The 230,686-nt window shown below is 58.2% G+C and carries 198 protein-coding genes, 3 tRNA genes, 11 pseudogenes and 2 riboswitches; of the genes and pseudogenes, 113 read left to right on the forward strand and 99 right to left on the reverse strand.

Features of this window, described 5'->3' with window-relative positions; translation table 11 throughout:
* Positions 1-48: 48 nt before the first annotated feature.
* Complete coding sequence (locus C8273_RS00255; RefSeq protein WP_106625898.1) at positions 49-1,278, reverse strand: IS110 family RNA-guided transposase; 1,230 nt, start codon at positions 1,276-1,278, stop codon at positions 49-51.
* A gap of 443 nt (positions 1,279-1,721) precedes the next feature.
* Here C8273_RS00255 and C8273_RS00260 point away from each other — a divergent pair, with 443 nt between their 5' ends.
* The 5 genes and pseudogenes from C8273_RS00260 to C8273_RS00280 all read left to right on the forward strand — a co-directional run bounded on the left by C8273_RS00260 (position 1,722) and on the right by C8273_RS00280 (position 7,364).
* Positions 1,722-2,642, forward strand: a complete 921-nt coding sequence (locus C8273_RS00260) for a DUF4368 domain-containing protein (RefSeq protein ID WP_267895792.1) — start codon at positions 1,722-1,724, stop codon at positions 2,640-2,642.
* A gap of 301 nt (positions 2,643-2,943) precedes the next feature.
* Positions 2,944-4,203, forward strand: coding sequence for an SLC13 family permease (locus C8273_RS00265; RefSeq protein ID WP_106625899.1), 1,260 nt, complete (start codon positions 2,944-2,946; stop codon positions 4,201-4,203).
* A gap of 15 nt (positions 4,204-4,218) precedes the next feature.
* Positions 4,219-4,369: pseudogene (locus C8273_RS12780) on the forward strand (secretion protein HlyD).
* A gap of 207 nt (positions 4,370-4,576) precedes the next feature.
* Positions 4,577-5,899 (forward strand): serine hydroxymethyltransferase, encoded by a 1,323-nt coding sequence (locus C8273_RS00275; RefSeq protein WP_106625900.1) that lies wholly within the window; start codon positions 4,577-4,579, stop codon positions 5,897-5,899.
* A gap of 229 nt (positions 5,900-6,128) precedes the next feature.
* Complete coding sequence (locus C8273_RS00280; RefSeq protein ID WP_106625901.1) at positions 6,129-7,364, forward strand: PLP-dependent aminotransferase family protein; 1,236 nt, start codon at positions 6,129-6,131, stop codon at positions 7,362-7,364.
* An 81-nt stretch (positions 7,365-7,445) separates the two neighbouring features.
* Here C8273_RS00280 and C8273_RS00285 read toward each other — a convergent pair whose 3' ends face one another.
* Positions 7,446-8,396 carry a hypothetical protein gene (locus tag C8273_RS00285; protein WP_234343744.1) on the reverse strand — a complete coding sequence of 317 codons (951 nt, stop codon included), beginning with the start codon at positions 8,394-8,396 and terminating at the stop codon, positions 7,446-7,448.
* A gap of 81 nt (positions 8,397-8,477) precedes the next feature.
* A pseudogene (locus C8273_RS12785) lies at positions 8,478-8,628 on the reverse strand (secretion protein HlyD).
* A gap of 132 nt (positions 8,629-8,760) precedes the next feature.
* On the opposite strand from C8273_RS12785, the gene C8273_RS00295 reads away from it, so the two are divergent.
* Both C8273_RS00295 and C8273_RS00300 read left to right on the forward strand, forming a co-directional pair.
* Positions 8,761-9,123 carry a single-stranded DNA-binding protein gene (locus C8273_RS00295; protein ID WP_234343746.1) on the forward strand — a complete coding sequence of 121 codons (363 nt, stop codon included), beginning with the start codon at positions 8,761-8,763 and terminating at the stop codon, positions 9,121-9,123.
* Positions 9,124-9,155: 32 nt separating this feature from the next.
* Entirely contained in the window at positions 9,156-9,851 is a 696-nt protein-coding gene (locus tag C8273_RS00300; protein WP_106625902.1) for a formate dehydrogenase, read from the forward strand.
* 731 nt (positions 9,852-10,582) lie between these two features.
* On the opposite strand, the gene C8273_RS00305 is transcribed toward C8273_RS00300, so the two are convergent.
* The 8 genes from C8273_RS00305 to C8273_RS00340 all read right to left on the reverse strand — a co-directional run bounded on the left by C8273_RS00305 (position 10,583) and on the right by C8273_RS00340 (position 17,211).
* Positions 10,583-10,813 (reverse strand): type II toxin-antitoxin system MqsA family antitoxin, encoded by a 231-nt coding sequence (locus C8273_RS00305; RefSeq protein ID WP_106625903.1) that lies wholly within the window; start codon positions 10,811-10,813, stop codon positions 10,583-10,585.
* Positions 10,794-11,126, reverse strand: coding sequence for a DUF4258 domain-containing protein (locus tag C8273_RS00310; protein WP_106625904.1), 333 nt, complete (start codon positions 11,124-11,126; stop codon positions 10,794-10,796). Before C8273_RS00310 ends, C8273_RS00305 begins: the two co-directional genes overlap by 20 nt.
* Complete coding sequence (locus tag C8273_RS00315) at positions 11,126-12,040, reverse strand: Ppx/GppA phosphatase family protein (RefSeq protein WP_106625905.1); 915 nt, start codon at positions 12,038-12,040, stop codon at positions 11,126-11,128. Before C8273_RS00315 ends, C8273_RS00310 begins: the two co-directional genes overlap by 1 nt.
* 4 nt (positions 12,041-12,044) lie before the next feature.
* Positions 12,045-13,046, reverse strand: coding sequence for a pyridoxal-phosphate dependent enzyme (locus tag C8273_RS00320; RefSeq protein WP_106625906.1), 1,002 nt, complete (start codon positions 13,044-13,046; stop codon positions 12,045-12,047).
* Between the two features lie 146 nt (positions 13,047-13,192).
* Positions 13,193-15,067 carry a phosphoethanolamine transferase gene (locus tag C8273_RS00325; protein WP_106625907.1) on the reverse strand — a complete coding sequence of 625 codons (1,875 nt, stop codon included), beginning with the start codon at positions 15,065-15,067 and terminating at the stop codon, positions 13,193-13,195.
* A 12-nt stretch (positions 15,068-15,079) separates the two neighbouring features.
* Positions 15,080-15,781, reverse strand: a complete 702-nt coding sequence (locus C8273_RS00330; protein ID WP_106625908.1) for a 3D domain-containing protein — start codon at positions 15,779-15,781, stop codon at positions 15,080-15,082.
* Positions 15,782-15,888: 107 nt separating this feature from the next.
* Positions 15,889-16,719: a menaquinone biosynthesis protein gene (locus C8273_RS00335; protein ID WP_106625909.1), complete on the reverse strand. Its 831-nt coding sequence runs from the start codon at positions 16,717-16,719 to the stop codon at positions 15,889-15,891.
* Between the two features lie 291 nt (positions 16,720-17,010).
* Entirely contained in the window at positions 17,011-17,211 is a 201-nt protein-coding gene (locus C8273_RS00340) for a hypothetical protein (RefSeq protein ID WP_106625910.1), read from the reverse strand.
* Positions 17,212-17,564: 353 nt separating this feature from the next.
* Between C8273_RS00340 and C8273_RS00345 the strand changes: the two genes are divergently transcribed.
* The 10 genes from C8273_RS00345 (at position 17,565) to C8273_RS00395 (ending at position 26,811) form a co-directional block, all read left to right on the forward strand.
* Positions 17,565-18,737 carry a phosphoribosylaminoimidazolecarboxamide formyltransferase gene (locus tag C8273_RS00345; protein ID WP_106625911.1) on the forward strand — a complete coding sequence of 391 codons (1,173 nt, stop codon included), beginning with the start codon at positions 17,565-17,567 and terminating at the stop codon, positions 18,735-18,737.
* Between the two features lie 221 nt (positions 18,738-18,958).
* Positions 18,959-21,037, forward strand: a complete 2,079-nt coding sequence (locus C8273_RS00350; protein ID WP_106625912.1) for a TonB-dependent copper receptor — start codon at positions 18,959-18,961, stop codon at positions 21,035-21,037.
* Between the two features lie 338 nt (positions 21,038-21,375).
* Complete coding sequence (locus C8273_RS00360) at positions 21,376-21,807, forward strand: LktC family protein (protein WP_106625913.1); 432 nt, start codon at positions 21,376-21,378, stop codon at positions 21,805-21,807.
* A 164-nt stretch (positions 21,808-21,971) separates the two neighbouring features.
* The gene (locus tag C8273_RS00365) at positions 21,972-22,751 is read left to right on the forward strand and encodes a protein-ADP-ribose hydrolase (RefSeq protein WP_106625914.1); all 780 of its coding nucleotides are present in this window, start codon (positions 21,972-21,974) and stop codon (positions 22,749-22,751) included.
* Positions 22,748-23,635, forward strand: coding sequence for an SIR2 family NAD-dependent protein deacylase (locus C8273_RS00370; protein WP_106625915.1), 888 nt, complete (start codon positions 22,748-22,750; stop codon positions 23,633-23,635). The genes C8273_RS00365 and C8273_RS00370 overlap by 4 nt, the downstream gene beginning before the upstream one ends.
* Before the next feature lie 591 nt (positions 23,636-24,226).
* Entirely contained in the window at positions 24,227-24,688 is a 462-nt protein-coding gene (locus C8273_RS00380) for a YhcH/YjgK/YiaL family protein (protein WP_106625917.1), read from the forward strand.
* 194 nt (positions 24,689-24,882) lie between these two features.
* Positions 24,883-25,059 carry a hypothetical protein gene (locus C8273_RS12690; protein ID WP_037359795.1) on the forward strand — a complete coding sequence of 59 codons (177 nt, stop codon included), beginning with the start codon at positions 24,883-24,885 and terminating at the stop codon, positions 25,057-25,059.
* Positions 25,056-25,679, forward strand: coding sequence for an N-acetylmuramoyl-L-alanine amidase (locus C8273_RS00385; RefSeq protein WP_106625918.1), 624 nt, complete (start codon positions 25,056-25,058; stop codon positions 25,677-25,679). Before C8273_RS12690 ends, C8273_RS00385 begins: the two co-directional genes overlap by 4 nt.
* A 181-nt stretch (positions 25,680-25,860) precedes the next feature.
* Positions 25,861-25,937 (forward strand) — tRNA-Arg (locus tag C8273_RS00390).
* A 64-nt stretch (positions 25,938-26,001) separates the two neighbouring features.
* Entirely contained in the window at positions 26,002-26,811 is an 810-nt protein-coding gene (locus tag C8273_RS00395) for an RsiV family protein (RefSeq protein WP_106625919.1), read from the forward strand.
* Here the strand turns inward: C8273_RS00395 and C8273_RS13395 are convergent.
* Positions 26,724-26,924, reverse strand: coding sequence for a hypothetical protein (locus tag C8273_RS13395; RefSeq protein ID WP_325050981.1), 201 nt, complete (start codon positions 26,922-26,924; stop codon positions 26,724-26,726). The two genes, C8273_RS00395 and C8273_RS13395, sit on opposite strands and share 88 nt — an antisense overlap.
* 159 nt (positions 26,925-27,083) lie before the next feature.
* On the opposite strand from C8273_RS13395, the pseudogene C8273_RS00405 reads away from it, so the two are divergent.
* Positions 27,084-27,230, forward strand: a pseudogene (locus tag C8273_RS00405) (YifB family Mg chelatase-like AAA ATPase); the annotation flags it as partial.
* Positions 27,231-27,283: 53 nt separating this feature from the next.
* Positions 27,284-28,672 carry a DUF389 domain-containing protein gene (locus tag C8273_RS00410; RefSeq protein WP_106625921.1) on the forward strand — a complete coding sequence of 463 codons (1,389 nt, stop codon included), beginning with the start codon at positions 27,284-27,286 and terminating at the stop codon, positions 28,670-28,672.
* 208 nt (positions 28,673-28,880) lie between these two features.
* Here C8273_RS00410 and C8273_RS00415 read toward each other — a convergent pair whose 3' ends face one another.
* From C8273_RS00415 to C8273_RS13455, 3 genes and pseudogenes are all read right to left on the reverse strand, one after another.
* Positions 28,881-29,327 carry an alpha-amylase family glycosyl hydrolase gene (locus C8273_RS00415; protein ID WP_159060720.1) on the reverse strand — a complete coding sequence of 149 codons (447 nt, stop codon included), beginning with the start codon at positions 29,325-29,327 and terminating at the stop codon, positions 28,881-28,883.
* The gene (locus C8273_RS13450; protein WP_106626802.1) at positions 29,299-29,490 is read right to left on the reverse strand and encodes an alpha-amylase family glycosyl hydrolase; all 192 of its coding nucleotides are present in this window, start codon (positions 29,488-29,490) and stop codon (positions 29,299-29,301) included. The genes C8273_RS00415 and C8273_RS13450 overlap by 29 nt, the downstream gene beginning before the upstream one ends.
* Before the next feature lie 49 nt (positions 29,491-29,539).
* Positions 29,540-29,908 (reverse strand): annotated as a pseudogene (locus C8273_RS13455) (PTS glucose transporter subunit IIA); the annotation flags it as partial.
* A 199-nt stretch (positions 29,909-30,107) separates the two neighbouring features.
* Between C8273_RS13455 and C8273_RS00430 the strand changes: the two are divergent.
* Positions 30,108-30,602: a UTRA domain-containing protein gene (locus tag C8273_RS00430; RefSeq protein WP_234343750.1), complete on the forward strand. Its 495-nt coding sequence runs from the start codon at positions 30,108-30,110 to the stop codon at positions 30,600-30,602.
* 33 nt (positions 30,603-30,635) lie between these two features.
* Here the strand turns inward: C8273_RS00430 and C8273_RS00435 are convergent, their stop codons facing one another.
* Positions 30,636-31,997: an alanine/glycine:cation symporter family protein gene (locus C8273_RS00435; protein WP_106625923.1), complete on the reverse strand. Its 1,362-nt coding sequence runs from the start codon at positions 31,995-31,997 to the stop codon at positions 30,636-30,638.
* A gap of 163 nt (positions 31,998-32,160) precedes the next feature.
* Here C8273_RS00435 and amrA point away from each other — a divergent pair, with 163 nt between their 5' ends.
* From amrA to C8273_RS13460, 4 genes are all read left to right on the forward strand, one after another.
* Positions 32,161-33,543 carry an AmmeMemoRadiSam system protein A gene (amrA, locus tag C8273_RS00440; RefSeq protein WP_106625924.1) on the forward strand — a complete coding sequence of 461 codons (1,383 nt, stop codon included), beginning with the start codon at positions 32,161-32,163 and terminating at the stop codon, positions 33,541-33,543.
* 4 nt (positions 33,544-33,547) lie between these two features.
* Positions 33,548-34,423 (forward strand): AmmeMemoRadiSam system radical SAM enzyme, encoded by an 876-nt coding sequence (gene amrS, locus C8273_RS00445; RefSeq protein WP_234343752.1) that lies wholly within the window; start codon positions 33,548-33,550, stop codon positions 34,421-34,423.
* Between the two features lie 46 nt (positions 34,424-34,469).
* The gene (locus C8273_RS00450; RefSeq protein ID WP_106625926.1) at positions 34,470-35,972 is read left to right on the forward strand and encodes a WG repeat-containing protein; all 1,503 of its coding nucleotides are present in this window, start codon (positions 34,470-34,472) and stop codon (positions 35,970-35,972) included.
* 2,718 nt (positions 35,973-38,690) lie between these two features.
* Positions 38,691-39,590, forward strand: a complete 900-nt coding sequence (locus tag C8273_RS13460) for an autotransporter outer membrane beta-barrel domain-containing protein (protein ID WP_106625927.1) — start codon at positions 38,691-38,693, stop codon at positions 39,588-39,590.
* A 64-nt stretch (positions 39,591-39,654) separates the two neighbouring features.
* Here C8273_RS13460 and C8273_RS00475 read toward each other — a convergent pair whose 3' ends face one another.
* Positions 39,655-40,062, reverse strand: coding sequence for a hypothetical protein (locus C8273_RS00475; RefSeq protein ID WP_106625928.1), 408 nt, complete (start codon positions 40,060-40,062; stop codon positions 39,655-39,657).
* Positions 40,063-40,155: 93 nt separating this feature from the next.
* Between C8273_RS00475 and C8273_RS12805 the strand changes: the two are divergent.
* Positions 40,156-40,306, forward strand: a pseudogene (locus tag C8273_RS12805) (secretion protein HlyD).
* A 58-nt stretch (positions 40,307-40,364) separates the two neighbouring features.
* Positions 40,365-41,396: a threonine aldolase family protein gene (locus C8273_RS00485; RefSeq protein WP_106625929.1), complete on the forward strand. Its 1,032-nt coding sequence runs from the start codon at positions 40,365-40,367 to the stop codon at positions 41,394-41,396.
* A gap of 266 nt (positions 41,397-41,662) precedes the next feature.
* Here the strand turns inward: C8273_RS00485 and C8273_RS00490 are convergent, their stop codons facing one another.
* Positions 41,663-43,636: a methyl-accepting chemotaxis protein gene (locus tag C8273_RS00490; protein WP_106625930.1), complete on the reverse strand. Its 1,974-nt coding sequence runs from the start codon at positions 43,634-43,636 to the stop codon at positions 41,663-41,665.
* Positions 43,637-43,812: 176 nt separating this feature from the next.
* Here C8273_RS00490 and C8273_RS12810 point away from each other — a divergent pair.
* Positions 43,813-43,923, forward strand: a pseudogene (locus C8273_RS12810) (secretion protein HlyD); the annotation flags it as partial.
* 73 nt (positions 43,924-43,996) lie between these two features.
* Here the strand turns inward: C8273_RS12810 and C8273_RS00500 are convergent.
* Positions 43,997-45,973 (reverse strand): methyl-accepting chemotaxis protein, encoded by a 1,977-nt coding sequence (locus C8273_RS00500; protein ID WP_106625931.1) that lies wholly within the window; start codon positions 45,971-45,973, stop codon positions 43,997-43,999.
* A 484-nt stretch (positions 45,974-46,457) separates the two neighbouring features.
* Here C8273_RS00500 and C8273_RS00505 point away from each other — a divergent pair, with 484 nt between their 5' ends.
* Both C8273_RS00505 and panF read left to right on the forward strand, forming a co-directional pair.
* Entirely contained in the window at positions 46,458-46,718 is a 261-nt protein-coding gene (locus tag C8273_RS00505; RefSeq protein WP_106625932.1) for a DUF997 family protein, read from the forward strand.
* On the forward strand, positions 46,715-48,163 hold the full coding sequence (panF, locus tag C8273_RS00510) for a sodium/pantothenate symporter (protein ID WP_106625933.1): 1,449 nt from the start codon (positions 46,715-46,717) through the stop codon (positions 48,161-48,163). The genes C8273_RS00505 and panF overlap by 4 nt, the downstream gene beginning before the upstream one ends.
* A 327-nt stretch (positions 48,164-48,490) precedes the next feature.
* Here panF and C8273_RS00515 read toward each other — a convergent pair whose 3' ends face one another.
* The 4 genes from C8273_RS00515 to C8273_RS00530 form a co-directional block, all read right to left on the reverse strand.
* Positions 48,491-49,792, reverse strand: a complete 1,302-nt coding sequence (locus tag C8273_RS00515) for a glutathionylspermidine synthase family protein (protein ID WP_106625934.1) — start codon at positions 49,790-49,792, stop codon at positions 48,491-48,493.
* A gap of 1 nt (position 49,793) precedes the next feature.
* Positions 49,794-50,357, reverse strand: coding sequence for a hypothetical protein (locus tag C8273_RS00520; RefSeq protein WP_106625935.1), 564 nt, complete (start codon positions 50,355-50,357; stop codon positions 49,794-49,796).
* Positions 50,358-50,470: 113 nt separating this feature from the next.
* A complete protein-coding gene (locus C8273_RS00525; RefSeq protein ID WP_106625936.1) occupies positions 50,471-50,902 on the reverse strand; it encodes a DUF350 domain-containing protein in 432 nt (143 codons plus the stop codon).
* 76 nt (positions 50,903-50,978) lie between these two features.
* Entirely contained in the window at positions 50,979-51,953 is a 975-nt protein-coding gene (locus tag C8273_RS00530; protein ID WP_106625937.1) for a DUF4178 domain-containing protein, read from the reverse strand.
* Positions 51,954-52,008: 55 nt separating this feature from the next.
* Between C8273_RS00530 and C8273_RS13400 the strand changes: the two are divergent.
* Positions 52,009-52,141: pseudogene (locus C8273_RS13400) on the forward strand (secretion protein HlyD).
* An 82-nt stretch (positions 52,142-52,223) separates the two neighbouring features.
* Here the strand turns inward: C8273_RS13400 and C8273_RS00535 are convergent.
* The 8 genes from C8273_RS00535 to C8273_RS00575 form a co-directional block, all read right to left on the reverse strand.
* Entirely contained in the window at positions 52,224-53,081 is an 858-nt protein-coding gene (locus C8273_RS00535; protein WP_106625938.1) for an Rpn family recombination-promoting nuclease/putative transposase, read from the reverse strand.
* A 98-nt stretch (positions 53,082-53,179) separates the two neighbouring features.
* Positions 53,180-53,491 carry an AzlD domain-containing protein gene (locus C8273_RS00540; RefSeq protein ID WP_106625939.1) on the reverse strand — a complete coding sequence of 104 codons (312 nt, stop codon included), beginning with the start codon at positions 53,489-53,491 and terminating at the stop codon, positions 53,180-53,182.
* A complete protein-coding gene (locus C8273_RS00545) occupies positions 53,484-54,224 on the reverse strand; it encodes an AzlC family ABC transporter permease (protein ID WP_106625940.1) in 741 nt (246 codons plus the stop codon). Before C8273_RS00545 ends, C8273_RS00540 begins: the two co-directional genes overlap by 8 nt.
* Before the next feature lie 175 nt (positions 54,225-54,399).
* Positions 54,400-55,356: a hypothetical protein gene (locus C8273_RS00550; protein ID WP_106625941.1), complete on the reverse strand. Its 957-nt coding sequence runs from the start codon at positions 55,354-55,356 to the stop codon at positions 54,400-54,402.
* 53 nt (positions 55,357-55,409) lie between these two features.
* Complete coding sequence (locus C8273_RS00555; protein WP_106625942.1) at positions 55,410-55,916, reverse strand: hypothetical protein; 507 nt, start codon at positions 55,914-55,916, stop codon at positions 55,410-55,412.
* A gap of 58 nt (positions 55,917-55,974) precedes the next feature.
* A complete protein-coding gene (locus C8273_RS00560) occupies positions 55,975-57,213 on the reverse strand; it encodes a hypothetical protein (protein ID WP_106625943.1) in 1,239 nt (412 codons plus the stop codon).
* 20 nt (positions 57,214-57,233) lie between these two features.
* Entirely contained in the window at positions 57,234-57,764 is a 531-nt protein-coding gene (locus C8273_RS00565) for a hypothetical protein (protein WP_106625944.1), read from the reverse strand.
* Positions 57,765-58,076: 312 nt separating this feature from the next.
* On the reverse strand, positions 58,077-60,716 hold the full coding sequence (locus C8273_RS00575) for a heavy metal translocating P-type ATPase (RefSeq protein WP_106626803.1): 2,640 nt from the start codon (positions 60,714-60,716) through the stop codon (positions 58,077-58,079).
* A gap of 314 nt (positions 60,717-61,030) precedes the next feature.
* On the opposite strand from C8273_RS00575, the gene C8273_RS00580 reads away from it, so the two are divergent.
* Positions 61,031-61,465, forward strand: coding sequence for a flavodoxin (locus C8273_RS00580; RefSeq protein ID WP_006305203.1), 435 nt, complete (start codon positions 61,031-61,033; stop codon positions 61,463-61,465).
* A 73-nt stretch (positions 61,466-61,538) separates the two neighbouring features.
* Here the strand turns inward: C8273_RS00580 and C8273_RS00585 are convergent, their stop codons facing one another.
* Positions 61,539-61,814 (reverse strand): GNAT family N-acetyltransferase, encoded by a 276-nt coding sequence (locus C8273_RS00585; protein WP_106625945.1) that lies wholly within the window; start codon positions 61,812-61,814, stop codon positions 61,539-61,541.
* Between the two features lie 154 nt (positions 61,815-61,968).
* Here C8273_RS00585 and C8273_RS12815 point away from each other — a divergent pair.
* Positions 61,969-62,115 (forward strand): annotated as a pseudogene (locus C8273_RS12815) (ABC transporter substrate-binding protein); the annotation flags it as partial.
* Positions 62,116-62,292: 177 nt separating this feature from the next.
* Here C8273_RS12815 and C8273_RS00605 read toward each other — a convergent pair.
* The gene (locus C8273_RS00605; RefSeq protein WP_106625947.1) at positions 62,293-62,547 is read right to left on the reverse strand and encodes a type II toxin-antitoxin system Phd/YefM family antitoxin; all 255 of its coding nucleotides are present in this window, start codon (positions 62,545-62,547) and stop codon (positions 62,293-62,295) included.
* Between the two features lie 474 nt (positions 62,548-63,021).
* Between C8273_RS00605 and dpaL the strand changes: the two genes are divergently transcribed.
* Entirely contained in the window at positions 63,022-64,221 is a 1,200-nt protein-coding gene (dpaL, locus tag C8273_RS00610) for a diaminopropionate ammonia-lyase (protein ID WP_106625948.1), read from the forward strand.
* Between the two features lie 103 nt (positions 64,222-64,324).
* Here the strand turns inward: dpaL and C8273_RS00615 are convergent, their stop codons facing one another.
* The 11 genes from C8273_RS00615 to C8273_RS00675 form a co-directional block, all read right to left on the reverse strand.
* Positions 64,325-64,693 (reverse strand): TIGR02328 family protein, encoded by a 369-nt coding sequence (locus tag C8273_RS00615; protein ID WP_106625949.1) that lies wholly within the window; start codon positions 64,691-64,693, stop codon positions 64,325-64,327.
* A gap of 492 nt (positions 64,694-65,185) precedes the next feature.
* Complete coding sequence (locus tag C8273_RS00625) at positions 65,186-68,206, reverse strand: type I restriction endonuclease subunit R (RefSeq protein ID WP_106625950.1); 3,021 nt, start codon at positions 68,204-68,206, stop codon at positions 65,186-65,188.
* A 73-nt stretch (positions 68,207-68,279) separates the two neighbouring features.
* Positions 68,280-68,549, reverse strand: coding sequence for an AbrB/MazE/SpoVT family DNA-binding domain-containing protein (locus C8273_RS00630; RefSeq protein ID WP_021771954.1), 270 nt, complete (start codon positions 68,547-68,549; stop codon positions 68,280-68,282).
* A gap of 28 nt (positions 68,550-68,577) precedes the next feature.
* On the reverse strand, positions 68,578-69,810 hold the full coding sequence (locus C8273_RS00635) for a restriction endonuclease subunit S (RefSeq protein WP_159060721.1): 1,233 nt from the start codon (positions 69,808-69,810) through the stop codon (positions 68,578-68,580).
* A complete protein-coding gene (locus C8273_RS00640; protein ID WP_106625952.1) occupies positions 69,800-70,105 on the reverse strand; it encodes a nucleotidyltransferase family protein in 306 nt (101 codons plus the stop codon). Before C8273_RS00640 ends, C8273_RS00635 begins: the two co-directional genes overlap by 11 nt.
* A gap of 1 nt (position 70,106) precedes the next feature.
* Positions 70,107-72,116 carry a type I restriction-modification system subunit M gene (locus C8273_RS00645; RefSeq protein WP_106625953.1) on the reverse strand — a complete coding sequence of 670 codons (2,010 nt, stop codon included), beginning with the start codon at positions 72,114-72,116 and terminating at the stop codon, positions 70,107-70,109.
* A 221-nt stretch (positions 72,117-72,337) separates the two neighbouring features.
* The gene (locus C8273_RS00650; protein WP_106625954.1) at positions 72,338-73,240 is read right to left on the reverse strand and encodes an LPP20 family lipoprotein; all 903 of its coding nucleotides are present in this window, start codon (positions 73,238-73,240) and stop codon (positions 72,338-72,340) included.
* Positions 73,241-73,295: 55 nt separating this feature from the next.
* Positions 73,296-73,964, reverse strand: coding sequence for a CsgG/HfaB family protein (locus C8273_RS00655; protein WP_106625955.1), 669 nt, complete (start codon positions 73,962-73,964; stop codon positions 73,296-73,298).
* Positions 73,965-74,503: 539 nt separating this feature from the next.
* Complete coding sequence (locus tag C8273_RS00665; protein WP_106625957.1) at positions 74,504-75,634, reverse strand: hypothetical protein; 1,131 nt, start codon at positions 75,632-75,634, stop codon at positions 74,504-74,506.
* A 158-nt stretch (positions 75,635-75,792) separates the two neighbouring features.
* Positions 75,793-76,713, reverse strand: coding sequence for a DUF3829 domain-containing protein (locus C8273_RS00670; protein ID WP_106625958.1), 921 nt, complete (start codon positions 76,711-76,713; stop codon positions 75,793-75,795).
* 175 nt (positions 76,714-76,888) lie between these two features.
* Positions 76,889-77,890, reverse strand: coding sequence for a hypothetical protein (locus tag C8273_RS00675; protein WP_106625959.1), 1,002 nt, complete (start codon positions 77,888-77,890; stop codon positions 76,889-76,891).
* Between the two features lie 154 nt (positions 77,891-78,044).
* Between C8273_RS00675 and C8273_RS00680 the strand changes: the two genes are divergently transcribed.
* On the forward strand, positions 78,045-78,569 hold the full coding sequence (locus C8273_RS00680; RefSeq protein WP_106625960.1) for a hypothetical protein: 525 nt from the start codon (positions 78,045-78,047) through the stop codon (positions 78,567-78,569).
* A 122-nt stretch (positions 78,570-78,691) separates the two neighbouring features.
* Positions 78,692-78,767, forward strand: a tRNA-Thr gene (locus tag C8273_RS00685).
* A gap of 120 nt (positions 78,768-78,887) precedes the next feature.
* Here the strand turns inward: C8273_RS00685 and C8273_RS00690 are convergent.
* Positions 78,888-79,649, reverse strand: a complete 762-nt coding sequence (locus C8273_RS00690; protein ID WP_106625961.1) for a hypothetical protein — start codon at positions 79,647-79,649, stop codon at positions 78,888-78,890.
* Positions 79,650-84,198: 4,549 nt separating this feature from the next.
* Here C8273_RS00690 and C8273_RS00700 point away from each other — a divergent pair.
* Positions 84,199-85,083, forward strand: coding sequence for a DMT family transporter (locus tag C8273_RS00700; RefSeq protein ID WP_106625963.1), 885 nt, complete (start codon positions 84,199-84,201; stop codon positions 85,081-85,083).
* 331 nt (positions 85,084-85,414) lie between these two features.
* On the opposite strand, the gene C8273_RS00710 is transcribed toward C8273_RS00700, so the two are convergent.
* The 5 genes from C8273_RS00710 to C8273_RS00730 form a co-directional block, all read right to left on the reverse strand.
* Positions 85,415-86,146: an NAD-dependent protein deacylase gene (locus tag C8273_RS00710; RefSeq protein ID WP_106625964.1), complete on the reverse strand. Its 732-nt coding sequence runs from the start codon at positions 86,144-86,146 to the stop codon at positions 85,415-85,417.
* A 372-nt stretch (positions 86,147-86,518) separates the two neighbouring features.
* Complete coding sequence (locus C8273_RS00715) at positions 86,519-88,435, reverse strand: TonB-dependent receptor plug domain-containing protein (RefSeq protein WP_106625965.1); 1,917 nt, start codon at positions 88,433-88,435, stop codon at positions 86,519-86,521.
* Entirely contained in the window at positions 88,432-89,481 is a 1,050-nt protein-coding gene (locus tag C8273_RS00720; protein WP_106625966.1) for an ABC transporter substrate-binding protein, read from the reverse strand. The genes C8273_RS00715 and C8273_RS00720 overlap by 4 nt, the downstream gene beginning before the upstream one ends.
* Complete coding sequence (locus C8273_RS00725) at positions 89,478-90,251, reverse strand: ABC transporter ATP-binding protein (RefSeq protein WP_106625967.1); 774 nt, start codon at positions 90,249-90,251, stop codon at positions 89,478-89,480. The genes C8273_RS00720 and C8273_RS00725 overlap by 4 nt, the downstream gene beginning before the upstream one ends.
* Positions 90,248-91,264 carry a FecCD family ABC transporter permease gene (locus C8273_RS00730; protein ID WP_199820958.1) on the reverse strand — a complete coding sequence of 339 codons (1,017 nt, stop codon included), beginning with the start codon at positions 91,262-91,264 and terminating at the stop codon, positions 90,248-90,250. Before C8273_RS00730 ends, C8273_RS00725 begins: the two co-directional genes overlap by 4 nt.
* Positions 91,265-91,867: 603 nt before the next feature.
* On the opposite strand from C8273_RS00730, the gene C8273_RS00735 reads away from it, so the two are divergent.
* Together C8273_RS00735 and C8273_RS00740 are read left to right on the forward strand one after the other, a co-directional pair.
* A complete protein-coding gene (locus C8273_RS00735) occupies positions 91,868-93,295 on the forward strand; it encodes an aldehyde dehydrogenase family protein (protein WP_106625968.1) in 1,428 nt (475 codons plus the stop codon).
* Positions 93,296-93,329: 34 nt separating this feature from the next.
* Positions 93,330-97,886 (forward strand): AAA domain-containing protein, encoded by a 4,557-nt coding sequence (locus C8273_RS00740; protein WP_159060723.1) that lies wholly within the window; start codon positions 93,330-93,332, stop codon positions 97,884-97,886.
* Positions 97,887-97,972: 86 nt separating this feature from the next.
* Here the strand turns inward: C8273_RS00740 and C8273_RS00745 are convergent, their stop codons facing one another.
* Positions 97,973-98,209, reverse strand: a complete 237-nt coding sequence (locus C8273_RS00745; RefSeq protein WP_106625970.1) for a DUF1653 domain-containing protein — start codon at positions 98,207-98,209, stop codon at positions 97,973-97,975.
* Between the two features lie 194 nt (positions 98,210-98,403).
* Here C8273_RS00745 and C8273_RS00750 point away from each other — a divergent pair, with 194 nt between their 5' ends.
* Together C8273_RS00750 and C8273_RS00755 are read left to right on the forward strand one after the other, a co-directional pair.
* The gene (locus C8273_RS00750; RefSeq protein ID WP_106625971.1) at positions 98,404-99,258 is read left to right on the forward strand and encodes an aldo/keto reductase; all 855 of its coding nucleotides are present in this window, start codon (positions 98,404-98,406) and stop codon (positions 99,256-99,258) included.
* A 237-nt stretch (positions 99,259-99,495) separates the two neighbouring features.
* Positions 99,496-100,458, forward strand: a complete 963-nt coding sequence (locus C8273_RS00755) for a D-2-hydroxyacid dehydrogenase (protein WP_106625972.1) — start codon at positions 99,496-99,498, stop codon at positions 100,456-100,458.
* Positions 100,459-100,629: 171 nt separating this feature from the next.
* On the opposite strand, the gene treC is transcribed toward C8273_RS00755, so the two are convergent.
* Positions 100,630-102,264 (reverse strand): alpha,alpha-phosphotrehalase, encoded by a 1,635-nt coding sequence (gene treC / locus C8273_RS00765; RefSeq protein ID WP_106625973.1) that lies wholly within the window; start codon positions 102,262-102,264, stop codon positions 100,630-100,632.
* 171 nt (positions 102,265-102,435) lie between these two features.
* On the opposite strand from treC, the gene C8273_RS00770 reads away from it, so the two are divergent.
* The 6 genes from C8273_RS00770 to C8273_RS00800 all read left to right on the forward strand — a co-directional run bounded on the left by C8273_RS00770 (position 102,436) and on the right by C8273_RS00800 (position 108,188).
* Complete coding sequence (locus tag C8273_RS00770) at positions 102,436-103,668, forward strand: glycerate kinase type-2 family protein (protein ID WP_199820960.1); 1,233 nt, start codon at positions 102,436-102,438, stop codon at positions 103,666-103,668.
* Positions 103,669-103,727: 59 nt separating this feature from the next.
* Positions 103,728-103,991 carry a type II toxin-antitoxin system RelB/DinJ family antitoxin gene (locus tag C8273_RS00775; RefSeq protein ID WP_106625975.1) on the forward strand — a complete coding sequence of 88 codons (264 nt, stop codon included), beginning with the start codon at positions 103,728-103,730 and terminating at the stop codon, positions 103,989-103,991.
* A gap of 1 nt (position 103,992) precedes the next feature.
* The gene (locus tag C8273_RS00780) at positions 103,993-104,271 is read left to right on the forward strand and encodes a type II toxin-antitoxin system YafQ family toxin (RefSeq protein WP_106625976.1); all 279 of its coding nucleotides are present in this window, start codon (positions 103,993-103,995) and stop codon (positions 104,269-104,271) included.
* Positions 104,272-104,294: 23 nt separating this feature from the next.
* On the forward strand, positions 104,295-104,810 hold the full coding sequence (locus C8273_RS00785; protein ID WP_106625977.1) for a cysteine hydrolase family protein: 516 nt from the start codon (positions 104,295-104,297) through the stop codon (positions 104,808-104,810).
* A 95-nt stretch (positions 104,811-104,905) separates the two neighbouring features.
* Complete coding sequence (locus C8273_RS00790) at positions 104,906-106,822, forward strand: DUF2075 domain-containing protein (protein WP_234343755.1); 1,917 nt, start codon at positions 104,906-104,908, stop codon at positions 106,820-106,822.
* A gap of 451 nt (positions 106,823-107,273) precedes the next feature.
* On the forward strand, positions 107,274-108,188 hold the full coding sequence (locus tag C8273_RS00800) for a 5'-nucleotidase, lipoprotein e(P4) family (protein WP_106625978.1): 915 nt from the start codon (positions 107,274-107,276) through the stop codon (positions 108,186-108,188).
* A gap of 146 nt (positions 108,189-108,334) precedes the next feature.
* Here the strand turns inward: C8273_RS00800 and C8273_RS00805 are convergent, their stop codons facing one another.
* On the reverse strand, positions 108,335-108,598 hold the full coding sequence (locus tag C8273_RS00805) for a type II toxin-antitoxin system YafQ family toxin (RefSeq protein ID WP_106626806.1): 264 nt from the start codon (positions 108,596-108,598) through the stop codon (positions 108,335-108,337).
* Between C8273_RS00805 and C8273_RS13405 the strand changes: the two are divergent.
* Positions 108,585-108,735, forward strand: a pseudogene (locus tag C8273_RS13405) (secretion protein HlyD). The gene C8273_RS00805 and the pseudogene C8273_RS13405 overlap by 14 nt on opposite strands.
* Before the next feature lie 31 nt (positions 108,736-108,766).
* Here the strand turns inward: C8273_RS13405 and C8273_RS00810 are convergent.
* Complete coding sequence (locus tag C8273_RS00810; RefSeq protein WP_106625979.1) at positions 108,767-109,060, reverse strand: type II toxin-antitoxin system RelB/DinJ family antitoxin; 294 nt, start codon at positions 109,058-109,060, stop codon at positions 108,767-108,769.
* Positions 109,061-109,277: 217 nt separating this feature from the next.
* Between C8273_RS00810 and C8273_RS00815 the strand changes: the two genes are divergently transcribed.
* The 7 genes from C8273_RS00815 (at position 109,278) to C8273_RS00855 (ending at position 121,284) form a co-directional block, all read left to right on the forward strand.
* Positions 109,278-112,511 carry a helicase-related protein gene (locus tag C8273_RS00815; RefSeq protein WP_234343756.1) on the forward strand — a complete coding sequence of 1,078 codons (3,234 nt, stop codon included), beginning with the start codon at positions 109,278-109,280 and terminating at the stop codon, positions 112,509-112,511.
* A 15-nt stretch (positions 112,512-112,526) separates the two neighbouring features.
* A complete protein-coding gene (locus C8273_RS00820; RefSeq protein ID WP_106625981.1) occupies positions 112,527-113,174 on the forward strand; it encodes a DUF4391 domain-containing protein in 648 nt (215 codons plus the stop codon).
* A gap of 540 nt (positions 113,175-113,714) precedes the next feature.
* On the forward strand, positions 113,715-114,551 hold the full coding sequence (locus C8273_RS00830) for a hypothetical protein (protein ID WP_106625983.1): 837 nt from the start codon (positions 113,715-113,717) through the stop codon (positions 114,549-114,551).
* Positions 114,552-114,560: 9 nt separating this feature from the next.
* Entirely contained in the window at positions 114,561-116,507 is a 1,947-nt protein-coding gene (locus C8273_RS00835; RefSeq protein WP_199820962.1) for a site-specific DNA-methyltransferase, read from the forward strand.
* Between the two features lie 294 nt (positions 116,508-116,801).
* Positions 116,802-119,918, forward strand: coding sequence for a type III restriction-modification system endonuclease (locus tag C8273_RS00845; protein WP_106625984.1), 3,117 nt, complete (start codon positions 116,802-116,804; stop codon positions 119,916-119,918).
* 97 nt (positions 119,919-120,015) lie between these two features.
* Positions 120,016-120,426, forward strand: a complete 411-nt coding sequence (locus C8273_RS00850; RefSeq protein ID WP_106625985.1) for a hypothetical protein — start codon at positions 120,016-120,018, stop codon at positions 120,424-120,426.
* Between the two features lie 66 nt (positions 120,427-120,492).
* A complete protein-coding gene (locus tag C8273_RS00855; RefSeq protein WP_234343758.1) occupies positions 120,493-121,284 on the forward strand; it encodes an outer membrane protein assembly factor BamE in 792 nt (263 codons plus the stop codon).
* A 415-nt stretch (positions 121,285-121,699) separates the two neighbouring features.
* On the opposite strand, the gene C8273_RS00870 is transcribed toward C8273_RS00855, so the two are convergent.
* The 6 genes from C8273_RS00870 to C8273_RS00895 form a co-directional block, all read right to left on the reverse strand.
* Positions 121,700-122,857 carry an MFS transporter gene (locus tag C8273_RS00870; protein WP_106625987.1) on the reverse strand — a complete coding sequence of 386 codons (1,158 nt, stop codon included), beginning with the start codon at positions 122,855-122,857 and terminating at the stop codon, positions 121,700-121,702.
* A 102-nt stretch (positions 122,858-122,959) separates the two neighbouring features.
* Positions 122,960-123,583 (reverse strand): TNT domain-containing protein, encoded by a 624-nt coding sequence (locus C8273_RS00875; RefSeq protein ID WP_106625988.1) that lies wholly within the window; start codon positions 123,581-123,583, stop codon positions 122,960-122,962.
* A gap of 352 nt (positions 123,584-123,935) precedes the next feature.
* Positions 123,936-124,763, reverse strand: coding sequence for a hypothetical protein (locus tag C8273_RS00880; protein ID WP_106625989.1), 828 nt, complete (start codon positions 124,761-124,763; stop codon positions 123,936-123,938).
* Between the two features lie 114 nt (positions 124,764-124,877).
* A tRNA-Gly gene (locus C8273_RS00885) sits at positions 124,878-124,951 on the reverse strand.
* A 70-nt stretch (positions 124,952-125,021) separates the two neighbouring features.
* Entirely contained in the window at positions 125,022-126,905 is a 1,884-nt protein-coding gene (mnmG, locus tag C8273_RS00890) for a tRNA uridine-5-carboxymethylaminomethyl(34) synthesis enzyme MnmG (RefSeq protein ID WP_106625990.1), read from the reverse strand.
* Positions 126,902-127,417 carry a deoxycytidylate deaminase gene (locus C8273_RS00895; RefSeq protein ID WP_106625991.1) on the reverse strand — a complete coding sequence of 172 codons (516 nt, stop codon included), beginning with the start codon at positions 127,415-127,417 and terminating at the stop codon, positions 126,902-126,904. Before C8273_RS00895 ends, mnmG begins: the two co-directional genes overlap by 4 nt.
* Before the next feature lie 578 nt (positions 127,418-127,995).
* Positions 127,996-128,188, forward strand: a riboswitch (cobalamin riboswitch).
* 163 nt (positions 128,189-128,351) lie between these two features.
* On the opposite strand from C8273_RS00895, the gene C8273_RS00900 reads away from it, so the two are divergent.
* From C8273_RS00900 to C8273_RS00915, 4 genes are all read left to right on the forward strand, one after another.
* Entirely contained in the window at positions 128,352-130,808 is a 2,457-nt protein-coding gene (locus C8273_RS00900) for a TonB-dependent receptor (protein WP_106625992.1), read from the forward strand.
* 71 nt (positions 130,809-130,879) lie between these two features.
* Positions 130,880-131,896, forward strand: a complete 1,017-nt coding sequence (locus C8273_RS00905; RefSeq protein WP_106625993.1) for an ABC transporter substrate-binding protein — start codon at positions 130,880-130,882, stop codon at positions 131,894-131,896.
* 3 nt (positions 131,897-131,899) lie between these two features.
* The gene (locus tag C8273_RS00910; protein WP_106625994.1) at positions 131,900-132,955 is read left to right on the forward strand and encodes a FecCD family ABC transporter permease; all 1,056 of its coding nucleotides are present in this window, start codon (positions 131,900-131,902) and stop codon (positions 132,953-132,955) included.
* 1 nt (position 132,956) lies between these two features.
* A complete protein-coding gene (locus C8273_RS00915) occupies positions 132,957-133,730 on the forward strand; it encodes an ABC transporter ATP-binding protein (protein WP_106625995.1) in 774 nt (257 codons plus the stop codon).
* A gap of 60 nt (positions 133,731-133,790) precedes the next feature.
* On the opposite strand, the gene C8273_RS00920 is transcribed toward C8273_RS00915, so the two are convergent.
* Positions 133,791-134,468, reverse strand: a complete 678-nt coding sequence (locus tag C8273_RS00920; RefSeq protein WP_106625996.1) for an MgtC/SapB family protein — start codon at positions 134,466-134,468, stop codon at positions 133,791-133,793.
* Positions 134,469-134,833: 365 nt separating this feature from the next.
* Positions 134,834-135,313: a CYTH domain-containing protein gene (locus C8273_RS00925; RefSeq protein WP_106625997.1), complete on the reverse strand. Its 480-nt coding sequence runs from the start codon at positions 135,311-135,313 to the stop codon at positions 134,834-134,836.
* A 413-nt stretch (positions 135,314-135,726) separates the two neighbouring features.
* On the opposite strand from C8273_RS00925, the gene C8273_RS00930 reads away from it, so the two are divergent.
* Together C8273_RS00930 and C8273_RS00935 are read left to right on the forward strand one after the other, a co-directional pair.
* On the forward strand, positions 135,727-137,067 hold the full coding sequence (locus C8273_RS00930) for an LCP family protein (RefSeq protein ID WP_106625998.1): 1,341 nt from the start codon (positions 135,727-135,729) through the stop codon (positions 137,065-137,067).
* A 100-nt stretch (positions 137,068-137,167) separates the two neighbouring features.
* Complete coding sequence (locus C8273_RS00935) at positions 137,168-138,412, forward strand: NAD(P)-dependent malic enzyme (protein ID WP_106625999.1); 1,245 nt, start codon at positions 137,168-137,170, stop codon at positions 138,410-138,412.
* A 66-nt stretch (positions 138,413-138,478) separates the two neighbouring features.
* Here the strand turns inward: C8273_RS00935 and C8273_RS00940 are convergent, their stop codons facing one another.
* Both C8273_RS00940 and C8273_RS00945 read right to left on the reverse strand, forming a co-directional pair.
* A complete protein-coding gene (locus C8273_RS00940; RefSeq protein WP_234343760.1) occupies positions 138,479-139,300 on the reverse strand; it encodes a hypothetical protein in 822 nt (273 codons plus the stop codon).
* Positions 139,297-141,015 carry an O-linked N-acetylglucosamine transferase, SPINDLY family protein gene (locus C8273_RS00945; RefSeq protein ID WP_106626001.1) on the reverse strand — a complete coding sequence of 573 codons (1,719 nt, stop codon included), beginning with the start codon at positions 141,013-141,015 and terminating at the stop codon, positions 139,297-139,299. The genes C8273_RS00940 and C8273_RS00945 overlap by 4 nt, the downstream gene beginning before the upstream one ends.
* Before the next feature lie 375 nt (positions 141,016-141,390).
* Here C8273_RS00945 and gyrA point away from each other — a divergent pair, with 375 nt between their 5' ends.
* The 6 genes and pseudogenes from gyrA to C8273_RS12850 all read left to right on the forward strand — a co-directional run.
* Positions 141,391-143,838, forward strand: a complete 2,448-nt coding sequence (gene gyrA / locus C8273_RS00950) for a DNA gyrase subunit A (protein WP_106626002.1) — start codon at positions 141,391-141,393, stop codon at positions 143,836-143,838.
* A 14-nt stretch (positions 143,839-143,852) separates the two neighbouring features.
* Positions 143,853-144,887 carry a CatB-related O-acetyltransferase gene (locus C8273_RS00955; RefSeq protein WP_234343764.1) on the forward strand — a complete coding sequence of 345 codons (1,035 nt, stop codon included), beginning with the start codon at positions 143,853-143,855 and terminating at the stop codon, positions 144,885-144,887.
* 61 nt (positions 144,888-144,948) lie between these two features.
* Positions 144,949-145,149, forward strand: coding sequence for a hypothetical protein (locus tag C8273_RS00960; protein WP_106626003.1), 201 nt, complete (start codon positions 144,949-144,951; stop codon positions 145,147-145,149).
* A gap of 151 nt (positions 145,150-145,300) precedes the next feature.
* Positions 145,301-145,453: a DUF6883 domain-containing protein gene (locus tag C8273_RS13465; RefSeq protein ID WP_407695399.1), complete on the forward strand. Its 153-nt coding sequence runs from the start codon at positions 145,301-145,303 to the stop codon at positions 145,451-145,453.
* A gap of 4 nt (positions 145,454-145,457) precedes the next feature.
* Positions 145,458-145,637 (forward strand): hypothetical protein, encoded by a 180-nt coding sequence (locus tag C8273_RS00970; protein ID WP_106626004.1) that lies wholly within the window; start codon positions 145,458-145,460, stop codon positions 145,635-145,637.
* A gap of 65 nt (positions 145,638-145,702) precedes the next feature.
* Positions 145,703-145,825: pseudogene (locus C8273_RS12850) on the forward strand (secretion protein HlyD); the annotation flags it as partial.
* 147 nt (positions 145,826-145,972) lie between these two features.
* Here the strand turns inward: C8273_RS12850 and dsdA are convergent.
* The 7 genes from dsdA to C8273_RS12855 form a co-directional block, all read right to left on the reverse strand.
* Positions 145,973-147,301 carry a D-serine ammonia-lyase gene (dsdA, locus tag C8273_RS00980; protein ID WP_106626005.1) on the reverse strand — a complete coding sequence of 443 codons (1,329 nt, stop codon included), beginning with the start codon at positions 147,299-147,301 and terminating at the stop codon, positions 145,973-145,975.
* 15 nt (positions 147,302-147,316) lie between these two features.
* Complete coding sequence (locus tag C8273_RS00985; RefSeq protein WP_106626006.1) at positions 147,317-147,811, reverse strand: hypothetical protein; 495 nt, start codon at positions 147,809-147,811, stop codon at positions 147,317-147,319.
* Between the two features lie 116 nt (positions 147,812-147,927).
* The gene (locus C8273_RS00990) at positions 147,928-149,502 is read right to left on the reverse strand and encodes an AAA family ATPase (RefSeq protein ID WP_106626007.1); all 1,575 of its coding nucleotides are present in this window, start codon (positions 149,500-149,502) and stop codon (positions 147,928-147,930) included.
* A complete protein-coding gene (locus tag C8273_RS00995; RefSeq protein ID WP_106626008.1) occupies positions 149,499-149,963 on the reverse strand; it encodes a hypothetical protein in 465 nt (154 codons plus the stop codon). Before C8273_RS00995 ends, C8273_RS00990 begins: the two co-directional genes overlap by 4 nt.
* Entirely contained in the window at positions 149,960-150,196 is a 237-nt protein-coding gene (locus C8273_RS01000) for a hypothetical protein (protein ID WP_106626009.1), read from the reverse strand. Before C8273_RS01000 ends, C8273_RS00995 begins: the two co-directional genes overlap by 4 nt.
* Before the next feature lie 4 nt (positions 150,197-150,200).
* On the reverse strand, positions 150,201-151,922 hold the full coding sequence (locus C8273_RS01005; protein WP_106626010.1) for a hypothetical protein: 1,722 nt from the start codon (positions 151,920-151,922) through the stop codon (positions 150,201-150,203).
* Positions 151,923-152,056: 134 nt separating this feature from the next.
* On the reverse strand, positions 152,057-152,182 hold the full coding sequence (locus C8273_RS12855; RefSeq protein WP_234343874.1) for a secretion protein HlyD: 126 nt from the start codon (positions 152,180-152,182) through the stop codon (positions 152,057-152,059).
* Positions 152,183-152,281: 99 nt separating this feature from the next.
* Here C8273_RS12855 and mnmE point away from each other — a divergent pair, with 99 nt between their 5' ends.
* Positions 152,282-153,661, forward strand: a complete 1,380-nt coding sequence (gene mnmE / locus C8273_RS01015; RefSeq protein ID WP_106626811.1) for a tRNA uridine-5-carboxymethylaminomethyl(34) synthesis GTPase MnmE — start codon at positions 152,282-152,284, stop codon at positions 153,659-153,661.
* 65 nt (positions 153,662-153,726) lie between these two features.
* On the opposite strand, the gene C8273_RS01020 is transcribed toward mnmE, so the two are convergent.
* The 4 genes from C8273_RS01020 to C8273_RS01035 all read right to left on the reverse strand — a co-directional run bounded on the left by C8273_RS01020 (position 153,727) and on the right by C8273_RS01035 (position 155,781).
* Complete coding sequence (locus C8273_RS01020) at positions 153,727-154,173, reverse strand: metal-dependent hydrolase (RefSeq protein ID WP_106626011.1); 447 nt, start codon at positions 154,171-154,173, stop codon at positions 153,727-153,729.
* A complete protein-coding gene (locus C8273_RS13350; RefSeq protein WP_267895784.1) occupies positions 154,170-154,304 on the reverse strand; it encodes a hypothetical protein in 135 nt (44 codons plus the stop codon). The genes C8273_RS01020 and C8273_RS13350 overlap by 4 nt, the downstream gene beginning before the upstream one ends.
* A gap of 11 nt (positions 154,305-154,315) precedes the next feature.
* Complete coding sequence (locus C8273_RS01025) at positions 154,316-154,771, reverse strand: Rrf2 family transcriptional regulator (protein WP_199820963.1); 456 nt, start codon at positions 154,769-154,771, stop codon at positions 154,316-154,318.
* Between the two features lie 488 nt (positions 154,772-155,259).
* Entirely contained in the window at positions 155,260-155,781 is a 522-nt protein-coding gene (locus C8273_RS01035) for a hypothetical protein (protein ID WP_106626012.1), read from the reverse strand.
* Positions 155,782-155,986: 205 nt separating this feature from the next.
* Here C8273_RS01035 and C8273_RS01040 point away from each other — a divergent pair, with 205 nt between their 5' ends.
* From C8273_RS01040 to C8273_RS01085, 10 genes are all read left to right on the forward strand, one after another.
* Complete coding sequence (locus C8273_RS01040; protein ID WP_106626013.1) at positions 155,987-156,202, forward strand: DUF1659 domain-containing protein; 216 nt, start codon at positions 155,987-155,989, stop codon at positions 156,200-156,202.
* A 37-nt stretch (positions 156,203-156,239) separates the two neighbouring features.
* Positions 156,240-156,458, forward strand: coding sequence for a DUF2922 domain-containing protein (locus C8273_RS01045; RefSeq protein WP_106626014.1), 219 nt, complete (start codon positions 156,240-156,242; stop codon positions 156,456-156,458).
* Between the two features lie 109 nt (positions 156,459-156,567).
* Positions 156,568-156,717, forward strand: a complete 150-nt coding sequence (locus C8273_RS12865) for a secretion protein HlyD (RefSeq protein ID WP_106626015.1) — start codon at positions 156,568-156,570, stop codon at positions 156,715-156,717.
* Positions 156,718-156,763: 46 nt separating this feature from the next.
* A complete protein-coding gene (gene rsmG, locus C8273_RS01055; protein ID WP_106626016.1) occupies positions 156,764-157,483 on the forward strand; it encodes a 16S rRNA (guanine(527)-N(7))-methyltransferase RsmG in 720 nt (239 codons plus the stop codon).
* A 138-nt stretch (positions 157,484-157,621) separates the two neighbouring features.
* Entirely contained in the window at positions 157,622-158,689 is a 1,068-nt protein-coding gene (locus tag C8273_RS01060) for a hypothetical protein (RefSeq protein WP_199820965.1), read from the forward strand.
* A gap of 83 nt (positions 158,690-158,772) precedes the next feature.
* Positions 158,773-160,878 carry a putative bifunctional diguanylate cyclase/phosphodiesterase gene (locus tag C8273_RS01065; RefSeq protein WP_234343876.1) on the forward strand — a complete coding sequence of 702 codons (2,106 nt, stop codon included), beginning with the start codon at positions 158,773-158,775 and terminating at the stop codon, positions 160,876-160,878.
* Between the two features lie 220 nt (positions 160,879-161,098).
* Complete coding sequence (locus C8273_RS01070; RefSeq protein ID WP_106626017.1) at positions 161,099-161,767, forward strand: sigma-70 family RNA polymerase sigma factor; 669 nt, start codon at positions 161,099-161,101, stop codon at positions 161,765-161,767.
* Positions 161,768-161,792: 25 nt separating this feature from the next.
* On the forward strand, positions 161,793-162,017 hold the full coding sequence (locus C8273_RS01075) for a type II toxin-antitoxin system RelB/DinJ family antitoxin (RefSeq protein WP_199820967.1): 225 nt from the start codon (positions 161,793-161,795) through the stop codon (positions 162,015-162,017).
* Between the two features lie 1,970 nt (positions 162,018-163,987).
* The gene (locus C8273_RS01080; protein WP_106626019.1) at positions 163,988-164,758 is read left to right on the forward strand and encodes a class I SAM-dependent methyltransferase; all 771 of its coding nucleotides are present in this window, start codon (positions 163,988-163,990) and stop codon (positions 164,756-164,758) included.
* Positions 164,759-165,063: 305 nt separating this feature from the next.
* Positions 165,064-167,310 (forward strand): TonB-dependent receptor domain-containing protein, encoded by a 2,247-nt coding sequence (locus C8273_RS01085; protein WP_234343767.1) that lies wholly within the window; start codon positions 165,064-165,066, stop codon positions 167,308-167,310.
* A 132-nt stretch (positions 167,311-167,442) separates the two neighbouring features.
* Here the strand turns inward: C8273_RS01085 and C8273_RS01090 are convergent, their stop codons facing one another.
* On the reverse strand, positions 167,443-168,195 hold the full coding sequence (locus C8273_RS01090) for a phosphatase (RefSeq protein WP_106626020.1): 753 nt from the start codon (positions 168,193-168,195) through the stop codon (positions 167,443-167,445).
* A 12-nt stretch (positions 168,196-168,207) separates the two neighbouring features.
* Entirely contained in the window at positions 168,208-169,392 is a 1,185-nt protein-coding gene (locus C8273_RS01095) for an iron-containing alcohol dehydrogenase (protein WP_106626021.1), read from the reverse strand.
* A gap of 215 nt (positions 169,393-169,607) precedes the next feature.
* Here C8273_RS01095 and C8273_RS01100 point away from each other — a divergent pair, with 215 nt between their 5' ends.
* Positions 169,608-171,155 carry an SLC13 family permease gene (locus C8273_RS01100; protein ID WP_106626022.1) on the forward strand — a complete coding sequence of 516 codons (1,548 nt, stop codon included), beginning with the start codon at positions 169,608-169,610 and terminating at the stop codon, positions 171,153-171,155.
* A 767-nt stretch (positions 171,156-171,922) separates the two neighbouring features.
* On the opposite strand, the gene C8273_RS01105 is transcribed toward C8273_RS01100, so the two are convergent.
* The 9 genes from C8273_RS01105 to dnaA all read right to left on the reverse strand — a co-directional run bounded on the left by C8273_RS01105 (position 171,923) and on the right by dnaA (position 180,625).
* A complete protein-coding gene (locus C8273_RS01105; RefSeq protein WP_199820969.1) occupies positions 171,923-172,615 on the reverse strand; it encodes a DUF6882 domain-containing protein in 693 nt (230 codons plus the stop codon).
* 54 nt (positions 172,616-172,669) lie between these two features.
* A complete protein-coding gene (gyrB, locus tag C8273_RS01110; protein WP_106626023.1) occupies positions 172,670-174,724 on the reverse strand; it encodes a DNA topoisomerase (ATP-hydrolyzing) subunit B in 2,055 nt (684 codons plus the stop codon).
* 19 nt (positions 174,725-174,743) lie between these two features.
* Positions 174,744-175,136 carry a HepT-like ribonuclease domain-containing protein gene (locus C8273_RS01115; RefSeq protein WP_106626024.1) on the reverse strand — a complete coding sequence of 131 codons (393 nt, stop codon included), beginning with the start codon at positions 175,134-175,136 and terminating at the stop codon, positions 174,744-174,746.
* Positions 175,081-175,422 carry a nucleotidyltransferase family protein gene (locus tag C8273_RS01120; RefSeq protein ID WP_106626025.1) on the reverse strand — a complete coding sequence of 114 codons (342 nt, stop codon included), beginning with the start codon at positions 175,420-175,422 and terminating at the stop codon, positions 175,081-175,083. Before C8273_RS01120 ends, C8273_RS01115 begins: the two co-directional genes overlap by 56 nt.
* A 45-nt stretch (positions 175,423-175,467) precedes the next feature.
* Positions 175,468-176,382, reverse strand: a complete 915-nt coding sequence (locus C8273_RS01125; RefSeq protein WP_106626026.1) for a DUF721 domain-containing protein — start codon at positions 176,380-176,382, stop codon at positions 175,468-175,470.
* A 14-nt stretch (positions 176,383-176,396) separates the two neighbouring features.
* The gene (gene recF, locus C8273_RS01130; protein WP_106626027.1) at positions 176,397-177,521 is read right to left on the reverse strand and encodes a DNA replication/repair protein RecF; all 1,125 of its coding nucleotides are present in this window, start codon (positions 177,519-177,521) and stop codon (positions 176,397-176,399) included.
* A 2-nt stretch (positions 177,522-177,523) separates the two neighbouring features.
* Positions 177,524-177,739, reverse strand: coding sequence for an RNA-binding S4 domain-containing protein (locus tag C8273_RS01135; protein WP_106626028.1), 216 nt, complete (start codon positions 177,737-177,739; stop codon positions 177,524-177,526).
* Positions 177,736-178,878 (reverse strand): DNA polymerase III subunit beta, encoded by a 1,143-nt coding sequence (gene dnaN / locus C8273_RS01140; protein WP_106626029.1) that lies wholly within the window; start codon positions 178,876-178,878, stop codon positions 177,736-177,738. The genes C8273_RS01135 and dnaN overlap by 4 nt, the downstream gene beginning before the upstream one ends.
* A gap of 307 nt (positions 178,879-179,185) precedes the next feature.
* A complete protein-coding gene (gene dnaA / locus C8273_RS01145) occupies positions 179,186-180,625 on the reverse strand; it encodes a chromosomal replication initiator protein DnaA (protein WP_106626030.1) in 1,440 nt (479 codons plus the stop codon).
* 325 nt (positions 180,626-180,950) lie between these two features.
* Here dnaA and rpmH point away from each other — a divergent pair, with 325 nt between their 5' ends.
* The 5 genes from rpmH to jag all read left to right on the forward strand — a co-directional run bounded on the left by rpmH (position 180,951) and on the right by jag (position 183,568).
* A complete protein-coding gene (gene rpmH / locus C8273_RS01150; protein WP_006305399.1) occupies positions 180,951-181,085 on the forward strand; it encodes a 50S ribosomal protein L34 in 135 nt (44 codons plus the stop codon).
* Positions 181,086-181,136: 51 nt separating this feature from the next.
* The gene (gene rnpA, locus C8273_RS01155; protein WP_106626031.1) at positions 181,137-181,526 is read left to right on the forward strand and encodes a ribonuclease P protein component; all 390 of its coding nucleotides are present in this window, start codon (positions 181,137-181,139) and stop codon (positions 181,524-181,526) included.
* Positions 181,526-181,735: a membrane protein insertion efficiency factor YidD gene (gene yidD / locus C8273_RS01160; protein WP_106626032.1), complete on the forward strand. Its 210-nt coding sequence runs from the start codon at positions 181,526-181,528 to the stop codon at positions 181,733-181,735. The genes rnpA and yidD overlap by 1 nt, the downstream gene beginning before the upstream one ends.
* A gap of 98 nt (positions 181,736-181,833) precedes the next feature.
* Complete coding sequence (locus C8273_RS01165; RefSeq protein WP_106626033.1) at positions 181,834-182,508, forward strand: YidC/Oxa1 family membrane protein insertase; 675 nt, start codon at positions 181,834-181,836, stop codon at positions 182,506-182,508.
* A gap of 1 nt (position 182,509) precedes the next feature.
* On the forward strand, positions 182,510-183,568 hold the full coding sequence (gene jag / locus C8273_RS01170; RefSeq protein ID WP_106626034.1) for an RNA-binding cell elongation regulator Jag/EloR: 1,059 nt from the start codon (positions 182,510-182,512) through the stop codon (positions 183,566-183,568).
* Between the two features lie 70 nt (positions 183,569-183,638).
* Here jag and C8273_RS01175 read toward each other — a convergent pair whose 3' ends face one another.
* The 11 genes from C8273_RS01175 to C8273_RS01230 all read right to left on the reverse strand — a co-directional run bounded on the left by C8273_RS01175 (position 183,639) and on the right by C8273_RS01230 (position 194,575).
* Positions 183,639-183,920, reverse strand: coding sequence for a zinc ribbon domain-containing protein (locus tag C8273_RS01175; protein WP_106626035.1), 282 nt, complete (start codon positions 183,918-183,920; stop codon positions 183,639-183,641).
* A gap of 52 nt (positions 183,921-183,972) precedes the next feature.
* A complete protein-coding gene (locus C8273_RS01180) occupies positions 183,973-185,070 on the reverse strand; it encodes a DUF805 domain-containing protein (protein WP_106626036.1) in 1,098 nt (365 codons plus the stop codon).
* A gap of 12 nt (positions 185,071-185,082) precedes the next feature.
* Complete coding sequence (locus C8273_RS01185; RefSeq protein ID WP_106626037.1) at positions 185,083-185,595, reverse strand: DUF805 domain-containing protein; 513 nt, start codon at positions 185,593-185,595, stop codon at positions 185,083-185,085.
* Between the two features lie 168 nt (positions 185,596-185,763).
* A complete protein-coding gene (locus C8273_RS01190; RefSeq protein WP_106626038.1) occupies positions 185,764-187,488 on the reverse strand; it encodes a GGDEF domain-containing protein in 1,725 nt (574 codons plus the stop codon).
* A gap of 241 nt (positions 187,489-187,729) precedes the next feature.
* The gene (locus C8273_RS01195; RefSeq protein ID WP_106626039.1) at positions 187,730-189,457 is read right to left on the reverse strand and encodes a GGDEF domain-containing protein; all 1,728 of its coding nucleotides are present in this window, start codon (positions 189,455-189,457) and stop codon (positions 187,730-187,732) included.
* A gap of 324 nt (positions 189,458-189,781) precedes the next feature.
* Complete coding sequence (locus C8273_RS01200; protein WP_106626040.1) at positions 189,782-191,290, reverse strand: phosphohexomutase domain-containing protein; 1,509 nt, start codon at positions 191,288-191,290, stop codon at positions 189,782-189,784.
* 353 nt (positions 191,291-191,643) lie between these two features.
* Complete coding sequence (locus C8273_RS01205) at positions 191,644-192,315, reverse strand: D-sedoheptulose-7-phosphate isomerase (RefSeq protein WP_106626041.1); 672 nt, start codon at positions 192,313-192,315, stop codon at positions 191,644-191,646.
* A gap of 401 nt (positions 192,316-192,716) precedes the next feature.
* Positions 192,717-192,830: a secretion protein HlyD gene (locus C8273_RS12870; RefSeq protein WP_106626817.1), complete on the reverse strand. Its 114-nt coding sequence runs from the start codon at positions 192,828-192,830 to the stop codon at positions 192,717-192,719.
* A gap of 71 nt (positions 192,831-192,901) precedes the next feature.
* A complete protein-coding gene (locus C8273_RS01215) occupies positions 192,902-193,603 on the reverse strand; it encodes a hypothetical protein (protein ID WP_106626042.1) in 702 nt (233 codons plus the stop codon).
* Positions 193,604-194,051: 448 nt separating this feature from the next.
* On the reverse strand, positions 194,052-194,327 hold the full coding sequence (locus C8273_RS01225) for a hypothetical protein (RefSeq protein ID WP_040571326.1): 276 nt from the start codon (positions 194,325-194,327) through the stop codon (positions 194,052-194,054).
* A gap of 32 nt (positions 194,328-194,359) precedes the next feature.
* Positions 194,360-194,575, reverse strand: coding sequence for a V-type ATP synthase subunit D (locus C8273_RS01230; protein WP_106626044.1), 216 nt, complete (start codon positions 194,573-194,575; stop codon positions 194,360-194,362).
* 96 nt (positions 194,576-194,671) lie between these two features.
* Between C8273_RS01230 and C8273_RS01235 the strand changes: the two genes are divergently transcribed.
* The 25 genes from C8273_RS01235 (at position 194,672) to hypE (ending at position 221,617) form a co-directional block, all read left to right on the forward strand.
* Complete coding sequence (locus C8273_RS01235; RefSeq protein ID WP_106626045.1) at positions 194,672-196,471, forward strand: MutS-related protein; 1,800 nt, start codon at positions 194,672-194,674, stop codon at positions 196,469-196,471.
* Positions 196,472-196,873: 402 nt separating this feature from the next.
* On the forward strand, positions 196,874-197,830 hold the full coding sequence (locus tag C8273_RS01240) for a YybS family protein (protein WP_159060724.1): 957 nt from the start codon (positions 196,874-196,876) through the stop codon (positions 197,828-197,830).
* 45 nt (positions 197,831-197,875) lie between these two features.
* Positions 197,876-199,882: a DHH family phosphoesterase gene (locus tag C8273_RS01245; protein WP_106626047.1), complete on the forward strand. Its 2,007-nt coding sequence runs from the start codon at positions 197,876-197,878 to the stop codon at positions 199,880-199,882.
* Positions 199,860-200,303: a 50S ribosomal protein L9 gene (rplI, locus tag C8273_RS01250; protein ID WP_106626048.1), complete on the forward strand. Its 444-nt coding sequence runs from the start codon at positions 199,860-199,862 to the stop codon at positions 200,301-200,303. Before C8273_RS01245 ends, rplI begins: the two co-directional genes overlap by 23 nt.
* Before the next feature lie 265 nt (positions 200,304-200,568).
* Positions 200,569-202,695, forward strand: coding sequence for a S16 family serine protease (locus C8273_RS01255; RefSeq protein ID WP_106626049.1), 2,127 nt, complete (start codon positions 200,569-200,571; stop codon positions 202,693-202,695).
* Entirely contained in the window at positions 202,661-203,983 is a 1,323-nt protein-coding gene (gene dnaB / locus C8273_RS01260) for a replicative DNA helicase (RefSeq protein ID WP_106626050.1), read from the forward strand. Before C8273_RS01255 ends, dnaB begins: the two co-directional genes overlap by 35 nt.
* 164 nt (positions 203,984-204,147) lie before the next feature.
* Positions 204,148-205,110, forward strand: a complete 963-nt coding sequence (pfkA, locus tag C8273_RS01265) for a 6-phosphofructokinase (RefSeq protein ID WP_106626051.1) — start codon at positions 204,148-204,150, stop codon at positions 205,108-205,110.
* 87 nt (positions 205,111-205,197) lie between these two features.
* Complete coding sequence (locus C8273_RS01270) at positions 205,198-205,962, forward strand: ParA family protein (protein WP_106626052.1); 765 nt, start codon at positions 205,198-205,200, stop codon at positions 205,960-205,962.
* Positions 205,949-206,962, forward strand: coding sequence for a ParB/RepB/Spo0J family partition protein (locus C8273_RS01275; protein WP_106626053.1), 1,014 nt, complete (start codon positions 205,949-205,951; stop codon positions 206,960-206,962). The genes C8273_RS01270 and C8273_RS01275 overlap by 14 nt, the downstream gene beginning before the upstream one ends.
* Positions 206,963-206,998: 36 nt before the next feature.
* Positions 206,999-207,520, forward strand: a complete 522-nt coding sequence (locus C8273_RS01280) for a DUF4446 family protein (protein WP_106626054.1) — start codon at positions 206,999-207,001, stop codon at positions 207,518-207,520.
* 15 nt (positions 207,521-207,535) lie between these two features.
* Positions 207,536-207,685, forward strand: coding sequence for a secretion protein HlyD (locus C8273_RS12875; RefSeq protein WP_234343769.1), 150 nt, complete (start codon positions 207,536-207,538; stop codon positions 207,683-207,685).
* Positions 207,686-208,130: 445 nt separating this feature from the next.
* The gene (locus tag C8273_RS01290) at positions 208,131-209,039 is read left to right on the forward strand and encodes a M23 family metallopeptidase (protein WP_106626055.1); all 909 of its coding nucleotides are present in this window, start codon (positions 208,131-208,133) and stop codon (positions 209,037-209,039) included.
* Between the two features lie 12 nt (positions 209,040-209,051).
* Positions 209,052-209,825 (forward strand): hypothetical protein, encoded by a 774-nt coding sequence (locus C8273_RS01295; RefSeq protein ID WP_106626056.1) that lies wholly within the window; start codon positions 209,052-209,054, stop codon positions 209,823-209,825.
* 74 nt (positions 209,826-209,899) lie between these two features.
* Positions 209,900-210,049, forward strand: a complete 150-nt coding sequence (locus C8273_RS12880; RefSeq protein ID WP_234343772.1) for a secretion protein HlyD — start codon at positions 209,900-209,902, stop codon at positions 210,047-210,049.
* Positions 210,050-210,066: 17 nt separating this feature from the next.
* Positions 210,067-210,217: riboswitch (molybdenum cofactor riboswitch) on the forward strand.
* A 278-nt stretch (positions 210,218-210,495) separates the two neighbouring features.
* A complete protein-coding gene (locus tag C8273_RS01305) occupies positions 210,496-211,584 on the forward strand; it encodes a hydrogenase small subunit (RefSeq protein ID WP_106626057.1) in 1,089 nt (362 codons plus the stop codon).
* Entirely contained in the window at positions 211,581-213,494 is a 1,914-nt protein-coding gene (locus C8273_RS01310; RefSeq protein WP_106626058.1) for a nickel-dependent hydrogenase large subunit, read from the forward strand. The genes C8273_RS01305 and C8273_RS01310 overlap by 4 nt, the downstream gene beginning before the upstream one ends.
* Positions 213,495-213,506: 12 nt before the next feature.
* Positions 213,507-214,190 carry a Ni/Fe-hydrogenase, b-type cytochrome subunit gene (cybH, locus tag C8273_RS01315; RefSeq protein WP_106626059.1) on the forward strand — a complete coding sequence of 228 codons (684 nt, stop codon included), beginning with the start codon at positions 213,507-213,509 and terminating at the stop codon, positions 214,188-214,190.
* Between the two features lie 261 nt (positions 214,191-214,451).
* Positions 214,452-214,694: a heavy-metal-associated domain-containing protein gene (locus C8273_RS01320; protein ID WP_106626060.1), complete on the forward strand. Its 243-nt coding sequence runs from the start codon at positions 214,452-214,454 to the stop codon at positions 214,692-214,694.
* A gap of 1 nt (position 214,695) precedes the next feature.
* Positions 214,696-215,034 carry a hydrogenase maturation nickel metallochaperone HypA/HybF gene (locus C8273_RS01325; protein ID WP_106626061.1) on the forward strand — a complete coding sequence of 113 codons (339 nt, stop codon included), beginning with the start codon at positions 214,696-214,698 and terminating at the stop codon, positions 215,032-215,034.
* 3 nt (positions 215,035-215,037) lie between these two features.
* Positions 215,038-215,700, forward strand: coding sequence for a hydrogenase nickel incorporation protein HypB (gene hypB, locus C8273_RS01330; protein ID WP_106626062.1), 663 nt, complete (start codon positions 215,038-215,040; stop codon positions 215,698-215,700).
* Positions 215,701-215,716: 16 nt separating this feature from the next.
* Positions 215,717-216,250, forward strand: a complete 534-nt coding sequence (locus C8273_RS01335) for a HyaD/HybD family hydrogenase maturation endopeptidase (RefSeq protein WP_106626063.1) — start codon at positions 215,717-215,719, stop codon at positions 216,248-216,250.
* Positions 216,247-218,577: a carbamoyltransferase HypF gene (gene hypF / locus C8273_RS01340; protein WP_106626064.1), complete on the forward strand. Its 2,331-nt coding sequence runs from the start codon at positions 216,247-216,249 to the stop codon at positions 218,575-218,577. Before C8273_RS01335 ends, hypF begins: the two co-directional genes overlap by 4 nt.
* A 703-nt stretch (positions 218,578-219,280) precedes the next feature.
* Positions 219,281-219,520 (forward strand): HypC/HybG/HupF family hydrogenase formation chaperone, encoded by a 240-nt coding sequence (locus C8273_RS01345; protein ID WP_106626065.1) that lies wholly within the window; start codon positions 219,281-219,283, stop codon positions 219,518-219,520.
* Complete coding sequence (gene hypD, locus C8273_RS01350) at positions 219,517-220,620, forward strand: hydrogenase formation protein HypD (RefSeq protein ID WP_106626066.1); 1,104 nt, start codon at positions 219,517-219,519, stop codon at positions 220,618-220,620. Before C8273_RS01345 ends, hypD begins: the two co-directional genes overlap by 4 nt.
* Entirely contained in the window at positions 220,610-221,617 is a 1,008-nt protein-coding gene (gene hypE / locus C8273_RS01355; RefSeq protein ID WP_106626067.1) for a hydrogenase expression/formation protein HypE, read from the forward strand. The genes hypD and hypE overlap by 11 nt, the downstream gene beginning before the upstream one ends.
* 441 nt (positions 221,618-222,058) lie before the next feature.
* On the opposite strand, the gene C8273_RS12700 is transcribed toward hypE, so the two are convergent.
* Positions 222,059-222,223, reverse strand: a complete 165-nt coding sequence (locus C8273_RS12700; protein ID WP_199820974.1) for a hypothetical protein — start codon at positions 222,221-222,223, stop codon at positions 222,059-222,061.
* Between the two features lie 231 nt (positions 222,224-222,454).
* Here C8273_RS12700 and C8273_RS01370 point away from each other — a divergent pair, with 231 nt between their 5' ends.
* The 3 genes from C8273_RS01370 to prfB all read left to right on the forward strand — a co-directional run bounded on the left by C8273_RS01370 (position 222,455) and on the right by prfB (position 227,520).
* Positions 222,455-223,354, forward strand: a complete 900-nt coding sequence (locus C8273_RS01370) for a LysR family transcriptional regulator (RefSeq protein WP_106626068.1) — start codon at positions 222,455-222,457, stop codon at positions 223,352-223,354.
* 168 nt (positions 223,355-223,522) lie between these two features.
* Entirely contained in the window at positions 223,523-226,168 is a 2,646-nt protein-coding gene (gene secA / locus C8273_RS01375) for a preprotein translocase subunit SecA (protein WP_106626069.1), read from the forward strand.
* A gap of 245 nt (positions 226,169-226,413) precedes the next feature.
* Positions 226,414-227,520 carry a peptide chain release factor 2 gene (gene prfB, locus C8273_RS01380; protein ID WP_106626070.1) on the forward strand — a complete coding sequence of 369 codons (1,107 nt, stop codon included), beginning with the start codon at positions 226,414-226,416 and terminating at the stop codon, positions 227,518-227,520.
* On the opposite strand, the pseudogene C8273_RS13470 reads toward prfB, so the two are convergent.
* Positions 227,517-227,624, reverse strand: a pseudogene (locus C8273_RS13470) (secretion protein HlyD); the annotation flags it as partial. The gene prfB and the pseudogene C8273_RS13470 overlap by 4 nt on opposite strands.
* 74 nt (positions 227,625-227,698) lie before the next feature.
* On the opposite strand from C8273_RS13470, the gene C8273_RS01390 reads away from it, so the two are divergent.
* Positions 227,699-228,373 carry a hypothetical protein gene (locus C8273_RS01390; protein WP_106626071.1) on the forward strand — a complete coding sequence of 225 codons (675 nt, stop codon included), beginning with the start codon at positions 227,699-227,701 and terminating at the stop codon, positions 228,371-228,373.
* A 10-nt stretch (positions 228,374-228,383) separates the two neighbouring features.
* Positions 228,384-230,435 (forward strand): DUF5693 family protein, encoded by a 2,052-nt coding sequence (locus tag C8273_RS01395; RefSeq protein WP_106626072.1) that lies wholly within the window; start codon positions 228,384-228,386, stop codon positions 230,433-230,435.
* Positions 230,436-230,686 lie beyond the last annotated feature (251 nt).

Here is a 230,686-nt window from a genome sequence, read left to right on the forward strand (position 1 = left end):
GAATAAAAAAGCGCAAAAGTCCCCCATAGCTATCTTGAATGAAAAAAATTATGCAATAGCAACATCCTCTGCGGCATGAGGAAGCCAACCAAGTTTTGTTAATTGTTTGAGATGGTGAGTAATCTTCTTATCGCGGTTGAACTGCGTGTAAAAATCTTCTCCTAGATCAATAAAGGTCTTGCCACTCTTTAGAATATGATAAATCGCAATGAGCATACTATGTGCAACAGCGACTGTAGCTCTGTTGGCACCTCTGCGTACAACCAACCGTTGGTATTGTGCACGAAAATAAGACTTGCAGCGTGATGCTGCCTTAGCACACTGCACGAGCGTCGTTCGAAGTGTTTGGTTTCCCTTTACAACACGGCACCTTCGCCTTTTTTGGGCGCTTTCGTTATTTCCGGGGGCAAGCCCCGCCCAACTAGAGAAATGCTTGTCTGTGGCAAAACGACTCATATCAAGGCCCGTCTCAATGATGATTGTCTCTGCACTACGCTTACCAATGCCCGGTAGTTCGTCTAATTTTTCTATGGCTTCTTGATACGGTTGCAGATAACGGCTTAACATGTCATCCATTTCGCCAATCCGCTGACTCATATCATCGATATGATCCACAACTCTTCGAATGAGCTCCTTTTGCAACGGTGTGAGGAATCCGTTCATGGCTTTTAGGATCGCATCCACTTTCCTGACAAGTTTACCGTGAATCATCCCCTCAACACATTCTCGAGTCAATGGTTCATCGCTTTCAAGCATGGATTGGAGTAATTTACGAGCGCTACGTCCATTGATATTGGAGACGACATTGGACAACTTTACGTTACCCCCCTCGAGCATTTTCTGCAATCGGTTGAGTTCACGTGCTCGTTCCCGTACAAGACTGATACGGTATCTAGAGAGTTCTCTGAGCTCACGTTGCTCACGATTCGGGATATAGCTCGCCTTGATTAGTCCATGCCTGAGTAGATCAGCGATCCATTCAGCATCGCCAATGTCGGTTTTTCGTCCTGGCACATTTTTGATGTCACGAGCGTTCGCAACGATAGCGTCGAGCCCAGATAGTTCAAAAATGTTGTAAAGCGGCTTCCAATAGGAACCGGTACTTTCCATAGCGATGATCTGACATTTGCGCTGCTGCAGCCACTTGGTTAGTTCACGAATCTCGTCATTGTTGCTGTCGAAGGTCCTGATTTCCTGTTTATTGCCGCATTTCAAGCAGCAAACCAGAACCCTCTTGTGTACATCAATCCCACAACAACGTTCGTACAATACTTCCATGATTGACACCTCCATGCTAGATTTGTACGACGTGGCCTCTCTATAACAACTCATTTTGTTATACGTCCTTTCGAGCGGCTGCTCTGGACAAAGTGTGGTACAAATAAGAGGCCAGACCAGTTTGTATCACGGGCTCTAGGCTCAAAAAAGAACCGGTCTTATACCGTCTATTCAATTATAGCATACGGATTGCCGCTATGAATCTAAACTTTTCATTTATGATGGTGCCCTTAGGCATGTAAGTTTGTATNAGACCAGTTTGTATCACGGGCTCTAGGCTCAAAAAAGAACCGGTCTTATACCGTCTATTCAATTATAGCATACGGATTGCCGCTATGAATCTAAACTTTTCATTTATGATGGTGCCCTTAGGCATGTAAGTTTGTATTGCAATTTGTGAAATTTGTGTCTGCGGATCAGCTGGCTGTGATTATCCACTATTTATCAGTGATTCCTTAAGACGCCCGGATTATTTGGGGCATACGGTCAATTTCAAGACGTACAAAAAATCCTATCGCACAAGAGGCGTATATCTGAACGATCCTTCGGAGTGGGTGATTTTTGAAAATACGCAGGAGCCGATTATCGACCAAGAGACCTTCGACATTGTGCAGCGCATTCGTGAGGGACGGCGGAAAAAGACATTTCTCGGTATTCCCGATATGCTTTCGGGGATTCTCTATTGTGCGGACTGCAAGGAAAAGATGGGAGCGGTTCGGCAGGGCAATCGTCGAAGGGAACTCGACCATTATGTGTGCGACAATTATCGCAGGAAAAAAGCGCAAAAACTCTGCGACGGCAGAAGTCACACGATCCGCATCAATAAAATCGAGGGGATTCTCCTTCATGCCATTCGGCGCGTTACAGACTTTGCCCGTGCGCATGAGGACGAGTTCATCACCTTGATTGTCAAGAAATCAAGAAAAGCGGCGGACAAGGCTCTGCGTGATGCCAAAAGGGAAATGGAACAGGCAGGCAAGCGTATGCGGAAACTGGATCTGCTGATTCAGCGGCTTTACGAGGACAATGTGGACGGAAAGGTTTCCGATGAGCGTTTCACCAAACTGACCGCCACTTATGAGAATGAGCAGAGCGTCTTGACTGTGCGGATGAAGGATTTGCAAGCTGTGGTCGCGAAGGAATCGGAAACCGCAGCCAATGTGAACGGCTTCCTTTCCGTCGTCAGGAAGTATACGGACATTCCGGAGCTTACCTCAGAAATCGTCCGCGAGTTCATCGAGAAGGTGTACATCTTCCATCCGGAAGTGGCGGACGGCAAACGCACACAGAAAATCGTCATCGTGTGGAACTGCATCGGAGAGTTCAACGCTCGGACTTTGGATGCGGAAAACGAACAGGCATAGCCGGTTTTACGGACTGGCTGTGCCATATTTTTTGCGAAAGCGGTATCCATAAGGGAAGTCATCTAATGAATATTACACTGCGTCCATTCGATAATAAATTGAGCAATATGTAAAACGGATGGAGAATAACCTGCGCTTATGGTTTTAATGCTCAAGTTTCATAGGTCTTTCGGGGAAGTTTTAGCAGGAATCCTGGAGAAGAGCGAGAATTTAAAATTTATCAAAAGAAAGCTTCCGAGATGGGAGCTAGGGAATCGCGGAAGCACTTCCCTAAAAGAACTGATGAATAGGAGATGTATTCATGGATGCAGCAATGCTGACACTTGGAGTTCTCGCCGTAGCGGCGTTCCTCTTCGCTACCGAGATCATTCCGCTCGCCGTTACGGCAATGGGCGCGGCAATCGCGCTCGGACTTCTCGGGGTGCTCACGCCCGCGCAGGTATTTTCAGGACTGTCCAACTCGACTGTTGTTCTCTTTGCCGGTATGTTCATCATCGGTGCGGCGATGTTCCAGACGGGACTCGCACAAAAAATCGGCATCGCCGTCGTCAAAAAATCGGGCAATGACGAACGTGCATTGATGGCGGCACTGATGCTCATAACGATCGTTCTTTCGTCCGTGTCCTCGAACACGGCGACGGTCGCGTGCCTCATGCCCGTGGTCATCCAGATCTGCGCCGCCGCGCGTTTGCCGGTCTCGCCGCAGCTGATGGCACTCGCGGTCGCGGCGAATGTCGGCGGCACGATCACGATGATCGGTACTCCGCCGAACATCCTCATGAGCGCGACGCTCGGCGCAAGCGGTCTCACGCCGTTCGGCTTCTTTGAGTTCGCGTGGATCGGCATCCCGCTCTCCATCGTCGGCATGATCTACATGCTCACGATCGGACGCAAGCTCTGCCCGCGCCGCCTCGTGGACAGCGTTGCCGTTGCGGGCGAGGAGGAGGAGGCAAAGGATCCGCGCAAGATGATGATCTGCGCTGCGATCCTCATCGGCGTTGTCGCTGCAATGGTGCTCGAAAAGCAGATCAATGTCCCGATGCAGACCTCCGCCATCATCGGCGGTCTCCTCTGCGTCCTGACAGGCTGCCTCACGGAGAAGCAGGCGTATCAGGGCGTCGACTGGACGACCATCTTCCTCTTTGCCGGGATGCTCCCGCTCGCGAGCGCCATGGATCACAGCGGCGCGGGCAAGCTCATCGCGGACTTTGTCGTCGGACTCATCGGGGATAATCCGGCACCGATGGTCATTGTGGCAGCCATGTTCGTCCTCTCCTGCGGACTGACGCAGTTCATGTCGAACACGGCGGCAGCCGCGCTTCTCGCGCCGATTGCGATCTCCATCGCCCAGACCATCGGCGTATCGCCCTACCCCGTTGTCATGGCAATCGGCATCGCAGCTTCCTGCGCATTCACGACCCCCGTTGCGACACCGCCGAACACCCTTGTCCTCGGCCCCGGTCAGTTCCGCTTCATGGACTATGTCAAGGTCGGCGTACCGCTCGTCTTGATCTCACTGATCGTCTGCCTTGTCGTTATCCCGCTGGTATGGCCGTTCTAAGGAATCGCTGATAAAATGAAGTCCGTCAGATTGGCGTAGATTTTTTCGTCCGAACAAGGAGACAAACCGGACACATAGCAGGGGCTATGTGGAGGATTTGTCGACACAGTGCGGGCAAAAAAGATGCGCTAAGATGGCGCGGCTGAATTTATCAGTGCTTCCCTAAGGGATTTTCTCCTGCATTTTCCCCGCACAACAGATAAACGGCGTCAGATGGGCGTTTTGCCCCTCACAGCATATACGACCGTGAAATGCGAACTGAAAAGCATGATGGTTTACTACGGACAGGCATACCCCGCAGGTATGTCTGTCGTTTCATGAAAAGGACGGGCAAGCCGCCCTTTTGCCTACATCTTATGAGGGGAGCACTACCATGAAAAAAGAAGATCTGCTCAATCATCTGAAAGCCTTTGATCCTGAGGTCTACACCTTCCTGCAGGATGAGATTCACCGCCAGCGCTACGCACTCTCACTCATACCGACGGAAAGCGCCATATCTCCGCTCGCCGCCTTCCTTGAGGGCAGTCCCCTCGCAAACAGCGGCGTGGAGGCCTGCACGGCGCAGCACGGGCGGTTCATCGAGGAACTCGTACGCACGCGTGCACAGGAACTCTTCGGCAGTGAACACGCCGTCGTGCGGCTTGGGAACATCGCCGCAGCCTCCCGCGTGGCGCTGCTCGGGCTCCTGCAGCGCGGGGACACCGTCCTCTCGTTCAACCTGCGCAAACAGGAGCACTGTGCGGGGCTGGATTTCCGCTTTGAGAACTACGGCATCGATCCCAGCCTCCAAAAGGTGGACTGGGATGAGGTCGCACAGATCGCGGAGCGCGTAAAGCCGCGCCTCATCATCTTCTCTCCCGTCAGCTATCCGTGCATCCCGAACTATGAGCGTCTCGCCGCGATTGCGCGCGCCGCAGGAGCCTATCTCTGGGTGGACATCGGACAGTGCGTCGGACTCGTGGCGGCGGGACTCGTTCCCTCGCCCGTCGCGCTTGCCGATGTGGTGAGTTTCCCGACGAACGACTCTCTTCGCGGCCCAGACGGTGCGATCCTCCTCTGCAAAAAGGAAATCGCGCCGCAGCTGGATGCCGCCGTTGCGAACACGGGGCACACAGCCCTGCATACGAGCCGCCTTGCCGCGCTCGCCTTTGCCCTGCACGCCGCTGCACAGCCAAAGTTCCGCGCATACGGGGAGCAGGTGCTCGCAAACAGCCGAGCGCTCGCTGCGTCGCTTGCAAAAAGGGGCGTAACGCTGCTCTGCGGCGGTACCGAGACACACCTCGTGCTGGCAGCGCCCGCACCGGGCGTCGATCTCACGGATGTCGTACACACGCTCGCACGGATCGGACTCTACGTGAAGCCGGATCGGATTCCGACCATGCGTGCGGAGTTCATGCTCTCTGTGCTGCGGCTTTCGACACTGAACCCGACGACGCGCGGACTCACAGAGGGGGACATGGAGATCATCGCCGAGACCCTCGCGCATGTACTCTCCGGTGCCGTCAGCGAAAAGCAGCAAGAAGCGCTGCGCATGAACATCGGCAAGCTCATCATGGACAAGCCGCTCTTCTCCGACAAATGGATGAACCTCGATGCGATGGCACACGCCGCCGCACCCGCATCGGGCGATGGAATCGCCGTCCATGAGCACGCGGCAAGCGAGCGTCGGAGCATCCTCAAGAATCTGTTCCAATAAACCTGCTGCGGCTCCCCTGACACCGTGGGGTATTGATCCGCGCTTTCAACGCCTCCTACTGCTCCCGTATGTGTGCCTCCAGTCCATGCGGGAGTTTTTATTGCCATAAAAATATTCAGAAACGTCAACAAACAGGATGAACTATCTGCGCCGTTGTGCTATACTAAGGAAGTACTGAGTAATCCGTGATTCCAGAGATCTACATTTTATATAAAGAGGAGAATTATCCATGAAACGTGAAGAAGTCGTCAGCCACCTCAAGGCATTTGACCCCGAGATCTACACGCTGCTCGAAGAGGAGCGCGAACGCCAACGCTACAACCTCTCCCTCATGCCGAATATGAACACCATGTCACCGTTCGCCAAGTATCTTGAGGGCAGCATCCTCACGAACAGCTTCTTCGATCGGAATGACGAGACCTCGAGCGGCGGTCTTCATCTCGACGGCATCGTTCGCCAGCGCGCGATGGATCTCTTTCACAGCGACCACGCCATTGTCCGCCTCGGCAACATCGTCGCCGCCTCGCGCGTCGTCTTTCAGGCGCTCCTCGACCCGGGGGACACGGTACTCTCCTTCAACCTGCGGAAAAAGGATCACGTTGCGGGACTCTCGTACGACTTCGAGAACTACGGCATCGAGCCGGGCACGCAGGAGATCGACTGGGGGGCAGTGCGGGCACAGGCGGAGCGCGTAAAGCCGCGCCTCATCATCTTCTCGCCCGTCAGCTATCCGCGGACAATCGACTACCAGATCCTTTACGAGATTGCGCAGACCGTCGACGCCTACTTCTGGGTCGATATCAGCCAGAGCGTCGGACTCGTCGCCGCAAAGCTCGTCCCCTCACCTGTGCCGCTCGCCGACATCGTCACCTTCTCCACGCGCGACTCCCTCCGCGGCCCCGACGGTGCCATCGTCCTCACGAAGCGCGAGCTTGCCGCGCGCATGGATGCCGCCGTCATCAACACGGGGCATGAGGCGCTGCACATGAACCACCTCGCTGCACTCGGCGTCGTCCTGCGCGAGGCGGGCAGCGACCGCTACCGCAGCTACGCCGCACAGGTCGTCAAGAATGCACAGGTGCTCGCACGAACCCTCGCCGACCACGGTGCCTCCGTCCTCTGCGGCGGCACGGACACCCACCTCGCACTCGTCTCTGCCGCTGCGGGTATCGACATCAAGGCGGCGGTCAAGGCAATCGGGCAAATGGGCATCCGCGTCAAACTGGACACCGTCCCTACGATGAACTCGGGTCTCTTCCTCCACGCGCTGCGCCTGTCGACCTCGAACCCGACCACGCGCGGTATGCGCGAGGAGGACATCGCCTATATCGGCTCGCTGCTTGCAAAGCCGCTCACCACCATCCTCTCCCCCGAGGAGATCGAAAAGACCCGTCAGGAGATCGTCGCCCTCATCAAAGACGCGCCTCTCTTTGATGATGAGTGGATGGGCGAGGCCGAAAACTGAGTGCTTATGACGATACAACTGCATAGATTTGCATAGACAAGCGCCCCCCGAATCGTCCGGAGGGGCGCTCTTCGTATGTGCTTATACCTTTTTTCCGAGAATCTCCTGCATCTCCTCAAGCGACTTCATCTGATCGGCATAGAGTGCGTAGCCCATCATGGAGGCTGTGGCGAATTTGATGGGATAGGGATAATTTTTCGCAGCGTCGGCAATCTCCCCAACAATCGTTGCAAGCTTCGTTTTGTCGGGATCGTGATTGGCAATCAAGAAAATAAGCTCAATATCCTTCCGAGTAATCTTGATCCGTGCCCGTTCCTTTCCCGGAATCAGACCGAGCTCACATTTCTGATTGAACACCTTCGAACAATCTGCACAAAATACATCCAGCTCCCCATTTTGGACAAGCGCATGAAAGTGCTTCAGATGCGTCATTAGACCGCTTTGTCCATCAAGGGCTCCATCCCCGTATTTCATTTCAATGACCGCCAACGTTGGTGCAGTTGGTTTCTGACGCTCACTCGATGTCGACAGCCACTTCACTCCGATCATGTCAAAGCGTGCGGATGTTTTCTTCTCCATCTCCGTTTCATGATAGACGTATTCTATATCGGCAATGTAATAATCCGAGGCGTGTGAGATATCTCTGTGACGATTGTTCTCGCGCACAACAAGCTGCTGAAACTCGTGCTCATAGTTCCGGTTCCCAGGCTTCGCCAAGTGAAAATCCATCGCCTCCTTGTAATATGGAATATCCGCAGCCGCCGCTAAGATCGAAGGACGGCAGTCCAGTTTCCTGCCGTCCAGCGTCTCGTATGCCGCAAGATAGTTTGCATGAATCTGCAGGGTATAGCTCGTCCCACTCTGGCAAATCTCGAAAAGACTGCCGCCGCGATAGTAGATGTTCGCCGCACTCTCTCCGCGGAACTCCAGATCGAGTGTATCATCCTTGCACACGCGTTCAAGCAGATCGTGAAGCACACCGCCCTCTTGAAAATCCCGAAACATCTTGTCGCCCAATGCTCTTTTTTCCATGAAGCTGCCACCTTTCAAAACTTGTTGAAAGCCATCTCTTATAAGTGTATAATAACGAAACTGTATCCTTCTTGCAAGCACTTAAGGAAGCACTGATAAATTCAGCCACGCCATCTTGACGCATCTTTTTTGCCCGCACTGTGTCGACAAATCCTCCACATAGCCCCTGCTATGCGTCCGGTTTGTCTCCTTGTTCGGACAAAAAAATCTACGCCAATCTGACGGACTTCATTTTATCAGCGATTCCTTAAAAATATTCTTCTTTTTCTACTTGACATTGTTAATAAGTAAATGTATAATCCGAATATGTTCACAGACAACTGCATACATCATCGAAGCAACGGACTATTTTAGGAGAAGTAGCATGAAGAATACACAGCCCATGAAAAACATCCAAGTCCTCTTGAGCGAGGATGAGTACGCCGCCATCGCCGCAGCGGCAAAGGAGGCAGAACAGCCCATCCCCGTCTACGTCCGCAGCCGCCTTCTCGGCGATACGAACGAGCTCTCCACCGCATACGCCGAGACCCTGCGCCGTGTCGAAGCGCTCGCTCCCGGGACATCGTTTGATCTCAAGACGCTCTTTGGCACAGACTGGACGATGAGCCGCGGTACGAAGCTGACCCTCGGAAAGACCTTCTACGAAATGGTAAAGGATGGAGTCGTCAAAATCGCGCGCGCAGAGCAGAAAAACACCTCGAACATCATGCAGTACACGCGTATCTGACCGCATCGAAAAACATAGACAGTGGAGGAACCATGAATCTCAAAGAAGCATTTCAGATGCAGAAGGGGCTCAGCCGCCTGATGGAGGAGGCTGCAGCCTATCTGGAGAATACCGACAACATCATGACGGTGACGGAGAAGCACCTGCGGAGCAAGGTCGTTCCCGAACAGGCAGACGAGGCGTGTGACTGCAGCGCAAAGTCGTGCATGGCGTACAATCCCATGACGGTGCTGCGCGCATGGCACGCGCTCATGGAGGAAAAGGAGCGCCTCGGACGCGCCATCACGGCGGCAAAGGCGGGGCTGGCGCTGAACTTCGACACCGCCGCCGAGGAGAACAAGGCGCGCCGCCGCTTCCTGCAGACGCTTGCACACATGGCGGAGCAGCGCTCCACGAGCAAGAGAAAACGCGGTGGGGGCAAGGGCTACGTCTTCAACAAGGAGGGCAACCAGACACCGTATTGCTACGACATTGAGATCGTACGAACCATCGACTATGATCGCACGGCTGTCCGCCGCATGCAGGAAGCCCTCGCCAAAAAGGCAGCGGACACCTCCCATGCAATCGACGATGCACTCGTGCGCACCGAGGTCGACTTCGCGCTGCAGCTCCCAATCTCGGAGAGCACGCTGAACGACGACCACGCAGGCCGCCATCTCGTCGAGACCATCTTCGGCAATCAGGGAAGTGCACTCGCGGAGATCATCGAGGCGCTGGAGGGGAAGTAGGAAGACTTTTTTGAACGCACGTCAGATTGGTGCAGACTTTTCGTCCCATCAACGAAATCAGCCGGAAGCACAGTAAGAACGGATTGATGCAGAGCGGACGGAAAAGATGCACCAGGAGGACGGCTGCTCCGGCAGGGGCAGGGATCGCTCCCGGTTCAGGTGCAGATGAACTAAGAGGCTGCACATCCCCTCTGTGTGTACGCACACAGAACCCAAAACCTTGGTATGAACTCCCTATGAGCGGAGATGCAAATATCACCCCCGCGCCGCCGTCCGGCATCTGCGGACAGTGCCGGTCTTTGCGGAAGCACCGCAGCGCGGAACAAAAACGCGGGGCAGGCGGGAGAGACCGCCTACGCGCTTCACCGCGCACACCGCAAACACAAAAACACAGAACGGCGCACCCCGCGCGCAGGGGACAGACGCAGACAGCGCCGCACATCCCCTGCGCAACGGACATCGCCGCGCCAATTCCCCGTCCGCACGCAAACACATTCATTCCGAAACACGCTTTCGCCGTTAAGATTCACAGCCCCTACGGGGAGCTGCGCAGGAAGCACTGAGCCTCAGGGCTTCCACAAATAGGGAGAAGTCCCTGCCTCTGCCGGAGCAGCCGAAACCAAAAGCACCCGCCCGTGAAGGTTCACAGCCTCACGGACGGGTGCTTTTGTGCGTCAGACATACAGAAAAAGACGCGCTAAGATAGCGCGACTGAATGTATCAGTGCTTCCCTAAGCAGCATCCCGATAGTCCATAATAAAGATCTTGCTTGCGATCTTCTCAATGCGCTCCAAGATCTCGTCAATTTTCTCCATAACAGAAGCAGAATACAGAGTTTCACCGCATTGAGAGCAGACATGGCAGGGCACATTCTCAATGATGACGTAGCAATGTGCAAGCGCGGCAAAGTATGTGCCCGTGCCCTCTTTCATCGTCCCGTCCTTACAAATCAGACAGTTCATCGTTCTGCCCCCTTCTCGTTTTGAAATCCTCACTCCACTTATCCACATCAGGAACGTAGGCGGTTATAATACGGCTCGATGTTCCCTCGTCACTCATAACGACATGAATACGTCGTCCATCCAAACTTTGCCCCAAGATCAGACAACTCGGATACGGGAAATCATTCGGATATTGCTCGATGATTTCGCCCGTATGTACCGCATTCCGCACATCCCTTGCCCGAATACCGCGCTGCCGAAACCGCTCCGCCGCGTGCGCCGTAATGAACACATCGTCCTTCTCATAGTAGGTTTTCAGACGTTCTATCGTCATCACTTCTGCTCCACCCCGATAATCTCCTTCCATATATATCCCTCTCTCACGCCCGAGTCGCTGTAGAGAATATCCTCGGCAGCGAAGGTGTCGGCGAGGGTATGGGCGATGATCATGCCGGGGATGATGGTGTGGAGGCGGTCGGGGGCGGAGCGCAGGAGAATGGCGGTATTCGTCTCGCTGAGCGGCTGACCGCTGCCGAACAGTTCAATCATCACGGGAAGGTGTGCAGCCTGCAGGAGGCGCGGCGTTTCCTCTGGGAAAAGGAGGCGGTGCATGCGGCTCGCGCTGCTGAGAACGCCGCCCATGCCGACAATATGCCGCGTGCGCAGCGTACGCACGGCGGGTGCATCATCGAGAATCCCCTCCACCGCGCTGCGGATCGCCGCGCACTCCGCCGCCGTCGGGAGCAGTCCCGCCACATGCGCCTTGGCGCTCGCGAGCGAGCCGAGGGGCAGACTCCACCGCCCCGTCATTGTATGATCTTGGTATGAAATGATCTCCGTACTGCCGCCGCCGATGTCGAGCATCACACCGTCTGCGTGTGCAATGCTCGTGGTCGCGCCGATGAAGTCGTACGCTGCCTCCTCCTCACCGCTGATGATGCGAACCGCGACGCCCGTGCGCCGCATGATTTCATCCGTGACAGCATGACCGTTTGCAGCACTGCGCAGTGCTGCCGTCGCAAAGGAATGGACGTGCGCAATCCCAAAGGTATCAATAAAGTCCATAAACCCGCGCAGGATCTTAACGGTCTTTTCGATCCCCTCGCGCACGAGCCGTCCATCTTCCAAATAGCCCGCGAGGCCGACCGTATGCTTGCGCTTGAGGAGCAGCTCGAACGTCTTGCCCTCAATCTGATAGACTGCCATGCGGATGGTGTTGGATCCGATGTCGATGATCGCGTGCAGCATAATGCTACCGCTTCAGCCCGCTGCCGGGCACGGGGATGACGACGCGGTAGTTGTCGGGCATGCCGTCCGCGAAGAAGGAACGTGCCCCCGCCAGAGCCGCCGCAGCCGTGAGCTCGGCGTAGATGCCGCGTCGATTGAGCATCTTTGCCGCCTTTAGGATCTCGCTGTCCTCGACGGCGACGGCATCGCCTCCGCTGTTGCGCAGCGCCTTGACAATCCCCTCCAAACGCGCCGGCGCACCCACGCGGATCGTCTCGGCGATTGTGCTCTTGCGCGGTGTCTCGGGCAGGTTGTGGAACGCCTCCACGACGGGTGCACATTTCGTACTCTGCACACCGACGAAGTGCGGCAGACGACCGATCTCGGCAAATCCCAGATAGAGTCCGAGGAGGAGCGAGCCGTTGCCGATGGGGACGAAGATATAGTCCGGCACCGCGTCGCCCAGCTGGTGATAGATCTCCTGCGCCATGCTCTTGATCCCATCGGCGAAGAGCGGGTTGTAGACATGGGAGGCATAGTAGTCGCTGCCGAGTTCTGCTTGAAGCGTACTGCCCGCGTTCATGCGCCCGTTCGGCACACGCACGACATCTGCGCCGTACGCCGCGATCTGCTTGGTGCGCTCGGCAGAAATATCATCCGGCACATAGACCCGGCACGCCATGCCCGCCGCTGCAGCGTATGCCGCAACCGCAGCGCCCGCGTTGCCCGAGGAGTCAATCGCTACGCGGTCGATGTCGATGTGTGCGAGTTCGCCGATGAGGCGTTTCGCCCCTCGATCCTTGAAGGATCCCGTCGGCTGGCGATCCTCCATCTTGAAAAAGAAGCGGGCACCGTCGATGACGAGCGGCAGAAGTGGTGTCTCCGTCTCGCCGAGCGTCACCGCCTCGTGACGATCCGCCGCATCCATCGCCGTCTGATACAGGCGAAAAAGCCCGCCGCACTCACACACGTATGCGTGTGTTGCGACGGGGTATTCCTTTTTACAGCGCTCACAGTAGAAGTGCATGACAGATCCTCCTCTTGAACGTATGAGATTGCAACGGTATGATGTAACGATGCCTCCCCCATCGCAATGGGGGAGGGAAGGGGCGCCTTGATCGGTGTGTAGAAAACATCTCTATGGTTCAAAATTCACATATAATACAGGCACCCCTATCGGCTCACTTCGCTCGCCGTTCCCTCCGCCCCAGCGGGCGAAGCGCCCGCATTTTCATCCGTATGATCCTCCGTCAGCGCGTGGTTGCCAAACATCGTCGTCAGCGTCTCGCGCGTAAAGCCGTAGGCGGGACTCGAAAAATCCTGCCGTGGATCATAGCGGTTGTTCGGCGCTCCGAGCAGTCCGCAGACCGTATCGTACATCATATCGTTCGTAAAATATGCCTCGCGCCGCCCGGCAAGGGTCGCCGCACGATTCGGCAGCGCCGCGCGGTACTCCGGTGAGAGATAGATAAAGAACGGGATGCGTACCATATCGAAGCTGAACACATCGGGGTTATGCGAGATCTTGAGATTTTCCCCGTGGTCGGAGAAATAGACCATCGCGCGGAGGTTCAGGTTTTTCTCCGCGTATGCAAAAATCTCCGACAGAATGTGATCCGTATAGAGAATGCTGTTCGCATAGGACGGCGCACTTGTCATCGCGGATTCGCCGTTCTCGGCGGCGAACTTCGCCCATTCGTCGGGGTAGCGGTTATTGTAGTAAATATGGCTGCCCATCAGATGCAGCACAATGAAGTTATTCACATTCGGATCAATACGCGTCAGATACGGGAGCAGACTCTCATCAAACTTCGTCGTAAAGGTGTAGGAGTCGTCCGTCCACTCCGCCTCATCCGCCGTCTTTGCGACCATCGTGATCGCGCTGTCGAACTGACCGTACCGTCCCTGATTGCTGAACCAGTACGTATGGTAGCCGATCTTCTTCGCAACATCGAGAATGGACGCCGACTCGAAGAACTCCTTGTCATTGTACTGACTCTTCTCTGTCAGTGCACGCTCCAGCACTGGTACGGTCTGCGTCCAGCAGGAATAGGTGTGCGGATAGACGTAGAAGCCCTCGCGCTCCGCTGCCATGTGCTCCATCCACGGAGTATTCTCATACGGGAAGCTCGGCGTATAGTAGTGCATATAGTTCCGCGAAGCGGACTCGCCGATAACGAAGATCACCGTCCCCGGGGCGCGTGCCGCAAGGGTATTCTCGGCATCAATGATGAGCGACGCATATCTCTCGTCCTGATTTAGACCGTACGACTGCGTTTCCTCAACGTACGTTGTCACATCTTTGTAAAGTCCTGCGATGGAGCACTCCGGGATCAGCACAATATGCACCCCTGCCGCGACAAGCATGACCGCGACCAGCGATCCCATGCGCGACCCCTCTGCACTCGGATAGATGCGCTGTGCAAATATGAGATAGCTGCGGTACGAAAGATAGATAAGCAGCAGAAGAAGAAGAGTTACCCCGATCGCCGGCAGCACGCCCACCGTCGACTCGATATAGTCCCCCGCCTCGTGCCAGTTCGTGAGATACAGCGCCATGAGCGAGGCGGGACTGAGCGCATGCCAGACCGTCATATAGTAGGCGATCTGCGTGAGTGGAACGAGTGCCATGAGAAAGCCGAGCACCGCGAGCAGCGCCGCTGTCAGTCGTTTGCGTCCGAGGTGAAAGAGAACGCCGCCGAGCGCGGCGAGCACGAGCATATTTGCCGTTCCGATGAGGAAGTCAAAGAAGATGAGCGAACGATACCAGTCCCGCCCATACGTCCATGCGTAGAGCAGCGGGAAGGTCAGGCACCAGAGCAGCCCCGGCACCATCGCCCCGATCATCCCGCGCGAGAATAGGGGTACGCCCGTCCCATACTGCATGAGCATGAGAACCCCGAGGACAGGAAGGAGCGCGGGAAGAAAATACTCCGCGCCCATATCCTGCCCCATATTGATATAGCACGCGACAAGCGTCAGAAAGTACGCCCCTGCCGCCGCCGCATAGCGGATCCACTCATTCGTCCGCTCCGTTGATACCTTCATAATAACGCCATACTACTCCATAATAAAGATTTCGAGTTCCTGCCGACCGAACATCAGCGCCTCTGCGTGTGTGTCAAAGGCAATGTCGATGCGATTGCCGCTAATTGCATGGCCAATGTCCTCCGCTACGGCCTCTCCGTAGCCGGGGATAAAAACTCGTGTACCGAGCGGGATCACCGACGGATCCACGGCAATCACACCGTGACGTACGAGTGTCCCCGTTGCCGTGCGGTTGCCATTGCCGGGATCAAATGCGCTGTATGCCGTCGCTGCCACGTAGAGGGCGCGCCCATGCCCACGGCTCACCTGTGGTGCACGCTCCTCGTGAATCCCGAGTGCCACAGGATCGTATGGAACACCGCCCGAAAGAACGAGATAGGTCGCCTCGCCGCAGATCCCATCGACCGTGAGTCCATGCGCCTCCTGACAGCGCATGATCGCCGCACGTGTCAATGGACCTGCGACACCGTCCGCAGCGCCGTCCAGATAGCCGCCCTCGATCAGCAACTCCTGCACATGTGCTACCGCAGCACCGCGCATCCCCTCCTTCACAAGAATGTGCGCCGCTGCAGCGGGCGCAGGAATCGCAAGCGGAGCGGCTACCGCGAGCATTGTACCGACAGAGAGTGCGCCGCGCAAGCGATGCAGTTCCCTGTGCCGCTTTGCCCTCCGCATAAAATTTCGTGCTGCCCAAAGGAGTTTCCGTATCTGCATGCAATCGCGCTCCCTTCATTTTCCCTGTCCTTGCCGCGCTCCACGCACGGCAAAGGAAAGCACCATTTCTTTCTATGGGAATATTTTACTATAAACTGATATGCACGTCAAACACAAGCAAGCTCGATTTGAGGTGCCAGTGGGATCAGCCCGTCCTCTGCCGCATACTGGTAGAAGAGTCGAAGCCCCGCAAGTGTCTCCGCATCCAGCTGCCAGACGACCGCGCGGCCGAGATACTCCGTCAGCTGCGCACGCGTAAAGCGCCCGTCCGAGAGCACCGCGCCGATCGCCGCCTCCTTCACCGTGTCCCAGTGGCGGAACGCCGCTGCGATCCGTCCATGCACCATGCGGAGTTCCTCCGGATGCGCCGCCGCGAATGACCGCGCTGCCGCCCAGACACCAAACACCATGCGCGCCCCCGTCAGCTGCTTCCACTCCCGTGCGAGATCGTAGATGTGGATCCCCTCGGGCGGGTGATGGTAGAGTTCGAGTGCGTCATCTCCGATGAACATGGATGCCGCTGCCCCCTCCGGCACGGGATCATCCGGCGTGAGTGCGCGTATTTCATAGGCGGGCGCAGCATCGTACGCGCGGTGCAGGATGATCTTCAGCAGCGCGTGGGAGGACGCCGACTTGTCCGAGAGCAGGACGCGCTGCGTGCCGATCTCCTCCGCCGGTACGCGGCTCACAAGAAGGACGCTGCGCACATCCCCGTCCGAGGCGATGCACACATCCGGCAGGAGGACAAGATCGTCCGCATGCCGTGCATAGGTGATCGATGAGACCCCTGACACATCCAGATGCTTCGCCTCAAGCCGCCCGTTGAGCTGCGCGGGCGTCGCACGCAGGATATCCAGCCCCTCCGCCGCCCCGTGCGCGAGCGCATACGTCAGCGGCAGCACATTCAAAAACGCAATATGACCCAAACGGGGTACCATGCACATCCCCCTCTCTTTCTTTTCCCATTATAATCTTTTTTCGCGGAAAAATACAGTATTTTCGCAATCACCTAGGGGGACACGCATAAAAAAGACAGCTGAGGCGCTGTCTTGTGTGGGATCATAACGATGGCGCTATCGACTCGGTAGGTGGTCAATCTGAGCCTTAGAACGGCAGTGATTGGCCATGAACGAAACAAACGTGGCGCGGCTGAATTTATCAGTAAAGCAAATAGATTGCGCGCTGGCAGAATGAACTAAACAGATCCGCCATCAGACGCCTCTGAGACATCATGGAAGATAGCGGATGCGCTTTTGCTGTGGTGCAGACGGAGCGGGACAGTCCTTTCGATGCACGAAAAGATAGATCGTTTCAAGCCCCGTTGTAATCGCATCCAAAACAACGCTGACGCCATTCATCAGCAGCAGAAAGAATATGCTCCCCATGGTCACGACGACGAGAGCGATCACAGAGAATGTCAACAGATCCATACGAACACCCCCAACGCACCAAGCCGAAGCGGCTCGTGAGATCATTCTGTTTCCGTTGTCCACGCGCCGCCAATATGCGCAGATTCTTTTATGCCATATTATTTAGGAAGCACTGATACAATGAAGTTCCTCAAGATGGCGCGGCTGAATTTATCAGCGATTCCTTAACGCTCCTCTTGAGATAGAGTATACCCTACATTGCAACACAGCGCAAGAAGGAGGCTTTCATCATGATCAAACAGAAGATACGCCGTCCTTTTTTATGCGGTCAGACGCACATCGGTTGAAAATCTCCCCGTGCGCCGTTATAATGGAAACAAAGCAATACCTGCGAGAGAAAAGGAGCGCTCATGATGAACGAAATCGCACTGAAATACGGCTGCAACCCGAATCAGACACCCGCGCGCGTCTTTGCAGAGGGCGGTCTGCCCTTCACCGTCCTCAACGGCCGCCCCGGTTATATCAACCTGCTTGATGCGCTGAACAGCTGGCAGCTCGTCCGCGAACTGCGCGCGATGTCGGGACTGCCCGCCGCCGCCTCGTTCAAGCACGTCAGTCCCGCCGGCGCAGCGCTCGGACTGCCGCTCTCGAATACGCTCGCCCGCGCGGCCCAAGCCGAGGGGCGCGATCTCTCGCCCGTCGCGTGTGCATACGTGCGTGCACGCGGCGCCGACCGCATGAGCTCCTACGGCGACTTTGCCGCCATTTCCGATGTATGCGACGAGAGTCTCGCAGAGTTCCTGCGCGGCGAGGTGTCCGACGGCATCATCGCACCGGGGTATACGGAGAAGGCGCTCGAGATCCTAAAGAGCAAGCGCAAGGGCAGCTACCTCATCCTCCAGATGGACGAGAGCTACGCGCCGCCCGCGCTCGAGCGCAAGGACGTGTACGGTATCACCTTCGAGCAGCAGCGCAACGACGTGCAGATCACGGAGGAGTGCCTGACCGACCGCCCGACGGCGAACAAGGACATCCCCGATGCCGCGCGCCGTGACCTCCTGCTCGCACTCATCACGCTGAAATACACGCAGTCCAACTCCGTCTGCTACGCCGTCGACGGACAGGCGATCGGCGTCGGCGCGGGGCAGCAGTCACGCGTCCACTGCACGCGTCTGGCGGGAAATAAGGCGGATATATGGCAGCTGCGCCAAAGCCCGCAGGTGCTCGCGCTCCCGTTCAAGGACGATATCCGCCGCCCCGACCGCGACAATGCCATCGACGTATATACAGCGGGCGACGAGGACGACTACGCGCTGCTCACGAGCGACTGGCAGCGCCTCTTTACAGAGAAGCCCGCTCCCTTCACACGCGCAGAGAAACGCGCCTACCTCAAAACGATCACGGGCGTCGCCCTCGGCTCGGACGCCTTCTTCCCGTTCGGCGACAACGTCGAGCGCGCCCACCAGAGCGGCGTTTCCTACATCGCACAGAGCGGCGGCTCGATCCGCGACGACAACGTCATCGAGACGTGTGACAAGTACGGCATCGCGATGGCGATGACCCACATCCGCCTCTTTCACCACTGAGCACAACACCCCTAAAACAATACGTATCCAACGCCCCATGAGCACTTCATGGGGCGTCTTTGCGTCGTAAACACAGACTTTTCCGCATTTCTCCACATCCCATTATCATATAGTGTTCTCCAATTCACATTTTCTATTTGTATTCTCTATCAGAATTGTGTTATCATTCCGTTATACTTTTGATAAACGTTCTCATTTCATTTCCATAGGAGGTATACGGAATGACCCGATTCACCCGCCGCCTTGCTCTGCTCGGCATGGCATGCGGCACGGCATGTTTTGGTGCGCATGCGTATGCGGCACAGACCATGCCGACGAATATACACGACGCGACGCCCTCTGCCCCCGCAGGAGAGGAGATGTACGAGTTCACCCTCGACGAGGTCATCGTCACCGGCTACCGTACAGCGACGCCGCTCACCCTCTCCACCGACCCGCAGCATCCGCGCCAGCCCATCCCCGCCGCCGACGGTGCGGGCTATCTCAAGACGATCCCCGGCATCTCCGTCGTCCGCAAGGGCGGTACCGGCGGCGACCCGATGATGCGCGGCATGGGCGGTTCGCGCATGGTGATGGATATGAACGGCGGCATGATGTCCGGCGGCTGCCCGAACCGCATGGATCCCACGGCTACCTACGCGTTTCCCGAGACGTTCAGCCGCATCATCGTGAACAAGGGGCCGCAGAGCGTCCGCTACGGCGCAAGCATCGCAGGCAGCGTCATCTTCGAGCGCGAGACGGAGCGTTTTGAGCGCCCCGGCGTGCGCGGCAGCGTCTCCGTTCTCGGTGCATCAAACCACCGCTTCGATGAGCTGACCGATGTTGCGGCAGGCGGTGCGGAGGGCTATGCACGCATCATCCAGACGCGCAATTATGCGCGTGACTATGCAGACGGGGACGGACGCCGCATCCACTCCGGCTACGGCCGCCACAGCCTCACGGGGATCGTCGGTCTCACCCCCGACCCGGACACCCTCTTCGAGGTCTCCTACGACCGCAGCCGCGGCTGGGCGAAGTACGCGCACGGCATGATGGACGGCAGCCAGTTCGACCGCGACAGCTATGCGGTGAAGTTCGAGCGGGCGCATCTCTCGCCCGTTGTGGAGAAACTCACACTGAATTTCAACCACGATACCATCGATCACATCATGGACAACTACACATTCCGTCCGGGTGGCATGATGGGCACGGATGTGAAGCGCGTACAGTACGGCGTCCGCGCCGTCACCGACCTGCGCTTCTCACCGCAGACGAGTGCTGCCGTCGGCCTCGACCTGCGCCGCGACGCACACTACTTCGCCGAGGCGCACAGACGGCTGAAGGGTTCGCCGAACAACGACATGGACATCAACAGTTTCGGCATCTTCCTCGAGTACAGCCGCGACCTTGCCGCACGCAGCCGCCTGCACACGGGACTGCGTTACGACCGAACGGAGACAGACTACCACAACGCCCGCTTCCGCAACCCCATGGGGATGCTCACGCGCAACCTCGTTCCCGGCAGCGCGAGCGATCACGCCGTCAGCGGCTTCGTCCGCTGGGAAAATACGGCAAAGAAGCAGCCGCTCACGTTCTACGTCGGCGTAGGACACGCGGAGCGCCCCGCCGACTACTGGGAGGCGTACCACACATGGGCGGCGCACAGCAACCGCGTGAATCATCAAACTTCCTCTCCCTCTGTGACACGCCCCGCCAAGGAGAAGAATACCCAGCTCGACCTCGGCTGGGTTTATACGGGCGACAAGACGAACGCAAACCTCTCCCTCTACTACGCGCACGTCGATGACTTCATCCTGAGAAAACCCGTCGGCGGATACGGCAACGTCGATGCACGCCTCTACGGGTTCGAGGCTGAGATCACGCGTACCGTCTCGCCGCTGTGGACGTTCGGCGCATCCCTCGCCTACACGCGCGGCGACGACCGCACGAACAATGCGGCACTCCCGCAGATCGCTCCGCTGGAGGCGAATCTCACGGCGAAGTATACGCACAAAAAGACGGAGGCAAATGCCGTCTGGCGGCTCGTCAGCAAGCAGAACCGCTATCATAGGGGCTACGGCAGCGTCACGGGCACGGACTACGGTCCGACGGGCGGCTTTGGCATCCTCTCCCTCAGCCTCGCCTACCGTCCCGACGAGAACCTGACATTCTCCCTCGGCGTGGACAACCTCCTCAACAAGACCTACGCCGAGTTCGTCAACTACAGTGAGGCGGCGATCCCCGCACTCGGCATCTCTGCCGGCGGGCACATCACGGAGCCGGGGCGCACCATCTGGCTGAAGGGCAGCTGCAAGTTCTAAGGAATCGCTGATAAAATGAAGTCCGTCAGATTGACGTAGATTTTTTCGTCCGAACAAGGAGGCAAACCGGACGCATAGCAGGGCTATGTGGAGGATTTGCCGACACAGTGCGGGCAAAAAAGATGCGTCAAGATGGCGTGGCTGAATTTATCAGTGCTTCCCTAACAATCCATGCCCGAAAGAGGCTCTTACAGCGGATGTCAAACATGACAGCAGTGGCTGCTGCACGAAGTTTTTCGGCTCCGTGCAGCAGCCCCTCTCTTTTTTCTTCCCCTTTTCGCTCATCTATGTTATAATAAAACAATATGAACGTATGCAGTGCGGGGAGGTGATTGGTCGTGATCGAAGCGGCCAAGACATTCGAGGAGTATATCAAAAAGGAAAACATCACGGGCTTTCAGATTCGTGAGGCGGGTGATGAGCGCAATACCGTGATCTTTGAGAGTGAGATCGAGGTGGAGGAACGGCGTCTGCCCATCGTCGTCATCATCGACTCTACGGCATACGCCACCATCCGCATCCGCCTCGCGCAGAACGCCGTCGACGATACGAACGCGATGCTCCTCACAGGCTGGCTCATGCGTCAGAATCAGGACAGCCGCCTCGTGAAGTTCTACCTCACCTCCGACACCGCCATCCTCGCCGATGTCGTTGTCCCGCACAACCCCGAGGCGTTTGACCCCGAGGTCATGGTCAGCGTCCTGCGCGTCTTCATCCGCGACATCACGAAGCTCATGCCAGACCTCTCCATGCTCCTGCCGGAGGAGTGAGACACGTTTCCGCATCGTATGATCCCCCAAACGCGATGAATCGTTTGGGGGTATTTTTGTGAAAAAATTTATTGTGCCTATTGATATTATGTTTTTACTGTGTTATACTTTGATTGTAATTTTTACTATTACAAATAGAACCACTCAAAAAGGGCTGTGCGTCCATGCTTACTATTATTCAAAAACTGAATGTCATGCTCCTCTCCGAGATGCCGGAGTACCGCGCCCAGGCTGCGGAGGTCGCGGAGGAGCAGAAAGCACAGCGCGGTCTGCTCCGTGCGCTGATGAATGTGCGGCCGCCGCACCCGCTGTCGGCGGCGTTTCTGGATCTGCAGGATGAACTGCTCGCCGCAGAGTGCGAGGAGCGCGGCGTGGTCGATGTGGCGGCGCTTCCCACCGTTCCCTCCGACGCACGCATCGCTCTCTGGCAGGGGGACATTACGCGCCTGTGTGCCGATGCGATTGTCAATGCGGCGAACGCTGCGCTGCTCGGCTGTTTCATCCCCTGCCACCGCTGCATCGATAACGCGATTCACAGCGCGGCGGGACTTCAGCTGCGTGCAGAATGCGCAGAAATCATGGCGCGGCAGGGACATCCCGAGGAGACGGGCGGCGCGCAGATGACACGCGGCTACAATCTCCCCGCACGTCACGTTCTCCACACGGTCGGGCCGATCGTGAGCGGTGCGCTGACGGATGAGCACAGGGCGCTGCTCGCCTCCTGCTATCGCTCCTGTCTCGCACTTGCCGCGGCGCACGGGCTGACCTCCGTGGCATTCTGCTGTATCTCGACAGGCGAGTTCCGCTTTCCGAACGCGGCGGCGGCAGAGATCGCCGTGCGTGAGGTGCGCACCTTCCTCAGCAGCCCCTCCTCCATCGAGCGCGTCGTATTCAACGTGTTCAAGGACGAGGATCGCATCATCTACGAAAGGCTTCTGCAATGAAAGAAATCACGGCACTCAAAAACGCCCTCGCATCCGCCGACTGCATTCTGATCGGTGCGGGCGCGGGGCTTTCGGCAGCGGCAGGCTATGCGTATGCGGGGGCGCGCTTTCGGAAATACTTTTCGGATTTTCACGAGTGCTTCGGGATCGAGGACATCTACAGCGGGGGCTTCTATCCGTTCCCGTCGCGGGAAATCTTCTGGGCGTGGTGGAGCCGGAGCATCTATATCAATCGCTACGCGCCTCTGCCGGGGGATGTGCATGCAAATCTCCTGCGGCTGGTCACGGGGCGTGATTATTTCGTCCTGACAACGAACGTGGATCACGCCTTTCAGCGCGTAGGCTTTGACAAAACGCGTCTCTTCTATACACAGGGAGATTACGGGCTTTTCCAGAGCAGCCGTCCCGCCGGCACATCGGCGGGAAAGACATACGAAAATGAAGAAAGCATACGCGCCATGCTCACGGCACAGGGCTTCACATTTGCCTCGGATGGGACACTTCTCCTGCCTGTGGACGGCGCACCTACGATGGCGATTCCGACAGAACTCATCCCGTACTGCCCCGATGACGGTGCGGAGATGGCGACAAATCTGCGTGCGGATGCGTCCTTCGTGGAGGATGCGGGCTGGCACGCTGCCGCAGAGCGCTATGCGGACTATCTCGCGCGGACGGATGGGCGGCGAACGCTCCTCCTCGAACTCGGCGTCGGGATGAATACGCCCGGCATCATCAAGTATCCGTTCTGGCGCATGACGGCAGAGCGCGCGGATGTGACACTCGTCTCCATCAATCGGGGAATGGCGTATGTGCCGTCTGAGATTGCCGATCGCAGCATTGTGATCGACGGAGATATTGCAGAGGTACTGCGGGAAATTGCATAACAAAAGATCTATTGTACGGCGTTGCCTCGTACAATAGATCTTTTGTTGTTGTGCTACGTATGTTCTTGTGTTATACTCAATCTAAGGAATCACTGATAAAATGAAGTCCGTCAGATTGGCGCAGATTTTTTCGTCCGAATTAGGAGGCAAACCGGACGCAGAGTGGTGCTCTGTGGAGGATTTGCCGACGAAGTGCGGGCAAAAAAGATGCGTTAAGATGGCGGTGCTGAATTTATCAGTGCTTCCCTAAGCACTGCCGAAAGGGCGGTCGAATCTTGCCCCCTAGAGAGGGGGAGGTTGGTATGGAGACCTACGAATTTCTCACGTTTCTCGTAGTGTTCACCGTGCTGATTATATCTATAAAACGATAAAAGAGAAGACCCCGCCTTGCGCTCCAAACCTTGGCGGGGAAATCTCGCACACATAGGGGGCGACCGCTAGGCAGTGCCCTTTTCTAGACTTATTCTATCACAGGAACAATAAAACGTCAACGCCTGATTCGCCTCTGCACTAATTCATAGTAATATCAAAAATTATATTATAAATTCCAATAAATAGTAACAAATAATATAGAAATAGAGGAGGTATTTCATGATTTACGGCAGCATATATGACAAGCGCACCTATGCGTTCCTCCCGTCGCGCCTGAAAGAGGCGCTTGCCTTTGCGCGCTCGCATGACTTTGCGGTGCTTCCCACGGGAACAAAGAAGATTGCAGGCGACGATATCTACGTCAACATCGCGCGCTATACAACGGGCGCGGCTGCGGAGAAGATCTGGGAGGCGCACCGCACCTACATCGACATCCACGTCCTCGCCGAGGGCACGGAGCGCATTGACGTGAACCTGATCGAGCGAATGCAGATGGGAGATTACGAGAAGGAGCGGGACTTTACCCCCGCAGAGGGCGACGCCGCATCCTCGACCATCATGCGCCCCGGCGACTTCCTCGTATGCTTTCCCACGGACGTGCACCGCTCCGGTGTGATGGTGGATGCGCCCGCACCACTGATCAAAGGGATTTTCAAAATAAAGGAATCGCTGATAAAATAGACCCTCAGATTGGTGCAGATTCCCGTCCTGTCTGAAAGCGCGGACGCGCAGACAGGGCGGGCGAGATGCGCCGAGAGGTGCAGGCTGTGACCCGTAATTCCCCAAATGTGAAGCAGGACAGACTCTCCTTTTCTCCGATGACGGCAGATATTTCGATAAAAGAATTTGTTGTCTTACGAGGAAAGGAGATTTTTATGCGAAACTATCTGCCGCGCGTGGACTGGATGGTCGGGACGGGACTCGTCGTCGTCGCGATCCTCTCCGTCTTCTACGGGAGCGCGGAACTGACGAGCAACATCGCCTCAGGACTCATTGGCTTCCTCGGGCGCACGGTCATGATGCGTGACCCGTCGAAGGAGGGGATGCGATGAGCGCCGTCCTCCCCGCCGCAGCGATGCGGCGCATCACCTGCGCAGATCTGCGGCATCTGGCGGCGGCGTACCGTCCCGCACTCCATCACGCAGCCGCACGCTGCGCACGCGAGGTGAAGCTCTACCTCCACTGGACGGCAGGACACTACGGACAGTTCTTCGCCGACTACCACGTCCAGATCGACGCAAACGGCGGCATCTACGTCATCGGGGATGGCGCGCTCGACGATGTGCTTGCCGCGACCTATCTGCGCAACAGCAGGAGCATCAGCGCTGCCATCCTCGGCTGTGTCGGGGCGACGACCGAACAGCTCGGATCCGAGCCGCCGACCGCTGCGCAGATCGAATCGCTCGCGATGGCGACCGCCGCCCTCGCCGATGGGCTTTGGCTCAGCATCGATGCGGAGCACATTCTCACGCACGGTGAGGCAGCCGATAACGCGGACGGCGTGTACGCGCATCCTCCCTACGGACCGCGTACGACCTGCGAGCGCTGGGATCTTGAGTACCTCGGCACGCGCGAGAGTCCGATTTTTAACCCATGGGCGGAGGACGGATCGCGCGGCGGCGACATCCTCAGAGGGAAGGCGCAGTACTATCGGGAACAGGGCGGGTTCTAAGGGAAGCACTGAATTTATCTGTGCTTCTAAAAAAGACCGGCATTTGTCGGTCTTTTTTCATGCGATATCATTCTTCTGTCAAAAATCGGCGAATCAACAGCCTTCGTTCGACAGGCTCTTTTGTGAATCCCCCCGCTGCACCCTTGCATATCCTGCATAAATTTGATAGAATCGAAGCAACGCGGTTGTAGCTCAGATGGATAGAGCATCTGCCTCCTAAGCAGAGGGTCGCGCGTTCGACTCGCGCCAATCGCACCATCTTGAATCTGCAGACTTCTCACACTGAGAAGTCTTTTCTCATTTTATAAAGGAGCAATGACGTATGAAACAGTATTTATGCACAGCGCTTGCTGCAGCGCTTCTCATCGCCGGCGTTCCGACGGCACAGGCTGCGGCGATCGAGGATGAGATCACGGCGGCAGAGGCAATCGCCATGGATGAGGGCTATGTGGAGAGCGCGGTACCGCAGCTCTTCCCGTGGCTGAAGGTCGAGGATCATCGTCGCGCGATGCGCGAGGGAAAACGTGTCCTCGCATGGGGAACCTGTCCCGAGATCAGCGTTGAGGGCGACGACTATCCTGTCCTAAAGCGTGCCCTCCGTCTCTGGAGTCTCGAACAGCAGCGGTCATTGGAGCAGAGTGTCGATCAGATGGGGACATTCGCACGGGACTTCAAACCTGCTGCCGCCTACTATGACTATACGGTGGTGGAGCGCTGGGGACGCATCGATGATCGGGTCGTCAGCTTCGCCCTGCGCAATGTAAACTACAGCGGCGGTGCACACCCGCAGCACTGGATCGTAACGAAGAATCTGAATGTGCAGACGGGCGAAGAGATCTCCATCGACGAGATCGTGAACGGGCGGGAGATCCTCCTGAACGCACTTGCGGATGCCTTCCGCAAGCAGTATCCAAATCGGGAGAACGATCTCTTCGAACAGGATGTTGACAAGGCACTGGATGACTATCATATCGACGCGAACTGGCAGGAGTATATCAACTGGATGCTGGATGCGCGGGGCGACCTCGTTGTGTTCTACAATCCTTATGAGCTTGGGTCGTACGCTGCCGGCACCTTTGAACTAAAGGTGCCTCGGGATATGTACCCCGAGGTCTTTCGCGCGGATTGGTGATCCCCCATTTTTTGCCTGCACTGTGCCCTAGAATCCTCCACATAGCCCTTGCTATGCATCCGGTTTGTCTCCTTGACAGGACAAAAAATCTGGATCAATCTGACGAACTTCATTTTATCAGCGATTCCTTAAAAAACAAAAGAAAAAGCTCATCAGAGATTCCATTCGCCTATCTAGCGTCTGGAATCTCTTTTTTTGCAAAGAATCATTAGCCATCTTCTCCTATCCTGTGTTATAATTCTCTTATATTTGAAACGTGGGAGGGAAGGCCGTTGTTTGCAAAGACCTATGGTGCGACGACTCTCGGGATAGATGGACGGATTATCGACGCGGAAGTGGATGTATCGCCCGGGCTGCCGGGGGTTGAACTGGTTGGGCTTCCCGATACATCAGTGAAGGAATTAACGATGTTTGTAAGAGCGTGGGATTATTTCTATAAATAACGAACATCCTAATATAGAGACCGGAGGAGATGATTTGTTTGATTTGGGATAAGCTAAAAGATTTTTTTGATCTGCATGGTGACATTGCGTCAATACAGGAGATTACAGAGCGGATCAATGCCGGCGTGCGATTTCGGGGGACGAATCTCAGTGTCCTGATGCTGGCGATCTTTATCGCCTCCATTGGGCTCAATATGAACAGCACGGCGGTCATCATCGGTGCGATGCTGATCTCTCCGCTGATGGGGTCGATCCTTGGAATTGGCTATGGGCTTGCCCGTTATGACAGCACATACAGTCGTTCCAGTGCAGGAAGTCTGCTCGCCCAAGTGATCATTTCGGTTGCCACATCGACGCTTTATTTTTTCCTCACACCGATCGATGGCCCTTCGTCGGAACTGCTTGCACGAACATCGCCGACCATCTGGGACGTTTTGATTGCTGTCTTTGGCGGCTTGGCAGGAATCATCGGCGTAACACGCAAAGAGGGCGGGAATGTCATCCCTGGTGTTGCGATTGCAACAGCTCTGATGCCTCCTCTCTGCACTGCAGGATATGGCATTGCTACGGGCGTTATGGCGTACACCGTGGGTGCACTCTACCTGTTCTTTATCAACAGCTTCTTTATCTGTCTGACGGCGTTCATCGTCCTGAAAATCATTGACATTCCCTCCAAGATAGAGCGCAACTCCGTGGAATTTTCAAGACAGAAACGCTACCTGATGGCCTTTGCAGTGCTTATCACGTTGCCCAGCTGTTTCTTTGCGTATCAAAGCGTGCAGAAAAATCTGGAGAACGAGCAGGCGAAGATTTATATCGAGGAGAATTTCAAAGCACCACCTCGTCTGGCAATCTCCTATACTTTGGATAACGAGAAGAAAATGCTGACAGTGTTTACGATTGCCGGAATATCGGAGGATGATTTGACGGCATTGACGGAGAAGCTGCATGAAAAGAAATACCTCAGGCCGTTCCAGTTGGAGGTCTTTTCTGCCGAAACGGCGGAAGAGCGGGAAAAGATGGAGGCGATGATCGATCAGAGACTCAGCGAGGTCGAAAAAAGTGCCATTCCCTCTATGCAGGAGCAGCAGACTGTGACCGCACTCAAGTCTGCCCGCGAGGAAAGCGAGAAGCAGGGAGCTTACATATTGGACTGGAATCGAGAGGCGCGTATTGTATTTCCGCAAATCTCCCGCATCGCTGTCGGGAGTGTACGCGTACCCGCCGGGACTGGGGATAAATCGGCTGCTCTGAGTGAAACGCAAATTGCGTTCATATATCTGCAATCGGATATGGACGAAGCGTCGCGTGCTCGCTTGACCGAATGGATTTCGGACAAAGCAAAGAACCGTGTAGAGGTGCACTTCCTTCCTGAAGTCCCGGCAACAAATGAAAACAAAGGAGGAACTGTATCTTAGGACGGAGTCCACATATCGTGAAAAAACATGAAACTACATAATCATTCAGATTGTGTCATTCTGTGCGTCTTTCATTGAGAATCTTCATAGAGAAGGAGTGTATTTTTTTCCAGATAAGCTCCCAAGTTTATAACACACAACGAGAGATTCCACTCGTCACACTTGATGCTTGGAATCTCTTTGCTATGCCGAAATATTGGAGCGGGATTCACGCCTTGCGATACAAGGCCAAAACTTCATACGGTCTGAGGCACTCCTCCATGCCGGAGTAGTTGCCGAGGAGTTTTTGCGCATCTGCAAAGTCCTGCAGGGAAGCGTGGCGCAGGCGAACGGACGTGGGGCGGAAATTGCAGAACACCGTCAGCTGCTCCCCTTGCCATGTGCGCTCATAGGCGATCACGTCGGGATTGTCCTCCTCGATCAATCGAATATCCCCCTCCGCAAGGATGGGCATTTCATGGCGCAATTTGATCAGGAGCTTATAAAACGCCAGAATGGAGTTTTCGTCCTTTTGCGCCGCTTCCACATTGATCGCGGGATAGTTTTTCGCCAGAGGAATCCAGGGATTTTTCGTGGAAAAGCCTGCGTATTGCCGGGCAGACCACTGCATCGGAGTGCGTCCATTGTCACGGGAGCGGGCGGCCAGAATCTTCAAGGCATCCGCCTCCGCTGTGCCCTGCTCCAGAAGGGTGCGATACGGCCACGCCCCGCTCCTTCCAAAACCGCACCACATTGGCGAGTTCTTCCCGCACGTTTGGATTCGTCCAATCCAAATCCGGCTGACTTACATCGTGCAAATGCAGATACCATGCCCACATGGAGCAGAATCTCCACGCCGTTCGAGAGCGTCATGCCCACCGCATGGCGGGAATCCTCCATCAGCATCGTAATTTTGCCGGAGACCGGGGCGCAGAGCGTTTCGCTGATGGGGCGGACCGCCAGTCCCTCGCCGACAATGCCTTCTGAGAAAACGCCGTCGCCCACTTCTTTGAGAGAAATTACCTCCCCGTCCAGGAATGCCGTGAAGTCATGCTCGCTTTCCATTGCGCTTCCTGTCACATTCTCCTCTGCAGCGACGGTCTCTGCTGCTTCGGGCTGTGCCTGCTTGTCGATGCCCTTCTTTTTGCCCACAATAACCGTCAGGACAAAGGGCACTGCAATGGCGACCATCATAGCCATTGCAAACGTGGGCATGGTCTGGGGCTGCATGGAGAGAATGCCGGGGATGCCGCCCATCTTTCGCACCACCGACCAGCAGATGCCGACGGGTATGCCCACATGGAATACCGCCTCGCCGATGAGCCAGAGAAAATGATCCACGCCCGCCCAGAATTGGCTCAGCTCCACCAAGGTCTTGGTTCCGTTCTCGAACAGGTAAAGCTGATCGATGCAGTTGCGGAAACCTAGGATAAGTCCCCCGGTGATGATCGCGGGAATGAGCGGTGCGAAAATCTCTGCGGCGATGGCCGCTGCCCGCAATCACTTTCAGGCGGTTACCCGCGTCATTCATTTCGCCGAGGGCGTTGTGGATGAAAAAACTTCACAAAAAACAGGGCTTCCCTTGGGCAGCGACATCTATGATGTGCGCCGCATCCGCTATCTGGATGGAAAAGCCCTGATTCTGGATATCAATCTGTTTTTGCGTGAGGCAGTGCCCGATCTCACCCCGGAAATTGCTTCCCGTTCCATCTATGACTACATAGAAAACGATCTGGGCATGGTCATCGTTACCAGCCGCCGCCGCATGACGGTGGAGTATGCTGCCGATTTGGATATGCACTGGCTGGAAATGGGGGACTACAACTGTCTGGCCGTGGTCAGTGGGAGAACGTACAATGCCGAGGGCATACAGTTCGAGTATACGCAGTCCCGCCATCACCCGGAGTATTTCTGCTTTGAGGACACGGCGATCCGGAGAAGATCACGGTAGGTGACAGCTGCCCCGCAGCACTCCTTTGCGCCGCTACTTCGTCAGCCGACTGCCGCGCTGCAGTTTGTCGAGGTAGCGGCGCGTTTCATGTACGACAATGCCCGACAGTGCGATGAGGGCGATGAGGTTCGGGATCGCCATGAGTCCGTTGACGATGTCGGCGAGCACCCAGATCGCCTCAAGCTTCAGGAATGCACCACACGCGATGAGCGCGATGAAGACGATGCGGTACGGCAGGATGGCACGCACGCCTGCGAGGTAGAGCACGGCACGCTCGCCGTAGTAGTTCCAGCCGAGGATGGTGGTGAACGCGAAGAGTGCGAGGGAGATGGTGAGCAGTGCGCCGCCGATGCTGCCGTAGAGGCTCGTAAATGCCGCGCCCGTCATCGCCGCGCCCGCCGCATCGCCGTGCCATGCGCCCGTGAGGACGAGGACGAGTCCCGTCATGGAGCAGATGATGATGGTGTCGATGAATGTCCCCGTCATGGAGATGAGCCCCTGCTCGGCGGGTTCCTTCGTCTTTGCCGCCGCCGCCGCGATCGGGGCGGAGCCGAGTCCGGATTCGTTCGAGAAGACGCCGCGTGCGATGCCGTTCTGCATCGCCATCATGACGGTCGAGCCGGCAAATCCGCCCGCTGCCGCCGTACCCGTGAAGGCACTGTCGAGGATGAGCGCGATTGCCGCAGGGATCTCACCGAGGTGCATGAGGATGATCCCCGCGCAGATGACGATGTAAAGCACCGCCATAAATGGGATGATGCGCGCAGAGACCTCGGCGATGCTGCGGAGACCGCCGATCGTGATCGCCGCGATGAGCACCGTGAGCGCGATGTCGGTCACAACGCGCGAGATGCCGAAGGAGATCTCCACCGAGTCGACAATGGCGTTGACCTGCGGAAAGGTGCCGATGCCGAAGAACGCGACCAGCACGGTCGCCACCGCGAAGAAGCCCGCGAGCGGACGGTACTTCTCTCCCATGCCGTTGCGGATGTAGTACATGGGACCGCCCGCGATCTCGCCGCGCTCGTCCGTCGTGCGGTACTTCACGGCGAGCAGCCCCTCGGCGTATTTCGTCGCCATGCCGAAGAACGCCGCCATCCACATCCAGAAGATCGCACCGGGGCCGCCGACCTTGACCGCCGTCGCAACACCAACGATGTTGCCCGTGCCGATGGTCGCGGCGAGCGCAACGCAGAGCGCCTTAAAGCTTGAGATGTCGCCCGCGCCCCGGTTCTTTGCCCGCAGGATCAGCGAGAGTGCGCGCGGCAGCTGCACGACCTGAAGGAGTGAGAGGCGGATCGTCAGCAGGATGCCCGTCCCGACGAGCAGGGTGATGAGCGGAACGCCCCAGAGAAATGAGTCGATGGCGTTCAGCATAGGAAGAAATGATTCCATGTCCATACCTCCAAAGATGAAAATATGAGCTATTTTACCATGATAAAGGGCTAAATGTCCATGTATACATGATCGTATCTTATCAACGTTTTTTTCATCGTTGCAGGACTTTCGGACTAGACGGCGAATCAGAACAGGAGAGAGCTCGGGAGGAGGAGTTACCATGTCCATCATTGCCGCCTATGTTCTGCCCCATCCGCCGTTGCTCCTGCCGGAGATCGGCAAGGGCGAGGAAAAGAAAATCCAGCTGACGAGCAACGCGTACGAACGCGCGATCAAGGAGGCCGCCGATTTTCAACCCGATACCGTGATAATCGCCAGCCCCCATACGGTCATGTACGCCGACTACTTTCACATTGCACCGGACGAGGAGGCATCGGGTAGCTTTGCACAGTTCGGCGCGCCCGAAGTCGCGGTGACGGCGCAGTATGATACGGTGCTCGCCAAGGAGATCGCGGCAGAGGCGGCGGCAGAGGGGATCGAGGCAGGTCCTGTCGGCGGACGGAACGCCGCGCTCGACCACGCCGTCATGATCCCGCTGTACTTCCTGTACACCCATACGCGGGATTTCCGCGTCGTACGGCTCGGCATCTCGGGGCTGTCACCGCTGGTGCACTACAAGTTCGGCAGATGTATCGCACGCGCCGCACAGACGCTCGGACGGCGCGCCGTCTTCATCGCGAGCGGCGACCTCTCGCACAAGCTCACGCCCGAGGGACCGTACGGCTTTGCACCCGAGGGGCCGCGCTTCGACAAGGCGTGCATGAAGTACCTTGAGGAGGGCGACTTCCTAAAGCTCCTGCGCATGGATGCAGACGTTTACAAGGCGGCGGCGGAGTGCGGGCTGCGCACGTTCTGGATCATGGCAGGTGCGCTCGACGGGCAGGCGCTCAAGATCAAGAAGCTCTCCTATCAGGGGCCGCTCGGCGTCGGCTACGGTGTTGTATCCCTCAGGGTAACGCGCGAGGATCCGCGGCGCAGCTTCGCCGAGCGCTATGAGCTGCTTGAGCGGCGGGCACAGGAGGAGCGGCGTGCCGCCGAGGACGACTATGTGCGGCTGGCACGCCGCGCCATTGAGACGATTGTCGCGACGGGCAAGCCCGCAGAACGCCCTGCAGGGCTGCCGCCCGAGATGGGCGCACGTGCAGGTGTCTTCGTCTCGCTCAAAAAGGACGGGGAGCTGCGCGGCTGCATCGGCACGTTCGAGCCCACGACGAAGAACATCGCGGAGGAGATTTTGCAAAATGCCGTCTCTGCGGCGCTGCGCGACCCGCGCTTTCCGCCCGTCACGGAGAAGGAACTGGACGCGCTCGTCTACTCCGTCGATGTGCTGACGGAGCCGGAACTCGTCGCAGGGGCGAATGATCTCGACGTAAAAAAGTACGGCGTGATCGTCGAGTACCGTGCGCGCAAGGGACTGCTGCTCCCCGATCTCGCGGGCGTCGACACGGTGGAGGATCAGCTGCGCATCGCACGCAAAAAGGGCGGCATTCCCGAGGACGCCCCCATCCGCATCTGGCGCTTCACGGTCGAGCGGCACACCTAGGACGATGGAGACGATGGACAGCACAGGCGGCGCACATCCGGCTGCGGACGGGCGCCTCACCTGCACCCTCTGCCCCCATGCCTGCCGCCTGCGCACGGGCGAGACGGGCTTCTGCCGCGTGCGCTGGAACGATGGAGGTATCATCCGCGCGAAGAACTACGGGCGGCTCACTGCCCTCGCGCTCGATCCGATTGAGAAGAAGCCGCTCTATCATTTTTATCCCGGCAGCTGCATCCTCTCCGTCGGCAGCTTCGGCTGCAACCTCGCCTGTCCCTTCTGCCAGAACGCCGACATCGCCATGGCAAATGACCAGATCGAGACGGAGTATGTCGCGCCCGCACGGCTCGCCGCACTCGCAGAGGAGCTGCGCCGTCAGCCGCGCGGCAATCTCGGCGTTGCCTTTACGTACAACGAGCCGCTCATCGGCATCGAGTACATCATGGACACGGCTCCCCTCCTGCACGCGGCGGGGCTTGCCGTCGTCCTCGTGACGAATGGCATGATCTCTGCGGAGCCGCTCATGCGCCTCCTGCCGCACGTCGATGCCATGAACATCGACCTCAAGGGCTGGCGGGCGGACTTCTATCGGTGGCTCGGCGGCGATCTTGAGACGGTAAAGACGACCATCACACGCGCGGCGGAATCCGGCGTCCACGTCGAAGTGACGACACTCATCATCCCCGATCACAACGATGCGGCGGAGGACATGGACGCCGAGGCGCGCTGGCTCGCCTCTCTCTCCCCCGCGATTCCTCTTCACATCAGCCGCTATTTCCCGCGCCACCGTCTGAGCACACCGCCGACGCCCATCACGGACATTGACCGCCTCACAGAGATCGCACGGCGGCATCTGCGCCACGTCCACCGCGGAAACTGCTGAGAGCGCCACGGAAAGCACGGGTCAACCAATCAAAGGAGATGATCGAATGGCAACACGGAAAGTACTGTCCGCCCTGATCACAGCCATAACGGCGGCGGGGATTCTGTGCACGATGCCCGCCGGACAGGCGGCGGAGCAGGTGCGCCCTGCGGCGGAGCCACGGGTCAGCCGCTCCGATCCGCCCGCGCAGACAGCGGCTGCGCCCGCGTTCGCCATGGTTTGCACAGGAGGGAAGTGGGGCGCCGTCAACGCCGATGGCGCCCTCATCATTCCAACGGCATACGACGAGATCACCCCATACGCAGAGGGCTATTTATCCGTCCGACAGGGGCGCAAGTGGGGCATCATCCGAAGCGACGGCACTCTCATCGTGCCCGTTTCGTATCGAAAGATCGAGCCCATGGCAGAAAACACGATTGTCGTACAGGACGCGAAGGACAACTACGGCGCGTATGACGGCGCCGGCAACCTCCTGCTCCCGGTCGTGCACCGCAGCGTCAGCCCATTCTATGACGGCATCTCCTGCGTGGAGCAGAAAAACAAGAAGCACGTCTTCTACCGCCGCAACGGCAGCCTCCTCACAAACGATAGATACGAGGAGGCACAGCCCTTCTCCGAGGGGCTTGCCGCCGTCACAAAGAAAAAGAAGCACTCCGGTTTCATCGACACAGGCGGTGCAGAAGCAATACCTTGTACCTACGAGAGTGTGCAGAGTTTTCAGGAGGGGCTTGCCGCCGTCATGGTGAAGGGAAAGTGGGGCTTTATCGATCGGAGCGGTGCATTTGTCATCAAGCCTCAGTTTCGCAGCACGGCAATTCACGGCTTCAGCGATGGTCTGGCGATGGTGAAGGAGAAAAAGGGCTGGAGCATCATTGACCGAAGCGGGAAAAAACTGTTCAAAACGCGCTATGAGGAGGTCGGTCCGTTCGAGGACGGCCTTGCCGAGGTGTATCGAGAGACCCGCACCGCGAATATCGGCGGCTTTCTCCTCAAGGGGCTTGTCATTGTCAAGCATCTGCCAACCTTCGGCAGGGACATCGAGATGTTTGATGAGAAGCTCAAACGCGGCTACATCGACCGCACAGGTGCCGAGGTGATCTCGACGAAGCACGACTATATCGCCGCATTTGAGGACGGTATGGCGCCTGTCCGGATGCGGGGGAAGTGGGGCATCATCAGCCGTACGGGCGCCTATCTCGTGCCGCCTAATTTCAGTGCGATCCGCCGCTTCTCCGAGGGAATGGCGGCGGTGCGGTACGGAGACAAATGGGGATACGTCGGCCACAATGGTGAAATTGTCATCGCTGCCGTATATGAGGATGCAGCCGACTTCCACGAGGGGCTTGCTGCCGTCCGGCAGGACGGCCGCCCCTTCTTCATCGACCAGACGGGACAGAGCCCCTTCCGCGTGCCGACCACGATCACCGCGGTCGGAGACTTTGCCGCAGGGCTTGCCCCGGTCAAAAAGGGCGAGAAGTGGGGCTTTATCGATAAGACGGGCATGCTTGTCATGGATCCGATTTACGATGCGGCAGAGACTCTGCCGTGAGTGCATCTGCCCAGACTTTTCCCCTCCATCCGCCCTCACCAACATCTAATGACATAAAATATAGGAATCGCTGATAAAATGAAGTCCGTCAGATTGGCGTAGATTTTTTCGTCCGAACAAGGAGAGAGTCCGACGCATAGCCAAAGCTATGTGGAGGATCGAGGGCGAAGTTCGGGCAAAAAAGATGCGTCAAGATGGCGCGGCTGAATTTATCAGTGCTTCCTATAGGACGATAGAGCATCGTATGTATCTATCGTCCTATTTGTTTGCGCAAAAGTTTAATACAGGCATGAATCCCATAGAAAATATGGATTTTCTCTCCACGCGGCGAAGCGTGACAGGATCGTATTCTAACAGCACTGCCATTTTCATAGAAGATGCGTGCATTTGTCCCGTATATACGCGTTCATTTGCCCCATTTACAACGGCTGATGAATTGTGTTATCAAAAGAGGAGATGGGGTTTCGTTCATTTGTTCTGGATTAGTACTAACGTGAACGAAATTAGTGAAAGGAGTCATTTTTATGAAGATCCATAGGGGATATTCGAGGCGGGGTCTCAGCGCACTGATCGCGGCAGGACTGGCGCTCGGGGGCGTATCTGCATACGCGGAGACGATCACGGAGGACAATCACAATGTGACGGTCACGGATGAGCGCAGCAACGTATACGGTGCGAGAATTCTCGTTCATGAGGTGCGCGATGGCTCTGCCGACTACCATGCAAACGCGAATACGGTCAACATCAATGCGCAGGGCGTACAGGACGGCGATCTCTACGGAGCCTTCATCGAGCAAAGAGCCGCGCAGGCGGGCAGCAATTTTACCGCCGAGGCAAACGGGAACAAGGTGACAAATCAGGGCGGTGCGATCACGCATGCCACCGCTGCCTCGGTCAGCCTCACCGCATCGGATGCCACAAGTCTGAACGTGACCGTCGATAACAACGACGTGAGCGGCACGGGCGGCAAATACTCCTACGTGTTCGGCGGCGGCTTTGGATCCATCGCAGCAAACAGCGGCGCAGCGAAAACAACCGTCACAAACAATGATATCACGATTGAAAGCGGTGTGCTCAAAGAGGGATTCTCCGCAGGGGGCGGATTTGCCAGAGCCGAGACGAGACGCGGCGCAGCGGAGGCGCACGCGGACAAAAACACTGTCACCCTCAGAAATTCATCGAGCACCAATGGCGGCTACAGCGGCGGAACGGCCTATGCGCTCCCATCGGGCGCACGCGCAACTGCGACGGCAAATGAGAATGCCGTCACCATCACGGGCGGTGCCTATTCGGACGGGCGCAGCGTCATCGGCGGCACTGCAACCATTCTGAACGGTGTGGATGAAATCCTTGCGACGGCAAATGCGAACCGCGTCACGCTCAGCCCCGCAAGCGCAGTATGGGAAGAGGTCAGCGGCGGCACGGCAGAAGCACGCACAACAGCCAAGTCTACCGTAACCGCAGACGGAAATATCCTGACGCTGACGGCGGGCCACTTCGAGGGGGCTGTCTGCGGCGGCGATGCAAATGCCGATTCGGGCAGCAATACGGCAGTCGCCGCCGCCGAGAGCAATGTGATCTACATTGGCGGCGGGCGCTATGAGAGCGCGATCTACGGCGGACGTGCGCTGACCAAAGAGACGGCGAACACGACGGCGATTGCGCGCGGCAACATCGTCGAGATCTCGGGTACGCCCGATCTCAGCCGGGCACAGCTTTACGGCGGCACGGCACAGGCGGCAGAGCGCATCATCACAGACAACGCGCTCATCGTGCGCGGGACGAAGGGCATTACGGCGCAGAGCCTTGCGGATTTCCAGAAGCTCACGTTCTACGTGCCTGCAGGCATGACCGAAAGCGATACGATGCTGCGTGTGACCTCCACGACGAATACAAACCTGAAAGGGACGACGCTTGAAGCGTATCTGCCGGGAAGCTCTACGGCAAATCGCCTGCGCCTCCTGCGCACGGAGAATGCGCAGATTGATACCGATGGCGCGGCGACGATGACCGTCTACGAGGGCGTCTCAGGGCATCGCACGGCAAAGATGGGCGTCACGAGCGATAAGAAGGAGCTCGTTGTCAAGGTCGACGGCAGCGCCATCGACGGCGGTGTGACGCCGACACCGACGCCGACGCCGACACCAACGCCGACGCCGACACCAACGCCGACACCGACGCCGACGCCAACACCGACGCCAACGCCGACACCAACGCCGACGCCGACACCGACACCAACGCCGACGCCGACGCCGACACCAACACCGACGCCGACACCAACACCGACGCCGACGCCGACACCAACGCCGACGCCGACGCCAACACCGACGCCAACGCCAACGCCGACGCCGACACCGACACCAACGCCGACACCGACACCAACGCCAACGCCGACACCAACACCGACACCGACACCGACACCAACACCGACGCCAACGCCGACACCAACGCCGACGCCGACACNCACCGACACCGACACCAACGCCGACGCCAACACCAACACCGACACCAACGCCGACGCCGACACCAACGCCGACGCCGACACCAACGCCAACACCAACACCAACACCGACGCCGACACCAACGCCAACACCAACACCAACACCGACACCGACACCGACGCCGACACCAACACCAACGCCGACACCAACACCGACGCCAAATCCGGGCAATGGCAGCTTCGTCCTGCATGGGGACACGAAGTCCCTTGCTGAGACCATGGCAGGGACGGCGGCGTTCCTCGGCGCGAGCGGCGACCTCATCGCGGGCGGCGGCATGACGAGCGCCTCGACAGAGGCAGCAGGAGCGAGCGGATTCGCCCCCTTTGCTGCCGTCAGCGGATCGAGCCTGCGCCACGAGACCGGCTCTCATGTGAATGTCAGAGGCATGAATCTTGCCGTCGGGTTCTCACGTGAGGTTATGCGCGGCGATGACCGCCTCCTCTTCGGCCCCATCGTCGAGTACGGGCGCGGCAGCTACGACTCCTACCTTGATAACGGCACGCACGGCGAGGGGAATACCCACTACGTCGGCGGTGGCGTCTTCCTCAAGCAGGAGCAGAAGAGCGGCGTCTTCTACGAGGGCAGCCTGCGCCTTGGTCGCATGAGCACGGACTACGAGGCCGACCTTCCCGTCAAAGGGATCACGCGCCATACCGCCTACGATACGGACGCGAACTACATCGGTGCGCATCTTGGTCTTGGACATACGACAGTGGCGGCAAACGGGACGGAGCGCGAACTGTATGTCCGCTACTTCTACACGCATCAGAACGGTGCGAGCGCAACCCTCTCGACCAGCGACCGCTATGACTTCCACGCCGTCGACAGCCACCGCGTGCGCACGGGTGCACGCTGGACGATCCCGCAGGGGAGCGGTGCGCTCATCCTCGGCACCTCCCTTCAGTACGAATTCAAGGGCGATGCGGGCGCGACCTACCACACAGGCGGCTTCTCCTACGACACGGCCAGCCCCTCGCTCAAGGGACTCTCGGGCAGCCTTGCGCTGGGCTACCGCGCAAACCTCAGCAAAAATGCCACCGCCGACCTCAGCGTCGAGGGCTGGGCGGGCAAGCAGCGCGGCGTAGCCTTCAAGGCAGGATTTGACTGGAGATTCTGACCAAAAATACAAAGACCTCCCGCACCATCCACGGTGCGGGAGGTCTTTCGTTTGAGCGAGCGCCTTACAGCATCGCCGATACAGCAGCCGCTGTGGCAATGGAGGCCTGCGCCGCCTTCGATGCGAACAGCGGATCCGCACTCTGCTCAAGTGCCTGCTGCTTCATCTTCTCGATGGTTTCGGAGACGAGATCCTTGCCCGCCTCGGGGTGTGCGCCGCGCGTCACGACCTGTGAGACGAGCTTCGTTCCCTGATAGATCTGCGTGATGACCGAGCCGTCCGCAAGCACGCGCGTGATGACGGTATCGCCCACCTTTTCCGCCCAGTCGCGTGCCTCCGCCGCCTTCGACTCCTTGAGGTTTTGCAGCATCCGCGCGAATGTGTCGGACGTATCCTCCTTCGTCGCATGGGTGCGCTGCTCAGATGATGCGGGCACTACTCCACGGCTGCCATAGATTTTCTCGAGTTCCATTCCTATCCCTCCCTTCGCGCTTCCTGCCTAATTTAATGTTCCTTATTATTTCTATCGGAAGAATTCCTCCTCGCTTAAGGAATCGCTGATAAAATGAAGTCCGTCAGATTGGCGTAGATTTTTTCGTCCGAACAAGGAGACAAACCGGACACATAGCAAGGGCTATGTGGAGGATTTGTCGACACAGTGCGGGCAAAAAAGATACGCTAAGATGGCGTGGCTGAGTTTATCAGTGCTTCCTTAACAAATCCCCTTGAATTTGCACATTTTTTTCGCTACTATAAATACAGGGAGATGATGATATGAACGAGCTGCTTTCCTTTGCCTCCGACTATCTGGAGGGGGCGCACGCAGAGATCCTGCGGCGCCTTGTCGAAACGAATATGGAGCAGACGGCAGGCTACGGAAGCGACCCGTACACAGAGGCGGCGCGGGAAAAGATCCGTGCGGCGTGCCGCGCACCGCACGCCGAGGTGCATCTGCTCGCGGGCGGAACGCAGACGAACCGCATCGTGATCTCCGCGCTGCTGCGCCCGTATGAGGGCGTGATCGCCGCCGACACAGCGCATATCACGGTACATGAGGCGGGTGCGATTGAGGCGGGCGGTCACAAGGTGCTCGCCCTGCCGCACACGGACGGCAAGCTCACGGCGGAGGCAATCGAGAGGGCGCTGCGCGCGTTTCACGAGGATGCAAACCACGACCACATGGTGCGCCCCGGCATGGTCTACCTCTCGCATCCGACCGAGTACGGCACACTGTATACGATGGACGAGCTTGAGATCATCAGCGCCGTCTGCCGCACGAACCGCATCCCGCTCTTTCTCGATGGGGCACGGCTCGCGTATGCACTCGGCTGCGATGCAAACGAGGTGACCCTCCCGCATCTCGCACACCTCACGGATGTGTTCTACATCGGCGGGACGAAGTGCGGCGCACTCCTCGGTGAGGCGGTCGTCTTTCCGCGCTCCACCCTTGTGCCGCACTTCTTCACCATCGTCAAACAGAGTGGGGCGCTGCTCGCGAAGGGGCGCATGCTCGGCATTCAGTTTGACACTCTCTTTACGGACGGACTCTATGCACGCGGCGGTGCACACGCCGTGCGCATGGCGGATCGGATCCGCGCGGCACTCGTCGAAAAGGGCTATCACCTCGCCGTGGATAGCCCGACGAACCAGATCTTTCTCGCGCTCCGTCCGGAGCAGCTCGCACACCTTTCGGCACACGTCAGCATGGGCTTCTGGGAAAAGCGCGGCGATGTGACCGTCATGCGCCTCGCGACAAGCTGGGCAACGCAGGAGGAGGCTGTCGAGCGGCTGATTGAACTGCTGTAAAGGAAGCACGGCACGAGCGCCCTCATGCGGCACCGCTTAAAACAGGGCTGTTGCACGAAGCTAGAAAACTTCGTGCAACAGCCCTTGTCTATGTCAGCGATATCGCTACAAGCGCCCCTTCCACCGCTTACGCGGTCCCCCTCCCCCGTGTCGCACGGGGGAGGCTAGGATTATGGCATCTTAGCTTCCCCCGTCAGAGCGGGGGAAGTGGCGAGTGCAGCGAGCCGATAGGGGCGTTCGTGCAACACCCCCGTTTCGTATGTGCGTTACAGTTTGAACTTGTGCGTGGTGTTCTGCAGATCCGTTGCGAGCATGGCAAGCGACTGCGATGCCGAGGCGATCTCCTCGCTCGACGCGGACTGCGACTGAGAGGAGGAGGAGATGCTCTGCATGTGGTCTGCCGTCTTCTCCGTGATCTCGTTGACCATAGTCGCGGACTGCACGATCAGCTCCGTGCCGCTCGTGACGGTCTGCATGGATTTATTGATGTCCGCCATCTGCTCCTTGATCTCGTCGACCATGCGCAGGATTTCCTTGAACTGCGCGCCGACCTCGTGAATGGCCGCCGCTCCTGCCTGTACCTCACCGGTACCGCTCTGCATGGCACTGACCGCCTGCGCCGTGTCATGCTGGACACTGGTGATGCGCTCCTTGATCTCGTCGGTCGCCTCGCGCGACTGCTCGGCGAGCTTTCGGACCTCCTCGGCGACGACGGCAAAGCCGCGTCCCGTCTCGCCCGCGCGTGCCGCCTCAATGGCAGCGTTGAGGGCGAGGAGGTTCGTCTGCTCGGCGATGGCGGAGATGGTCTCGACGATCTCGCCGATCTGTTTGGAGCTCTCGCCGAGCTTCTCGACGACCTCGGAGGAGCGCAGGACGCTCTGCTCGATGCCTGTCATCTTCGTCATTGCCTCACTCATGAGGGATTCGCCGCGCTGTGCGGCATCCGCCGTCTCGGCGGAGCTTTCGGCAATACGCGCCGCCTTCCCCGTAACCTGCTCGATGTCGCCCGAGACGATGCCGATGTTCTTCTTCGCTCCCGCGAGGCTTTCCAGCTGCGCGTCCGTGCCCTCGGCGACATTGGCAACGGTACCTGCGATCTCCGTGGCGGACTCTGCCATCTGGTGCGCCCCCGCCGTCAGCTGCTCGGAGGCGGCGGCAAGCTGCTCCGCCGTTCCCGCGACCTGCCGTATGACATCGCGGATGTTCTTCATCATCGCGTTGAAGTTCGCCGCAAGCTGTCCCAGCTCGTCCTGTGAGGTGACCGGCAGGTCGGACTGCGTGAGGTCGCCCTTGGCGAGCGCACTGACATGGTGCATGAGACGCTCGGTCGCGCCCGTGATCGTTGCGGCAAAGCGCAGGAGCGCAAGGATGATCCCCACGACGAGGAGAATACCGAGGATGCTCAGGACGGCGTAGGTTGTCTTGAGGCTCGAAAGCTGTGCAAAGGCGATGCGCTCGGGCACGGCAATGGCGACGATCCAACCGGAGGAGGGAATGGTCGCGTAGGCGATGATCTGCTCCTCACCGTCCTTCTCCGTGGCAAAGTAGCCGTTTTTCCGCTGCTGCATCGTGGACAGATTTTCCTTGAGGACGGGATTCTCGTCCGCCTTGTGCATCGCCATCCCCTCACTGGACGCGATGATGAGCCCGCTCGGGTCAATGATGATGCCCTCGCCCTCGCCGTGATACTTCAGCTCCTTGACACGCTCGCCCAGCGTGTCGAGTGTGATGTCGGAGCAGACCGCGCCCGCGAACGCACCGTTTTTGCCGTTGTAGGGAACGCCGACGGAAACAACCATCTTCTTCGAGATGGCATCCTGATAGACCTCGGTAAAGATCGGCTTGCCTGCCGCCTTCGCGTCTTTGTACCAGTCACGCCCGCGCGGATCGGTAGAGGAGATATCCCCGTCGTTCCAGCTGATGAAGCGTCCGTCCTCCGCGCCATAGGCGAGGTCAAGAACGTCATGATCGTTGGAGGCAAGGCTCACCATCTCGCGATCCATCGCGACAGGATTGCCGTCGTACGCCGCAAGGAGGTTCGCGGTGCTCACCGCCTGCTGCTCCTTCTGTGCAAGCCATGTGTTGAGATCCTTTGCCTCTGCGTCGAGAATCGCCTCGATCTCACCCGAGGTGCTCTCCGTGAGCGCATCCTGTGCCTTGTAGTAGCCAATGCCGCAGATGGCGACGACGAGTGCCGCCATCAGTATGCCCATCAGCATGAGCTTCTGTTTGATACCCAATTTGGTTTCCTCCCCGCTTCTTTTGCGCGCATACCGTGTATGCAGTCCCGTGCATAGATACAAGTCTTATCATATAGTATTTTCTAAATTTAATCAAGTCATCTGCCGGATTTCGATGACAATAAAGGAGTCGCTGATAAAACAGTCCTGCAGATTGGCGTAGATTTTTTCGTCCGATTGAGGCAGCAAACCGGACGCATAGCCAAAGCTATGTGGAGGATTTGCTAACGAAAAGCGGGCAAAAAAGATGCGCTAAGATGGCGCGGCTGAATTTATCAGTGCTTCCTAAAAAAAGGGGCTTCCGTACGAAGACGTTTCCATCTTCATGCGGAAGTCCCTGTCTGTGTCCGCCGACGGCGGTCAGAGTTTGAACTTGTTCGTGGTGTTCTGCAGATCGGTCGCGAGCATGGCAAGCGACTGCGATGCCGAGGCGATCTCCTCGCTCGACGCGGACTGCGACTGCGATGCGGAGGAGATGCTCTGCATGTGGTCTGCCGTCTTCTCCGTGATCTCGTTGACCGTGGTCGCGGACTGCACGATCAGCTCCGTACCGCTCGCAACGGTCTGCATGGATTTGCTGATGTCCGCCATCTGCTCCTTGATCTCGTCGACCATGCGCAGGATATCCTTGAACTGCGCGCCGACCTCGTGAATGGCCGCCGCTCCTGCCTGTACCTCACCGGTACCGCTCTGCATGGCACTGACCGCCTGCGCCGTGTCATGCTGGACACTGGTGATGCGCTCCTTGATCTGGTCGGCTGCCTCACGCGACTGCTCGGCGAGCTTTCGGACCTCCTCGGCGACGACAGCAAAGCCGCGTCCCGTCTCGCCTGCGCGTGCTGCCTCAATGGCGGCGTTGAGGGCGAGGAGGTTCGTCTGCTCGGCGATGGCGGAGATGGTCTCGACGATCTCGCCGATCTGCTTGGAACTCTCGCCGAGCTTCTCGACGACCTCGGCGGAGCGCAGGACACTCTGCTCGATGCCTGTCATCTTCGTCATTGCCTCATTCATGAGGGATTCGCCGCGCTGTGCGGCGTCCGCCGTCTCGGCAGAGCTGTCGGCGACGCGTTCTGCCTTCCCTGTGACGCGCTCGATGTCGTCCGAGACGATACCGATGTTCTTTTTGGCGCCCGCGAGGCTTTCCAGCTGCGCGTCCGTGCCCTCGGCGACATTGGCAACGGTGCCCGCGATCTCCGTGGCGGACTCTGCCATCTGGTGCGCCCCCGCCGTCAGCTGCTCGGAGGCGGCGGCAAGCTGCTCTGCCGTCCCCGCGACCTGCCGTATGACATCGCGGATGCTCTTCATCATCGCGTTGAAGTTCGCCGCGAGCTGTCCCAGCTCGTCCTGTGAGGTGACCGGCAGATCGGAAAGGTGCAGATCGCCCTGCGCAAGCGCGTCAACATGGTGCTTGAGGCGCGCGGTCGCACCCGTGATCGTTGTGGCGAAGCGCAGGAGCGCAAAGATGATGCCTGCGATGAGCAGGATGCCGAGGATGCTCAGGATGGCGTAGGTCGTCTTGAGGCCCGCGAGCTGCGCAAAGGCGACGCGCTCGGGCACGGCAATGGCGACGATCCAGCCCGTCGAAGGGACGGTTGCGTAGGCGATGATCTGCTCCTCGCCATCCTTCTCCGTGGCGAAGTAGCCGTTTTTCCGCTGCTGCATCGTGGGCAGATTTTCCTTGAGGACGGGATTCTCGTCCGCCTTGTGCATCGCCAGCCCCTCACTGGACGCGATGATGAGCCCCGACGGATCGACAATGATCCCCTCACCCTCGCCGTGATACTTCAGCTCCTTGACACGCTTGTCGAGTGTGGCGAGCGATATGTCGACACAGACCGCACCACGCACTTCTCCTGCATGGTTCTTGTATGATTTTGTGGCGGACACCACCATTTGTTTCTGCGTGATGTCTTCGTATGGTGCGGTGAAGGTCAGCCCGTTCTTTTTGATGGCATCGTTGTACCACGGACGGTCATGCGGGTTGACGTGGTCGCTCACGTCTCCTCGAACCCATCCGATAAAGAAGTTATCCTCGGTACCGACGGTCACGTCGAATACCTCCGGATCGTCCGCCGCGAGACAGAGCAGACTCCGGTCGTGATTGTCGGGGCGATCTGCAAACTCGGACAGCAGATTCGCCGTCGCCTCGGCGATCTGTCCGCGCTTGGTGAGCCAGCTGTCGAGCTGCGCCCCCTGCACGTCCAGTGCCGCAGCAATCTCTCCTGCTGTGCTCTCCGTGAGGGCATCCTGCGCCTTGTAGTAGCCGATCCCGCAGATCGCCACAACGAGGAGCGCCATCAGCGTTCCCATGAGAAGCAGCTTTTGTTTGATTCCCAATGTACTCCTTCCTTTCTAAAAGATATATTGATAGATATTAAAATTTTATACCACGGCGCGGTGAAAAGCAAGGAGTTTATCATATTTTTCTAGTAAGCCGGAAAATAATGACAAATAATAGGAATAGATAGAGGATTTGCCGATGGATTCCGTCACTATGATGAATGTGACAGACAAAAGAAAATGCAGTACTCCTAAGCAAACCCTAGTGGAGCAAGCGGCGTAGAGTGTGCGACCCGCCCCCTGCGGATTTTAATCGTTCAAGCGCAGCGCGTTTGGAATCCGCAGGTATTTAGGCGGATGAGCACACGTCCGCTTGCGTAACGAGGGTTCTGCGTGGAGTACGCAGCGCACATCCGTAACAGTTGTCATAGACCCATGACTCCCCCGTTGCATTGCGGCGCGGGATATGGTAGGATAGGCGGTGTTTTCGCCGCAAAGAGCCCTGTGCCTTTGACGGCAGGAATTTCATAGGAGGTTCATCATGCAGGATGAAAAAAAAGCGGCGGACGCCATCACCCGTGAGGCGAGGCGTACCGCTGCGGCAGGGATTCTCTTTGCCGTACTCTGGACGGCGCTGGGATTTGGACTCGCGGAAGTCGATGTGCAGGTTGCGGGCTTCCCGCTCTGGGCGATCACGTCGAGTGTCGGGGTGCTCGCCGTGGGGGCGGTGCTCGCCGTGTACCTCGCGCGCACGGCGGAGGATATGCCCCTCGATGAGCGCACAGAGGAGGTGGGACGATGAGCAGCAGTCTCCTCGTACTTCTCCCGCTCCTCGGCTTTATGGCGGCGATGCTCGCACTCGGCTTTTACGTGCGGCGGCAGAGCACGGCGGGCGGTTTTCTCTCCGGGTACTTCGTCGGGGGACAGACGCTCGGCGCGTTCGTTCTCGCCATGACGATGGTCGCGACCTACAGCTCGGTCAGCTCGTTTGTCGGCGGCCCCGGCATGGCGTACGAGATCGGCTTCGGCTGGATCTACATGGCGGTCATCCAGACGACGACCATCTTCCTCGTGCTCGGCATCTTCGGCAAGAAGGTCGCGCGGCTGGCGCGGCGCATCCACGCCGTCACGATTGTCGATATCATCCGTCACCGCTATCGGTCGGACGCGCTTGCGGCGCTCGCGGCATTTGTGATCGTCATCTTCTTCGCCGCCTCGATGGTCGCACAGTTCGTCGGCGGGGCGCAGCTCTTTGCCGCCGTCACGGGGTATAGCTACGAACTTGGGCTCGTGCTGTTCGGTATCGTCGTCGTTGTCTATACATCAATCGGCGGATTTCGTGCCGTTGCCCTCACAGATACGTGCTGTGCGATTGTGATGATGCTCGGCATCGTCCTTCTCTTTTACTACGTACTGGAAGCGGGCGGAGGTCTTACGGCGATCCTTGCAGAGCTGCGCAGCGCGCATCCGGAGATGCTGACGCCGACGGCGGCGGGGCGCATGCCCGTTTCCCTCTACCTCTCGCAGTGGCTGCTCGTCGGCGCGCTCACGATTGCGCTGCCGCAGTCGGTTGTGCGCGGCATCAGCTATCGGAGCAGCCGCGATATGCACCGCGCCATGATAATCGGCACGGTCGTTATCGCCTTTATGAACATCGCCGTGAACCTCGTCGGCGTGCTCGGGCGCGGGGTGCTCGGCGTCGATGCAAAGGCGCTCGGCGGCGTGGACAGCGTGATCCCGCAGCTGATGGCACGCGTCATGCCGCCGGAGCTGCTGGGGCTTGCGATCATCGGCCCCTTGGCGGCGTCGATCTCCACCATCTCGGGCGTGCTCATCGTCGCCTCGTCCGCCGTCGTGAAGGATGTCTACCTCCATCACCAGCAGCAGCGCGGCAGATTCGTCCCCGAGCGGACGCTGCGCCGCCTCTCGATGGGCGTCACCGCCGTGCTCGGCATCATCGTCTTTGTCCTTGCCGTCGCACCGCCGTCCCTGATATGGCTCATCAATATGTTTGCGTTCGGCGGCCTTGAGACGGCGTTCTTCTGGGTGCTCGTCTTCGGACTCTTTACAACATGGGCAAACCGCACGGGCGCACTCGCGGCGATGGGCGGCGGTACGCTCCTCTACTGCGCGGCAATGGCGGCGGGAGTGAGGCCGCTCGGGCTGCACCCCATCGCCGTCGGCATCACCGTCTCCCTCGTATTCTTCCTCGCGGGAAGCTGGTGGGAGCGGCGCAGAGGAGCTTGACAGTGTGATTTGAGGTTGTTATAATAAAGACACAAAAAGAGTGACTGACGAGTGGTTCCGTCGGTCTCTCCCTCGAATCTTTGTGTCTGAAGAAAGAGCCTTCGTTACCTGTTTACGGCAGGTTCTTTTTTCTTGTCTATTTTACAAGCAAGAATATGATGTTGACCGCGAGCGTTGCCGCCGCTAGCACGAGCGAAAGTATTTCATACAGGCTCATGCACATCACCTCCCTTACGGGAGAAAACCTACGATCGTCAGTCACATATTCAGTATAGCACAAAGTTTCGATTGACGGAATAGGCACACTGCCTTTCCGTCTTTTTTTGTCTATGATCCTGTGACAAGCGGCAGAACGTACGCCTCCGTGCCCGCGATCTCGGCGGGGGAGAACCGCGCGCCGACGGCGGAGGGCGTGTCGAAGAGCATGAAGCACGAAAGTGTAAGATACCCCTCCACCGTGCCGGAGTCGACCGTGTGGGTGAAGCGCGGCTGACGGATGAAGTCCTGATACATCGCCGCGCGGCTCGGGCGACATATAATCTCGTCCGCGTTGTCGGGCTGCTTCTCGTGTACCGTCGCCACCCGCCCGCCATGCTTTTCGACCAGGCGGACGTGCTTGCCCTCGCGCCCCCAGATCTCCTTGCGGATGTATGTGCCGTCCTTGAGCGCGGCGAAGTCCTCCTCAAAATAAGAGGGCACGAGATAGCGTTCCACGAGCGCACATTCTGCGGGCGTGAGAAACTGCTCCGTCCGCGCGAGTGCGTAGACGAGTGCCATAAAGGACTTGTTCTGCAGGAGGATCGCCTCAGGCGGATTCATCAGAGCAAATGCGCCTTCCTTATATAAGTCCAGAAACATTGCACCGAGCGGCTCTCCATCCGGCGTACGCTCGTCGATCAAGATCTCCATTGGATGCAGACGATAGAGTGCTGCTGCATATCTGCTGTCCGCGAGGGGAATCCCCTGCTCGTCAATCTCCATCTCGTAGAATGAGAGAAAGCGGATATCCCCGTGCGGCACGCCCTCCTGCATCGTACGCATGAGAAACAGCGTCGTTGCGAGATCCTCGGGATAGTCGTCAAAGCAGGAAAAGACGAACGGGCGGTGCGTGAGCGTCTGTCGTCTCAGATCGGCGATGGGAGCGGCGAGCTGATTGTGGATGCGCGCGAGGAAGTCGCGCAGCTGCGCCTGCGTGCCCTCGTTTGGGTCCCGTCGCCCATCATACGCCGCCGCAACGCCATTGGCATAGAAGGACTCCACAAGAAAACAGGGCGTATCCGCATTGATCTCAACCATGCGGATACGCCCTTTCGCATCGAGGACGAAGTCGAAGCGCGCGAGCCATGTCGGCAGCCCAAACGCATTCGGGATGCGCAGATAGGGGAGCAGTTCGCGCGGCAGATCCATCGCACGTGCGAAGTCGTCGGGGGCGTTCTGCAGCACCTGCGCCGCCTTGCAGAAGATGTGAAACAGCCCTGCCGAGGCACGGCGCATCTCGTCATAGAACATCTGCGGAAACTCCTGCACCGTATGGGTAGGATAGCGGTCAGTATAGTCGCCGTATTGGATATAGGTGAATATGTCCGGATCAAGTGCGTCAATGTAGGTCTCTTTTTGCGTGCTGTTCACGTTACGACCCTCCCGAGGAGCGGAGCCCTGCCTGTCCGAAGCCGGATCTGCGGCTGACCTCGCCCGCCTTTTCGCTTTTCTTTTCGTTGTAGCTGCGCCCCGCATAGCTGTGATTGACCACATGTCCATGCGCGCCTGTGCCGGACACGGTGTATTTCTCGGGCAGCGGCGCAAGCGGCGCGTTTGCGCGGTAGGTCATCTGCGCGAGATCCATCGTGCCGCCCGCGTAGGAAAACCCGTGGAACGCAAAGTAGTTCGGTGCAAGGGGGGCGAGGAGGCTCGCCGTACCGAACAGCCAGACGAGGTCGCCCGCGCCGTCATGGCGAAAGGTGACGGCGGTCGCATCGTCATAGAGCGCGGTCTCCGTGCCGTCGCCGTTGTTGAGCAGGGTGTAGCGGCGGTCGTATGTATCGGCGAGCCGTGCCTCGCCCGCATTCCACTCGGGATGCACGGCATCAGCGATTGCAAAGGCAATATCATGACGATAGAAATACGCTGCACCGAGCGCCCCGACGGAGGCAAATGCGGCAGCGAGAATGGCGGCCTTGCGCCCCATGTTTTCCATGCAGAACCTCCTCTATGCAGCTTCTCCTGTAATCGCTCAAAGCGCCCCTACCACCGCTTCGCGGTCCCCCTCCCCCGTAGTGACGGGGGAGGCTTTTTTCGTGAGCACGCTCCTCAGTGCACCGCGCCGCTGATGACAAGCGACAGCCCGACGAAGACCCCGAACACGAAGATGCCCGCCGCTGTGTTGCCGCGCTGGATCTCGGCGGCAAGCGCGTATTTGCGGTGCCACGCATTGATGACAAAGAAGCCGATGATAAAGAAGAGGATGCCGACGGCGGCGTAGACCGCACTCGCAATGACGCCCTGCACAAAGTCCGCCGTCAGCGTCTCGTAGGCGGGGGATATGATGACGGCACGCAGGATCTCGCCGATCCCGATGAAAGAGCCTGCCGACAGCCACGCGACCGCACGGTTGCCGCGGCGAATCTCCTCGGCGAAATCACCGGGGATGAAGCAGTCAATCACGATGTTGGATACAATCATGAGTAGGATGCCGAATGCGGCATAGAATACGGTAAGCATCAGTACGGACAGATCAATCATGTGGGCTCTCCTTTATGCAGCTGTGTTTCGCGTGCGATACTCCTCAAAGAAAAAAATGTCGGCAAAGCACCTCTTGTTACGGCGTTTCTGTTATCACCTCCGCCCGTCCGCGTGTATCGCCCGCGCGAACGAGCACGGCGTAGCGGAGGAGGGTATGACTGCGCTGAAGCCGGTCGGCGGCAGGTGCGCGGTCGGGGCTTGCCTGCGTCACGACAATGCGCGCTGTGCCGTCCGCCGCGCTCGTAATGCGTGCGGTCTCCTCCTGTGTGCGAATGATGATCGGATGCTCCGCATCACCGAGCCTTTCGTACGCATCCTCCACCCTGCCATCCACGCCCTCAATGAGGTCAAGCGCGGCGCTGCCCGCATCGACCTGCGCCGTGTAAACCCGTGCACCGTCCTCCTCCTGCTGCTCCGTGTAGTAGGGCGCATCGCTGAGGCGTTCGTGCATGACATAGGGGAGATTCACGAAATCGCGGAACGCGTGCCAGTAGTCCCGCATGTCGAAGTCGGGAACGATGGATAGGAGCAGGATGACGCAGGCTCCGGCAAGGCCTGCAGCCGGCTCGATGAGGGAGTTGCGCAGCCTCAATCGCCGATATATCGCCCGTACCTTCTGCCGCGTACTCGTATCCGTGTCCGTGTCCGCGATGATTGTGGAAGCGGAGACCTTTCCTCCCTGCGAACTGCTGCGACTGCCGTTCCAATACTCGACAAAGAAGGTGTTCTTGCCGTCCGCGCTCTCGTATTGCTCATACCTCGTCTCATCGCCGACCGCCACATCCGTATCGCCCCAGACCCCTGTTACAACCTCCGTGCCGCTGTCATGGAGACGGTAGCCCTTCGGTACCTTGTTTCCCGCAGGGGAGGAGATGATGCATGAGCGTCCATCGTCTGTGATGCTCAGCCAGATGTGTGCATTGGTGTCATTCGTGATAAGCTTATACTCTGTCCATACATCATCCGATGTTTTCTCCTTGTATCGGATCTTTTCCACAATGGTACATGGTTTCGTTCCGATTTTGATGCCGGTCCAACAGTCAAAATCCACGGCATCACCTCCTAGCGGAAAATCTTAGGAATCGCTGATAAAATAGACTCTCAGGTTGGTGCAGATTTTTTGTCCTGTCAAGGAAACAAACCGGACGCATAGCAAGGGCTATGTGGAGGATTCTAGGGCACAGAGAGGGCAAAAGATACGCCAAGATGGCAGTGCTGAATTTATCCGTGCTTCCTTAAAGTGGGCTGCCACATGAAGTCTTTCCTTCACGCGGCAGCCCGCTCATCGTTACAGCATAATCAACCCCCATCGTCACCGCACCTACAACGCCCCCTTGTAGTGCTGTCGTTCTGACGGTGGGATCTCAAGCAGATCCATTGCCTGCTCCGCAGATATCTTCAGCTTCGCGATCAGCCGATGAATGTTTTCAAGCTGTGCCTCGATACGCCCTTCTTCACGCCCTTCTTCACGTCCTTTTTCACGTCCTTCTTCACGCCCTTCCTTTGCAGCGAAAAAACGTTCCTCTGCAATCTTATCTGCCAAAAACATATACCCCACCTTCCCTCGCTCTTCTATTTTGATGCGATGGATTTCCTCATCAATCTCCTGCACGAGGCTATCCTCGCTGACCACACCATTGACATAGTTCAAAAACGCGCGAACCGAGTCATCTACATCATCGCGTGTCCCTTTCGTATTCAGAAAAATACGCGTTGCGCCATCGTCCAGCTCTAGGGTTCGATCCTCTATGCACAAATTCCGAAAGGTATAGATGTGTCGCCCTGCGCCAAACGGGTCAAACGGGCAGATGAAAATGATAAAGGTTCGATTCAGCACGCCATAACTCGCTCCTGTGGCAAGCAGATCAGTATCCAATATGGCTTGGTAATACCGTGTCCTCTTACGCAGCCCGTCTCCCTCAAGGCGGCGCATCTGCATCTCGATGTTATAGACCGTTTCCTTGTTGTCTTTTACATAGACATCCAGACGAACGCCTTTGTTCTGATAGGCTGGGATAATTGATTTTTCTGTTTCAACATACGACAGGCTCTCAATTTCGATGCGAAGAATTCGCTCAAGCATCTGTTTGCAGATACGTTTGCGGCTCATGATGAGCTTGAACATATAGTCATCGCTGATCGTCAGTTCTTCCCACGGCTTGATTCGATAGATCCCCATACGTTCACCTCTTTGCCTCTATTTTACGAATTTTTGTGGAGAAGTGCAAGGGATCACGGATAAAACGATCCTGCGGATTGGCGTAGATTCTTCGCCGGTCACAGCGAAAATACAATTCCTTCGATGATCAGCACCATGATGCTCGCCCCCGCCGCGCAGCGAAAGAGGTTCGCCCCGTTCCACGCGAGGAAAATGGCAAAGGCGAATGCCGCCGCGCCCGCGTATGGGGTGCGCGTCGCCTCCACAATGGCGGGGAAGGTCATGACGGCAAGCGTCACGTACGGCACGTAGAAGAGGAAGGAGCGGACGAATCCATTTCGGATCGGGCGGCGCAGGAGGAGGGCGGGGATGAGGCGGATGGCAATCGTCACGGCGCTCATGACGGCAATGTAGATCCATATATCACGCATCGTTTTCCTCCTGTTCCTCATGTACGGGAAAGAGTGCAGCGCCCACACCCGCGATGAGGAGGGTAAGGAGGATCGTGCGCGTGCCGCCCGAGAGTTCGCTCGTAAGGGGGGCGTACGTCGCCGCAAGCGACAGCAGGAAGCTTGCGAGTACCATGCCCGCGATGGGGCGGCTCTTCTTCGCGGGGGGCAGGATCACCCAGACAAACATGCCATAGAGAGCGACCGAGAGCGCGGAGACGGCGGCGGCGGGGAGAATACCGCCCGCGAGGATGCCCGCCGACGTGCCCGCCGACCATGCGGGGACGGAGATCGCAAGTGCACCGTAGTTGTAGTACGGCTGCACCATGCCGCCGCGCGCGACCGTGATGCCGAACACCTCGTCCGTCACGCCGAAGCTCACGGCAAGGCGGTGCAGGAGCGGTGTATCGGGCGCGAACCGCTGCGCGAGTGCCGCCGCCATGAGGAAGTAACGCGCGTTTGCCACGAGCGTCAGCACGGCGATCTCAAGATAGGGTGCCTGTGCTGCAATCACGGTAAAGCCCGCGTACTCGCCTGCCGAGGCGATGTTGACCGCGCTCGTCACAAATCCCTGCCACGCCGAGAGACCCGCCGTCTTGGCGAGGATCCCGAGCGTGAACGCCACGACGAAGTACCCGAGCGCAATCGGTACGCCGTCGTGTACCCCCTCCATGAACACCGCGCGTCGCGTGGCGCCCAGCCGCTGCTCCATCATACAACCACCTCACAAATTGATTTATCTATTGTAGGATAAATACGGTGTTTTGTAAATCAATGGCGTACGGTATACTTTAGGGAAGCACTGATCGCTTCAGCGCGTCCTTCATACCACAAGAACGGGACTGCAGCACAGCATTTTGCTTTGTGCGGCAGCCCCGTTTGTGTCGGTACTATTTTCGTGCGGCAGTCAGGATCATCTCACACTTGCCTGCGTTGTTCACGATGTGGTTTTTAATGATGCGATCAGTAGCGGCGCAGTAGCCTTCGGCGACCCCCATGCCGCCCGCGTCCAACCAGCCGCCCTTTGCAAGCGCATAGAACTCCTCCTCCGTCATACCGCAGGCAAGAAATGCCTCTGCTAGGATATCCGACATCGTTTCGTAGGCAGCTTCGTCATTGACCGCAAGGACGACGTTGATCTGCATGAGATCATCGCCCCGCATGTGAAAGTAGACGGAGACACCGTTTGCTGCCTGTGCAATGTAGACGGGATGCCCGGCGATCTTCGCGGCGCGTTCGTTCAATGTTGGTGTACTCATGTGTGCGCCGGCATCACCTGCCTCCATCTTGCGTGCCAGATCGATGGGATTGGCATGATCGAGCAGCGGCACGGGCGTCGTCTGCGCCGCGTGTCCCGTGACCTCCTCATAGAGATCGGGACGCTCGAACTGGAGGTACTGCATCACCGTCTGAGCCATCGTGGAAAAATTCGCCTGCCACGAATTTGTTTCGGGGTCAAGCGGACCGTACAGCGGGGCAAGGTCCTCAATCTTCCTCCATTCGACCGCGTCTCCCGTGCCCCATTGTCCCTTCATGGGATCGATGGAGAAGCGGAAGTCGTCGAAGTATTTGAGTTTCTTTCCCATCAGTTGGTAGACGGTCATCTGGACAATCTTGTGATCCTGATACGTAACGATGTGCAGATCCTCAGGCTGAAAGACGTAATATCCGTCCAACTTGCTGCCCCACTCCGGCGGGGTGCGGGATGCCTCGATCACAATGCAGTCTGGATTCTCAATATGCTCAAGCATATTGTAGACCGGGAACGGCGCCGCCTGTGCGATGTGCGCCGGTTGCAGTGCGGCAAGGAAGAACGCAGCGAGGACGAGCAACGCGAGCTTTTTCATCGGGAAGATTCCTTTCTTTCCATCGTATGGGCAAGCGGCTGCAAGGCGTGGGGTCACCACGTCACAGCAAGCTGCTTGTAGAGATCGGGACGCTCGAACTTGACGTACTGCATGACCATCTGTGCCATGCCGGAGAAGTTCACCGCCCATTTTTGCTGGACGGGATCAAAGGGCTTGTGCTGCGGGGCAAAATCGTCGATTTCCTCCCATTTGATCGGGTTATCCGTGCCCCAGAGCTGATTTGCCGGGTCGACCGAAAAGAGGAAGCGGCTGAAATGCTTCAGGTTCTTCCCGCGCAGGATGTGAACGGGCAGCTGGATGATCCTGCGCCCGCCCACTGTGACGATGCGGATATCCTCATCGCGGAATACGTAGTATCCCTTGAGGTTCGCGCCCGTCTCCGGCGTCCAGCGCAGCGTTTCGGCGACAATCCAGTCCGTGTTCTCGATCTTCTGCAGATAGTCGTAGATGGGGAACGGCTTTGCCTCTGCGCTGTTTGTGAACTGCGGCACGACAAGGAGGAGCGCCGCCGCAGCGGCAGCAAGAACATATTTTTTCATGGAGCATCTGCCCTTTCCTATGAATGTCGATGGTCGTGCAGCGGTGCTGTCCACTCTCTTACTTCACCAGTTCGAGAGTCGCGTAGTAGTTTCCAGCGCGGCGCATCTGCTGCCCCGTCTTTATATCCGCCATCGTCGTCACATAGTAGACGAGGCGGTAGATGCCGGGACGATCCGTCTTTTCGATGCTCAGGCTCACGCTGCCTGCGGTGAGGTGATTGAAATTCTCGCCCATATTCGCACCGCCGAGCACGTGGCCGTTCGTCGAGATGATGTTGTTCGGTACGCCCCAGCCGTATTTGTTCGTCTCATGGCGGTAGGAAGAGAAGCGTACGGCGATGGGCTTGCGCTGGTAGTCGCTCCCCTGGAACGCGCCCGTATCGTCCATCAGGGCGACGATGTTCTCGTCGTACTCGTGCAGCACGGCAAAGTGTACAAGCCCCGACTTCGTGTCCCCGCGCGCAAGGAGCCGCCCGACGTCGCCCTCCTCGGAGGCGCTCGTGTTATACGCGAGGCGCATGCCGTAGGGGTCGGTCAGCAGGAATACATGACCGAGAAGCTCGGAGAGTTTGGGCACCTTGCTGTAGTCCACGGACTCCGTGGAAAACTGCTCCCAGTGGAACGTACCGACCAGATTGGGCGTGTACTTCTCCTGCACACGTGCGATAATGGGCGCGGCAGTGCGCTCAAAGCTTGCTTTCCGCTCGGCTGCCTCACGCTCCTCACGTTGACGGCGTTCCGCTGCCGCGCGTTCTTCCCGTTCCCTTCTCTCAGCCGCCAGCCGCTCTGCCTCCTGACGGCTTGGTTCCGTCGCCTGAATAATCAGGACGGGGCGTTTCATTTCGAGATAGGACAGCGCAACAAAAACGGCGTCCTCAAAATCGCCAAGACTGACCTTGAAATTGCCGTCGTATATGTAGTTCTTGTAGTCTTCGGGGGGACCCTCGTATTTTGAAATCGGCAGCCAGCGTTTGTTGGTAAAGAAGGTGCGATATTCTCTGCGATAGGGGTCGATCAGAACCTCCACACCGTCCACATTCTTCTGTTCCTTGTCGGGGCGGTAGAGAACATACAAGGAAATCACGGATCGCCCGTAGATCTCTACGGCTTTCGGTGTGTCCGTGCGCAGGGTGATCTGTCCCCTGTTTACCCCGTGCAGCGTGATCTCGTTCTCCGCCTCCACCACGGGCATGAAAACCGTCATATTCTTCGATGCGGATACGGTCGACATCGGCGCGCAGAAAGCGGCTGTGCCGAGCGTGGCGGCAAGCGCAAGCGGCAGGATCAGATTCTTCAATGGGAGCCTCCTGTCCGCGATCAGCCTTTCGACGCAGAAATCGCGACGAAGCTGTTTGCTCCGTTCATCACGATGCGGCTTGTGATCGTGCGCTGCGTCGCCTTGCAGTAGACATTGTCGGCGAGCGAGTTGCCTTCCTGATTCCTCCAGCCCATCTGATCGATCTCGTCCTGACTCATCCCGGAGACGAGATAGGTGGCATAGACGACATCCATCATGTCATTCATCTGCGCCATGTCCGATTCGTCAAAGGAGATGTTCAGATAGAGTACGCTGTTATCGCGCAGATGAAACTTGACCTCTACATTGCTCGCCGTACGCGACGTATAGACGGGATGCTCCGCGAAATCGGAGGTCTTCTTGTCGTACGACGGTGCCGTCAGGCGTGCCTTGTAGCCCACAATGTCGGAGGCACGGTTGATCTCCCCCGCAAAGCTCATCACATCCACACCGTCCAGCAGGGGATCCGTGGCAAAGGCATGCGCCGTGCGCCCGCCCGAAAGCGACAGCAGCAGCGCAAAGAGAAGGGGAAGCAGGAGAAGTTTTTTCATGAGAGTCCGCCTTTCCTTATCATAACAAAACGATTCACACGGGAATAAAGGAATCACTGATAAAATGAAGTCTGTCAGATTGGTACAGATTTTTTGTCCTGTCAAGGAGACAAACCGGACGCATAGCAAGGGCTATGTGGAGGATTTATCGACACAGAGAGGGCGAAAAAGATGTGCCAAGATGGCAGTGCTGAATTTATCAGTGCTTCCTAAATTCGACACATCGCATGGATTTTCCTTTTCGCTCCGTTCCCAAAATAAAACCGCCCATGCAGGATCGTCTCCTACATGAGCGTTTCGATGATGAATATTTTACCCCAGCTCGTAGCCCGCATCGTCGAGGACGGCGGCGAATTCGGTGTCCGGGATGTCACGGTTCGTCTTGAAGGTCGCCGTCCCCGCTTCGAGGTTGACGACGACATCCGTCACGCCGTCCATGCCGCTGAGTGCCTTCGTGACATGCTTGACGCAGTGGGGGCAGGTCATGCCCTTGACGCTGATGGTCTTTTCCATGGTGAAATCTTCCTTTCTCTGTGCGGCGGAACTGTCCGCCGCGCTTTTCTTTATCTCATCCACCGCAGGAGCGATGGGTGTTACCGTTGCTTCGCGCTGTGTGTGCTCCGCCGCCACGGGTTCGTGGGCGATGGAAAAAAGGCGCAGCCGCAGGGCGTTCAGCACGACACAGACGCTCGACAGGCTCATCGCCGCCGCGCCGATCATCGGTGAGAGCTTGATGGCGAATGCGGGATAGAGTACGCCTGCCGCGAGCGGGATGCCGATGATGTTGTAGAAGAACGCCCAGAAGAGGTTCTCTTTGATGTTGGTCATGACGCTGCGCGAGAGGCGAATGGCGGAGACGGCATCGAGGAGATCACTCTTGACGAGTACCGCATCCGCGCTGTCAATCGCGACATCCGTGCCCGCACCGATGGCAATGCCGAGATCCGCCTGCACGAGGGCGGGCGCGTCGTTCACGCCGTCACCGATCATGGCGACGCGGTGACCTTCCCGTTGCAGCCGCTCCACATGAGCGCGCTTGTCCGCAGGGAGAACGCCCGCGATTACCTCGGTAATCCCGACCCTCGCGGCAATCGCGCGTGCCGTGCGTTCGTCGTCCCCCGTGAGCATGACGGGCGTCAGCCCCATTGCCTTCATCTGCGCGACCGCCGCCGCGCTCGTCGGCTTCTCCCCATCGCGCACGCCGATGAGGCCGACGATGCTCCCCGCGCGTACGACGATGAGCGCCGTCTCGCCGCGCTCTGCCATCTCCGTGCGCGCCGTCTCTACGGCGGCGGGGAGGGAAATGCCCAGCTCTGTCAGCAGAGCCGTATTGCCCGCCGCGCATTCCACGCCCGACACACGCGCACGCACGCCCTTGCCGAACACTGCGGCAAAATCCGCTGCGGCGGGGACGGTCAGCCCCTTCTTCGCAGCATAGCCCGTGATCGCAGCGGCAATGGGGTGCTCACTGCCCTGCTCAAGCGATGCCGCAAGTGCGATAAGTTCCTCGGCGGTGATGCCGACGGGACAGATGCTGACCAGCTGCGGGCGCCCCTCGGTGAGCGTGCCCGTCTTGTCCATCAGCACCATGCTGATGTTCCCCGCCGTCTCGAGTGCCTCCCCCGACTTGATGAGAATGCCGTGCGCCGCACCGCGCCCCGTACCGACCATGATGGCGACCGGCGTCGCAAGCCCGAGGGCACACGGGCAGGAGATGACGAGAATCGAGATCGTGATGGAGAACGCGAACTCCACCGTCGCGCCCATCATGAGCCAGACCGCGCCTGCCGTGAGGGCGAGTACGATGACCACAGGGACAAAGACCGCCGACACGCGGTCGGCAAGACGGGCAATCGGTGCCTTTGACCCGCTTGCATCGTCCACGAGACGGATGAGCTGACGGATCGTCGTGTCCTCACCGACGCGCGTCGCCGTGAAGCGGATTGTCCCATCGATGTTCAGCGTGCCCGAGGTCACGGCATCGCCCGCTGCTTTTGTCACGGGCATGGATTCCCCCGTCACGGCGGACTCATCAACGCTCGTCGCGCCGTCCGCCACCGTTCCGTCCACGGGGATGCGTGCGCCGGGACGCACGATGATCGTATCGCCGAGGACGAGCGTCGCCACAGGAACGACTTGCTCCTCCCCGCCGCGCACGACGGTCGCCTCGGCGGGGGCAAGCTGCATCAGCGCCTTGAGCGCTCCCGTCGTCTGCCCCTTTGCACGCGCTTCGAGATATTTGCCGACCGTGATGAGCGTGACGATCATGCCCGCCGACTCGAAGTAGAGATTCGTGCTGTACTCCGTCGCGAGTGCAAGGTCTCCGTGTCCTAGTCCCCAGCTCATGCGGAACATCGCGAACACGCCGAAGAGCGCGGATGCCATCGAGCCGATCCCGACGAGCGAGTCCATATTCGGTGCGCCGTGCAGGAGATTGCGGAATCCGTTGACGTAGTATGGACGATTCACATACATGATCGGGAGAACGAGTACGAATTGTGCGAGCGCAAACGTCAGCGCATTCTCCGCGCCCCAGAACACGTCTTTGAATCCAGCCGCGTAGGGCACGCCCCACATCGCGAGCATGGGACTCATCGCAATATACATCGTCGGCAGGAGGAAGAGGATGGAGACGAGGAGGCGCGTGCGCATCGCGCGAATTGCCTTCTCTGCCGTATCCGTGCCCGTTCCTGCTGTGCCGTTCGTCAAGGCACCTGCTGCAGGTGCACCTCCCGCCGCATTCTTCACACTCGCGCCGTAGCCCGCATCCTCAACGGCGGCGATGATGGCGGCGGGGCTTGTCACCGCCGCATCGTAGGCGAGCGTCATTGTATTCGTGAGGAGATTGACGGAAACCTCTGCCGTTCCCTCCATCTTCTTTACGGTGCGCTCCACGCGCGCCGAACACGCCGAACAGGTCATGCCCGTGACGTTGAATGTTTCCTTTTGCATAGAGATTCCTTTTATCGTCAGAAAACGCCGTTCCTCACAAGCGCCCTGATCGCCTTGCAAGCGCGGCACTTCCTCCGCCGTGGCAGGTAAGATACCGTAAACTCAAAGCCTCCCCCGTCGGTACGGGGGAGGGGGACCGCGCAAGCGGTGGAAGGGGCGCTTTGTGTAATCTTATAGAAGCCTTTACGTTACAGTATAGCACTCCTGTCAAGCACAAACAATAATGAGAAAAATTTTCAAAATAGATTGCATCGGAATCTGATAAATGTTATCATCAGAGAAACAAAACGAATCATCCAAGGGAGGATTTTCAGATGGCAAAGATTGCAGTGGTATTTTGGAGCGGATCGGGCAACACCGAGGCAATGGCAAACGCAGTCGTCGCGGGCGTAAAAAAGGGCGGCGCGGACGTCGAACTCATCCGCGTCGGCGACTTCTCGGCGGATCGGATCGCGGACTACGACGGCATCCTGATGGGCTGCCCCGCCTGCGGCACGGAGGAGCTCGATGACGGCGAGTTCGAGCCGTTCTTCGCCGAGGCGGAGAGCCAGCTGAAGGACGTGAAGGTCGGTCTGTTCGGCTCGTACGGCTGGGGCGGTGGTGCGTTCATGGAAACGTGGACACAGCGCACGAAGGACGCCGGCGCGGTGATGGTCGCGGACGGCGTGACCTGTGAGAGCGAGCCGGACGACGACGCACTCGCTGCGTGCACCGCACTCGGTGAGACAATGGCAAAGGCGGTCGGGTGAGAAAAGGGATGTACGGAAAAGGGCTGTTGTACGAAAGATAACTTCGTACAGCAGCCCTTTCGCATGCCTCTGCTCAGTCCGCGAGCACGTCCGCGTACGCTTCTTTTCCGCGCATCATCTTCTCCGCGTAGGAGCAGACGGGAACGATCTTTGCCCCGTCGCGGCGTGCTGCCTCAATGAGCGCCTCGATTAGTTTGCGTGCGATCCCCTGACCGCCGTAGGCGGGGTCGACCTCCGTATGGGTGATGACCCACGCGCCATTCTCCTTTGCGTACTCCGCGACACCGACGCGCTGTTCTCCGTCATACGCCGTGCTGCGGCAGTGATCGGCTTCGTATCGAATCTGCATGGTGATTCCTCCTTTGTCTATTCGTAATGCGTCCACATCCGTTTGACGAGAATGATGCCATCGTAGAGCTCTCCTGTCGGCGCAGCATAGCCTTCGATGTTTTCCAGTACGGCGTATACCAGTCGATGTTGGATGTTAAGGAATCGCTGATAAAATGAAGTCTGTCAGATTGGTACAGATTTTTCGTTCTATCAAGGAGACAAACCGGACGCATAGCAAAGGCTATGTGGAGGATTTGTCGACACAGAGAGGGCGGAAAAGATGTGCCAAGATGGCAGTGCTGAATTTATCAGTGGTTCCTCAATACGCCGCGAAAGATTCCCGCTCAGATTGCCAACGAGTTTTTCGTAGGGCGGCGGGTTCTGAAACGGGTTATCCTGCATGAGATTCAGCAGTGCCTTTGCCTTTGCCTCAAGTCCCGCAGCCTTGAGGCGCGGCTTATCCTTTTCCGCCTGTTTACTGAACTTAATGAGGTACATTACCACGCCTCGTTTGGGTCATACGTCGCACAGGCATCAATCGGCTCGTGGTCAGCGGCGAGAATGCTCGCGGTCATGCCGGGAATGGCGTTCAGATAGAGCGTTTCCTGTACGGCGTTCCAGTCCTCCTCGGAGAGCAGAACCGCGTTCTTACCGCGTGTGTTCGTGATGATGACAGGTCTGCGGTTCTCGTTTACTTCTGAGATGAGCTGATAGAGATTCCGACGTGCCGCAGTGGCGTTGATCGCAGTCATATACGCTCCTCCTTTCCATGCGTTCATTATACCGTACGCTTTTGCGTGCGTCAACGATATCTATGTGCACAAAAATACCGCAGACCGAGATCTGCGGTATCTGTGTGTGAAAGCAGGAAATCAGCTGAACGGATTCGCCGCCGCAAATGTCGTCGATGCTGCACCGATGACGAGCGCCGCACTGAGTGCGGATACCAGAGTTTTTTTCATGGAAAATCCTCCTTTTAAACCTGCGGAAGGACGAACCGCCTGTGTTTCCAATGCGTGCATTGTGTCTGCGGTGAGCATCTTCCCTCCCAATAGAATCTGAGATTCGTTCTTATTATATATAAGTGCAAAATTCTTGTCAAATAAAAATTCAGAAAAGTGAAGGAATATCTGAAAAAATATATCGTTCAATTCTTACCCAATGATTCATCCGTATGATATAATGAAAGAACATGTAGGGATACGATTGATTGGGAGGAATACATTATGAATGAATCCATCAAGGCGGTACATCTGACACATCCAGACGGTACGCATTCGGATGTTTCTGCGTTTGGCGCAGATGTGACGGCGCGTGTGATCGCGTTTCATGAAGGGCTGCCGGAGTATGCCCCGACACCGCTCGCCGACCTCAAACGCCTCGCGGCGGGGCTTGGACTCGGGCGGCTTGCTGTCAAGGACGAGAGCAAGCGGTTCGGTCTCAATGCCTTCAAGGCGCTTGGTGCCAGCTACTCAGTCGCGCGCTATCTGGCACAGTTCCTCGGCATTTCCGCGGATGAGATGACCTACGAGACGCTCCAAAAGCCGGAGTACCGCGAGCGCCTCCGGAATATCACGCTCGTCACGGCGACGGACGGCAACCACGGGCGCGGCATCGCGTGGGCGGCGAAGATCTTTGGCTTGTTTGCCCATGTCTTCATGCCGAAGGGCAGTTCGACCGAGCGCCTCGCGAACATTCGCGGACTCGGCGCGGAGGCATCGTTTACCACATACAACTACGATGATACCGTGCGGCACGCAGCGAATCTCGCAAAGGAGCGGGGCTGGGTGCTCGTGCAGGACACGGCGTTCGACGGCTATACAGAGATCCCCCTCTGGATCATGCAGGGCTATACGACACTTGCACACGAGGCGATGAAGCAATACGATGAGATGCCGACGCATATCTTTTTGCAGGCGGGTGTCGGCTCGCTGCCGGGCGCGGTCACGGGCTACTTTGCCGCGCACTGCGGAGAGAACCGTCCGATCATCACCATCGTCGAACCGAACCGCGCGGACTGCATCTACCGCACGGCTGCCGCCAGCGACGGCGAGCGGCACATCGTGACAGGCGAGATCAGCTCCATCATGGCGGGTCTCTCCTGCGGCGAGCCGAACCCAATCGCGTGGGAGATCCTGCAGGGTTACGCCGATCACTTCGTCTCCGTGCCCGAATGGGTCGCGGCAAAGGGCATGCGCATCCTCGGCAACCCGCTGGACGACGATCCGCGCGTCATCTCGGGCGAGAGCGGTGCCGTCACCACGGGGCTTGTCGCCGAGCTCATGCAGAACCGCAGCCTCGACTACCTGCGCGACCGCATCGGTCTCGACAAGGACTCCCGCATCCTCTGCATCTCCACCGAGGGTGACACCGACCGTGCGAATTACCGCCGCGTCGTCTGGGACGGACTGTATCCGAGCTATTGACCATAAATTGACACAAAATGCCCCTGCGCCGAAACGGTGCAGGGGCATTGTCATAGGAGAAAGTGTTCTTGTCGCATCATATCAATTTACTCCTCCACAACTTCTATACTTTTAAATGTATACCTTTATCTCTTAAATTTTCTATGCAATCAGCCAGATATTCCATATTATGCTCTTTGTAAATTGGACTGCCTATAATTTCCTCTTTAAGATTATCGTACTTTTCTGCTGTCCTTCCTCTATAATTTTTATCTTTCCATTCCGCAGAAACATTATATCCTCTTTTTTCCATCTCCTCCATAACCAATACATGGTAAATAAAAAGATGATACGGGGAATATGTAAACACATAGTCCACAGTTTTATGTTTCTTTTTCCATCCATTGCCCCTCAGAGCACAACATTCCCTATGTTGTCCAAGAAGTTGATTTTTGGGCAATAAGTGGATAAGTTTTTCATGCCATAGTCTCATATTGTTCTCCTGTTAACAAAGTTGATTTTTCTAAGGAATCGCTGATAAAATGAAGCCCATTTAGATTGGTGTAGATTTTTTGTCCTGTCAAGAAGACAAACCTAACGCTGCAAAGGCTATGTGGAGGATTTGTCGACAAAGACAGGGCGAAAAAGATGCGCCAAGATAGTGGGCTGAATTTATCAGTGCCTCCCTAAATATTCATTAGGACGTTTCTTTCGTAAAGTGCTCAAACTTCGCACATCAAAAATATACGTCGCGCCTTGAAAACTCTGGCTCGAGTCCTCCATTGGATGTTTTTGTTGGTACTTAAATTATACCAAATGGATGTCGCTCATGCTGTTTTATTTGACCAAAACCTAGATACTTCAAGGCTTACAGTACATTATTTATCTGCGAAGTTTGAGCAATGAAAATATAGTAGGGAAAGACCCGTGCAGAAAAATTTTCCAAACAAAACGACGAGAACATCTCTGCTCTCGCCGGATCGCACTACATTTGAGACAGTCGCTCGTGCACCAAGGGCAGCAGCACCTTGTCAATCTCCCCGCGGAACTCATCATCGTCCAAATACTTCTCGCAGAACTCTTGGTTCTGCGTCATGCGCCGCAGCACAATGTTCATGATGTTTTCGTCGTAGACAATTTTGAAGAGGTCGAGCGTGTTCTTTGCCCGCAGCACCATCTCCTCATTGGCGGACATATCGTCCACCAGCTGTTCCAGTACTTTATCCATCTCCGTAAAGTTTGTGCCGAGGCGCTCGTTGAGACTGCGGATAATCTCGGACAGCTTTTCTTTTTCATCCGTAAGCGGCAAGCCGGACTGTGATCCATACGGCAGCACGCCCTCCCTCGCCTCAAGACCGATGGAACCTTCATAGACCCTTTGAAGGCGGTAATACTGCAGATTGACATCGCTTTCGATATTGGGAATACGTTCGGCTCGATCCTTGGGGATTTTCCGCGCCAATGCCTTGGCGAAGGCGTAGAACTTATGGAGCTTCACATCATCAAAGCAAATGATATGTGTGAGAAAGGAATAGGCGCGGACAAACTTCACCAACGTCCGACAGAAATCGTTCCGTTCCTGCTCGTCGGATAATTGCCGATATCTCTCTACCACCGGATCGAGAAAAGCATTCAGTTTTGCCAAGTCCATATTGCTCTGCTGCTTTTTCTCCTTGAAAAAGACCTTCGCAAACCCATCAATATCCCGCTCATCATACAGCATGGCACTGTCCAAAAAACGCTTCATATCATATACTACATTGGGGTCGGTGGTGTCGGAAACCGTGGTGGAGATGTAATACTCTTGGAATGCCTTTTGAATATCCCCCCGTGTGTTGACAAAATCCAAGATGAAGGTGTCGGTCTTGCCCTTGCACATACGATTGATACGGGATAATGTCTGTACCGCCTTAACACCGGAAAGCTGCTTGTCCACATACATCGTATGGAGCAGCGGCTGATCAAAGCCCGTCTGGTATTTTTCTGCCACCAGCAGGAGTTGGTAGTCACTCCCGGCAAAATTCTCCGGCAGTTGATCCTCAGGGAACTTGTTGATTTTTTCCTCTGTGTATTCCACCAGATCCCCGGTGATGTCATCCTTGACCACACCGGAAAATGCCACTAGCACGCCAAGATCGTCATACCCCATCTTTCTGATGTATTGCTCAAACTCGAAGTAGTAGCGGAGCGCATGGAGCCTTGATCCGGTGACAATCATTGCCTTTGCGCGACCGCCGATTTGCCCCATGACATGGCTGCGGAAATGCTCCACAATGATTTCCGTCTTTTGTCTCAGATTGTGGGGATGGAGACTCATGTATTTGCCCAGAGCCTTGTTCGCCTGCTTCTTGGCATATTCGGGATTTTCTTTTGTCTTCTTTCCCAACTGGAAATATGTTTCATAGGTGGTGTAGTTTTCAAGCACATCGAAGATAAAGTGCTCCTCGATGGCCTGACGCATACTGTAGATATGCCACGGCACCGGCTTCTTCCCCGGTACGGCGGTGCCGAACATCTCCAGTGTCTTTTGCTTGGGCGTTGCCGTAAATGCGAAGAAAGAGAGATTTTCCTGTCTGCCATGCGCGGCAATCTGCTTTCGAATTTCGTCAGCTAGTTCCTCATCCCGATCGGGCGTTTCCTCCTCTGCTCTCGCCTCTGCCGCAGCATACTCGTGAAGCCGCTGTTCGATCGCCTCCCCATCATGGATGGAAATATCTGCCAGCACTTCCTTCATGCGCTCGCTTGCCTTGCCGCTCTGGGACGAATGTGCCTCATCCACGATGATGGCGAATCGTCTGCCCGTGGTGCAAATCCGCTGCACATCCACGAAGGGGAACTTCTGCAGGGTGCAGACAATGATGCGCGCCCCTTTTTCCAAGACACTCGTCAGCTGCTTGGCATTGCGGCTTACGCGCACCACCACACCCTGCTTATGCTCCATGCTGAAGATGTCCTTTTGGAGCTGCTTATCCAGTACCCGCCGATCCGTAATCACGATAATGCTGTGAAAAATCACCTGTTCATCGGCATCATGAACACTTTCCAGATGATGAGCGAGCCAAGCGATGGAATTGGATTTACCGGAGCCGGCGGAGTGTTGAATGAGATAGCTATGTCCACTGCCACGCTGCTTGACATCCGCCACCAGTTTCCGCACCACATCCAGCTGATGATAGCGTGGGAAAATGATCCACTCATGACCGTTTTTCTTGTCCTTTTGCACTTGGACGAATCGCTGCAGAATATCTAAGAGGCTGTCCTTTTGCAGAACTTCCTTCCATAGATAGGATGTGCGATAGTCCCCCTCTATAGGCGGGTTGCCGGCAGAGCCGTCCGCATGGCCGCGATTGAACGGTAGGAACTGCGTGTCCAACTTGTCGAGCCGCGTGGTCATCCACACCTCGTCGGGATCCACGGCGAAATGCACGAGGGCGCGCTTCTTGAAGGACAGCAGCTTCTCACGAGGACTGCGGTCTTTTTGGTATTGCACAATGGCATCCTGATAGGTCTGCCCTTTGATCGGGTTCTTCAGCTCCATCGTGACGACAGGAATCCCGTTCACGAACAGCACCGTACCAATCGAATGTTCGCTGTTCATGGCATATTTTACTTGGCGTGTGATGGAGAGCCGGTTTTTCTCGTAGAGCGCAAGGGCGCTCTGATTCATGCGGCTTCCCGGTTTCCAGTAGGCCAGCCGCACCTCCACGCCGATATCGATGATGCCGTGGCGCAGACAGTCAATCGTGCCGCGCTTGTCCAGTTCAATGCCAACCCGATGCAGCAGGCTTTGAGCGGCAGCCTCCGCACCGTGTCGCCGGACGATGGCCTGCCATTTGTCCGGCTGCGTGTCCTGCACGAATGCGATGAGCATCTTCCCGTCCAACGCCAAAGCGCGGTCAAAGTCCTTCGGGTTGCCCTTGATATACCGCTCTGATTTCTTGCCCAAATGCGTGAGGCAGTATTCGATTTCACGCTCAAAGACACGCTCCGATGTATCGATCGGCATGACGATACCTCCTAAACAAGAAACATTTTGTCGGGAAAGATTATCATGGATACAAGAATGTTGGTATCAAGCATTACTCGCACGACGAATTCTCCCGCCTCTCTGCCCGGATTTCCTTCACCATACGGACAACATCATCTTCGGTATATAGCCCCACCTCCTCCGCAGCCCCCTGAAAAGCCGCCTGCACTTCCGTCAGTGCCGTCACAGGATCACTCGTGATGATAAGTTTCTCGCCATCGCGCACGAAAGCAACGCGATCGCCGCTGTTCAGTCTGAGTTGTCTGCGCACAGACAAGGGGAGCGTTATTTGTCCTTTTGCGTTAATCGTTGCCAACTCCATCTCAATTCCCTCCTCGTATGATACTTTGCTAAATCTTTATCTTGCCCGTCACTGCATCGTGAATCAGGATGCGGCGGTAGTCTTTCAGTTTTTGGATTTGCGCCTCAATATTTGCTTGCAAACGGTTGATCTTGGATTCCTGTTTTGATAGATAATTTACGATTTCTTTCTGTTCTTCTATGGGAGGAGCAACAAAAGGAATATGCTTGATATACTCTGCCTTAAAATCCCATTGATCGATTCTTATCCCATAGGAATCCCGTCCAAAAAATCCAACATAACATTTACTCCGTAGGGCATAATTGAAAAACTCCTTATTCTCAACGACCAAGTCATAAACATAATAAGCAGGGCTGACAATGCCGGCACAGGGAGCAACTCCATAAGAGCCTTGCCATGCCTTCATTTTATTCATAACAAATTGTCCCTCATCGACCATTTTGTAATTCGACAAGTCATCAGGAACGCGATTATGATTATCCGGTGAGCCGTCCGTTTCTCTATTTACAACTCCACGCTCCCGTTCCACAGAGAGTAAGGGAAATCCCCCGGGATTTTTCCTGTTATTTGGTTTCAAGAACGCCCTTAACGGTACAATCTGCCAATGCTCTGGCACGTCGCCAATCCAATCCTCACCGCTCGGTTTCATCGGCGCGGATTTATCCAGTCCCTTGGTGACGCATTCGGCAATAAGATCGCGTTTGTAGCAGGTGAGCATGGAGCTTTGGGATTGCAAATTGGCTACGGATTCGTCGATTTTCTTCGTGGAATCGTCTAAATACTCTACTATGTATGCTTGCTCGTCAATGTTATTTGGAAAGGTGATGACAAAATCTTGAAGCATGGGTAAGCGTACAGAATCAACTGTTGACCGCGCATTGCTACGGTCAATTTCCTTGTGAAAATTCTCTTGCAAAAAGTAATACAGATATTTTCCCGATACTCGCCGAAAGTTATGCAAATTGTAAACACGTTGATGATAGTCAAATTTTCCATTGGCATAATGAAAAATTCGACCCGCCCCAGCACCATCTCCCGCCATCAAAACAGCTTCCCCGTCAAAGCTGTATGAATTGATATGCTCAATAATAGGCGAACGAACATAAAAAGGGTACTTGCCAGAATCATCTCGGTCAACCGTATCTTTGTTCCCCGTAGAAATATCGCAGAGAAACTGAAGTCTTATTGAATCCCAATTAGAAGGAATATCCCCCGCCCAAATACTACCGCTATCCTTATACTCCGCATACCTATCGCGCATAAATCTCAATTCCCGTCTGTTTGATTTCCTCAGCAATGCGGGACTTCGGTTCGATATGTTTGATGTCGAACACATCCATATCTTTATCGTCCAGAGCCTCCCGCAGCTCCTCCACAAACCCCATGAATTTCAGACCGCGCAAATCACTGTCCACGAGCAAATCCACGTCGCTTGTTTTCGTTGCCGTCCCTTTGCCATAAGAGCCAAAGAGAATCGCCTGGCGAATCTGATGCCCTGCAAAAATCGGCTGTAATCGCTGCTTTATTTCGTCAAAAGTAAGAATCATCTGCGACATATCAATCCCTCCGATCTTCGAACAGGGCAGCAATGTCTTCCTGTATCTTTTTCCCGAGTGTCTCAATGTCCCGCAGTGTGCTTTCGGCATCTCCTACTTCCTCATAGTGGTAGAAATAGCGAGTAAAGGGTATCTCATAGCCCTTTTTCCGCTTGGACACATCCTCCCAGGCATCCGGCACATAGGGCAGAACCTCCCGCCGAATGTATTCCTCGATGTTCTGTTTCACGGGAATCTGCTCCGTGTCCCGAAGATCGGGGTCAGGCTCGGGATTGCCATCCTTGTCCAAGCAGATGTCCGCCGTTTCGTCCCGCTCGGCGAGTGCGGCAAGGATGGCTTTCTGAACATTGGGTTTTACGGCGATTTCGGCTCTTTTCAGCGTGTCCTTTAGGACACAGATAAATTCCTCCCGATTTTTATACAGCACTGTGCTATCCATAGCGGACAACGCTTGCAGAATATCCTGCTGCAGCCTTTCCCCGGCTTTGATTTCCTCTGCGGCGGCTTTTTCATCCCTGCGCCTGCTGGCGGCAAGATTGGTGAAGGGCTTTTGCTCCCGCAATCTGGCAATTCGTTCCGCGCTCACCTTGAAATTCAGTCGAAGGGGGCGCTCCATCGTTATCTTCCAATAGGCAAAGTCATCATTATCAAAAATCTGACAATGCTCTCCCGGCAGGAACGCGCCGTAAATTTTCGTCAAATCGTCAATGTGCTGTTCCGTCAAGAGTTTGCGTTTTTCGCCGAGGGGTTTTTTCATCCGCTCGAAAAAGGGAGTGCCGTCGATGAGTTGGATTTTCTGCTTGCGAACGCCGGACTTGCGATTGGTGACAATCCACACATAGGTCAAAATCCCCGTGTTGTAAAAAAGCTGGTCGGGAAGGGCGATGATGGACTCCAACATGTCCTGCTCGATGATCCACCGCCGAATCTCACTCTCGCCGCTCCCGGCATCCCCCGTGAAGAGCGGGGAGCCGTTGAACACGATGCCAATGCGGCTGCCGCCCTCGTCTGCGGGGAGCATCTTGCTGATCATGTGTTGGAGAAACAAAAACGCCCCGTCCGAAATCCTTGGAAGCCCCGCGCCGAATCTTCCGTGATCACCCTTTTCTTCCGCTTCGTCCCGAATGAATGCCTCATACTTCTTCCACTCCACGCCGAAGGGAGGATTGCAGAGCATATAATGAAACTTCTCCCTCTTCAAGGCGTCGTCCGTGAAACTGTTGCCGAGGTGGATGTTTTCATAGCCCTTGCCCTTAATCATGGTATCGGACTTGCAAATGGCATAGGTCTTTTCGTTGAGTTCCTGCCCATAGACCTCGATGAGTGCATTTTCGTTGAGTTCCCCTGCTTTTTCAATGCCGGCGGACAGCATCCCGCCTGTGCCGGCTGCAGGGTCATACAGCTTTGCCATAAAGAATGGCTCACAAATATGCTTCATGTCCGGATCAAAGAGGATGGACACCATGAGCCGGATGACCTCGCGGGGCGTGAAATGCTCTCCGGCGGTTTCGTTGGACATCTCCGAGAAACGGCGGATCAAATCCTCGAAAATATAGCCCATCTCATTGTTGCTCACGGCTTTCGGCGAAAGGTCAACATCGCCTGCAAATTTCTGCATGACCAGATACAGGAGGTTCGCCTTGTCCAAACGGTCAATTTGGGCGTAGATGTCAAAGGACTCCAGTATGGTGCGGGCATTTTCCGAAAAGCCCTTGATATAGTCGATCAGATTGTCCCGAATCAGTCCGGAATCGCTGGTCAGCGACTCAAAGGTGAATTCGCTGACATTGTAAAACTTATGCTTGCTGATGGCGGTCAGAAAGGGAGCCTTGTTCTTGTAGTGTATCCTCTTGTTTTCTGCCACGACCGCATCATGCGTATCTTTCAGGACGCTGTCCAAGCGACAGAGCACGGTAAAGGGCAATATAACATCGCCGTATTCGCTCTGCTTGTAGTCGCCCCGCAGAAGATCGGCGATTTTCCATATAAAGTCGGATGTCTTCGTATTCATCTATGTCAATTCCCTTCTGCCGTCTCCTTATACTTATCCAATATATACCATAACATATTCTGAAATAAACGGCAAATCCTCTGGAATCGCTGCAGGCAAACTCGTGCAAATTTTTCGTTCGATGGAGGGGCATAGCAGTCTATACGATATTGTTTCAAGATTCATAACGCAAAAACTCCCGAGGCTGCCCTCGGGAGTTTCGTATCTGTCGTTCTTGCCGATCAGCGCACGAACACGACGGAGCCGTTCATGAGCATCTGGCTCTGCGCGTTCGCGGCGAGGATGCGGTCGCCGTCCTCAACGGAGACGACGACGTTGACCGGGTTCGTGGAGTTGTTGCCGCCACGCACCTGCACCGCCTTTACGACGAGCGGGCTGCCGCCGACACGCGCGAGGCTCTGCGCCGCAGAGACGCTGGCGGAGTAGCCGACCATGCCCTGCGAGATCGCCTGATCGTAGTTGATGTTGCTGACGCCGTAGATGGCGCGGCCGTTCGTGTCATAGATGACGGGGGAGAAGCTGGGCTTGAGCCCCATGCCGCCCGCATCCACGATGACGCCCGTATAGCCAACGCCACGTGCCTGCACCTGCGTTGTAATCTCGGCCGTGATGGTGGCGGAGATGACCGGCGGAGGCGGGGTGGGCGGCGTGTTCGGACGAACGGCGGGCATGACGGCGGAGGCAAGTCCCTGCGTGCCATAGAGTGGCATGGACATGACAACGCGGTAGCTGCCATCCGGCATCGCCTGTTCCTCGACAACGACGGCGCCCTTGATGAGCGCGCTGACCTTGGTCTTGACGATATCGCTGCTGATGACAAAGTTCTCGACCGTCGTCTCGGCATCGACCTGAACGCCGCTCACCTGCTCGGCGAGGTTGCGCTGTGCATCGACGATTGCGGCACGGCGTGCCATGATGTTCGCCTTGGAGCCGTAGGTGCCCATCGGCGGCGTGCCGGCGCCCTCTGCCGTAATGACGCCATCCTCCCACAGCGTGGCGGCCTCGGTCGCCTGCATGATGGTGAGCGTTGGCAGCGCGGAATCAGGTGCCATCGAGAAGCCCGCGCCGAATACGAATGCGCCTGCGAGGGCACTGACAAGTGCTTTTTTCTTCAGGTTCTTCATTGTTATCGCTCCTTTATATCAGATCAAAAGCGCATGGGACTGTGCCCGGTTGTCCCTACTTTTTCCCTTTTTTGTTGACGCCCATCTTCGTAAAGATGCCCTCTTTGCCGTTGACGGCATCTCTGGTCGCCTTGGAAATGGCATTGAACGCCATCTCTTCGCTCACGCCCGTCGAGCCGATCATGATGACGCCGCTGTCCGTCGCGGCTCCTGCCGACACGCGCTTGGAGCTGCCCTTGCCCTGTCCGACGAGGACGACGCGCCCCGTCGCAACCTCGACCACGCGGATCGTGACGTTCGCCGTGACGCTTGCCTGGCTGCCGACGAGACCGCCGAGCAGGGCGCCGAGTGCCATGCTGTCATTCTTTGCCGAAAGGTTGGTGACGGCGCCAAAGATCTTATACTCCGCACCGCTCATGCCGCCAGTCTCTACTGCGCTGTCGGGACTGATGAGGCCGGTCATACCGAGGCTCTGCTCATCCACAAGCCCCTGAAACTCGATACGCTCAACCACTTGGAAGACATCGGGGCGGTCGCTGATGAGGGCAAAAAGCTCCTCGGTCGCAACGCCCGCGCGGTCACCGAACCCATCCCACTGATACGGCACTTTGTTCTGGAAGGGCATGATTGCAACCGTGGGATTGTCATACAGGCCTGCATGGCAGACGGATCCCATCATCAGTCCGCCAAGAAGGACGAGCACGCCCATCATTCTCTTAAACATAGAACTCCTCCTTAAACATGATCCCTAAGGAATCGCTGATAAAATGCAGTCCGTCAGATTGGCGTAGATTTTTTCGTCCGAACAAGGAGGCAAACCGGACGCATAGCCAAAGCTATGTGGAGGATTTGCCGACACAGTGCGGGCAAAAAAGATGCGTTAAGATGGCGTGGCTGAATTTATCAGTGCTTCCCTAACTTCCATGGGCTGCACCACGCGGTCAGGCGAATGATGGCTATGGGCAGAAAACACGCAGACTGCCTGCCGTGAGTGCATAAATGCTGACATATAAGATGTCCGTTCCTATTCTAACACAAATGAAATGAAATTGATACTGTACAAATTGACAGGTCGAAAAGTCCTATTTTCTGAAACATTAGAGGAATGACGCGGGTTTCAGGGTTTTTTCATACAGATCGGCATTGTCGTACGAAAAAATTTTTTCGCCAAATATTACGGACTGCATCCGATCTGTGCCGTCTTGCAAAAAGGAAAAACTGCTGCACGAAACGCTTCATGCAGCAGTTTGGTATCGATTTCGGTCAGCGCAGCGTGATCTTCAGCTCGCTGTCGCTGGTGCTTTCTACAAAGATGGAGAGGTTCGTGGTGCGCTGCAGCATCTGGAGGATCGTGAACGGCTTCTGCGAGGACGCAATGTCAATCGTCGTCTTGCCTGCGTTCGTGCCGCGCACGTAGACATCCTGCACGCCGCGCAGCCCCTTCAGCTCCTTCACGAGCTGCTCAACGAGGGAGAAGTCGTTCGCGCGTACGGTGAGCTGGATGCCGGAGAATGCGTTTGCCGCAGCCTTCAGGAACTGCTGCTCAAGCTTCTCCGCCGCCTTGACGGCCGCTGCCTGACGCGACTTGCGGCGCGCCAGCTCGGGGGTGTTCTCGACACCCTGTCCCTCGACGGAGTAGGTGCCGATGATGGTGCTCGTGCCGAAGGAGATGATCTTGAGATCGAGCTGCGTACGTGCCGAGGACATCGGCGATGTGACGTAGCCGCCGTGGTTGTCGGGGATCTTGATCGCGTAGCCGTCCGCGTGGCTGCGACCAATCACGAGATAGTCGATCGGACGGTCAGCGGTGTTCGTGCCGTACGGGAGCCGGCTGTCGCCGCGATAGACGGCGTTCAGCACAGCAGAGTCCTGCAGCTGCGAGAGGAGGCTCACATCGACGACGTGCTTGAAGCCGACCGTGAGCAGGCGCTCATTCAGCGCGGTCTCAAGGATCGTATCATGACCGCGTGTCGTCGCTGCCTCGTAGTAGTTCTGGCTGTCGTTATCGTCGGTGAGGATGACGACACCGATGCGCGGGTCGCTGAGGCGCATGACGGCATCCATGCGCTTCATGAACGGCGAGTTCGCGTCGGTGTTCACATCGACGCTTGCGCGGACGCGGTACTCGCCGCCGCTGACGGACTCACTGAGGACATTGATGTTCTGGACATAGCCCTGTGCATGCGTGAGGATCTCGTCCAGCTCCACGGAGGTATTCGAGACGACCGTGTCGGAGTTCAAATACATCCCGGCAACCTGCTCGACCGCCATGCGTGCCGCGTCGCGCATCGCGGAGTCGCGGTCAACACCGACGCCCTCGACCGTGACAGTCTGGGCGAATGCGGTCTGTACCATTGCCATACAGAGGGCGAGCGCGATGAGTAGTTTCTTCATAACGTGTGGATGCTCCTTTCTAAAGGTCAAAGGAATGCACGTGTTTTCTGCATTTTTATCATACCACAAAAAAGCGTAAACGTATAGAAGAGAAAATGAATGCGGTACAAAAAGTGCCGCAGCCTTGTACTGCGGCACTCTCGGCAATGGGATTGCCGTTACTTTTTCTTGTGATCCAGCTCGGCGAGGTCGAGGTTCTGCGAGGAACGCACGAAGTCGTTGAAGTCCTCCACAACCTCGTTGCCGTCTTCCTGACCTGCGACATAGCCGCGGAACGTGCCAATGAAACGGTTGAGGTTCGACTTGTAGGAGCCGAGCGCGGGTACATCGGGGATCTTGGCCGCGAGTTCATTGATCTCCGTGATTTTCGCCTCGGCGGCAGCCTTGTCGATGTTTTCGTTGTCAAGCATATCGGCAAGCTCGCGCACCTTCATGTTCAGTTCGAGGAAGGCGGCGGCGTTCACACGTCCCTCCTTGCGCATATCTTCGAGGCGGGCAAGCTGCACTTCCTTGAAATGTGTCGTGACAGCGGCGTCGAACTTGTCGTACGCAGGCTCGAATGCGTCGTAGAGCGGGAGATACTGCGCAGTCATCTGCGTCGCGGCAGCATAGTCGTCCGCCATGTAGCCCTTCGAGGAGTAGTAGCTCTCCATCTTGTCTGCGAGCGGGGCGAGATCCTTGAGGATCGCAAGCACGGCGTCCGCCTCCGCGTCGATGTCCGGATAGACGCCCGCGGTCTGCGGATTCGCACGCGCTTCTTCGAGATTCTTCTTCAGATCGGTGAAGTGCGGGAGGGTGACGTAGGTCATACGCTTGCCGCTGTGCATATCCTCGAGAGAGGGCGTGATGGCGTAGTCGAACGTGACGATGAAGCGATTGTAGTCGTTCGTCGCGTCGAGGTAGGGCGAGATCGCATCGATCTTGTCCTCGGTCGTGTTGCCGGCGAGCAGTGCGCTCACGCCTGCGGCGGGGTCTTCGCCCTTGTTGCTGCCGAAACAGCCCGTGAGGAGTGCAGCGGGTGCGCACAGGAGACTGCCGACGGCGAGGATGGAGAGTGTACGACGGATGGAATAAAACATAAAGATCCTCCTTTAAAACAGGACACGCAGCGTACGTGTCAATGAAACAGACGAGATACGCGTGGAGGCTCGTCTAACGCTCATAACACTCATAAGTATAGCGAAACAAAACGTTTGGTTCAAAATCAGGTCGATAGTTCCGCAATGACTGAATCAATATGCCTGTCCGCATTGCCTATGGAACAATGACGACACCCCAGTCGCGTGCCCCGCCATCCCCACGCACGGCATGGCGGCGCGCCTGCTCCGCCCGCCGCTCCGCACGGCGCAGCGCCGCCCACAGCGCATCGTCCGTCTTGTCCGACGCGTCCCACGCGCTCATGAGATCGTTCACCGCCTCGTCATACTTCCCCTCATCATAGCGGATCCTGCCGCGGTACTCATAGAGCCGCCAGACGGGGTAGGGACTGCCTGTATGCGGCGTGCGCTCCGCCGCCGCAAAGTCGGCAAGGGCGAGCGCACTGCTGCTGCGCGCGTAGTAGGCACGTCCGCGCAGGACGTAGGCATAGGCGCGCGCATCGCCCGTAACGCTCGGGTCTTGGAGGAGCAGCGAGAGATCGGCGACGGCGTGTTCCGTCTCACCGCGCTCGATCATCGCCGTCACATCCGCGAAGACGGCATCCTGTCCGCCCTCGCCTGTGTATGCCGCCGTGCGCCGCTCCCGTGCGGCATCCCCATAGACCTCAAAGCCGCGCGGCGCAGCCGGCTGCTGATACGCTGCACGGCTTCTCAACGCCTCGTTCGCCGTGCGCAGCTCATCACGCTCCTGCCGCAGACGCTCCAGCTCCGCCTTGTCCCCCGCAAGCGCCTTGAGGTCGATGCCGTCCGTGTCCACGGAGCAGACGAGATGAATGCGATAGCGCCACGCATCGCCGACCAGCTCGGGCGTCACCTTCTCGTCCAGGACGCGCAGCACGGCGGCAGCGACCGTACGCACCTCATCGCGCGTCAGCGTATAGCCCTGCACTTCGCTCGTGCTCTCGATGTAGATGCCCGCCCGCTCGGTCGCCGCGCGCATCGCCTCCGTACGTGCGGCATCCCGCGCCGTTTTCGGCGTGTCGCTGTCGCCCATCACATAGACGCCGTCCGCCTCGATGATCTCAGGCGCAGCACAGACGGGTGCGGCGCTGCAGAGGCTAAGTGCGCAGACGGCGGCGCACAGAATATTTTTCAACATGATACTCACTCCCGTATGTATTGTTCCAAAGGAAGATTAAGCAGCAATGAAAGAGAAATGAAGCGGATGTTGTTTTTGTGCGCAGGAAGGAATTTGAAAGAAAACGTAGAATTATTAAAATATATACATTTTAATCTTTTTGGAGGTGTTATCAATGAAACGATTTTGTTTGCTGCTCATCGGTCTTTTTGTGTTTTCCCTGTCTGCGGTCGGATTCGCGAACTATCCGATGTATCTGAACGGCGACCGCGACCTCATTCTCTGCGACGGGCACATGGGGACGGCATGGTACGTTGACCGCACCTCGCTGGTTGTACAAAAGTACGAACCGCCGCAGTACATCATCGCGGTGAATGTCCTCACGGCACGGAGCGCCATCGGCAATGAAGATGATTTCTACAGCGGCGGCAGGGGTACCGTGACGGATGTGCGTACCATGCGCTTCTTCTACAACTGGGATCTGCGGCAGATGTACGTGGCAAAGGAGGGAGCGGACGACTGGCGGCTCCTGCCGCCGCAGGGATCGTGGGCGGAGACGGGCATTTCGATGCCGGCGGGCGAGATCGCATTCTACCTGGCCTATCATACAAAATTCTACGGCAGCAAGCCCTTTTACAATTCGTTCCTCAAGCGCAGCACGACGGTCTACAACGACGACTTCTACACGCGGATCCCATGAGAAATACGGAATCCGCGAAGCTTGCACGCATGGGCTTTTTCCGCATGAAAATTTTTCTTGCAACAGGGTTGACATGAGCGCCGCCCTCGGTTATAATTCCACTATCGCCTGTGCGGCGGTATGCTGATTTAGCTCAGTTGGTAGAGCAGCTCATTCGTAATGAGCAGGTCGTAGGTTCAAGTCCTATAATCAGCTCCATTTGAACAGCAAGGACTCCCGAGAGATCGGGAGTCTTTTTTTGTGTCATACACTTGCGGATCAACAGCAAAAGCCGCCCTGCAGAAATGGGCAGGGCGGCTGAGGTACGCAGCGATTCCTCTATTGCAGGAGGGGATCCTCCTCTTCGTGATAAACAACTCCGTGCTGATAATCGTACGGGGCACCGATGTATACGGAGGCGGTGCGGATCGCACCATGTCCGTCCGGCCCCTGTACAACGTGCGCATGCCACTGGAGCGGAGTCAGAATCACACCGCCGTCGCCGGGACCGAGCTCCATGTCCTCATCATAGCCCTCGACACCGGCGGGCTTAAACGTGTAGTAGGAGCCATCGTCTCCAAGCCCCCGCTGATGAAGAAACGACTGCCAATAGCCATACTCCTGCCCGATCTCCTGAACTTCGTCAGCAATCTGATGATAGAGGTTCTGCGTTGCAGCCTCGCCGTCCTCTGTCACGTACAGCAGCGTCCATCCGGAGACTGCGCCGGTCGGCCAGTTCTTTGCATGGCGCCAATAGGAAATCCACAGCTCTTCCTGCGCGTTGAATGCCTCATTCCACCGTGTAAAGAGAACAACTCCATCGAAATTGTAGTAGTCGTAGTATCCGGGATTTCTCTTCCAACCGTTTGGAATCAGCACGTTGTCCTGTAAATCCTTCACGCTCTGCGATACTCGCTCGTGCACGGGAATCCCGAACGGCGTGATCGTCGGATGACCTTCGTACCGCCCCGTCATCCACCGCAGGGCAAGCGGCGTTTCCGCAAAGGCGGGCGACACGCTCCCGCCAAGGAGCACCATCATCGCCAAAACACAAAGCCCCGCCCGCAGCACAGCTGTGCGCCGCATGAAATCCAACTTCATCGTAGAACCTCCTTCACATCTCAAAAAATATGCTAAAATCATATTATATGGGCGAAAACTTCTTGTCAATAGGATTAAAGTTCCATTGTAATCTCGGATTATTTTATGTAAGTGAACTTTTCCCGTCTTGACGCGTTCCTTAATTTCGTTGTAAAATTGCCATGGTCGTGTTTTATTAGGAATCAATATGCAGGAGGCAGATTTTATGGGAAAGAAAATGAATCGGCGTTCTCTGGCTCTTTTTGTCGCCCTCGCATTGTCCTCGGGGGGGGGGCACTCATCTCTCCTCAGACGACATTTGCGGCAGAGGTAACGATCTCGGATCCGAGCGATGCGCGTCTCAATCAGGCGGAGCTGGCGGGCGGAGCATCGACGGGACCCGGAGACAATACCCCCATCGTGGGCAATCTGCTCACATTCAAGAATGTCAGCTTCATGGGCACGGGCTACTACACGGGCATAGGCTACGGCGGGCGCAACTTTGCGGGCACCGTCGTCGAGCGCAACCGCATTCATGTCGACGGGGCGCAGGTGAAGATTGCGATTGGCGGTAGCGGGCTGAACGGCGCGGTGCGCGATAATACGGCGCTCGTTTACAACCTCTCAAAGGTTCAGACGGCAAAAGGCGGTGAGGCGAACGGCACGGGGCAGGAGAATACGGCGAGCGGCAATCATCTCGGTGTGATCAGCTCCGTCGTGCAGAGCGGCTACGGCGGTCTCTCGACCTATGGAACGGCGGAGAAGAATACGGTCGAGATCAGCGGCGGCGCTTTCATGCAAAATGTCTACGGCGGATCGGGTGGCTTTTCTTCGCCGCTGGCTACGATTCGCGAGAACAGTGTGACCATCGAGAACGCGACGTTCCAAGACCTTGGCGCACAGTTCCCCGGTTCGATTGACCACACGAAGGAGATTGCGGGCGGCGTTGTCCAGAGCATCGTCGGCGGCATCGGCAGCACGATCTCGGAGAACAGTGTGACCATCAAGAGCGGTACGATCGGCGTGCCCGTCTACGGCGGCAAGTCGTACAACGGCGCAACGGTGACGAAAAACAAGGTGGTTCTCACGGGCGGCACATACACCGATCTCATCTACGGCGGCGACGCGCATACGGAGGCGTCAGAGAACGAGGTGCACCTGACGAATGTGACGGTTCCGGCGGTCTTTGGCGGCAGCGCCGCGATTGCAAACAACAACAAGATCTATCTAAACGGCGGCGTAACGGTCACACAGTCGATTGTCGGCGGTGACGGCACGACCAGTACGGGCAACACGCTGACCGTGAAGGGCGTGAACACCGTACAGGATCGCATCAAAGAGGTGCAGAAATACGCCTTTGATATTGCGGGTGTGGCGAGCACGGCAAATCCGCTGCTGACGGTCGGCGGCGCGGTACAGACGGATATGGACTGGACGCAGCTATCTGTGACTGGAACGCCCGCAGCATCCCTTTTGAACCAAACAATCACGCTCATGCGGCAGAGTGGATCGGACATCGCGTTCGGATTGACCTATAATGGGAAAAAGGTCGCGACGGATGATGGCGTCGAACACATCGTCGACACGGACACGCAGGCGTCCACGGCACATGAGATTACGTCTACAAGCTACGCATTCAAGGGGCAGACAACTCCGTCGCAGATCGGCACAGACACTTGGGGCGGACGCTCCGTCGGCGGCAACTCCACGCGTGAGAATACGATTGAGCTTTCGAGCGGCACGCATACGGATGTCTACGGCGGCTGGACGACAGGCACGGGCACGACAGCGGAAGACAAGGACGCGAGCTACAAGAATATCGTCACGGTAAAGAGCGGCGCGACGGTCACGGGCGATGTCTACGGCGGGTCTGCGGCAAACGGTGCGGCGCACGACAATACGGTGCATATTGACGGCACGACCATCGGCGGGGCTGTCATCGGCGGGCGTGGCAGCACGGCGACGAACAACACCGTCCAGCTGACGAATGCTGCGGTTGGCGGTACGGTTACAGGCGGCATGGTCGGCACGGCGGCGGGCGGTACGGACAACACGCTGCGCGTCAAGGGCAACAGCACCGCCGCACAGATGNGCACGGCGACGAACAACACCGTCCAGCTGACGAATGCTGCGGTTGGCGGTACGGTTACAGGCGGCATGGTCGGCACGGCGGCGGGCGGTACGGACAACACGCTGCGCGTCAAGGGCAACAGCACCGCCGCACAGATGAATGGCTTCCAGAAGTTCCACTTTGACCTCGCAGGGGCAAGCACGGCAACGCCGATGCTCGGCATCACGGGGACGGCGCGCACATGGCTGGACTGGGCGCAGCTCACAACGGACGGCTCGGGCGCAGGGGTGACGCTTCTCTCCAATCCGCACGGTCTGGATGTGGCGAACTACACGGGCGCAATCACAACGACGACGGATACGACGGAGCGCAACATCGACACGGACACGCATTCGGATACGAACGTGACAAGTATCCGCGCGGAGTCGTATCAGTTCGCAGGGGTGACGGCACCCGTGACGCTCGCGGGCGATGCGAACGGCTACGGCGGCATCTCGCGTGCGGGTAACTCCACGCGCAATAATGCGGTAGAGCTGACCTCGGGCAGCTATGCCGACTTCTACGGCGGTCATACGAGCGGCGCTGGCACGACGCAGACGGATAAGAACGACAGCCATGACAATACCGTCACGGTCAAGAGCGGCGTGACCGTAACGAATGTCTACGGCGGATTTGCGGCAAACGGTGCAGCAACGAAGAATACCGTGCACATCGACGGTGGCAGCCCCCTTGGTGATGTCATCGGCGGACACGGCAGCACGGCGACGAACAACACTGTGACGGTGACCAACGGCTCTGCGGCAGCAGTCATTGGCGGGCAGTCGACCGGCGATGCGACGGGCAATGTCGTGACGCTGGGCGGCAATTTCACAGGAAACCTCACGGGTGCTGTTTCGACGACGGGCGCAGCCTCGCACAATACGCTCGATCTCGGCACCTTTGACCTCGCGGGCAATGTGACGGGCGGCAGCGGCACAGCGGCGGCGGGCAACGTGATTGCCCTGCGCGGCACGCACGTCACGGGCACCGTGACAGGCGGACGCGTCGGCGGTACGGCGGGCGGTGTGAACAATACGCTTGCTGTATACTACAATGCGGCGCGCTCCTCGGAGATCGGAGACTTTGCGGGCGTGCAGAATCTCCATTTCTACCTCGGGGATGCGGCAGCAAATACCGCACCCACGCTGCTGAAGCTGACGAATGCAGGCGGCGACAAGGATGTAAGCGGGCTGAAGATCCGCGTCGGACGAAGCGGTGCAGCCGCAAAGCTCCAAAAGGGCGATACGTTCACGCTGATGGAGAATGCGGCGGGCAACATCACGGGGGATGCCGCACGCGTTACGGGCGAGGGCATGGACGGCGTGTCGCGCCTCTATCGCTTCGCGGTTGCGCCCGATGCAGCGAATCGGAACAAGCTCATCGCAACGGTGACGAGTGTCGGGTTTGCCGAGCAGGCGAAATCCTTCGTCGAGACGCGTGCGGGTGCAGCGGCGTTCCTCGGCAGCGGCGGAGATTTCCTCGTGGAGACGGCACTGCCGTCGGCGCAGAAGGAGGCTGCAAGACAAGGTGCGGCAGACGGTGGCAGCTATGCACTCTGGGCAGGCATGGGCGGCAATGCAATGAAGTATAAGACCGGCTCCCATGTCGATATGAAGGGCTGGAGTCTCGGTGTCGGCTGGGCGCGTCCGCTCGCCGTGGCGGAGGGAACGCTCACCTTTGGTCCATTCGTCGAGTATGGCCGCGGCAGCTACGACTCCTACCTCGACGACGGCACGCACGCGGATGGCACGGCAAGCTATCTCGGGCTCGGCGTTATGGCAAAGCTCAAGACGACGGATGGCACATGGGCAGAAGCGTCCATGCGTCTGGGGCGTACAAAGAGCGACTATGCGGGCGTCTTGGACGGCACCGCCGCCAGCTACGACAGCGCAAGCAGTTACTATGCGGGGCATCTTGGCATCGGCAAGGAACTGCGTCTGCGCGAAAAGGACACACTGAATGTGTACCTGCGCTATTTCCACGCGCATACGGGCGCTGCGGACGAGACGATCTCCACGGGCGAGCGTTATCATTTCGATGCGGTGAATTCGCACCGCACACGCCTCGGCCTACGCTGGACGCAGGAGTTGAAGGATGCGGCACAGCTTTATGCAGGACTTGCATGGGAGTACGAGTTCGGCGGCGATGCACGCGCAAGCTACGACGGCGAAGGGACACCGACCCCCACGCTCAAGGGATCAAGCGCCCTCCTCGAACTCGGCTACCGCTTCGCACCGAAGGCGAGCCGCGTGAGCTATGACCTCCACCTTACGGGCTGGCAGGGCAAGCGCCAGGGCGTTACGGGCGGCGCATCGGTAAACTGGATGTTCTAAACGATGATTGTATAAAAATGGGATGACCGCAGAAAGCTGCTAAACTTTCTGTGATCATCCCATTTTCCATTTGCAGAATTATGTGGTAGAATGTATTTGAATAAAATCCGTGCGGAGGACTTTTGCAATGCAGGGGCAACGACGTGTCTACTTTTATGCCGTTAGCGCGGTCGTGATCTGGTCGACGACGGCGGCACTGGTGAAGAGTCTGCTCACGGCGATCCCGACATTTGAGGCGCTCTTTCTGAGCACGCTCGCTGCGAGCCTCTTCCTGCTCGTCGTGCAGCTTGTGCGCGACGGGGGGCGCATATTTCGTATCTATGACATACGCGGCTATGCGGCTATGGCGGGGCTCGGTTTCCTCGGGCTTTTCCTCTACTCGGGGCTGTACTACTACGGGCTTTCGCAGCTGACCTCGCAGGAGGCGTGCCTCCTCAACTATCTCTGGCCGATGATGATTGTCCTCTTTGCCGCGCTGCTCCTCGGGGAGCGGATTACCCTGCGCACCGCCGTCGCACTCCTCCTCTCGTTCTCCGGTGTGGTGGTACTCACCCTCGGCGGGGAGGGCAGCGCCGAGGGAAACGGGCTGCTTGGCACCGCCGCCTGTCTGCTCGCAGCCCTCTGCTACGGACTCTTTTGTGTGCTGAACAAGCGGCGGAACATCGACCAGACGGTGATGATGATTCTGGCGTGGGGAGTGACGGCGGTCTGCTCGCTGCCCGTAACGCTGCTCACGGAGGAGTGGGTCACACCCATGTGGACACAGTGGCTCGGTCTCTTGTGGCTCGGTGTATTCATTGATGCCGTGGGTTATCTCTGGTGGGCGATGGCACTGCAGGGGGCGCGGAACTCGGCGATGGTTGCAAACCTCGCCTACGCTGTGCCGCTCCTCTCGCTCGTTGTCTCTGCCATAACGCTTGGTGAGGAGATGAGCAGCGCGGCGTTCCTCGCACTCGTGCTCATCATGGGCGGGATCCTCTTGCAGAGTGTGCGGCGAGGGAAGGTGCGTTGAAAAACAAAAGGAGGGCTGCTCTCGGAGCGCCCCTTCCACCGCTTACGCGGTCCCCCTCCCCCGTTGTGAACGGGGGAGGCTGAGGTTACGGCATATTAGGGAATCGCTGATAAAATGAAGTCCGTCAGATTGGCGTAGATTTTTTCGTCCGAACAAGGAGGCAAACCGGACGCATAGCCAAAGCTATGTGGAGGATTTGCCGACGAAGTGCGGGCAAAAAAGATGCGTCAAGATGGCGGTGCTGAATTTATCAGTGCTTCCTTAGCTTCCCCCGCCGAAGCGGGGGAAGTGGCGAGCTTGCGAGCCGATAGGGGCGCCCCAAATGAAGCCTTTATTCCTCCGGCAGCGCCGCATGCAGCACATCACCGATCGGCTCACGGATGACCAGCTCGGCGCGGGCATCGGCACGCGTCTCGCTCTTGTTGATAAGGACAAGGTGACTGCCGCGGAAGTAGTCGATCAGTCCCGCCGCAGGGTAGACGATGAGCGACGTACCGCCGATGATGAGCGTGTCCGCCGCACGGATGGCGGCGACAGCGCCCTCAATGGTCGCTGTGTCAAGACTTTCCTCATAGAGTACAACATCGGGGCGGACAATGCCGCCGCAGCTGCAGTGTGGGATGGGGCGATGGTGGAGGATGTAGTCGAGCCCGTAATGCGCGCCGCAGTCCATGCAGTGCGCACGGCGGATCGAGCCGTGCAGCTCGTAGACCGTCTTTGAGCCTGCCGCCTGATGGAGCCCGTCGATGTTCTGTGTCACCACCGCCGCGAGAATGCCGCGCCGCTCCAACTCTGCGAGCGCGTAGTGCCCCGGATTCGGCTCCGCTGCGAGGTAGACAAAGCGCCGCCGATAGAAGTCGAAGAACTCGGCGGGATGCGCCATGAGGAAGCTGTGCGATGCCATCTGCTCAGGTGCGAACTCCTGATGCAGCGTCTCGCTGTAGATGCCGCCCGCGCTGCGAAAGTCGGGAATCCCCGACTCTGTGGACATACCCGCCCCGCCGAAAAAGACCGCGCGGCGGCTCTCTGTGAGGATTTCTCTGAGTGCTGCAATCGTGTCCATCGTGTACCTCCTTGCTTGACAATTTTTTGTGGATGAGTATAATGAAACTATAAAAAGAGTGACTGGTGATTGGACCCGCCGGTCTCTCCCTCAAAGTTTTATCTTTCGTGAAGACAGAGCCGACGTGAACCGCACAGCGGCTCTTCTTTCTGTCTACCTAGTCAGAAATATGATGTTGACCACGAGCGTTGCCGCCGCTAGCACGAGCGATAGTTTTTCATATAAACTCATGCACATCACCTCCCTGCGAAGCAGAGAGAAAACCAGCTTTTTACCAGCCACTTACGAACATTATAGCACATCGTTTCTTCACAGGAAAGCAAAAAACGGAGCAGATATGCGTCTGCTCCGTTTTTGTGTGCGATGGGGAAATCAGAAATTGTACGTTCCGCCAAGGATGAAGTGGCGGCTCGGCGCGGCATATGCACCAAGCGTCGTATAGCCGATGGTCTCATAGCTCTCATCCGTGAGGTTCAGTGCCTTCAGATAGACCTTGAACTCCGGCGAGATGTGATAGTTCACGCCGAGGTCGAGCGTCATGTACTGGGTATCCGTGAAACGCTCTTTGCTGCGTCCCGTTACATAGTTGAGGTCGAGATCGGCGTCCCATTTCCCCTGCGTGTAGGAGAGTCCGAGATTGTAGCCGTTCGGGCGGGTATTTGTGGAGAGGTAGCCTTTATAGCGGTCGGTGGATTCGACGTGTGCATAGCTGTATGCGGCGCGAATCGTCCACATATCGCTCGCCCGATAGCGTGTGCTCAGTTCCATCCCGCGCCGATCTTCACGCTCCGTGTTGTAATAGCTTGTGCGTCCGCTCCATACCCAGTTCAGCGCGTTTTTCACCTTGCTGCGGTAGAGACTCGCGGACACATTCCACTTGCGCGTGATCTGACTGTCAGCACCGATGGTGAAGGTGTGGGACTTCTCCTGCTTGAGATTCGGGTTGCCGAGCATGAACGCTGTATTGGCATGGAGCATCTTGAGCGTCGGGTTGTTGACCGCCTGTCCCCACGAGATGTAGGCGTGCGTTTTGCGGTCAAATTTCTTGTTCAGGCTGATGTGCGACGCGACATCGGAGCCGTATTCGTTGTGATGCTCTAAGCGCGAGCCGAGCTTGAGCGCGTAGCCCTGTCCGAGCTGCCAGTCGTCTTCGAGGAAGAGTGCCTTGGTTGTGGCGGACACATCAAGCGTTCCGCTGTTCTCCTCGTGCATCTTGTCACGCGCCCAGAGGACTCCTGCGACGAGCATATTTTTATTGCCGAGCATCCAGAGTTTTTGCCCCTCGAAGGTATCGCGGCGGAGATTGTGGGTGTAGGGGGACGGTCCGAACGAGGAATCAAAAGGACCGTCGGCATTCGATGTGCTGTGATAGTAGCGCAGGAACGTGCCCTCGCCGTCCTTTTTCGCGCCGAACATATAGCTTATGCCGTATACACTGTCCGTCGTACGTAGACAGGATTTGTAATAAGGGATGCCTTCTTTCGGGTCGCCGAGGAAAATGCCATAGCCGTCGTCTGCTTCATGGCGGCTGTAGTCCACGGTCAGGCGGTCGTTGCCCATGATACGGTCATAGGCGATGTTATAGTCCGTATGCTCAATATCACTGTTTCCGAAGGTGCGTTTGTTTCCTTCGGCGTTTTTATACTGGAAATCCTTGCGGCGCTCATGTGCTGCGCCGATACGGATCATATTCTTTTCATCGCCGCCGCTGACGTTTATCCCCGCACGTTTCTCACCCCACGAGCCGAGCTGTATGTTGACGGAGCCGCTCGGTTTCCCCGCCGCCGGACGCTTCGTGATGATGTTAACCACGCCCGAGACGGCGCGCTCGCCATAGAGCGAGGAGTTTGGCCCGCGTACGATCTCGATTCGTTCCACCTCGCCGATCGCAATCTGGTCGACGTTGATTGCGTTATCATCGCCGCTGACCATGAGGTGATCCCAGTTGACCTTCTTGCCGTCGACCATGACGAGGACGCGCGAGTCACCGTTGATGACGGGATAGGCGGCAAAGCCCTTCTGCACGACGTTGATGTTCGCCCCCTTGAGTGCATCGGAGACGCTCTTGTAGTTGCCGCGCTCGATCTGCTCCTCCGAGATCAGCGTGACATCCGCCGGCACGTCGCTGATCGCCGTCTCGCTGCGGCTCGCCGTGACGACGATATCGTCCAGTGTGTAGGACTGCATCGCCTCACCTGCTGCCTCCTCCGCACTTGCCGGCGCTGCAGCACAGCCCATTCCAACGGTGAGTGCGCCCGCAATCAGTCCGCTGAGTATTGATTTTTTCATCTTTTCATCCCTTCTGATTCATCCCTGAGGGCATCCAGCCCTGCGGCTATATCTTCAAGCGCCGTGATACAGCGCCCGTTCCCGTTGTTGACATCGGAAAAATTCACGATGATGATGCGATTTTCCCGTACGGCTTTCATATTTTGGAGATTTGGATCGCCGCGCAGCTCCGCGCGTGCCTCCTCCTCCGTGCAATCCTTCGGATTCACATAGATGATGACCTCGGGTGCAAATCCAAGGACGCGCTCGGGACCGACGGCGCGCATCTGGCGGTCGACGATGTTGTCCGCACCCGCCTTGCGTGCGATGTCGTCGATGATGTAGGCGGGGCCGTACATGCTGTAGAGACTGCTGCCGTGCGCCTGTAAGATCATCGCAGTATAGCGCTGTCCGCGCGCCGCTGTCCGTGCCTCAACGGCGGCGACGCGCTCCTTCAGCCCTGCGGTATACGCCGCCGCACGCTCCTCCACACCGAAGATATGACCCATATCTTTGATAAACGGATAGACCGTTTCCTCTAGGCTCGGGTGTCCCTTGCGCACGGTGGCGGGGACAATGTACGCACCGATGCTGCGGTCGAAATAGGAATAGACATCGCCAAGCGCCTCGGGGGTGAAGTGATGTGACCACCCGATGATGAGATCGGGGCGGAGCGCCACAACCTCCTCACGGCTCGGGACGTAGGGCGCGGCAAGAATCGGAAGTGCCGCGTATGCGTCTGCATAGGCGGGCGGCTCTGCACCGTAGGGTGCAATCGTTCCGATGATGCGATCCGAAAGGCCAAGGTCGATGAGCAGCTCCGTCGCCCCCGGGTAGGAGACGAGCACGCGCTCCGGTGTATGTGCGAGTGTGAACGCAGCAGGACGTCCCTCACTGTCCGATGTTGTGTATGCGATGCCGTCCGACACCGTGTCCCTCGCGTACGAGCCGCGCCCATCGGTCGCCGCGAGCGATAGGATGAGGGCACTGAACGCGAGCAGGGGGAGGAGGCGCAGCATATTAGTGATGCGGCGGAGTGTTCTGCCCTTTGTCTGCGTCGCATTCATGGCATCTGCTCCGTGCGGTAGTCGACGAGCGGCAGCCCCTCCGCATCGTAGGTAACGTTTGCACGCACGCCGTAAATGCGTTCGAGCATTTCCTCTGTGATGATGTCCCTTGGCGTGCCGATCCGTTCGATGCGCCCCGCCTTCATGACGACGAGGAGGTCGGCGTACATCGCCGCGAGGTTGAGGTCGTGGAGCGCGGCAATCACGCCAATACCAAGGCTTTTGACCAGCTCAAGTATATGCAGCTGATACTTGATGTCGAGATGGTTTGTCGGCTCATCGAGGATGAGCAGCTGCGGCTCTTGCACGAGACAGCGCGCGAGCATGACGCGCTGCTGCTCGCCGCCCGAGAGTTCATTGAAGGAGCGCTCGGCCGCGTCCGTCATGCCGACGCGCGCAAGCGCCGCAGAGACGAGTGCGCGATCCTCCTCCGTGTCCTCCTCGAAGCTCTCCTTGTACGGAGCGCGTCCCATGAGGGCGATCTCCTCCACGCTGAAATCAAAGTCGACGGCGTGGAACTGTCCCATGACACCGATCTCCTGTGCCGCCGCGCGCAGCGGGATGTCCGCAATCGGTGTGCCGTCCATCGTAATCTTTCCCGTCTGTACGCGGTGGACGCGGTAGAGGTGCTTCAGCAGGGTGGACTTGCCGCAGCCGTTTGGTCCAAGGAGTGCGACGAAGCGGTCGGCGGGGAGGTCGGCGGGGATGCCGTGCAGGATCTCCTTTGCACCGATGCAGAATTTCAGACCTTCGATGTGAATATTTTTCATCGTCCGCCTCCAAAGTTCCCACTGCTGCCGAAGAGCAGCTTCATGAAGAGCGGTGCACCGATGAGTGCCGTGATGATACCGATGGGCAGATCGCCCGCCGGTAGGAGAGTGCGCGCGAGGAGATCGGCGACGACGAGGAAGATCGCACCGACGAGGAGGGCTGCCGGCAGCAGCCGACGATGGGACGCACCCGTAAATGCACGCACGAGATGCGGGACGACCAGCCCGACAAAGCCGATGATGCCGCAGGTCGCAACGAGGACACCCGTCAGCAGCGCGAGAAGCCCCATGTAGAGACGGCGCTTTGCACTTGCGTCGATGCCAAGCGTCACGGCAAGCTCCTCGCCGAGCAGGAGCACGTCGAGCGTGCGCAGCTGGGAGAGAAAGTAGACAGCGAGTGCGGTGACGATGAGAACGGGCAGGAAGAGGCTGTGCCATTTCGCATCGGCAAGGCTGCCCATCGTCCAGAACGCCGCGGATTGCATCCCCTCCGCGTCCGCCGCCATATAGACGATAAAATTGGTCGCCGCGACGCAGAGCGCACTGATCGCCGCACCCGCGAGCACGAGCTTCACGGTCGAGACGCGCCGATGAATCCCCGCGAGCATGAGGACGGCGAGCGTCGCAAGGATTGCCCCGAGGAAGGCCGCGCCCGGCACACCAAAGGGGATTGCCGCCGTCCCAATGAGGATCGCGAGTGTCGCGCCGACGGATGCGCCCGAGGCAATGCCGAGGATGAACGGCTCCGCAAGCGGATTCTGCACACTCGCCTGCATGACGACACCCGCAAGCGCCAGTCCCGCTCCCGCTGTCATTGCGAGCAGGACGCGCGGCACACGCAGCGACCATATAATGTCCGTGAGCGCAGGATCAACGGCGGGGATGCGCCCCGCGAGCTTTGCCGTGATGATGGCGAGCGTATCGGCGAGCGGCACGGAGACACTGCCCGCCGAGATAGCGAGTACGGCGACAAGAATGAGCAGGATGGCGAGTGCGGGCGGCGAGCCGAGCATAGCTTTGATATGCAAGAAAAATCCCTTTCTATGAGAATATTGTGTATTTCCTAAACGTGAATAATATTCATGTCGAGGATACTTCATTTCATAGCCGCTGTCAATGAAAATCTCTCGCAGTAGATATAATAGATATATTTGTGCAGATTAGAGAGATCGGGGCATAAGAAAACGACACATCTCATCGAGCGGGATGTGCCGTGCTTGACATTTGTAGAATATTTTTCTATAATAACAGCATAAAAGGACGACTGGTGTGTGGAATCGCCGGTCTCTCCGCAGAATTTTATGTTCTTGAAAGAGGAGCCGACGTGAACCGCACGTACGGCTCTTTTTTCTGCCTATCTAGTAATCAGAAATATGATGTTGACTACGAGCGTTGCCGACGCAATCAGAAGCGATAGCTTTTCAAAAAGCGTCACGCACATCACCCCCCGGAAGGGAGTAAACCGACATTCACCAGTCGCTGGGTTCATTATAGCACATCGTTTCTTCACAGGAAAGCACAAAACGGAGCAGGGAATTCTGCTCCGTTTTTGCTTGCCACATTTCCACCGTACATTTATAATTGAAAGAAAATGAATCTGTACGGAGGATACCACAATGAAGACCATCAAAATGCTGATCGACGGCAAGCGCGTTGCGGGCGAGGGAACGCTCCCCGTTTATCACAAGGCGACGGGCGAGGTGATCGCCGAGATCGCTGCAGCGGGCGCGGAGCATGTGCGTGCGGCAGTGGATGCGGCGGAGCGTGCCTTCCATGAGGTACAGCTCAGTCCCTACGAGCGCTACGAGATCCTCATGCGTGCGGCAAACCTCATGCGCGAGCGCCGTGAGGAGTTCGCGACGGCACTCTCTGCTGAGGCGGGCAAGCCCATCCGCGACGCACGCGGCGAGATTGACCGCGCCTATCAGACCTTCATCCTCTCGGCGGAGGAGGCGAAGCGTCTGCGCGGTGAGACCGTACCGCTGGCGGGTGCGCCGGGCTGCAGCAATCGCATGGCGTTCACGATCCGCCGTCCGCTTGGCGTCGTCTGCGCGATTACGCCGTTCAACTTCCCCGTGAACCTTGCCGCGCACAAGATCGGCCCGGCGCTTGCGGCGGGCAACACCGTCGTCTACAAGCCCGCCTCGGCGACGCCGCTCACGGCATCGCTCCTGTGCGACGTGTTTCAGGAGGCGGGGCTGCCTGCGGGCTGTCTCAACCTCGTCTACGGCGCGGGCGACAAAATCGGCGATCTCCTCACGGCGGACGAGCGCATCCGGATGTTCTCGTTTACGGGCAGCGTGCCCGTCGGCAAGGCACTGCATGCGGCGGTGGGCTTTCGCCGCATCTCGTTGGAGCTCGGCTCGAACTCCGCAAACATCGTGCACGAGGATGTCGCGGATGTCACATGGGTCGCCGAGCACTGCGCGCGCCATGCGTTTGTGAATGCGGGGCAGGTCTGCATCTCCTGTCAGCGTGTCTACGTATCGCGCAGCATCTACGAGGCGTTCTGCGCGGCAATGACAGAGACGGCGCGCAGCTTCCGCAGCGGCGATCTCATGGACGTACACACGCAGATCGGCCCCATGATCTCCGAGCGCGAGGCGCAGCGCATCGAGGCGTGGGTGGATGAGGCGGAGGATGAGGGGGCACGCGTGCTCACGGGCGGCAATCGGCGGGGTGCATTCTACGAGCCTACCGTCCTCACGGACGTTACCCCCGCGATGAAGGTCGTCACCGAGGAGACCTTTGCGCCCGTCGTCAGCATCATTCCCTACGATACCATCGAGAAGGCGGTCGCGGCGGTCAATGCGTCGCGCTACGGTCTGCAGGCGGGCGTCTTCACACGCTCCCTCGCCGTCGCAAACTACTGTGCCGAGCATCTTGAGGTCGGCGGGGTCATCATCGGCGACGGTGCGACCTTCCGCATGGATAATATGCCCTACGGCGGCGTGAAGGAAAGCGGCATCGGCAAGGAGGGACCCGCCTACGCCATACGCGAGCTCACTGAGGAAAAGCTGATCGTACTGAATGTCGAGGGGTGAGACGGCAAATAATCATAGAGAAAGGGGGCAGACTGTGGCAAAGCACACGATCGAGGAGCGCGAGCGGGTCAAATCCATTTTCACATTTCTCAAGGGCATGGCAGAGCTGAAGATGACGAGTGTCCTAGATATTGACAAACAGCTGTGGAAAAAATATATGGCGCAGATTCCGCAGGACGATGAATATGTGCATGTTTCCTACCGCGATACACTGAAAGCTGTGGCGGGAACAGCGGATGTGACGGCGGACGAGGATGCGGCGGAGGATGATTGGATTCTGACGGTGCGCAAGCCGGAGCTTTCGGCGTGCCCCGCGCCGGACGATATCCTGCGCCCGTGGCTGTTGCCGGGGTGGGATCGGTATGATGAGAAAGTACTTCACCATACGGAGCGTCCGCGTCAAAAGCGCGGAGATGCGGAAGTTTCTTTATGGGAAGAGCGGGAGATCTTCGAGGAGAATGCATCGCGTGTTAAAGTCTATCGTGCATGGCTCAAGAAACGTGAGCTGTGGGTCGAAGAATATGTTCGTTTAAGTCAGATACGGGAGCTGTTTCTAGAGCTGCGCCGCGTATCCAAGGAGCTTGAACAGGACTCTGAGACAAAAGAATTAGTGGTTGGCAACGGCATTCTGACCGATAATAACGATCTAAGTATACGTCACCCAATTTTGTTGAAGCGCGTGCGTATGACCTTTGATGCACGCAGAAACGAGGTCGCTATTCGGGATACGGAAGCAGAATCCGAGCTTTATACAACGGTATTGGCGGCATCTGAGAATGTGCATCACAATGCTGTCCCCAATGTGCTGCAGGCGCTTGTGCAGAATGATTTTCATCCCCTTGATCGGACTGACGGGGGCGACTTCCTGAGAGGGGCGGTGCGAACTCTTTCAGATAAAGGATTATTTTTGAAGCGCAATCAAACGCCACCTCCCAATACGAAGGAGCGTCTGTTTTTGCAGGATAATCCTGTCTTTTTCATGCGCAGACGCGTGGACGGGCTGGCAAAGTTCGTCGATGGCGTGCTTGACCATATCGACGCGACGGGCTATGCGCCCCAGCCTCTTTGGGCGATTGCGGGGCTGCACGAGAAGCGCACCATGGAGGAACGCCCCGCACAGACGGCGGAGCAGAGGCTCGCCGCGCTTGGCGGGGAAGATCCGGAGATCCTGCTTGCCATGCCCGCCAACCGTGAGCAGCTCGCCATCGCCCAGCAGATCGAGCGATACGATGCTGTGATCGTGCAGGGACCACCGGGCACGGGCAAGACGCACACGATTGTGAATCTAATGGGGCACTTCCTTGCGCAGGGGAAACGTATCCTTGTCACCAGTCATACAAAAAAGGCACTCTCTGTGCTGCGCGAGAAAATGCCGGAAAAGATGCAGAGCCTCTGCATCTCCCTGTTGGATGAGACAAATCACGATATGGAGCGATCCGTAGATGGCATTTCATCCTATATGTCGTGCCATGATTCACGCGATGTGCGGCAGGAGAAGGAGAAGTTACGTGCGGAGCGCACGAAAATCATACACGAACTTGCAGATGTACGAAAACGAATCTATCAGATTGAATGTTGGGAACAAGAGAACTTTGTCTATGCAGGGGAGAGCGTTTCGCCCGCCAAAGCGGCAAAGTTCGTGCAGGAATTTGAGCCGCTTTATGCGACGGTCATTCCGGGCAAGGTCGCCACAGGGAGAGGACTGCCCCTCTCGCTCGAGGAACTCTATGCACTTTATCGGAGCAACGGGTTGCTCGCCGCTGATGAGGAGCGTGAGCTGGCACTGGATGTTCCCAATCCGGAGACGCTGATTGCACCCGAGGAACTGTTGTCTCTGCGTGCTCAGAAGAGGGCATTGGAGGAGCAACTGCGTACGATGGCGGAGGAGTTGGACGGAACTCTTATACGAAATCGGATCGGTGTTTTTCTGATGCGTGAGCGACACCACATTCCGCTCGTGCGTGCAGAGAAATCCTCTATAGCGGCACTGCAGCAATATCTTGATGCGTTTGAGACGCTTGCACCGTGGCATATCCAGGCTGCCGCGGACGGTAGGCGCGGCGGTGCATATCGGGAACGCTGGACACGCCTTTGCACGCAGATCGAGGAGACTGCGGCGTCTGCAGAGCAATTCGTTAGAGTGTCGTTCGGCAAGCAGGTGACCATCTCGAACGATGCGAATCGTACCGAGATGCAGCGTGTTCTGCCAAAGATGGAGGAGATCTATCGACAGAACGGAAAGATCGGTTTTTTCAAACGCCTCTTTGACAAGTCCTTTGATCGTGTGGAGGGGTGGACGCGCATCAACGGTGCACGGATCGGCTCAGCTGCGGACTGCGCACTCGTCCGCTCCGCGCTCTCCCTTGCGGAGCAACGGGCGGCGTGTGGACGCGGATGGGATGAACTTCTCGCGGGACATGGTGTGACGGCGTTTGCAGAGCTGGATGCCGCAGAGCCAGAGCGCGTGGCACAGACCGCGCTTTCGAGCATTTTCCGATATCTTGATTGGTATGACGGAGACTACAGAACGTTGACCAAACTGATGCAGTGTGCCGCACTTGATGCAGAGTCCGTTTTCCTGCGGAAAGAGATGATAAGTGAAACAGAATACATGAAACAGATACTGTCCTGTGTTCATGAATTTTTGCCGCTGTTTTGTAACCTCCTCGATGTCTATGGAAGATACTGCGCGACAGACGACGCCCTGCGTGTGGTTGACCGGTCAATCGAAGATTTGCGAAGGTGCAAATCGACTCTGGTAAGTGATCTCGTTCGCGCCTTTTTCGGCGAGGACGAGGAGGGCTATGCTGATGTTTTCCGGAACATCACGATTCTTCACGGAAAAACTTCCATATATACGGCACGCGAGGATGCCCTGCAAAAACTTCAGGTTGTCGCACCCGGATGGGCGGATGCAATACGTGCACGACGCGGGATTCATGGTGCGTCCGAGGTTCCGACGGACATCGAGGAGGCATGGCGGTGGAAACAATACGATGCCATGTTGGGGGAGCTGACAAAGTTCTCGCCGGCAGAGTACCGCCGTCAGAATACGGAGCTGGGCAGGGACTATCGTACAACGACGGAGGAGGCGGCGGTCTGCAGCGCATGGGAATATATGCTGCGGCGTTCGGAGCGTGACGGAAGCGTTCAACAGAACTTACAAAGCTGGCGGATCACGATGCAGGCACTCGGTACAGGCAAAGGGAAACATGCGCCCACACTGCGCGCACAGGCGCGTGAGCTGATGGGGCTGTGTCAGAGAGCCGTCCCCGCATGGATTATGACGATACGGACGGCTCTCCTGCAGCTTGACCCTAGGGAACATCATTTTGATGTTGTCATTGTGGACGAGGCGAGTCAGGCGGATCTGAGTGCACTTACCATGCTCTATCTCGGTACGAAGATTATTATCGTCGGCGACGACAAGCAGGTCAGTCCGCTCGCGGTCGGAGAAAAGCAGAGTGAGGTCAACAAACTCATCAAAATGACTCTTGTCGGGCGCATCCCGGCACCGCATTATTATACGGGACGGCTTTCACTCTACGATCTCGGCAAGACCGTTTGCCATCCGCTCATGCTGCGCGAGCATTTTCGCTGTGTGCCCGACATTATCGGATTTTCTAACATGCTGTGTTATGATGGAAATATCAAACCCTTGCGGGATAGGACTGACAGCACTCTCCTGCCCGCGCTTGTTCCACAGCGCATCGAGGGTACACGGGACGGGAAGAAGAAAATCAATCGGGCGGAGGCGAAGCATACCGTTGCGCTTATTCGGGCAATGACAGAAATGGACGCATATCGGGATAAGACCATTGGCGTGATTTCCCTCCTCGGGAACGAGCAGTCGACGCTTGTCATGGAACTTTTGCTGCGCTCCTCCGTCGATATGGAGCATCATGCGATTCTCTGCGGCGACGCTGCACAGTTCCAAGGGGATGAGCGCGACGTTATCATCCTGAACATGGTGGACAGTGCAGAGGAGGACGGGATGCTCCGCCTCACGCGGGACACAAAAATCGTTCAGCGGTATAACGTTGCTGTGAGCCGTGCACGGGATCAGCTCTGGATTCTCCACTCATTTCCTGCATCCGCACTCAAGGGCGAGGACATCCGCAGCAAGCTGCTGAACTATGCGGCGAATCCGCATGCAGCAGACAGCGCACTGCCGCAGATCCGGCAGATGGCGGGCTCGCCGTTTGAGGAGGCGGTGGCAAAGACACTGGTCGATCATGGCTACGACATCGTTCAGCAATGGCCGGTCGGGCACTACCGTATCGACATCGTTGTGCGCGACGGTGCGAAAAAGATCGCACTCGAGTGCGACGGTGACCGCTGGCACAGCGGCGCGGAGAAGGTCTATGAGGACATGGAGCGTCAGATGATCCTTGAGCGGCTCGGCTGGCAGTTCATCCGTCTGCGCGGCAGCACCTACTACCGCAATCCAGGAAAGGCGATGCAGGGCGTGATGCGCGAGCTCGAGGCGCACGACATCCATCCCGCCACACCTGCGGACACCGTCGTACGCAGTGACTTGGTCGAGGAAGTACGGCGTAGAGCAGAAATATATTTGTCGAAAAAAGAATAGGACACCTGAGCTTCCACCGCGCCATGATCTGACGTTCTCTGCATAGCAAACGAACACCCCGCCATTTTCGTCGGGGTGTTCGTGTATTATGGCTGTACTTTTTCAAAGCGATGCTGCTGCGCCGCATCGGGATACTTGGCGCGATCCACCGCGCTCATAAACATTGCGAGCGGACGCGCATAGATGCCATAGCTGCCGTAGAGTGCCTGATAGACGACGAGCCGCTCGCCGGTCTCCGTGTGCTCCGCGACCGTCTCGATGCGGTAGAGGTTGCCCTTGAAGTGCCGCCAGATCTCGCCGTGCCGTGGTGTTTCGCGTGTCATAGTGCCTCCTGATCGCTGCTCCATAGATGCGTGTCTGCACATGATTATAGAGATTGAGCGGCGCCCTGTCAAAAGCTCTTTTTATTATGAAAAAACTTTCATTATCGGCGCAATTCGTGTAAAATTAAGAAAAGAATACGAACGGAGCAGACCGCTCTTCTATGTGCTGCTCCAATCTGTAGGAGGATGACGAAATGAAACATACGGTAATGCTCTCAAACGGAGCATCGGTTCCCGCACTCGGACAGGGGACGTGGTATCTCGGCGATGCGCCGGAGAGCTACGATCGTGAGGTAGAGGCACTGCGCGCAGGGATCGAGGCGGGGCTGACGCTGCTCGACACGGCGGAGAACTACGGCGACGGACGCGCGGAGCGGCTGGTGGGCGAGGCAATCCGCCCATATGATCGCGCAGATCTTTTCCTCGTGTCGAAGGTCATGCCGTCGAACGCGTACGGTACACAGCTGATGAAGTCGCTGGATCGCAGCCTCGCCCATCTCGGGACGGACTATCTCGATCTCTACCTCTATCACTGGCGCGGCAGCCGCCCGCTTGGAGAGATGGTGGCGGCGATGGAGGAGGTGCGTGCGGCGGGCAAGATCCGCGCATGGGGTGTGTCAAACCTCGACACGGCGGACATGGAGGAACTGTGGCAGATCCCCGGCGGCACGCACTGCGCCGTCAATCAGGTACTCTATCATGCCGGCTCGCGCGGCATCGACTACAGCCTCCTGCCATGGATGCGGGCACACCATGTCGCACTGATGGCGTACTGCCCGCTCGCACAGGTGGGGCGGCTCGGCTGCGACCTCCTCGGGAGCCGCGTAATCGCAGAGATTGCGGCAAAGTATGGCGCGACCCCTGCGCAGGTCGCACTTGCATGGGCGATCCGCGACGGGAACACCATCGCCATTCCGCGTACGGGGCGCAAGGAGCACGCCGTCAGCAATGCGGGCGCGGATGCGCTCGATCTCACAGCAGAGGACTGCGCCGCGATCGACCGCGCCTTCCCACCGCCGACGCGCAAAGAGCCGCTGCATATTGAGTAGTGAGATGCGTCTATGCCTTGCATACTCCACGCGAACACCTCGTTACACAAGTGATCGTATGCTTATCTGCCTAAATACCGGCGCACTTCTTAAACGCGCTACGCTTGGACGAAAGAAGTACGCCGGGAGCAGAACGCATCCTTTACTCACTTGCTCCACTAGGGTTCGCTTAGGAGTAACGCAAGGCTGTGATACGAACATTCCCGTGTGATAGATTCGCAGGTAGGAGGAAATACGATGAAGATTGTGGTACTCGACGGCTATGCCGAAAATCCGGGAGACATCAGCTGGTCGCCCCTTGCGGAACTCGGTGATTTGACCGTCTATGACCGCACCGCACTCACAGAGTCGCCGCTGATCGCCGCGCGCATCGGCGATGCGGAGATCGCCGTAACGAACAAGACACCGCTCACGCGCGCCGTGATCGACGCGTGCCCAAACCTCAAGGCAATCGCCGTACTCGCAACGGGCTACAACATCGTGGATACGATCTATGCACGCGAGAAGAACGTCCCCGTCATGAATGTGCCTGTCTACGGTACGGACAATGTCGCACAGTATGCCATTGCACTGCTGTTGGAGGCGTGCTCCCACATCGGGCATCACGACCGCTCGGTACACGCAGGGGAGTGGACGAAGAGCATTGACTTCTGCTACTGGCAGCGCCCGCTCATCGAGGTCAGCGGCAAGACGGCGGGCATCATCGGCTTTGGACGCATCGGACAGGCAGTCGCCCGCATCCTGCGTGCAATGAACGTCCGTGTGCTCGCCTACAGCAGGACGGAGCGTCCCGAGGGACGAGCGCTGGCGGACTATGTGCCGCTCGATGATCTGATCGCACAGGCGGACTTTATCTTCCTGCACTGCCCGCTCACACCTGAGACCGATAGGATCATCAACGCCGCACGCATCGCGCAGATGAAGGACGGCGTCATCATCGTCAACAACGGACGCGGGCAGCTCATCGTGGAGGAGGATCTGGCGGCGGCGCTCACGCGCGGCAAGGTCGGCGGGGCAGCGGTGGACGTAGCATCGAGCGAGCCGATCGCGGCGGACAATCCCCTCCTCCATGCGCCGAACTGCATCATCACCCCGCACATCTCATGGGCGACCAAGGAGGCACGCGAGCGCATCATGCAGATGACGGCGAGCAATGTACGTGCGTTTATGGACGGCAAGCCGACAAATGTAGTGAACTAAGGAAGCATTGATAAATTCAGCACCGTCATCTTAGTGCATCTTTTCCGTCCTCTCATCGTTGGCAAATCCTCCACATAGCTCTGCTATGCGTCCGGTTTGCCGCCTTGATAGGACGTAAAATCTACACCAATCTGACGGACTTCATTGTTTATTATAACAGGCACCTGCGCCTTACTTCGTGAGCACGACGACCTCGTACGGGCGCAGATCCGCCGCAAGCCCCTCGTAGTTGCCGAGGAGTTTTTTCCAGCCCGCCTCCGTGAGTGCATCGAGACTGTCCTCCATGAGGGGGACATTTGCCGCGCGGAAATTGCAGTAAACGCGCAGCTTCTGTTCCGCATAGGCGCGCTCATAGGCGATGATGCTCGCGTTTTCGCGCTCAAGAAAGAAGATGTCGCCCCTTTGGATGATGGGCATCTCCTTCCGCAGGCGGATGAGCGTCTGATAGAAGCGGAAAATCGAGTCGGGATCCATACGCTCTGCCGCAGCGTTGATCATAGTGAAATTGTCGGGCAGGGCGAGCCACGGCGTGCCGCTCGTAAATCCCGCATTCTCCGCCGCACTCCACTGCATCGGGGTGCGGCTGTTGTCGCGCGAGCGCGCGGAGAGGATATGCAGCGCCTCCTCCTTGGATTTCCCCGCGGCAAGGAGGATTTCGTAGTAGTTCAGGCTCTCGACATCCTCGTACTGCGCGATGTCCGTATACCCCGCATTCGTCATGCCGAGCTCCTCGCCCTGGTAGATGTAGGGCGTGCCGCGCATAAAATGAGTGCATGCGGCGAGCATCTTCGCGGACGCTTTCCAATACGCTCCGTCGTCGCCGAGACGGCTGACGATGCGCGGCTGATCGTGGTTGCACCAGAAGACGGCGTTCCAGCCGGCGCCCGCCGCCATCCCCTCCTGCCAAATAGAAAAGAGCTTCTTGAGCGCTCCGATGTCCGGCTCCTGCAGCGCCCACTTTGCACCGTCCTTGTAGTCGATCTTCAGATGATGGAAGCTGAAGACCATCGAGAGTTCCTTTTCGGCGGGGTTGGAGTAGCGGATGCAGTTCTCTAAGGAAGTGGAGGACATCTCGCCAACGGTGACCATCGCGTCAATGCCCGTGTCACGCGTGAGTTCCTTCAAAAATTCGTGGACGTGTCGCCCATCCGTGTAGAAGCGCCGTCCATCGCCCTTATGATCGTCCTCGAAAACGGCGGGCTTTGAGATGAGGTTCACGACATCGAAGCGGAATCCCTCCACGCCCTTTTTCTTCCAGAAACGAATGACCTGCTTCAGCTCCTCGCGCACGCGTGGATTTTCCCAGTTGAGATCCGCCTGCGTCACATCGAAGAGATGGAGGTAGTATTTCCCGCGGGCGGGCACGTACTCCCACGCGCTTTTGCCGAACTTCGACACCCAGTTCGTCGGCGGCCGCCCCTCCCTGCCGTCCTGCCAAATATAGTAGTCCATATAGGCGGGATCACCCGCAAGCGCACGTTGGAACCACGCGTGCTGCGTCGATGTATGGTTGAATACCATGTCGAGCATGATGCCGATGCCGCGCTCCCTCGCCGCGCGGATCAGCGCCTCCGCATCCTCCATCGTGCCGAAGCGCGGGTCGACGGCACAGTAGTCCGCGACATCGTAGCCGTTATCGTTCTGCGGCGAGACAAAGAACGGAGTCAGCCAGAGGAAATCGACACCAAGCTCCTTCAGATAGTCGAGCTTCGCCGTGACCCCCGCGAGATCGCCAAGCCCATCGCCATTCGTATCGTAGAAGGACTTCGGATAGATCTGGTAAACGACTTTATCCCGTATATCCATTGCGTATACTCCTTTTGGTTATGTGAAAACCTACCCGCCATAAACCGCCTTCATCGCTCAATGTGTCCCATATTTATGATACTATTAGACCATAGAAAGTCATTCTGGTCAATGGGGACTTTGGGGATCTGTTTCACTGTGCTATAATAGTAGGAAAAAGGAGGCATTGTTATGAATTTACGAAGCGATGCCGACGGCATCATCCAAGAGACCCTCGCGGAGATCCTTCCTGATGCCGCCGTAGAAAAGGCACTCAGAGGTCATACGTTCGGCGCGGGGCGCGTCGTCCTCATTGCGGTCGGCAAGGCGGCGTGGCAGATGGCGCACGCGGCGGCGGACGTACTCGGCGAACGCATTGACACCGGGCTTGTCATCACGAAGTACGGTCATGTCATGGGCGAGATCCCGCGCATCCGCTGTGTTGAGGCGGGGCATCCCGTACCCGATGAGAACTCGCTTGCGGCGACCGTGGAGGCACTCGCACTCACAGAGAACCTCACGGCGGAGGATACCGTCCTATTCCTCCTCTCGGGCGGCGGGAGCGCCCTCTTTGAACAGCCGCTCATCCTTCCCGCAGAGCTGACCGCGCTCACTGAACACCTGCTCGCATCGGGTGCATCCATTGTCGAGATGAACACCATCCGCAAGCGTATGAGCGCGGTCAAGGGCGGGCGGTTCGGCGCACACTGCGCCCCCGCGCACGTCTTCTCCATCGTCCTCAGCGACATCCTCGGCGACCCGCTCGACATGATCGCCTCAGGTCCCGCGCACCCCGACACATCGACCGCAGAGGACGCACACGCCGTCGTCCAAAAATACGGGCTGCACCTCTCCAAGGAGGCGGCTGCCCTCCTCGATGCGCCGCTGCCAACCGCACTCCCGAACGTCGAGACACACATCACGGGCAGCGTGCGCGAGCTATGCGCGGCGGCGGCGCGTGCGTCCGAGCGGCGCGGCTATACCCCCGTTCTGCTCACCGATCAGCTGGACACCGAGGCGCGCGCGGCAGGACAGTTCCTCGCCTGCATCGCGCGTACGCACGCAGGAGATGGCACCTCCTACGCCTACATCGCCGGCGGCGAGACCATCGTACAGCTCGTGGGCAAGGGGCGCGGCGGACGCAACCAGGAACTTGCACTCGCAGCGGCGGACGGCATCGCAGGACGCGATAACATCGCCGTATTCAGCATCGGCAGCGACGGCACCGACGGCCCCACCGATGCGGCGGGCGGCTACGTCGACGGCGACACGGCGGCAGCGCTTGCACGCACGGGCATGGATGCCGCGACGGCACTCGCCGAGAACGACTCCTACACGGCGCTCAACGCCGTCGATGGGCTTATCATCACGGGTCCCACCGGCACCAACGTCAACGACGTGGCGGTTGTGCTGATACGGGGCTGAGTGATCGGAGCTTCCTTTCTCAGCGCTTTCCAAAGGAAGCAGATACGGAGGAAAACATCATGACACGATTCGAGTTAATGCTTGACGATCATGTAAAGCAGGAGGCAGATGAGCTTTTTGACAGCCTTGGGCTAGATACGGCGACGGCAATTCGGATCTTTTTGCGGGCATCGATCGCACACGCGGGGATCCCCTTTTCCGTGCAGCAGCGCGGTATGCCGGATGACCTGATGGAGGCGATACGCGACAGCCGCACGGGGCGGAACCTGCACGGTCCATTCTCCTCTGCGGAGGAAGCCGTTGCGTCCATGCTGGAGGACTAGCGTGTATCAGATCGTCTATACGAATCGCATGAAACGTGACGTGCGCCGTGCGAAAAAACGCGGCAAAGACATGAGAAAGCTCGTTGCGGTATTGGCACTCCTGCAACACGGACAACCACTCCCCGACAACTGCCGAGACCATCCGCTTGGTGGAAATTTGCGGGATTTTCGGGAGTGCCACATTGAGCCGGATTGGCTGCTCATGTACCAGCTTTTTGAGGATCGACTGATCCTGTCCGCTGCAGCAACGGGGACACATGCCGATCTCTTTGGAGAGTAACGGGGAAAACGGAGGAAAACATCATGCGCAAAGCAATCGTCGTTGTCGATATGCAGAACGATTTCATTGACGGAGCACTCGGGACAAAGGAGGCGCAGGCAATGCTGCCGCATCTCGTGGAGAAACTCGCAGCCGAGCAGGCGGCGGGCACGGTGCTCATCTTTACCATGGATACACATGGGACAGACTATCTCCAAACGCAGGAGGGACAGAAACTGCCCGTCGAGCACTGCATCCGCAGTACGGCGGGCTGGGAGATCGCGGATGTGCTGCAGCCCTTTGTACGCACTGCTGTCGCCGTTATCGAAAAGCCGACATTTGGCGCGACCGCACTCCCCGCCGCCCTCGTGGACTGCGACGAAATCGAACTCGTCGGGCTCTGCACCGATATCTGCGTCATCTCCAACGCCCTCCTCCTCAAGGCATTCTATCCCGAGAAGCGCATCACCGTCGATGCCTCCTGCTGCGCGGGGGTGACGCCTGAGAGTCATGCGAATGCTCTTGCGGCGATGCGGATGTGTCAGGTCGAGGTGCAGTGACGCTGCCCACAGTATTATGGAGGATATATCTTTATCGTTGTGATAGGCAGATTATGATGGGAAGAGCATATTATTCGGGTTCAATTTCCTCTTTTTTGACGGCAGAAGAAGATCGCATCCTCGGGTGGTTGATGATCGAGGATTCGTTTCGGACCGAGGATGTTCAAAAGAACGCATGGCGTGCAGAGATCCAGGTTTTAAAGGAGCAGATTGCCTCCTTTCTGGACGGAGAGATCGCCTTTGAATTCACGATTCCGCGCATGGGACACCGTGTGGATGTCGTGCTCATCATCCAGGGGATTATTTTCTTGCTGGAGTTTAAGGTCGGGGATGATACGTATGCAAAATCAACAAAAGATCAAGTGGTGGATTATGCCCTTGATCTAAAGTATTTTCATGAGGCGAGTCGGGACCGCACAATCGTGCCGATCATTGTGCCGACGGAAGCGGCTGATCAGGCGAATACACTGTCTCTGATGGAGGATGGGATTGCGCAGGTGCTTTGCTGCAATCGGCATAATATCGGGAGCGTGCTTCGGCAGGTCCTGCCGCAGATGCATGCCTCTCCTTTATCCATGGACGCATGGCTGGATGCGCGCTATGCGCCGACACCGACCATCATCGAGGCGGCACAGGCACTCTATCGCGCGCATTCGGTTCGTGATATATCGCGCAGCGATGCAGGAGCAGAAAATTTGACTGTGACAACGGCAGCGATCAACCAGATCATAGATGAATGCAAGGCACGCCACAAAAAGGCGATCTGTTTTATCACAGGAGTTCCTGGGGCGGGAAAGACACTTGCGGGCCTCAACATAGCCAATGCTCGTCATCAATTCAATGAGGATGAACATGCCGGATTTCTCTCGGGGAACGGCCCTCTCGTTGCAGTTCTGCAGGAGGCATTGGCGCGAGATAGAGCAGCGATGCACAAAGTGACCAAAGAGCAGGCGCGACGAGAAACGAAGTCCTTTATCCAAGTGATTCATAAATTCCGCGATGAGGCGTTGTCCTCGTCGCGTCCGCCCATCGAGAAAGTTGCCATTTTTGACGAGGCGCAGCGTGCATGGGATGCCGATGCACTGATGAAATTTATGAAGCGAAAAAAGGGCGTGCCAGATTTTCACCAATCGGAGCCGGAGTTCCTCATTAGTATCATGGATCGACATGCGGACTGGGCCGTGATCGTCTGTCTCATCGGCGGTGGGCAGGAGATCAATACGGGTGAGGCCGGTATAGAGGAATGGCTGCATGCACTGCGTGAACAATCTCCGAACTGGGAGATCCATCTATCGGATCGGATGACAGACAGTGAGTATGTGGGGAGCAGTGACATTCCGCGGATGCTGGGGGATCGGGCGTATCGAGTTGTCTCGTCCCTGCATCTGGGCGTATCGCTGCGTTCCTTCCGCAGTGAGCGGCTTGCAGATTTTGTTAAGGCGCTGCTCGATGACGATACAGCTGCGGCACGAGAGCTCTATGCTGCGCTTTATTTGAACTATCCCATCGTTTTGACGCGGGACCTTGCGCGTGCAAAGGCGTGGGTGCGCAGCAAAGTGCGCGGGACGGAGTGGGCAGGGGTGCTTGCGAGTTCAAAGGCGAAGCGTTTGAGAAGTGTTGGCATTTGGGTGAATGTGCAGCGGGATCCTGTTGCATGGTTCTTGAATGATCCGGCGAATGCAGATGCTTCTTGTTTCCTCGAGGTTCCCGCCACGGAGTTTGAGGTGCAGGGGCTCGAGATCGACTATGGTCTCCTTGCGTGGGACGCAGATCTCCGCTATTGTGATGGAGGGTTTGATTATTTTGACTGCCGCGGAGCCCGCTGGATGCACGTCAACAAGGAACAGGGGCAACGCTACCTGAAGAACGCCTATCGTGTCCTCCTCACCCGAGCCCGGCAAGGTCTCGTCATCTTCGTTCCTGAGGGTGATCCGGATGATGAAACGCGGAGGCCGGAATACTATGATGTTACGTATGAATATTTGAGGTCCCTGGGGCTGCGAGAGATTTAAGGAATCGCTGATAAAACAGACCCTCAGATTGGCGTAGATTTTTTTGTTCGGACAAGAAAGCAAACCGGACGCATAGCCAAAGCTATGTGGAGGATCGTGGGTACAGTGCGGGCAAAAAAGATGCTTTAAGATGGCGCGGCTGAATTTATCAGTGCTCCCTTAACATATCTGCTTATAAGTCCGATGTAAAGGCGAAATACTCCTGCATGTTCGGAAATGAATCCGCGCATGCGGTGTGAAATGAATCCATATAAATAGAGGAGTGTGATTGTGTGCAGGGCACGCGCAGTGATGTGGATGTGTCAGGTGAAGGTGTGGTGAGTGGGATTTTTGAGGCTGTTTTTCAAGCAGCTTTTTTTTTATTTCAAAAAATATGTTATAATAGGTTGAAAATTTTGATATAGGATTGCTGATACATTCAGTGATTCCTTAGGAAAAGGAGCATCTCACTATGAACACATGGAACACCCAGTGGAAGAAAACACTCGCGCTCGGCTGCGCGGCATTCCTGCTCGGCGGGAGCGCATGGGGCTATGCTGCACCGACCGTGACGGCGGCAAGCGGCGCGGCGTATGTGGAGAATCCGCAGGATGCACCGATGCCTCTGCCGCTGACCGAGGAGGAGGTAAGCGCACAGCAGCTCGCCGATGCCGAGTACATGGCGCTGCTCTGGATGCGTACCTCGGCAGAGTACCGTGCGCTCTGCTATCAGGGCTACAATGCGGCGCTCATGGCGATCGACCGGGCGCAGGCGAACCCCGCCGCTCGCAGCGGCAAACCGCTCGCCATCGTCCTCGACTGCGATGAGACCGTCACGGACAACACGCGCGCCATGGCAGCGGCTGCCGCCGCGGGCAACGGCCGCTACGATGCCCTCTGGTGGCGCGCGACCGTGCACGAGGGACGCTCCGAGTCCATGCCGGGCGCGGTGGATTTCCTCAATGAGGTCGCACGGCGCGGCGTTGCCATCTTCTACGTCAGCAACCGCTGGAGTGAGGTCAACTTCGAGCCGACCATTGAGAACCTCACAGCACTCGGTTTCCCCTCCGTGGATGCAGAGCACCTCCTCCTCATGGAGGATCGGAAGATGAGTGACAAACAGCCGCGCTTTGATCGGATCACAGAGGACTACGATGTCGTCGTCTACATGGGCGACAACGTGGGCGATCTCCCGCTCGGGACGAAGGGCATGAACCGCGCTGCGCGCAATGGCGCCATCGACGCGGCGCAGGAGGAGTTCGGCATCCAGTACATCGTCTTCCCGAACCCCGCCTACGGCTCCTGGGTCAGTGCCCTCGCCAAGGACTACATGACCATGAGTCCCGAGGCGCGCGAGGACTTCTATGCAAAGACACTGACGGAGTAATAGAACACAATGAAAAGAGCCCGTCTCTGCTCTCTTGTTGCACGAGGGAGTGGGGGCGGGCTCTCATATATTCAGTGATGAAAACGTGTCATGCACAGGCACATCAGCACAAAACACCAAAAGAAAAACCGACTGCAAAGAAGCGGCTAGAAAAGGTCCGCATGAGAGCCTGTGCGGGAGGCAATCAGGATCAGTTTCCCTTTGTCGACAGCATATATGAGCAGCCAGTCCGGTGAGATATGACACTCTCGAAAACCAATATAGTCGCCCACGAGGGCATGATCCCGATACTTTTCGGGCAGCGATTTTTCCGCACAGAGTATTTGCAGAGCATCATCGAGTTTTCGGATATCTGCCCCGCGTTTTCGCTGCCGTTTTAAGGAATCGCTGATAATAATGAAGTCTGTCAGATTAGTGCAGATTTTTTGTCCTGCCAAGGAGACAAACCGGACGCATAGCAGAGGCTATGTGGAGGATTTGTCAACACAGGCAGGGCGAAAACAGATGCACCAAGATGGCAGTGCTGAATTTATCAGTGCTTCCTTAAGTCCTTGCGGAACTGTGCGGTAGTGACGAGCTCAAGCATCCGCATCCTCCGCATCCAGATCATGCATCAGGGCAGATAGTGACGGATAGCGCTTCGCCTCGACTTTTCCGCTCATGATATCGCGTGCCTCCTGCATCGCAAGGAGAGTCTCCTTGTTGTAGCGGGGCTGCTTGGGTTGGAAGGGGAAGCCGCCCTCCATGATGGATGCATGAAGAAAGATGTTAATTGCATCGGTTACAGAGATGCCGAAACTGGAAAAAACATGCTCGGCCTGCGCCTTGATCGTTGGTTCAATGCGCATATTGATCGTTGCAGTCTTAGACACGGTACCAACCTCCTTTTCCTGATTGTAACGCAAAAATGAAGCACGTGCAACACAACGCTTCTTTTCAGCAGCCGATATTTATGATTTTGTCAGTGTGCAAGGCGTCCGAGGGAGCGGTTCTAAAAAAGATGTATCTTTGTATTTATTTGAAATATGTTATAATAGGGACGCAAGTTTGATCGAGCCAATCTCTATGGGAAAGATTTGGTGGAGCAGAGTGAAGATATTCGATAACATCACAAACACGGTGCGCGACGATCTGCGGGCAGAGATTGTGCGCGGCAGCAGAGTGTCCATTGCGGCGGCGTGTTTCTCCATGTATGCGTATCAAGAGCTGCGTGAGCAGCTGGCGTCCGTGGAGGAGTTCCGCTTTCTCTTCACCTCGCCCACATTTATTCGGGAAAAGGCAGCAAAGGAGAAGCGCGAGTTCTACATCCCGCGTATCTCGCGTGAGACGAGCCTTTACGGCACGGAGTTCGAGGTGCGTCTGCGCAACGAGATGACGCAGCGTGCGATTGCGAAGGAGTGCGCGGACTGGATCCGTGCAAAGGCGCGGTTCAAATCCAACACCGGTGGCGAGCAGATGATGGGCTTCATGACGGTCTCTGCTGCCGAGAAGCAGACCGTCTATGTCCCGATGAGCGGCTTTACCACCGTGGATCTCGGCTGCGAGCGCGGAAACAACGCCTATAACATCGTCCAGTGCATGGACGAGCCGCAGGCGACACAGATGTATATGCGCACCTTTGACGAACTCTGGAACGACCCTATGCGCATGCAGGACGTGACAGATGCCGTCATTGAGAACATCAGCACCGCCTATGCAGAGCATGCGCCCGAGATGATCTACTTTACAACCCTCTATCACGTATTCAGTGAGTTCCTGGGTGATCTGTCCGAGAACGAGCTGCCGGATGAAAAAGTCGGATTCAAAAAGAGCAAAATATGGGGTATGCTCTACGACTTCCAGCGCGATGCCGTTCTCGCCATCATCAACAAGCTCGAGAAATACAACGGCTGCATCCTCGCGGACAGCGTCGGTCTCGGCAAGACATTTACCGCACTTGCCGTCATGAAATACTATGAGGAGTGCAACAAGAACATCCTCGTCCTGTGCCCGAAAAAGCTCGCGGAGAACTGGAACACCTACCAGGACAACTACGTCAACAACCCCCTTGCTGCGGATCGTCTGAACTACAATGTGCTCTTCCATACCGACCTCTCGCGCAGCCACGGACAGTCAAACGGGCTCGATCTGGATCGCCTGAACTGGGGGAACTATCACCTCGTCGTTATCGACGAGTCGCACAACTTCCGCAACGGCATCGGAACGCACAGCCATACGCAGGAGAACCGCTATCAGCGGCTCATGGAGCGCGTCATCCGCGCCGGCGTTCGGACCAAGGTCCTCATGCTCTCTGCGACGCCGGTCAACAACCGCTTTACCGATCTAAAGAACCAGCTCGCCCTCGCCTACGCGGGGCACGCGGCAAACCTCGACGAGCGCCTCGACACATCGAGGAGCATCGAGGACATCTTTCGGCAGGCACAGAGCGCATTCAACACATGGAGCAAAGAGGAGCCTGGGGAACGCACGACGGACACACTGCTGCGCAAACTCGACTTTGACTTCTTCGAGCTGCTCGACAGCGGCACCATCGCACGCTCGCGCAGACACATCGAGAAATATTATGACACGAGCGCCATTGGCAAATTCCCCGCACGCCTGAAACCCATCTCCCTCCGCCCGCAGCTCACAGATCTGGCGGGCGCGATCAACTATCATGAGATCTACGAGCAGCTCATACAGCTCACACTCTGCATCTATACGCCGTCGGACTACATCCACCCGAGCAGACGCGACAAATACAAAGACCTCACCCACAACAAGGGAGAGAACCTGACGCAGACAGGGCGCGAGCGCGGCATGCAGCGGCTGATGAGCATCAACCTGCTCAAACGCCTCGAGAGCTCCGTCCACTCGTTCCGTCTGACCCTTGGTAAAATCAAGGCGGGCATCGATACTGCGATCACTGAGATCAACCGCTTCGAGCAGTCCGGCCGCGCGGAGCTCCCTCTGTATGAGATGGAGACATCCGACCTTGATATGGATGATGAGAATACAGAACTCTTTGCCGTCGGTAAAAAGGTGCCCGTCGACCTGGCAGACATGGACTGGAAATCATGGCGGAGGGAGCTGAAAAAGGACAGCGAAATACTGGGCGTCCTCACGAAAATGGTGGCGGACATCACCCCTGCACACGATACGAAGCTGCAGGAACTCCTGCGCCTCATCGCGGACAAGATCGAGCACCCCATCAACGAAGGCAATCGCCGTGTTCTCGTCTTTTCGGCATTTTCTGATACAGCGGAGTACCTCTACGAGCACGTCAGTATGTATCTCAAGGAAACATACGGCTGCGACACGGCACTCATCACCGGCTCCATCGACGGGCGCACAACGATCGCGGGCTTTCGCGCAACGCTCAACAACGTACTGACCTGCTTCTCCCCCCTCTCGAAGGGGCGGGACGTACTCATGCCGGGCAGCACGGCGGACATCACCGTCCTGATCGCGACGGACTGCATCTCCGAGGGACAGAACCTGCAGGACTGCGACTACATGGTCAACTACGACATCCACTGGAACCCCGTGCGCATCATCCAGCGGTTTGGGCGCATTGACCGCATCGGCAGTCGGAATGCGTGCATACAGCTCGTGAACTTCTGGCCGGATCTGACCCTCGACGACTACATCAACCTCAAGCCGCGCGTCGAGTCGCGCATGCGGCTCAGCATCATGACCTCTACGGGCGACGATGATCTCATCAACCCAGAGGAAAAGGGCGACCTAGAGTATCGTAAAATGCAGCTGAAACGCCTGCAGGAGGAGGTCGTTGACATCGAGGATATGAGCGACGGCATCTCCATCATGGATCTCGGACTCAACGAATTCCGCCTCGACCTGCTCGCCTATCTGAAGGATCACGGCGATATGGACAAGAAGCCGCGCGGACTGCACGCTGTCGTTCCTGCCACGGATGAGCTCGGCGCGGGCGTCATCTTCGTCCTGAAGAACATCCGCGGCAGCCTAGGCGTTGATACACGCAACCGCATTCACCCATTCTATATGGTCTACATCGGGCAGGATGGGACAATACTCTGCGATTATCAGAATCCAAAGAAGATGCTCGACGATATCCGTCTCCTCTGCCGCGGGAAGATGGAGCCGATCCGTGCGGCATACGAGCCGTTCAACCGTGAGACGGACGACGGGCGCGATATGCGCGCCGTCTCTGCACTGCTGAACGATGCAATCCGCTCCATCATCGACGTAAAGGAGGAGAGCGACATCGACAGCCTCTTCTCTGCGGGCGGAACAAACGCCCTGCGAAACGATGTTGCGGGTCTCGACGACTTTGAGCTCATCTGCTTCCTCGTCGTGCGGTAGGATCGGAGGGAGAATATGCTCGGACTGCCGGCCTCTACGGAACTCAATCGGAGAATCCCAAAACAGAAAATCTATGGCAAATGCGAGCCTAGTCCTGCGCTCAAAAAGGCGTTCAGCGCGCAGATCGCATCCATCCACTGGCGCAACAAGATCGCGCCGGACGTGCTGAACCTCGCCGCAGGGAAGGAGGTGCAGGAGCTCGAGGTATTCGAGCTGCGTCTGAACGATGGGCAAATTGATGAGGCTGTTCTGCGCCTCATTGACCGTGCGATCCCGTATCACATCCTCTTTGTCCTCGTGTGGGAGGATCGGATGCGCCTTGCTGTTGCCTACAAAGAAACGCCCGACGCAAAGAGAACGGGCGTGCGGGTGGAGCGGTACTATTATACAGACTGGATGCCTGTGGGGGAGGCCGCTCTGCGCATCGAGGGGCTGTCGATGGATGCCGTCTATGAGAATCTCGTCCGCCGGATTGCGGGCAGTGCGCTCGGAGATGCGCCGACATCGACCCTCCGGGAGAGCGTCGCGGCGCAGGGACGCAGAGAGCGCGTCGAAAAGCAGATTGCTGCGCTCGAGGCGAAGATCCGGCGGGAGAAACAGCCAAAGAAAAAATTTGAACTTGTGCAGCAGCTGCGGGCGCTGCAAAATATGATAGAGTTGTAGATGTTTGGAGATTATTATGGACTGGTGCTATAGAGCTCTTCTTACACTAAATGCTACATCATGGATGCTCGTTGTTTATGGGATTAAGTCGCAGTATAAGATTTATGATGTTTCGACCTTGGAAACAGGACTAGCTCTTCTATTTATTCCAATAATCTTGTCTTTTTTAGCACTTATATGCGCAAGATGGCTGGATGATGACTCGTTGACTTGTTGCCGGGAGAGTTCTTTGGCGGATAATGAATTTCTTCCTGTGTACTTAGGGTATTTTTTTGTTTCGTTATCCGTGCCGGATAATATTACAATGGGATTTCTATATGGAATCGTTTTTGTATTTACGTGGTTTTCCCAGACACAATACTTTAACCCGTTATATTTACTATTGGGGTATCATTACTATCATGTCCTTACAAAAGAGAGGACAAGAATATTTATCATTGCTCGCGGGAATGTTATTCGAAATCGAAAGGAGATGTCATTCGAACATCTTAAAAGATTAAATGATACAACCTATTTAGTAATTAGGCAGGAGGAAAGGAAATGACACATGTTTTTGCTAAGTTGAGAATACGTGGAAATAGCAATAAATATCGAAAGGTGTTGTCTACAAAAAATGATATATATAGCAATATAGAATACTTAATTATAGATGCAGTTTCATACAATCCAGGTGCCAAATTAGATCCTGGAGAATGGTTTATGATACTGGAGTTTTCGAAACAAAGATTTAGCATTGACATAACAAGTGGAGCTTGGGAAACAGTTGATTACGATAGTTTGAAAAAAGAGGAATACGGAAATATAGATTTTTTGTTTGCAAAGAATGATAACGGTATATTTTTTCAAAGAGTTACGAAAGCTAAGCTGGTGAGAAAAAAGCATATTTGGGAGTTTGGTGGAAAATTCCGATATGTTCCTGATGCAGGGGTATTAGCGCTTAATGATTATCCAGATGCAATCTATGTGCCTCAGAAAGACTTATTATATTTTCAAAGGTTCGAGACAGCATCTATGATATTTAAGGGTATGGAAATATTGTATCGAGAAGCTACCGATCAGGAAGTAAAGGCGTTCTTATCGAATTCGTTTATAACTCTTATGGATGGCTTTGAAACCGATAAGGTTAAAAAAACGAATCGAAAACTTATTGCACAAGCAGTGGATCAGTTTTCAAATATGAAACAAGAGGATAGGGAGAAGATATTTTCTTATATTAAAGAATATTGCCCTAATCTTTCCGTGGAAGGTCAACAATTTGCAATTAGCTCCAACAAGGATTTAAAAATGCTTTTATATGGTATTGGACAACGCTTCTATACGACACCCGTTGGAGACGAGCAGAGGGTGGCAAATTCTACGATTGCTCTTAATTTGTGAGGTGTTAGGATGGATAAGCTGAAGATGCACAGCAGGGACAACGTGGCGCAGAATATCGAGGCGGTGGGGCGGCTGTTCCCGAATGCGCTGACGGAGGTCATGCGGGACGGGAAGGTCGTGCAGGCGATTGACTTTGATGTGCTGCGGCAGGAGCTCGCGCGTGAGATCGTGGAGGGGCGTGAGGAGCGCTATGCCTTCACATGGCCGGACAAGCGGCAGGCGATCCTCGCAGCGAATGCGCCGATTGCGATGACGCTGCGCCCCGTCGTGGAGGACAGTGTCGGGCGGGATGGCACAGCGGGCGCGTTCGACAGTGAGAATCTCTACATCGAGGGGGATAATCTCGATGTGCTGAAGCTGCTTCAAGAGACGTATCTCGGCAAGGTAAAGATGATCTATATCGATCCGCCGTACAATACCGGGAATGATGCCTTTGTGTACGATGATGATTTTGCGATGGAGAATGGGGATTTCGTTGCGGCGAGTAAAGTCTACGATGAAGACGGGAATCGGACGTATGATTTTCGTGCGAACAATGGGAGCAACGGGCGCTTTCACACGGACTGGCTGAATATGATCTATCCGCGTCTCAGAGTAGCGAAGTCTTTGCTCGCGGATGATGGGGTTATCTTTATTAGTATTGATGACAGCGAGCAGGAGAATCTCAAGAAGGTTTGCAATGAGATTTTTGGAGAATACAATCTTGTTGCTGAGATACCATGGCAGTCAAGGGCTTCTGTGCAAAATGATACAGATTTCAGCATAAATCATGAGTATATTTGTGTGTATGCTAAGAATAGGCGACAGGAAAATCGGAGGTTAAAGGAATCGAATTACACACAGTGGCATAAACGAGATAGTTTCGTTTGTAGACCCTTACCTCTTAATGCGGATAAATTTGACAATCCCGATCATGATCCTCGCGGAGCTTGGAAGGCAGATCCTTTTGACGCTCCCCATATTCGGCCGAATCTTACTTACCCTATCATAAACCCTAATACGGGTGATCAACACCTTCCACCGAGCGGGAGATGCTGGAGATTTTCTGAGCAGAAATTCTTCGAGGTATTAGCAGAAAATCGTATTGTTTGGACGAACAATGGACAAGGGCGTCCTCAGCTCAAAGTATTCTATGAGGAGAAAAAGGAATTCGGGTCGATTGATAATTCATGGTTTAGTGCAGATCGTGTTGGAACGTCCACCAATGGGACAAAAGAGTTAATAAAAATACTCGGAGGTGTTGTTTTTGATACTCCAAAACCGACATCGCTTCTCAGAAAGCTAATTACCCTAGCAAATGTAGGGAAAGAGGATATTATCCTCGACTTTTTCTCCGGCTCTTCCACCACCGCCCATGCCGTGATGCAGCTGAACGCCGAGGATGGAGGGTCTAGGAAGTTCATCATGGTGCAGTTGCCCGAGGTGACGGACGAGGGCGGTACGGCATATCGGGCGGGCTATCGGAATATCTGCGAGATCGGCAAGGAGCGCATCCGCCGTGCGGGGGCGAAGATCGCGGCGGAGGTGGGCGAGAAGGCGGCAGGGCTTGACCTCGGGTTCCGTTGTCTGCGGCTCGATACGAGCAATATGACCGATGTCTACTATGCGCCCGATGCGGTGACGCAGGACGGGCTGTTCGCGCAGGTTGACAATGTCAAGGCAGATCGGACGCCGGAGGATCTGCTCTTTCAGACGATGCTCGATCTCGGCATCCTGCTCTCGGCACCGATTACGGTAGAGGAGATCGCGGGGAAACGCGTCTTTAACGTTGCGGTCGGCTTTCTCCTCGCGTGCTTTGACCGTGATGTGACGGACGAGACGGTGACGGCAATCGCAAAGCGCAAGCCCTATTATGCGGTGTTCCGTGATGCCTCGATGGCGGACGACTCTGCGCTGACGAACTTCGACCAGCTCTTTGCGGCATACAGCCCCGCAACGGTGCGGCGGGTGCTCTGATCTGTTGTTTTGAAATATTGAAGGAATCGCTGATAAAATGAAGTCCGTCAGATTGGCGCAGATTTTTTCGTCCGAACAAGGAGGCAAACCGGACGCATAGCCAGAGCTATGTGGAGGATTTGCCGACACAGTGTGGGCAAAAAAGATGCGCTAAGATGGCGCGGCTGAATTTATCAGTGCTTCCTGAACTATGCAAAAAGGCGAGATAGCAGGTCAGAAGACGAATCTCTGTATTTTTTTCGTTGACGTATTGCGATGCTGCGGAAAATCTTCACTTGGCAAGGATGATTTCTGATGAAGTTTCACTTTACGGTGCAGCCGTACCAGACGGATGCGGTGGAGGCGGTTGTCCGTGTGTTCGAGGGGCAGCAGTATGCCGCGCGCACGACGTATCTGCGTGATGTTGGGACGGGCGTGGCGCAGGGGAATCTGCTATCGGTGCAGGAGAGTTATATGAATGCGCCCCTTCTCACGGCGGAGGCGGACGATGGCTTTTGCAATGAGGAGCTGCATCTGACGCAGGGGGAGCTGCTTGCGAATATCCGAAGGGTGCAGAGTGCGCGCAATCTCCACCTCTCGGATACGCTCTCCGCGCCGCTCGGCGCGTGTGCGCTGGATGTGGAGATGGAGACGGGGACGGGCAAGACGTATGTCTATAGCAAGACGATGTTCGAGCTGAACCGCCGCTATGGCTGGAGCAAGTTCATCGTGGTGGTGCCGAGCATCGCCATCCGCGAGGGCGTAAAGAAGTCCTTCGAAATGACGGCGGAGCATTTCATGGAGCACTACGGGAGGAAGGCGCGGTTTTTCGTCTACAGCAGTGCGAATCTGAATCAGCTGGACGCGTTCTCGGCAGATGCGGGTCTCTCGGTGATGATCATCAATACGCAGGCGTTTGCCGCCTCGCTGAACGAGGAGAAGTCGGTGGAGGGGCGCGGCGGGAACAAGGAGGCGCGCATCATCTACTCGAAGCGCGACGCGTTCGGCTCGCGCCGTCCGATTGATGTGATCGCGGCGAACCGTCCGATCCTCATCCTCGATGAGCCGCAGAAGATGGGGAAGAAGGGCTCAGTGACGCAGAAGGCGCTCGCGCAGTTCGCCCCTCTCTTTACACTGAACTATTCGGCGACGCACGCAGAGCATCACAATCTCGTCTATGTGCTGGATGCGGTGGATGCCTACAATGCGCGTCTGGTGAAAAAGATCGAGGTGAAGGGGTTCGAGGTGAAGAATCTGCCGGGGACGGGACACTATCTCTATCTCGCGGAGATTGTGCTCTCGCCGAAGGTGCCGCCGCGTGCGCGGATCGAGTTCGAGGTGGCGCAAAAGGGCGGGGTGCGGCGCACGCTGCGCATTGTTTCTAAGGGGGACAATCTCTGCCATCTCTCGGGCGGAATGGCGCAGTACGAGGGCTATGTGGTGGAGGACATCGACGCCGCCGCGGGGACGGTGCTTTTTCGGAACGGTACCGTGCTCCACACGGGGGATGTGCAGGGGGATGTGTCGGAGGCGGATCTCCGGCGCGTGCAGATCCGTGAGACGATTGTCTCGCATTTTGAGAAGGAGCAGCGGCTTTTCGCACGCGGGATCAAGACGCTCTCGCTGTTCTTCATCGACGAGGTGGCGAAGTACCGCCAGTACGATGCGGACGGAAATGCGGCGCTCGGGGAGTACGGGCGAATCTTCGAGGAGGAGTACCGCGCGGTGATGAACGAAAACCGCGATATTTTCGACCCTGCGTATATGAAATATCTGGACGATGTGCCTGTAGAGAAGGTACACGCGGGGTATTTCAGCATTGACAAGAAGACGGGACGCGCGGTGGACAGCAGCGTGAAGCGCGGCTCGGATCTGTCAGATGACATCTCGGCGTACGATCTGATCCTGAAGGATAAGGAGCGGCTGCTCTCGTTCGATGAGCCGACGCGCGTGATCTTCTCCCACTCGGCACTGCGCGAGGGCTGGGACAACCCGAATGTGTTCCAGATCTGTACGCTGAAGCACGCGGCGAGTGTGACGGCAAAGCGGCAGGAGGTGGGACGAGGTCTGCGCCTCGCGGTCAATCAGGCGGGGCAGCGGATGGATCGGACGGTGCTGGGGGATGCGGTGCATGAGGTGAATGTGCTGACGGTGATCGCGAGCGAGAGCTATGCGGGATTCGTCGGTGATCTGCAAAAGCAGATGGAGGCGGAGCTGTACGATCGTCCGAAGACAGTCACGGAGGCGTACTTCAAGGGGAAGACGGTGCAGACGGCGGACGGTACGGCGGTGGAGCTGGATGAGAAGGCGGCGCGGGCGGTCTATAAATATCTCCTGCACCATGACTATATCGACGATGATGGGCATGTGACGGAGGGCTATCGTACGGCACTTGCGGCAGGGACGCTTGCACCGCTGCCCGAGATGCTCGCGCCCATGACGGAGGGGGTACACCGTCTCGTGCAGGCAATCTATGACGAGCGTGTGCTGCGCACGATGATTTCGGATGCGGGGGCGACGAAGACACCGGAGAATAAGCTGAACGAGCGATTTTATCGGAAAGAGTTTCAGGAACTCTGGAAGAGGATCAATCACAAGTACGCCTATACGGTCTCCTTTGACACGCGCGAACTCATACGAGCCGCCATCGATCATATCAACGCCGAGCTGCGTGTCAGCCGCCTCCAATATACGATTACCTACGGCGGTCAGCAAACGAATCTGGATGCACAGATGGTGGCAAATGGCACGAGTTTCGGCTATGGGAAAAGTCGGACGCGCACGCTGAAACGCGCACAGGGGTCTGCGGTGATGTATGATCTCATCGGGCGTATTGCAGCGGGGACGACGCTCACGCGGCGCACGGTGGCGGAGATTTTGCAGGGGATTAAGGCCGAGGTGTTTGCAAGCTACCGCTGCAATCCTGAGGAGTTTATCCGCACCGTGACGCGGCTCATCCTTGAGCAGAAGGCGACGCGCATCGTCGATCACATCGAGTACAATACGATCGAGGGCAGCTATGACACGAATATCTTTGCGACGGAAAAGTGCCCCTACACCGAGGCGTACGAGGCGGAGAAGGCAATCCAGAACTATGTGTTCACGGACGGCAACGTGGAGAGGAAATTTGCCCAGGAGCTCGACGGCGGGAACGAGGTGCTGATCTATGCGAAACTGCCGCGAGGGTTCGCCATCCCGACGCCGGTCGGAAGCTATGCGCCGGACTGGGCAATCGTGTTTCGCGAGGGGAAGGTGCGTCACATCTACTTCGTCGCGGAGACGAAGGGAACGCTGTCCTCGCTCCAGCTTCGTCCGATGGAGGAGGCAAAAATAGCGTGTGCGAAGAAGCTTTTTGAAAAGCTGCATCGTGACTGCGTGATCTACGAGCATGTGAATGATTTCCAGACGCTGCTCAACCGCGTGATGACGTGAGGTGCGCCGCAGCGTTGCTGCGTGCGGTGCTATAACGGAGGACATGGAACATACGCCATGCACGGCAAATTTGCATAAGTTGTGAGGAGGATTTTACATGAGAAAGTTTCATCATTTCTTAGTGGTTACAGTATTTATGCTCTGTCTCGTTCCGCAGACCTGTCTTGCCATCATGTACGCAAACGGAGATGCGAACTATCCGATATGGAACACGGGCAATCGGGGCGGCTCCGCGTTTGATCTCTCCTCGTGCGTCATCACGCAGGATACGGAGTCCGAACTTGTCATCTGCGCGTTCAACTACGGTCTGACCTACACGGGCGGCGACGGGCACACCTATGAGAACGGCACACTTGAATCGAGGGGCTACGTGTACTTTGCCGAAGACAAGCTGTCAGGAACGGCGTCTGTCCTCGCAACGACCATGCGTCAGCCAATGAAAGTTCTCCCCAATAGCCCGGAGCGGGAGGCACTTGATCTGATGAAACGTCAGGTGGGGAAAATGTGAGCGGACGGGGCTTTACCGTCTCGCTATGGTAAAATCAAATTTTGATACTGAGAGGGAGAGAGAATTATGATAGAGAGGGAGATCACAATGATCGTACAGAGACGATTTTTATGCACCATTCTCTTTGCCGCAGTCCTGCTCATCGGACTCTTTGCCCCACAGCCCGCCCATGCCGCACAGATGGAGCAGCAGTATGTGACGAAGGTGTTGAACCTGATGGAGGGCGACTGGTACGATGCGGACGGCAACCGTGTCCTTGAGATCGGGGGCGGCTATATCAACGGCTGCCGTGTGCTTGCTGCGTATGACTTTGCGGGAGCGAGTTCGCACGGTGCGGGGCAGTTTGACATCCTTGAGAGCACGGGCAGCCGTAGTCTCTATCTCACATGGGACATTCGCCATGCGGACACGGACAGCATCAAGCTGAACGACCATCAGATGCTGCACCGCACGGCAAAGCCCCCATTCAACGAATCGATTGCGGGCATCCACCTCGGCATGACCGCGGCAGAGGTGACGGCGACTCTCGGCACCCCTCCACAGGTGCTGAATTTGAGCCCATACGTGAATACGCACGGGTGGTACTACCCCGATCTGCGCATTGCCGTCACATTTGACGCGGATACCGTCGACCGCATCCTCCTGCTGAAGGGCAGCCGCGCGGTACTGGAGCGCTCGGGACTGAACTGCGAGAACGCGCCGTACGAGTTCGCACAGGCGTATCAGATGAAGCGCGTCCCCAAAATAAACTATGATGATCGATACTCAGGCAGTGGATGCTATGGCATCGGCGGCGAGGAATACCTCTCCTTCGGCAACCGCATGGAGTACGTCATGCTGAGTAAGTATTGGAACTAGGGAATCACTGATAAAATAGACCCTCAGATTGGCGCAGATTCTATCCTGTCAAGGAGACAAACCGGGCGCATAGCAAAGGCTATGTGGAGGATTTTCCGCCAAAGTGCGGGCGAAAAAGATGCGCTAAGCCGGCAAGACGGAATTTATCGGTGCTTCCGAAAGCCATTGTTGAACTCCCACATAAAAATCCCGTCGCGTTCGGTATGCTCCGAATGCGGCGGGACTTTGTGTGTATGGATATTATTTCCCCTGCACGTCTCTTAGGGAATCGCTGATAAAATGAAGTCCGTCAGATTGGCGTAGATTTTTTCGTCCGAACAAGGAGGCAAACCGGACGCATAGCCAAAGCTATGTGGAGGATTTGCCGACACAGTGCGGGCAAAAAAGATGCGCTAAGATGGCGCGGCTGAATTTATCAGTGCTTCCTTAGATAGACATAGCGGCAGAGCAGAGCTGCAGCGCCGGCAATCGCCGCGCCGATGTAGCCAATGTGGGCGAGGTGTCCGCCGTCTGCAGCGAGCGCACCGAGGTAGGTGCCGCTGCCAATGCCGAGGTTGAAGATGCCGGAGAAGATCGACATCGCGACGGTGGTCGCTGTCGGCGGAACGAGCCGCAGGATCTCCGCCTGGAACATGAGGTTGTAGATGGTCGCCGCCGTCCCCGCCACGATGCAGAGGAGCAGCATGGTCGGGAGCGAGAGCGCCGCCGCCTGCCAGAGGAGGAGCGCCCCGCTCACGATGACGAGCACCCTGCGCAGCAGCGCAAAGCGATGTCGTCCGTAGGTACGCGAGAAGATGAAGCTCGCGAGGAGACCGCTGACACCGAGCAGCATAAGTGCAAGTGTGATCGTCTCCGGCGAGAATGCAGCGACGCTGTGCAGGAACGGCTCGATGTAGCTGTATACGGTAAAATATGCCGTTGCGAACAGCGCCGTCATCACGTAGATGCACGCGATCTCCCGCCGACGGATGAGCGTAGGCAGATCGTGAAGGGCAAATGCCCCCTTGGGAGGACGCTGCGGCAGGAGAAGGGCGAGATAGACGAGCGTGATCGCAGCGACCGCCGCCAGCAGCAGGAAGGTCATGCGCCAGCCCGCCGCAAGTCCGACGATACGCCCGAGCGGCAGACCGAAGATCATCGCGACGGAGCTGCCCGTCACGATCATGCCGAGCGCCATGGACTGATGAACGTGCGTCACGAGGCGCACGGCAAGCGGCGCCGCAATCGACCAGAAAATCGCGTGCGCACACGCGACGATGATGCGCGCCCCGAGCAGCATGGGGTAGCTCGTCGCGAGTCCGGCGGCGAGCTGTCCTGCGGCAAAGAGCCCCACCATCAGCAGCATGAGCCGCTTCAGCTCCATGCGGCAGGTGAGCAGCATGAGGGGCAGCGACAGCAGTGCGACCACCCACGCATAGAGAGTGATCATCCCACTCGCCTGCGCCGCCGTCATGGAAAATGAGTCGGAGATGTCGATGAGCAGGGCGATCGGTATGAACTCGGACGTGTTAAAGACAAATGTAGCGATTGTGATGCCAAACAGCGCCATATATTGACGCAGTGGAATTCTCATAGTAAGCCCCCTATTCGTGTAGATACGTTTCCCTATTGTACGAAAAAAAGGGGCAAATGCAAGTAGAAAGTGTAGTCGAAAAATTTGCTTGACGGCGCTCCGTTATGCCGCTTCTTTTTCCTCGTTCTCATCCGGCTCACTGAGGAACGGTGCTGCTGCGTTCATGAGGTTCACAATGCGGTCGGGGAGCTTGTACTGGATGCCGCCGCCCGTGCGTCCGAACCACGGGGCGATCTTCCCCTTCTCGACATGCTCGATGGGACGCTCGACGCAGTAGACGTGAAAGTCCCCCTCGCGCGTCGTGCTCGGCAGTGCCCGCTGCTCGAACGTCGTGCCGTCGGGGGAGACGTAGCGTCCCGTCGGCGCACCGTAGCGCGTCAGCACATCACCCGCAGGAAGCGTGACCGTCACGATCACGCCAACCGCACCGTCGTTGCTCGGGTAGATCGGGCGCCCGTCGTCGGCGTAAAAACGCGCCTCGCCCGTCCTGCCCGGCGTGTACGGTACGCCCTGCGCTGCGGCAAGCTCTGCGATAAATTCATCCGTCGGCGGGGCGAAGTTGTAGTACATCTGCCAGTAGCGCGGTGCTGCCTGTCCCTCCTGTGCCGCAGCAGCCGCTGGCACGCCGATGGCGAGTGGCGCATCGGAGACAGACGGTGCACCGAGAAGGGCGCTCAGCGCAAAGAGTGCGGCGGCAATCAGGCGCATGGGGGATAGGATCTGCATGGAAATCGCTCCTTTCAGGATATTCACACAATTCGATGACCCTATCATATAATGAAATGCGAAAAAAGGCAATGAAAAAGCGGGGGCTATGGCAAGTGCTACAGATTCGCGATGCAGTACTCCACGCAGAACCCTCGTTACACAAGCGGACGTGTGCTCATCCGCCTAAATACCTGCGGATTCCAAACGCGCTGCGCTTGAACGATTAAAATCCGCAGGGGGCGGGTCGCACACTCTGCGCCGCTTGCTCCACTAGGGTTTGCTTAGGAGTACTGCATTTGCTTTTGTTCGTAACATTTATCATAGTACCAAAAAGCGCTGCATACACAGTTCTTCTCGAACGCGTTCCTCCTCAGCGCCTCTGATTTTTTGCCTCCTCCTGTGCCGTGCGCAGACAGCCATCGAAGTAGTGTGCGAGATTTTTCTCCAATGCGGCGACATCCGTTTCATTCGATGAGGAGCCGGGATTATCGGCGAGCGTCGCCGCCCAGTCGTTCGATCCCTTCAGTGTGAAAAACGCGACAAAGACCGCCCGCGTCCGATCCGTCTCGTTCGGCGGCAGATAGTAGAACGTGATCTTGCGCCCGTAGAGTGCGGAAAGGACGGTGCCGTCCCCGTTTGGACGGTACAGCGCGTGGAGCTTCTTGCAGACCGCCGCCAGATCCGCACCGCGCGCGCCGTCCGTGACGAAAATGAAGTCGCCCTCGTCAAAGAGCGAGACCTCCCGATCAAGGTGTTTGCGTTTGACGCCCGCGTGAATCAGTGCCTCCGCTTCCTCGGCGGTCGCGGCGCGCAGACCGTATTCCTCCGCTATACGCCTGATTGCTGCATTCAGATGCGCGGCATAGCCCGTCGCATACTGAAAGAACGCATTCGTATCCCGCTCCGCACCGGGGCGCGGGAGCGTCGGGCGGCGGACAACCGCGCTGCAGGAAAAGGTGAAATCATTCGCCGCATCGCGCAGGACATAGATGCGCCGCTCGAACGGCTTCTCCTTCTCGACCTGCATCTCCTCCAGTACGAGCTGTGGATTGCAGGCGACAAACTCCTCTGCCACCATCCCGATCACATCGTCCGCCGTATACGGATCACTGTTTTCTGTGGCGAGCGTGGATGCACAGCCTGTGAGAAGGATGGCAGAGAGGAGGAGAGATGCACTGCGTACTGCCTTGATACGCATGATCGCTTCCTTTCTGTAATTGTTATACTAAATGTATGACACAGGACGATGATGATATTTTCGTGAGAAATCCATAACAAAAAGCCGCCCGATCGGACGGCTCTGAACTCTCTATGGAGCGGGCAATGGGAGTCGAACCCACCTCTAAAGCTTGGGAAGCTTTCATTCTACCGATGAACTATGCCCGCAGATACGGTGATTAGTATAGCGTGAAGGAGGGCAATTTGTCAAGAAAGGCGCGCTCTTTATCATCGAAAGTTAATCTTCAGTGCGACGCTGCTTCTCAAGGTAGACGAGGAGGACGGAGATGTCGGCGGGGGAGACGCCGCTGATGCGCGCTGCCTGTCCAATGGAGTGCGGGCGAATGGCAGCGAGTTTCTCCGCCGCCTCAAGGCGCAGGCTGCTGATCGCCGCATAGTCGATGGTCTCGGGGATACGGCAGCTTTCGAGGCGTTCCATGCGCGCGATCTGCTCCTCCTGCTTTCTAAGGTAGCCGTCATATCGCGCCATTATCTCGACCTCCTCGCGCACGTCGTCTGCGAGGGCGGGCAGGTCGAAGAGGGCGGCGAGGCGGCGATAGTCTCCCTCGCGTGCGAGCAGGGCAAAGAGGGTCATGGGAACGCGCAGGGGGCTGATCCCCGCCTCCGCCAGACGCGCTTCGGTCTCGGCGCTCGGGCTGAGGCGGCGTTCCTTTAGGAGGACGAGCGCCGCCTCGATGGCATCCCTCTTTGCGATAAAGCGTGTCCAGCGTTCGTCCGTGACGAGATGGGCGGCGCGTCCCATCGGTGTGAGCCGCAGATCGGCATTGTCCTGCCTGAGGATGAGGCGGTACTCGGCGCGGCTCGTCATCATGCGGTACGGCTCGTCCGTTCCCTTGGTGACAAGGTCGTCGATGAGGACGCCGATGTAGCCATCGCTGCGGCGCAGTATAAGCGGCTCCTCCCCTGCGATTGCACGCGCGGCGTTGATGCCTGCGATGAGTCCCTGCGCCGCCGCCTCCTCATAGCCGCTCGTGCCGTTTGACTGACCGGCGGAGTAGAGTCCCGCCACGCCCTTGACAGTGAGGGTCGGGGCGAGCTGCAAGGGGTCGAGGCAGTCGTACTCAATGGCGTAGCCGGGGCGCATGATGCGTGCGTGTTCGAGTCCCGGTATCGTTGTGAGGAATGCCTCCTGTACGTCGGTCGGGAGGCTAGTGGACATACCCTGCACATATATTTCATTCGTATGGAGTCCCTCTGGTTCGAGGAAGAGCTGATGGCGCTCCTTGTCGGGGAAGCGCGCGATCTTCGTCTCGACGGAGGGACAGTAACGCGGTCCAACGCCCTCGATGACGCCGTTTGCCATCGGTGCGCGGTGGAGGTTCGCGCGAATGACCTCATGGGTCGCCTCGTTTGTATAGGTGAGGTAGCACGGGGTCTGCTCATCCGGCATCGTTTCCGTCAAAAAGGAAAAGGCGGGGGCGGTCGGGTCGCCCGCCTGCACAGCCGTCTTTGCAAAGTCGATGGTGCGGCGGTCAACGCGCGCGGGCGTGCCGGTCTTGAAGCGCATGAGTTTCAGCCCGATCGCGCGGAGCGAATCCGAGAGCGCCATCGCGGGGCGCTGTCCGTTCGGGCCGCTGTCATAGATGGTCTCGCCGAGGATGATACGCCCACGCAGATACGTCCCCGTAGCGATGATGACGGCGTGTGCCGTGATCCGTTCGCCCGTCTCACAGAGGACGCCGGTGACGCGCTTGCCTGTGCTCGTTTCCTCGGCGAGGAGTTCCGTCACAAGCAGCTGACGTACGTCGAGATTGTCCGTATTCTCGACCGTTTCTTTCATGATGCGCTGATAGAGGAATTTGTCCGCCTGCATACGCAGCGAATGGACGGCAGGTCCCTTGCCTGTGTTGAGGAGGCGCCGCTGAATGCTCGCACGATCCGCAGCAATACCCATCTCGCCGCCGAGCGCGTCGATTTCGCGGACAAGGTGACTCTTGCCGGGGCCGCCGACGGACGGGTTGCAGGGCATCATTGCGATGTTGTCCAGTGAGAGTGTGACGATGAGGGTGCGCTTCCCCATGCGTGCCGCAGCGAGTGCCGCTTCAACGCCCGCATGCCCCGCACCGATGACGATGATGTCGTAGTTGGTTGTGTCGCTCACGTAATGCTTCCTTTATCGATGGCGTTTCTGCTGTATGATTCCTCTACGGTGAACTTCACCGGAACCTCGCCGAGGTCGGTTTCCATGCGCCGCCAGCGGACGCCCGCCGAGTCAAACATGCGCTTGGAGATCTTTGTCGCCTCGGTCGCGGCGTACTTGTCCGAGAGGTAGACGACCTCGCGGATGCCGCTCTGGATGATCGCCTTGCAGCATTCGTTGCACGGGAAGAGGGAGACGTAGATACGGCAGCCCTTCAGTGACGTGCTCGCGTTGAGGATAGCATTGAGCTCGGCGTGCACGACGTAGGGGTATTTCTGCTCGGCAAACGCACCCGTCCGCCCCCACGGATACTCGCGGTCGTCACAGCCGTTCGGCATGCCGTTGTAGCCGACGCCGACGATGTGTCTCTCCTCGTTGACGATGCACGCGCCGACCTGCGTGTGCGGATCCTTGCTGCGGTAGGCGGAGAAGAGCGCCACCCCCATGAAGTATTCGTCCCAAGAGATGATCATATTGGTGTTCTCCTTGCACAACATACGTTCGTTTGTTATAATGAGAAAAGGCACTGCCATTAAAAACGGTAGGCGGTTAGGCATCCCTCATGGAATCAGCCACTTATCTTGACTTATCTTTTATGCCCTCTCGTCGTCGGCAAATCCTCCACATAGCCATCGCTATGCGTCCGGTTTGCCTTCTCGATAGGACAAAAAATCTAAGCCAATCTAAGAGCGGCTTCATTTCATGAGCGATGCCTTTTCTCGCCCCCGAAAGGGGGAATATATATGGATACCTATGAGTTCCTATCATTCCTCATAGTATATACCATACTGATTCTATCAGTGAAAAGATAAACGAGAAAACCCCGCCTTTCGCTCCAAATCGTAGGCGGGGTATTCCTCTGTCATAGCGTTGGGGGCGGCCGCCCATCAGCAGTGCCCTTTTTCTATGCTTATTTTACAATATTCCGTCCGCTTCGTCAAGCGTCGCGCGGGAGTATCATGCGAAGGATGTATTTGAGAATTATTTTCCGTTATTTTTAATTGACAAATCGTAGAAGATAAATTAAGATGATGCGAGTATAAATGAGAACTGCATAGATGGGGAAACAGGTGCCCCTGATGGGGCTTAATAGGGAATCCGGTGCAATACCGGAGCGGTCCCGCCACTGTAAGGAGGAGCAGAGCTGCACGGACGAGAGTCCGGTCACTGGGGAGAGATCCTTGGGAAGGCGCAGCCGCGCGCAGATTCCGAGCCAGGAGAACTGCCTGTTTCATGCTCGCTAACGATCCACGAGCGATGGGGAGGGGAGCCGGAACTTTGCCTTTGGCACAGCGGCTTTCTTCGTGTGGAAAGCCGCTTTTTTATGCAGTTTTTGGAATGTGGTTGCCGTCCGCTTCACGCGGGAGGAGGACGGACGGCAGCACCACGATCAAGGAGGAAATCACTTTGAAGAAGAACCATCTCACACGCGCTGTTTTGATCGGGCTTTTATCCATTGGTGGGGGGCAGAGTATTGTCCATGCAGGACATGATGAGAATCTGCAATCCTACACGATTGATAATATCGTGGTCGAGGCGGAGCAGACGATCAACCAGTTCGGCGACACGGTGACGGAGCAGTCGTACTACCGCACGGGCGGTGACGTGAAGGTCATCACGCGCGAGGAGATCGAGAAGCGTCACTACATGGATCTCACGGAGGCGATCAAGCGCATCCCGGGCGTGACGTTTCAGAACCCCGGCTACCGCGGCGGCGAGTACGGCTACCAGTTCTACAACAACGGCGTCCTCATCAACGGCGACTCGCGCGTCGTCATCCTCATCGACGGGCGGCGCGTGGACAACCTCACGAGCACGCGCATCGGTGATGACAGTACCTCGGGCAGTAAGTCCACAGGTGTCAACATCGACCAGATGATCGGCATCGAGAGCGTGGACAAGATCGAGGTCATCAAGGGGCCCGGCGCATCGGTCTATGGTCCGGACGCAACGGGCGGTGTGATCAATATCATCACGCGCAAGGGCGGTGTGAAGCAGCAGGGCACGCTCGATCTCTCCACGGGATCGTGGCACCGCCACAACGGCGCGCTCTCCTTCTCGGGTGCGCTGCAGGATGACCCGACGTTCCACTATTTTGCAACAGTCACGCGCAATATGAGCGGCGATACGAAGTATGTGGACGGTGAGACGGGGCAGACGGGTACACTCGGCGGCTCGCGCTGGAAGGAGGATGCCGTCAACATCCGCCTCGACAAAGAAATCGGAAAAGAGCAGAGCATCAAGCTCTGGTACAACTACAAGGCGGGCAAGGATGGCTACCCGATCTCGACGCCGCGCCTGAAGTACTGGAATCAGAACGACTGGGAGCGCATTATCTTTAACGCTGCCGTCGGGCAGCTGGATACAGCAAACGCCCTCAAAGGAGGGGTCAACCCGAAAACCAGTCAATGGGAGGCAGCACGCACACTCAGCGGCGATACACGCAACCCCGGCTATGCGAATCTCTATGCCCTCGACGGCGCGGTCTACAACTCGTTCAGCAGATTTAGGCACAACGACTGGGAACTGAAGTGGACGTTCGACAAAGATAACGGGATGGAAAGCTTCGTTCGTCTTTACGATCAGAACCACCGCTATGCCAACCGCGACAAGTATGTATGGCGAATTGAGAGCAGAAACGATCTGATAAGCGACTACCGTACACGCTTCCCCAGCGGCGCAACGCAGGCGGAGTTAAAGCAGTGGATCGGCGAGCATCTCGCACCGTTCCCGGGCGGCGATCCGGCGAAGGTGCAGGAGTGGCTGGAAAAGACGGGCGGTACGGCGACCGAGCCGACGAGCTGGCGCGAGGAGCGCAACCGCGGCTTCCAGGTGCAGTACGCAAAGTCAATCGGCAAGAACGATGTCATTGCGAGCCTCACCTATGACAAGGCCAAGAACTATTCGAAAAGAATCCAGGCGAACGGCAGCATAAAAGAATCCCATACCGCGCGTGATTCCGTTCTTGCATACGTACAGGATAAGATCCACATCACACCGAACTGGGATCTGACCCCCGCGCTGCGCTACTCCTACTACTCGGGCTATCACTCCTCAACGGCGGGGGACGATGTGCAGGGCAGGGGCAATGTGAACTTTATCACGCCCGCACTCAACACAGAGTACCTCTTTGACGATACGCTCAGCATGTATTTCGGCTGGGCGAAAGGCTTCCGCCCACTGCGTCAGGGCGACTATACCTCCACAGATGGTGTGTTTAACACTCCGCTGGAAGATGAGCGCGGCGACGCATGGACGCTCGGCGTACGCAAGGAGTTCTCGCAGCACACCGCACTCGCTGTCCACTACGACTGGACGCGCATGGGCAACGCGATTGCAACCCTGCCAATCTGGAACGACGTCGCAGGCGAGTTCGAGAGCACGGCGGTCAATGCACGCGAGGACAAGAAGTCCTTCAACATCACGTTCGACCACGCCTTTGACAAGCATTTCTCCATGAGTGCGTCCTACTCCCACATGGTCGATAAATGGATGGCAAAGCCGGGCTGGGTGCTCGACCCGAACTGGGGCTACCAGAATTCGAGCGACATCAACACGCAGATCAACCGTCTGCGCCCCGCGAACCACTACGCGCTGAACCTCACCTATGAGAAGGGCAAGGTCTATACGGGCATGCTCATCAACTGGTATACGGGCAACAGCCGCACGGCGTTCACGGACAGCCGCTTCCTCGTCCTCGACTGGAACTTCAACTACAGCTTTACCCCCGATCTGACGGGATATATCACCGTGAACAACCTCACGAACGAGGCATACCAGACTTCCTACAATGCGTGGAACGGCGTCGGCAGTTCGTCCATGCCCGGCCGCAGTTTGATGGTCGGCGCACGCTACACGTTCTAATCGCTCGGAAATGAAAGGACGCAGGACATTCTTTGAAAGGATGTCTTGCGTCTCTTTCTGTAGGAGGAAGGATGAAACTTTCATATATATTCCCCACCGTCCTCGTACTCCTGCTCACGGCGTGCAGCTCCATCGTCAAGGTGCATGAGAATGAGCACCGCCCGGCGATGGCGGAGCAGATGGATGCAGCGTATACCCTCGTCACGATTGAGAATATCAATGAGAAGGGGGAGCCTGTCTCTCAGGTCTACGAGCAGCCGCCGCAGCGCGTGGTCGCCGTCTGGCAGAACTCGATTGAGACGCTGCTCGCGCTCGGCGTGGGCGACCGCATCGTTGCAGGCATGGGCGTCCCCGACGCCCGCTACATCCGCCCGGAGTACCGCGCGGCGTACGAGGAAATCCCCTACACGAGCCTTGAGCATCTGGATGTCGAGACGATCCTCATGATGCAGCCCGATCTCATCGTCGGCTGGTCGTCCACCTTCTCATCGAAGGTGCTGCGGGGGACAGACTTCTGGGCAGGACGCGGGGTGCATACCTACATCGCGCCGTCCTCGGCGCACGGGAACAGGAACAAGACCATCGCGCAGGAGTGTCAGGACATCGAGAACCTCGGACGAATCTTCGGACGCGAGGAACGCGCCGAGGAGCTGGTCGGCGCGATGCAGAATGAAATCGCGTATGTCGCCGAAAAGACCGCTCACATGGAGCGGCGTCCGCGCGCGCTCGTCATCGAGCTGCTCGGCAAGGAGATCCGCTCCTACGGCGCGGATACGCTCGCAGGCGATATGATGCGCGCGCTCGGCGTCGATCATCTCGCGGCAGAGGGGCAGAGTCTCAGCATGGAGGAGCTCATCACGCTTGCCCCCGATGCCATCTTCGTCGTCGTGATCGAGGATGACTATGGCAATGAGGACGCCATTCTAGCGCGTCTCTATGAGAATCCCGCCCTTCAGGATCTGATGTGTGTGCAGCAGCGCCGCATCTACCCCATCCCGCTCTACGCCGTCTACAGTGCGGGCACACGCACGTATGACGGGATCACGATATTTGCGCACGGTCTATACCCTCAGATTTATGGAGAATAATCGATGCAACTATTTTTTTCGCGCGCAGGGCTCGCGCTCCTCTGCATCCTGCTCACCGCGCTCCTCATCGCTGCACTCTTCTGGGCGCTCTCGATCGGGACGGTCGATCTGCCGCCGGGCGTCATTGCTTCCGCCATCCTCGACCAGCTCCAGAGCAGCACACCCATTGAGACGCCAGGCAAGGGTCCTGTGCACGACATTGTATGGCTGCTGCGTCTGCCGCGTCTGCTGCTCGCAGCGATCATCGGCGCGGGGCTTGCGACCTGCGGCGTCGTCATGCAGGCGATTGTGAAGAACCCGCTTGCCGATCCGTACATCCTCGGCATCTCGGCGGGTGCATCGCTCGGTGCGACCGCCGCCGTCCTGCTCGGGATCGGTGCGGCATTCGGTGAGAATGCCGTCGGCATCAGCGCCTTTCTCGGTGCGTTCGCCATCTCCGTCGGCGTTCTCTTCATCGCCAACATCGGCGGGCGTGCGAATGCGATGAAGCTGCTGCTCGGCGGCATGGCGCTCAGCGCCGTGTGCAGCGCGTTTTCCAGCTTCATCATCTACTTTGCACAGGACAAGGAGGGGATTCAGACCATCACCTACTGGATGATGGGGAGTCTAGCGGGCGCAAAATGGGAACACATGGCGCTCATCGGCGGCATCACAGCTCTTGCGGTCCTCTTCTTCTGGTCGCAGAGCCGTATCCTCAACCTCATGCTGCTCGGCGACGAGTCCGCGATCACCCTCGGCACCGATCTTCATCCCTATCGACAGGGCTATCTCATCGTCAGCGCGCTTGTCGTCGGCTTTGCGGTCTTTGCCGCCGGCATGATCGGCTTTGTCGGGCTCGTGGTGCCGCACGTCGTGCGCATGCTTGTCGGTACGGATCACAAGCGGCTCGTCCCCGTGACGGCACTCACAGGTGCGATCTTTCTCGTCATCGCGGATGGTCTCTGCCGCGTCCTCATCCCGCATACGGAGCTGCCGATCGGCATTCTCATCGCGCTTGTCGGCGCACCCGCATTCATCTATCTCATGGTGAAACGCACCTACGGATTTGGAGGGCAGTGATATGGAGATTCTGGCGGAGGCGGTCAAACTCTTCATCGGAGACAAGGAGATCCTCAAGGGACTGGATTTTCACCTGAAACCGAAGGAATTCCTCGGGATCATCGGTCCGAACGGCAGCGGCAAGAGTATGTTTCTGAAATGCCTCTACCGCGTGCAGAAGCCGACGGAGGGGCGGATCACGCTGAACGGGCGCGCGCTCGACGAGCTGAGCTATCGGGAGAGCGCCCTGCAGCTCGCCGTGGTGGCGCAGCACAATATCTACAGCTTTGACTTCACGGTGATGAATGTGGTGCTGATGGGGCGTTCCCCGCACAAGCGTCTCCTCGACCGCGACAATGCAGAGGACTACCGCATCGCACGACATGCACTTGCGACCGTCGGTATGAATGGCTTCGAGGAGCGCAGCTTCGCCAGTCTCTCGGGCGGTGAGCAGCAGCGCGTCATCCTTGCGCGCGCGCTCACGCAGGAGGCGGAGTGCATGATCCTCGATGAGCCGACGAATCATCTGGACATCAAGTACCAGCTGCAGATCATGGACATCGTAAAGGGGCTGGGTCTCACGGTCGTCTCCGCGATCCATGACCTCAATATCGCCGCACTCTACTGTGACCGCCTCATGGCGATCCGAAAGGGGCGCGTCGTGGGGCTTGGCACGCCGGCGGAGCTGCTGACGGAGGCGTTTATCTACGATCTGTACGAGGTTCACGCCAAGGTGGAGCGGGATGCGCGCGGGCGCATTTACGTGCGCTATCTGCCACAGTATGATGTGAAGTAAGAAAGAAGGGGCGTTGCACGAAGCCAAAACTTCGTACAACGCCCCTTCTTTTCGGCAAGGTCAGACCACATCCACGCGCAGTACGCCGTCGATCTGGCGCAGGGCATCGACGATGAAGGCGGACTTCAGATGCTCGCTGTTATAGACCTCGAAGGTCAGGTAGATGCGCCGCGCGCCGTCCGTCTCCGCCTCGTCCTCGTCCGTTCGCACCTTGACGCCGCGCGAGCGCAGGCGCAGATCCTCGATGCAGGCGCTGATGCGCATGATCTGCCCGGGGCGGTCGACGGTGTGAATCGAGAGCGTCAGTGTGTGATCGTGGTCGACCCACGCATCGAGGCGCGAGAGGTTGCCGAGGATCAGAAAGACGATGGCGGTCGTGATGCCCGCCGGGAGATAGAAGCCCGCGCCGACAGCAAGACCGACGCCCGCGACCACCCAGAGTGTCGCCGCCGTCGTGAGCCCCGTGACCGTCAGCCCCTCCTTCATGATCGCGCCCGCGCCGAGGAAGCCGATGCCGCTGACGACCTGCGCCGCAAGGCGTGCGGGATCGGCGTTTGTCTTGCCCTCAACGTTGTCGTAGAGTGCCTGCGACATGAGCATAATCAGGCAGGATCCCAGTGCAACGAGCATATTTGTCCGTAGCCCCGCCGACTTGTGGCGCATCTGCCGCTCATAGCCGATGATCCCGCCCATCGCACAGGACAGCACGAGGCGCAGACAGATTTCCCACTCCTGCATAGATAACTTCCCTTCTATAATAAACAATATGGATTCCGCAGCAACAATATAGCTGTGAGGGATACATCTAAGATATTATCAACAGCTGTGCAAAACTCTGTGGATAATAGTGTTCAAAAGTCCGAAAATGCCTTTATCCACACAGTTTTGCACAATGTGCATAACTTTAGCGAACGATTTTTCATTTTCTGTGGATACTGTGGATATATCAGTGGATAACCCCATATATGGGATGATTTTTTTGCTGAAAATCTATATTTTGTTGTGGATTGTGCCGAACTTATCCACACCCCTGTGGAGTTTCGCAGGGGATTTTTTTCATTTTATCCCCCTGCTTGTCCACAATATGCACAGGCACGAGGAGGCTATCCCCGCCGTTCTTCCGCCGTCCACGCGCTGTATGGATGTGCGATCAGCGCGGCGTTGTAGTAGCGTTCGATGCCCGTGACCTCGGCGCCCGCCCATGCGGGCAGGGTGAATTCCTCCATCTCAGATGAAAGCTCGATCTCGGCGACGACCAGCCCAGCGTTCGCGCCGTGGAACACGTCGACCTCCCAACCGTGTCCATCGACGTACTCCCTGTAGCGGGTCTTTTCCACAAGTGGTTGCACGCAGAGCGCGAGCAGTTCCCGCGCATCGTCCGCAGGGATTTCATACTCGTACTCAAGCCGCCGTGCACCGTGCGTCTCCCCCTTGATCGTCAGGAATCCCTGCGCCCCCGCGCACCGGATCCGTACGATTCGCTTCGGATCATGCGAGAGATAGCCCTGTGCCATTTCGATTCCGACCCCTGTCGGACGGAAGTGCTCGTTTACCTTGAATTTTCGCTCGATTTCAACGCCCATGAAACCGCGTCCTTTCTACACTCTATGGAGGTACTATGATAAATGTTACGAACAAAAGAAAATGCAGTACTCCTAAGCAAACCCTAGTGAAGCAAGCGGCGTAGAGTGTGCGACCCGCCCCCTGCGGATTTTAACCGTTCAAGCGCAGCGCGTTTGGAATCCGCAGGTATTTAGGCGGATGAGCACACGTCCGCTTGCGTAACGAGGGTTCTGCGTGGAGTACGCAGAACCGTTCCATAGACGCTTTTATTGAAGTATACCTTGCATATTCCGCGCGTTTGCTATATATTATTGTGATACTGAACGGACGAGCTTCATTTTATCAGTGCGCGCGCCCAAACGCAAGGCGGTGCGACTGAATACACGTCCGATCCACAGGGAATCTGTCTGCAGAAGGAAAGGATCGATCCCGCTTGAAAGAATTACCACCGAAAAGACGAACAACGAAGAAACGACGATGGCCGTACATCCTGCTCGCCGTCCTCGTCATCTTCGTCCTCGCCGCCGTCGCTGGCGCATTCTTTGCACAGAGCAGCCTGCTCGACCGTGCGAAAACCGAGCACAAGGAAGAGCTCCTTGTGGCAAAGGACAAGGCGACAATCATGATTATGGGCGTCGACGAGCGCGCAGACGATGTGGGACGCAGCGATACGCTCATGGTCGCCACCATCGACCCGGTCAAAAACGAGGCGGCGCTTCTCTCCATCCCGCGCGACACGCGCGTCGCCATCCCGCGCTACGGCTATGACAAGATCAACGCCGCTTACGCGTACGGCGGTGAAAAGCTCACGCAGCGCACGGTGGAGGACTTCCTCGGCATCCGCATCGACCACTACATCATCATCAATACCCATGCCTTTCAAAAGATCATCGACGCCATTGGCGGCATCGATATCAACGTCGAAAAGCGTATGTACTACGAGGATCCGTGGGACGATGACGGCGGGCTCATCATCGATCTGCGCCCCGGTATGCAGCACATGGACGGCAAGACCGCCGTCACCTACGTCCGCTACCGCGATGAGGAGGGCGACATCGGCCGCGTGAAGCGCCAGCAGAAATTTATGCGCGCGTGCGTCGACGCCGTCACCACACCCGCCATCCTGCCGCGTCTGCCGGGCATCATCACGAGCGTCATCGACAGTGTAAAGACCGACCTCAGCGTCCGCCAGATGCTTGAGTTCATCGGCACGCTCAAGGAGTCGCATACAAAGGGGCTCCGCACCGACATGGTGCCCGGCCGCCCCCTCTACATCGACGAGGTGAGCTACTGGATCCCCGACATGGCACAGCTGCGGCGCGGCATGGCAAACGCCCTCGGCATCACCCTCAGCAGCACCGAGCGCAGCCGCATGGAGCGCGATGTCCGTGCGTACGAGGAGTCCATCCCCGCCGGCGCCACCGAGGTGCCCGCCGGAGAGAACGGCATCGGACGCGCCGTCAGCGCCGACGAGGCACTCGATACAGCGCACCGCAAGGGCGGCAAGGACACAAAAGACGAGAAGGACGGACGCAAAAAATCCTCCTCCGACCAGCCGCGCAGCAGTCGTGAGTCAGGGGAGGAGAAGGACACGCGCCCCGGACGATCCTCCGAGACCGTTCCCGCCTCCGACACCGGAGGCCGCCACGCGAGCACGCGGCAGAGCGGCTCAGCCGCCGAGCCGTCCGCACAGCGCACCGAGCGCAGTGAGAGCAGCGCGGCCGGCAGCGACGCGCCCACGCGCGGCAGTGCGGGCACGGGGAAAGAGGAGTAAGAAAGGCATACGCGGGGCGTGTGTATAAACGTATTATGCACGGCATAGTGCCGCACATAGGAGAGCAGCGGGAGCGATCCCACAGAAAGGATGATGTATCATGGCAAGCAAATTTGACGCAGAGGCACTGGAACTTCATAAACGCCATCAGGGCAAACTCGCAACCGTTCCGACCGTCCCCATTGAGACGCGCGACGACCTCAGCCGTGCCTATACGCCGGGCGTCGCCGCACCCTGCCTTGCGATCAAGGAGGATCCCGAGAAGATCTACGATTACACGACCAAGGGCAACATGGTCGCCGTCGTCACGAACGGCACCGCCGTCCTGGGTCTTGGCAACATCGGTGCGGGCGCGGGTCTGCCGGTCATGGAGGGCAAGTCCATCCTCTTCAAGGGCTTTGCAGGTGTCGACTCCGTCCCGATCTGCGTGAACAGCACACGGGTCGAGGATGTCGTGCAGGTCTGCCGCCTCATTGCCCCCACCTACGGCGGCATCAATCTTGAGGACATCAAGGCACCCCAGTGCTTTGACATCGAAAACGAGCTGAAAAAGATCCTCGACATCCCCGTCTTTCACGATGACCAGCACGGCACGGCGATTGTCGTCGTTTCCGCGCTGCTCAACGCGTACAAGTACCTCGGCAGGGATCTCAAGACGGCGAAGATCGTCATCAACGGCGCGGGTGCGGCGGGACAGGCGATTGCACGCCTCCTCTTCTCCTACGGCATCCAGACCGTCGTCCTCTGCGACACCACGGGAGCCGTCTACGAGGGACGCAACGAAAACATGAACCCGTACAAGGATGCGCTCGCAAAGGTCTCCAACCGCCAGAAGGAAAAGGGCACGCTTGCGCAGATCATCAAGGGGAAGGACATCTTCATCGGTGTCTCCGCGCCCGGCAGCCTCACGCAGGACATGATCAAGAGTATGAGCAAGGGTCCCGTCATCATGGCAATGGCGAACCCCGTGCCCGAGATCCTGCCCGACGAGGCAATCGCGGCGGGTGCGCGCATCGTCTGCACGGGACGCTCCGACTTCCCGAATCAGGTCAACAACCTCCTCGCCTTCCCGGGCATCTTCCGCGGCGCACTCGACGTGCGTGCAAAGGAGATCAACGATGCGATGAAGATCGCCGCTGCGAACGCGATTGCCTCCCTCATCTCCGAGAGCGAGCTGAACGAGACGAACATCATCGCCAGCCCCCTCGACCCGCGCGTTGCGCCTACCGTCGCCGCCGCCGTTGCAAAGGCAGCGCTTGAGAGCGGCGTCGCCCGCCGCACGGACATCACCCCCGAGGATGTCGCCAACCATACGCGCGAACTCTTGGGACATACGGTCGCCTAAGGAATCGCTGATAACATAAAGAATAAGGGCTTCTCTCCGAAACATTCTCGCAGGGAAGCCCTTATTTTATTGCTTATGATCTCTAACATACGCCTTTGCTGACTTGAGTCGCACCTCAAAATAGCGCGCCAAACACTCCTCCAAGACCGCCGTGTCCTTCTCACCGGACGAATGCCCCGGATTCTCGTACAGCGTTGCCGCCCAATCCTGCTTCGCGCTCAGATAGAACGTCATAATCTGAACTGCCTGCCTCCGATCCTTCGTACCCTCCGGCAAATCGTAGAACGTCACCTTGCGCCCATGCGCCTCGGCGAGCAGCGTATCGTCGCCCTGCGGACGGTAGAGCGCATGCAGCTCCCGACACACGTGCACCACATCCGCTCCGCGTGCATCATGGAGAAAGATAAAATCCCCCTTTCCAAAGAGCGGCTCCGCTGCGCTTGTTCCATTGCTCTTCCGCAGTGCCTCTGCCTCCTCCGGAGAAGCCGCCGTGAGATGATATGCCGACGTGATGGCACAAACCTTGGGATAGAGATGGGCGAAATACGCCTCCGCATACGCCGCAGCGGCATCCGTGTCGCGATAGAGGAATGGATAGGGAAATTGGGCACGCCGGATCTCTGCCGTGCAGGTAAAGTGAATCCCGATTCCCTCATCATAGAGCGCATAGACATTCTTCTGAAACGGCTTCTCCCGCCCGACCTGCATTGATTCCGGCACAACATGCGTCCCATAGGCACGAAACGTATCATTGACGTGCGCGGCAACCTCGTCCGCCGTATCAGGATCGCTGTTTTCCGTCACAAAGAAATCACAGCCCGAAAGCATGGAACACAGCAGAACGAACACAGAAAGGAAGAACCGCCGCTTCATAGCAGCACATCTCATATCCCGCCCGCAGCGCGCACGAATTTCTCCCAGATCTCCGTGTACGCCGCCTCCACGTCGCGCACGTAGGTATGCGCATCCATCAGCGGCGAACGCTCCAGACGCGGGCGCAGCTCCATGCGCAGGGTGCGCAGCTGCTCCGGTGAGGAGGCAAGACGCACGGCAAGCCGTACATAGTCCTCCGGCGTCTCGGCGATGAGCTCGGGCAGGTTGGCGTTGATCAGCAGACTCTCACCGAAGCGCGCGCCGTGGCTTTCCCCGCGCAGCGTGACGACGGGCACGCCCATTGCGAGCGCCTCGCAGGTGGTGATGCCGCCCGTATAGGGAAAGGTGTCGAGTGCGATGTCCATATCCCCGTATTCTGCGAGATGGTCGCGGCTGAACGCACGCATCTCCACGCGCTCTGTGGAAATCCCGCAGCGCGTGAAACGCTCTGCCGCGAGCTCTCTGCCCTCCGCAGTCGCAAAGAGCTTGCTCTTGACGAGAAGACGGGAGCGCGGCACGGCATCGAGCACCTCTTTCCAGAGACGCAGGACCTCGTCCGTCACCTTGTTGAAATTGTTGAACGAGCCGAACGTCACAAAACCGCTGCGCTCCATTGGCGGCGGGGCAACGGGGGGAAGCCCCTCGGGCAGCACATAGCAGAAATGGCTGTGCGGCAGACGGAGCATCTCCTCGGTAAAGGAGGGATCTGCCGTCCCTATGGGATCGACGTGCACATCCGTGAGCATATAGTCAATGGCGGGCAGTCCCGTCGTATTGAAGTAGCCGATGCCGGTCACCTGCACGGGCGCAGGGCGGCGGGCGAGGACGGGCAGCACGTTCTGCTCCGTGTGCCCCGCGAGGTCGACGAGAATGTCAATCGCGTCGCCGCGCACGCACGCCGCCGCCTCCTCTGCCGATAGCCCCCGAATGCTGCGCCACACATCCGCATGCGCCCGCAGACGCGCCGAGACAGCGTCCTCCGCGCAGTTCGCGTAGCAGTACACCGAAAAGCGCGTGCGGTCATGGAGGGCGAGGAGCGGCTGCACGAGCGTCCCCACGGGATGCGCACGCAGATCGGGCGAGATGTAGCCGATGCGCAGGGTCTTGTGCCCGCGCCGCGCATCCGACGCACGCGCGAGCGGCGTGACATCGGCAAAGAGTTTCCCGTAGCCGCGCGCCAGAGCCGCGTTGTTGGCGCGCAGATGGGCGGGCAGATAGTTCGAGGCAAAGAGTGCATTGCTGTACTCGACCGCCTTCTTTTCACGCATTGTTTCCAACCGGCTGGAGGCGAGGAACGCATCGACCGCCTCCGCACCGCCCGTTAGCGTCAGTGCCTCCCCGAGAAGGCTGTACGCGCTTGCGAGAAAGACGGCGTGGTAGGCGGGCTGTTTTCCCGCGGCGATGCGCTCCTCCAAGGCGACAATCAGCGCGCGCAGGTGCACGATCTGGGTGCGGATCTTCCCCTCCGCGCGGTCGATGTAGATCTCCTGCCGCGCCGCCCCCACATGGTCGGGGCACACCGCGCGGATCCCTTCGATCTCCGCCCGCGCCTCCTCGTATGCGCCCATCTCCGTCAGTGCCGCCGCACGGATGTAGCGCATCTCCGCATCCGCCGGAAAGACCGCGAGCAGCTCGCCCGCGATCTCCGCTGCCTGCGCATACCTGTGCGCCTCATAGAGCGCATTCGCCTGCATGAGGATCTCTCGCCGCAGCGCCTGCACATCCTCCATAACACACACCTCCATCCAAAATTTTATTCGACGGGGAAACAGAGAAATCCTTTAACCATGCGTGCTCCTAACTTAAGGGAAACGGCAATGCAGCCATGCGTGCTCCTCGCAGAACCCTCGTTACACAAGCGGTCGGACACTTATCTGCCTAAATACCTGCGGATTCCAAACGCGCTGCGCTTGAACGATTAAAATCCGCAGGGGGCAGAACGTGTCCTCTATTCCGCTTGCTCCACTAGGGTTTGCTACGAAGCATCGCGTAGCTGCAATTTCCCGACACACAAGCGAGAAAAGCCCCGCAAACATAGACTTTTGCCCGCGAAAATGCTATAATCAATGTGGATTATTATGCAACGAACACGAAGAGGTGACATTTTGGATCTGGATTTTGGACAGGGACGCATCGTCCCGGTCAACCTCGAACACGAGATGAAGAACTCCTACATCGACTATGCAATGAGCGTCATCGTGGCGCGCGCACTGCCCGATGTACGCGACGGCCTGAAGCCCGTGCATCGCCGTATCCTCTACGCAATGCAGGGCTCGGGCATGACGAGCAGCAAGCCGTACAAGAAATCGGCGCGCATCGTCGGTGAAGTGCTCGGTAAATATCACCCGCACGGCGACACCTCCGTCTACGATGCGATCGTCCGCATGGCGCAGGACTTCTCCATGCGCTATATGCTTGCGGACGGGCACGGCAACTTCGGCTCCGTGGACGGCGACTCCGCCGCCGCCATGCGCTACACCGAGGTGCGTATGTCGAAGATCGCCGAGCTGATGCTGCGCGACATCGATAAGGAAACAGTCGACTTTACGGACAACTACGACGGCTCGGAGAAGGAGCCGACCGTCCTCCCCGCGAAGTTCCCACAGCTCCTCGTCAACGGCACGGCGGGCATCGCCGTCGGCATGGCGACGAACATCCCGCCGCACAACATGGTCGAGGTCATCAACGGGACGCTGATGCTCATCGATAACCCAGAGACGACCATCGAGGAACTCATGGGCATCATCAAGGGACCCGACTTCCCAACGGCGGGGCTCATCCTCGGCACGGAGGAGATCCGCAAGGCATACCTGACGGGACGCGGCGTGGTCAAAATGCGTGCGCGCGCCCACATCGAGACAATGTCGAGCGGCAAGCCGCGCATCATCGTCACCGAGCTGCCGTATCAGGTCAACAAGGCACGCCTCATCGAGAAGATCGCCGAACTCGTCCGCGACAAGCAGATCGACGGCGTAACCGATCTGCGCGACGAGTCCGACCGCAGCGGCATGCGCATTGTCATCGAGCTGCGCCGCGACAGCGCACCGAACGTCATCCTCAACCAGCTGTATAAGCACACGCAGCTGCAGGACAGCTTCGGTGTCATCATGCTCGCCCTCGTCGACGGGCAGCCCGTCATCATGAACCTGAAACAGATGCTCGGACACTACATCGCGCATCAGGAAACGGTTATCACGCGGCGCACCCAGTACGAGCTTGGGAAGGCGGAGGCACGCGCCCACATCCTCGAAGGACTGACCATCGCGCTCGATCATCTGGATGCTGTCATCACGACCATCCGCGAGAGCCGCACGGCGGACATCGCCCGCACGGCACTGATGGACGGCTTCAAACTCACGGAGAAGCAGGCACAGGCGATTCTCGACCTCAGATTGCAGCGCCTCACAGGTCTTGAGCGCGAGAAGATCGAGGAGGAGTATCAGGAAGTCCTCAAGATGATCGAGGAGCTGAAAGGCATCCTCGCCGACCGCACAAAGGTGCTCACCATCATCAAGAACGAGCTGATCGAGGTGCGTGACAAGTACGGCGACGAACGCCGCACAGAGATCACGTTCGACGCGACCGAAATGGACATCAAGGATCTCATTGCCGAGGAAGACGTGGTCGTCACACTCACGCTGAACAACTACATCAAGCGCATTCCTCTGGACACCTACCGCCGCCAGCGGCGCGGCGGGGTCGGCGTGAAGGGCATGGGGACGAAGGAGACCGACATCGTCAGCGACCTCCTTATCACGACGACACATCATGACATCCTCTTCTTTACCAACCGCGGGCGCGCGTTTGTCCTCAAGGCATACGAGATCCCCGAGAGCGGCAGGCAGGCGAAGGGCACCGCCATCGTCAATCTCCTCGCCGTCGAGAGCGACGAGCGCATCACCGCCGTCATCCAGATCAAAGAGTTCCGCGCCGACCGCTTCCTCTTCCTCGCGACGAAGTACGGCGTGGTGAAGAAAACACCGCTCGCCGAGTTTGCGAACATCCGCAAGAGCGGTCTGCGGGCGGTCAACCTCGACGAGGACGACGAGCTGATCGGCGTCAAGTTCACCGACGGCGACAGCCGCATCATGCTCGGCACGCGCCACGGCAAGGCAATCGCCTTCCCCGAGGACGGCGTGCGCTCCATGGGACGCGTCACGCGCGGCGTGCGCGGCATAAGTCTCAGCGACGGCGATGAGGTCGTCGCGATGGACATCCTGAAGCAGGGCTCCGAGGTGCTCACCGTCACCGAGGGCGGCTACGGCAAGCGCACCACCGCCGAGGAGTACCGCACGCAGACGCGCGGCGGCAAGGGGCTCATCAACATGAAGGTCACCGACAAGACCGGCCCCGTCGTCGGCATCCGCGTCGTGCGCGAGAATCAGGAACTCATGCTCATCACCACCGAGGGCATCGTCATCCGTACCACCGTGGACGAAATCTCCCTCATCAGCCGCAACACACAGGGCGTCAAGCTCATGACCCTCGGCGAGAGCGACCGCGTCGCCTCAATGGCGACGATGAATCGGATGGTCGACAATCCGGGCGAGTAAGGGGAGAGATAGCGTTGGTTCAGGAAATCTATGCAGGGAATTTTGAGCCGCAGACACGCAACTTCCCATTTGAGCTGCATCCGGAGCATACGCTCCTGACGCTCGGTGCGCGCAGCTACCTCGTGAGCGGGGAATCGTATCACACGACGACGGCTGCCAATATCCTTGTCGGGAAATACAGCTCCCTCGCGCATAATCTGGCGTTCTATCTGGGGCTCAATCACAATTATCATATGGTCGCCACCTATCCGTTCGCCTACGTGCTCGACGGAGATGTGTCCGGTACGCACGCCGCCTCATACAACCGCCATCAGATCATCATTGGCAGCGATGTCTGGATCGGCGGAGATGTGACGATCATGAGCGGCGTCCGCATCGGCAGCGGTGCCGTCATCGGGGCAGGGGCGGTCATTGCAAAGGATGTGCCGCCCTACGCCGTCGTCGTCGGCAATCCCATGCGCATCATCAAATACCGCTTCGATGCGGAGACGATTGCGCGACTGCTGCGCATCAAATGGTGGAACTGGCGGCAGGAGGACATTGAGCGGCATATCCCGCAGTACAAGGATGATCTGCCCGCATTTTTGGAGCGCTTCGACCCTGGCGTACAGGAGGAACCGCCCGATGCAGCGGCTGCGGCAATCCGTGAACTGCGTGCCGACGGGACTTCCGTCTCCTACCTGATCCCGGACTTTGAGAAGGAGCTATCCTATGCCGTCTGGCCACACGTGATCGACAGCTTCCTTGCCGCATACACGGCAGAGGACAAAACGACGCTTGTCGTTGCGCTGTCCGACCGGGAGGGCGTAGATGCTTATGCAGAGATGATTGCCCGCCGCATCGCAGAGGCGGGGGAGAGCGCCCCGCTGATCGTAACGCATGACGTTCAGGGGGATCTGCCGTATTCCCGCGCGGCACTGCAGGCGTCAAGCGCATATATCACGACGCGCGAGGCGATCTGCTCGGCTGCCGTAGAGGACGCGGCGGAGGCAGGGCTCGCAATCCGCTACGGACTCGATGTGGGGGAGATGCTTTTTCCGCGGCTGTGACCGCAGTGATTGTCAGAGAACGAACAGCTTCCAACCATCAGGCAGCGAAGGACACTGAGCCATGATCATTGAGATTGCAGGCTATGGAAAAGCCATTTTTCTGGAGGAAAAACTCACACAGTACGCTCTGAACCCATTGAAGGATCGTCACAAAGCAGCGGCATTTCATGCAGCACTGGGTTATCAGCTGCAGGATGCCGATGCACTTGCGCGCAATGTTGCCGCACATATTAATAATTTTAAGGAATCGCTGATAAAATGAAGTCCGTCAGATTGGCGTAGATTTTTCTGTCCGATTGAGGAGGCAAACCGGACGCATAGCCAAAGCTATGTGGAGGATTTGCCGACAAAAAGCAGGCAAAAAAGATATGCTAAGATGGCGCGGCTGAATTTATCAGTGCTTCCTTAAGCCGATCGAGAAACCCGATAATGGATATGGGAAGCGATTTCAGATATTGATGACGCTGACAGGAAAAAATGGGAAAACAGCAAAAGTAATGACTGCGTGGATTGAGGACAAAGATACGGGGATCATCCGATTGACGTCAATCTATGTAAAGGAGTGAGATGATGGACATTAAACTATATGATAAAGTGCGGCTCAAGTCTGGTGAGACCGCCAGCATTGTAGAAATCTATGAAAATGGCGTTGCGTACGAAGCAGATATTGATCGATTGGACGGCAGCATTGATACTGACACGATCCGACAGGAGGACATCCTCACGATTGTAACAGAAAGTGCCGCATAGATTGTAGGAATCGCCGATAAAATAAAGGAATCGCTGATAAAATGAAGTCCGTCAGATTGACGTAGATTTTTTGTCCGAACAAGGAGGCAAACCGGACGCATAGCAAAAGCTATGTGGAGGATTTGCCGACACAGTGCGGGCAAAAAAGATGCGTCAAGATGGCGTGGCTGAATTTATCAGTGCTTCCTAAAGTCCCTCAGACTGGCGTAGATTTTTCGTCCGAACAAGACGGAAAGTCCGTGCTTCCTGTAAGCCACATCAGAGAACGAACCACACAAAAACGCTCCGCTTCTCGGCCGAGAAGTGGAGCGTTTTTCGTCTGCAATGTATGGGAATCACCGATACGTCCCGAGGTATTCCGTCCAAATCTCCTCCGGGACGAGGCGGCCGCCCGTCGCCCATGCGATCTGTGTGGCGTGCGCGAGGCGCTGCTCCGTGAGTCCGTGTGCCACGCAGTAGGCGCGTCCTGCAGGGAAGCGCAGGAGCCCCAAGGGGCCGGCGAACGCGGCGCAGCTCGACGGCTCGATGCGGATCCCCTCACTCTGATCGAGGGCGCGGAGGTAGTCGTAGAGATGCGCTTCGGAGACGGTGAAGTCGCCCGCCGCATGATTCGTCATGATGCGCGTGACGAGGCTGGACGGGCTGGCACAGGCAAGTCCGTCCGCGTCCGTCCTGCCCGCGATCCCGTAGTCATGAACGTTCGCACGCTCAAATTCCTGCGTCGCGATGCCGAGGAGGACGGAGGGGCACTGTGCCGGCTCGACGAAGAAGCAGTGCACATCGTCATGGTAGAGGCGGCGCAGCCCGTAGGAAACACCGCCCGGCGCACCGCCAACCCCGGCGGGGATGTAGACGAGGAGCGGATGCTCCGGATCGACGGTGATGCCCTGCGCCGTGAGCTGCTCCTTGAGACGCTCGGCGGCGACGGCATAGCCGAGGAAGAGGTCGACGGACTTCTCATCGTCGACGAAATGACTCATGGGATCGGCGTCCGAGGCGCGCCGCCCCTCGGCGACGGCACGTGAGTAGTCGTCCGCATACTCGATGACCTCGACGCCGTGACTGCGCAGGAGGTTCTTCTTCCACTGCTTTGCGTCCGCCGACATGTGCACGCGCACGCGGAAGCCGATGGCGGCGCTCATGATGCCGATGGACATGCCGAGGTTGCCGGTCGAGCCGACCTGCATCGTGTACTGCGCAAAGAAGTCCCGCAGATCGGCAAGCTTTGCATAGTCATCTGTACGCGTCAGCCGCCCCGCCGACAGCGCCAGCTCCTCCGCGTGCTTCAGCACCTCGTAGATGCCGCCGCGCGCCTTGACGGAGCCGGCGATGGCGAGGTGACTGTCCATCTTGAGCAGGAGCCGGCCGGGGATCTCGGCATCGTACATCTCGGCAAGGTGCCGCTGCATCTGCGGGATGGCGCGCAGGGGCGACTCGATGAGTCCATCCGTCTCTGCGGTCTCGGGGAAGGCGCGGCGGATGAACGGGGCAAAACGCCGAAGGCGTGCGGCGGCATCCGCGATGTCCGCATCGGAAATGACAAGCTGTGAGAGCCCGTCCACCGTGTCAAACGGCAGAAGGCGCGGATTGATCCACAGCGTTTCCTCTGTGTCCAAAACGGCGCGGAGCGAGGGATCGGCGGCAAGCAGTGTATCTCTGTGCATGGAAATCTCCTCTCATCACACCTGCACGACGGAGACGGAGCCGTCGCTGCTGACGGCGCGGCACACATCGGTGTAGACTTCGACAAATTCGTAGCCGCCACGCGCAGCGAGGGAACGAGCGCGCTCCATGCCATTGGGCAGCGCCTGCCCGCGCTTGTAGTGCTCGATGATGTTCGCGGCAATCGTGAGGGTGTGCACCTCGTACGGGTCGCCGAGGTAGCATTTGGACACAATGCCGATCAGCACGCCCGCGAGGTCGACGATCTCGGGGAACTCGGCGCGAATGGCGTCGATGATCGCCGAACGCTCCGCCGCATTCATCGTGTGTCCGCCCGCGTCGAGCTTGTGAATTGCCTCGATGTACGCTTTCGAGCGCGGCTGCTTGAGGCGGCGGTTCAGCTGTATGGCGGTATCGGTATTCGTCTGGGTCTTCGCGGGGGCGGCAGTCAGGCTCAGCTTGCTTTCCTGTGACGTTTCCGTCCCGTTTCGGTTCAAAAGCGGTCTTGGCATATTCGTTCCTTCCTATATTGTTTCGACGACGCACCGACGCGAACGCTCATCTCGGTTTACTTCCCTAAGGTTCGCTTTGGGGAATTGCACTGTACTCATCATCATAAGAGCAAATCTCACACCAGCACCTTGCGCGTGCGCGTCTCGGTGGATTTCCTCAGCGCGGTCTCGCTGCCGATGGGTCTGCCGCTCGCGGGCACGGCACGCTCCCGCCCCCAGTCGCGGATGGCGGCGATCTTCTCGGGTGCCGTCTCCGAGAGTGGGACGACGTTGCCGAACGCGGTGCGCAGGTTCTCCTCATGCAGCGTGAAGTCGGGATTTGCAATGACGCGGTAGGCGAGGTCGCGGACGGTGGACTCCAGATCCGCGCCCGTAAAGCCGTCCGTCATGGCGACAAGGGTGTCGGCGAACGCGCCCGCAAAGTCCAGCTCCAGATACTTCCGCATATAGAGGCGCAGGATGTCATAGCGCTCATCGGCGGTCGGCAGATCGACAAAGAACAGCTCGTCGAACCGTCCGCGCCGCAGCAGCTCCGACGGGAGCATGGAGACATCGTTTGCCGTCGCCACGACAAAGACTTGCTTGCGGCACTCCTGCAGCCAGAAGAGGAACTGCCCGACCATGCGCGTGGAGACGCCGCCGTCGTTGGAGCTGCCCGCACCCGAGAGCCCCTTTTCGATCTCGTCGATCCAGAGGATGCACGGCGCGACATTCTCCGCCGTCATGAGCGCGTCGCGCAGCTGCTGCTCCGTCTGTCCGACATAGCTGCCCTGCACCGTCGCAAAGTCGAGGCGGTAGAGCGGCAGCTTCCAGTTTGCCGAGATCGCCTTCGCGGAGAGCGACTTGCCGCAGCCAGGCACGCCGACGAGGAGGATGCCGCGCGGCGATTTCAGACCCTTCTCCTTGAGCAGGCTGCGCTTCTCGGCAGTGAAGAGGAGGCGCTTCTCGTCGAGCCAGCCGCGCAGCCCCGCAAGCCCCCCAACGTCCTGCACACTCTCGTCGACCGTGATCTTTTCCAGCCCCGAGATATCGGAGAAGAGGCGATCCTTCGCCGTACGCACCTCGTCCATATCCTCCTTGCGGATGGATTTCTTCGCGATCAGCGCCGCTATGACATTCTCCGCCTCAATGGCGGTGACACCGCTGAGGATGGACGCCGCCTCGCGGATGTCCGTATCGTCCCATGCAATCGAAATTTCCGCGCGGTAGTCGTCGATGTAGCCGCGCACAATCGTCTCCATCTCGTCCTCGTCGGGCAGCGGCAGCTGCAGCATCAGCCCAAGCCGCTGCAGACGGTTCCAGACCGCGGCAGTGGTGAGGACGATGATCTGCCCGCCCGTCTCGTTCGCGAGCGTCACGAGGTCGAGCAGCTGACGCGCATCGTTTGTGTCGGTTCCAATGTCGGGGATCTCCGTGAGGACGAGAGTGACATTCGCGCGGTGCTTCATCTGCTCGCCGATGAAGTCAATCGCCCCGTAGACGGACTTGTCGTCGCTGAGCACCTTGTCTGTCGCGAGATCGTAGACCCCCTTGGAGAGCGTGTGGATAAAAAAGGGGAGTGACAGCTCCGCCGCAACCTCCTTCAGCAGATCGAGCGCGCGGGCGCGCTCCACCGTATGCAGCGTGATAAATGGGATCCGCGCGATGCCGTAGCGTGCGAGGAGTTCTTTGCACTCATTTCGTGCGGTCATAGATGTTCCTCCATTTCCAGTGCATTCACTTGATGCCCCCGCACGAGTGCGCGCATCCTGCCCGTACGGTCACTCTGCGCCGACCGGTCGAGACTCTCCTGCATACGGTCAGCGGCAGACTGCACGAGCGCGGTGAACTGCGTGCGCTGCTCCTCGGGCAGAGCGGGGAGGGCGGCGGCGGTATGCAGAAAGACAAGGCTGCGGCGCAGGGCGAGGAGCGCCCCGATCATCGCACGCTCATCCGCCGCGCGCTTCATGTCCCGATCAAAAACGTCGGAGGCGCGGTTCATGCGTGCGTTCAGCGCATCGGAGAACCGCTGTGCGAACCGCTCGGCGACGCCGGACTGCCAGACCAGCGTGCCCGTGCGCATGGCGTGCAGCACCTCCTCATCCGCCGAGCCCTCCGCGAATGTCTTGAGCAGCGCCGTCCACTGCGCATACGTCTTCGGCGGGGCGATCATGCGCGGCTCCTCCGCACGGGCGCCATGGGCGGCTCAAGGTTCCACGCGGGGAGCCCTGCGGCAAGCACCTCGGAGGTATGACCACAGCTGCGCAGCTCCTCATCGGAGGGCAGCGCTGCGGGGCGGATGGGGGCAAACGCTGTGCTGTGCCGCGCGGCAGACGTATGCGACGCTCCGTCGCTGCGGGGAGCAGCCCCCTTTTCAATCGTCGCAAATGGATTTTTCTCACTCATCGCATTACTCCTGTACTCGTATCCTGCGGTCACTGTCCATATTGATGCGGAACTGATCGGCATGCAGCTCCGTGAGGAAATCAATGGTCTGCTGACTCTGCCCGTCGAGGGATTCGTACTCCATACGCCAGTCCACAACCTCGGCGAGGATGCCGCGCAGGATCGCGGCTCCCGACTCGCCCTGCTCCGCATAGTTTTTCAGCAGCTCCTCACGCCGCAGCGCGAGAACGGCATTTGCATTCCGGTAGTTGAAATAGATGAGCCCACCGATGATCGCACCGATCACGAGACCGATGGGACCGCCAAGCACAAGCCCGAACAGCAGCGGCAAAATCCCCGCCCACTGGCAGATCTTCTGCCCCGTCGTCAGCTGCAGCTGTGCCAGTGCCCGATCGCGCTCAAAGTCGTTCCATGCGGCAAAGCGCGTGAGGAGCGCCTCCTCGTTCTCGCCGTCCGCCGTCTCCCCCTCGAACGCACCGATCTTGAACGGGATGATATGCGGAACGGCGGCGCGGTTCTGCGCCGTATGGTCGCGGTACGCCGACAGGATCCAGTCCTTCGAGATCGCGAGCGCCATCTTCTGCGTGGTGACACTCGCGCGCGTCTCCTGCGGATTCATCGCCGCATCCGTCAGCAGCTGCATAAAGTCACGCCGCTCCTCAAACGCCTTTTCCTTCAGCTTCATCTCGCGCTTGGCACGCGCCTCATCGCCGCCCGCATCGACCACCAGCTGCTCAAGAGCAGCGGCGGCACGAATGGGCTGCTCCGCCGCATCAAAGTCCGTGACGAGGCTCGTGAGCGTATCGTCCAGCCCCTGCACAAGGGTGCGCAGCGGCGGCTTCTGCTCAAAAATCTGCTTCAGGTGCTGGTAGAACTTTGCGTGCAGAGCCGCACCGCCAAGCACGCGCTGCAGATCGGCGGCAATCGGGCTGTGCTTCGCGAGATAGGGATAGGTGTCCTCCGCGGGCGCATCATCCTGCATGACGGCGAGCGCCTTCTGCCAGCGCTGCTCCTGCTCCTCGATGAAGCCCGGCTGCTCCGCGAGGCGGAGGATCCACGCGTCGATCTGCCGCGCGATCAGCCCCTCGGTATCGCGTCCCAGAAGACCGCTCGCATACGCATCGACAATGAGAATCGCCTTGCGATCCAGCGCCGTCTCATCCTGCCGCATGAGGTAGTGCTGTGCCCAGCGCAGGGCGGAGGAGGTACGTCCCGCGCGGCGGCAGACGAGCGCAAAAAAGAGCGCCGTCTTCTCCTCATCACGCCGGAGCGCCTCCGCGAGCGCGCGCCGGGCGATATCCTCGTGGTCGCTGATCCATGCGGAAAGGGCAACCAGCGCGGGCGCAAGCCAGTACTCCGGCGCGCGCAGCATCAGCTCCTCGCTCGCCGCGCGGATCGTCTCCTGCCGCACGAGGGCAAGATCGTTTGCCTGCAGGATCCCCTTCGTCGTGCGGCGGATGACGGCATAGTGCCCGTACTTTTGCTCCAGCTCCTGCCGCAGCTTTACGAGGCGCGTCTCAGCGAGCTGCGCGCGGGAGGCAAGGCGGTGCGACTCCACAAAGGCATGGAAATCCTCCGTCAGCTCCTCCAGATCTCCGCGCAGATCCTCGACATTCCTGCCGACGGCAACGACATTGGAGTTCGTGGTGTCGATATACTCACCCAGTTCCCGCAGACGGCTCGCAATGTGCGAGAGATCCGCCTGCGCAATGACACGGTTGCTCATACATTCCCCTCTTTCTCTACAACAGATGACATACAGATTATAGCATATTTTTAGAATTCGTGAAGCAGGACATAATCCCCCCGTCACGAATGTATATATATATATATATATATGGGATATATGGATAAAGGGAATTACGGAAGCACTGATAAATTCAGCCCAATCATCTTGGCGCATCTTTTTCGCCCTCTCTGTGTCGACAAATCCTCCACATAGCCCTTGCTATGCGTCCGGTTTGTCTCCTTGATAGGACAAAAAATCTACACCAATCTGATGGACTTCATTTTATCAGCGATTCCTTACGAATCTTTTGCCAACGGGGAGGCAGATGTTTTTCTATGCTTTTTGATCGAACACGCATGACTGGTGATACCATCAGTCAGATCGCCACGCCGCATGGGATAGGCGGCATCGGCATCATACGCATGAGCGGAGCGGACGCGCTCCCCATCGCACAGCACATTTTTCATCCTGCAAAGGGCGGCGCACTGGGGGAAGTCGCGCCCTATACGGCGCGCTTTGGACAGGTGCGCGCAGCGGACGGCGCGATCCTCGACGAGGTGATCCTCCTCTATATGCGCGCACCGCATTCCTATACGGGCGAGGATGTCGTGGAGCTGCAGTGCCACGGCGGCACCGTTGTACTGCGCGAGGTGCTCCAGCGCACATGGGAGGCGGGAGCGCAGCCGGCAGAGCCGGGGGAGTTCACAAAGCGCGCCTTTTTGAACGGGCGGCTCGACCTTGCGCGCGCCGAGGGCGTGATGGAGCTGATCGCGGCGAAGAGCACGCGCGCCGCACGCGCCGCACGCGAGCGTATGTCGGGCGCCCTCTCGTCGGAGATCACCCTGCTGCGCGCGCGTCTGCTCGGAGCGATTGCGCGCATCGAGGCGGGGATTGACTTCCCCGAGGACGATATCCCCGCGCCGGAGATCGCCGCCCTACAGGAGGATATCACCGCCGCCCGCGCCGGCGTCCACCGGCTCCTTGCGGGGGCGGAGGCGGGGCGCATCCTACGCGAGGGGGTAAAGACCGTCATCGTCGGCCGGCCGAACGTGGGCAAGTCGAGCCTGCTCAACGCACTGCTCGGCACGGAGCGTGCCATTGTCACCGATGTTCCCGGCACAACACGCGACGTGATCGAGGAGGAGATCAGCATCGACGGTATCCCGCTGCGCCTTCTCGATACGGCGGGACTGCGTGCGGCGGAGGATGCGGTCGAGCGGCTCGGCGTCGAGCGCACAGAGCAGCACCTGGCGGATGCCGAACTGGTACTCGCCGTCTTTGACAGCTCCACGCATCTGACGGCGGAGGATCAGGAGCTGCTCGCACGCCTCCGCACAATGCGTGCGGACATCATCATCCTCTGCAACAAGGAGGACTGCGCCTCCGTCCTGCGCGTGGCGGATTTCGACGGGATCAACGCCCCCGTCCTCATGATCTCCGCGCACGCGGGCACGGGACTCGATGCACTGCGCGAGACGATTGCCGCACGCGTGCAGCAGATGGAGGGCGGACTCGACGATGGCGCACTGCCGAACAAGGAGCGCGAGACCCGCGCACTGGAGCACGCCGCAAAGCATCTCGACGAGGCGGCAACCGCCCTCGCACAGGGGCTTGGCACCGACTTCGTCTCCATCGACCTGCGCAGCGCATACGAGATCCTCGGCGAGATCCTCGGCGAGACCGTGGACACCGACCTCATCGACCGCATCTTCAGCGAGTTCTGTATTGGAAAATAATGCAGACAGTAGGTAAAAAAAGGGACTGTTGCACGAAGCTAGAAAACTTCGTACGACAGTCCTTTTTATATGCGCAGAACATACTGCCCTGCATAGACCACGAGAATACAGACAAGAACAAAGAGATACTCCCGCACCGAACCGACCGTAAAGAGCCGTACGCCGATCTTCTGCGTCGGGAAGATCCCGGGCACCTTGCCACAGACAGCGTCCTCGGCGATGTGGAGCAGGGCACCCGCAAAAATCCACGTAAGAACGTGGAAAAAAACCGCATCGTAGAAAAAGAATGCCTCCGCCTGCATGAGCCCGCCGATCAGCGCGAGGTAGAGGATCGGCCAGTGCGACCAGCCGCGATGCCGGCTGCGCCACGTGCGCCAGCCAACGCGCTGCGGCGTGCCCTCAATCTTGTCCGGCAAAACCGCTCCTACCGCAGCCGCAGCGGTCAGCAGCGGATCCGCAGTAACGGCATAGGCAATCGTCCCCGTGAGGGTGACGTGAGATACCCATTTCACGAGAGATGCTCGCCTCCCATCACGCACACAGGCGAAAACCCATGGTACGTACCAAAGCCCAGCAGATCGACCGCCATAGAGAGTGCGAGACCGCCGCCCCCGGCAAAGAGTTCAATATTCGTATACGTCATGCGATATTCTGTTACTGCGCAGCTGCAGCATACTCCTCGACCTGTGCCCGCGCCTCCTGCATCACATCGGCAAGGCGGATCTCCTCCATCGTGCGCTCCATCGCGCGCTGAATGGCGGCGAGACGGGCATCGAGGATCGTGTGGATGCTGCGGCCGACGGGGCAGGCGGGGTCCGGGTTCTCATGAAAGCTGAAGAGTGCCTCTCCGCTGATACACTCGGTCGCACGAAAGACATCGGCAAACGTGATCTCCGCAAGCGGCCGTGCGATGTGCGCGCCGCCCTCGCGTCCACGTGCGACGGTGATGAGTCCTGCGCGGCGCAGCTGTCCGAGAATCCGCCGAATGACAACGGGGTGCGCCCCGATGCTCTCCGCAAGGCTCTCGCTCGTCATCGGTGCCTGCTCTCCGTAGAGATCGACACAGATCAGAATGTGAATGGCGATGGTGAAACGACTTGAAATCTGCATATTGTACCCTCCGCTGTTCTGTATCTTTATGATACAACGAGTCGGGAGAAAATGCAAGGAAGGGCGGATAAAGGATCTATGGCAACTGTTACATATTTGCGATGCGTACTCCACGCAGAACCCTCGTTACGCAAGCGGACGTGTGCTCGTCCGCGAGGGAATCACGGACGCATTCAGTTGTCCATCTTGGCACATCTTTTTCGCCCTCTCTGCGTCGATCAATCCTCAGCATAGCCACCGCTATGCTTCCGGTTAATCTCCTTGATAGGACGGAAAATCTGCACCAATCTGAACAGCATCATTGCGTTCGTGATTCCCCAATACCTGCGGATTCCAAACGCGCTGCGCCCCTCCGATTAAAATCCGCAGGGGGCGGGTCGCACACTCTACGCCGCTTGCTCCACTAGGGTTTGCTTAGGAGTACTGCATTTGCTTTTGTCCGGAACACTTATCATAGTGCCCAGATAAATTCAGCGCACCCGCAGCATTTATCCGAATGCCGCCGCCACCTCAAGCTGGCGCCGCACGTCCAGCAGCAGCTTGTAGTGGACGGCGCACCCCTCATGCACGAGTTTCTTCACCGTCGCCGGCTGCCAGAGCGAGTGGATCACAATGCCGCTGTGAAGCGCAACATCTGTGCCGTCCGCGCCGCTGCCGATGAGCGGTCTGCGCGCGATATTGATGTAGCCAAGCCTGCCGTGACGGCGTGCCGACGCACCCACCATGATCGGTGCAAGCACGCAGCCGTGCAGGATGGGGAGGATGATATTGCGCCGCCGCGCGAGCAGACGCGCCGCGTTGCGGCGGATGAGCCGCAGCTCCTTGTCCTCACGTCCTGCAAGGCAGGTGAGGACATACTCGGTCGCGGCGCGCAGCGTCAGCTCCTTCCCGGCTGCCGTATGGATGACCGTTGCGCTGCCGCCCTGTGCGCCATGCACGGGTACGATTGCGAGAATATCCGCCGCTGCGGGAAGTTCCTGCATGAGCATATCTCTCTTCGTCCAGTTCATTTGGATCTCCTTTCATTGTCCTCCTGTCTGCCGTTGGCGGGACGCACAGACACGAGATGTGATAAATCAATCACCTGTTCCTTTCTGTTTTGTATTATATAGAAAATACGTTTGCTTGTAAAGAAATTTTTCGCTCGACTCCTCCTTTTTCTGTTCACGGCAAGTACCCAAGCGTAAACATTACGAACGAAAGGAGTTGATCCCGATGGCACGCAAAGATGCGACGAGCAAACTCACGCTCAAGGTCTCGACGGGTGTCGGTGCAGACGGCAAGACGATCTACAAGAACCGTATGATCGGCGGCGTTGCATCCACCCTCGCCGACGCGGACGCCCTCACGATCGGGCGGGGACTCGCAGGTCTCCAGAAGCACGGTCTGAGTCAGGTGCTGCGTACGGACACCGCCGTCCTCGACGACTAAGCGGTGACGGCTGCATGACGGAAAGGAGGTGGAAATGATGTCGACAAAGAAACAGCTGCGCATGACGATGACGATGTCGAGCGGCAAGGAGATGACAATGAGCCTCGCAGACCCGAAGGACGGTCTCACGAAGGCGGAGGTCGCAACCTGTCTGCAGACGGTCATTGACAAGAAGGCGATTGTCGCAGGGGAGGCGTATCCCGTCTCCGTCAAGGACATTGCCATTCAGACGGTAGACACGGAAAAGCTGGTCTAACGGCTTTCCGGTAGATGGAGCTGCTGCACGAGGCAAACACAGACCTTGTGCAGCGGCTCTTTTTGTGTGCGAATTTCCATCTGTATTTTCGTAGGGAATCGCTGATAAAATGAAGTCTGTCAGATTGGTACAGATTTTTCGCCCTGTCAAGGAGACAAACCGGACGCATAGCAAGGGCTCTGTGGAGGATTTGTCGACACAGAGAGGGCGGAAAAGATGTGCCAAGATGGCAGTGCTGAATTTATCAGTGCTTCCTTAGGGGAAAACAGGTATAATAGGAACCGTACAAAGGATGGGAGGCGGCTATGACAGCTTTCGAGGACATTCTCGCCCGACGTGCGGCAGAGGCGCAGATCGCGCTGACACCGGAGCAGATCGGGCGATTTGCAATCTACTATGAGATGCTCACGGACTGGAACACGCGCATGAACCTGACGGCGCTGACGGCACCCGAGGACGTGGCGGTGAAGCATATCATCGACAGTCTGACGGCGTACGATGCGGCACTCTTTGATGAGGCAGCGACGCTGATCGACGTGGGCACGGGTGCGGGGCTGCCGGGCATCCCGCTCGCCCTCTATGCGCCGCATATCGCCGTGACACTGATGGATGCGCTGCAGAAGCGCGTGCGCTTCCTCCGGGAGGTGACGGCGGCAATGGGGCTCACGAATACGCGCTGCATTCATGCGCGCGCGGAGGAGGCGGCACGGCAGGCGGAGCACCGCGAGCGCTACGACATCGCCGTGAGCCGCGCAGTGGCGCGCATGCCCGTGCTGCTCGCATACACACTGCCGCTCGTGCGCGTGGGCGGAACACTGCTCGCGCTGAAGGGACGTGCCTACGCAGAGGAGGCGGCAGAGGGCGCGGCGACGGCAAACGCCCTCGGCGGCGGGAGAATCCACGCACGCCCCGTACATCTGCCGGGGCTGGACGATGTGCGTGCGATTCTCGCCGTGCGCAAGGAGCGCCCGACGCCGAACGCATACCCACGGCGGCAGGTGAAAGGAAAAGGGCGGGGAAAATGACCCGCTTCCTTTGATGGCGACTCCCGAAAATAAAGGATTTCTCCGCTTTGTGTCGAATAAATTAAAAATGATGAGTCTACGTATATTTGCTGTGTCGTTTTTTCGGTGCGGCATACGAGTCAATAAGGGGATGACGAGATGAAACGATGGAGAGGGCTGGCGCTTGGGACGCTGACCATGTTCCTCCTGTCCGCACCGCTCGCAGAGGCGGCGGCACAGGATGCGGCACACACGATGACGGTGGAGGAGCGCGACGCCGTACGCGCCGCAAAGGCTGCCGAGCGTGCGCAGCGGCAGGCGGAGCGCGCGGCCGCCAAGGCAGAGCGCAAGGCTGCACTTGCCGCCGCCAAGGCGGAGCGTGCGGCGGAAAAGACTGACGCACCGACGGCACAGCCGGCAAAAGCCCCCTCCCTGCCTGCTCCACAGACAGCGCCGCCCCCTGCGGCTGCGCCGGAGCCTGCCGCAGCGGAGACCGCAGCACCGGAGCACGCAGCAGCAGAGCCCGTGGCAGCGGAACCTGCAGCAACACCGTCAGCACCACCAGCAGAGACCGCCGCTCCTGCACGGCAGCCCTCGGAGAAGCAGACGGCGCGTACCGCACGTCAGCAGGCACTGGCGGAGCGCAAGGCGGAAAGGGAGGAGCGCAAAGCAGCGCTCGCTGCGGCGAAGGCGGAAAAACGCGCCGACACAGCCTCTGCAAAGGCGGACAGGCGCGCCGCGCAGAAGCAGCGCCGGAGCGAGAAAAATGCACGCTTCAAGACACTGTTCGTGGACAACGGCTTTACCTACTATCTGGACACAAAGGGAACGCGTTGGGTTCCGCGCCCCTACAACACCGAGGAGTACATGATCGACGCATGGGTACGCCTTGTGGAGAACACCACCGGCGCACCGGTTGCCGAGAATGGCAAGATCCGCCCGGCAAAGTATTTCCTCGAACATTACTACATCAGTGAAAAGCGCCAAGAGATCATGTTCCTCTCGGAGCTGGAGGTCAGCGGCCGTCCCGACAACGCAGTCAAGGAGCGTGCCTACGACCCGCGCCACTGGGAAAAGCTCGTGCCCGGATCCATCGAGGATGCACTCTATGAGGCGATTACGGAAGAGATGCCGTCGCCGCCGGGACAGCGCGGGGGAATTTTCAGCGGCACAAGCGGCATGAGTCTGCGCGACATGATCGAGGAGTACGGGCGTATTTCGTTCTGATCTAAGTGAGAGGAAGTGGGGTGCTCATTTTGGTGGAACAATACGGTGAACGCGACCTCTGTCAGGTCACGGGGCTTTTGAACATGATGCAGTTCATGCGCCACGCCTCCGCACATCTGGAGGATGAGCTGGCGGAGCCGCTGACGTTCATGTACTTTGATATCGAGAATTTCAAGAGCTTTAACCAGCGCTACGGTTTTCAGCAGGGGAACCGCCTCCTGCGCTACGTTGCAGACCTTTTGCGCGAGACATTCGAGGGGAATCTGGTCGCACGCTTCAACGACGATCACTTCGCCGTGGCAACGCAGCGTGAGATGCCCACCGACTGCATCCAGTTCATCCACGAGCGGATCCGCGTCTATGATCTGGGGCTGCCGATGGAGGTCAAGGCGGGGATCTACCACCCGCCGCCCGAGGTGACCGACGTCGCGCTCATCATGGATCGCGCGAAGATCGCGTGCAACAGCATCAAGAACACATACGATACCATGTGGGCGGAGTTCGATCCCGCGATGGAGGAGGAAATCAATTTCCGCAGCCACATCATCCGCTCGTTCCAGGAGGCGATGATCGAGGGCTACATCGAGGTCTACTACCAGCCCGAGATCCGCGCGATGACGCGTGAGATCTGCGGATTCGAGGCGCTCGCGCGCTGGAGGGATCCCGTCCACGGCATGATCTCACCGGGGGTATTTGTGCCCGTTCTGGAGGACGCACATCTCTCCCCGCAGCTCGATCTCTACATCATCGAGCAGGTCTGTCAGGATATGGTGCAGACCCGCCGCGATATCCCCGACTGGGAGCTGATCCGCGTCTCGGTGAACCTCTCACGCACGGACTTTCGTCTGATGGACATGGTACAGGCGGTCGAGGACGTCCGCCTGCGCTTCGGCGTTGCGCGTTCCCTCCTCAACATCGAGGTGACGGAGGGGGCACAGAGCGGCGATGAGAAATTCCTGCAGGGCGAGATCGCACGGTTCCGCGCGGCGGGCTACGAAGTCTGGATGGACGACTTCGGCAGCGGCTACTCCTCGCTGAACAACGTCAAGGACTACGTCTTTGACGTACTGAAGATCGACATGAACTTCCTGCGCTCGTTCGAAACGAATCCGAAGTCCGGCATCGTCATCCGCTCCATTGTCAACATGGCAAAGGAGCTGGGGATGCACACGCTCGCGGAGGGCGTGGAGACCGAGGAGCAGTTCGCATTTCTGCGCGAGATCGGCTGCGAAAAGGTACAGGGCTACCTCTTCAGCCCGCCGATGCCGTTTGAGAAAGCAGTGGCCTACTGCTACGGGCCACAGGCGCAGGTAAAGGTGGAGCCGCTGCGCCTCGGCAGCTACTACTCGGAGATCGGCGCAATCAACGTCCTCTCAAGCGAACCGCTCGAACGGCGCGGGTCACCCGAGATCGGCGATGCACTCTCCCTCGCGATCCTCGAACAGGAGGGCGGAGAGATCCGCTACCTGTACCAGAGCAAGATGTTCAAGATGTTCCTGCAGAACATCGAGCTGGATGAGGCAAGCATGCACACGCCGCATTACGAGCGGCGCAAGCGCCAGAACGAGCGCATGATCACACGGATGATGGACGAGGCGGATCGCACGGGACGCGAGGTCTACACCGACTTTATCACGCGCAACTCGTTCAACTCCGTCCGCCTGCGGCTCGTGACGCGCGACGTGGACGATACGCGCGCAGTCTTTCTCATGGCGACAGTGAACATCTCCCGCTTCTCCCCCGAGGCAGGCTCGATGCAGGAGGCGCTCAACCAGATCGTTGCCCTCTATGACCGCGTCGATCTCTTCGATCTCGGGTCGCGCAAGGTGATGCAGCTCTACCGCGACATCTACGAGGTCAACTACACGCAAGAATACGGTCATTTTGAGGAGATCGTCGCATCCTACGCCGAGGATAAAATCCTCCCGGAGGAGCAGAAGCTGTTCAAGAAGTTCTACAGCGAAAAGCATCTCCGCGCCGTCCTTGAGGATAAGGCGGGGCGCGAGGAGGTCTCGATCCTGTTCCACAGGCGCACACCGGACGGGGGACGCATACTGCGGCTGCACCATCTCGTGCCGTTCCGGCTCGGCCAGCGCGACTATGTCATCTCCTGCGTGCAGGCGATCAATGAGAACATCATCAGTGCGGTGACCATGGCACTCGCAGAGGAGGACGAGGAGCCGCAGTAAAAAGTCCTCGAAAGCCCTGCATACGAAGAGGCTGTTGCACGAAGTTTTTTAGCTTCGTACAACAGCCCCTTTTTTGTGCGATCTCATCCATTGGACGCGCGTCACATCTCCTTCGCGTATCCGGCTGACACCCATCACCATGATGGGTTTTTTGCATCGTATGTTTCTTTTTGATATACTTCCCTTTGACAGAATATATGTTTGAAGGAGTGTTGATAAAATGAAGGAACGAAATGAGGAAATGCTGCCGCGTCCCGTGCAGCAGAGCTATCCGCCGCTGACAAAGGCGGAGGAGGATGCCGTGATCGCGCGTGCCGTACGCGGCGAGGCACAGGCAATGGCGGAGATGTACGGACGCTATCGGGGGCTGATCGTCAACGAGTCGCACGCGACATACCTGCGCAGCCCCGACCTCGCATCGGAGGCGGAGAGCATCGCCATACTCGCCCTGATCGAGGCACTGCACGACTACGATCCCAAGCACGGTGCGCCGTTCGCGGGATTTGTCAAGGCACGCATCCACCACGCCCTCTATACGGAGTTTCGCCGCACGCGGCGGCTGTGGGAGCGCACATATCACCCCGAACAGTACGCGGACGAACACGATGCGTGGGAGCGCTGCGGGGGCGTGGAGAACGGAACGGAGCGCGCCGACCTGCGCCTCCTCGTGCGCGGAATCCTGCGCAGCGTGATGCACCGCCTCACCGCACGCGAGAAGGAGATCCTCTGCCTGCACTACTACCGCGACCTGACCCTGCGCCGCATCGCTGCGCTCCTCGGCACATCCGCAAGCGCCATCTCCAAGAGCAAGGCAAACCTCCTGCAGAAGCTGCGCGCAGGGGCAGGACTTGCAACTTCGCCTAAAATGTGCTATCCTGTGATAGGGTAATGGATTCGTAAAGGAGATGTCCTACATGGCACAGACCAGCATCAGTATTCGCATGGACGCTGAACTGAAGAAGAACTTCGAGAACTTCTGCGGGGCAGTCGGCATGAACATGTCCACGGCGATCAACATGTTCGCCATCGCGTGCGTACGCGAGCAGCGCGTCCCGTTTGAGATCTCCGCGCAGCGCGCACTGCCGGGCGAGGCTCTCGATCTCTTTACGGATACGACGTGGAGCGACGGGGAAAACTGAACACACGCGCATATCCGACCGCATCCCGCGCGTCGGATATTTTCTTGTGTAAATCGGGAGACTGTGCTATACTATAGGAGGAATCCGCGCCGCACTTAGAGCCATGCTCGATGCCGTCGCTTTTAGAACAGATTGCCGCAGCAAAGCGGAGGGGAATCCGATCCGCGCCGCAAAATGCTGTTTTGAGCCACGCGGCACAAGGCTTCCAGACGCAAGGATTTCAAAACCACATCCCCGCAAGGGGACGGAAACTCGCATAAATCTCCTCCTTTGAAAACCAACTAATCATTTCAAAACCACATCCCCGCAAGGGGACGGAAACTATGTTGAGGCGTGTGGTATGGCGGATGTCCTAGAATTTCAAAACCACATCCCCGCAAGGGGACGGAAACTGTTCCCTCGGCGGACGATGCGCAAAGTAGCAAGGTGCAATTTCAAAACCACATCCCCGCAAGGGGACGGAAACCGATAGATTCAAGATCTTGCTTAACAATCCCAGATATTTCAAAACCACATCCCCGTAAGGGGACGGAAACTTTTTCCCATCTAGACGAAACGCGATCCGAGAGAGGTATCATTTCAAAACCACATCCCCGTAAGGGGACGGAAACCTAAAGACTGGGTTGTTCTTCCGCGCGGATCGGAATGATTTCAAAACCACATCCCCGCAAGGGGACGGAAACGAGCCTAAGCCCCCTGAAAAAAATCAATTCAGTCTATATTTCAAAACCACATCCCCGTAAGGGGACGGAAACGCATTGAGGACATGCAAATGAGCGCAGCATGTCAAGAATTTCAAAACCACATCCCCGCAAGGGGACGGAAACTCAACGTACACATTGATTTTGTGTGGCGTCGCATTGATAATTTCAAAACCACATCCCCGCAAGGGGACGGAAACCGATCTACTTCATATTTACGCTTTATAGCATCGTTTATTTCAAAACCACATCCCCGTAAGGGGACGGAAACTTTTCGGAAAAATTCGACACGGAAATACATCTCACATTATTTCAAAACCACATCCCCGTAAGGGGACGGAAACGAACATAGAGATCATCCTTTCTTTAAAACGACAAAAATTTCAAAACCACATCCCCGCAAGGGGACGGAAACAATGAGAAAATGCGAATGATGTTAGCGTTCATGAATTTCAAAACCATATCCCCGCAAGGGGACGGAAACAGGTCTTTTCTAAGCCATTGCGCGTTCTGTGGGGCGAATTTCAAAAATACATCCCCGTAAGGGGACGGAAACCGCTCGATCAACTCTGGGAGTGGCGCACACCAACAATAATTTCAAAACCACATCCCCGCAAGGGGACGGAAACTTCTTCCACTGCTCGACGGTATAGTGCTTGTCCTCCGTATTTCAAAACCACATCCCCGTAAGGGGACGGAAACTCATGGTAAAAACCTCCTATACTACTAACTGCCAGCCGATTCCAAAACCACATCCCCGTAAGGGGACGGAAACGAAAACTTCAAAACATCAAGCCCAGAGATGTTACAAATTTCAAAACCATATCCCCGAAAGGGGACGGAAACCGAAGTCATTGACCTGAGGTTCAAACTGATAATAATTTCAAAACCACATCCCCGTAAGGGGACGGAAACCAATCCATAGCCATGTTCCACATACTTCAAGGTTTATTTCAAAACCACATCCCCGCAAGGGGACGGAAACAGCGGAAAGCTTCTGCGATTGACGTGTTCATAAATAAAATTTCAAAAATACATCCCCGTAAGGGGACGGAAACTCGGAAATAAATTCTTCAAGATTAGCCCAGTATGACAAATTTCAAAACCATATCCCCGTAAGGGGGCGGCACGCAAGGGGCAGTTGCCCCTTATTTTTTTATGCTTTTTTAGTGGAAATGTGACTTTTGCAACGGAATCGCGAAACGTTCTCATCTATACTAATCTCATTGATGATAGATGTTTTCAATTATATAGATGGGAGCGATGACAATGACAGATGAGATGAAGCACGAACCGGGACACGAATTCCTTGCGCGTCTGGGCAAGACGCGGCTGCGTCCGGGCGGGCGCGAGGCGACGGAGTGGCTGCTCGGGCACGTCGACTTTACGGCGGATACGCGCGTCCTTGAGGTCGCGTGCAACATGGGCACGACGATGGTTGCGCTCGCCGAGGCGCATGGCTGCCGCGTCACGGGGCTGGACATGAATCCGAAGGCGCTCGAAAAGGCACGCGCGAACATCGAAAAGCACGGACTCAATGACGTGATTGATGTGGTGGAGGGGAATGCCCTCGCGCTGCCATTCCCCGACGAGACTTTCGATGTCGTTATCAATGAGGCAATGCTTACAATGCTGCCGCGTGAGAACAAGGCAAAGGCGGTTGCCGAATACTACCGCGTGCTGAAGAAGGGCGGCATCCTCCTCACACACGATGTTGCGCTGTGTGCACCGGATGAGGCGGCGGCGACGGAGCTGCGTGCGGGCATTTCGCGCGCGATCAATGTGAGTGTCGATCCTCTGTCGGAGGAGATGTGGCGCAGTATCTTCGAGAAGGCGGGCTTCTCCATTGAGATCCAGACGGGGGATATGACCCTGCTCGATCCCGCAGGTCTAGTGCGCGATGAGGGCTTTGATGGAGCGATGAAGATCATCCGCAACGGGCTTCGGACGGAGAACCTCGAACGCTTCCGCAAGATGTTCAACTTCTTCTATGACCACAACAAGGAGTTTGCATATATTGCCGTTGTGAGCCGGAAGTAACAGCGATTTTTGGATCTATGGCAACGGTTACGGATTCGCACTGCGTACTCCACGCAGAACCCTCGTTACGCAAGCGGACGTGTGCTCATCCGCCTAAATACCTGCGGATTCCAAACGCGCTGCGCTTGAACGATTAAAATCCGCAGGGGGCGGGTCGCACACTCTACGCCGCTTGCTCCACTAGGGTTTGCTTAGGAGTACTGCATTTGCTTTTGTCCATAACGTTTACCATAGTGCCCGAATTTCGCCTCTTTGGGAGAGCGGGCGAAGGCGCTTCTTTCGATTCAGGAACGAGGAGGAATATCATGCGTATGAAGAAAAAACGGATGCTTGCGGCGGCGGTAGCACTTGCTCTCTCCGGAGCAGGGGTGAACGCACATGCAAATGATATACAGGATAGCGTCCATACAAAAACGGCAGCGACAGAGAATGATGCACAGACGTATCAAAGTGACGCGATTGTCGTCACCGCCTCCGGCTTTGAGGAGGATGTGCGCTATGCGCCGGCAAGCATCTCCGTGATCACGGCGGACGAGATCGCCAAGCGCGGCTACACCGATCTGCGTCAGGTACTGGATACGGTGGAGGGCGTCGATACCTTCGGTGCGACGGGGCGGTTTGATACGCCTGCGATCTCGATTCGCGGCATGGGCGACGGCTACACGCTGATCCTCGTGGACGGTGTGGCGCAGTCGGGACCCGGCATCGCGGGCGGCATGATGCGCAGCTTCAACCAGCTCGCGAACACGAGCCTGCCCTCGCCCGCCCAGATCGAGCGCATCGAGGTGGTACGCGGTCCCATGTCAACCCTCTACGGCTCAGATGCGATGGGCGGCGTCATCAACATCATAACCAAGAAGGTAACCAACGAGTTCCACGGCTCCGTCTCCGTCGGCAGCATCCTTGAGACGACGGACGGCAAGGCAAACACGATGAAGTACAACTTCAACCTCGCAGGCCCCATCACGCAGGACAAGGTGGGGCTGCAGATGCGCGGCAGCTACCTAAAGCGCGGCGCGTCGGCGTTCGGCGTGGACAAGGAGAAGCGCGACTACGACAACTGGAACCTCGGAACGCGTATGACCTACACTCCCGCCGAGGGACAGAGTTACTACATCGACGTGGATCGCGCGCAGAATATGCGCGAAGGGGAATTTGCCCAAAAGGGGAGAGTGCCCGCACCGATGCCGAATGCGTTCGTACGGACAAATCTCAGCGGTGATCTAGCGCAGCGGTTTGACCGGACAAAGATCGTACTCGGCGCGGAAAACAAGGTGGGATCGCATGGGACATGGACGAACACGCTCTCCTTCCTGCGCAACGAGATGCACTTCGATGCGAATCTGACAGGCACAGCAAATCCCTCCCCGTTCCCGCGCCTCTTCATCCCGCTCAAATCGACGATACGCAACCGCATCAAAAATGACTTCTTCACCTACGATACAAAGTATGTCGCAGATCTCAGTGATGCACATACACTGACCGTAGGAGGACGCTGGCAGCGCGAGAGTGTGGACTATCATCTGATGCGCCGTATGCAGCCGACCTCCCTTGCGATGCTGCCACCCCCGATGCAGACGATGTTCCGCAGCCTGATGCAAAAGCGCAGCTCCAACGACAACGGCAGCGTCTCACGCACGAACTGGGCACTCTACGGTGAGGATACATGGGCGATGGCAAAGAAGCTCGTCTTTACCTACGGCCTGCGCTACGACCACCCAGAGGACTACGACGACAATCTCAGCCCGCGCGGCTACCTCATCTATATGCCGAACCGCAACTTTACGATAAAGGGCGGCGTCGCGACGGGCTACAAGGCACCGACGATGCTCCAGTCCTCCCCCGTGGACGTGCACCTCAACATCACGGGCGAAGTCTACCGCGGCAATACGGCACTGAAGCCCGAGAAGTCCACGACAGAGGAGATCGGCTTCTACTACCACAATGACCATGCAACAGACGCACATCTGACCTTCTTCCACACGGATTTTAAGAACAAGATCGATCTCTCCGATCCTACGGTCATCGGCGGGGAGAAGGTGCGCGTCTATGAGAATGTCGGCAAGGCGCGGATTCACGGCGTGGAGCTGGGAACGGATTTCGCCCTCGCACCGAGGCTGCGGGCAGGGCTGAACTGGACGTTCCTCACGAGCAGCATCAAGAGCGGAGTGAACAAGGGGCAGCCGCTGCGCTCCACACCGAAGCAAGCGGTCAATCTGAAGCTCGACTGGACACCGACGGATGCGACGGATATCTGGCTGAATGCCCAGTACCGCAGCGGTATGTACCGTTCCCATCAGGAAGCAGGACTCGCCTCCACCTATCATCCGTTCACCGTACTCAACATGGGTATCACGCACAAATGGAAGGACGGACTCTCCGTACAATTTGCCGTGAATAATCTGCTGAATCGTAATTTTGACCGCACATCGACAGCGACGAACGGTACATCGTATAGTTCCTATTATGATGATCTCGATGCAGATGGGATTGCGGGCGGCTCCTATATGTCCCGCCGCAGCTATTGGCTCGGACTGACTTACGATTTTTAGACCGTTTCTGAGCAAAAAAACGTGCAACAAAAAAGCTGACGCAGAAAGAATTTATAATCTCTGCGTCAGCTTTTTGAATGAACTAAGAATACTACCGATAAATAAAAATAAATAACGAAAAAGAAAAAGAAATTAAGAAAAATAATCCAATCCAGACACTGCATTTCGATTGTGTCGCTCACGTATCCACATCTTCAGGCGTGCAGGGTCACTGTTCAGCACGAGTTCTGCGGGAAATCCGATCTCCGCGAGGATGGCGTGCGTGTGGCTGTGCTCCCCGACATCCATGTCGATGTGCGCGTCGCTGCCGATGAGGATATGTGCCCCGTGGCGGCGGCAAGCAGCGAGCAGGTCGCGTGCGAGCAGCTCAGATCCCTTGCGGGGACCCTCGGGATTGTGCGAGGCGTTGTTTGCCTCGATGAGAACATGATGCGCAGCAGCCGCGCGCGCGAGTGCATCGAAGTCCACGGGATAGGCAGGGTTGTCGGGGTGTCCGATGAGGACGACGTAGGGATTTTCCATTGCACCGATGAGAGCGGCGGTATTCTCCTCCTGCGTGCCGGGGCGGATGACGAGATCGTGCAGGCTGGCGATGGCGTAGTGCATCTTCTGCAGGGTGCGCGCGGGCAGATCGACCGCCCCCGTGTAGTCCGTGATGTTCAGCTCCGCGCCCATAAGGATGTCAATGCCGTAGGCGGCGGGGCGGATGACCTTGAAGTTGCGGAAGTACATCTCCGGGAATGTGCCGGGCAGACCGGGTGCATGGTCGGAGATACCGAGGAGGGCAAGCCCCTTTTCCTTTGCCATGGCCGCCATCTCACGGATGGTGCTGTAGGCGTGCATGCTGGCAATGCTGTGCGTGTGAAGGTCGAGGACATCGGTCATGTTTTCCTCTCCTCAGTGGTTCGCGCGCTCGTAGATGGCGAGGACATCGGCGCGCGTGAGCGGATGGAAGTCGCCGATCTGCACCGTACCGTTTGCGGTCGCAACGTCTGCAATCTCCTCGATGGTGCCCTTGGACAGCTCCCCGATCCCGAGCCCCCCAAGGCTCGTCGGCAGATCAATGGAGGCAAAGAACTCCTCCATCCGGCGGATGCCGGCGCGTGCGCGCTCCTCGTCCTTCCCCGCGTCGACGCCGAAGATCGCCGCCGCAAACTGGGCGAAGCGTGCCGGATCGTACTTGTATACGTGACGCGCCCACGATCCCCAGAGTGCGGTCAGCGTCATCGCGTGCGTCGCATCGTAGCGTGCAGAGAATTCGTGTCCGAGCTTGTGTACGGAGAAGTCCTTCCTGCGCCCCAGCTCCGTAAAGCCGCTGTGTGAGACGCTGCCGCACCACATGAGTTCGCTCATCGCGTCGTAGTCCTTGCGGCTGACGAGAAGGCGGCGGATCGACTCCATCACGGTGAGGATCAGCTGCTCGGAGACGCGGTCGGTAAAGAGATTCGTCTCCTTTACACTGGTAAAGTAGCGTTCCATCGTGTGCATCATGATGTCCGCGCCGCCCGCCGCGATCTGCGTGCGCGGCAGGGTAAAGGCAAGCTCCGGATTCATAAAGGCGAAGACGGCGCGGTTGAGCGGGCTGTTCAGTCCGACCTTGCGCCCCGTGTCCTCGTTCGTGAGCACCGCCGAGTCACTCGTCTCGCTGCCCGCCGCAGGGATGGTAACGACGGAGCCAAACGGCAGCGTCTTTGTGATCTCCACCTTGCGCGTCCAGATATCCCAGATATCCGTGGTCGGATTTGCCATCCCGTGCGCGACCGCCTTTGCCGAGTCGATGACGCTGCCGCCGCCGACCCCGAGGATGAAGTTCACATCCGCCGCAAGTCCCTCGCGAATCGCCTCGCGGACAAAGGAAACGCGCGGATTTGGACGCACGCCGCCCATGACGAGAAAGGCTAGTCCCGCCGACGTGAGATTTTTCTCAATGCGCGACAGCAAGCCGGAGCGCTCCACACTGCCGCCTCCATAGAGGATGAGTACGCGGCTCGTCCCGAACGCGCGCAGTTTCTCGGCGACCGCATTCTCCGCCCCCCTCCCGAAGATGATCTCCGTGGGGCTGTGATAGGTAAAGCTTTGCATAAAAATCCTCCTCTGTATGTTGCGTCAACGTATGGTCTGCGTCAACTGTTACGGACAAAAGCATGGTCATTCGACATAGTCCCATTATAGCAGAAAATGCAGAAAAAAAAAGTCGCGCTTCCTCTAAGAAAATAGTTGCCAAAAGGGTTGAAAATTTCGTATAATAATAGTCGGGCAAAGAAATTATTACAGTTACGTATAAGGAGGCTGAAAAAATGAGTGCTGATCAAAGCAAAGAAGCCCAAAGAATTCATGAGGCGGAACAAAAGTTTGATCGGACGCGGCGTCTCGTTGGCCTGTTCGGCGCACCAATCCTTGCCCTGTTGGTGTTCCTGACACCCATCGACGGACTGACGGTCGCGTCACACAAACTGCTCGCCATCATGGTTCTCGTTGCTCTCTGGTGGATTACCGAGCCCGTTCCCATCCCGGTCACGTCCCTGATCGGACCGACGCTCGCGGTCGTCACCGGTGTCGTTTCCGCAAAGGACGCGTATGCGGCATTTGCAAACCCGATGATTTTCCTCTTCATGGGTGGATTCATCCTCGCAAAGGCGATGATGGATCACGGTCTGGACAAGCGGTTCGCCTACTGGCTGCTCGCGCGCTCGTGGGTCGGCTCGAATCCGCGCCGGATCTTCCTCGCAATCGGACTTGCCGCCGCACTCTGCTCCGGCTGGGTCAGCAACACGGCAACTGCCGCGATGATGTTCCCAATCGCGCTCGGCCTCCTCGGCGCCATCAAGGAGATGATGGCAGCCAACGGCAAGGAGATCGACCTCCACGACTATAAATATGCAACGGGACTTATGCTTATGACGGCATACTCCTGCTCCATCGGCGGTGTTCTCACACCGATCGGCACCCCGCCGAACATCATCATGCTCGGCTTCCTCGATCAGATGGCGAACATCCACATCTCGTTCTTTGAATGGATGACGTGGGGCGTGATCGCAATGGTCGTCTACTTCATCATCACGTATTTCATCCTCATTCGTATGTTCCCGCCCGATGTGGAGCGCATCGACGGTGCGGAGGAGTTCATCCGCGCCCGCGTCGCGGAGCTCGGCGGCTGGACGCGCGCACAGAAGAACACGCTCGTCTGCTTCCTCGTCGCGGTCTTCCTCTGGGTCTTCCCGGGTGTCCTCTCCATGACGCTCGGCAGCACCTCACCGATCCTGAAGATGTATAACCTCCTCTTCCCAGAGGCGGTCGCGGCGATGTTCGGCGCGCTGCTCCTCTTCCTCATGCCGATCAACTTCAAGGAGCGTCAGTTCACGCTTGAGTGGAAGTCGGCGGTGCAGGGCGTGGAGTGGGGCACGCTCATCCTCTTCGGCGGCGGCCTTGCGATGGGCGGTATGATGTATAAGACCGGACTCTCGCAGTGGGTCGGCGACAAGATTGTCGGCATGCTCGGCGGTGAGCCGTCCGAGTTTGCCCTCGTCGCGATCTTCTGCGTGATGGCGCTGCTGCTCTCCGAGCTGACCAGCCACACGGCGGCGACCAACATGATCGGCCCCCTCGGCATCACGGCGGCAGTCGCTGCGGGCTTCAGCCCCGTGCACGTCGCGGTCGGCATCGCGCTGTCGTCCTCACTCGGCTTTATGCTGCCCGTGTCGACGCCACCAAACGCCATTGTCTATGCGTCTGGGTACATCCCGATCACAAAGATGATAAAGACCGGTGTCTACATCGACTTTATCGGCATCTTCTTCGTCACCATCCCGCTCGTCCTCTACTTCGTCACGTGGATCGTGGGATAAGCGCACGGGGTCTATGGCAACGGTTACGGATTCGCTTGCGTACTCCACGCAGAACCCTCGTTACGCAAGCGGACGTGTGCTCATCCGCCTAAATACCTGCGGATTCCAAACACGCTGCGCTTGAACGATTAAAATCCGCGGGGGGCGGGTCGCACACTCTACGCCGCTTGCTCCACTAGGGTTTGCTAAGGAGTACTGCATTTTTTTCCGTAACTTTTATCATAGTGCCAGCGCACGGCGGTTCTTGACGATCTCGCACGTGCATGGTAGAATGAAGATATAAAAAGGGCACTGCCTAGCGGTCGCCCCCATTACAAGCGAGATTTCCCCGCCATGGTTTGGTGGACGCAAGGCGGGGGCATCTCTTTTATCGTCTTACAGATATAATCAGCACGGTGAACACTACGAGAAATGTTAAGTAAGCACACATATCCTTGACGATGCCATGTGTACATGATAGAATAGAGATAAAAAAAGGGCACTGCCGTATGTCGGCCCCCTTATACAGGACGAAATTTCCGCCTACTGTTTGGAAGCTGGAGGCGGATTTTTCTTACTTAAAATTTGATCGCGAGGATCAAAGCAATGAGCAGAATCAGAAATGTAAACATTTCATATATACCCATGCCATCACCCCCTTCCACGAGGAAAAGGGGAACCGCCCGACAAGCAATGCCTTACATAGAGTATAGCACAGGAACATACGTATGACAAGAAAATCCCCTTGACACGCCCATGTCAAGGGGATTTTCCTATGCAGAATGCAATTACAGCGTCGCAATCGAAGCGATGCGCAGATCATCACCCGCGCGTTCAAACTCGATGCGTAAGTCCTGCGCAAAATGTGCAATCAGCGCATCGCCGTCTGCCTCATACGGCGTTCGATTCCAAAGGAGGAATGCCTCCGCGAAGATACGGTGATCCAGCGCAAATTGCTCAATACACTGCGTGACCACAGATACAAAGCGCGGCAGATCGACGGGTGCAAAGACCTCGTCCGGCACGTCCGAAATCCCGACAAAGAACGCCCCGACTTCATGCGGACAGCGATAATAGCAGTACCCGTCTGCCAGCCCGCAGGCAACAATGGAGAGATTATGCCCGTTGAATATATCATTCAGTTCGAACTCATCCACCGTCAGCGCCTCTAGCTGCCACGCCTCTCCGCACTTCCTTGTATCGCCCGCGAGACGAATGAGCGAATCTGGAAATTGATTGATATTCTCCCACCCCCAGAGCCATGTACCACTCGATTTGGACTCGCTACCGATGAATTGGATGGGGTACTCCCGCGTATCAAATAGAATCACGCCCCGCTCGAGGTCGACATTCCACTCCTCATTTCGCACGACGAGCTCCGCGCAGGCATTCTGCACACATATCATCTTGCCCAGACAGGCAGAGAATACATCCCGCCAACGCGCGTGATCCATCGAGAGACGATCAAAAAATTTTTTCATGCTTTCCTCCAAAAAATAATGGAACCTGTCAATATAAAACAGATTCCCTTATGATCAAATATCCAGATTCCGCACGAGCCGCGCGTTCTCCTCGATGAACTGGCGGCGCGGCTCGACCTTGTCGCCCATAAGGATCGTAAACAGCTCGTCCGCCGCCTCGGCGTCCTCTGCGCCGACCTGCAGCATGGTGCGCCCCTCGGGGTTCATGGTCGTCTCCCAAAGCTGCTCGGGGTTCATCTCGCCGAGCCCCTTGTAGCGCTGGATGGTCACGCCGTCGCGCCCGATCTCGTCCAGCTTCTTCGCCTGCTCCTCGTCGGAGTAAGTGTAGAAATGCTTCTTGTCCTTGCGGATCTGGTAGAGCGGCGGCTGTGCGATGTAGACGTGCCCGTGGTCGACGAGCGGCTTCATGTAGCGGTAGAAGAAGGTGAGGAGCAGCGTGCGGATATGTGCGCCGTCGACGTCCGCATCGGTCATGATGATGATCTTGCTGTAGCGGCGCTTCGCGAGATCGAATTCCTCGCCGATGCCCGTGCCGAACGCCGTGATCATCGTGCGGATCTCGGCGTTTGCAAAGATCTTGTCGAGGCGTGCCTTCTCGACGTTGAGGATCTTGCCGCGCAGGGGCAGGATCGCTTGGAAGCGGCGGTCGCGTCCCTGCTTTGCAGAGCCGCCCGCGGAGTCGCCCTCGACGATGTAGATCTCGCACTGGTCGGGATCCTTAACGGAGCAGTCCGCGAGCTTGCCGGGGAGGCTCGACACCTCAAGCGCGTTCTTGCGCCGCGTCAGCTCGCGTGCCTTGCGTGCCGCCTCGCGCGCACGCGATGCCATGAGTGCCTTGTCGAGCACCTTTTTCGTAACGGCGGGGGTCTCCTCAAAGTACTCAGTCAGCCCCTCGGTGACAATGGAATCGACGATGCCGCGTACCTCTGAGTTGCCAAGTTTGGTCTTGGTCTGCCCCTCGAACTGCGGCTCACGCACCTTGAGGCTGATGACGGCGGTGAGCCCCTCGCGTACGTCCTCGCCCGAGAGATTTCCGTCCTTGTCCTTCAAGACGTTCAGCCGCCGCGCAAAGTCGTTCGCCGCGCGTGTGAGGGCGATCTTGAACCCCGCGAGGTGGGTGCCGCCCTCCTCGGTGTTGATGTTGTTGACGAAGCTGTAGATGTTCTCCTGATAGCTGTCGTTGTACTGCATCGCGATCTCGACGACGGTGTCGTCCTTGACGCCGTTGAAGTAGATCGGCTCCTCATTGATTGTCTCCTTTTTGCGGTTGAGGTGGGAGACAAAGGAGCGGATGCCGCCGTCGAAGTGGAAGGTCTCGCGCCGCTCTGCCTCGCCGCGCTCATCGACGAGCGTGATGGTAATGCCGTGGTTGAGGAACGCCAGCTCGCGCAGACGGTGCTTCAATGTTTCGTAGCTGTAGGTCGTGACGGTGAAGATCTCGGGGTCGGGGACGAAGTGGACGCGCGTGCCCGTCGTCTCCGAGGTGCCGATCTCGTGCAGCTTTTCCCGCGTCACGCCGCGCGTGAAGGAAATGGCATGGATTTTCCCGTCGCGGCGCACTTCGACATCCATTTCGGACGAAAGCGCGTTGACGACGGAGACGCCGACGCCGTGAAGGCCGCCCGAGACCTTGTAGCCGTCGCCGCCGAACTTGCCGCCCGCATGGAGGACGGTCAGCACGACTTCAACGGCGGGCATGCCGCTCTCGTGCATATCGACGGGGATGCCGCGCCCGTTGTCGGTGACGGTGATGCTGTTGTCGCGGTGGATCACGACCTCGACGGTATCGCAGTAGCCCGCGAGCGCCTCGTCGATGGAGTTGTCCACGACCTCATAGACAAGATGATGCAGTCCGCGCTCCGATGTCGAGCCGATGTACATACCGGGGCGCTTGCGTACCGCCTCCAGTCCTTCGAGCACCTGAATCTGTCCCGCGCCGTAGTCGGCATCGACAGCGGTCACCTCATCGCCCATCTCCTCGGCGGAGATGGCAATTCCCGAGAGGTCGGGCATTGCCGCCATCTCGGCGGCTTCCTTCGCCTCCGCCTCCGTCAGCGGACGAACCTCCGCCTGCTCCTCGTTTGCACTTAGGTCGATATTCTTTGCCATGATGTCCTCCTTGGGGATGTTATTTTCTAGGAATCGATACTACACAAATGATCTCGTAATTGTTTTCTTTCAAGATATCGGCGCAATACTTTCTCAGAGGCGGAACATCCTCCGTTATCATATCCCACACCTTTGAGAAGTCTACTCCTGTATCATACCCATGTGCAATAATATTGCGCTGTCCTTTAATCTGTTTCCACGGAATATCTTTTGCCTTTGCTAAAAATTCATTCGAAAGATGACGGACAATCTCCCCGATCGCCTGTAAATTGATCGAAACATTTCCCTGATAGATATGGTTGTCGATAAAGAGCGTTTGATCCTCACCAAAATATGATATGGTGTCAAGGATTCGATCACAATGCTTGACGATATGCTGGAGGATCTGTGCATCCTTCTCGCTCACTGTCATAGATCAGTATCTCCTCTCTTTCCACATATTTCTTGAAGATTTTATACTCCTCCGGGATTCTGGTGATCAAATCAATTTCTTTCCCCAGAGTTTCCGCGAGATCTGTATAAAATCCTCCGAGTTCGAGAAACCTCATTTCCTCTGCTGCTTTTACATGAAAATCCACGTCGCTGTCCTCACGCGCCTCACCGCGTGCATAGGAGCCGAAGAGCCAGACTTTTTCAATCTTATATTGTTCGCAAATAGGGCGGATTTTCTCGCGGATTTCGTCGATGGTGAGGATCATGACAGTCGCCCCTTTCTATATGGACTTCATTTTATCAGCGATTCCTTAGGATTTCTTCTTCGAGCCCTTACGTTTCTTCATCTCTTCCCAGAATTCGCGCGTGGTGATGAGTTCGCCCCGCAGTTCCCAAAAGGTGCTTTGAATCTTCTTCGGCGTGACCTCTGTAGGCGGGAGTCCGCGATGGAGCATGGTGAGCATACGCGCATTCTCGCTGTCCTGCGCCGTGTATGCGGTCTCGCCCGCGATCTGGCGGACGAGGTCGGCGCGCTCGCTGCCGAGCATGAGCGCGTCACAGGAGGGGATGCGGCGGACGATGTCGGCGAGCTTTGCCCACGGCTCCGTGCGCAGGATCGCACGTACCTCGCGCCGTACGCTGCGCTCCTCGCTGCGGCGGCAGTCATGGCAGACCCCATCGACCATGCGTCCGCAGGAGGGGCAGGGCTGCATCCCGCGCTGCTCTTTCAGCCGCCGTGCTTTGCGCGTCACTTGATAGGCACGCCTGAGGTGCGTGGCAAGCTGCGCATCGGCAACGTCGCTGACGAGTGCCTCGCCCTCTGCGATCTCTGCGTCCGTGAGTCCGGTTTGGATGACGGCACGCGCGTAGGAGCCGCGTGTCTCCGCATCGCCGTCCTCTGCGGCGGGCGGCAGGGGGCGCATGGAGCGTGCAAAGACGATTTCCTTGACGAGCTGCCCCCCCGCGTAGTTGTTGACGCGCTGGATGGTATCGGGCATGGTCATGCGCATCTCGTTCTTCCACGTCGCATCGGGTGCGTAGAGGAAGAGCTTGCCGTCCTTGATGGCGATGGCGCGCACGCGGCGTGCGACGATCTCCCCGATGATGTCCGGCCAATGGGCGAGAGTCGTATGTGCGATGTAGTCGCGTTCGAATTTTGGGCCAAGGCGGTGGATAGCGGCACGCACGTCCGCGCTCGCATTCGCCGTACCGAGTGTTGTACGCAATGCCGTCTCCCTCCTTACTTCCCTTCCCGTATCTTCCCCGCCTCCACATAGCGATACGTCCCCATGCGTTCCTCTGGGAAGTACGCTGCGTCGGTTGCGGTGATAAAGGTCTGGATCTGCTCGCTCCGGATAAAGGAAAGGAGCGCTCTGCGGCGATCCGCATCCAGCTCGCTCATGACATCATCGAGCAGGAGGATCGGTGCCTCCCCGACGCGATCGCGCAGGTAGAACAGCTCGGCGAGTTTCAGCGCGAGTGCGCCCGTGCGCTGCTGTCCCTGCGACCCGTAGCTGCGCAGGTTCATACCGCAGGTGGTGAGGACGAGATCGTCCAGATGGGGACCGACGCCCGTCGTCGCGCGTGCAATGTCGCGTGCGCGTCCTTCCTTGAACATCTCATTATACCACAGTTCGAGGCGTTCTGTCATGCCCTCCTTCGCTGCGGTCAGTCCTGCGGGCGCGTGAGCGATCTCGTACGAGATGGAGAGGGGTTCGCCCGCAGCGAGCACCGCCTGCACATGGGCGGAGAGTGCGCCGAGCTCTGCCGTCGCCGCGATCCGCCGTGCGGTGATGTACGCCGCACTCGCTGCAAGCTGCGCGTCCCACGGGAGCAGCGCGTCCACGGGCGCAAGCCGCTCACGGATGTCCTTCAGAAGCGCTCCCCGCTGGCGCAGGATGTGGGTGTAGCGCAGGAGCTCCCCATAGTAGGCGGGACTCGCCTGCGAGAGTTCGGCGTCGAGGTAGCGGCGGCGCAGCGCGGGTGCACCCTTGACGAGGAAGAGATCCTCGGGGGAAAAGAGAACCATCGGCAGGATGCCGACGAGGTCGCGCTGCCGCAGGTTCTCCCCACTGCGCTCGATGCGCCGCCGCGTGCCGCGCGCAAAGGTAAAGGAAAGCGCCCCAGGGACATCGTGCCGCAAGAAACGGAGCGCAATGTGCGCCCCCGCCGCTCCCATACGAATAAGCTCCGCATCGCTCGCGGTGCGATGGGAGCGTCCAAACGCGGCGTAGTAAAGCGCCTCGATGATATTCGTCTTGCCCTGTGCGTTCGCGCCGAGGAAGATCTGCACGCCTCCGTCGAAGGAGAGTGATAGCTCCTCATAGTTGCGGTAGGAACGCAGTACAAGTGATGTAATCTGCATAGCTACGAGTGAGTGACACGGTAAGTATCACTGCCATCTACTGTAATGATATCTCCGGGGACAAGCTTGCGCCGCCGTGCCGTTTCAATGTCCCCGTTGCGCAGGATGGCACCCGCTGCGATGAGCTCCTTTACCATGCCGCCGCTGGGAACGGCACCGGCAAGCTTCAGGAACTGATCGAGCTGGATCGTGTCGGTATGAATTTCAACTTCTGTCAATGTGTCCTCACAGGCGTTACAACATAGATGTAGTTCGGGTCGACTTCCTCGCGGATGGTGATGGGCGAGAGGTTCATGCCCTGTGCGTTTGCCCCTTGCAGTGCGAGGATGCAGGTATCGCTGTCGAGGGATTTCATGGCGTCCATGAGATAGGAGGCGTTGAATGCGATGGTGACATCATCGCCCTCGACCACAGCGGGGATGGTCTCCTCGGTCTCACCGATCTCGGGGCTGTTGGAGGAGATGCGCATCTGCCCCTGCTCGATGGCAAGCTTTACGATGTTGTACTGATCGGTGCGTGCGATGAGCGAGGCACGCTCGACGGCGGAGGCAAAGATGCCCGCGTCCAGCGTGACGTGCGTCCTGATGTTCTCCTCCTGCGGGATGACGCGTCGGTAGTCCGGAAATGCGCCCTCGATGAGCCGCGAGGTCATATAGATGCCTCCGGAGGACATGCTGACCTGATTGTAGGAACAGGTGACGTGGATGTCGTTTGGCACGTCGCCCGTGATCGTGCGCGTGACTTCCTCCAGAAACCGCGCGGGGATGATGACGCGGATCGATCCTGCGTCCTCGTCGAGCATCTCACTCTTGACGGCGAGACGGTGCACGTTGGTTGCGGCGAGGGTGACCTCACATCCCTCGACCTCAAGCTGACACCCCGTAAAGATGGGGCGGCGGTCACGCTGTTCCTCGCGCAGACAGGCGAATGCAGATTTCTTGACAAGACGCGCGAGCACGCGATCTTTAATGGTAAAATGCAGGGTTCCGTCCATACGCTGTAGGACGGGAAAATCTGCGACTTCCATGGTACGCAGGGTGAATCGTGCCGCACCGGATTGGATGACGGCGAGCCCGTCGGAGGTTCCCGTGTCGATGGAGATTTCCTCGGCGGGCAGTTTGCGCGTGAACTCGGTGAGGTACTTACCGGGGAGAACTGCCGTTCCAACGGTGTGGATCTCTGCCGGGATGGTGACGATGAAGCCCAGCTCATAGTTCGTGGATTGGAGTTCGAGCTGACCTTCCTTTGCCGTCATATAGATGCCCGAGAGGATGGGGGTCTGCGGTTTGGTGGAGAGTCCCTTGCTGACGATTTGCAGCGCGGAGATGAGGTCGTTCTTGGAGAGGCTGATGTTCATGGTCGTTCCTTTCCAGGGATTTTCGCGTGGGGGGAGCCCCGTTTTTCTATGGCAGCGTGTAGTAAATAAATATAGTAGCGGTAGTAGTAGGTGCTGTGGATTTGTGGAAAAGTGGAAAAAGTGCAGAAGTGACGCAGGTGTGGCTGTGGATAAGTTGGGGAGAGTTGTGCGTAAGTTATCCACAGTTTACACAGATGAGGAGTGGATGAATGATTATCCACAGTACGTCCACAAGAATTGCGGCGGACTATGCACAGAGATATGCACAGTCGCTGCGGGCGGCTTTTGCAGCGCGGCGCTCCTCTGGTCAGATCCCCTTGATCTGGATGGTGAGCGACTCGATCAGTGCCTTGGTGGCGGGATCGTCCGCCGTGAGGTTCTGGATCTTCTTGTGCGCGTGGATGACGGTCGAGTGGTCGCGGCTGAAGAAGCCGCCGATGGTCGGCCATGAGACTTCGGTCAGCTCGTGGCAGAGGTACATGGCGATCTGGCGCGGGTAGGCGATGTCGTTGCTGCGCTTGGAGGAGCGAATGTCCTCGCTCGTAACCTTGAAGTGCGTGCAGACGATGCGCTCAATCATCTCCATGGTGATGCGGCGCCCCTTCTCGCCGCGCAGATAGTTGCCGAGCGCCGCGACGCACGTGGTCTCGTCGATGGGCATGCGCATGGTGGAGGCGTACTTGATGAGGCGCGTGAGTGCGCCCTCGAGCTCGCGGATGTTGCTGTCGATGCGGCTCGCGATGTAGGTTATGACATCCTCCGGGATTTCGACCTCCTCGGTCTGCGCCTTTTTCTGGAGGATTGCGACACGCGTCTCGAACTCCGGCGGTTGGATATCCACGACCATACCGCCTGCGAAGCGCGAAATTAGGCGATCCTCGAGCCCCTTGACATCCTGCGGCTGGCGATCCGAGGTCAGGATGATCTGGCTGCCGTTGTCGCGCAGCTTGTTGAACGTCTGGAAGAACTCCGTCTGTGTCTGCTCCTGCCCCGTAAAGAACTGAATATCGTCGATTAGCAGCACATCGATGCTGTAGTATTTCTGACGGAATGCGTCCATACTCTTCTCACGGATGGACCTGATAAATTCGTTGGTAAAGTCCGCGCTTGCGATGTAGAGCACGCGCTTTGCGGGATGATCGGCGAGGATCTTGTGTCCGACCGCGTGCATCAGATGCGTCTTGCCGAGCCCCACGCCGCCGTAGATGAAGAGCGGATTGTGCGAGGGCAGCCCGGGCGCGTCCGCGACCGCCTTTGCCATTGCGTAGGGGAACTGGTTGGAGCGTCCCATGACGAACGCGTCAAACGTGTACTTCGGATTCAGCGTCGTCACGTCGTCCGGTGCCGTTGTGCCGATATCGCCGGCAGCGGAGAGGGGCAGACTGCCCTGCGAGGGAACCGACTCTGCACGCTCCTCTGGGGGTGCGGGGGCGGCGGCAGACGGCTTTTTTTTGGCTGCTTTTTCCCTCTTGGGCGCGGCGGCTGCGGGATCGACGATGAGTGTGACCGTATAGCCCGCACCGAGCGCCTGCTTTACGGCATCGCCGAGGAGCACCAGATAGCGCGGCTCGATGTACTGCTTGGTAAAGGTGTCGGCAACGGCGAGGGTGAGTTCGTTTTGTTCGGTAGATACGGGGACGATGCGCGAGATCCATTGTTTGATCGCGTCTTTTGGGATGATTCCGTCGGTTTTATCCAGTACTTTTTTCCACTGGCGCTCAAGAGAGGGGGTCTTTTCTTCGGACATACAACAGCGTCCCTTCAAAAAAATTTTCGCTCTGCCACATTTTTTTATCCACAGGGTTATACACAGTTGTGGATAAGTTTGTCGATAAAATGAGTGCGGTAAAATGCGCGGAGACGAAATTATACACTTTTCTTACACACGTTTTCCACAAGACAATGAGGATATTTTAGCAAAAAAATCCGGACTTATCAACAGGTGCTTTTGCCCTAATGATGGAAAAAAACGCGCAAATGACGTGCGGATCCCTTGACAGTGCGGCTTTTGTTCGTCTATAATGACGCCTAGTAAGCGAGTCTATCGAGTATATAGAAGGAGGTGACGAGAGGTGAAGAGAACATTTCAGCCCAACAATCATTGGAGAAAGAAGACGCATGGTTTCCGTGAGCGCATGAAGACGAAAGGCGGTCGCCTCGTACTGAAGAGAAGGCGTCAGCGCGGACGAAAGAAGCTGTCGGCGTAATTGCGTCGGGCTTGTCGGAGGTCACCGCGGGTGACCTCTTTTTTTAGCACTATGGACGAAAAAAGATACACATTGCCGCGTGCAAAGATGATTAAGCGGCGCAGCGACTTTCAGCTCGTCTATCAGCGGGGGGTGTCTGTCGCAGGGCGCCGCATGATCCTGTACGTCCTGCGCGATCCGCGCGTGGCGGGCAGGGTCGGCTTTGCCGCCGGAAAAAAGCTGGGCTGTGCCGCTGTGCGCAGCCGTGTCAAGCGCCTCCTGCGGGAGGCGTATCGCCTCATGCAGCACGAGCTGCGCAGGGATGTGGGGATTCTCCTCATCGGACGCGCGGGGCTCGTGGAGGGGAAAATGCAGGATGCCGCGCAGGATCTTCGGACGCTCGCGCGCCGCGCAAAGATCTTTGCGGCGGGGGGAACGCCGCGCCGCACGGGGGAGCAGTGATGAAGCGTCTGCTCCTTCTTCTGGTACAGTTTTATCGGTGCTGCATCTCGCCGCTTCTGCCGCCCTCCTGCCGCTACTATCCCACCTGCTCCGCGTACGCGATGGAGGCGATTGAGCGCTACGGCGCGCGGCGCGGCGGGTGGCTGGCGCTGCGGCGCATCCTGCGCTGTCACCCGTTTCATCGGGGCGGCTATGATCCCGTACCGTAGATTGTCCGTCATATTTATCACAGCGCCAAAAAATTTTTACAAGAACAACGGATCAATAAAGTACACTTAAAACTTCCCTATCAGTAGGAGGAAATCGCGTGATCGAATTTTTTAGCAACCTATTCGAGCCAATCATCCACGTTTTACAGTTCATCCTCGGCGGCTTTTACACCATCACGAGCGCCGCAGGACTCGTCAGCTACGGCTTTCCGATCATCCTGCTCACCATCCTCATCAAGGTCGTAACCTACCCGCTCACCGTCAAGCAGATCAAATCCATGAAGGCGATGCAGGAAATTCAGCCGAAGATGAAAAAGATCCAGGAGAAGTACAAGAACAATCCGCAGATGCTCCAGCAAAAGACGGGCGAACTCTTCCGCGAGGCGGGCGTCAATCCGCTCGCGGGCTGCCTGCCGCTCCTCGTACAGATGCCGATTCTCATGGGAATGTACTATGCACTCTTTAACTTCACCTTTCCGAGCGCGGAGGCGGCGGCGTTTTTCTGGCTGCCGAATATGTCCGAACCCGATCCACTCTACATCCTGCCCGTCCTGTCTGCCGTGACCACCTATCTGCAGCAAAAGATGACCTCCACCGAGATGAATGCGCAGATGAAGATCATGATGACTGTGATGCCGCTCTTCATCGGCTGGATCAGTCTGAACTTCCCCTCGGGACTCGTCCTCTACTGGGTGACGATGAACGTGGTGCAGATCACCCAGCAGTGGTGGATGTATCGCGGGGAGAACGCGGCGGTAAAGGAGGTACACTGAGATGGCAGAGATCATCGAGACCAGCGGAAAAACGGTCGAGGACGCGCTTTCTCTTGCCCTCGACAAGCTCGGCTGCGGCAGAGCCGAGGTTACCTACGAGATCGTACAGGAGCCCTCAGGCGGCTTTCTGGGGCTGTGGGGCAAGCGCGAGGCGCGGATCCGCGTGACGACGCGTCCCGTCATTCTCCCGCAGCGGACGGAGATCGCACAGCCGGCACAGCCGACGGTCATCGCGCCGCCGTCTGCCCCCGCGCCCGTACCGGCACCCGCAGAGCGCACGGAGGACGATGGGTTCGGTGTCCGTCCGAAGCGGTTCCACACCGATCTGCGCTCTTCGGCGCGCAAACCTGCTGCCGAGCGTGCACCGCGCCGTGAGCTGACCCCGCGCAGCTATGCGGACCGGCGCGAGGGATCGGCACGCAGCTACGGTACGCGCGGGGGATACGGGGAGAGCCGTCCGCCGCGCAGCCGCGGAGGTATGGTGCAGGGGGATCGTACGGATACGGGCTATGAGCGCCCCTACCGGGAGCGCACGGACAACCAGCTCATCCCGCTCACACAGGAGATGTCCGATGCGGCGGAGCGGTTCCTCCACGATATCTTTGCGACGATGAATCTCACGGTGACGCTGCGCCGCACGGATACCCCGTCGGGCACGATCTACAATATGCAGGGGGACAATCTCGGCATTCTTATCGGCAAGCACGGATCGACTCTCGATGCCCTGCAGTACCTCACGAATCTCGTCATCAACAAGATCCCGGAGACGGGCTATGCCCGCATCATCCTCGATGTGGAGGACTACCGTGCGCGCCGTGAGGAGACGCTCACGCGCCTTGCCGGCCATCTTGCGGACAAGGCGTGCCGCATCGGCGAGGAGATCCATCTGGAACCCATGAGCCGCCACGAGCGCAAGATCATCCATACCGCCCTGCAGGACAACCACCGCGTTACCACCTACAGTGCGGGCGACAACCCGCGCCGCTACGTCGTCATTGTGCCGCGCCGCCGGCGCTACGCGCGGGACTATGAGGAGCCGTATGACCGCTACGAGCGGTAGATATTGGACATAAAACAGGGGCTTCCCTCCGAAGTTTTCCGCTTCGGAGGGAAGCCCCTGTTTGTGCGATTCAGCCCTTGCCGAATCCAAAGAGTGACTTGATCTTGCCGGTGAGCCCTGTCGATTTCTCCGCAGGATCGACAATGACATTGTCACTGTCCGGTACATCGTCGTAGAGGTCGGAGTCCATCACTTTGCGTGGTTTTGCATCGTTGCGGCTCTCGGTGTCGCCGTCGCCGAGGTCAAACCCCGCGCCGTAGTTCGGCGAGAATCCGGTGATGATGGGGATGCCGCAGTTCGGACAGGCATTCGCATTGGAGGGAACAAATTTACTGCATTTTGGACAGAACATAGTTGCCTCACTTTCCAAAGACAGATACCACGGATTGATTCGTGTGGAACATTCACCGCGCCTCCGGATTGCCCTGATCGGCTCGCAGCAGCCGCAGCACACCGATCAGGGAGAGGATTCCGCAGAGCACCCAGAGGACGATGAAGATTGTGTCATCCGCCGTGCCGATGGTGACAAAGTCCTCAACAATGGCGCTGCCGACGGCAGTCTCATCCAGAGCATCGAGGCCGCCGAGGAAGCGTGCCAGCGCAATGGCGCTGAGGAGATTGGGCAGGAGGGCGGCGTAGACCATGAGCGCCTCCCACGGACTTTTGCCGCGCGTGCGCAGCCGCTGCACGACGAGCGGGAGTGCGGCGAGCGGGGAGATTGTGCCGCCGATCAGCAGGGCAAAGAAATCTGCGCCGGCGGGCATGAGATCGATTCCCGCGAGAACGATGATGAGCGGATAGAGAACCCCCTCTCCCAGCGTGGGCAGGATCAGTGCCCCGGCAGCGAGGGCGATCAACGCGCGAAAGACGAAATGTGCGCGATCCACGCGTCCCCTCATGGTGAGATATGCCGCGCGGACGGAGGGGATCGCCTCCTCGACCGGAGGCGCGCCGTAGCGGTTCGCCGCAGGCGATCCCTTTTTCAGAAAGATCCACGCTGCGTAGAACGTGAGGAGGAGAAAGGAGAGGCCGCACAGGACGAAATAGACGAGGACGAAGCCGCCGAGCATCAGCCCCAGCTCCTCGGGATCATCGAAGAAGATGAGCTGCGGACTGTGGTTCATTCCCTCGAACAGTGCGGCGAGGAGAAGGAGAAAGAGCAGGGGCAGTCCGAGCGCGATGAGGGCGACGAGCACGAGCGGGAAGGCAAATCCGCCGCTGCGGCCGATGTCGTGCAGCCGCCGCACGGTGGCGGGAATGGCGGCGAGGGGCAGGAGGATGGCAGTGGCGGCAAGGACGAGCGCGACCCCCATGCCGAGGAGAATCCAGAACGTGACCGCCGTCTCGCGAAAGAACAGCGTCGCCGTGAGATAGATGAGGGGCAGCAGCAGGGTGATGGCGGCAAAGTTCAGAAGGGAGGCACCGCCGCCCAGTGCTGCAATCGTCAGCGCATAGTCACGCCGTGTGAGCCTGCCGTGCAGGGAGAAAATCGCTTCATTCATGCGGGGACTCCGTCAGGACTGCTTGCTGCGATCCGTCGGTGGGGCAATATCCGTCGGCGTATCCGCGTAGGTTGCACGCGCGTAGGGATTCTCGTACACTTCCTCTGACCTTGGCTCCGGTGCAGCCACGCCCCCGAGTGGATCCGGGCCATAGCTGTTGTCACCCTGTGTGCCCTGCTTGAAAAGCAGGTAGAGAACCAGGCCGAGATTGATGAGGGGGACGAGGGATAGCAGCGCATAGTACCCCGATAGTCCGACATCGTGTAGACGGCGTATCATGAGCATATAGCCCGAGATGGTGATGGGAATGCGCAGGAGCTGGAGCAGCCCAAAGATGCCCAGCGCAGTCGATTCGTCCGGCTGCATGGAGGGATCCCCGAGCGCGAGTGCGAGGAAGCCGAGGACAAGGTAGGCGACGACGCTAAAGGCACCGAGCGCGAGGAGGCGCTTGATGTAGCGCTTGCGGTTGAGCCGCCCGTTCCACTGGAAGAAATTCTCTTTGATGCCGTTGTCAATCTGGTGCATGGTATTTATTCTCCTTATCTAGATCATCGTCCTCATTGTAGCATATTGCGAAAGAATTGGCAAAAACAAGGATACAAATGGACAGCGCGCCGCTTGCGGAAACGGCGCGCTGTCCATGTATAATAAAGTGTGGTATGGGGGCTGTGTTATACTTGCTACAGTTTCCGGCTATGCCGCACCCTCCTCGTTCTCGGCGGAGACGACGTTGCGTCCCTTCTCCTTAGAGAGGTAGAGTGCGCGGTCGGCACGGTCAATGAGCGCGCGGAGGCGATCCTTTTTGCCATGCCACGTCGATACGCCAAAGCTGAGGGTCACACCGTCGAGGCGCTGTTCAAGGATGCCGCGCAGATGGTCACAGAACACGACCATGGTCGCAAGATCGTAGTGCAGGGCAAGGAGGACGAACTCATCGCCGCCGTAGCGGATGAAGAGGTGGCGGCGGTCGATCTTCTCGTGGACGGTGTCGGCAATCAGACGGAGAATCCGATCGCCCGCGAGATGTCCCTTCGTATCATTGACCGTCTTGAAGTGATCCACATCAAAGATGGCGAACGAGAACTTGAACCCGCGCTCGTAGGAGAGTGCGGAGAATTCCGCAAAGCCCTCGCCGAGCTGGTGGCGGTTGTACGCGCCCGTGAGGAAGTCACGCTGCGCCTCGTCCTGCGAGATCTTGAGCTCGCGTACGAGATCTGCATTTTCCTGCGCGAGTGCGGCGTCCTCCAGCATCTGCTCACGGATCGTGTGAAAGATAAAGGGAATGCTCGCATAGATCGAAAAGACCGTGGTCGAGAGCATGACGGAGAGCTGATGATACTCCCAGTGCAACGCATCGATGGCGCCGAAGATCACAGTCGCCGTCATTGCGAATGCACCGTAACGGCAGGCGGGATGGCGCACCCAGTTCGAGCGGATGAGCGTGTAGATGAGGATGAGGCTGCCGATGAGCAGCAGCGGGTACAGGAGATAGAGCAGCCGCATATAGCCGTCGCACTGCGCGATCTCCATGATCGTCGACAGGGTAAACAGCGCGATGAATACGATCTTCGTCACGCGGGTGGACAGGACGAACTGCGGCGCGACGATTTCCTGTGTGATCCGCGCGCAGATGATGGGCATGGTGTAGAGCATGATGAGGTGCAGTTCCCACCAGACAGCTGGCATACCGTAGATGCGCGGGAAGAACGAAGAAGTCCCCGTCGTCCACAGGATGAAGCTCGCGAGGTAGGTGATGAGGTAGAACTGCATGCGGCGGCGGCCCGCCTTCGCGCCGCGCCATGTCAGATCCATGATGAGAAAGACGATCAGTGCAGCTGCCACCGAAAGGCTTGAGATGTAGATTGCATCGGCAAGGCTGAGGCTGCGCAGGAGCACTGCGGCGGAGCCGAGCCGAACGTAGTCAATGCTGCCGAGCCACTCCGGATATGCCGAGTGGAGCAGGATCGTGAGGCGCTTGCCCGCGAGGCTCTGATCGAGGTGGACGTAGTGAAATGCGCGTCCGCGTTCGCCCTCTGCACTGTCCCAGTCTCCGTGCATATAGACCAGCGCATCGTCCACGTAGACAATGGCGTCCTGATTCGTTGTCGAAAAGAGGATGTAATTGCCCGCAAAGCGTGCGGCCAGTGGAATGCGCCACGAGAGGCAGACGGCTGTCGATCCCTCGGGCATGGGCGGCGGCGCGGGATAGTCATACGCCTGCCAGTCGAAATTGTCCGCACGAAATCCAATGATATCCTTGTACTGCAGATCTCCCTGGAGGACAGCGTATTCGGCTTGTATCTGGGGATCCAGCGGCGTTGCAAGCAGCCGCCAGGTGGTCGTAGTCGCTCCGATGAGGAGTGAAACACAGAGCAGTGTGAGAACATTGCCCCGCAAAAATGCAAAAAGTCGTTGCATGGGTCTGCACCCCCTTTGCAAGAGGCGTGAAAACAATAAATTTTCGATGTGTTGATTTATTATACCATACAAATTAGAAGTAGAACAATAGAAAAATGAAAAAGAATACGAATATTAGCAAGGAAATAAGTGTATACAAAAAGAACTTCCCCGCGTATGCCATGCAGTTCATGGGGAAGTTCTTTCATTTGGCTCTATGATCGATGTTCGCTGCGATACTCCTAAGGAATCGCTGCTTTTATTAGTTTTTTTCAGGCGGCGCCTCGTCCTCGGTCGAGACGCTGTTGCGCCCCTTTTCCTTTGAGCAGTAGAGGGCACGGTCGCCGCGCTCCATCAGTGCCGTCATATTGTCATCTGCGCCGTGCCACGTCGAGACGCCGAAGCTCAGCGTGACCCCGTCCAGTGTCTGCGCGAGGGTGATGCGCAGATCCTCGCAGAACGCGCGCATCTCGGTGAGACTGTGATGGAGTGCGAGCACGATGAACTCATCGCCGCCGTAGCGGATGAAGATGTGGCGGCGGTCGATCTTTGCGTGTACGGTATCGGCGATTTGACGTAAAATCGCATCGCCGCCGAGATGCCCGCGCGTATCGTTGACCGTCTTGAAGTGATCCACGTCGAAGATGGCAAAGGAGAAGGCAAAGCCGCGCGTGTTGGCAAGTGCACTGTATTTTGCAACCCCGTCGACAAGCTGGTGCCGATTGTACGCGCCCGTCAGGAAGTCGCGGCTTGCCTCGTTTTGCGACTCCTGCAGCTCCTTTGCGAGGGTCTCGTTCTGGCGGGCAAGCCGCGCGTCCTCCAGCATCTGCTTACGGATGAGGAAGAAGACGAACGGAATGACCGAGTAGATGGAGAAGACCGTCGTCGAGAGAATGCCCGCAAACCAATGGTACTCAAAGTGCAGCGCGTCAAAGCCGACGAAGACGGTCAGCATCGTCATCGCGACAACGCCATAGCGGCACGCGGGATGTATCTGCGCATCCGAGCGCAGGAGTGCATGGAGCAGCACAAAGCAGGTGACGAGGAGGATGGGGTAGAAGAGATAGAGGAGATTCATATAGCCGTCCAGCCCAGCGATCTCCGTGATGCTCGCTATAGCAAAGAGCATCGTATACATGATAATAATGTTTCGTATTCGTTTTGTATAGGCGGGAGCAACGATCACCTCTGTAATCTTGGCAAAGGTGATGGGCATGACGTAGAGCATGATGAGGTGGATCTCCCACCACAGCTCCGGCATGCCGATGATGCGCGAGAAGAATGACGAGGTGCCCGTCGTCCACAGGATGAAGCTCATGAGGAAGGCGATGAGGTAGAACTGTATCCTGCGCCGCCTCTGGATGCCGCGCCAGACGAGATCCATGACGAGGAACACGATGAGTGAGAGGGCGATGGACAGACTTGCGATGTGGATCGCGTCCGTGAGGCTGACCTTGCGGATGAGGGAGCTCTCGCCGCCGATGAAGAAGTAGTCAATGCTGCCGAGCCAGTTGGCGTAGCCCGAGTGCAGCATGATCGTGAGCCGTTTGCCCGCGAGATCCTCGTCCGTGTGGACGAAATGGAGCGAACGTCCGCGTGCGTCCGTCAGTTGATCCCAGTTCCCGTGCATGTAGATCAGCACATCGTCCAGGTAGACGTAGGCGTCTTGATTCGTCACCGCAAAGAGAATGTGGTCGATAAAGTGCGGCGTATCCTCCGGAATCTCCCACGAGAGATAGACCGTCTGCGTGCCCGGCGGAATCGGGGGCGGTGTAGGGTAGTCGTAGCTTTTCCAGTCGAAATGATCCGGGTGGAACCCGATGATATCCTTGTACTCCGGACTGCCTTCCATCGTCGCATAGACCGGACGGATCGAGGCGTATGGCCCATCCGCGAGGTACTGCCACGTGAGTACCGCAATCCCGGCGATTGCAATGACACACGAAAGAATAATGCAGTTTCTCCAGATGGATCGAATGATGTTTTCCATGTGCTCACCCTTCTCCCGTTCCTGCCGTGCAGCGGGGAGATTTATTTTTAGGAATCACTGATCAAATGAAGTCTGCCAGATTGGCGTAGATTTTCCGCCGAAGTGCGGGCAAAAAAGATGCGCCAAGAGGCACAAGCTGAATTTATCAGGGCTTCCTTTATATCGTATATTTATTATAGCATAAAATGAACGCAGTGCATACATGGCTACAGGTTTTCTTATAAATAGACGCTCCGATGGCTTGGTGAAACGCGTCGGAGCGTCCGACATACAAACGGGGCTGCGGTACGAATTTTTAGCTTCGTACCGCAGCCCCGTATTGTGTCAATCGTGGAAGCCGGAGAGGTCGAGGGCGTCAAACCCTTCGAGGAGATCCTTGACCGTGCGTTCGATCTCGTCCGCACCGCCCGCCGCATCCGCCTCGATGTTCAGCGGCATATTCGGATCGTGCAGCGACATGCGCAAGAGAGCCCAGCCGCCTTCAAAGACGATGCGCACGCCCTCATAGGAGGGGCTGGCGATCGTGAGACCCCGCTCCTTTGCACGCTCCTCGAACGCCGCGAGCACCTTCTGCCCGTAAGCCTTGGCATCGTCCTGACCAATGACCTTGATGCGGATCTCGCGTGCCTCTGCTGGATAGCGGAGATTTGCGATCAGGTCGTCCAGTGTCCTGCCCTCGGCGCGTGCCTTTGCCGCTGCGATGATGAGCTTTACCGCGAGATAGGCGCCGTCGTCGAGGTAGTAGTTCTCGCTGAGTGCGCCGTGCCCTGAGGTCTCGATTGCCAGCGGCGCGACCTCGCCCGCCTCGTTCCGACGGATACACTCGTTGATGACGTTCTTGTACCCGCGCATGTAGCGCAGGTGCTTTAGGTGCAGCTCATGTTCAAGGAAGTCGGTGAGCCCGTCCGAGGTTACAGAGTCCGTGATGATGGTGGAGCCGGGGTAGTCGGGTGCAAGAATCGCTGCCATCATCGCAATCAGAGCATTGCGGCTGACATCCGTGCCGTCCGCGAGCACGGCGCTCATGCGGTCGACGTCCGTGTCGAAGATGAGGCCAAGATCCGCGTCACTCTCGATCACCGCCTCCTTGATCGCACGCATGGCGGCGGGATCCTCGGGATTCGGGACGTGGTTCGGGAAATGGCCGTCGGGGTTGAGGAACCTGCTGCCCGTCGTATCCGCGCCGAGCGGGGTGAGGATGCGCCCCGCGAAGAAACCGCCCGCGCCGTTGCCCGCATCCACAACGATGTGCATGCCCGCGAGCGGCTTTTCCGCGCCGCCGAGTGCCGTGCGGATCTTCTTGACGAGGTGCTCGCTGTAGCGTCCGATGAGGTCGAACTTCAGCACGTTGTCGAGGGTGCCGTGCGCCTCCTCTGCCTCGGCGGCGTAGGAGAGGATCTTCTGGATGTCCGCCTTGTCCGCGCCGCCCGCTGCGGTGAAGAACTTCAGCCCGTTGCGGTTGTACGGGAGGTGGCTCGCGGTGATCATGATGGAGCCGTCCGCCGCCGTGTCCTCGAAGATCGTCGCCATGAACATGGCGGGTGTGGAGGCGAGCACGCAGTCAATCCCGTGTGCACCCGTGGACGTGAGCCCTGTGAGGACACAGTCCTTGATGGCAAGGGCGGAGATGCGCGAGTCATGGCCGACCGCGATCTGCAGTTCCTCGGGCTTCTTGCCCGTTTTCTCCGCAAGCAGACGCACAAACCCCATCGCAATGCGGTTCGCCGCCTCTGGCGTCAGGGTGACCGGCTCGCCGGGGACACCTGCGACGGCGACGCCGCGAATGTCGCTGCCGTTTGCAAGCTTCTTGAAATCATCGTACGTCAGTGGCATTGGGATTCCTCCTTACTGTATCAAGAGCCTCCGTTTCGAGGCTCTATGATAAAAGTTACGGACAAAAGAAAATGCAGTACTCCTAAGCAAACCCTAGTGGAGCAAGCGGCGTAGAGTGTGCGACCCGCCCCCTGCGGATTTTAATCGGAGGGGCGCAGCGCGTTTGGAATCCGCAGGTATTTAGGCGGACGAGCACACGTCCGCTTGCGTAACGAGGGTTCTGCGTGGAGTACGCAGCGAAAATCCGTAACAGTTGCCATAGACCCCGTTTCGATGGGGGAGGTTGATCGGTCATATCCTTTGGGCAGCCATGCGCAGCATGGTAAAAGGGGCATTGGACGGGGGCTGCTTTCTCACTCCGCCCCGAAGAATTCCTCCTCAAGGGCGATGCACAGGGCGTGATAGATCGGGAGATGGTACTCCTGAATCATGTATGTTTCATCGGAGGGCGCCTTGATTGTGATGTCCGCATAGCCGCCCGAGACACATTTGCCGCCCGAGGCGCCCGTGAGGGCGATGGTCGTGAGCCCCAGCGCCTTCGCCATGCGGAAGGCATAGAGCACATTCTTCGAGTTGCCCGAGGTCGTGATGCCGAGCAGCACATCCTCCGGCTTTCCAAGCCCCAGCACCTGCTGTGCAAACGTGAGGTCGGGCGCCTGATCGTTCGAGAACGCCGTGCTGATCGCGAGCTGCGAGGGCAGCGAGATCGCGGGCAGCGCTCCCTGCAGGTTCTGCATGAAGTAGTCGACCGTCTTCGGATCCGTTGCGTCGCACTCCTCGTGCAGTTTTTCGAGGAGATCTTCGCCGAGGTGGCGCGGCAGGAGAAAGCCCTTCATCAGCTCGCCAACGATGTGCTCCGCGTCCGAGGCGGAGCCGCCGTTGCCGCAGACGATGAGCTTGCCGCCCGTGCGGTAGCTTGTCACGAGTGCCTCGATGGCGGCACGGATGTCGACCGCGCACGGCGCGAGCGCGGGATAGCGTGCGATGAGGGTGTCTATGGCTGCGTAGGTAGATGGCTTAATCATGTGGTACTCCTTCCAAAGATGTCTTCGCTTCTATTATGGCGGATGGGTCTGCGTTTTTCAAGGGGAAATATGGGATGGATCAGAAAAAGTAGAGCGGTATTTATCTTTATTTATCGTTATTTTATATAATTTATTTGTATTTATTTACTAAAGCATGAATCTATGGAAACAGGGATGAAAATGGGGCTGTTGCACGAACGCCCCTATCGGCTCGCTGCACTCGCCACTTCCCCCGCTCTGGCGGGGGAAGCTAAGATGCCATAATCCTAGCCTCCCCCGTGCGACACGGGGGAGGGGGACCGCGTAAGCGGTGGAAGGGGCGCTTGTAGCGATATCGCTGACATAGACAAGGGCTGCTGCACGAATTTTTAGCTTCGTGCAGCAGCCCCCATTTTTACGGTTTAAGGAAGCACTGATAAATTCAGCCGCGCCATCTTAGCGCATCTTTTTTGCCCGCTTTTCGTTAGCAAATCCTCCACATAGCTTTGGCTATGCGTCCGGTTTGCTGCCTCAATCGGACGAAAAAATCTACGCCAATCTGAGGGTCTATTTTATCAGCGATTCCTTAAGTGAATGTACTCGCGCTTTAACGGCTGCGGTAGTGGTCGGCAATCGTGCGGGCGCTTTCACCGGCGACATCGCTGTGCGAGTTCATCGGTGCTGCGTAGGACGCGGGTGCGCCCTGCGGACGGATGTCCGTAATGGGCGGCTGCGGTGCTGCTGCCTGCTGCGGACGCGCCGCGCTCTGGTAGACGTTCTCCTCCTTGCGGGAGCGGAAGCGGTTCCACACCCAGCGGATCGCCATAAAGGCAACGATGGCGATGGCGACGTTCGTGAGGACACCGAGGATGTCGGCGAGCATTCCGCCGCCCATGCCGAACATGGAGGCAAGCAGTCCGCCGAGCATCATGCCGCCCGCGAGAAGCCCGATGTTGCGCAGGGTGTTGCCCCAGCCTGAGCTTTTCTGTGCCTGACTTGCGGCGTTTGCAGCATTCGGCGTATTTGCCTTTGCGCCTGCGGCAGGAGAGTTCTTGTCGAGCTGGTTTGCGCTCTTGGACGGAGCATAGCCCTCGCCATTGCCGGAGACGGACTTGCTCTGGCTGCCGCTCTGCGTGCTCGGTGCCGCCTTCGGTGCTGCGGGAGCCGCCTTCGGCGCGATGCGCGCGCCGCCCTTTGCCGCCTCTGCCTGCGCACCGAGGGTGCTCTGCACGGCATTCGGGACGATGAGGGGGGCGGTAAAGGTCAGCGAGCCGACCATCGCCGCAGCGATGAGTTTCTTGAGTTTCATTCGATGTTCTCCTTTATCTATCATTCGAAACGGGGGAGCCCCGGTATTCGGGCTTAGTGAGATATCTTACCACGCGATACCCCTCGCAGAACCCTCGTTGCGCAAGCGGTCGTGTGCTCGTCCGCGAGGGAATCACGGACGCATTCAGCTATCCATCTTGGCACATCTTTTGCGCCCTCTCTGCGTCGATAAATCCTCAGCATAGCCACCGCTATGCTTCCGGTTGATCTCCTTGATAGGACGGAAAATCCGCACCAATCTGAACAGCATCATTGCGTTCGTGATTCCCCAATACCTGCGGATTCCAAACGCGCTGCGCCTCTCCGATTAAAATCCGCAGGGGGCGGGTCGCACACTTTTCTCCGCTTGCTCCACTAGGGTTTGCTACGGAGCATCGCATGGCGAGATGGCTATGCGTTTGAGAGGGGTGCGCACGGCAGCTTTTTCGCTATTCCCGATAAGACTTCACATCCTCGGGGAAGGCGTAGATCTCGCCGACGGTGTCGAGCTCGCCCGAGAGATATCGGTCGATGTCGTCCACGTCGATGTAGAGTTTGCACTCGATGTCGAGATAGCCCTGCTCGCGGCCGTCCGAGAGGTCGCGGATCGCCATGAGTTTTTCGCGGAGCTTCAGGAGGTCGGAGCGCGTCGCGTGCACGTCAAGGCGCAGCTGCGGCACGCCGTATTCCTTGAGAACTTCATCCATTGTCATACGCTGTGACATAGTAGTTTCCTTTCTCTGTCGTTCATCATTGACTATTTGTCTTTTATCCTATCCGATGATGCTGAATTTTGGCTGAATACCTCCTCCTTGTCCCGCCGCTTGCGGAGGGCGAGGAGCGCGGTACGGAGCGCACGCTTTTCATAGAGATAGGACTCGTAGTCGAGGTCGCCTATGGCATTTTGCATCCGCGCCTCTAGGGTGTGCATTGCTGCCTCCGTCCGCCGTATGGCATCATCCAGATCTGACACTTCATTTCCTCCCATCATTTACTATATTGTAACAGTTTTGGGAAAAATTGTCTACATTTACGTGAGAACCTGTGTTATAATGAGAATTATTGCAAAATGAGAAGAGGTTTCGCTTTGAAGAAACAGTTTTATGAAAATGTACGCGAGAATACGATTGTGCTCGAACGTACGCAGAATGCGCAGCGGACGCGCTTGATCCTTGCGCGTACGGTTGTCTTTCCTGCGATGTTTGTCGCGCTCATCCATGGATATGATGTGGATGCGCCCGCAGAGATGATGCTCGGGGGCTTTCTGCTGCTGCTCTTTGTTGTCCTTGTGGCGCGCCATCGGAAATTGGAGCGGCTGCGTCTCCTCACGAAGGCGTATCTTGCGGTGACGGCGGGCTATCTCGCGCGCTTTACGGGGGAGTGGAAGTCGCTGCCCGAGGACGGTGCCGGCTATGGGAAGGAGAAGCGTCCGCCCGACCGCGACCTGCATATCTTTGGCGCGGCCTCGCTCTATCAGTATCTCTGCGCGGCGCGGACGCAGGCGGGACGCGAGCGCCTTGCCGCCGCGCTCACGGCGACCCCGCGCGACCTCGCGCGGACGCGGCAGCGGCAGGCGGCAGTGGCGGAGCTGCTGGTGCATCCGCTGCTGTGCATCGAGCTGGAAGCGCGCGGGGCGCGTCTGCCCGATGGGCACGATACGCGAGCGCTGGCAAAGGAGCTGGCGCAGCCACTCAGCAGCTCGCTCAAAGTAATTTCCTGCATTGGCATTGTGTTTGCAAGCGCTTTTGTCTTATCGTTCCTGTGGGCTGCTCTCGCGGGCGGATCATGGATACTGCCGCTCTTCCTCTTTATGTTCAACCTGACGGTCGCGATTGCATTCTATCCGCGTACGCAGCGCGAACTCGCACCGCTCGGGCGCATGGCACGGGAGCTGCGGCTCTACGGCAGGATCTTCCGGACGCTGGAGCGTGCGCCGCTGCGTGGGGAGGCGTTTGCGGCGGTTCTCGCGCCGCTCTTTGCGCCTGTCCGTGCGACGACGGCGCAGAGTAGACTGACGACGCTCGCGGAGTGTGCAGCAATGCGGCGGAATGTTCTCTTTTTCATGCTGGCGAACGGGGCGCTCCTCTGGGATCTGCACTGTATGGCATATTTCTCCCACTGGCGCGTGCAGGCGGGCACGGCGGCTGCGGGCTGGCTCAAGGTCTGGGCAGAGGTGGAGGTGCTCTTGTCGCTCGCACGGGTAGGTCACACCCGTGCGGTGCATACGTTCCCGCAGTTCCTCGATGAGGCGGTGCCGCGCCTCGATGCGCAGGGGGCAATGCCCCTCGTCATCGCGGAGGAGACGGCGACACCGAATGATGCGCATCTCGCGGCGGGGACACTCGTCATCACGGGGTCGAATATGTCAGGTAAGACAACGTATATGCGGACGCTTGGCTCTAACACTGTTCTTGCATACGCCGGCGCGCCTGTGTGTGCCTCCTCCTTTGCACTGACACCGATGGCGGTCTATACCTCGATCCAGATCAGCGACGATCTCGCGGGCGGGATCTCGACGTTCTATGCGGAGCTTCTGCGCATCAAGAAGATGATGGAATACAGCAAGCGCGGCAAGCCGATGCTCATTCTCATCGACGAGATCTTTCGCGGGACGAACTCCGCCGACCGCATTGTCGGCGCACGGGAGGCGATTCGCCGCCTGACGCTGCCGCATGCGATTACGATTGTGACGACGCACGACTTTGAGCTGTGCGATCTCGGGCGTGAGGGGGTGCCTGTTGCCAACGCGCATTTCGAGGAGCACTATGAGGGTGACAAGATCCTCTTTGACTTCAAGATTCGCACGGGGCGCTGCCGGACGACGAATGCACAGTATCTGCTGCGGATGGCGGGCATTATGGGGGAGTGAGATCTGCGTAACAAGGGTTCTGCGTGGAGCACGCAGCGCGAATCCGTAACACTTGCCATAGTGCTCTCTTTCGGCACTATGATAAATGAATGTTACGGACAAAAGCAAATGCAGTACTCCTAAGCAAACCCTAGTGGAGCAAGCGGCGTAGAGTGTGCGACCCGCCCCCTGCGGATTTTAATCGTTCAAGCGCAGCGCGTTTGGAATCCGCAGGTATTTAGGCGGATGAGCACACGTCCGCTTGCGTAACGAGGGTTCTGCGTGGAGTACGCAGCGCGAATCCGTAACAGCTGCCATAGACCCTCTCTTTCGGATGCCGTGACAACGCTTATAAAATCTGCTATAATAGGAAAGTATTTCAACCGGATGCAAATGCGGATAAATCCGCTGAAAGGATATGGAATGAGTGAGCGAGGAGCACGACCTGCCGCAACGGCGGGCGTCATGACGGCTGCGGCGGTGGTCTACGCGCTGGCGGCGATCTACCTGCCCATGCTGACCATGATGATGGGGATGCTCTGGCCGGTGTTCGTTGCACTTGTCACGGTGCGTGTGGGGCTGCGCTGGGGCGTTCTTGCCGCAGCGGCGGCACTGCTTCTCACGATGCTCTTTGCGACGCCGGTCACGGGAGCCTTCTTCGTCCTCTCGTTTGCGCCGACGGGGCTTGTCCTCGGGGCGCTCTTTCGGAACGGGACGAACACCGCGCGCGCACTTGTGGGCGGTGCGCTTGCTTCCCTCGGCGGAAAGGCTGCGGCGGCAGGCATGATGCTGCTGCTCTTTGGGCTGAATCCCTTTGCCATGGATGTTTCCACAGCAAATGAGGCGATGGATGAGACGCTCGCCATCTACCGCTCGCTCGGCATGGACGAGGCACAGATCGAGGGGACGCGTGCGGCCTCGGCACAGGTGCTCGAACTCTTCGTGCTGCTGCTGCCCACATTATTTCTCGGCAGTTCCGTGATCGAGGTGGCGGTATCGTTTGCCGTTCTGCGCAAGGTGCTCGCGCGTCTTGGAATCCCTGCGGCACCGCTGCCCGCCTTTACCGCGTGGCGTTTGCCCCTCTTTTTTTCCTATCTCTTTGCATTCTCCCTGATCGGGCTTTACTGGGGGACGACGCGGGACATTGCATGGCTCTATCAACTGGCACTGAACGGCTACCTGATCGCGTTCCTTGCGGGGCTTGTGCAGGGCCTCTCCCTCATACAGTTCTTGATGCAGCATTTCCGTGTTTCCGCCTTTGTGCGCACGCTGATCTATGTCTTCATTGCACTGAACGGCTTTATGACGCAGATCGTGTCATGGACGGGGCTGTTTGATATCGCATTTGACTATCGAAAGAAAATACGAGAACGTAAATAAACAGGGTATTGTATATATATTGTCTATATAAAAGAAGGTGATTTTATGCCGCAGAACTTATCGGCGTGGATCGATCTCACGATCCATCTGATCGTGATGCTCGCGCTTGCGCTTGTGACGTTCTGCTACAACTCCTACGTGGGGGCTGCCGCGCTCCTTGTCTGGGCACTCCTTACCGCGTTTGCATGGGAACGGTGTCGTGACAGAGAGAGGCGTTTTGAACGCTACTGTATGGGCGTTATCCGCAATGTCAATCATGTTATGAACTATGCGGTGGACGCTCTGCCGCAGTCCATTCTCCTCGTGAACAAGGATGGTCATCTCGAATGGTGCAACGATCAGCTCGGAGCGGCACTGGGCGGGACGAAGCCGGAGCAGGGAACGGCGGTTGCGGACTTCTGGCCGAAGGTCGACATCGCGGCGCTCTGGGACGAGGAGGGGGAGCATCATTTCTCTCATGAGGGGCGTTCCTACCGTGTCCATCATCGGATGGTGCCGACGTCGCCGCAGATGGATCCGCTGTTGGCTCTGTATGTGGAGGACGAGACGGAATTTGCCAATCTGCGGCAGCGCTTTCATGCGAGCCGTACGGCGCTCCTCTACATTCAGCTGGACAACTACGATGAGATCATGCAGGGGCAGACGGAGGCGGAGAAGTCCATGCTGCTGCTCGCTGTGCGCGAGTGTCTGGACGCATGGATGGATGGGCACGGCGGCTTTATGCGCAGCATTTCAGATGGGGAGTTTGTGGCGCTGCTGGATCGTCAGTCCCTGGATCATGCGGTGGCGGAGAAGTTCGACATCCTCGATCAGGTGCGCAAGATCGTCAACTCGAAGGGGCTGCCGGTCACGCTCTCCATCGGGCTTTCGCTTGCGGAGGAGCAGACGTTCAAGGTACTGGGCGAGGAGGCAGAGGCAAAGCTCGATCTCGCCCTTGGCCGCGGCGGCGACCAGGTTGCGGCGGGCATCGGCGGCAAGACGCAGTTTTTTGGCGGCAAGGCAAAGGCGGTCGAAAAGCATACGCGCGTGAAGGCACGCGTCGTGGCACACGCCCTGCGCGATATCATGGAGAGTGCGGACAAGGTTTACGTCATGGGGCATCACAATGAGGACTATGACTGCTTCGGCGCGGCAATGGGTGTGGCGTGCATGGCACGGGTTCTTGGCAAGCCCGTCCACATCGTTCTCAGCGATATGAATGAGGGCATCGACCGGATTCTGGATATGGCAGGGAAGGATGAGGCGTACGATGGTCTCTTTGTCCACCCTGACGACATTTCCGGCGTCATCTCTCTCTCGGCACTGCTCGTCGTGGTGGATGCGCATATTCCGCACATTCTTGCCGATCCGACCCTTTTGGAGCGCATTCCGAAGCTCGTTGTGATCGACCATCATCGCCGCAGTGAGAACTTTGTCAAGAATCCGCTGCTCGTCTACATCGAGACGGCATCGAGTTCTGCGAGCGAGCTGGTGACGGAGCTCTTGATGTACTTTGGTGACAGCGTCCGACCGACGCGGCTCGACGCGACGGCGCTTTACTCTGGGATCGTGGTGGATACGAAGAACTTCAACGTCGGCGCAGGTGTGCGCACCTTCGATGCGGCGGCGTACCTGCGCCGTGCGGGCGCGGATCCCGTTCTCGTGCGGGCACTGTTTCAGAGTGACTATGAGACGACGGTGGCACTCGCGCGTGCAAAGGCGAATGCGGAGTACTTCCCCGGCGGTCTGATCGTCGGCAGCATCTCCGAGCGTCTGCCGAACGGGCAGATCATTGCGGCGCAGGCAGCGGATGGCATGCTGCGTGTGGACGGGGTGCGTATGAGCATCTACGTGTTTCAGCTGCCGGGTGATGTCGTGGGCATCAGTGCGCGCTCGACGGGCGAGATGAATGTTCAGGTGATTATGGAGGCGTTCGGCGGCGGCGGTCACGCGAATGTGGCGGGTGCGCAGGTAAAGGGCATGCCGCTCAGTGTTGTGCGCGGCAACGTCGTTGATCGTGCGCGGGCATACATAGAGGAGATGGATAACGATGAAAGTCATACTGCAGGCTGATGTTAAGAATATCGGGAAAAAGGGCGAGATCGTGGAGGTTGCGGACGGCTACGGACGCAATTTCCTCCTGCCGAGGAAACTCGCGCTGCCGGCGAACACGGAGAATGTGAACGTGGCAAAGGCACAGGCGGGCGCGAAGGCACGCAAGGATGCTATGGCGGTCGACGAGGCAAAGCTCATGGCGGCGCAGCTTGAAAAGGTCGAGGTGGAGATCCCCGTGCGCATCGGTGAGAACGGACGCCTCTTCGGCGCGGTGACGGGCAAGGATGTCGCCGAGGCGCTGAAGAAGAAGAACATCGACGTGGATCGCCGCAAGATCACGATTCGCGGTGAGGTTGTCGGTGAGGGGTTGTACGAGGCTATCGTCAAGGTGCATCCGAACATCTCCACGACGATCAAGATTCATGTAAAGAAGGAGTAGCGCTGCAAACAAAAAGCCTCCCCTGCCGCAGCGGGGGAGGGGAACCATGCGCAGCATGGTGGAAGGGGAGCTTTGGACGATGCGGCGTTTCCATCGTATATGCCGAGGTTCTGCGAAGGGAATCCCCACAGCCTATCATGTCACAACGGTTACTTTTCTTGTATTGATGCAGGGGGTTCAGTTGGGCAGGACGGCACAATAATTTCATCCAACAAGCTGATGAAGGCTTCTTCATCAGCTTTTCTCACTAAAGGAAACATTTTCTATGTCATTTTTTAAGGACTTATTTGGTGGCGGCGACACGAAGGAAAAGCCGCCGGAACTTTCGCCCGAGGCACGGCTGGATGCGGAGATTGCCGTAATCTTTCGCATGCTTGCCGATTCGATGGGGACGGAGCGCCTTGTCATTCAGGCGGGCAAGATGAATGCGATGACGCTCATGCGCTCGGAGAACCGGCGGGAACGCATACTCGCCCTCATGCGCATCCTAGAGGAGGATCCGCTGCTCGCCCCACCGCCGTCCGAGGCGGAGATTCCGGAGATCCTAAACCGCATGACGGAGCAGCTTGCGGGGATCCTTGCGCGGCGCGACCTTGAGGATCGCATCGAGCGCAAGGTGAACGAAAAGCTTGAGAAGGATCATGAGGAGTATGTGGACGATATCCGCCGGCAGGTGATCTCGGAGGAAAGCCCCGGTGCGGAATCGCCGCACGACAAGAAAAAGCGCGAGGCTCTTGAGGCACTGGAGACGGTTCACCTCACGCAGTCCGTCATGGAGCTGCTGCGTCCGCGCAGCTTCGACGAGGTGGTCGGGCAGGAGCGCGCCGTGCGCTCCCTTATGGCGAAGCTTTCCTCGCCCTATCCGCAGCATCTCCTCCTCTATGGACCGCCGGGCGTGGGCAAGACGACGGCGGCACGCCTCGTGCTGGAGGCGGCAAAGCAGCGTGCAGTATCACCATTCGGGGAGAACGCCCCCTTCGTGGAGACGGATGGCACGACGCTCCGCTGGGATCCGCGCGACATGACGAACCCTCTGCTCGGCTCTGTGCATGACCCCATCTATCAGGGCGCACAAAAGAGCCTTGCGGACAGCGGCGTCCCCGAGCCAAAGCCGGGACTCGTGACGGATGCACACGGCGGCATCCTCTTCATCGACGAGATCGGCGAGATGGATGAGATGCTGCAGAACAAGCTGCTCAAGGTACTGGAGGACAAGCGTGCCTATTTCGAGTCGGCGTATTACGATCCCGATGACAAGCGCGTCCCGCCCTACATTCGCAAACTCTTTGAGGAGGGCGCCCCTGCGGACTTCGTCCTCATCGGCGCAACAACGCGCGATGCGGAGCACATCAATCCTGCGCTGCGTTCGCGCTGTGCGGAGATTTACTTTGAGCCGCTGACACCAGCGCATATTCACATCATCGTGGAGAATGCGGCAGCGCGGCTCAACGTGCGCCTCGCCGAGGGAGCAGCACAGCTCATCAGTGAGTACACCATCGAGGGGCGCAAGGCGATTAACATTCTCGCCGATGCCTACAGCCTCGCGCTGAACCGCCTTCCGGATGCGGAGATTGAACGCATTGTTTCACGTGAAACAATCGACGATACTTCGATGAAGGGGGCGAATATGCCCGCGGCAGCGGACAAAGAAAATGTTTCACGTGAAACAGAGAAAGAATCTGCTCCTGTGCAGCATGTTTCACGTGAAACAAAAGCAACGCCGCTTCTTGTGACGAAAGACGACATCTACGAAGTTGCACAGGTCAGCCGCCTCTATCCATACGGGCGAAAGAAGGCATCGGATACACCTGCCGTCGGACGGGTCTTTGGGCTCGGCGTCGCAGGCTTTCTCGGCTCCATCATCGAGATTGAGGCGGTCGCCTTCCCTGCGGCAGAGAAAGGGAAGGGGACGGTGCGCTTTAATGAGACGGCGGGCAGCATGGCAAAGGACTCCGTATTCAATGCGGCATCCGTCATGCGCCAGCTGACGGGGCGTGACATCCATGACTATGACCTTCACGTCAACGTGATCGGCGGTGGGAACATCGACGGCCCCAGCGCAGGGACTGCCATCCTCGCGGCAATCGTGAGCGCGGTGACGGGTGCGGCAATCCGGCAGAATGTGGCAGTGACGGGCGAAATTTCCCTGCAGGGCGAGCTGAGGCCCGTGGGCGGCGTCTTTGAGAAGGCGTACGGCGCACGGCAGGCGGGCATCTCCACGCTCATCATCCCGTGGGAGAACAAGAAGGACATCCCCGAGGAGCACCTTGGGCTGACGATCCATCGCCTGAAGACGGCGGAGGAGGCGTTTGCCGTGCTCTTTGCGGATGAAACGTGGAAGGAGAAAGGAGAATCTCATGGCGGAAGGACGCATTCCCCCGCAGAGCATTGAGGCGGAGCTGTCCGTCCTCGGCGCGATGATGCTCAAACCCGCAGCGGTCACACAGGCAATCGAGCTGCTGCGCGCGGATGAGTTTTACCGACAGGCACACCGCGCCGTGTTCGAGGCGATGGAGGAACTGGTCAAAAATGGGGAGCCCGTCGACATCGTCACCGTGACGGAACTGCTGAAAAAAAAGAATCTCATCGAGCAGGTCGGCGGCATCTCGTTCCTCGCAAATCTGACGAACAGCGTGCCGAGCACGGCAAACCTTGCACACTACGCCAAGATCGTAAAGGAAAAGGCAATCCTGCGCTCCCTTATTGACGCGAGCACGGAGATTGCAGGGGCGGCCTATGAGGCGAGCGAGGACATTGCCGAGCAGCTCGACGATGCCGAGCGCAAGATCCTTGCGATTGCGGGCGGACAGACGACGGGCGCCTTTGTCCCCATCAAGGATGTGATCTTTGATGCCGTGGATCGTGTGAGCGAACTCGCAAAGGCAAAGGGCGGGATCACGGGTCTCTCCACGGGGCTTACGACGCTCGATGCCGTGACGCGCGGGCTCCAGAAGTCCGACCTCATCATCGTTGCCGCACGCCCGGCAATGGGTAAGACTGCTTTCGTCCTCAACCTTGCAACGCACGTTGCCCTGCAGGGCGGGACGGTGGCATTCTTCTCGCTCGAAATGCCGCGCGAGCAGCTGATGCACCGCATTTTCTGCGCCGAGGGACAGATCGACGCGACGCGCCTCGCACGCGGCGAGCTCGATGATGAGGAGTGGGAGCGCCTCGTCAAGGTCGCCGACCGCATGATGAAGACGAACCTCTACTTCGACGATACCAGCAGCACGACTGTCCTTGACATACGCACACGTGCCCGTCGCCTCAAGGCGGAGCATGGGCTCGATCTCATCGCCATCGACTACCTCCAGCTGATTCAGGCACCGGGACGCGCGGAGAACCGCACCCTCGCCGTTGCGGAGATGACGCGCTCGCTCAAGGTGCTTGCCCGTGAGCTGAGCGTTCCAATCATCGTCCTCTCTCAGCTCTCGCGCGCCACGGAGGGACGCTCGGACAAGCGCCCCATGCTCTCCGATCTGCGCGAGTCCGGCTCCATCGAACAGGATGCGGACATCGTTATGTTCCTCTACCGCGAGGACTACTACAATCAGGACACGGAGAATGCGAACATCACGGAGCTCAGCATCGCCAAGCACCGCAACGGTGCGACCGACACCGTGAAGATGTTCTTCCAGAAGGAGTACACCCGCTTCCGCGATCTGGCACGTGAGGCGTGATGAAACTGTGCAGCATCGACATGGGAAATGTTTCACGTGAAACATTTTGCGGGATCCCCTCAAAAAAGAGGGGATTTTTTTTGTCATTTGTGCTATGATGAAGGAAGTACGATTCATGCGTGATTTCTGCACGCATTTTACAAACGGGTAGGGGAGGAAGCGTTGTGTTAAAGAGTATTGCGATCATGACGAGTGGGGGAGACAGCCCCGGAATGAATGCGGCGGCGCGTGCGGTTGCACGTACGGCACTCTATGAGGGCGTGCAGGTCTGGGGCATCAACGACGGCTACCACGGTCTGCTCGAAGAGGATATGCGGGAGTTGCAGTCCAAGGACGTGGGCGATATCATTCAGCGCGGCGGCACCTTCCTTGGGACGGCGCGCTGCAAGCGGTGGCAGACACCGGAGGGACGCCGCATGGGGCACGAGAACCTCATCAAGCGCGGCATCGAGGGGCTCTGCGTCATCGGCGGCGACGGCTCGCTGCGCGGCGCACAGCTGCTCTCGGAGGAGTACGGATTCCCCATCGTCGGTCTGCCGGGCACGATCGACAATGATGTCTGGGGCATGGACTACACCATCGGCTGCGATACGGCGGCGAACACGATCATCGATGCGATCAACAAGCTGCGCGATACGGCATCGGCACACCGGCGCGTGATTGTCCTTGAGGTCATGGGGCGCAACTGCGGCTGGCTCGCGCTCGTTGCGGGCATCTCGGGCGGTGCGGAGTACATCCTCGTTCCCGAGGAGGAGTTCGACCTGCAGCAGATCACGGACAACCTCACGTCTGCGTACGAACACGGGAAGCGCTACATCCTCATCGTGGTCGCCGAGGGTGCGGCGAGCGGGCAGGAGGTCTGCGACTACATCGCAAAGCATACGGACATCGAGACGCGCGTCTCCGTGCTCGGACATATTCAGCGCGGCGGCTCGCCATCGGTCATTGACCGCGTGCGTGCAAGTCAGCTCGGGGAGCAGGCGGCACTTGCGCTCATCTCCGGACTTTCGGGCGTCGTGTTCGGCTACAGCAAGGGGCACGTCGTCTCGGTCAATCTCTACGATGCCGTCAACAACAAGAAGAAGCTCGATCCGGACTATCTGCATCTGGCGAAGGTGCTGTTCTGAGGTCAGCCTACTGTGCAGGGTGTCTGATATGCCGTTGGATTTTCCCTATATTGTCAAAATACACACGCCCGCAGAAAGGATGATCCCGTGGCAAATATCATAGCGATTGCCAGCCAGAAGGGCGGCGTCGGCAAGACGACAACGGCGGTGAATCTCGCCGCCGCTGTTGCGCGTGCCAAGCGCCGCGTGCTGCTCGTTGACATCGATCCGCAGGGGAATTCCACGAGCGGCTTTGGCATTGATAAAACGATGCTCATGTCCACGACCTATCGTGTTCTGGTTGAGGGGCGCAGTCTTCGGGAATCGATTGTCACGTCGGACTACCGCGTCGATGTCCTACCCGCGAATGTGGAACTTGCGGGTGCCGAGGTCGAGCTGGTGGAGATGGAGCGGCGGGAGACGCGTCTTCGGGATGCCCTGAGCGAGGTGGCACACGACTATGACTACATCTTCATCGACTGCCCGCCGTCGCTCGGGTTTTTGACGCTGAACGCCCTCACTGCGGCACATGCCGTTCTGATCCCCATTCAGTGCGAATTCTACGCATTGGAGGGGGTGGCGCTTTTGATGAACACCATTCGGCTGGTGCAGGAGAACATGAATCCGGCGCTCATGGTGCGCGGCGTCGTCATGACGATGTACGACAGTCGGACGCGGATCGCGACGCAAGTCGTCGATGAGGTGAAAAAAGTTTTTGGCGCCACGGTCTACGAAACACTGATTCCACGCAATGTGCGCCTCTCGGAGGCTCCGTCGTTCGGTCAGCCCATCACCTCCTACGATATTACGTCGCGTGGAGCGGAGAGCTATATTGCGCTGGCGAGGGAGGTCATGAAGCGTGAAGAAGGCTAAGACAGGCGGCTTGGGACGCGGCCTTGGCGCATTGGGGCTTGGGAAAAACGTCATCGTGACAGGTGCAGCATCGGCAGAGGCGTCCGCAGCAAGGGCAGTGTCGACCACCGCCCCGCCCGCACCGCAGCCCGGAACCCCCGCCGAACTCCCCGTAGAGGCGATTGCACCGAATCCCTTTCAGCCGCGGCGTGAGTTCGACGAGGCGGCACTGGAGGAACTGCGTGAGTCCATTGTGCTCCACGGCATCCTTCAGCCCCTCTCCGTCCGCGCGATTGGCGCAGGGCGCTATGAACTCATTGCGGGGGAACGTCGCCTGCGTGCCGCAAAGCTCGCAGGACTTTCGACCGTGCCCGCCGTCTTTCGCACGGCATCGGATGCCGAGATGGCGGAGATGGCGCTCATCGAGAACATCCAGCGCGAGGAGCTGAATCCCATCGAGGAGGCGCACGCATACCGGCGGCTGCTGACCGAATTCCGCCTCTCGCAGGAGGAGCTTGCACGGCGCGTCGCACGCAGCCGCTCGGCAATCGCGAACTGCGTCCGCCTCCTGCGGCTTGCGGAGGAGGTACAGGCATTCATCGCGAACGGTGTCCTCACCATGGGGCAGGTGCGCCCCCTCCTCGCCATTGAGAGTACAACGCTCCAACGCGAGGCGGCGGAGTACATCCAGGAGCACGAGCTGTCGGCACGCGGGGCGGAGGCACTCGTCAAACGGCTCAGCAAGGATCCAAACGCCCTCAAAAAGACGGCGCAGACCGCGCCGAAAGAGCGCACACCGGACATCTTCATGCGCGACGCAGAGGAGCGGCTGACCCAGAGGCTCGGGACGAAGGTGCGCATACAGGAAGGGCGTGAGCAGGGCAAGGGACGCCTTGAGATCAGCTACTTCTCCGTGGACGATCTCGAACGCCTCATGGGACTCCTCACCGGCGAGGGCGCAGAAAAGGAGGATAAGCGCGCGGCGCTGCGCGCCATTTCCACGCAGAACTTTACGGTGTGAATCTGCGAGAAACGTAGGGAAGAAGGGAAGAAAGCATTGTTTCTGAACAATCTCGTTAACTATGTTGCAGCCCACGCGACACCACTCCTGCTGACGTCGATGCTGCTCATACTGATTTTATTGATTCTTGTTGTCTATACCATGGTGCGCCTCTCGACGATGCGCGCGCGCTACCAGGAGATGATGCGCGGCTCGGAGACCGAGGATCTTGAGGGGATGCTGATCCAGCACATCGACGAGGTGGAGCAGGTCGCGGCGACGAATGCACGCATTCTTGAGGAAAACGAACTCATTCGGCAGTTTATCCGTAAATCCCTCGTACGCACGGCCATGGTGCGCTTCCGTGCCTTCGAGGACATGGGCGGCGACCTCAGCTACGCCGTCGCCATGCTCGACGCGAACAACGACGGCGTCATCTTTTCAAGCATCTTCGCGCGTGCGGACTCGCGCAGCTACATCAAGCCGATCAAGAACGGCTCCTCAGAGTATCCGCTCACGGACGAGGAGAAGGGCGTGCTGAAAGAGGCAATGGCACAGCCCCTGCCGATTAGCTATTAAGGAATCGCTGATAAAATGAAGTCCGTCGTATTGGTGCAGATTTTTTGTCCTGCCAAGGAGACAAACCGGACGCATAGCAAGGGCTATGTGGAGGATTTGTCGACACAGGCAGGGCGAAAAAGATGTGCTAAGGCGGCAGTGCTGAATTTATCAGTGCTTCCTTAAGGGGCGCCCCCACCGGCTCGCAGAGCTCGCCACCTCCCCCCCGTATCGACGGGGGAGGCTAATATGCCGTTATCCAAAAGCCTGCCCCGCCACAGCGGGGAAGGGGAACCGCGGAGCGGTGGAAGGGGCACTTCTGCCAATATCAAGAAAACCTGCTGGCACTCAGCAGGTTTTCATTTTATTCGGCTAGGATAGAGAAACATGACGGCTTACTGCAAGCTCCTCGCAGAACCCTCGTTACGCAAGTGATCGTGCGCTTATTCGCCTAAATTCCTGCGGATTCCAAACGCGCTTCGCTTGAACGATTAAAATCCGCAGGGGGCGAAACGCACACTTTGCTCACTTGCTCCACTAGGGTTTGCTACGGAGCATTGCCGTGAGCAGTATATTTCCTAAGGAATCGCTGAATTTATCAGTGCTTTCGCAGTATCATCAGGAGAACGACTTGAACGAAGAAAAACGTTATAAAATCCAATTCACCGACAACGCAGAGGACGTGACGCGCACCGTCCGCCTCTCCCTGCGGTCCCTGCGCCTGCTTGCCGTGGGTGCGGGTGCGGCGGTAATTGCCTTTGCGGCCGCCGCCGTGCTCTCCGTCTACACCCTCATGACCGGATATCAGCACGATGCCGAGACGGCACAGCTGCGCGAGGCGAACCGCATCCAGCAGGAGCAGATTCTGCAGGTAGCGAAAAGGGCATCCGCCCTTGAGCAGGATCTCGACGCGCTGCACCGCTCCGAGGACGGGCTGCGTTCCATCGTTGGCGCACCGCCGGCGGCGGAGGACGAGACGGTACAGGAGGGGACACAGGCACCCACGGGGGGCGCATGGCATGAACTCACCACGGCAGATCTGGACGAGGCTCTTGCCATGATCGATACACGGCTCACGGCACGCCGCTCCTCCCTCAACCTCCTCGCAGAGGAGATGCGAAAGAATTACCCCGGCGCAGGCGTCTTTGTCGCCGACGACGGTCCGCACACAACGCCGTCGATCTGGCCGACGCAGGGATATGTCAGTTCACCCTACGGGCTGCGCTTTGGCGGGACGGAGTTTCATCCGGGGATCGACATCGCCGCCGAGATGGGTACGCCCATCGTCGCAGCTGCGGATGGCGTCGTCACCGCAGCGGGCTGGAACGGCGGCTACGGGAACATGGTCGACATTGACCACGGCGACGGCATCGTCACGCGCTACGGACACGCCTCTGCCCTCGCCGTCAGCGTGGGACAGCAGGTGCGGCGCGGTGAAACAATAGCCTACGTCGGCTCCACGGGGCGCTCCACGGGACCCCATCTGCACTACGAAGTGCGCGTTGATGGGCAGCCCGTCAACCCCGCAGCGTATTTATAAGGAAGGTTTGCAATGAAAATTATGATATGCCTGCTTGCCGCAGGGCTCCTCGTTCTCCCTGCATGGGGCGTGAGCGCGGAGAAGAAGGAGATTCACACGGTCATGACGGCGGAGGAAGGATCTCCCGCCGCACAAGCGCCGCCGCAGGAGACAGCCACACACGCCGAGGCGGAGGAGGCGGCTCTCGACGAGGAGATGGATGAACTCGGAGAGGAGGCCGCAGGCTCGCATGATGCGGCGACACCTCCTCCCGCGCAGAGACATGCCGCAGCAACGGCACTCCCCGCTGCAAAAGAGCCCGCACCGCAGGACGGTGGGCACGGGATCGGCATTGCTCCCGTGACATCCGACGATGCTGCCTACGGCGCGGCGACGGCGATCGAACCCGTGACGCTCGCGGACGGCGACTGGGTATTCATCGAGGGGGATGAGCGGCGCGGCTGGTTCTTCGACCGCTCCAGGATGCGGCGCAACAGCGACGGCACCATTTCCTACTGGCAGCTCATCCTCTACAACGACTTTGGCAAAGCGCAGTTTGTGCGCGCCATGCACGATGAGGCGTACGACGGACTCGCCTACACCTTGCAGCGGCGCGTGCTGAACACCAAGAAGAACACGATCCGCACCTACGAGATCCTTGCATACGACAATGCAAACGCCCTCATCACGGACGGCGACCGCGACGGGCACGCCGCCGAGATTCATCCGAACACGATGGCGGCAAAAGAGCGCGACGCCGTGAAGAAGGCGGCGAAGAAAATAAAAAATAAACAGCATACATCTTGAGAATAAATGTCGTATATTGACATTTGTCATAGAACCTGTTAGAATCAACGAACAATTAAGGAATCGCTGATAAAATGAAGTCTGTCAGATTGGTACAGATTTTTCGCCCTGTCAAGGAGACAAACCGGACGCATAGCAAAGGCTATGTGGAGGATTTGTCGACGAAGAGAGGGCGGAAAAGATGTGCCAAGATGGCAGTGCTGAATTTATCAGTGCTTCCTTAAAATACGGGAGAGGGGAGTTCTCTCCCCGTTTCCGAGCAAAAATATCTAAGGGCAGAGCCTATGATATTGCGCCTGCGCTGCGGAGCAAAGTGCCTCCAAGACGCGCACAGGGTTCCCGCAGAAATGACGGAGCCTTCCCCTTCGAAGCGGAGTTTTCTGATGGAAGCCCTGTTTCCCCTTGAAAAGGAGACGACAGAATTGCTGCGTGCAGGCGGCGCTGCGGTGTTTTCGTGTGCAGAACACCGGCAGTGTCCGCCTGGTTCGAGAGGGCTGTTCGTCGTGCCTTTGGGTACGGGGGACAGCCTTTTTTCGTATTGCAAATTTGTTTGGATACATAGCAAAAGTGTGTTTCTTTCTGCCTGTGCAAGGTGTATAATGATAAATATTTTTCTGGATTTGCCATGAGGACGCCCACAAGGCGCCTGTGTATTGTTAGGAGGGATCATGTGAGTAAGAGGGAGAGCTTGTGGGAGGCCTATCTCGCAAAGGGCATGAGTCGGCGCAGTTTTTTGAAGGGCTGCGTGACGCTCACGTCGCTGATGGGGCTGAGCACGGACATGATGACGAAGGTCGTCGAGGCGGCGGAGACGAAGCCGCTGCCGGTGGTGATCTGGCTGCATGGGCACGAGTGCACGGGATGCGATGAGTCCTTCATCCGCTCGGGCGCACCGCTTGCGTCGGATCTCGTACTCAGCAGCATCGCGCTCGAATACAGCCACGTCCTCAGTGCGGGCTGTGGTGAGCCGTTCGAGGAGCACCTTGAGACGACGATCAAGAAGTACCACGGCGAGTACATCCTCGCGGTGGAGGGCGCCGTCGCAACGGGTGCGCACGAGTACACCTGCATGTCGGGCGGGCACCCGTTCTCGCATACACTTCAGCGTGTTGCCGAGGGCGCAAAGGCGGTCATCGCATACGGTACCTGCGCAACGGCGGGCGGCATCCAGGCGGCTGCGCCGAATCCGACGGAGTCCAAGGGGATCCGCTCGTTCATTGGATCGAAACCATACATCGCCGTGCCCGGCTGCCCGCCGATCCCCGAGGTCATGACGGGCGTCGTCATGCACGTCGCGCTCTTCGGCACCCTGCCTCCGCTCGACGGGGAGGGGCGGCCGCGCCAGTTCTACGGCAACCGCATTCACGACACCTGCTACCGTCGTCCGTTCTTCGATGCGGGCATGTTTGCCGATCGCTTCGACGATGCGGGCGCAAAGGCGGGCTGGTGCCTCTACCACCTCGGCTGCAGAGGGCCTGAGACGTATAACTCCTGCGGCAATCTGCGCTGGTATCAGGGGCTCTCGTACCCCATCCAGTCCGGTGCGCCCTGCATCGGCTGCAGCAACGCGAATTTCTGGGACGATGCACCCTTCTCAAAACGCCTGCCTGAGTATGACGGCATCGACGTCGATATGGTCGGCGCAGGGCTTGCCGTCGCTACGGCGGTCGGTGTCGCGGCGCACGCGGGCGCAAGCCTCGTGCAGAAGAAATGCCATGAGAAGCAGATCGAAAAAGAGGGAAAGCAGGTGCATGAATGAAACACGTAGTTGTCGATCCGATTACCCGCATTGAGGGGCATCTGCGCGTCGAGATCCAAGTCGATGAGGCAACGGGCAAGGTTACGGATGCCATCTCCTCCGGAACCGCGTGGCGCGGACTCGAACTCGTCATGAACGACCGCGATCCGCGTGACGCATGGGCGTATATCCAGCGTATCTGCGGCGTGTGCACGTCGTCCCATGCGCTTGGCTGTCTGCGTGCCGTGGAGGATGCGTTCGGCATCACGATCCCGAAGAACGCGCACTACATTCGCAACATCATCGCAGCCTGCCTCGGCCATCAGGATCACATCATCCATTTCTACCACCTCCACGCCCTCGACTGGGTCAGCCCGCTCGAGGCACTCAAGGCGGATCCGGCGGCGACGGCGGCGCTCCAGAATACGGTGCTCGCGACCTACCGCCTACCCTTCCGCGGTCCTCAGGGTCTCGATACGGAGGCATACCCGCACGACTTTCCCGTCTCGAATGCGGACTACTATGCCGCGATCCAGGCGAAGGTGCAGAAGATTGTGGAGAGCGGTCAGCTCGGCATCTTCTCCGCGCAGTGGTGGGATCATCCGGACTACCAGATGCTGCCGCCCGAGGTGCATCTCATGGCGATCTCCCATTACCTTGAGATGCTGGACAAGCAGCGCGATCTCGTTGTGCCGCACGTCGTCTTCGGCGGCAAGAATCCCCATCCGCACTACTGCCTCGGCGGGATGCCCTGCTCCATCTCGATGGAGGACGGCAACGCTCCGATCAATGCCGCGCGCCTCGCGATTGTTGACCGTTCGATCCAGTCCGCGCGCCACATGATGAACGACTACTATCTGCCGGATGTGCTCGCCATCGGGCATCTGTATGTGCAGAAGGGTTATGTCTCGGGCGGCGGGCTCGCAAAGGAGCGCGTGCTCGCGTTCGGCATGTTCCCCGAGGAGCCGTTCTCGGGCGCGACGAATGGCGATTTCTTCAGCAAGCTGCTCGTACGTTGTAATGGCGTTGTCGAGAACTTCGCGGGCGGTGTGATGCAGGCAAAGGTCTATGACTTCAAGATGGAGGATGTGTCCGACCCCGAGGTCATCAGCGAGAGCGTTGAGCACGGCTGGTACGAGTACAGCGGCGGCGACAGCAAGGGGCTGCACCCGTGGGACGGTGAGACGAAGCCGCACTATACGGAGCCGAAGGAAGGAACGAAGACCGAGTGGAAGGCGCTGAACGAGCAGGGCAAATACTCCTGGCTCAAGACGCCGAAATGGCGCGGCAAGCTCTGCGAGGTCGGCCCGCTCGCGCGCTACATCGTGCTCTACACGAAGGCGAAGCAGGGGCTGCTCGGCGAACTGAGCTGGGCAGAGAAGATGATCGTCGATCAGATCGACGCCGTGACGAAGGTGCTCGGCGTACCGCCCGAGGCATGGCTGCCCTCGACGGTCGGACGCACGGCGGCGCGCGCACTCGATGCGCAGCTGCAGGCGGAGATCAGCAAATATTTCTTCGACAAGCTCGTCGCGAACATCAAGAGCGGCGACACGCGCGTCGTGAACAACGACAAGTGGGATCCCTCGACGTGGCCGAAGGAGGCAAAGGGCGTCGGCTTCTACGAGGCACCGCGCGGCGGACTCAGTCACTGGGTCGTCATCAAGGACGGTAAGGTGGCGAACTATCAGGCTGTTGTACCGACAACGTGGAACGCCTGCCCGCGCGATGACGCGGCAGGACATGGCGCATACGAAATGTCAATGATGGATACGCCGGTCAAGATCGCGGACAAACCACTTGAGATCGTGAAGGCTGTGCGCTCGTTCGACCCGTGCATGGCGTGCTCGACCCACCTCTTCAACGCAAAGGGGGAGAAGATCCGCGTCGTCACGACCGACCCCTACGCCGGCGTGCGTGTGGACGAATAGGGGGCGATCCGCATGAAAAAAGAAGAACGGCAGGAATACTACCTGTTCAGCCCCTTTCTGCGCATCTTTCACTGGCTGATGGTCGCTGCGATCATCGTGCTCTTCATCACGGGCTTTCTGATCACAAAGCCTGTGGTCATCCTCGCCTCAGAGCCGACGAATACGCCGCTCCTCATGAATCTCGTGCGCAACATTCACTTCATCGCGGCGTTTGCGTTCTGTGCGGGCTTCATCGGGCGCGTCTACGGCTTCCTCATCAGCAAGGGCGATCGCCTCTTCCCGCATTTCTGGAAGAAGCAGTACTATCTGGATGCGTGGGAGGTTGTGCAGCACTATATCTTCCTGCGCACGTCTCATCGCCCGTTCCTGCGCAACCCCTTGGCGCGCGCGGCATACGCGGGGCTGTATGTGATGGTGGCGGTCGAGGTGCTGACGGGCTTTGCCATGTACTATATGACGGAGCCGTCCGCGATTGGCGGCATCCTCTTCGGCTGGGTGAACCGCGTTCTCGGCAACGAGTTTATGTCGCATTTCGTTCATCACTATGCGGCGTGGGCGATTATTCTCTTTGCGATTGGACATTTCTACCTCGTCATCCGTGCGGAGTTCATGGAGGGTGAGGCGGAGGTTTCAAGTATGTTCGCAGGCAGCAAGCTCCTGCGGCATACGCCGGCGGATGCACAGGATGTGGAGTAAAAATCAGGTTAGCTTGCGCGAGTCCAACGCAAACGCTTAGCTCCGCAGGCAATGAGCGCCCCTTCCACCGCTTCGCGGTCCCCCTCCCCCGCTGTGGCAGGGGAGGTATTCGGTGAGCGGTGATTAGCCTCCCCCGTCGCGACGGGGGAGGTGGCGCGCTTGCGAGCCGGTGGGGGCGTCTTGGGCAATCAAGGCAGACCTTCCGGTGGGGGCGTCTGTGACGCAAGAGAATACTCTCGTTAGAATACAAAGGAGATTTTTATGTGTAAGGAATGTGGCTGCGGGCTCGCGGAGAGCACGACGCACCTTCAGTTTTTTGTGAAGGGCTATACGGCGGAGAACGCTGCCGCCGTGGAGAAGGCACTGCTGGGGCTTCCTGGCGTCCTCTATGTGCATATACATACGCATGACGGTGAGACGACGGTGGACTATGATCCGGCAAAGACGAAGATGACGGAGCTGATCTCCACGTTTGCCGCGCACAATCTCTCGGCGGAGCTGTAGGATGCACGAGATGGCGATTGCCGAGGGCATCCTTGACATCGCCCTCACGCACGCGCGGGACAATGATGCGCAGCGCATTGAGCGCATCCACCTGCTCCTCGGGGAACTCTCGGGCGTGGAGACGGAGGCACTGACGCTTGCCTTTCGGGCGCTCGTGCGCGGGACAATCGCAGAGACGGCGGCGCTGACGTGGACGCGCGTCCCCTTTGCGGGACGCTGCCACGACTGCGGCAAAGAGCGCACCCTGCGCCCACAGGACTACCTCTGCCCCGACTGCGGCGGCGGGATGGAGTTCACACACGGGCGCGAGATGCGCGTCGACTATATAGAGATGGAATAGGATATGAAGGTAGTTGTAAAGGCGGACATCCTCGGCAGGAACGAGGCGGCGGCGGAGGAGAACGCGGCGCTCTTTGCGCGGCACGGCATCTACGCGCTGAACCTCCTCGGCTCGCCGGGCTGCGGCAAGACCTCACTGCTGGAGCAGACGCTTGCGCAGCTCGGAGATGAGCTGCGGATGGCGGTCATCGAGGGGGATCTCTTCACGACGAAGGACGCGGCACGCATCGAGCGCTGCGGCGCACCCGTCGTGCAGATCAACACGAGCGGCGGCTGTCATCTGGACGCGGCAATGGTCGCGGCGGCGCTTGGGAAGCTGGATCTCACGGCGCTCGACCTGCTCGTCATTGAAAATGTCGGGAACCTCGTCTGCCCCGCGGAGTTCGCGCTCGGCGAGGATGCGAAGGCGGTGGCGCTCAGCATCACGGAGGGCGACGACAAGCCGCTGAAGTACCCGCTGATTTTCAAGGAGTCGGCGGTGGCGCTCCTCAACAAGGTGGACATCCTGCCCTATACGAACTTCGATATGGCGGCGGCGGAGCGGGATATCACGGCGCTCCACCCCGGCATCGCGGTGCTGCCCGTCTCGTGCCGGACGGGCGAGGGTCTCGCGGCGTGGTACGATTGGCTGCGTGCGGCGGTTCGGGCGAAGAAAGAACGCACATGAGCATAGGAGGAAGGCGATGAGAATGATCCATGATGATCTGGTTGCGGTAACGCCCGTCACGGTGCTCGGGATTGGCAATATCATCCTGCGCGATGAGGGCTTTGGCGTACGCGCGATGGAGTATCTGAACGAGCATTTCCGCTTTTCGCCGGAGGTGCAGCTGCTCGATGGCGGGACGCTCGGCCCCGAGCTGCTCCACTTCATCACGGGGACGGAGAAGCTGCTCATCCTCGACGCCGTTGCGGGCGATGCGCCTGCGGGGACGGTCTACCGCTTTGAAAACGATGCGGTGATGGCGCATTTTCAGGAGAAGATGTCCTCGCACGAGATTGGGATTCAGGATGTGCTCGCATGGCTGACGGTCACGGATCGCGCCATTCCAAATGTGGTCGTGCTCGGTATGCAGCCCTACGAGGTGGCGGCGGGGCTTACGCTCAGTTCGGAGATGGCGGCGGCGCTGCCCGCATTCGCCCACCGCGCTGTGGAGGAGCTGATCCGCTGGGGGATTGTGCCCGTGGAGCGTCCACAAAAGAGCCGGCGGAGCGCATGAGCGTGCACGCCGATGGCGGTCTGATACATCCGGCGGGAGGCGCGCGTACAAGGCGCGCTTTTCGTGTTTCTGGGATTGTGCAGGGGGTGGGGTTCCGCCCCTTTGTCTATCGCCTTGCGGAGGCGTTTGCGCTCGCGGGTCGGGTATGGAACGACAGCGCAGGGGTCGGCATCGAGGCGGAGGGGGCTGCGGAGGCGCTCGACGCATTCGCGGCGGCACTGCGCACGGAGGCGCCGCTTGCCGCAGCCGTTGCCTCCGTGACGTTTTCGGAACTTCCGCCGACGGGCGAGGAGGGCTTTCGCATTCTGCCGAGTCCTGCGGGAACGGTCGCGCGGACGCTCGTCTCGCCCGATCTTGCCGTCTGTGCGGACTGCCGCCGTGAGATTTTGTCCACCGAAAACAGGCGGTATGGCTATGCCTTTACGAACTGCACGAACTGCGGGCCGCGCTACTCGATCATCAGGGGGGTGCCATACGACCGCCCGCTGACTTCGATGGCTCCGTTTCAGATGTGCCCTGCGTGCCAGCGCGAGTATGACGATCCCGCCGACCGACGCTTCCATGCGCAGCCGAATGCGTGTGCGGACTGCGGTCCCGCCTACCGACTGTTGGTGGACGGTGTGGAGCAGACGGGCGACCCCCTCGCGCGGGCGCGGGAAATGATCGCAGCGGGCGGCATTGTCGCTGTCAAGGGGATCGGCGGCTACCATCTCGCGTGCGATGCGCGGCGTGACGCGGCGGTGCGCCGCCTGCGGGAGCGGAAGCGGCGCGAGGCAAAGGCGCTTGCCGTGATGGCGGGCAGTATGGAACTGGTGCGGTCGCTGTGCGTCGTTTCCGATGAGGAGGCGCGGTGGCTGACCTCGCCTGCTGCGCCGATTGTGCTGCTCCGTCGGCGCACGGATGTGTTGGATGCCGTCGCACAGAGCGTGGCGCCGGGGAATGCGTATCTCGGTGTGCTCCTGCCGTATGCACCCGTTCACCTTCTGCTGCTCGATGCGGACGATCTCTGGGTGATGACGAGCGCGAACCGCTCGGGCGAGCCGATTGTCTATGAGGATGCGGCGGCGCAGGAGGCTCTTGCGGGGATTGCAGACGGGGTTCTCGCGCACAATCGGGAGATCGTGCACCGCGTTGACGACTCCGTCCTGCGCATGACGGCGGGCGGACGGCAGATGATTCGCCGCAGCCGGGGCTTTGCGCCGATGCCGCTCGCGCTGCCGACGGCAAAGGAGCGGTCGGTGCTCGCGGGCGGTGCGGAGCTGAAGAATACGTTCTGCCTCACGCGCGGCGCCGAGGCGTTTCTGAGCGAGCACATCGGAGATCTGACGGAGCGCAGTGTGCTCGCATCGTTCGAGGCGACGATTGCGCAGTACGAGCAGTTTTTCGAGGTGCGGCCGGAGGTGCTTGCAGCAGATCTGCATCCCGCATATCTCTCGGGGCAGTACCTTGCGGCGCGTGCCGCGCGGGAGGGACTGCCGCTCGTGCGTGTGCAGCACCATCATGCACACATCGCGGCGGTGCTCGCAGAATATGGATATGAGGGGCGCGTGCTCGGCGTCGCACTCGACGGGACGGGCTATGGGGACGACGGTACGGCATGGGGCGGGGAGTTCCTTGCTGCCGATCTCACGGGCTATGAGCGGTGCGCTCATTTTGCATATCTGCCGCTGCCGGGCGGCGACCGCGCGGCGGTGGAGCCGTGGCGGCTCGCACTCTGGGTGCTGCATGGGATGTATGGGGCGGAACTGGCGAAGCGTGCACCGCTCTTTGCGGGGGCGCTTCCCGCAGGGTGGGAGCTGCTCATGCAGGCGACGGCGGCGGGGGTAAATGCGCCGCCCACGTCGAGTGCGGGGCGGCTCTTTGATGCGGCGGCGGCGCTCCTCGGTGTGTGCCGCGTGAATACGTACGAGGGACAGGCGGCAATCGGACTCGAACTGCTCGCACGGCGGGCGCGGCGCACGGGTGTCGTGCTGCCGTATCGTGTGAACCGTGCAGCGGAGCCGATGATTCTTGACTTCGTGCCCGCGCTGCGCGCCCTTGCGGACGGTGCGGAGGAGCTGACGGACGAGGAGCGTGCGGGGCGTGCGCTCGACTTCCATGTGACGATGGCGGCGGCGGTCGCGGAGATGCTTGGCGTGCTCGCGGATGAGACGCGACTCCGCACGGTCGCGCTCGCGGGCGGGGTGTTCCAGAATGCCCTGCTGCTTGAGCAGCTGCTCCTGCGCCTCGCGGACTTCCGCGTTCTTCTGCCGCACCTCGTTCCGCCGAACGACGGCGGGATTGCGTATGGACAGGCGGCAGCGGCGCTCGCGCGGATGGAAGAGTAGAGGGGGCATCGCACTGCGGGGCGCTCACACCAATTGCCGTTATCAAAAGCCTCCCCTGCCAGAGCGGGGGAGGTGGCACGCGTTCGCGTGACGGTGGGGGCGCTTTGAGTGATATAGGCTTTCTATCGTAAGAAATGGATATGAGCAACGAGCGCCCCTATCGCCTCACTTTGCTCGGCACTTCCCCCGTCGCGGACGGGGGAAGCTGAGTGCCGTTATTAAGAGCCTCCCCTGCCAGAGCGGGGGAGGTGGCACGCGTCAGCGTGACGGTGGGGGCGCTTTGGGCGATATAGGCTTTCTATCGTAAGAAATGGATATGAGCAACGAGCGCCCCTATCGCCTCGCTTTGCTCGGCACTTCCCCCGCCGCGGACGGGGGAAGCTGAGTGCCGTTATTAAGAGCCTCCCCTGCCGGAGCGGGGGAGGTGGCACGCGTTCGCGTGACGGTGGGGGCGCTTTGGGCGATATAGGCTTTCTATCGTAAGAAATGGATATGAGCAACGAGCGCCCCCATCGCCTCGCTTTGCTCGGCACTTCCCCCGTCGCGGACGGGGGAAGCTGAGTGCCGTTATCAAAAGCCTCCCCTGCCAGAGCGGGGGAGGTGGCACGCGTTCGCGTGACGGTGGGGGCGCTTTGGGCGCGCAAGGATACGCTTTGATTGAGATGGAATCAAACAACATTTTACAGAATACAGAGGAGAAACTATGTGTTTGGCAGTTCCGGCGAAAGTCGTTGAGATCAATGATCAGCTTGCCTCGGTCGAACTGAATGGGGTGCGCCGCGCGGCGAGCCTCATGCTGCTGCCCGAGGCGGCGGTGGGGGACTATGTGCTCGTCCATGCGGGCTTTGCGATGCAGATCGTTGACCATGCAGAGGCGGCGCGGATTGAGGCGCTGCGTGCGGAGATGCACGGGGCGCCGCGTACGGTGGAGGGTCTCGGATGAGGAGCGCACAGGAGACGCAGCAGCTTGCGGCTGAGATACTTGCTAATATGCGCGCCCTCCTCCATGGGCGGCGCATCCGCATCATGGAGGTCTGCGGCACGCATACGGTGGCGATTTTCCGCGCGGGGCTGCGGCAGATTCTCCCCGAGGGCATTGAGCTCGTCTCGGGTCCCGGCTGCCCCGTCTGCGTGACGGCGGATGACTACATCGACGCGGCGATTGCCTATGCGGGGATGGAGGATGTCATTATCACGACGTTCGGCGATATGCTGAAAGTCCCAGGCACGCGCTCCAGTCTCGCCGAGGCACAGGCGCAGGGCGCGGATGTGCGCATCGTCTACTCGCCGCTCGACGCGCTTGCGATTGCGGCAGACAATCCGGCAAAGCAGGTCGTATTCCTTGCCGTCGGCTTCGAGACAACGGCACCGACGGAGGCGGCGGCGGTGCTTGCCGCAAAGGAGCAGGGGCTGCGGAACTTTTTCCTGCTGTCCGCACAGAAGCTTGTCCCGCCCGTGATGCGTGCGCTCCTTCATGGCGGTGAAACCCATGTCGACGGATTCCTCCTGCCGGGTCATGTCTCCGTGGTGACGGGGACGGAGGGCTTTGACTTCCTCGCGCGGGACTATTCTCTACCGGGCGTGGTCGGGGGCTTTCAGCCGCTTGAGATTCTGCGTGCGGTCGATCTGCTCGTGCGGCAGATCGCAGCAGGCGAGGCGCACATCGAGAACGCCTACGAGAGTGTGGTACGGCGGGAGGGCAACCCCGCCGCCCGCGCGGCGATGGAGCGCGTCTACGAGCCGGCGGCAGTGCGTTGGCGCGGACTCGGCACGATCCCCGCCTCGGGGCTGTCGATGCGCGAGGAATACGCGCAGTATGACTTTGCACGCGTGCGTCCGCTCTCCGTCGAGGTGCAGGGCGATGGGCGGCACGGCTGCCGCTGCGGTGAGGTGCTGCGCGGCGCGATTGTGCCGCGCGACTGTGCGCTTTTCGGCAGGGCGTGCGTGCCGGAGCACGCCGTAGGGCCGTGCATGGTGTCGGTTGAGGGAACGTGTGCCGCATGGTACAAATATGGGGGAGGACGGTTCCGCTATGGAGCATGAGGTCATTACGCTCGCGCACGGTGCGGGCGGGCAGCTCAGCCACGCCCTGATGGAGGAGGTCGTGCTGCCGGAGCTGGGCAATACGATCCTGAATGCACTGCATGACGGTGCCGTGCTGCCAACGGCGGGGCGCGCGGCGTTTACGACGGACTCCTACGTCGTGCAGCCGCATTTCTTCCCCGGCGGGAGCATCGGGCGGCTCGCGGTCTGCGGGACGGTCAACGATCTCGCGATGACGGGGGCGGTGCCGCGCTGGCTCTCGCTCGCTGTGATCCTGGAGGAGGGCTTTCCGATGGAGACCCTGCGCCGCATTGTGCGCGATATCCGCACGGCGGCCGAGGAGGCGGGCGTCCTCATCGTGACGGGCGATACGAAGGTCGTGCCGCGCGGCTGCGGGGACGGCATCTACATCAATACGGCGGGCGTGGGCGAGATGATCGAGGGCGTGGACATCGCACCCGTGAATATCAAGCCGGGCATGGACATCATCGTCTCGGGTACGCTTGGCGACCATGCGGCAACGGTGATGGCGGCGCGGCACAATCTGACGCTCCCGCCCGACATACGGAGTGACAGTGCGCCGCTCTGCCACATGACGGCGGCGATGCTCGCGGCGGCGCCGTCGATTGCCGTGCTGCGCGATCCGACGCGTGGCGGGGTGGCGGCGTCGCTGAACGAACTCGCAGCGGCGGCACAGGTCGGCATCCTGCTCGACGAGGCGGCGATTCCCGTGCATCCCGCCGTGCAGGGCGTCTGCGACCTCCTCGGCTTCGACCCGCTGACGCTCGCGAACGAGGGGAAGCTGCTCGCGTTCGTCCCGCCCGCCGACACGGAGCGCGTGCTCGCGGTGATGCACGCCGATCCGCACGGGCAGAGTGCCTGTGTGATCGGACACACAACGGCGGAGGCGGCGGGTACGGTGGGGCTCCGCACCCCGCTCGGCGGCATCCGCATCGTCGATCTGCCGCTCGGGGAGCTTGTTCCTAGGATTTGTTGAGGGGGCGACCTACCTAGGGAAGCACTGATAAATTCAGCCGCGCCATCTTGACGCATCTTTTTTGCCCGTACCGTGCCCTCGATCCTCCACATAGCTTTGGCTATGCGTCCGGTTTGCCTCCTTGTTCGGACGAAAAATCTACGCCAATCTGACGGACTTCATTTTATCAGCGATTCCCTAGAAGCCTCCCCCGTGCGACACGGGGGAGGGGGACCATGCGCAGCATGGTGGAAGGGGCGCCATGAGCGACATAGGCTATCTACCGTCAGAGAGTCGAAATAGCCACAAGAGCCCCTATCGTCACGCCTATGGCGTGCCACTTCCCCCGCTTCGGCGGGGGAAGCTGATCGTTGCGTGCCCTGTTTTCCGCGCACGAAAAAAGCGGGCAGTGGTCAGCCGCCCGCTTTTCCCTTATCTATGCTATAGTAGGATGATCGTAGGTCATTTTGTGAGGTGCACGTCGGGGATCTCGACATCGTGATGTGTGTCGGGATCGACATTCGTGTATACACCCGGTTTCGTCTCGTATGCTTTCAGGTTGTCCTCGTTCGCCTCAAGCATATCCGCGACGAACTGCTCCACTGCATCTGCAAAATATACTGCCATTCGTCATACCCCTTTTCCATCCATCGTCTGCGCTGCAGTACTTCTGTAGTTGCGTTTAATTTAGCACTTTTTTTTCTCTATGAGAAATATTGCTTTTTGATAAAACGATAGGTTAAGCCTATAAAAATTTTTTATAGTTCTGTGACATTTGCCCTGTTCAGCGCACCGTATATATAGTAATATAATAGTGAAATAGATTGCACAAATAGAGTAGCGTTGGGAGATGATTGGATGACGTTGGTACAGATGCGGTATTTCTACGAGGTCTGCCAGTGGCAGAACATCACGAAGGCAGCGGAGCACCTCCATGTCTCGCAGCCGACTGTCACCGTCGCCATGCAGGCACTTGAGGCGGAGACGGGGCTGAACCTCTTTCACCGCGAGGGGCGCAAGATCACGGTTACGACGGACGGTGCGAAGCTCCTTGGCAAGGTGTCCTATATTCTCACGGAGGTCGCACGCCTCGACAACGAGATCCGCGATATGGCGCACCGCCACGCGAAGGTGCGCATTGCGATGCCCCTGCAGCTCGGCGTGGTCTTCCTGCCGCACATCCTCGGCGATTTTCACCGCGATCACCCCGAGATCGACCTTGAGATCATCGAGACGGGCGGCGTGAGCGCGCTGCAGATGGTCGAGGAGGAAAAGCTGGATTTCGCGCTGACGAACTACACCGTCGATTTCAGCACGCGCCTCACGTACTCCAAACTCTTTGACTGCGAGTGCACCTTTGTCACGCGCCCCGACCACCCCCTTGCGGGGCGGCACGCACTCAGCATCACGGATCTGAAGGACGAGCCGCTCATCATGCTCGACAGCAATTTCTTCGTGGATCGTCTGGTGCAGGATGCCTACGGCCGCGCGGGCGAGAAGCCGAATGTCGTGCACTACTCGCCCTACCTCCACACGGTCAAGAATCTCGTCCACGCAGGGATCGGATCGACCTTCCTTGCGCGTCCGTCCGTGCTTCCGTCCGACAACTTTATCCAGATTCCGCTGATCGATCCCATCTTCATCAACAGCGGTCTCGTTACGAAGAAGGGGCGCCAGATCTTTGACGACGTGCGCCTCGTCATGAACTACCTGCGCGGGTTGACGAAGGAGCTGCTGGGGAGCGGAAAGAAGGGCTGAGGGGCTGCCTCCTTGTTCTGCGCCAATCTGGCAGACTTCATTTTAGCAGTGATCTTGCCCTACGTCCCCCGTCTTTGCAACATTTATTGTGCAAAGGCGGGGGCTTTGTGTTATAATGAAACGAATACTGTCTTTCAAACGACATCAGATACAGGAGTGTGAAACTACTTGTTCGGAATATCTTCGATTCTCAAACGCTTCCTTGGCGATAACAATGACAAGGAGATTGCGCGCTACCGCGAGATCGTCGCACAGATCAATGCGCTCGAACCCACGATGGCGAACCTTACGGACGACAAGCTGACGGGCTATACGCGGAAATTCCGCGAGCAGCTCGCAGAGGGTGTGACGATGGAGGAGATCCTCCCGGAGGCGTTTGCCGTCGTGCGCGAGACCTCGCGCCGCGTGCTCGGCATGCGCCACTTCGACGTGCAGATGATTGGCGGAATATGTCTCCACGAGGGGCGGATCGCGGAGATGCGTACGGGCGAGGGCAAGACCCTCGTCGCGACGACGGCGGTCTACCTCAACGCGCTGGAGGGCAAGGGCGTCCACGTCGTCACGGTCAACGACTACCTCGCACGGCGCGACAGCGAGTGGATGGGCAAGCTCTACCGCTACCTCGGGCTTTCGGTCGGACTCATCGCGCACAATATGGATTTCCCCGAGCGCAAGGCGGCATACGCGGCGGACGTGACGTTCGGCACGAACAACGAGTTCGGCTTTGACTACCTGCGCGACAACATGGTGCTGTCCGAGAGCCAGATGGTGCAGCGCCCGCTGCACTACGCCATCGTGGACGAGGTGGACTCCATCCTCATCGACGAGGCGCGCACGCCGCTCATCATCTCCGGCCCCGGCACGAAGTCCACGGACAACTACCGCGTCATGGCGGAGGCGGTGCGCCACCTGAAGGAGGGTGAGGACTACACGGTCGACGAGAAGCAGAAGACCGTCGCGCCCGCGGACAGCGCCGTGCCGAAGATCGAGAAGATCGTCGGCATCCAGAACCTCTACGCGCCCGAGAACATCGAGCTGTCCCACTGCTTCACGGCGGCACTGCGTGCAAAGGCGCTGATGCACCGCGACCGCGACTACGTCGTCAAGGGGGACGAGATCGTCATTGTCGACGAGTTTACGGGGCGTCTGATGGAGGGACGGCGCTACTCGGACGGCCTGCATCAGGCAATCGAGGCGAAGGAGGGCGTCAAGATCCAGCGTGAGTCACAGACGCTCGCGAGCATCACGTTCCAGAACTACTTCCGTATGTACGACAAGCTCGCGGGCATGACGGGCACGGCAAAGACCGAGGAGAACGAATTCCTCAAGATCTACAATCTGCCCGTCATCGTCATCCCGACGAACAAGCCCATTCAGCGCATCGACGAGCCGGACGTGATCTACAAGACGAAGGCGGCGAAGTACCGCGCCGTCGGACGTGCGGTCAAGGAGATCCACGAGACGGGGCAGCCCGTCCTCATCGGTACGACCTCGATCACGCAGTCCGAGGAGATGTCGAATGTCCTCAAAAAGAACGGCATTCCGCACGTCGTACTGAATGCGAAGTTCCACGAAAAGGAAGCCGAGATCGTCGCCAACGCGGGGCAGAAGGGCGCTGTGACCATCGCGACGAACATGGCGGGGCGCGGCACGGACATCAAGCTCGGCGAGGGCGTTGAGGCACTCGGCGGTCTTTACATTGTCGGTACGGAGCGGCACGAGTCGCGGCGTATTGACAATCAGCTGCGCGGACGCTCGGGGCGTCAGGGCGACCCCGGTGCGTCGAAGTTCTTCCTCTCGCTTGAGGATGATCTCATGCGCCTCTTTGCCTCCGACCGCATTGCGGGCATCATGGATCGCCTCGGCATGGAGGAAGACGAGCCGATTGAGCACGCGATCATCACGCGCTCGATTGAGCACGCGCAGAAGAAGGTCGAGGCGCGCAACTTCGACATCCGCAAGCACGTCCTTGAGTATGACGATGTCATGAATCAGCAGCGCGAGGTCATCTACGGCGAGCGCAGGAAGATCCTCAAGGGGGAGAACCTGCGCGAGAACATCCTCGCGATGGTGAAGCACATCATCAAGGACGAGATGACGCAGTACGCGAACGAAAAACTCTACCCCGAGGAGTGGCAGCTGGACGCGCTCATCGAGGACGCGGAGAAGGTGTATGCGCCGCAGGGACGCCTCAAGAAGGAAGAGCTTGAGCAGCTCGCACGCGACGAGATCCAGGAGACGCTGGAAAAGGTCGCCGAGGAGGGCTACGCGGCGCGTGAGCAGATGTTCGGCGCGGAGAATATGCGCGAGCTCGAAAAGGTCGTCATGCTGCGCGTCGTGGATCAGAAGTGGATGGATCATCTCGATCACATGGATATGCTGCGCGAGGGCATCAACCTGCGTGCGTATGGACAGCGCAATCCTCTGGTCGAGTACAAGATCGAGGCGCTCACGATGTTCGAGGAGATGGAGGCGTCCATCATGGATCAGATCGCCTCGCTCATGTACCATGTGAGTATCGTGACGCCGCAGGCGGCTGCTGCTGCGCCTCCCATGTCGGAGAACGGCACGCCGCGCCCCGCGCCCGTGGTGGACGAGGGGGCGCAGCGCCGCGCGGAGCAGCTGCTTGCACGCGAGCGCTCGAAGCTGGAGGATCACCTCATGAATGCGCGCGCCTCGCACGGCGACGAGTCCGTGCCCGCCGAGGCAAAGTCGGCGAAGAAGAACGAGGACGGGAAGAAGGTCGGGCGCAACGATCCGTGCCCCTGCGGCAGCGGCAAGAAGTATAAGAACTGCCACGGGAAGGATAAGTAATTTAGCGTCTACGTCAAATGTTACGGACGTGCGAGCTCCTCGCAGAACCCTCGTTACACAAGCGGTCGGGCACTTATCTGCCGAAATACCTGCGGATTCCAAACGCGCTTCGCTTGAACGGTTAAAATCCGCAGGGGGCAGAACGTGCCCTCTCTTCCGCTCGCTCCACTAGGGTTTGCTACGGAGCATCGCCGTCCGTACTTCCCCATGACATTATCATAGAGATGTAATTTAAGGAATCAACTATGCTGGAAGATCTGAAACCGATACTGAATGATCTGGGCGAAAAGCTCGATCAGATGCGCATCTCTCTGGAGATCCCCGCGAAGGAGGAGAAGATCGCCGAGCTCGAATACAAGATGAGCGAGCCGTCCTTCTGGGACGATGCGGCGGCGGCGCAGAAGCTGAATCAGGAGCTCGCCGCCTTGAAGGGCGGGGTGGACACCTATAAGAACCTCATGGCGAAGTATGAGGACGCTGAGACGCTGTATGAAATGGGCATCGAGGAGAACGATCCGTCGATGGAGGGGGACATCCGCGCGGAGCTTGACCTCATCGCGGATGGACTCGAAACCCTCCAGCTTGAGGTGCTTCTCTCGGGCGAATACGACGCGAACGATGCCATCTTGACGCTCCACGCGGGCGCGGGCGGCACGGAGGCGCAGGACTGGACGCAGATGCTCCTCAGGATGTACGGCCGCTGGGCGGAGCGGCACGGCTTTACCGCCCTAACCGCCGATCTGCAGCCGGGCGATGAGGCGGGCGTGAAGTCCGCGACGCTCTTTATCAAGGGGCACAATGCCTATGGCTTCCTCAAGTCCGAGAAGGGCGTGCACCGCCTTGTGCGCATCTCGCCGTTTGACTCGCAGGCGCGGCGGCACACGTCCTTCTCCGCGTGCGATGTCATGCCGGAGATCGACGATGCGGTCGAGGTTCCCATCAATATGGACGATGTGCGCGTCGACTATTTCCGTGCGAGCGGCGCGGGTGGACAGCACATCAACAAGACCTCGTCCGCCGTGCGCATGACGCACGAGCCGACGGGCATCGTCGTGCAGTGCCAGAACGAGCGGTCGCAGCTGCAGAACAAGGAGCAGTGTCTCAAGATGCTCCGCGCGAAGCTGTTTGAGCTGGAGCAGGAGAAGAAGGAAGAGGAGATCGCGAGGCTCGAAGGCGTACAGCAGAAGATCGAGTGGGGCAGCCAGATCCGCTCCTACGTGTTCCAGCCGTACACGATGGTGAAGGATGTGCGCACGAACGCCGAGACGGGCAACGTGCAGGCGGTCATGGACGGGGACATCGATCCCTTCATCCGCGCGTATCTCAACGCAAAGGCGAACCACGAGTTTTAAGGAAGCACTGATAAATTCAGCACCGCCATCTTAACGCATCTTTTTTGCCCACACAACGCCTGCAAATCCTCCACATAGCCCTTGCTATGCGTCCGGTTTGCCTTCTAGTTCGGACGAAAAAATCTGCGCTAATCTGAGGGTCTATTTTATCAGCGATTCCTTTAAGGAGTTCATCATCATGTGGAAAGTATCAGCCGTCATCCTGTTCCTCGTTTTCAGCCTCGTCTGCGGCATCTTTGCGCTGCCGTATGGGGTTACAACGATGGTGACGGACGGGCTGCGCGAGCGCACGGGCGCACAGGATGTGCAGCTTTCGATCATCGACAGCCCGCGTCTCATATTCGGCGAGATCGGTGCCATCGACGGCGTGATCCGTCAGGGGCGCATCGGAAAGGTGTTTGTACGTGAACTGACGGTCACGGGCAAGCACTTGCGCTTTGATGTGGGGACGCTTCTGCGTGATCAGCAGCTCGTCCTCACCGATGCGGAGAGCGTTCAGATGCGCGGTGTGGTGGATGCGGACGCGATCCGCGAACTCGTCACGAGCGAGGCGGACAAATTCAGTGATGTCGCCGTGACGGTGCATCCCGGTGCCGTCCTCACGACGGCAAGGACGCGCGCCTTTGGGCAGACCTTTGAGGTCACGCTGGAGGGCGGCTTCTTTATCGAGAATGGCGACCTCTACTACAAGGCAACGCACATCGCCGCGCGCGGCATGGGACTGAACGTGCTGAGCCTTGACGGTCTCTTCCCCGATCTGCTCGTCGCGCGTGCCGATACACTTCCCTTTGGGCTTGGGTTCGAGAGCATCGAGGAGAAGGACGGCGTTGTGATCCTCACGGCGGGGGAATAAGGAATCATCTATGAAGAAATTTTACTATCATCCGATCCTCCTCGCGGCGATCCTCGTTGGCTTCATTGCGAGTCTCCTCATCGGCATGGAGCGTCACGAAGTCGAGGAGGATACGCGTACGGTGGAGCTTGCCATCGACTACGAGGGACTCTTGGAGCTTGCCGCGCGTGAGGGCGTGCCTGCAGGCGAAGTCCTCGCCCGCGCAAGGGAGGCGGGCATCACCTCGCTCGCCGTCTACGAGACGACGTTCAAGAAGTTCAACGAGAACGGCAAGGCAAGTGCCGTGCCGGGCGCGGATATCCTCGCTGCCTACCATACGGGGACGCTGACCGATCCGCGTTGGCGTGCACTCGTCGAGGAAGGCAAGATCGTCGGTACGGAGATCTACGTCGTCGTGCACGACCCCGTGATCGGTGCCGAGCTGAAGGAGGATCTCCTGCGCCGCTTCGGCACGCAGCGCATTACGGTGCACACGGTCGGCACGGACGAGATCATTGCGGTCAAGGATCACTACGAATCGTTCCTCAAGCGCAACATTGGGCTGCCGACCGACGAGATGCGCGCCGTGAACGCTGCGGGCTTCGACGTGCTCGCGCGCCCCTCGAACTATGCAGCCTGCACGCCGGAGGATGTGCACGCCGTTTTCCAGCGCATGGATGGAATCGCCGTCTCGGCGATTGTCTTTTCGGGGCAGGAGACGCTTGGCGCACCGAAGGCGCTGCAAGCCACCATTGACGAGATGAACGCACGCCGCCTCACGCTTGGGCTGATCGAGGGCGTGACCCAGCTGCAGTTTTACAAGCAGCAGGGCATGGACGAGATCGCAAAGGGCATCGGCTATGACCGCGTCGCACGCCTCTACGCCATTCCGCAGGATGAGCTGAAAAAGCTCAAGATCGCAGATGCCGTTGAGCGTTGGGAGACGACGGACGAGGAGCGGAACATCCGCATCAATCTCCTGCGCATCTACGAGGAACCCGCGCCGAACATGACCCTCCTCGAAACGAATATGAAGTACTTCGCCGACACGCGTGCGGCGCTTGAGGCAAAGGGCTTTCACATCGGGCGCGCAGGAACGTTTGCCATCTATGCGCCGTCGCAGATGCTGCGCGCACTTGTCATCATGGGCGTTGCGGCAGCGGGCGTGCTCTACCTCTCGCTCGTCATCCCTGCGCTGAACCGTCGGCGTAAGGCGGTTCTGCTCTTTTTCGCCGTGGCGGCGCTCATCTCCATGATGCCCGTCCTCATCGGTGCGGGCAGCAAGGTGCGGATCGTCGCGGCACTCCTGAGTGCGAATCTCTTTCCGGCGCTCGCGCTCGTGGCACTGCTCGATCTCCTGCGCGGGCGGCGCTTCCAAAAGGATGCGCCCACATGGCGCATTCTCGTTGCGGGGCTTGTGCTCCTCGGCATCACGAGTGCGCTTTCGATGATCGGAGCCTCCTATCTCTCGGGTGCACTCGCTGACACGCGCTATCTCCTTGAGTTCGACATCTTCCGCGGGATCAAGCTGACCTTTGTCCTGCCGATGATTCTCGTCGCCGTCGCCTTTATGCAGCGGTTTGACATCTTTGACGGACAGTTTGACGCCTCGGCGGGTGTCCTCGGTCAGCTGCGCGAGATCATGGCAACGCCTGTGCGCGTCGGCTCGCTGCTCGGCGGACTCGTCCTCATCGGGGCGCTCATCGTTTTGGTGCTGCGCAGCGGGCACACCTCGGGCATGCCCGTGCCCGGCATCGAGCTGAAGATGCGCGCGGCACTTGAGCAGCTGTTCTACGCGCGCCCGCGCACGAAGGAGTTCATGATCGGACATCCCGCGTTCCTGCTCGCTCTCTACGGTGCAGCGCGGCGGTGGCGGACATGGATCCTCTTCGGACTCGTGCTCGCGGCGACCATCGGACAGGGGTCGATGGTCGAGACCTTTGCACACATGCGCACGCCGATTGAGATGTCGCTTGTGCGCGGCATCGGCGGCGTATTCCTCGGCGGTGCCATCGGCGCCGTGCTTGTGGCACTGGTGGCGGCGTGGAATCACCTCTTGGAGCGCGTGTGGAAAGCAGTATAGTATCGCCTCCTTGCAGGGGCGGAAGGGGCGCTTTGAGCGAGGGGGCGTTTCTGTCGTAAGAAAGTCACATGAGCCACGAGCGCCCCTATCGACACGCCTTTGGCGTGCCACTTCCCCCGTTTTGACGGGGGAAGCTAAGGAAGCACTGATAAATTCAGCCGCGCCATCTTAGCGCATCTTTTTTGCCCGCTCAATGCCTGCAAAACCTCCACATAGCTTTGGCTATGCGTCCGGTTTGTCTCCTTGTTCGG

Origin of the sequence: Candidatus Centipeda massiliensis, assembly GCF_900290285.1 — a bacterium.
Classification (GTDB): Bacteria; Bacillota; Negativicutes; order Selenomonadales; family Selenomonadaceae; genus Centipeda; species Centipeda massiliensis.

What these genes read in the sequence shown, in the direction of transcription:
- C8273_RS00255 (WP_106625898.1), bottom strand. Translation starts at nt 1,278, where the DNA reads ATGGAAGTATTGTACGAACGTTGTTGTGGGATTGATGTACACAAGAGG.
- C8273_RS00265 (WP_106625899.1), top strand. Translation starts at nt 2,944, where the DNA reads ATGGATGCAGCAATGCTGACACTTGGAGTTCTCGCCGTAGCGGCGTTC.
- C8273_RS00275 (WP_106625900.1), top strand. Translation starts at nt 4,577, where the DNA reads ATGAAAAAAGAAGATCTGCTCAATCATCTGAAAGCCTTTGATCCTGAG.
- C8273_RS00280 (WP_106625901.1), top strand. Translation starts at nt 6,129, where the DNA reads ATGAAACGTGAAGAAGTCGTCAGCCACCTCAAGGCATTTGACCCCGAG.
- C8273_RS00285 (WP_234343744.1), bottom strand. Translation starts at nt 8,396, where the DNA reads ATGGAAAAAAGAGCATTGGGCGACAAGATGTTTCGGGATTTTCAAGAG.
- C8273_RS00295 (WP_234343746.1), top strand. Translation starts at nt 8,761, where the DNA reads ATGAAGAATACACAGCCCATGAAAAACATCCAAGTCCTCTTGAGCGAG.
- C8273_RS00300 (WP_106625902.1), top strand. Translation starts at nt 9,156, where the DNA reads ATGAATCTCAAAGAAGCATTTCAGATGCAGAAGGGGCTCAGCCGCCTG.
- C8273_RS00305 (WP_106625903.1), bottom strand. Translation starts at nt 10,813, where the DNA reads ATGAACTGTCTGATTTGTAAGGACGGGACGATGAAAGAGGGCACGGGC.
- C8273_RS00310 (WP_106625904.1), bottom strand. Translation starts at nt 11,126, where the DNA reads ATGACGATAGAACGTCTGAAAACCTACTATGAGAAGGACGATGTGTTC.
- C8273_RS00315 (WP_106625905.1), bottom strand. Translation starts at nt 12,040, where the DNA reads ATGCTGCACGCGATCATCGACATCGGATCCAACACCATCCGCATGGCA.
- C8273_RS00320 (WP_106625906.1), bottom strand. Translation starts at nt 13,046, where the DNA reads ATGCACTTCTACTGTGAGCGCTGTAAAAAGGAATACCCCGTCGCAACA.
- C8273_RS00325 (WP_106625907.1), bottom strand. Translation starts at nt 15,067, where the DNA reads ATGAAGGTATCAACGGAGCGGACGAATGAGTGGATCCGCTATGCGGCG.
- C8273_RS00330 (WP_106625908.1), bottom strand. Translation starts at nt 15,781, where the DNA reads ATGCAGATACGGAAACTCCTTTGGGCAGCACGAAATTTTATGCGGAGG.
- C8273_RS00335 (WP_106625909.1), bottom strand. Translation starts at nt 16,719, where the DNA reads ATGGTACCCCGTTTGGGTCATATTGCGTTTTTGAATGTGCTGCCGCTG.
- C8273_RS00340 (WP_106625910.1), bottom strand. Translation starts at nt 17,211, where the DNA reads ATGGATCTGTTGACATTCTCTGTGATCGCTCTCGTCGTCGTGACCATG.
- C8273_RS00345 (WP_106625911.1), top strand. Translation starts at nt 17,565, where the DNA reads ATGAACGAAATCGCACTGAAATACGGCTGCAACCCGAATCAGACACCC.
- C8273_RS00350 (WP_106625912.1), top strand. Translation starts at nt 18,959, where the DNA reads ATGACCCGATTCACCCGCCGCCTTGCTCTGCTCGGCATGGCATGCGGC.
- C8273_RS00365 (WP_106625914.1), top strand. Translation starts at nt 21,972, where the DNA reads ATGCTTACTATTATTCAAAAACTGAATGTCATGCTCCTCTCCGAGATG.
- C8273_RS00370 (WP_106625915.1), top strand. Translation starts at nt 22,748, where the DNA reads ATGAAAGAAATCACGGCACTCAAAAACGCCCTCGCATCCGCCGACTGC.
- C8273_RS00380 (WP_106625917.1), top strand. Translation starts at nt 24,227, where the DNA reads ATGATTTACGGCAGCATATATGACAAGCGCACCTATGCGTTCCTCCCG.
- C8273_RS12690 (WP_037359795.1), top strand. Translation starts at nt 24,883, where the DNA reads ATGCGAAACTATCTGCCGCGCGTGGACTGGATGGTCGGGACGGGACTC.
- C8273_RS00385 (WP_106625918.1), top strand. Translation starts at nt 25,056, where the DNA reads ATGAGCGCCGTCCTCCCCGCCGCAGCGATGCGGCGCATCACCTGCGCA.
- C8273_RS00395 (WP_106625919.1), top strand. Translation starts at nt 26,002, where the DNA reads ATGAAACAGTATTTATGCACAGCGCTTGCTGCAGCGCTTCTCATCGCC.
- C8273_RS13395 (WP_325050981.1), bottom strand. Translation starts at nt 26,924, where the DNA reads ATGAAGTTCGTCAGATTGATCCAGATTTTTTGTCCTGTCAAGGAGACA.
- C8273_RS00410 (WP_106625921.1), top strand. Translation starts at nt 27,284, where the DNA reads ATGATTTGTTTGATTTGGGATAAGCTAAAAGATTTTTTTGATCTGCAT.
- C8273_RS13450 (WP_106626802.1), bottom strand. Translation starts at nt 29,490, where the DNA reads ATGTGGGCATGGTATCTGCATTTGCACGATGTAAGTCAGCCGGATTTG.
- C8273_RS00430 (WP_234343750.1), top strand. Translation starts at nt 30,108, where the DNA reads ATGAGCGGTGCGAAAATCTCTGCGGCGATGGCCGCTGCCCGCAATCAC.
- C8273_RS00435 (WP_106625923.1), bottom strand. Translation starts at nt 31,997, where the DNA reads ATGGAATCATTTCTTCCTATGCTGAACGCCATCGACTCATTTCTCTGG.
- amrA (WP_106625924.1), top strand. Translation starts at nt 32,161, where the DNA reads ATGTCCATCATTGCCGCCTATGTTCTGCCCCATCCGCCGTTGCTCCTG.
- amrS (WP_234343752.1), top strand. Translation starts at nt 33,548, where the DNA reads ATGGAGACGATGGACAGCACAGGCGGCGCACATCCGGCTGCGGACGGG.
- C8273_RS00450 (WP_106625926.1), top strand. Translation starts at nt 34,470, where the DNA reads ATGGCAACACGGAAAGTACTGTCCGCCCTGATCACAGCCATAACGGCG.
- C8273_RS13460 (WP_106625927.1), top strand. Translation starts at nt 38,691, where the DNA reads ATGGCAGGGACGGCGGCGTTCCTCGGCGCGAGCGGCGACCTCATCGCG.
- C8273_RS00475 (WP_106625928.1), bottom strand. Translation starts at nt 40,062, where the DNA reads ATGGAACTCGAGAAAATCTATGGCAGCCGTGGAGTAGTGCCCGCATCA.
- C8273_RS00485 (WP_106625929.1), top strand. Translation starts at nt 40,365, where the DNA reads ATGAACGAGCTGCTTTCCTTTGCCTCCGACTATCTGGAGGGGGCGCAC.
- C8273_RS00505 (WP_106625932.1), top strand. Translation starts at nt 46,458, where the DNA reads ATGCAGGATGAAAAAAAAGCGGCGGACGCCATCACCCGTGAGGCGAGG.
- panF (WP_106625933.1), top strand. Translation starts at nt 46,715, where the DNA reads ATGAGCAGCAGTCTCCTCGTACTTCTCCCGCTCCTCGGCTTTATGGCG.
- C8273_RS00520 (WP_106625935.1), bottom strand. Translation starts at nt 50,357, where the DNA reads ATGGAAAACATGGGGCGCAAGGCCGCCATTCTCGCTGCCGCATTTGCC.
- C8273_RS00525 (WP_106625936.1), bottom strand. Translation starts at nt 50,902, where the DNA reads ATGATTGATCTGTCCGTACTGATGCTTACCGTATTCTATGCCGCATTC.
- C8273_RS00535 (WP_106625938.1), bottom strand. Translation starts at nt 53,081, where the DNA reads ATGGGGATCTATCGAATCAAGCCGTGGGAAGAACTGACGATCAGCGAT.
- C8273_RS00540 (WP_106625939.1), bottom strand. Translation starts at nt 53,491, where the DNA reads ATGCGTGATATATGGATCTACATTGCCGTCATGAGCGCCGTGACGATT.
- C8273_RS00545 (WP_106625940.1), bottom strand. Translation starts at nt 54,224, where the DNA reads ATGATGGAGCAGCGGCTGGGCGCCACGCGACGCGCGGTGTTCATGGAG.
- C8273_RS00550 (WP_106625941.1), bottom strand. Translation starts at nt 55,356, where the DNA reads ATGAAAAAGCTCGCGTTGCTCGTCCTCGCTGCGTTCTTCCTTGCCGCA.
- C8273_RS00555 (WP_106625942.1), bottom strand. Translation starts at nt 55,916, where the DNA reads ATGAAAAAATATGTTCTTGCTGCCGCTGCGGCGGCGCTCCTCCTTGTC.
- C8273_RS00565 (WP_106625944.1), bottom strand. Translation starts at nt 57,764, where the DNA reads ATGAAAAAACTTCTCCTGCTTCCCCTTCTCTTTGCGCTGCTGCTGTCG.
- C8273_RS00575 (WP_106626803.1), bottom strand. Translation starts at nt 60,716, where the DNA reads ATGCAAAAGGAAACATTCAACGTCACGGGCATGACCTGTTCGGCGTGT.
- C8273_RS00580 (WP_006305203.1), top strand. Translation starts at nt 61,031, where the DNA reads ATGGCAAAGATTGCAGTGGTATTTTGGAGCGGATCGGGCAACACCGAG.
- C8273_RS00585 (WP_106625945.1), bottom strand. Translation starts at nt 61,814, where the DNA reads ATGCAGATTCGATACGAAGCCGATCACTGCCGCAGCACGGCGTATGAC.
- C8273_RS00605 (WP_106625947.1), bottom strand. Translation starts at nt 62,547, where the DNA reads ATGACTGCGATCAACGCCACTGCGGCACGTCGGAATCTCTATCAGCTC.
- dpaL (WP_106625948.1), top strand. Translation starts at nt 63,022, where the DNA reads ATGAATGAATCCATCAAGGCGGTACATCTGACACATCCAGACGGTACG.
- C8273_RS00615 (WP_106625949.1), bottom strand. Translation starts at nt 64,693, where the DNA reads ATGAGACTATGGCATGAAAAACTTATCCACTTATTGCCCAAAAATCAA.
- C8273_RS00625 (WP_106625950.1), bottom strand. Translation starts at nt 68,206, where the DNA reads ATGCCGATCGATACATCGGAGCGTGTCTTTGAGCGTGAAATCGAATAC.
- C8273_RS00630 (WP_021771954.1), bottom strand. Translation starts at nt 68,549, where the DNA reads ATGGAGTTGGCAACGATTAACGCAAAAGGACAAATAACGCTCCCCTTG.
- C8273_RS00635 (WP_159060721.1), bottom strand. Translation starts at nt 69,810, where the DNA reads ATGCGCGATAGGTATGCGGAGTATAAGGATAGCGGTAGTATTTGGGCG.
- C8273_RS00640 (WP_106625952.1), bottom strand. Translation starts at nt 70,105, where the DNA reads ATGTCGCAGATGATTCTTACTTTTGACGAAATAAAGCAGCGATTACAG.
- C8273_RS00645 (WP_106625953.1), bottom strand. Translation starts at nt 72,116, where the DNA reads ATGAATACGAAGACATCCGACTTTATATGGAAAATCGCCGATCTTCTG.
- C8273_RS00650 (WP_106625954.1), bottom strand. Translation starts at nt 73,240, where the DNA reads ATGAAGAACCTGAAGAAAAAAGCACTTGTCAGTGCCCTCGCAGGCGCA.
- C8273_RS00655 (WP_106625955.1), bottom strand. Translation starts at nt 73,964, where the DNA reads ATGTTTAAGAGAATGATGGGCGTGCTCGTCCTTCTTGGCGGACTGATG.
- C8273_RS00665 (WP_106625957.1), bottom strand. Translation starts at nt 75,634, where the DNA reads ATGAAGAAACTACTCATCGCGCTCGCCCTCTGTATGGCAATGGTACAG.
- C8273_RS00670 (WP_106625958.1), bottom strand. Translation starts at nt 76,713, where the DNA reads ATGTTTTATTCCATCCGTCGTACACTCTCCATCCTCGCCGTCGGCAGT.
- C8273_RS00675 (WP_106625959.1), bottom strand. Translation starts at nt 77,890, where the DNA reads ATGTTGAAAAATATTCTGTGCGCCGCCGTCTGCGCACTTAGCCTCTGC.
- C8273_RS00680 (WP_106625960.1), top strand. Translation starts at nt 78,045, where the DNA reads ATGAAACGATTTTGTTTGCTGCTCATCGGTCTTTTTGTGTTTTCCCTG.
- C8273_RS00690 (WP_106625961.1), bottom strand. Translation starts at nt 79,649, where the DNA reads ATGAAGTTGGATTTCATGCGGCGCACAGCTGTGCTGCGGGCGGGGCTT.
- C8273_RS00700 (WP_106625963.1), top strand. Translation starts at nt 84,199, where the DNA reads ATGCAGGGGCAACGACGTGTCTACTTTTATGCCGTTAGCGCGGTCGTG.
- C8273_RS00710 (WP_106625964.1), bottom strand. Translation starts at nt 86,146, where the DNA reads ATGGACACGATTGCAGCACTCAGAGAAATCCTCACAGAGAGCCGCCGC.
- C8273_RS00715 (WP_106625965.1), bottom strand. Translation starts at nt 88,435, where the DNA reads ATGAAAAAATCAATACTCAGCGGACTGATTGCGGGCGCACTCACCGTT.
- C8273_RS00720 (WP_106625966.1), bottom strand. Translation starts at nt 89,481, where the DNA reads ATGAATGCGACGCAGACAAAGGGCAGAACACTCCGCCGCATCACTAAT.
- C8273_RS00725 (WP_106625967.1), bottom strand. Translation starts at nt 90,251, where the DNA reads ATGAAAAATATTCACATCGAAGGTCTGAAATTCTGCATCGGTGCAAAG.
- C8273_RS00730 (WP_199820958.1), bottom strand. Translation starts at nt 91,264, where the DNA reads ATGCTCGGCTCGCCGCCCGCACTCGCCATCCTGCTCATTCTTGTCGCC.
- C8273_RS00735 (WP_106625968.1), top strand. Translation starts at nt 91,868, where the DNA reads ATGAAGACCATCAAAATGCTGATCGACGGCAAGCGCGTTGCGGGCGAG.
- C8273_RS00745 (WP_106625970.1), bottom strand. Translation starts at nt 98,209, where the DNA reads ATGACACGCGAAACACCACGGCACGGCGAGATCTGGCGGCACTTCAAG.
- C8273_RS00750 (WP_106625971.1), top strand. Translation starts at nt 98,404, where the DNA reads ATGAAACATACGGTAATGCTCTCAAACGGAGCATCGGTTCCCGCACTC.
- C8273_RS00755 (WP_106625972.1), top strand. Translation starts at nt 99,496, where the DNA reads ATGAAGATTGTGGTACTCGACGGCTATGCCGAAAATCCGGGAGACATC.
- treC (WP_106625973.1), bottom strand. Translation starts at nt 102,264, where the DNA reads ATGGATATACGGGATAAAGTCGTTTACCAGATCTATCCGAAGTCCTTC.
- C8273_RS00770 (WP_199820960.1), top strand. Translation starts at nt 102,436, where the DNA reads ATGAATTTACGAAGCGATGCCGACGGCATCATCCAAGAGACCCTCGCG.
- C8273_RS00775 (WP_106625975.1), top strand. Translation starts at nt 103,728, where the DNA reads ATGACACGATTCGAGTTAATGCTTGACGATCATGTAAAGCAGGAGGCA.
- C8273_RS00785 (WP_106625977.1), top strand. Translation starts at nt 104,295, where the DNA reads ATGCGCAAAGCAATCGTCGTTGTCGATATGCAGAACGATTTCATTGAC.
- C8273_RS00800 (WP_106625978.1), top strand. Translation starts at nt 107,274, where the DNA reads ATGAACACATGGAACACCCAGTGGAAGAAAACACTCGCGCTCGGCTGC.
- C8273_RS00820 (WP_106625981.1), top strand. Translation starts at nt 112,527, where the DNA reads ATGCTCGGACTGCCGGCCTCTACGGAACTCAATCGGAGAATCCCAAAA.
- C8273_RS00830 (WP_106625983.1), top strand. Translation starts at nt 113,715, where the DNA reads ATGACACATGTTTTTGCTAAGTTGAGAATACGTGGAAATAGCAATAAA.
- C8273_RS00835 (WP_199820962.1), top strand. Translation starts at nt 114,561, where the DNA reads ATGGATAAGCTGAAGATGCACAGCAGGGACAACGTGGCGCAGAATATC.
- C8273_RS00845 (WP_106625984.1), top strand. Translation starts at nt 116,802, where the DNA reads ATGAAGTTTCACTTTACGGTGCAGCCGTACCAGACGGATGCGGTGGAG.
- C8273_RS00850 (WP_106625985.1), top strand. Translation starts at nt 120,016, where the DNA reads ATGAGAAAGTTTCATCATTTCTTAGTGGTTACAGTATTTATGCTCTGT.
- C8273_RS00855 (WP_234343758.1), top strand. Translation starts at nt 120,493, where the DNA reads ATGATAGAGAGGGAGATCACAATGATCGTACAGAGACGATTTTTATGC.
- C8273_RS00870 (WP_106625987.1), bottom strand. Translation starts at nt 122,857, where the DNA reads ATGAGAATTCCACTGCGTCAATATATGGCGCTGTTTGGCATCACAATC.
- C8273_RS00875 (WP_106625988.1), bottom strand. Translation starts at nt 123,583, where the DNA reads ATGCAGATCCTATCCCCCATGCGCCTGATTGCCGCCGCACTCTTTGCG.
- C8273_RS00880 (WP_106625989.1), bottom strand. Translation starts at nt 124,763, where the DNA reads ATGCGTATCAAGGCAGTACGCAGTGCATCTCTCCTCCTCTCTGCCATC.
- C8273_RS00895 (WP_106625991.1), bottom strand. Translation starts at nt 127,417, where the DNA reads ATGATCATCTCTTGGGACGAATACTTCATGGGGGTGGCGCTCTTCTCC.
- C8273_RS00905 (WP_106625993.1), top strand. Translation starts at nt 130,880, where the DNA reads ATGAAACTTTCATATATATTCCCCACCGTCCTCGTACTCCTGCTCACG.
- C8273_RS00910 (WP_106625994.1), top strand. Translation starts at nt 131,900, where the DNA reads ATGCAACTATTTTTTTCGCGCGCAGGGCTCGCGCTCCTCTGCATCCTG.
- C8273_RS00915 (WP_106625995.1), top strand. Translation starts at nt 132,957, where the DNA reads ATGGAGATTCTGGCGGAGGCGGTCAAACTCTTCATCGGAGACAAGGAG.
- C8273_RS00920 (WP_106625996.1), bottom strand. Translation starts at nt 134,468, where the DNA reads ATGCAGGAGTGGGAAATCTGTCTGCGCCTCGTGCTGTCCTGTGCGATG.
- C8273_RS00925 (WP_106625997.1), bottom strand. Translation starts at nt 135,313, where the DNA reads ATGGGCGTTGAAATCGAGCGAAAATTCAAGGTAAACGAGCACTTCCGT.
- C8273_RS00935 (WP_106625999.1), top strand. Translation starts at nt 137,168, where the DNA reads ATGGCAAGCAAATTTGACGCAGAGGCACTGGAACTTCATAAACGCCAT.
- C8273_RS00940 (WP_234343760.1), bottom strand. Translation starts at nt 139,300, where the DNA reads ATGAGATGTGCTGCTATGAAGCGGCGGTTCTTCCTTTCTGTGTTCGTT.
- C8273_RS00945 (WP_106626001.1), bottom strand. Translation starts at nt 141,015, where the DNA reads ATGGAGGATGTGCAGGCGCTGCGGCGAGAGATCCTCATGCAGGCGAAT.
- C8273_RS00960 (WP_106626003.1), top strand. Translation starts at nt 144,949, where the DNA reads ATGATCATTGAGATTGCAGGCTATGGAAAAGCCATTTTTCTGGAGGAA.
- C8273_RS00970 (WP_106626004.1), top strand. Translation starts at nt 145,458, where the DNA reads ATGGACATTAAACTATATGATAAAGTGCGGCTCAAGTCTGGTGAGACC.
- dsdA (WP_106626005.1), bottom strand. Translation starts at nt 147,301, where the DNA reads ATGCACAGAGATACACTGCTTGCCGCCGATCCCTCGCTCCGCGCCGTT.
- C8273_RS00985 (WP_106626006.1), bottom strand. Translation starts at nt 147,811, where the DNA reads ATGCCAAGACCGCTTTTGAACCGAAACGGGACGGAAACGTCACAGGAA.
- C8273_RS00990 (WP_106626007.1), bottom strand. Translation starts at nt 149,502, where the DNA reads ATGACCGCACGAAATGAGTGCAAAGAACTCCTCGCACGCTACGGCATC.
- C8273_RS00995 (WP_106626008.1), bottom strand. Translation starts at nt 149,963, where the DNA reads ATGATCGCCCCGCCGAAGACGTATGCGCAGTGGACGGCGCTGCTCAAG.
- C8273_RS01000 (WP_106626009.1), bottom strand. Translation starts at nt 150,196, where the DNA reads ATGAGTGAGAAAAATCCATTTGCGACGATTGAAAAGGGGGCTGCTCCC.
- C8273_RS01005 (WP_106626010.1), bottom strand. Translation starts at nt 151,922, where the DNA reads ATGAGCAACCGTGTCATTGCGCAGGCGGATCTCTCGCACATTGCGAGC.
- mnmE (WP_106626811.1), top strand. Translation starts at nt 152,282, where the DNA reads ATGACTGGTGATACCATCAGTCAGATCGCCACGCCGCATGGGATAGGC.
- C8273_RS13350 (WP_267895784.1), bottom strand. Translation starts at nt 154,304, where the DNA reads ATGACGTATACGAATATTGAACTCTTTGCCGGGGGCGGCGGTCTCGCA.
- C8273_RS01025 (WP_199820963.1), bottom strand. Translation starts at nt 154,771, where the DNA reads ATGCAGATTTCAAGTCGTTTCACCATCGCCATTCACATTCTGATCTGT.
- C8273_RS01035 (WP_106626012.1), bottom strand. Translation starts at nt 155,781, where the DNA reads ATGAACTGGACGAAGAGAGATATGCTCATGCAGGAACTTCCCGCAGCG.
- C8273_RS01040 (WP_106626013.1), top strand. Translation starts at nt 155,987, where the DNA reads ATGGCACGCAAAGATGCGACGAGCAAACTCACGCTCAAGGTCTCGACG.
- C8273_RS01045 (WP_106626014.1), top strand. Translation starts at nt 156,240, where the DNA reads ATGTCGACAAAGAAACAGCTGCGCATGACGATGACGATGTCGAGCGGC.
- C8273_RS12865 (WP_106626015.1), top strand. Translation starts at nt 156,568, where the DNA reads ATGAAGTCTGTCAGATTGGTACAGATTTTTCGCCCTGTCAAGGAGACA.
- rsmG (WP_106626016.1), top strand. Translation starts at nt 156,764, where the DNA reads ATGACAGCTTTCGAGGACATTCTCGCCCGACGTGCGGCAGAGGCGCAG.
- C8273_RS01060 (WP_199820965.1), top strand. Translation starts at nt 157,622, where the DNA reads ATGAAACGATGGAGAGGGCTGGCGCTTGGGACGCTGACCATGTTCCTC.
- C8273_RS01065 (WP_234343876.1), top strand. Translation starts at nt 158,773, where the DNA reads ATGATGCAGTTCATGCGCCACGCCTCCGCACATCTGGAGGATGAGCTG.
- C8273_RS01070 (WP_106626017.1), top strand. Translation starts at nt 161,099, where the DNA reads ATGAAGGAACGAAATGAGGAAATGCTGCCGCGTCCCGTGCAGCAGAGC.
- C8273_RS01075 (WP_199820967.1), top strand. Translation starts at nt 161,793, where the DNA reads ATGGCACAGACCAGCATCAGTATTCGCATGGACGCTGAACTGAAGAAG.
- C8273_RS01080 (WP_106626019.1), top strand. Translation starts at nt 163,988, where the DNA reads ATGACAGATGAGATGAAGCACGAACCGGGACACGAATTCCTTGCGCGT.
- C8273_RS01085 (WP_234343767.1), top strand. Translation starts at nt 165,064, where the DNA reads ATGCGTATGAAGAAAAAACGGATGCTTGCGGCGGCGGTAGCACTTGCT.
- C8273_RS01090 (WP_106626020.1), bottom strand. Translation starts at nt 168,195, where the DNA reads ATGACCGATGTCCTCGACCTTCACACGCACAGCATTGCCAGCATGCAC.
- C8273_RS01095 (WP_106626021.1), bottom strand. Translation starts at nt 169,392, where the DNA reads ATGCAAAGCTTTACCTATCACAGCCCCACGGAGATCATCTTCGGGAGG.
- C8273_RS01100 (WP_106626022.1), top strand. Translation starts at nt 169,608, where the DNA reads ATGAGTGCTGATCAAAGCAAAGAAGCCCAAAGAATTCATGAGGCGGAA.
- C8273_RS01105 (WP_199820969.1), bottom strand. Translation starts at nt 172,615, where the DNA reads ATGAAAAAATTTTTTGATCGTCTCTCGATGGATCACGCGCGTTGGCGG.
- gyrB (WP_106626023.1), bottom strand. Translation starts at nt 174,724, where the DNA reads ATGGCAAAGAATATCGACCTAAGTGCAAACGAGGAGCAGGCGGAGGTT.
- C8273_RS01115 (WP_106626024.1), bottom strand. Translation starts at nt 175,136, where the DNA reads ATGACAGTGAGCGAGAAGGATGCACAGATCCTCCAGCATATCGTCAAG.
- C8273_RS01120 (WP_106626025.1), bottom strand. Translation starts at nt 175,422, where the DNA reads ATGATCCTCACCATCGACGAAATCCGCGAGAAAATCCGCCCTATTTGC.
- recF (WP_106626027.1), bottom strand. Translation starts at nt 177,521, where the DNA reads ATGCAGATTACATCACTTGTACTGCGTTCCTACCGCAACTATGAGGAG.
- dnaN (WP_106626029.1), bottom strand. Translation starts at nt 178,878, where the DNA reads ATGAACATCAGCCTCTCCAAGAACGACCTCATCTCCGCGCTGCAAATC.
- dnaA (WP_106626030.1), bottom strand. Translation starts at nt 180,625, where the DNA reads ATGTCCGAAGAAAAGACCCCCTCTCTTGAGCGCCAGTGGAAAAAAGTA.
- rnpA (WP_106626031.1), top strand. Translation starts at nt 181,137, where the DNA reads ATGGACGAAAAAAGATACACATTGCCGCGTGCAAAGATGATTAAGCGG.
- yidD (WP_106626032.1), top strand. Translation starts at nt 181,526, where the DNA reads ATGAAGCGTCTGCTCCTTCTTCTGGTACAGTTTTATCGGTGCTGCATC.
- jag (WP_106626034.1), top strand. Translation starts at nt 182,510, where the DNA reads ATGGCAGAGATCATCGAGACCAGCGGAAAAACGGTCGAGGACGCGCTT.
- C8273_RS01175 (WP_106626035.1), bottom strand. Translation starts at nt 183,920, where the DNA reads ATGTTCTGTCCAAAATGCAGTAAATTTGTTCCCTCCAATGCGAATGCC.
- C8273_RS01180 (WP_106626036.1), bottom strand. Translation starts at nt 185,070, where the DNA reads ATGAATGAAGCGATTTTCTCCCTGCACGGCAGGCTCACACGGCGTGAC.
- C8273_RS01185 (WP_106626037.1), bottom strand. Translation starts at nt 185,595, where the DNA reads ATGCACCAGATTGACAACGGCATCAAAGAGAATTTCTTCCAGTGGAAC.
- C8273_RS01190 (WP_106626038.1), bottom strand. Translation starts at nt 187,488, where the DNA reads ATGCAACGACTTTTTGCATTTTTGCGGGGCAATGTTCTCACACTGCTC.
- C8273_RS01195 (WP_106626039.1), bottom strand. Translation starts at nt 189,457, where the DNA reads ATGGAAAACATCATTCGATCCATCTGGAGAAACTGCATTATTCTTTCG.
- C8273_RS01200 (WP_106626040.1), bottom strand. Translation starts at nt 191,290, where the DNA reads ATGCCACTGACGTACGATGATTTCAAGAAGCTTGCAAACGGCAGCGAC.
- C8273_RS01205 (WP_106626041.1), bottom strand. Translation starts at nt 192,315, where the DNA reads ATGATTAAGCCATCTACCTACGCAGCCATAGACACCCTCATCGCACGC.
- C8273_RS01215 (WP_106626042.1), bottom strand. Translation starts at nt 193,603, where the DNA reads ATGAAACTCAAGAAACTCATCGCTGCGGCGATGGTCGGCTCGCTGACC.
- C8273_RS01225 (WP_040571326.1), bottom strand. Translation starts at nt 194,327, where the DNA reads ATGTCACAGCGTATGACAATGGATGAAGTTCTCAAGGAATACGGCGTG.
- C8273_RS01235 (WP_106626045.1), top strand. Translation starts at nt 194,672, where the DNA reads ATGAGAAGAGGTTTCGCTTTGAAGAAACAGTTTTATGAAAATGTACGC.
- C8273_RS01240 (WP_159060724.1), top strand. Translation starts at nt 196,874, where the DNA reads ATGAGTGAGCGAGGAGCACGACCTGCCGCAACGGCGGGCGTCATGACG.
- C8273_RS01245 (WP_106626047.1), top strand. Translation starts at nt 197,876, where the DNA reads ATGCCGCAGAACTTATCGGCGTGGATCGATCTCACGATCCATCTGATC.
- rplI (WP_106626048.1), top strand. Translation starts at nt 199,860, where the DNA reads ATGAAAGTCATACTGCAGGCTGATGTTAAGAATATCGGGAAAAAGGGC.
- C8273_RS01255 (WP_106626049.1), top strand. Translation starts at nt 200,569, where the DNA reads ATGTCATTTTTTAAGGACTTATTTGGTGGCGGCGACACGAAGGAAAAG.
- dnaB (WP_106626050.1), top strand. Translation starts at nt 202,661, where the DNA reads ATGGCGGAAGGACGCATTCCCCCGCAGAGCATTGAGGCGGAGCTGTCC.
- C8273_RS12875 (WP_234343769.1), top strand. Translation starts at nt 207,536, where the DNA reads ATGAAGTCCGTCGTATTGGTGCAGATTTTTTGTCCTGCCAAGGAGACA.
- C8273_RS01295 (WP_106626056.1), top strand. Translation starts at nt 209,052, where the DNA reads ATGAAAATTATGATATGCCTGCTTGCCGCAGGGCTCCTCGTTCTCCCT.
- C8273_RS12880 (WP_234343772.1), top strand. Translation starts at nt 209,900, where the DNA reads ATGAAGTCTGTCAGATTGGTACAGATTTTTCGCCCTGTCAAGGAGACA.
- C8273_RS01310 (WP_106626058.1), top strand. Translation starts at nt 211,581, where the DNA reads ATGAAACACGTAGTTGTCGATCCGATTACCCGCATTGAGGGGCATCTG.
- cybH (WP_106626059.1), top strand. Translation starts at nt 213,507, where the DNA reads ATGAAAAAAGAAGAACGGCAGGAATACTACCTGTTCAGCCCCTTTCTG.
- C8273_RS01320 (WP_106626060.1), top strand. Translation starts at nt 214,452, where the DNA reads ATGTGTAAGGAATGTGGCTGCGGGCTCGCGGAGAGCACGACGCACCTT.
- C8273_RS01325 (WP_106626061.1), top strand. Translation starts at nt 214,696, where the DNA reads ATGCACGAGATGGCGATTGCCGAGGGCATCCTTGACATCGCCCTCACG.
- hypB (WP_106626062.1), top strand. Translation starts at nt 215,038, where the DNA reads ATGAAGGTAGTTGTAAAGGCGGACATCCTCGGCAGGAACGAGGCGGCG.
- C8273_RS01335 (WP_106626063.1), top strand. Translation starts at nt 215,717, where the DNA reads ATGAGAATGATCCATGATGATCTGGTTGCGGTAACGCCCGTCACGGTG.
- hypF (WP_106626064.1), top strand. Translation starts at nt 216,247, where the DNA reads ATGAGCGTGCACGCCGATGGCGGTCTGATACATCCGGCGGGAGGCGCG.
- C8273_RS01345 (WP_106626065.1), top strand. Translation starts at nt 219,281, where the DNA reads ATGTGTTTGGCAGTTCCGGCGAAAGTCGTTGAGATCAATGATCAGCTT.
- hypD (WP_106626066.1), top strand. Translation starts at nt 219,517, where the DNA reads ATGAGGAGCGCACAGGAGACGCAGCAGCTTGCGGCTGAGATACTTGCT.
- hypE (WP_106626067.1), top strand. Translation starts at nt 220,610, where the DNA reads ATGGAGCATGAGGTCATTACGCTCGCGCACGGTGCGGGCGGGCAGCTC.
- C8273_RS12700 (WP_199820974.1), bottom strand. Translation starts at nt 222,223, where the DNA reads ATGGCAGTATATTTTGCAGATGCAGTGGAGCAGTTCGTCGCGGATATG.
- C8273_RS01370 (WP_106626068.1), top strand. Translation starts at nt 222,455, where the DNA reads ATGACGTTGGTACAGATGCGGTATTTCTACGAGGTCTGCCAGTGGCAG.
- prfB (WP_106626070.1), top strand. Translation starts at nt 226,414, where the DNA reads ATGCTGGAAGATCTGAAACCGATACTGAATGATCTGGGCGAAAAGCTC.
- C8273_RS01390 (WP_106626071.1), top strand. Translation starts at nt 227,699, where the DNA reads ATGTGGAAAGTATCAGCCGTCATCCTGTTCCTCGTTTTCAGCCTCGTC.
- C8273_RS01395 (WP_106626072.1), top strand. Translation starts at nt 228,384, where the DNA reads ATGAAGAAATTTTACTATCATCCGATCCTCCTCGCGGCGATCCTCGTT.